Genomic DNA, 230,686 nt, shown 5'->3' with positions numbered 1-230,686 from the left:
AAAATAGGAAAGCGCCAAAAACGTGCCGCCAATCAGCCCTGACCAGAGGTTATAACGGTCTTTAATATCAAATTCAGCCCAGGAAGAAGGGGAGGTGATGATGTTGAGTTTGCCCATTTTCCCGGCAATAAATACCGCATCTGAAAATGAAACATCCGCGGGTAATTTGAAGATCATCACAACACCTGCCATGATCATTCCCACAAGAATCACAAACATTTGTTGCTTTTGCGTATGGCTTACGGCTCTGTTTCCCCCCGCCACCGTATAAATCAACACTACAAACCCGATACCTACACAGGTGGCATCAATTTGCCAGCCAAGGAGGGTAGATAAGATAATCGCTGGTGCGTAAATCGTTAATCCTGCCGCCATTCCCCTCGATACCAGAAACAACATAGCTGCCAGCGAGCGGGTTTTCAGGTCAAACCGCTGTTCCAGATATTCATAGGCAGTATAGACATTGAGCCGGTGAAATATCGGAATCACAACGATGGAGATCACAACCATGGCAATCGGGACACCGAAATAAAACTGCACAAACCGCATCCCGTCATCAAAGGCCTGCCCGGGCGTGGACAAAAAGGTGATGGCACTTGCCTGAGTAGCCATGATGGACAGACCAATGGTCCACCATTTCATGTCATTGTCCGACAGCAGATAACCTCTGATATCTTTGATATTCCTGCTTTTGTAGATTCCATAAACCACAATCAGCAGGACAGTCCCGCACATGACAAACCAGTCAATATAACTCATGCAACAGCTTTACTAAACCAATAAAACAAACCAATCAGCACTACCAGTTCCCCTAATACGAGTGCGTAAAAGGTATTCCAGTTTTTGATAAAAGGAACGATCTTCCTCAGTTCTTCATTAGGATCTTCTTCCATCATACCCATCAAAAATTAATCATTAACCATTAACAATTGACAATTAACAATTACCTCGCGTCTTTTCCGATAGAAATCATATTGGTGAAAAGGCGGTAAGCGCCCGGTACACCTGCCGGAAGTTCTCTGAACCAAGAGAGGCTGGTATAGATAAAATAACCCTTTCCATAGCGGGTTATCAGGAGAGAACCATTTTGAGGAGATTCTCCCGGATCATGACAAGAGAGCACCGCCGTGTATTTATCATCCCATTCTGAAGGAAAATATAACCCCCGTTCCTGAATCCATCCTTCAAAATCTGCTTCGGTAATTTTGTTTGGGAAATTTAATACCGGATGGTCAGGTACCAGAAACTGGATTTCTGCATCTTCATCCGTAACCCGGTCTCTGGAAAGCTTCAAAGGGTAGGGGCCAGGCTCTTCGCCTCTGGGGATTTCAAAGTTTTTGTTGTACTGTACGATATACGTACCGCCCTGTTTTACATATTCGAGAATCTGTGTTTTGTGAAAGGGCATCCGGCTACGCCGGTAATACGAACGGTTGCCAGCAATTACGGCATCATATTTCAACAGATTGTCAGTGAGAATTTTATCGTCTTCCAGCAGATCTACTTTATAACCAATCTGCTCCAGTCCCAGGGGTACTTCATCTTCCGCGCCCATGATATAGCCGATATATTCTCCCCTTTTCTCAAGATCTATACGAACCAGCCGGGTTTCGGCAGGATCAAATACCATCTGTACCGGAATGTGGTCATAGGCAATCGTGCGCGAACTATATGATCCCGAAACGCCTCCGGTTTCTGCCACGACTTTCAGGTCTCCTGATTGCTGATTGTCGGGAGGGGTAATCATGACAGATACCATTTGCTCAGTTCCTTTTCCTTCCAGTTTGAGATTGATTTCGGAAGGTGTTACTTCCCAACCTGGGGGAACAGAAAGTTTCAGGCGGGTATTTCCCGAAGGAAGGAACGACTTGACGGTCATTTTGACTTCTTTTACCTGATTGTCGGAAAACAAATAAACTGCATCCGCGATATTGACCGTTACGGGCGGAGCGAAAATAAACGGGCGGTAAAGTTCGCCTTTCGACCGGTCAACATAACGATGGATGACCGGGAGTGCCACATCCATTTCCACATCTTCAAACTTCAGTTTCCATGTTGCGGTAAGTGCTGCGGGGCTTTCCGGCAAGCCAATCAGTTGCTGGTCGCTAACCTGGAATGAGCCTTTTTCCATAGGTTCTCTCCGCCAGTAATGCTGGCTGGGAGGCGTATTGGAGATGAGAAATTTTTTCTCAAAGGAGAGGAGTTTGTGGTCATTTTTCAGCGGCTGGTTCAGGGAAAGCGAAACGCCGGGATAATTCCACTCGATGCCTTTAAGCTCGACGACTGCATCTGATCTTTTGATAATCTGAGCCGTAAGACGGGCACTATCGCCCGGTGCCGTCATGGGTTCCTGGCTGGACACTTCCATAAAAATACCCGCACAGTACACCAGGAGGTTGCGGATTTCTTTTCTTTTTTGTTCGTACCAATATCCTTGTTTTCCCTCCATCATTTTCCATGCCTTGAGAAGGCCCGGAATGCTGGCCGCGGGATTAGCGGACTGGTAGTCGTGGTAAACTTGTTCGAGCACTTTTCCGGTTTTGCTTTCACCGATTCTATCCCAACTCGTTACAATTCCGTCGAAGAGGTCAGTTTTCGCTTCTTCGCCTTTTTCGTGCTGGAGGTATTCGAAGACTTCTCCCCGCCACGGTGCGACGCCAAAATCCTGACATTTGTGCATACTTCGCGCTTCTGCGGCAATTTCACCTATACTTTTACCAAGGAGGGGTTGGTAAGCATCGACGTTGATGGTCAGGGTATGAGAAAAATCGTAATCGGGCTGGTTTCCTGGTGCCCATGTGTTCCATAGAATGCGTTTGGGCTGCCAGACCTGAACATAAGCCAGTTGTTCGGGAAATACATTGGGATTGCCTGCCAGATCGAAAGCTTCTTGCGCCAGCATGGCTGAGGCTGTATGGTGACCGTGTCCGCCACCACCTTTTTCCGGGCCTGGAAAACGGGTGATGATCACATCGGGCTGGAATTTCCGGATGGCCCAGACCACGTCGGCGAGAATTTTATCTTTGCCCCAGATCCGGAAAGTTTCCTCCGGGTTTTTGGAATAGCCAAAATCATAGGCACGGGAGAACATTTGTTCGGCGCCATCCATTCTACGCGCGGCAAGCAATTCCTGTGTACGAAGGATCCCAAGGTGTGGTCCGACTTCTTCACCGATGGAGTTTTGCCCTCCGTCGCCTCTGGTCATGGCAAGGTACGCGGTGCGGTACCCTTTCTCGCCAGCGAGATAGGCCAGCAGACGGGTATTTTCATCGTCGGGATGTGCAGCTATATACATGACACTTCCCAGAACCTGGAGTTTGTGGATGGCATGTTGTATCTCCCCGCTGCTTTTAGGCGGAAGAGGCGCCTGGGCTTGCAGAATATTCAGAGAGGAAAGCGATGATACAATCAATAAGATATAAACGCCGACAAATTTGCTAAGCATGGTTCGTCCTTTTTAAGTAAGAGTTTTCGAATATAGGAAAAATCCCGCTTAGTCTTTTGAACCAGGCGGGATTTCAACATTTGGAACGAATGTTTATCTAAAGTCTATGATTCTTCCTGGTTTGTTCCGAAACGGAAAGCCAGCTTTTCCTTTAGCCAGTTGAGCAGATTCTGAACATAGTTTCCAAAATTGGCTGCGATGTAATAAAGAACCGGGACAATGACCAGTGTGATTACAGTCGCAAACCCAAGCCCGAATATGATGGACCAGCTAAATGGTTCCCAGAAAGAAGCACTGTCTCCACCAAAGAAGATCTGGGGATCAAAGTCAGAAAGCAGCGTGGCAAAATTGATGTTAAGTGATAAGGCCAGCGGAACCAATCCCAGAATCGTAGAAGATGCGGTCAAAAACACAGGGGTAAACCGGATCGCGCCCCCTTCAATGATCGCTTCTTTCAGCGGCATTCCTTTTTTAAGTTCAATCTGGAAAAAGTCAAGCAGGATGATGCCATTGTTTACCACAATCCCTGCGAGTGTTACAATTCCAACCCCAGACAATACAACCGAAAAGTCCATGCCGATAATTGCATGTCCGAGAAACACCCCCACAATACTGAGTAAAACCTGTCCCATGATGATTAATACACTGCTTAAGGAGTTAAACTGTGTAACGAGAATCAGGAAAATCAGAAGGATCGCAGCCATAAACGCGCCGCCAAGAAATGATGCCTGTTCGGCCATATCTACGGTTTGTCCGCCTACGGTAACATCGACCTCTTTCATCTTACGCCCTTGTTTGATAAATGTCTGTACCGCATAGTCAACGTCGTTAAAGACATCATTGACATTGTATTCGGTCAGTACATTGGAAGTGATTTTTACCGACTTTTTCAGATCTGTACGGTTAATGCCGCCGTAGCTGGAAGAATAACTAAAGTCGGCCACAGAGGAAATGGGTACGGAGCGGAATCTGCCGGTGGCCATATCCATATAGGTTACGCGCATGTTCAGCAGGGTGGAAATTTCTTCTCTGTATTTCTCGTCAAGACGAAGCATGATTTTGAATTCATCTTCATTTGCGCGGAAGTTGGAGATTTCTTTTCCGAAAATGGCTGTTCGGAGTTCCATCCCGATCTGCCCGCTGCTCAGGCCCAGTTCGCGTGCTTTGTCGCGGTTGATGTTGATGATCAGTTCCGGGCGTTTTTCGTCTACATCCCATTTCAGCTTTTCCAGTCCGGCAATAGCCCCGGAACTACTTAATGAGTCGAGATAGGCAAATAAATCCTCGCTGACCGCCATCATATACTTAAAGTCTTCGGAGCTTACCTGAACCTCAATCGGTGCGCTGCCGGGCGGTTCATTTTTGTCCTGGTCCACGGTGATTTTTGTACCGGGAATTCCCGCCATATTCTCCCTGATCTTGTCCATAATCTCTCGTGTGGAGGCGCCGTTTCGCTCTTTCACCCCTACAAACTCCACCGTGATTTTACTCTTGTGGGTTTTGGATGTGCTTTGGTCAAACGAATTGGGATCTCCCGCGCCAATAGCCACATTGGTGATAACCGATCGCACCAGCGGGTTATCTTTGCCAATTACTTCGTATACCCGATCTTCCAGAATGCGGGTAATCGAATCAGTTACTTCAATATCCGTACCATTGGGCAGCTCATTAAATACATAGGCAAAGTTGGGATCCGTAGGGGGAAACTGGATGTATTTCAACCCTGCCATCTGCACAATCACCATTGAAACGAACAGGAAGCCAATGGTTGCCAGTACAACAAACCCGGCATGATCCAGGGACCAGCGCAGCGTTTTTCTGTAAAATTCCTTGATCCATGGGAGCATTCTTTGCTGGAACACTTCTATGATATAACGCAGCACATACGTGTGGAGGAGTACGAAGGCAGCCATGAAGAACATGAAGTTTCCCAGAGAAACACCCCCCATTACGCGTATGATGATTCCACTGACAACGGCCAAAACTGTGTAAAGCCAGGTTTGCTTGTGGTTAATCCCCTCATTATCTTCTCTCCGCTTCATAAAAGCAACCGCAAATACCGGGTTGATCACATAGGCTACAAACAGAGAAGCAAACAATGTGATAATCATTACCACAGGCATAAAACCCATAAACTCTCCAATCGGCCCTTTCCAGAAAAGCAGGGGGAGAAATGGACAAACCGTAGTAAGTGTTCCTGAAAATACCGGCCCGATTACTTCACCGGCAGCTTTTTTGGCAGCAGTAATGATCGGCAGATTCTCTTCTGTAAACATCCGGTAGGTATTTTCAATTACCACAATCGCATTATCCACCACAATTCCCAATGCGAGAATAAAAGAAAAAAGCACGACCAGGTTCATCGTGTATCCCAGTGCCGGAAGAACAGCAAAAGCGATAAAAGAAGAAAGCGGAACGGCGAGACCAACAAAGAGTGAATCGCGAAGACCCATAAAAAACATCAGCACCAGCGTCACAAGGATAAACCCGATGATAATGGTATTGGTCAGCTCGCCCAGCGTGTTTCTGGTGAGTTGGGACTGGTCGGCAGAAAGCGTAATGGTGAGATTCTGCGGGAAGCGGTTTTCCTGCATTTCTGCTGTGGTGACTTTAATTTTATCGGCTGCATCTACGAGGTTTTCCCCTGCTTTTTTGATAATGTTCAGCGTAAGAACCGGCTGCCCGTTGAGACGGGCATAGCTGTCTTTTTCCTTGAACCCATCTACTATCTGAGCAACATCTCTCAGGTAAACGATATTCCCTTTTCCTGAGCGCACCACCAGATTCCGGATTTCTTCTACGGACTTAAATTCTCCGTTGATCCTTACCGATACCTTTTGGTCATCGATATTGAGTTCTCCGCCGGAGACGATGATGTTTTCCCCTTTTACGGTTTGTTCGATATCGCCTAAAGTGACACTGGCGGCTTCAGCTTTGAAGAGATCCACATTGATTTGGATTTCTTTCTCCGGCGCTCCGACAATATCTACGCGAAGGATTTCCTTTTGCTTTTCAATTTCGTCGCGGAGTTCTTCTGCGAATTTTTTCAGGGTTACATTATCATATGGTCCTGAGACGTTGAGAAACATAATCGGAATCTCCGAAAGATTAATGTCGATGACCTGCGGGTCACCGGGCAGGTCGTTGGGCAATTCACTTTTTACCCGGTTTACCGCTTCCTGTACTTCACGTTTTGCCTCCACCAAATCGACGTCGGTTTCAAATTCGACGAACACACTGGAGAAGTCCTGGATCGAGGTACTGTTGATTTCCTTGATCCCTTCCAGCCCTTTGAGCTCTTTTTCAATTTTTCTGCTGACAAGATTTTCAATATCTCCGGCAGAAGTACCCGGGTAGGGAGTGGATACAAATATGACCGGCCACTGGATTTCCGGAAAGTTTTCTTTCGGCAAAAGCTGGAAAGAAACCAGTCCCGCAACCGTAATAATGACAGTCAGGATGAAAATGGCAATCCGATTGTCAATTGACCAGCTGGAAATAGCAAATTCTCTAAAATTATTTTTCATGATAAGAGATTTCCGGCCCTGCTATTTGCTTTCGGCCAATGACGTTACTTTTGTTTGTTCGATGATGATTTCTTGCCCGTCGCTCAGGTTTTTGTAGCCAATGACAATCAGTTGCTGATCTTTGGTAAGCCCTTCGATAACTTCGATTTGCCCATTGTAACTGAGGCCTGTTTTGATATTGGTTCTTGTGGCAATCCATTTTCCTTCACTTTCGTGGGCGACAAACACGTAGTCGCTTTCTTCTGATTGCTGGATAATGCTCACCGGAATGGTAATGGCCTCTTTTTGGGTACGGTCGTTGATGGACAATTCTCCAAACATATTTGCCTTCAGCATGGGATTATTGGGGAGTTTTACCTCTATCGGGAATGTCCGGTCATTTGGGTTAATAAACTGGCCCACTGTACTTACTTTTGCTTCGATGCTTTTGTCCAGCGCGGGGAAAGAGATTTTCACCTGATCACCTTTGCGGATATAGGGAATGTATGATTCCGAAATCTCTGCTTTCAGGCTAAGATCATTGGGGTTGATAATTCTGAATGCAGGAAAGCCCGGGGAAACCGTTTCACCAACTTTTGGCATGATTTCATCCACAGTTCCGGAAATCGGCGATTTGATTTTACTGAGTTCCAGCTGCTCTTTCATGGTTTCCAGCCGGCGTTCGAGTGATTCCTTCTGATTTTTGGCGGTTAAGTATTGAACCTCGGTACCGATTTGCTGGTCCCAGAGATTTTTCTGCTTATTGAACATGATGTTGGCCAGTTCGAGGGAGGTTTCGATTTCCTGAATGCCGCTGCGCATGATGGCGTCATCAATCTGAGCAAGCAGGGTGCCTGCCTGTACTGATTGACCTTCAGTTACATTAATTTTGACAATGCGTCCACCGGTTTGTGGGCTTACCAAAATATTTTTATTCGCTTCCACCTGCCCTTGTACGGATACAAAGTGCTGGAAATCGCCGGTTACTACATTCATGGTTGATACTGTAGCTTTGCGGCTTTCTTCTTTTGCCACCGGGTCAAGTTTGGCGATTTCTTCTTCGAGCAGAGAAACCTCTTTGCTAAGCTCTTTGAGCACTTGCTTTTTCAGATTGAGTACGGCCTTTTTTTCCTCCAGTGTTTTGGGTTCTTTTTCGCCACAGCTGGTCGAGGCAACGATTAATAGGGAGAATAGAATCAGATAAATGGTTTTCATTGATTTTCTTTTGACTTTATATAAACGGGTAGTGTGGATTATTCCTGGTGATAGCGGGAAAATTCGCCTCTGGCTTTCTGCAGGTCGATTTTTGCCATAAAAAATTCAAAAAGGCCATTGAGATACGCCGACTCAGTTTGTTTCAACTGGCTTTCTGCTTCGTTGACTTCAAGACTTGAGCCGACTCCTTCTCTGTATTTAATCTGGCTGACTTCGTACACTCTTTTGGCCAATTCTTTATTTCGCTGGCTGGTCTCCAATGTCTGAAATGCATTCATTAAGTTGCCATGTGCGTTGCTGACTTCCAGTGCGACGGACTGCTTAAGCATTTCAAAGTTATTTTCAATCTTTTTGATTGCCATCGCAGACTGTTGTACCTGCTGCCGTTTCTGGAATCCATCAAAAATCGGCACATTCAGTTGAAGGCCCACAACACTGATCGGATACCATTTTTCATTTCCGCTGAAAAGATTAAACTCGTTTCGCTGAGCATTCCACTTATAAGAGCCAAATGCGTAAAGACTGGGAATATAACCGGCGCGGTATCTGCGAAGGTTGTAGTTTTCCAATGCATGTTGTGTCTGTAGAATGGAATATTCTATTCGATTTTCAGCCTGAAAGTCTGCGGGCATGAGGTCCGGAATGGACTCCGGTTTGAGATCTTCGGGGGTTCCGGCCAGCGAAAGTGTGGTTTGGATCGGGAGTCCCATCTGAAATTTGAGCAGGTTCAGGCTCATCTCAGCAAATCGCGCGATTCTTGCTTTTTCGAGCTTCAGATTGGTATAATTGATCTCAAGACGATCCACATCGATCTTCTCAACAAAGCCTTCCGCATTCAGTGCGCGGGTTTCTTCGAATAGCTTTTCAACCCGACTGAGATTTGCATCCAGAAGATTCATTTGCTCTTCCGTAATGAGCGCCTGAAAATAAGCTTTGCTTACGGCATAGGCGATTTCTTCCTTTGTCCTGTCAGTGTTTTTTTCTGACAACTCGACAAAAGTACGGGAGGCTTTCAGGCCGATAAAATAAGTACCGTCTGCAATCAGCTGATTGGCACTAACCCCCACATTGGCATTCCATGGAAAACCAAACTGAAGCGGAACAGGCGGTCCGGGTACAGGCTGTCCGGTATTGGGGTCAATCACAGGCTCGCCGGTTACAGGATCGGTTTCCGGATTAAAAATTCCCGGAAGAATGGATGTGGGAAGTTCGATAAAGTATTGTAAATCAGCTCCTCCACTGATCTGTGGGTAGCCCAGAGAAAGGATTTCCTTTACACGGGCTTTGGCAATATACTCGTCGAAACGCGCATTTTGGATTGTTTTGCTGTTTTCTATGGCATAAGAAATACATTCTTCCAGGTTGTACGTCAGCTCCTGAGCGATCAGGCCAGGAGAAGCAAGTAAAAAAACGGACAAACAGCCATACGTAATAATACGTTTCATCATTATTGATTGGTAAGTGGTGAATTCGGTTGATCAGGACTATCACTTTTGGAAGATTGGCGGAGAAATGCCCGGCCTTTATCAGTTACAATGCCATTCATAAACACTTCCAGCATCTGTATCTGAAGTTCCATGAAGTCAAATTTTCCCGGAGGGAAATACTGCGGATCCAGACAAGCATCAATCTGTGAAAGGCGCATTCTGGCAACCATTTCGACGTTGATTTCCTGGCGGTAATAACCTTCTGAAATGCCCCAGACCAGGTTTTCTTTCAGTTTGTCAAGCACAAAACTGATTTTGTATTCTTCAAACAGTGCCCATGCCTGAGGGTAATATTTTTGAATATCATATACGACACTCGGGTGAACGTTTTGGAAAAACCGGAGCGACCAATTGACGACCTTTGACAGCTCATCGAGGGCGTTGTGCGCTTTTTCAGATATTTCTTCCATCATCATTTTTTCCTGACGGAAGTACTCTGTGCTGATTTCGTAAACGAGCGCAGCTTTATTGGCAAAGGAGAGATAGATGGTTTTTTTAGAAATACCGAGGTCGGCAGCGATCTCGTCCATGGAGATGCTTTTTACGCCTTTTTGCAGAAATAATTGTGTGGCCCGCGCCAGAATTCTATCCCGGATTTCCATGTAGCCTGAATTTTGGGCTGCAAAACTATGGAAACTCTGAGTGTATTCAAAGTTTCCAACCTAAAAACGAGGCTAGCTTGAAAAGGTTTTTGAAAATCGGGAAAAAATTGGCGGGTCAGGAGATACTTTTGGAAAAACGCTGGACTGCGCTGAGCATATATTTCCGCATACGGTTGTCCATGCCTTTAATTTGGCCACACATGACGAGGGTAATATGTCCGTGGACAATGGCCCACCAATGGAAAAACAGTTCGTCGAGTTCACCGGAGAAGAGATTAATTTCCTTCAGGATTTCGACAACGGGAGCGGCTGCATCTTTCAGCGCATTAGGGTTGGTATGAGAGCAGTATATACCTTCGAGGTTAAACATTACCTGGTAAAGTTCCGCATTATAGAAAGCCCAGTCCCAAAACGCTGTTGAGACATCTTCCAGTTGGACAGAGGGCAAAGCGGAGCGGGTGCGGGCCTGTAGAAGCGTATTTCTCAGGTCGCGGAAGCCCATTTCTTCCAGTTCGATGAGGATCGCTTCTTTGTTTTTGAAATGTTCGTAGATAACCGGAGAGGTATATTGGACGATTTCCCCGATTTTACGGATCGAAACTTCTGGCCAGCCTTTTTTGACTGCGAGGTCCCGGGCAGCCTGAAGGACTTTCCCTTTGAGCGATTCGATATCTTTGAGCCGTCTTTCTTTATGTGGTAATGTCATGTGATTTTTTCTAACGATGTTATGAAGGTAATAGATTCACCCTTGATTTGCAAGGGAATAGGGACGGGGAGAGGGAAAAAAAGAAAAATATTTTCGGCAATCATGGGCATTTTCAATTCTGCAGCAAAATTGCAGTCCGTGAAGAAAATTAAAATATGTAATATTTTGTAACAGTGTTAGAGGGGAAATTTAGCCGAACCTGTTCTGTCAAAACAGCAATTGCGCGAAAGGGTGGGGGAGAAGCACAAATGGCGGCATCTTGTTGGTTCGCTGAATGAATCTTCTTACTTTTGCACCGCAAATATTAATCTTAAGCGGAAAAAGCCATTATGGGATTCAAATGTGGGATTGTGGGACTACCTAATGTGGGAAAATCCACGCTTTTTAACTCTCTCTCCAGCGCGAAAGCAGAAGCTGCCAACTATCCGTTCTGTACCATCGAACCAAATATCGGGATCATTCCCGTTCCGGACGACCGCCTCACAAAACTAACCGAGTTTGTGAAACCCAAACAGGTGGTACCAGCCGTAGTTCAAATCATGGATATCGCGGGGCTTGTCAAAGGCGCCAGCAAAGGGGAGGGGCTTGGCAATCAGTTTCTGGGAAATATCCGCGAGTGCGAGGCAATTCTTCACGTGCTCCGCTGTTTTGATGACGACAATATTATCCATGTCGAAGCTTCCGTTGACCCCGTCCGCGACAAGGATATTATCGATACAGAACTTCAGTTTAAGGATCTTGAACTCCTTGAGCGCAAGCGGGATCGGGCACAAAAAATGACTAAAGGCGGAAACAAAGACGCACTCAAGCAAGTGGCCGCCATTGATAAATATATTGCCCATATCGTACAGGGAAAAAATGCGCGTACGCTGGAAGTTACTCCTGAAGAAAAAGCTACAGTAGCGGACCTGGGCCTGATTACTGACAAAAAAGTCTTATATGTCTGTAATGTGGATGAGAAAAGTTTGCCCGATGGAAACCGCCACGTAGAAGCAGTAAAAGCCGCTATTCAGGATGAAAATGCAGAGATGATTGTTATTTCGGCATTTTTTGAAGAACAATTGATGGACCTGGGCGACCCTGAAATTGCAAGGGAATTTCTCGAATCCGCTGGGTTAAAAGAGCCAGGACTCAACGTCCTGATTCGCGCTGCCTACCATCTTCTGGATCTCCAGACCTATTTCACCGCAGGTGAAAAAGAGGTGCGCGCCTGGACCATAGAAAGAGGAACGAAAGCCCCTCAGGCCGCCGGAGTGATACATACAGATTTTGAACGCGGATTTATCCGTGCTGAGGTGATCCATTATGATGATTTTGTTCATTATAAATCAGAGCAAGCGGTGAAGGAAGCCGGCAAACTCTCCATCGAAGGCAAAGAATATGTATTCCAGGACGGAGATGTTGTTCATTTCCGGTTTAATGTTTAATCTGTATTTTTGCTTATACCAATAATCACAACCTTTACTTTATTAATCAAACAGCTATGGACATCTCGGTCAAAGAATTGAAAAACAGAATCGACGCAGGCACTGCACCTGTGATGATTGATGTAAGAGAGCCTCACGAATGGGCTCAGCAGGCACTTGACAACGTCGAAAAAATTTCGCTGGGTATCCTTCAATTTAAACTTCCCGAACTGGAATACCTGAAAGATAAAGAAGTCGTATTAATTTGCCGCTCTGGCGGTCGAAGTGGCCGGGCAACTACCTATATGCAAAGCGTGGGCTTCCAGAATGTGCGCAACATGACCGGTGGTATGCTGGCGTGGAAAGCAGAGATTGATCCGACGTTTGACGTGGAATAATGATTGTTCACGATACGTATGTAAGGGTAAGATATGCCGAGACAGACCAGATGGGTTATGTCTATTATGGGAAATATGCGGAGTATTTCGAGGTAGGCAGGGTAGAGACCATTCGCAGTTTGGGCATATCTTATCGTACAATTGAAGAAAAGGGCATTCTTATGCCCGTGGCTGATCTTCAGATCAAATACAAAAATCCGGCATTTTACGATAGCCTCCTGCGGGTGCGTACTACCGTTCCCGAAATTCCCCGTGCAAGTTTTCTTACCCGCTACGAGATTCACGATGAAAATGAAAAATTAATCGTAACCGGAGAAGTAAGACTTGCGTTTTTTGACAAAAGCCGGATGATGCCCGTCCGGGTTCCCGATTTTATTCTCGCAGCAGTCAAAAATCATTGGATCGAATCTGAATGACAGGATTTGCAGATTCGTCGCCATACTTGTAAATTGCAACTACAGAAAACCAGACAGTCTTGGTGTTGAAACATATTAAGTGGTTTATTCGGCGCCTGATGGTAAAAGCCGTACTTCTCCTGCAGAAGATCAAACTCCCGGGATTCCAGGGGATGGGGCTTTATGATGTGTTGAAATTTTTTATCAATGGACTGATGGACAGTAAGTTTACCTTGCTCGCTGCGGCAATGGCTTACCAGTTTTTCTTTTCATTTTTCCCCACGCTGATTCTGGTTTTTATCATTTTGCCCAAATTTCCGATCGATAATCTGGAGAGCAAAGTTGCCGAATTTATTCGCCAGTATTTGCCGGAACAGGGGATCAGTGTTGTAGATGTAGAAACCATTGCGGAAAATTATCTTACCGGAGAAGCAGACTTCTTACTCATCGGTGTGAGTATTTTTCTTGCCGTCTGGGGTGCGACGCGTGGTATTATTGCCATGATGAAAGCCTTTACCAAAAATGAGGACGTATTTAAAAAACGAGGCTTTTTTGAAATGTACGGAACAGCCCTTATGATATTTTTTATCCTCGGAGCTGTGATTATTTTTTCTGTGTTGGCTGAAATTTTTATGGAATATATTCAGCTAAGGCTTTATGTAGGAGAGTTTTTATATGGGGCAATCCGGTCAATTATCACCTTACTTACTACATTCATTTGTATATCTATTCTGTATTATCTTGCACCGCCAACCCAACAGCGGTGGAAATTTATCTCTCCCGGAGCTGTCATTGCCGGGGTGCTGACGGTAACAGCATTAATTGGCCTCCGATATTATTTTGCCAATTTTGCCAATTTCAATAAGTTATACGGAAGTTTGGGGGCAATTATCCTTTTGATGGTGTGGTTCTACTACCTATCGATGGTTTTGTTAATTGGCTTCGAATTGAATGCGGCTATTGACCTGGCGACCTACCACAATGAAAAAAGTAAAAAGCCCATAGAAGAAATGCCTGAAAACACTCCGGAGATTGTCGCAATAGGCAAATCTTCAGAAAGTGATTCCAGGCATTAATGAAGGAGTGCGTTAATGGTTACAGATGGAGCCCACACTCTGTTTTGTTGAAACCTGCCCATCGACCAGCGCGGCCGGCACCAGGGCGGGTGCAGTGGGTACATCCAATGGACGCGTAACCTCTTGCTTCAAGGGGGTGTTCGGGAAGATCATAGGCCATACGGTAGTAATGCGCTTCCTCTTCAGTCATATCAATCAATGGATAAAACCGTAGAATTCCCCCTTTAAATTGAAACAGCGGTTGATTTCGTCGCGTCTCGCTTGCGCCAACCATACCCGAAACCCATACATCATGGGCAGCGGTTAAAGCTTCCACCGGCATAACTTTGTTGAGATAACAACAAGTGTCCGGTTCATGGCTCCAGGTATAGTCCATTTGTGTGTATGCGTTTTCATTGGACTTGGGTGCCACCGCACGGATATCAAGGTTCAGCATGCGCTCGAGTTGCTGCTTATAACCAATCGTTTCCTCGAAGTGGTACTTTGTGTCAATGAAATAAACCGGGTGATCCGGACGCACCTTATGGAGTAAATGTAAAAAAGTGGCTGATGTCGCCCCGAAAGACGATGTCACCAGCACCCTGTCGAAGTCACGGAAAATAGCACGCATGCGTTCCCGATGATCATATGGTGAGTATTGCTCACACAGGGTTTTTAGATCCATAATAACTGCTATTTGGATTTGTGAATATTCAAAGAACCGCCCCAAATATTGCAAAATTTTCGCTATTGAACAATATTATTCAGGGACTTATTATACAACTACCTATTTATCAATAGGTAGGGAGTGCCGGATTGATCTCTTTGGCATAGGCCAGTACGCCGCCTTTCAGATTGTATAGATTCGTAAACCCATATTTTTCCTCCAGCATACGAATAACCTTTGCACTTCTTACTCCGCTCCGGCAATGGATCACTACTGGTTTTTCACTATGAATTTGTTCCAGGTGGTCCTCGATCTCACCCTGGGGGATAAGCTCCCCGTCAATATTAACGATCTCATATTCATGTGGCTCCCGTACATCGATCAGTTGGAAATCCGTTCCCTCTATTCGGTACCGGTTCAATTCTGCTACCGTAATTTCTTTCACTTCGCCATTTTCTTCATGCTCCTGCTCAATCTGTGGTGCGCCGCAAAATTGTACATAATCAATTAATTCTGTCTGTGTAGGGTTTTTGCCGGTCAATGGGTTGTTTTCGTCTTTATGAATACGCAAAATCCGGTTAGAAAAATTTAGCGCATCAAACAAAAACAATCTGCCCGCCAGCGGTTCGCCCACACCGGAGACAACCTTGATTACTTCCAATGCCTGCATCGAACCTATGATTCCAGGCAAAACGCCAATAACACCGCCTTCGGCGCAGCTTGGTACCAACCCCGGAGGGGGTGGGGTAGGGAAGAGGTCGCGATAATTGGGACCTGTAACGCCTGATGAATCGGTATAGTTAAACACAGAAACCTGACCTTCAAACTGAAAAATCGAACCATACACATTTACTTTTCCCAGCAATACGCAGGCATCATTGACGAGATAGCGGGTGGCAAAGTTGTCTGTGCCGTCGGCTACCACGTCGTAGTCCCTGATAATATCAAGCGCATTCTCTGATGTGAGCAATGTGTTGTAGGTCTTGACCGTAATATGCGGATTCAGGCTTTCTATCCTTCTTTTTGCTTCATCCACTTTGAGTTTCCCCACCGAGTCAAGACCATATAATACCTGCCGCTGCAGGTTACTATCGTCCACTCGGTCATAATCTACAATGCCAATTGTGCCCACACCAGCAGCAGCCAGATACTGAAGAATCGGACTTCCCAGGCCGCCTCCGCCTACTACCAGCACTTTTCCGGCTTTCAGTTTCCGCTGCCCGGCGATATTAAACTCCGGAATGATGAGGTGCCGGCTATATCGCTCTATTTCTGCGTGTGAGAAAGTTACTTCATTCGTTTTTGTCATGGGATACTTACGTTTTGGGGTTATACCATGCCACCGGCAATGGCAGGAATAATGCTGATGACAGAGGATTCAATAACAGGAGTTGATGAGCCATCCAATACTTTGATGTCTTCGTCTCCCAAATAGATTCTGATAAATTTCCGGATATCTCCACTTTCGTCGAGCAGGTGTTTTTTCAAATCCGGATGTTTTTCTGCCAACTCATTGATCGTGCCGCCAATGGTGGTATTCGAAACCTGTATGGCAGACTGGTTGTTGGCAAATTTGCGCAAAGGGGTTGGAATGAGAATTTTAGCCATGATATTTGAATTTGGTTCTTGTTAATAGATTAAAATTAGTGTTTTCTTCAGCGAAGGGATGTCTGGCAGATTACCTTATGTGGCTTTTTCCGTATCGAAATGGATTTTTTCCTCTCCAAATTTTCCCGAGAGGTCGTCGATTCGCCAGGAGCGTATTTCGGCGGGAACGCCCTCCCTTACAGAGAGAATGATATAGGAAAAATAGGGCATAGCCTGAACGAGATCATGTTCTGAAGGAATCGCCGGATGGTTGGGGTGAGTATGATACACACCCAGTAGATCTAATCCATTCTCCAGGGCAAAACGTTCTGCCTGTATATAATCCAAAGGCGAAATTTCAAACCTTCTGCGCTGATCTCCTTCTTTGCTATTGATAACGGGCTTCAAATGCGTGATTTCCCTGACTTCCAGATCTTTTCCATATAAAAATCCACATATTTCATCTGGAAAACCTGCGCTGCCATGTTCTTTTAATTGATTCAAGGCAGTTGCATTCAGTTGTATTTGGAAGGGAGACGGTACTTCGATCGTATTGCTCATATTATAAAATTTCTTCAATCACTTCCTGATATTTAGAGGCATCATCAGGGAATATGGTAACTACTACGCCATTGTCTATTTCGTTGGCTACTGCTATTGCGCCGGCCAGGTTTGCAGCTGAAGAAGGACTCAGGAGAATGCCTTCAGTTGAAGCAAATTTTTTGATCCATTCATAAGCATCTCCGGTACTTACATGGCGCACTTCATCCTGCACAGAAGGATCATAAATCCCGGGAACACGGGCAGTTTGAAGATCTTTCCATCCTTCGAGCCCATGCAATGCAGTCTCGGGCTGAAGGGCAATGAGGCGGATGCCTGGGTTTATTTCCCGCAGCTTTCGGCCCGTACCGGTAAATGTTCCGGTAGTTCCCAACGCTGCCACAAAATGGGTAACACCGCCATTGGTCTGGTGATAAATCTCTTTTGCGGTCCCGTAATAGTGGGCTTTCCAATTGTTGTCGTTATTGTATTGGTCGGCATAAAAATATTTTTCAGGAAAGCTTTCGGCCAGCTCTCTGGCTTTTTCCTGGGCCCCATCCGTACCTTCCAGAGGAGAAGTCAGGATCAACTCTGCGCCATACGCCCTGAGCAACCTTTTCCGCTCAGGGGAAGCGTTCATCGGAAGACAGATGGTAAGGGGAATGCCCATCCTGGCACAAATGGCCGCATAGGCTATGCCGGTGTTTCCACTGGTCGCATCCAACAGGGTCTTTCCAGATCCAAGCTCTCCGGAGAATACAGCATCTTTAATGATTTCATATGCAGCCCGGGCTTTTACACTTTGTCCCAATTGCTGCCATTCGAGTTTCGCAAAAATGCGAACCCCCGGTTTCAAAAATGCGTGGTTGATCTCCAGTAAAGGCGTGTTTCCAACCAAATCACCGGTCTGATCAAGATTTTCGAGGATATCACCCGGAGGGTTTGTCAGCGTAGTCATATTGAGATTGTTGGTAATGTAAAACAAAAAACTCCAGCCCTAAGGGTGGAGTTGATGAAATTCATTTATAACTGATTCGTATTCTCAGGGAAAAACCTCCACCCCTGTATTATGTAAATCAATACAGCAACAACAATTGCTAATCAGTTGTTTAAGGATGAGTGGATATTTGCTATTATTCATCAATGTTGGAACGATGATTTGAGTATTCTAACGAATTTGTTTCTACAAAGTTTTCATCCTCTCCATTATTTCTTACCAGTTCAAGCAAAACTTCATAAAAGTCGCGCTGGGTCATTCGGGATTTTAGCCAACCATAAAAGCCCATTTCGTGGATATTTTCTCTTGCTACCGGCATAAAATCAAAGGATTCCTGCACCTCCTCGTAAAACTCCGGATAAACCTCAGCGCCCGGATTTGCCGTCATTCGCCTGACAAAAGATAGATATACGCTTACTTTTTGGTATGCCGGGAGTCGCAGCAATTCCTGGAATTTTTTTTCTATCGACCGGATTTTCCCCTTAGCGAGATCATAGTTCCCGAGTTCATATTGTAAAATCATTTCACTCAGATTTTTTTTCAATACCCATTCTTTTCCCATTTTTTTCTCCAGCCATTTGTCTGAATGCTGAATTTCAATTCCTGCTTTCACCGCTCCTGATTTGTCGCCTGCCAGAAATGAGAAATAGCCCATATTCAGCCTGACACTCAGCACGTCTTGTACCTGAAGCCGCAGTTGCGAACGGGTAAGCATATTTTCAAGCAACCGAATGGCATCCTGGACCCGGTAGGTAAATGTGTAGTTTACCGCTTTCAACATGGCGTATCTGGGGTAAAACAAATAGTAATAGCTTTTGTGATTTGCCTCCAGGGCCTCATTCATTTTTTCCAGCCATTCCAGGGATTTATCAAATTTTTTATTGCGGTATAAGACATGGGCAATCATATACAGCAACTCCAGCTTGCAGGCATGATGGGGGCCGGAAAAAAGATCTCTGGATTCCATTTCCATAAAACCTGCAATCACCAATGGCTCAAAATTGTAGTAATCCTGCCTGGCGATGATCATGCTGCGGGTAATCGACATCAGATTCAGAAAAAGCCGGGGGCGATTGTTGACAGCTTCAGACAGCTGATATTTTTCCAGCACTTCCCTGATGGTAAAATCAAAATCAGGCACCATTCCCTTCATTCTGATTTCGGTAAGTTTCCTTTTGATCAGACTGTTGGCGATGGCTGCCTTTTCATCCTCTTCCGCGAATATTTTATTAAGTTCCCGCTTCTGCATAATGTCTTCCAGGGTGTCAGCAAAATCGTCGCCGGCTTTTTCAATCTGAAGATTATAAATGGTGTTGAGCAGGTCAAAATGTTCGTTTTCTCTGGCTAGTTTTTCCGCCTTTCGGATGATATCCCACCCCAGCTTATCCACTCTTTTTTCAAAAAGATATCGAGCCATCGAGATCATTCCCATGACCGAAGAAGCTGTGGAAGGATCTTCGTCCATTTGTTTGAGCATAATAAACTCATTCAAATGTCGCATCAGGCGCTTGCGAACCGCATGGTAGGCAATCTGGTTGGAAGAATCGGGATACAGCTTCTGCAAGATTTCTTCAGATGAAAAATCTTTCTCTTTGCGAAGCAGGTTGAGCAAGTCGAGATCCTTTCTGCTTTTTTTCTTTTTCTGCCTTTGGACAAACAGGCTAAGCTCTTTTTGGTCCTCCGGCGAAAATGTCGAAATAATAGTTTTGAGTTTGTCCATTCCTGTTGTGGGTTTATCTCTTTTACTGAAAACAAGAAAAAGAGTTAGGAATTTTCACCGCTTTCTAAAGTCGGTATTATACTGTCTTAATATATTAATAATCAATGAATAATGAAGTAAAATTTACTTGTGGTAAAATCTGTTTTGGGGAATGTGTCTTCTAACTTTGCTTCTGGCGTTGCGTTTCTCAAGGAGAAGTTTTCAGTACCTCTAATCCACAACAGTCATGCGTAACTTACTCATTTTTATCCTCGTGGCGTTGATAGCCACTTCTTGTGTCACAGTACAGTTTACAGAACCTCAGCCTGCGGGAGAAGCTTCACTTAGTACTTTTCCCGAATCATTTCTGGGGACCTATATCATTACCGAATACCGTGATTCAGAGAAGTCTGAAGCGGATACATTAGTTATTTTTCCGGAAGGTTTTCTGGCTATTTCCCGGGAATCCAGAGAATTGACGCTGGAAGAAGCGGCATCTGATCCAGATATTCGTATTCAGGATTCACTTTTATACAGATTGGATATTAATCCGCAAGCCGGGTATCCATATGTTCGTACTGACAGTTCTATTCGCTATTCATATTGGGAAAGAGAAAAATCATTTTTGTCGGACAGTGTGATTTTGAAAAATTATAAAGGTGAATATTACCTGAACATGCGCGATGAACCCAGCCGCTACAATGTGTTGCTGCTCAAGCAGGAGCGAAATGGAGACCTGGCTGTCTGGATGGTGGATCCGGAAAAAGAAATCGAACATTTGCAGGAATATACCCGTGGCGTAAGGGAGGAATATAACAGCGAGGGAAAAGTAGAAAAGTATATTGTCAGCCCTAAAGCAAAAGAGCTGAACAAATTTGTACAAAACGGAGGGTTTAAATACCTGCTTTATCGCCTTTACCGGGCCGAATAAACCTATTGTTTTGTTTCTTCCATTTCCCGAAGTTCTCTTCTGATAATTTTCCCTACGTTTGATTTGGGGAGTTCATGGATGAAGGCAACATGTTTGGGTATTTTGTAACCGGTGAGGTTTTCCCTGCAAAATGCGACCAGATCTTCTTTTGTGAGGTTCTGGTCTTTTTTCACCACGTAGATTTTCACAGCTTCTGTGGATTTTTCATCAGGTACGCCGATCGCTGCGACTTCCAGTACACCGGGGTGAGAAGCGACGACATCTTCGACCTCGTTGGGGAATACATTAAATCCGGAAACCAAAATCATATCTTTTTTGCGGTCCACGATCCGGAAAAATCCATTTTCATCCATGATACCGATATCACCGGTACGGAACCAGCCGCCCGGGAAAAACACCTGATCAGATTCATCAGGCCGTTGCCAATAACCAGACATAACCTGAGGTCCACGGGCACAGATTTCGCCTCTTTCACCGATCGGGAGCTGTTCGCCAGCTTCATTCATGATGGCCATTTCGGTGTTGGGCATTGGCAGACCGATTGTGCCGATCTGGTCTTTACCATTGGTTGGATTCATGGAGAGAACGGGAGACGTCTCACTGAGCCCATATCCTTCCAGGATAGGTACACCCGTACGGCTTTTCCACCGCTCATTTACAGGTTTTTGTACCGCCATTCCACCGCCTACGGCTAGTTTCAATGAACGAAAATCGACTTTATCGATGTCAGGCTGATTGAGCAATCCGTTGAAAAGGGTATTGACACCGGTAAACAGGGTAAACTTAAACGCACGGAGATCTTTCAGGAAAGACTTCATATCCCTGGGATTGGTGATAAGGACGTTCATTCCTCCCATTCGCAGGATAAAAAGGCAATTGACGGTAAATGCAAAAATGTGATAAAGGGGTAGGGCGGTTATTACGATTTCTTTGCGAAATTCCAGGGAAGATTGAATCCACTCGCAAATCTGAAGTGTATTGGCCACGATATTGCCATGAGAAAGAGCCGCGCCTTTAGAGATACCCGTTGTACCCCCCGTGTATTGAAGAAATCCGACATCATTGAGACTGAGGGAAGGTTTCTGATAAGTTTGGGGATCCCCCTTTTTTATTGCCCGGGAAAAAGAGACAGCCTTCGGCAATTTAAAGGCAGGAACCATTTTCTTTATCCGCTTCACGACAAAGTTGGTCAGTGGTTTTTTGATACCACCAAGCAGGTCGCCAATTTGTGTGACGATAATATGTTTTATCTGCGTATGAGCGACAACTTTTTCCAGGGTATGGGCAAAATTTGCCAGAATAACAATTGCGGTAGCGCCTGAATCTTTTAGCTGATGTTCAAGTTCGCGGGCAGTATAGAGCGGATTGGTATTTACAACGATAAGGCCGGCCCGGATGGCGCCAAAAAGTACCACGGGGTATTGAAGCAGATTGGGCATTTGAATTGCGATACGGTCGCCTTTTTTCAATCCCAACCCCTGTAAGTAAGAGGCAAACCTAAGCGAAAGGGAATCAACTTCTGCAAAAGACAGGGTTTTGCCCATGTTGGTATAGGCTGGCAAATCACTGTATTTTGTCAGGCATTCATTGACCAAATCCATAACAGACGAATACTGGTCTGTGACGTTGATCGATTTGTCTACACCATCAGGATAGTTTTTAAGCCACGGGAAATCTTGCATAGTAGTCCTTTTGGGCTTTAAATTAGCAGGATTTACGCATAAAAAAAATCCTCCAGCCCCAAAAAAATGGGACCGAAGGAAACGCCTTACACCTAACTTATTGAAACTATACTAATGCCTTAATAGAAATATCTCTTAATGAGGGGGTTCGATGGAAGTGTGGGTCATCTAATAGTTCTAATACTTTATTGATTCCTTCAAATCCGCCGGGATCTGTATCATCGTCCAGCGTGGCAACGTAAGAATGATCCAGAATCTGTACCCTGCCCGCGTAGGCTGCTTCAATACCGAGAACCTGAGCGATTGTCAGCCCTGCTCTTCGGATTTCTTCTAATCCCGAAGCAAACCTGCGGGGGTCTGACAACTTCATTTGGTGATCGATGGTTCCTTTGACCGGATGTATCACATCCATCCAGGCGTTACCGCCGATCAGATGGGTGAGTACGCAGTTTCCCGGACTATGGTGTCCAAGGCCGCCGGCGGAAAAAGCCTGCAACAAATTGTTAACAGCATTTTCGGATTGAAAGAATGAGGGTCTCATTAGAGGTTAATTTGGGGTTGTTGAAAGTTTAGCTTGTATTCATTTTTTTTTAAAAGGTACGTAACCGGGTGCGTGTCATTTGTATAGAACCAAATTATAAAAAAATTGCATAGGCCGGAAAAAAACGGCCTGACGAAATATTGATAAACTTTACGAAAGGATGTAAGAAAACGGACAGGCGAGATCCGGCTTTCCATAGGGTAGGGGAGGTTAAAAAATAGAGCGAACAGGGAGGGAAAATAAAAAAAATCAGGAGCCCCCTCTGTGGAAACCCCTGAATCAGTAAAAATGGGAAGAGAATAACGGTAAATGGGTCTGAATGATTTATGGTTGTTTGTTGACTTTTTTACATACTATTCGAAGAAAATCCTACATGCAGGCAAAGCCATATATGTAATAAATCAGCGGTTAACTAACTATTTATCAGAGCATAGCGCAACATAAGCGTAAAATTGCCATACTTCCAGGATGTCTTCATAGGGAAGTTCATAGGGTTCATACCGCGGATTGTCAGAAGTAAGCAGCAAAGATTGCTGGCCTTTTGACTGAGCCGGAAAATATATCCGTTTGAAAAGAATCCCTTCTTTAGAAATAATGATATACCGTTCGCCCTTTTTAAGACTGGATGTATCTTCCACATATTTACCCAGGACGATAGAGCCAGACTGGATTGGCGGCATAGAGTCTCCGGAGATTTCAAAAGCGCGATAGGTATATTCTGGTGGAAGCCAGGGCATATGAAATTTTTCCAGTTGTTTGATAAAACTGGTGTCGGCAAATCCTTTGATATATCCGGCAGAAGCTTTTTCTCTGACAAGTTCAATTTTTTCCTTGTTATCAGAGTCAACGGAGATGGTAAGTACCTTAAAATCTACTTTGGGGTTCATCAAGTCCAGGAAATTCTGTTCGCTGATTTTCCAGAGTTCCTGCCGGGTCATGATCTCATAGGTAACATGAAAATGCGACAGAATAGCCTCAATCATCTCGGGGAGTGGAAAGGCGTTGCCCTGTTCATAAGAGCCAATACTTTTATGCACATTTTTACCACTGTCATCGGAAAGTTTCCCTGCAAGTGCCCATTGAGTAAGTTTAGCTCTTTCGCGCAAAAATTTCAGGTTTTGTCCGAATCTTTGTCTGATGCTATCATCCATTTTACTAAAATTATACACCAAAGCTAATATTTTTGGCAATCATATCCAACTAATCCGGCAATTTATTTTAGCATGGGGGTAGGAGGGAGGAAAAATTGAGGGGATGAGTGTTAGGTTTCTCCGGATTTGTCGTGGTAAAACGTGAAAAATGCCTGTTTTGATCGATTAGGGGACGATTGGGAAAGTAAATCGAATAATCACATTAGGTTATTTATGGATTATTTATTGTTTGGGAAATACGTAATACCAAACTATTCTTGTATTAAAACAAACTCAAACGAAATCTGAGTATGCTGACAACACAAATATCATGGAACTATCTGGATAGCACAGCGCGTGCTACGATAGAAGATCTCATGGATGGTGACGCTGAAATGATCGCCGACCTGGTAGATACATTGATTCTGTCCAGTCCTGAGTTATTGAAAGAAATAGAAAACGGCCTCCAAATAGGAAATGCAAAACAGGTACGGGAAGCCGCACATGCACTCAAGTCCTCAAATGCACAGTTGGGAGCCCTGGGTTTTTCAGAAATGTGTGCAGAAATGGAGTTGAAGGGAAAAATGGAAGATATGGCGAATGCTGATCTGCTATATACAAAAATACTCGAGGAATTTGAGAAGGTAGAGTCAGCTCTTATCTCATGGAAAGAACATCTAATATCAACATCTATATAATTACAATGAAGCAGCTTTTATTTATCGTCGCCACACTAGCATTTCTTACGATCACAGCACCCAATCTTTTGGGGCAAAGCGAAAAAGGTAAAGCCCTGTTGAAAGGTACTTTATCCAGTTCACCTGATCTCGAATTGGTATCCCGGCAACTATATATTTATCCAAATCCGGCAACAGACCATTTTATTGTGAAAGGAGATTTTTCCAAGTATTGCCAGGACGGCGGAGAATGTCTCGATGTATGGGTAATATCCCAGGCCGGTGAAACCATTGTAGAAATGACGACCGGGGTAGAGCAAAATTATCTTTACTTTAATACAGAAGAGTGGCCGGTAGGCTACTACTATATCAGAATACGTAGCAGAGAAAATCCGGAAATCAGTTTCTCGTCAAGATTTTTTGTGGAGAAGTAAATCCTGTAATGGAAATCGGCCGCGTACCAGGAAAATTTCTGGTACGCATTTTTTTTATATCAATTAGTTAACATAATATAAATTATGGGACAAAACAGGCTAAACCAAAACTGGGTACCGCCAAGGGAATTCTTTCCATATTTTCTGCCCATCCTGTAATTCAAAATTCTTTTGCTACAGCAACTTTTTTTACTTGCAATTCGTTTCCTTATTGTTATCTTTATGTTAAGAAATTGTTAACAAAACCAGACGATGCAAAACTACTTCAAAATCTTTTTGGCTTGCGCTGTCCTCCTTGCCGGAGCATTCTCTGCTTTCTCCGCCGGAGGCGCCCCCCTACCCTCCTACAATACCCCCGATTCGCTCAAAAAGGCTTTTGCCAGTACGACCACACCTAAACCTAAAAATCTCGCTCAGGTTAAATCGCTCATCCATTACCCCGAATCTGCCCGCAACAATGGTATACAGGGAGAACTACCCGTTCGTGTCCTCATCGATAAAAAAGGCAGAATTGTCAGTCATGAATACCTCACGGAAAATGCGCGATTCTTTCGCGAAGCAGTTGACCCGCATATTTATAAACTGCGCTTCGAATCCGCTACCTTCCATGGAAAACCTATGAATGCCTGGGTTACCATCTGGTTTGAATTTAAACTTACCGACTAATTGTGACCTTTGGTCTTTGGCCCTGTCATAAGATTAGTTACAACAAACTAATCTTTATATACCATGCTTACACTCGCGATTTTTTTCTTGATTTCTGTTGCCTGGATTGTTTACCTCTCCATCATAACCAAAATTGCCAGCCTGGTAAACCCTGCAACCCGTGCTCATACAAAACCTAAAACGCAACTCACCTATTTTTTTTAATGGTGTTTGCGTGTTTATCTGATAGATAAAAATGGCGGGCCGTATGACCCGCCATTTCTTTTCACTCTACTTCCGGACTTTTCTCATAGGCTTTTGTAAACAATCGCCGCATCCGCTTGTCAATATCACTCACCGTCACAACGCCATCCCGGTTTTCATCCAATCCTTTATTCTGCTGATAGGCCTGTGAAGGGGCGGCATACAAGGCATAACAGTAATCCTCCTCCCCTCTTGCCTTGGGATACAACACGGCCAGATAAAAATCTGTGAGGCTTGCATAGGCGCCATAACGCTCCCTTACCTGGGTAAAATATTGCTCAACATAATCCAGCTGTGTTACCGGATCCATCTCTGCCAGTGATACGCCTCCGGTTTTCAATTCCTTTGCCGTAGCAGGCATAAACTGGATCAATCCCACTGCCCCACTCCCTTTTCGGTTTAGCGCTGAACTGTCAAATCCAGACTCGGAAAAGATGACTGCCATCAGCCATTCGGGTGGAACCTGAAGGTTTCTCGCTGCAAGCCGTACCCTGGTCTCAAATGCTTCCAGGTCTGCAATATACCGCTGCGCTTCTCCCAACAGATACAAACGCTCTGCGGGTGGTTTTTGGCCGGGAAAACGGGGGTTCAGCAAATAATGCGTGCCCATATTACTCATGACTATCAGCAGTGCCAGACCTTTCAACCGAAGGGAACGCAGGTTCAATGCAGGCAGTTGCAGCGTAATCGCTTTTCCAGCTTTTACCGGCTGCTTCCGGATTTGTGTACGGTTTTTCAGCATAGCATTTTGTGTTAAAAGGGTGGAACAATCTTCAGCCAGAGGATACCTCAATTTACGCCGTTCCCTGTTCATTGTTTACCCCCAAAATGCTTGTTTCTGCTTTCCTGCTCAGATTCAGGCACATACGATTTCCACAAGTTTTTCACATGTTTTTACCATGAAGCGCATTTGCACGATTGCTGTACTTTAGGTTTTTTCCTGCGAAAAGATTTATATTCGAAGACTAACTACCTTTTTATGAAAACTATCTACACCCAATTTTTCCTCATCCTGATTTACGGATTTTGCGTTCTGTCTGCCTGCCAACCCCCGGCCTCCGGACCAACTGATGAAGCCGCTGATTCCGGTACAAAAGTGATAGCCTACTACAGTGGCAAACCGATCAATGGCGACGACTATCAGATACAGGCCCTGGATCAGATCATTCACAGCTTTTGTCATCTGTCCGGAAATAAACTTACCATTGACAATGCGGAAGACACAACAGCGATTGAACAGCTGGTTGCGCTTAAATCTTCCCATCCAAAACTGAAAATTTTGCTTTCACTGGGAGGTTGGGGTGGCTGCGAAACCTGCTCAGAGGTGTTTTCGTCGGAGGCCGGGCGAAAAGAATTTTCTCAATCGGTCAAATCGCTGGCACAAGATTTTAATATAGATGGTCTCGACCTGGACTGGGAATATCCGGCCATTTCGGGGTATCCTGACCATCCCTATAAACCGGAAGACAAACACAATTTCACGCTGCTGGTAAAGGAATTGCGGGAAACGCTCGGCGAGGATTTTATTATCAGCTTTGCCGCAGGCGGATTTGAGAAATTTTTAGCGGAATCTGTGGAATGGGACCAGGTGATGCCCCTGGTAAACAACGTAAATCTCATGACCTATGATCTGATCAATGGAAACAGCCCAACGACGGGGCATCATACCGCTTTGTTTTCGACGACGGGGCAGGTTGAATCTACAGACCATGCCGTTCATTATCTGGATTCAATCGGTGTTTCCACGCAAAAGATGGTCATCGGTGCTGCTTTTTATGCCAGGGTATGGGAAAATGTTGCAGACGAAGATCATGGCCTCTATCACCCCGGAAAATTTAAGCAATCTGTCCGGTACAATCGTCTGGATTCTTTTTTTGAGGAAAATCCTGGATTTGTAATCTACTGGGACTCTGTGGCACAAGCTCCCTATGCGTATAATGCGGACAAGCAATTGTTTGCAACTTTCGACGACCTTAGCTCTATTGCTACCAAAACCCGCTACGCACAGGAGCATAAACTGGGGGGAATCATGTTCTGGCAATTGTCAGGGGACAAAAATCAGGGCGGTTTGCTGGAAACCATTCATAATACGCTAACTCAACAATAGCCACTACCCCAGGTCGGCGAGGTTTGTCTCTCCAAAATTGCCTGAAGACATCATCAGGATCACATCATTGCCTGTCACCGCTTGTTTAATGGCCGCCCGGAGTTCATCGGGACTGGTTGCATAGACCAGCGATTTTTCTCCAAAAGCTGCTGTCAGGTCAGAATGTGATATGGCTGGCATGCGTCGTTTTTCAAGCGCATGGGGATTGACATACACGATCTTATGGTCGGCTTTTTTCAGCGTATTTTTATACAGTGGGAGGTAGTTTTTATTGAGGCTGGAAAAAGTATGGAGCTCAACGCAGGCAATAAGATTCTGCCCTTTAAACTTTTCCCTTACAGCTGCTACAGTAGCCTCCACTTTTGCCGGTGCATGCGCATAGTCTTTAATGATAAGCTTTCCCGGCGTATCGGAAACAGTCTCCATCCGGAGTGCTGCCCCTGTGAAGGTGGCAATATGTTTCATGAAATCAGTAATCTCCACACTCAGGAGGTTACATACCTCCCAGGCAGCAGCAATATTGGCCATATTGTGTTTGCCGATCATTTTGACTGCTGCCTTCTCGCCCTCAATTTTGATCTCATATATGCCCTCTCTGACCTTGTAGGAAGGTACCGAAAAAGGATGCGGATACTGGCAGGACTCATCCACGTATTCTTTTACCATGGCAGACAGAAGTTTATCCTCCTGGTTGTAGATAATATCTGCCGCCTTTTCCATAGACTGAAGGAGTCGGGCAAACTGATAGTTATACTCTTTTTCAGTAGGGAAAACATTGATATGATCCCACGAGATACCCGTAATAACTGCAATATGTGGGTGATACAGGAGAAATTTTGGCCGCATATCGAGTTTGGACGCGAGGTATTCATCGCCCTCCATGACGATCAGCGGCGCATCAGGCGTAATCCTTACCGGATTGTCAAAGCCCGGTACTTCGGCCCCGACCATATAGTCAAACTTTCGCCCCACTCCCCGCAACACATGCATAATCATAGAGGTAACCGTAGTTTTACCATAACTTCCGGCAACAACAATGCGGTGTTTGTTGAGCGACTGCTGATAGATAAATTCGGGGAAAGAGACAATATTTAACCCCAGTGCTTTGGCACGATTAAGTTCAGGGTTATCGTCAAACGCATGCATCCCAAGCACTACTGCATCAATATCTTCCGTGATTCTGTCCGGATCCCAGCCTTCCTTTTCAGGAAGAAGGCCGGCGTTTTTCAACTTTGTATAGGCAGGGTCATAGATCTGATCATCGGACCCACTCACCTGATATCCGGTCTGAGCCAGTGAAATAGCCAGACTATGCATAATGCTTCCTCCCAGTGCAATGAAGTGAACTCTCATTAATTGTATCGGTAGAAAATTGCTTTCGCAAAAGTAATCATATTTCAAATAATCGCAATTAGAAACGAATCTGTAACAAATCGCGGATTTAGTTGCAACTTTGCTATGATAGCCGGTAATTTGTTTTACATATGTCGCGAATTATCATTGTTTCCAACCGCTTGCCTGTAACCATTGACCGTAAACAGGGTGAATTGATTTATCATCCCAGTGCCGGCGGACTGGCTACCGGATTGAAATCGCTGGACAGTCCTTCAAAAAGAATATGGGTTGGCTGGCCGGGTAATCCTGTAGAGGACGAACTGGAAAGAGAATCCATCTCCTACCAGTTTTACCGTGATGGCATGGTGCCGGTATTTCTCAGTCAGCAGGAAGTCGAAGATTTCTATGAGGGCTTCAGTAATAAAACGATATGGCCGCACTTCCACTATTTTACCCAGTATACGGTTTACCGGGACGAATACTGGAATGCGTATAAGTCTGTCAACCAGCATTTTGCAAATGTTGTAGCCGCTACGATTGAAAAAGACGATACGGTCTGGATTCACGATTACCAACTGATGCTGGTCCCGGGCATGCTTCGCAAAGAGTTTCCGGATTTGTCGATTGGTTTTTTTCTCCATATTCCGTTCCCTTCATATGAAATTTTTCGTACCCTGCCCTGGCGGGAAGAACTACTCGAAGGCATAGCCGGTGCAGACCAGATTGGCTTTCATACTTTTGGCTATATGCGGCACTTTCTCAGCGCGGCGTATCGCATTACCGGCTATGAGCACAGTTTTGGTAAGCTGATGGTTGACAACCGCATCGCCAATGTCGATGTATTCCCAATGGGGATTGATTATGAAAAATATGCACATCCCGACCAGGAGGAAGCAGTTTCGGAAGAAGTGCGGTATATACGTGAGTACAGCCAAAAGCAGAAGTTGATTCTCTCGATAGACCGCCTGGATTATTCGAAAGGAATCCCGCAAAGGATCAAAGCCTACGAGCTGTTTCTCAAAAGAAATAAAAAATATCACGGCAAGGTCTCACTGGTGCTGATTGTGGTACCCTCCCGCTCCAATGTTGCGCAATACAAGTCTCTGAAAGTGGAAATTGACGAATTGGTCGGGCGGATCAACGGATCTTATGGTACATTTAACTGGATTCCTATCCGGTACTATTACCGATCTTTCCCTTTCAATAGTCTTATCGCCCTCTACCGGTCTTCCCATATAGCACTGATAACACCTCTCCGGGACGGGATGAATCTGGTTGCAAAAGAATTTGTCGCAACCAAAGAGGATAGCAAAAGAGGCGTACTCATCTTAAGTGAAATGGCAGGTGCTTCCTCCGAATTGTCTGATGCCCTGATTATTAATCCCAACGACATCAATGACATTGAAAGGGCGCTCACTACAGCGATGGAAATGAGTGAGGAAGAACAGGCAAGGACACTGACCGAAATGCAGCGACGCTTGTCCCAGTATAACATCAAACACTGGGCAAATAACTTTATTCAACAACTTACCGAAGTGAAAAAACTCCAGAAAGACCGCCAGACCAAGCTTCTAAATGAGGGTAGTCTTGAAAAACTGATTCACGATTTTCAGTCCGCATCCTCCCGATTGTTGTTGCTCGACTATGACGGCACACTGGTTGGTTTTAAAAATGAGCCTTCGGCAGCTTCTCCTGATGAACATTTGCTTGAAACGCTCCGGCTGCTAAAAAATCAGAAAGATACCTACGTGGTCATCATTAGCGGGCGGGACCGGCATACATTGAAGGAATGGTTTGGAGATGCAGGAATTGAAATAGTCTCTGAGCATGGGGTATGGCTTTGGCGGAATAATGACTGGCAGCTCAATGAAAATGTCATCGACACCTGGAAACCTGCCGTCATGCCTTTGCTGGAAAATCTGGTACAGCGGACGCCCGGTTCGTTTATCGAAGAAAAAGACTATACGCTTGCCTGGCATTATCGGCGAATTGATAATGAATTGGGGGCAAACAGGGTGCGGGAGATTCGGGATGAACTGATCTACCTTACCGCAAACCACGATCTTCAGGTTTTGGAAGGAAATAAAGTGGTAGAGATTAGAAATGCAGGGGTAAACAAAGGGAAAGCCGCTTCTATCTGGCTCAACCGCAAGAAGTGGGACTTTATTCTTGCCATCGGAGATGACCATACTGACGAGGATACCTTCAATGCAGTACCCAAACACGCTTATACAGTCAAAGTTGGGCTGGCACAAACGCAGGCAAAATTTAAGCTTCGCTCCGTGGAAGAAGCACGTGAATTGCTGACCAAACTGTCTTCCCTATAATTTTTCAGTTTGCTGCCTGAGCCAACTGGCATTGGGAATGTTTCCCGCAGCTTTGATATTGGCTAATAATTCGCTTCTCCGAAGCTCAAATTCCTCCACCATCAGCCGGGGTTTCATTCTTCGTATTCTGGCTACCTTACTGACCATGAGCAATAAGTTCAGATGTCCTTCATAATGAAAGCTGGAAATCCTTCTGTTTCGCTTCAAAAATGCCTTAAACGCTAATATGTGGTATTTGAGCGAATCGTCGTCCTGCATCTCAAAAAATACTTTCAGCAATACAGACTTTGCCCCTAAATGGTAATACACATCGGAGAAGTCAACCTGCTGCAGGAGTTTCATCGCCTCCCGATACTGTCCTTTTTCATAGTAAAATACACTCAGATTGTAATTGTAAGCGTTTTCCCTGGATTCATGCGGGAGTTTGTCTTTGTATGTTTCCAAAAATTCTGTCACCCAGTCAAACGCCTTCATCCGGAGTCCGACAGTGGTGATGTTTTTATAATGCTCGGGGGCAAGAAATCCACTTTCCAACAAAATCCCTTCTGCCAAAAGCTGCTGGTAAAGCATAAAAAGCTCGTGAAGGTACTGAGGATTGCCGCGGTTGATCTGTTTGATACAGTAATTCTGCGCAAAAGCATACATCGTATAGGCTTCTGACGCAGGTAGTTTGCCGGCATATCGGCGCAATCCTTCTGCCAGATTTTGATAATACACCTGATTTTCTGGCTCTGTAAGGGTAAGGTAAATCTGAAAATATATCGCGATAAAGGGAATATTCAGATAGGGGCTGTTTCCATGGAGCAGATAGCTGTGGATTTCCCGGGACATTTCTGACTTATATTCTGTTTTGATGATATTGCTCCGGTTGAGCATTTCACAGGTGGTCCGGAGCTTTACAGATAGAAAGTATATATCCAAATGGGTGAGTTGATCCTGCAAGAGTTGGTTGGCCCCCCGGTTTTGAAACTGCCCGGAGAAAGCCTCTGCCTGCTGTTCAATACGATGGAGGTGGAGATAGTCATCGGTAAATGGGGTTTCCGTTAGCAATTGGTCTTCTGCTTTTTGGTAAACCCGGTAAAAGTGTTTGGGTAAATTTTTGTTTCGAAGTGTTGTGAGCAGGCAGGTAAATTTTCCGCCGGGATCGTCCTCAAATGCCATCTGGGCAAAAAAGTCTTCAAGCAGCCTGAGCAGCAACGAAAGGTGGTCGTGCACCTGCTGCTCATTTACCGGGGCAGTTTTTCCATACAACACTTTGAACAAAATCTCATGAGTAAGTTTTTTTTCCGGAAAATGGGGATAGAGTTTGTGCAGATATGCCGCCAGCTTCACAAGTTTTTCATTGCGGTTGAAATAGGGTGACTCTACATAGGTGAGAAACTGCCGGATTTCCGTGGCAGTCAGGGGTAAAAGCATTTTGATTAACCTTCGCTGAGACATTGTTAAACAATTATTTTACAGAATAAACCATTGATTGTGGGTATTTGTTTTTGAATATGAGCGATTTATAAAAATATTCTTTTTGCTTTATATCCCAGAATTGAAAAAATCTGTACAAAGTTTGTTTAAACAATTCCCCCGATTTATCGATTATTTAGTCGTGAACATTAGACAAAACCTTAAAACATCAACCTCGTGAAACACTGGATTACTTTACTAATAACTGGTTTAATCTGTTGGGTTTCCAATGGAAAAGTTCTTGCAAACCTTTCGGTCTCGTTCCCTTCTGACACTTTGTATCTGTGCCAGGGAGAACCTTTTATGTTGAATGCAACGATTAATGGTGGGGTCGGTCCCTACACGTTTCTTTGGAATACAGGCGATACAACCCAGTCTTTGGCGATTTTGACTGCTGGGGGGGAATCTGTGTATATTTTAAGTGTTACGGATATACTCGGTACAACAGTTACAGACAGTATCCTTGTCATGGGAATGCCGGAATGTGTATGGCCAGGTGATGCCAATGGAGATGGCGTAGCCGACAACACAGACGTGCTGATTCTGGGGCTTACTTATGGCGCACAGGGGATGGTTCGGCCAGACGCTCACACCAACTTCATTGGGCAGGGAGCGCCGGCGTGGACACAGGCGTTTGCTTCCGGATTAAACTATGTGCACTCAGACACCGATGGAGACGGCGTTGTGGATGCGAATGACTTTTTTGCCATTGGGAAAAACTATTTTAATCCTGTGCAGTCTCCGGGGGGAAGCCCTGTAGTTACGGAAGGTATTCCTATCTATGTGGTTTTCCCGCAAGGAAACTTTGAACCGGGAGATATTGTTACGGGTGCAATTATGCTTGGTACAGAAGCACAACCTGCAGACAGTGTGTACGGGATAGCTTTTAGCTTAGCTTATGATGGCGCAATCGTTGATTCTGGTTCTGTGATTGTAAGCTATGATAGTTCCTGGTTGGGAAATCTGCACGTGGATCTGGAGGCGATAGACAAAGACTTTTATCTTGACGGGCAGGTAGATGTGGGCATTACCCGAACCAATCATCTGGCAGTGGCAGGTTATGGCAGAATCGCGGACATCACCATCATGATTGATGATATTACAGGGAAAAAAGAGGGGCTAGAGGATATCGGAATACAAATAGAACGGATTTCACTTGTAGATAAGGCGGGTGTTTCTATTCCGGTGAGCAATGTTTCATCTCATTCTGTGATTTCGTTGGCAAATGACAGACAGATAGACAAATCATCTATCTTCAAAGTCTTCCCCAACCCCGTACACACGCTGATGTATGTCGAGACTGATCTTCCTTTTTGGGAAAAATCAACACTTCGTATGCGGGACATCCAGGGGAAAGTATGGCATCAATCAGAAATAAACTCAGCAACCAAATTCAAACTCGATATTTCAACCCTGCCGGCAGGCATGTATCTGGTCGAACTGGAACATGCCGCTGGAAGGGAAGTGCAAAAAGTAATTTTAAGGTAAAATGTTTCTCATGGTTTTTTAAGGTTGGTTTAGTGTTCTGTGCCATTACGGCACATTAACCAAAGGCTCCCGGGCCTGCTCTCCACCGTCTGTTTCAGCCGGAATGGTCCGGGAAGTCTTTTTTATTCAGGAATTAAACAAAATATTTTTAATACTCATTTTCTCGTACTCAACTTAACCATTCACTCAAAACTCAACTATTTTATGAAAAAGCTAATGCTACCATTAGTGATAGGGATGCTCTTTGCTTTTCCTTCATTAAAAACATTTGCGCAGTTTGCAGATGTACAGATCATCCACAATGCTGCAGATCCGGCAGCCGACAGCGTGGATATTTATATCAATGCCGGCCCTACGCCTGCAGTGCCAGATTTTAAATTTCGGGAAGCAACGCCTTTTATCCAGCTTCCTGCCGGTGTTACGGTCAATGTGGGCATCGCTCCCGGTAACAGTACCGGCCCTGGCGACATTTTGGCTACCTTCCCTTTCACCCTTACCTCCAATGAAAAATATGTGGTGGTTGCTACGGGTGTTCTCAATCCCGCTATGTTTGATGCAACCGTCAATGGTGCCACTGCAATAGGATTTGACCTGAAAGTGCTAACTCCAGCTCAAACAACAGGGACTGGTGGTAACGTAGATATTGTTGTGGCTCACGGTGCAACAGATGCGCCTGATGTTGACGCACTTGTCAACTTTGGCACTACCCCACTCATTGACAACCTCGCTTACGGAACATTCAGCGGCTATGCTTCTGTCCCTCCGGCGGAATATATTCTGAACGTAACGCCTGCAACAAATAACTCAACCATTGTTGCATCCTATTACGCCGACCTTTCGGGTCTTGGTGGTGGGTCAGCCGTAGTATTTGCCTCAGGGTTTCTCAATCCTGCCAACAATATGAACGGTGCAGCTTTTGGACTTTTTGCTGCATTGGCCAATGGAACCGTCATCGAACTTCCTGTTGTAGGCAACGCACGTGCTCAGGTAATCCACAACTCTGCTGACCCCGGTGCGGCCACGGTGGATGTGTATATCAATTATGTCAGCGACTCACTGAAACTGGATGACTTTGCTTTCCGCGGTGCGACTCCTTTTGTGGATCTGCCTACCGGATACCCTGTATCCATTGGCATTGCACCTTCAACCAGTACTTCTTCCAGTGAGGCCATTGCGACCTTCACTCCTACCCTGATGGACGGTGAAACGTACCTGGTTGTAGCGAATGGTGTATTGGACCCCTCCATGTTTGCGGCTAACCCAGACGGTGCTTCCACGGGCTTTACCCTCTTCCTGGAGGCGGGTGCCAAAGAAGCCAGCGGCAATGCCAACGTAGATATTAAAGTCCTCCACGGTGCCACAGACGCGCCCTCTGTAGGGGTCAATGCCAACGGCGGAGCGGTTGTTCCTGCGGCTGCTTACAGCAATTTTACCGGATACCTCAACGTACCTGCTGCGGCGTATCGCATTGACGTTACCGGTGCCAACGCTCCCGGTACACTCGTTGCTCCTTTTTATGTAGATGCTTCAACTTTGGGAGGTGGTGCAACCCTGGTATTTGCTTCCGGCTTCCTCGACCCGGCTGCCAACATGAATGGCCCTGCATTTGGTCTGTTTGCAGCTTTTGCTGATGGAACGGTAGCCCCGCTGACTCCCGTAGGCAATGCCCGCGCACAGGTGATTCACAACTCTGCTGACCCCGGTGCGGCCACGGTCGATGTGTACATCAATTATCTGAGCGACTCACTGAAACTGGATGACTTTGCTTTCCGTGGTGCGACTCCTTTTGTGGATCTGCCTGCCGGATACCCTGTATCCATTGGCATTGCGCCTCCGACCAGCACTTCTTCCAGTGAGGCCATTGCGACCTTCACTCCTACCCTGATGGACGGTGAGTCTTACCTGGTTGTAGCGAATGGTGTGCTCGATCCGACCATGTTTGCGGCTAACCCAGACGGTGCTTCTACGGGCTTTACCCTCTTCCTGGAAGCAGGTGCCAAAGAAGCCAGCGGCAATGCTAACGTAGATATCAAAGTCCTCCACGGTGCCACAGACGCGCCCTCTGTAGGGGTTAATGCCAACGGCGGAGCGGTTGTTCCTGCGGCTGCTTACAGCAATTTTACCGGATACCTCAATGTACCTGCTGCGGAGTACCGCATTGACGTTACCGGTGCCAACGCTCCCGGTACACTCGTTGCACCTTTTTATGTAGATGCTTCAACTTTAGGAGGCGGTGCAACCCTGGTATTTGCTTCCGGCTTCCTCGACCCGGCTGCCAATATGAATGGCCCTGCATTTGGTCTGTTTGCCGCTTTTGCTGATGGAACGGTAGCCCCGCTGACTCCCGTAGGCAATGCCCGCGCACAGGTGATTCACAATGCTGCCGACCCAGCAGCTGCCACTGTGGATGTGTATGTAAATGCGCTTGCCGATACCATTAAACTTGACGATTTCGACTTCCGTACAGCGACTCCATTTGTGGATCTGCCAACCGGCTACGAACTGGATATTGTGATTGCCCTGCCTACCAGCACCGGAATTACAGATGGTGTGGTTGCAACAATTCCTGCATCCCTTGCATCAGGAGGCAGTTACCACATAGTTGCTAATGGTGTTATTTCGCCTGCAAGCTTTGCCGTTAACCCTGATGGCATTCCTACAGCGTTTGGTCTTTTCGTGGCTGACAGTGCAAGAGAGACTGCTGTTGGCAGTAATGTGGATATTAAAGTTTTCCATGGCGCTACTGATGCACCAACGGTTGACGTACTGGCAAACTACAGCACACCTGCACTGGTATCAGGCGCTGCATACACAGATTTCACCGGTTACCTGTCTGTTCCGGCAGCAGACTATGACATTAGCATAACCCCTGCGGGTCAAAATACGACCCTGGTAGCGACATTTGATGCAGATGTTACAGGACTGGGCGGTGGTGCAGGATTGATTTTGGCTTCCGGCTTCCTCGACCCAGCCACTAACCAAAATGGAGAAGGTTTTGGATTGTTGTTGGTTCTTCCTGATGGTACAAGCACCCTGCTTCCACTTGCCACCAGCATCAAAGATGATCTGATCCGTGCTGATCAAAATCTTTCAGTATTCCCTAACCCTGCAAGTTCATTTACGACTATGAGCTACACACTCAGCCAGTCAGGAAATGCACGTCTGGTAGTGTTGGATATGGCCGGCAAGCCAGTATTTGAAACGAAAAAAGAAAAGCTGGCAGCTGGAACTTACGATATTGATTTTTCTGCGGAAACCCTTGCGGCAGGTATTTATACTGTCGTGTTAACCACAGAGACAACCTTTTCTGTAAAACGGCTGTCCATCATTAAGTAAGCAAACCAATTGCCAGCTTTTGGCGTTGTAAGAGTATTACAGAGAAACAGTCTTGTTTTGATATGTTCTTTTGACTGGTTTCTATAATGTTGTGGTGACAGAAGCATCTCTTAAAAAGAAATGCTTCTGTTTTTTTTTATTAGTTGATGTTGGGGAGAAAAGAATACCGGTCTCCGTAATACAGCATTTGTTCTGTAAAGTCTGAAGGATACTCTATCAGGACGTCGGTGATTTCGTCTCCATTCATTACCGGCACCAGTTTTGGCTGAATAAAACCCGAATAAGGTGCAGATTTCAGACTTTTATATCTTTCCAGCACTTCTGCATGCAATACAGGATCTACTTTCACCCCATAATTTTCGACCAGTGCTTTGGCTGCTTCAAAATCGCCCTGAGACTTGATTCTTTGAACTTCACGAAGCAGCTGACCAAAAATGTCGTGGAGTTTGTCATAATCGTTGATTTTGAAATAGGTTTTACCATCACGGGTTACTTTTTCAATCACATTGTCCGGCTGTCCCTTTTCAAATGCCCAGTGGGAAATCCATGCCCGGTTGCGCATATGCGCTTCTTCAATATTATCGCCGAGTTTGAGGCGGGTAAGCTGAGTCATCATACCGTTGAGGATATAGTCATCATAGGCAGTTTTGCCAACCTCCATAGATTCCATCAGTCCCATGTCTATGAGTTTTTGGTCATAGATATAATAAAGTGCGACCAAATCTGCTCTTCCTTCCTCAAGTGTAGAGGCATAACCGCGGAGTGTCTCTTTGGGAGTACCAACACCCGGCTCAATCTTACCGGAAGCATGACCAATTACCTCATGCATATCTGTGTGGAGAATATCTGCATAGGAGCCATACTTGCGGGCATTTTCGATTTCTTCTTCTGAATAAGCAAACTCCTTAAGGAATCCGCTGCCTTTGGAAGCTTCGTCATACGCGCTGACGATATTGGCAAGGTTTACTGATTTTGAGCCATGTGCTGCGCGGATCCAGTTGGCATTGGGGAGATTAATACCAATCGGCGTGGAAGGTGCGGCATCGCCGGACTCCATTACCACATTGATTACCCGTGCCGAAATCCCTTTTACATTCTTCTTCTTGTGGCTTTCCATCAGCGGGGAATTGTCCTCAAAGTACTGGGCCTCTTTACCGATCGCGTCAATGCGCTTAGTAGCCTCAGGGTCCCGGATCGAAACGACAGACTCGAAAGAACCTTTATACCCTTTGGGGTCATTATACACTTCGATAAATCCATTGATCACATCAATATCTGAGGTTGTGTCGGCAACCCACGCGATACTGTACTCATCAAAAACTTTCAGGTCACCGGTTTTGTAGTATTTGACCAACAGTTCCAGGGATTTTTTCTGCGCAGGATCTTCAGCAACAGCAATTGCTTTTTCCAGCCAGAAAACTACTTTTTCGATCGCGTCGGAGTACATCCCTCCCACTTTCCAGGTTTTTTCTGTAACCTTTCCGTTTTCCTTCACCACTTTTGTATTCAGGCCATAGGAAATGGGCGTTGTATCGCTTTCATTGGTCATCGCGTTGTAGTAGGCTTCAACTTCAGCAGCTGAAACCCCCTCGTAAAAGTTTACAGCAGAATTCTCGACATTGTCTACATCCTGGCTCAGGTTTACCTTCTTGGCAGCAATCGCAGGATCAAACATAATGGGGGTAATTCTCGCAATAAACGTTTCGACGCTTTCTCCATCCATCAATGGAAGGGACGCAGGATCAGCCTGATTGACGAGCCCGGCAAAGTATTCCGCCGAAAATTCAGGCATAATCTTTTCGTTTCCGTAGTGGTGATGGATGCCATTGGAAAACCATACGCGCTTGGTGTATTCCATAAACTTAGCGTAATCGCCTGACTCATCAGCTTTGGCTGATTTTACAATGGCTTCCAGTGTACGGCGGATGGTGAGGTTGTATTTAAAATTCTGATCCCAAATGATATCTCTCCCGGAAAGCGCAGCTTCTGAAAGAAAATACAACAGTTTTTTCTGCTGAAGGGGAAGAATCTCAAAACCAGGAACTTTATACCGAAGGATTTTCAAATCGGCAAACTGCTCGGTTTTATAAACAAAGTCACCGCCTTCTTCCTGAGTAGTGGTGTTTGTGCCTGAATCTCCTGCACATCCCAACAGGATACTCAGCGACAAAGACAATAAAAAGAATGCAATTCGATTCATAGTAATTAGCTTTTATTTTCAGGTTCCAAATGTAAGAATATTTTCCCATTTAGATTTTATCCTGAAAACTCAGCCAGTACTACCCAAATGCCTTACTTCCCAAAACTGGTTTCCGGGGAATGGGGCGTTTTCAGGTGCAGTTTCGCAAGATCTTTGTACTCGGAATTTTCATCCATATCCAGCGTTTTGCGGTAAGCAGCAACGGCCGCATCCCGTTGTCTCAGGTTATCATAACAGACTCCCATGTAATATTCATTTCCTGCGAGATAATTGTCATCCTTTACGCCTGCGAGTTTGGCCATCTGGTTACTTTTCCTGATATATTCCATAGCCGCCGGGTAGTTTTTGTGAAGATATATCTGAGTGATTGCCTGATAATGGTAAGCCTTTATCATCAGAAATGTGGTGTAACGGGAGTTAATAGCGGAAATGACCTGATTATTCCATCCGGATTGCTGCTCAAATGCTTTTTGTTGTGCCAGCAGGATTTTTTCTCCCTCTGCGTAGCGATTGTTTTTGATCAGTGCCCGGGCATAATCAGTCTGAAACCAGGTATTCATGGGGAACTCAGCCACGAGTTTTTGGGTTACTTCCAGCCCTTTACCCATTTTTTTGACCTCATCTAAATAAATATAAGTCAGGAAAAAGCGGGCCTCCGTTTGGGTGAAATTGGGAATTTGTCCGGCCTTTTCTATTTCTGCCAGGCCGAGTTGCTCATTGCCATCGGGGAAAAAAGCAAGGAAAGGTCTCACTACGGGATAATAATTGTGATAAGTCGCTACATAATAGTGATAAATACCTGCGATGAAATACATTTCGGGCGACTCATCTACCAGTTTTAATGCGTCCTTAACAGGTCCCAGGATTTTTCTGGCCGTATTTATCGCTGAAAACCAGTTTCTTCTCAACGAATACAACCTTGCCTCCAGGGCATAGTTCATAAACTCAAAAAAGACATATTCGGCTTGCAAATCCGGTTTACCTTCCAGTTTTTTATTTTTTTCAAGCGACAACTCAAGCTGTTTTTCGGTATAATCGTAATAGTCAGGTGTGGTCTCTGAGATATAAGTCTGCCAATAACGATTCATTCCCAAAAGAAAATACCCTGCGGGGTGCTCCGGCTGTTGGTTTTTGAGTTTGGTAAATACCCATTCGGCCCGGTCAAACTCAAGATTATACATAAACCGTAATCCCTTCTCCGCTTCAGCACGATATGCCGGGTCTTTAAATACACCGCTCTGTGCGACACACATTCTTGCACAAATGAAAAAAGTAAGACACGTAAAAATTAAGTTTTTCATATTTTGTGAACGAATATTCTCTCCTAATAGTTTGACCTACACCATTTTGTTATCTCCAGACAACCTACCTATACGTGTTCGATCTTTATTTTCTGTGCCAGAGAAACAGGGATGCTGATACTTTGCCCGTCAAAATTTATTTCGATTTCTGCTTCATCAACTTTTCCTATTTCAAATTCCAGCATGGGGCGAATTCCTCTCTTCCAAAGGTCTGACCGCACCAGATGGTTGATCTGATAGGAACTGATTTTTGCTTTTTGTCCGCTCGATAGTGTTGCCATGCTTTTGAGCAAGGGGCCTGATTTTTCTGGAATGGGTGAACCATGAGGGTCGGTATGCGGATTTCCCAGCGACCGGGCCACTTCATCGACCAGGGCGTCAGTCAGAATATGTTCGTATTTTTCTGCGTTATCGTGAATCTGATCTTCGCTAAGTCCCATTTCTTTTACCAGATACGTTTCCCATAAACGGTGGGCTCTTACGAGTGCATAACCACCTTCAATTCCTTTATCGGTTAATTTCAACTGGCCTTGTGTAAAGGTGAGATTACCTTGTTGGCGGAGTTTGCGTAAAACGTTTCTCAATCGCCAGGAATTTATATCGATTTTCTGGTACAAGGCTGCGGGTGTGAGCTGCTTTTTTTCATGAAGCCTCACGGCTTGCTTTAAAATATCTTCCTGCAATACCCGATTGCGGTTTTTTATCCGTTTCACATATCGGCTGACAATCCCTCTGTGAGGGGAAAATAATACTGCGGATAAATATAACCCTGTAGCGGTCACCGTCATAGCGGGTCCGGGGGTTGTCTCAAAAAAGATCGCAATCAACAATCCCAATGTCGTAGATAAAAGTCCGGTACAGGCGGCAATGACAATCATTCGCTGCAATCGTGTCGTCAGGAGATAAGCAGTAGATGCTGGCGTAATCAGCATGGCCACGACAAGGATGACCCCTACAGACTGCAGGGAAGCCACTACTGCAAAGGAAAGCAACAACATCAGAAAATAATGCATAGTGCTTACCGAAATGCCCAGTGTCTGTGCAACTACTGATTCGAAGGTCGTTACAAAAAAGTACCGGTAAAATACAATAACACACAATACCGTAAACAGGAGAATGGAAAATGTCATCCATAAATCCTGGTCGGAGATTCCAAGGATATTTCCAAACAGAAAATCTTTGAGATCCAGGTGTACGCCCTCCTGGCGGGTAAGCCAAGAAATACCCATTACCCCTATGGCAAACATGGAGGTAAATACGATCCCGATCGCAGCATCTTCATGGGTTTTGACGTTTCGCTGAATCCAGGTAATCAATATGGCTGCCAGTAACCCAGCGACAACCGAACCTGTGAAAAACCCCAGTAAACTGTAGCCCGCGAGGAGAAATCCGGCTACTACCCCCGGTAGAATAGCATGGGAAAGCGCGTCTCCGATCAGCGACATATTCTTCAGGACGATAAAACACCCCAGTATGCCGCACATAATTCCGACCATCGCCGAAGCATACAATGCACGGATGGCGTAGTCATATTGAAAAACTTCGATGATTTTTTCCATGGTTTACAGAATCGTTTCTGTTTTTTGCAGGATTGTCAGGCGACCTCCATAGGTTTTTTTGATGTTTTCGTCAGTAAATACTTCTTCCGTATCTCCGATAGCGATAATGCGCTGATTGATCATGATCAGGCGGTCAAAGTATTCGCGAACCTTTGCCAGGTCATGGTGAATGATCACAACCAGTTTTCCCTGCGCGGCAAGGCCTTTGACAATTTCTATGATTTTATTCTCTGTAGTAATATCAACGCCCACAAAGGGTTCGTCAAATAGATACAGTTCCGCTTCCTGGCACAAAGCGCGCGCTATAAACGCCCGTTGCTGCTGACCACCTGAAAGCTCGCCGATTTGTTTGTCTTTCAGATCGTATATACCCAACTGAATCAGCGCGTTTTCTGCTTTTTTGCGGTCTTCCGGGCGTAACCTGTCAAATACTTCCCGGTGGGGGTAACGGCCCAGCAAAACGACATCAAATACTGTAGCAGGAAAAGTCCAGTCTATTTCTTCCTTCTGCGGGATGTATGAAATATATTTCCTCACAGAATCAACCGTTTCGCCGTTTATGCTGACGGTGCCCGAATCAGCTTCTACCAATCCGAGAATTGATTTAAACAGGGTTGACTTACCCGAACCATTGCCCCCGATTAGTCCATATACATAGCCGGGCTCGATGTCGATAAAAATATTAGATACAGCAGTTTTTCTGTCATAAGTAACCGATAGTCCCCGTATTTCTACATGGTAGTTTTCCCATGAAAGGTCTGTTTTTGAAGGATTTTTTAACTTCACTACCACTACAGAAAAAGAGAGGATAAACAACGCCAGGATAACAAAAAGAAAACTCAGGCTTTTTTCCTCGCTTTTTATAGCGCCATCACGCATCAGCCCGGCGACAATCAGGTCCGTGTTTTGGCGGATCATTTTTTCATAGGAGTCTGCCCCACTTTCTGTATCGCCAAGCGAATCAGCGTAGAGTTTTCCACCAATCTTTATTCCCAGGTCTTCGGCCAGTTGCAGCAGAAGTTTGGGGTTGATGGTTGATTCGATAAAGATTGCAGGGACTTTATACTTTTTGATCAGGGAAACGAGAAAGTTATAATCTTCGATTCTGGCTTCAGCATCCGTAGAAGTCCCAAGAATAGAAACTACCTGAAGTCCATAATGATTGCCATAATATCGAAACGCATCATGTGAAGTTGCCAGGACCCGATGCTCCGGAGGTATCCGTAAAATCTGCGCAGTTACATAATCATCCAGTATCTGGAGTTTTTCCCGATAGGTTTCATAGTTTTTTCTGTATTCGGCAGCATGTGCGGGTGCTATCCGTATCAACGCATCGCGGATATTGGCGATATAGATTAGCGCATTTTGCGGATCCATCCAGGCATGGGGGTCAAACGCATTTTCATGCAGGGCACTATGGATGGGTTTGACTCCGTCTGAAATCGTCACTACATAGGCATTGGTTCCAGAGTTGTCAATCATTTCATTGAGCCAGCCTTCCAGTGTCAATCCGTTTTTGAGAATAATATCAGCTTCAGCAATTTTTTTGGCGTCACCGGGCACGGGCTCATAAATATGAGGGTCGCCACCCAGTGGCATAAGCGATATCACTTCGGCGTATTCACCGGCAATGTTTTGCGCCATGTCGGCGATAAAGGTGGTTGTACAGACAACCCGGGGGCCGGTGGCCGATACAAAACCAGGAATAAACTGAAGTATAACATATAGTAAACTATAAAAAGCGTGTCTGCTGGAAAAAGGTAAATGTTTCATATTGTGAAGAAATATACGCCACAAATATAGAAACAAAACCAAATATTAAAAATTACTTAAAGATTTTTTTAGACAGGCTTAAAAATTTACTCAGGCAAAGAAAAACTGACCATAAAATCAATGATCAGCGCTAAGAAATCAGAAGCCTGTAGATTTTTTTCGTTTTTCCAGCATATACTGCCCATGTTGGGGATGGTTGCAGTTTTTGCGGGGATCTCCGCGGAGAATGCGGCAGGAAGACAGGGTCATTCCACTAAGGAAAGCCAGGATCAGAAGAAGGGAGACATTGCGGGTGATACGTTTCATACTCATTATTTCTCTGATTTCTCAGCGGGGAGGTAATCGCCATCACCGATTAGGTGGTCTAGCTTTTCCTGTAATGCAGAGACGATTTCCGGCGCTTCAAAACGATTGACGACCTTTTTTGTACGGCCATTCATGGTGCAGGTTGTGATGACGGAAGGGAGGTCCATGACTGCCGGGTTGTTATATTCTTCTTCCATTTCCCAAAAATTTGCCTGCTCCAGTTCAGAGACAAGGGCGAAAAGTGTTTCCTGGGTGAGTACTTTTTTATAGCGACCTAATTTATCCACAAATGCATCGCCCTGGTACAGCACTTCGCCATTGGCCGAGACAGAAAGAAAATAGACCGGGCATCTTCCGTGGCAACCCGTTTTCTGAATCGTCAACTCAAAATCCTCAGGGAAAGCGGCTTGTGTTGAGGCTTTTTTTGATGATTTGCAGGCAAACAACCCTGCAAATAGAAAAAGGTAGATCCAAAGTCGCATAGACCAGGTAGGATTAGTTGACTTCTACAGAAATCCGTTTGCGGATTTCGCTTACATTCTGCTTAAAATATTTATCCGTTGCTATGAGATCATTGACTGTCTGAAGCGCATGAATAACCGTAGAGTGATCCCTTCCCCCAAAATGATAGCCGATCGATTTCAGAGAATGCTGTGTCATCTCTTTCGCAAAATACATAGCGATCTGCCGGGCCTGTACAATATCCCTTTTACGGGTTTTGGCCTTCATGAGCTCTACTTCGATATCGAGATGATCACCGACAATCTGCTGAATAGAATCAATGGTAATTTCCCTGGTAACCGTATCTACGAAATGTTGTAACATGGAACGCGCCAGGTCAACGTCCACGTCTTTGCGATTCAGAGAGCTTTGAGCCAGCAGACTGATCATCGCACCTTCCAGTTCCCGGATATTGGTGGTGATATTATGGGCGATATATTCAACCACTTCCTCGGGAAGTTCGATGCCATTCTGATACATTTTACTCTTCAGAATTTGTTTGCGGGTATTGTAGTCAGGCACCTGCATACTGGCACTGAGTCCCCATTTGAAGCGGGAGAGCAACCTTTCCTCCATGCCTTCCATATCGTTGGGCGAGCGATCTGACGCCAGCACAATTTGTTTTCCAGACTGGCGGAGGTGATTGAAAACATGGAAAAAATTATCCTGCGTTTTTTCTTTACCCGACATAAACTGAATGTCGTCGACAAGGAGGACATCAATCATCTGGTAAAAATTCATAAAATCATTGACGGTGCCTCTTCTTACCGCTTCTACAAACTGGTTGATAAATCTTTCAGAAGAAACATAAAGGACCGCTTTTCTCGGATTGGTTTCTTTCACCTGATTTCCAATGGCCTGGAGAAGGTGCGTTTTGCCTAACCCGACACCACTGTAGATAAAAAGAGGATTATAGGCGGTAATACCCGGCTTATTGGCCACAGCGTAACCCGCAGCGCGGGCAAGACGATTGCAGTCGCCTTCTATGAGGGTATCAAAAGTATAGGAAGAATTGAGGTTAGAGTCGACTTCGAATTTGCGAATACCTGGAATGACAAAGGGGTTAGGTATAGGTCTGTTTACATCCAATTGATTGTTGAGGGTTTGAGTGGAATTACTGTGATGATGCGAAGATGCCGGCATTCTGACGGTGGAGGCGCCGTTGTTTACACTGTTTTCGATCACGATCGAATACTCCAGTCTTCCATCGGGACCCAGGGTAGCACGAACGGCCCGCTTTAGCATGGCTACGTAGTGGTCTTCCAGCCATTCGTAAAAGAATTGGCTGGGAACTTCAATGGTAAGTACATTCTGATCAAGACGTATGGGCTTAATCGGTTTGAACCAAGTGTCGAAACTTTGGTCCGAGATCTCCTCCTGAATGAGTTGGAGACACCTTTTCCATATGTCAACGTGTGTCGTTGTCATTTCCTGGCGTTACTAAATCTGTTTGTTTACTTTACCCTTAACGAAAAAAAGAGTAGATTCTTATCTTCAGCGCAAGGATAAAACTCCAGAAAAAAAACCGAAAAAAAAACTTGTCTGAAAACCTTTTTTTTCGGTTCAAGTAAATATTTACATCTTTTTGATTCTCAGTTTATTACCTGAAAAACCCTCTCTAAACGCTTCCAGCGCAGATTTTTTGTATGCATGCATACGAACCTTTACACTAGGTTAATATTGTTAACTATCCTTTTATCAGAGAGTTATACCGAATATTGGGGATTAGTGTGAGATTCTGATTATTCAGAAATTTTTTTTTTCGATGATTCGAATTACTCCCTTTGGGAATGCTATTTCTCACCCTCACTCTTAATTTTCCCGAATCGGCCTGCAAAAGTTTGCACCTTTTTTTAGCAAGTTTTTGCTAAAAACTATTGGTTCAGCGATTTCTATTCGAAATTGAAAATTTTCAGGATGTCCGACTTTAACAGGAATGTGGCTTTGTGCGTTGGGTGTTCTTCCCATGTTGCGCATATTTCGATGATTTTCTTGCTCAGTATCAGGCCTTTTTCATCGGCTGGAAGCTCTGATGCCGCTTTTCTGATGACTTCTATCATTGCATTTTTGGCATGAACCACAGCAGACCAGCCCTGATAAGAAATGTATAACTGCTGCACAAGATTGTGTTCGTATTCAGAGGAAATTTCGTGTACCAATTCTCTTTCCAGCTGACCGACTGATTTTCCCTGGCTGCCTATTCTGGGTACGAGATTTTCGGGGCTGATCCTTTCCAAAAATAAAACTGCCCTTTCGTATGCCGAAAACTTCAAGGGCAGATGTGTCTGGATTGTGGTTTTGCGCAATTCCCGTCCTTCTTTCATCAGGCTTCTCCGGGTATGGTAGTCATTGGTGAACTTTACGGCTAATAAGACCAGTACTGCCGGTATAGAATATTTCAATACTTCACCGAGGATTTCTGCAATTTGTTCCATTTCTTAAAAAACATAGTTATTTTGGTCAAAATTAGCGGATAATGAGACATCTGTCCATTTTTTTTATTTTATTTTTGCCCTTCCTGTCCTGCCACGATAAAAGTACGCAGGCTATCCGCAATAGAAAGGCGGCTTCTTTGCTCGTCGGGAAAAAAAAGCTGGCTGACAGCGTTGTCTGGAAACTTTCCCAAACCTATGATCCCTACAACGGGGGATTAACTTATGATGCCGACTCGCTCAATCCACAGTTTCTGGTTTTGCACCGTGATGGTACTTTCAGGGAGTACGATACAATCAACTACAGTACCGGGCACTGGCTGGTCAATAAGTCCCGCGACCGGATCGCCAAAGTGTATGCCATTCAGAATGGTACGGAAATTCCCGAAGAGCAGCAGATTCCTTCTTTTCGTTATGAAATTCAAACCCGAAATACAGACAGCCTCGCACTGACCATACAGGGACGGCACGGGATGTTACGCCTTACCTATATTCGTTTTCATGCAGATACGAATATGTCATCGGTAATAATAGATTCTCTGCTTACCCCCGTTGACACACTTTTACCTAAAAAAGAATAATTTTCATGCCCCTGCCTTCCCGCTTATCGGCTGATACCTATACCGAGGGTATCCGAAATGGCGACAGGCTTATGCTCAGTCGTGCGATTACCCTTATCGAAAGTACACTGCCCCGCGATCAGATGCTGGCTGCTGAAGTGATCCGAAATTGCCTTCCCTATACCGGAAAATCTTACCGGATTGGAATTACCGGGATTCCCGGTGTCGGGAAAAGTACCTTTATTGATGGATTTGGCAGCTTCCTCCTTTCACAAGGATACCGGTTAGCAGTCCTGGCTGTAGATCCATCCAGTACCCGGAGCGGGGGGAGTATTTTGGGGGATAAAACCCGAATGGAAAAATTGTCTGCTTCTCCCAATGCCTTTATAAGACCCTCTCCCACCTCCGGAAATCCTGGCGGCGTAGCCCGCAATACCCGCGAGGTTATGCTCCTTTGCGAGGCGGCAGGTTATGAGATCATCATGGTCGAAACCGTGGGCGTCGGGCAATCTGAAATCAGTGTCTCCGGGATGGTCGATTTTTTCCTGCTACTCCTTATGCCCAATGCCGGAGATGAGCTGCAGGGGATTAAAAGAGGCATTATGGAACTGGCAGACGGTCTGGTCATTCATAAAGCCGATGGCCTTATGGTTTCTGCCGCCCGGCAGGCAATGGCGGTGTTTACGCAGGCCGTAAAATTGTTTCACCACGACCTCCCCGAGTGGCAACCTGCCCTGAAAACATGCTCTTCACTCACAGGGGAAGGGTATGCAGAGGTGCAGGATATGCTGTTTTTATACCGGAAAGTTGCCACTGCCCGTGGATTCTGGGAGCAGAAAAGAAACATGCAGGCCAGTCAATGGCTTGATGAGGCTATTCAACAACAACTCCTGGAAGCGTTTTATACCGACCCTGCGATTGTCAACAAACTGGAAAAACTTCGGACAGAGGTAGTGGCAAGTAAAATTTCCCCAATAGAAGCGGCGAATATCCTGCTCAAAGAAAGTAAAAACCACTAGCTCAGTCATATACAACCGCCATCAGCTGGTCTCGTATATCACCTCCTGCGCCTGAATACACCACTTCCCCGGATTTAAAACCTGTCACAAATACCGATTCATCTTCTAATGGCTCCAGATCATGTGTGGTGCAAACAATGGTTTGGCCGGTAAGTGCCCGGGCTCGCAGAAAAGAAAACAGAAAGGCTTTATTTTTGGGATCCAGAGATTGGGCGGGTTCGTCAAGCAAAAGGATTGGCGTTTTCTGCACCAAAGCCCTGGCGATCATGACTTTTTGAAGCTCGCCGCCGGATATTTCGTTGAGACTCCGGCTGATAAAATTTTCCAAGGACAAGGTATGAATTACTTCCCCGGCAATCTTATGATCAGTAGAGGAATAGGATCCCAGCCAATTGAGATAGGGAAATCTGCCGGTAAGTAAAAAGTCGTATACGGGTATACGAAAAGGAATGTCGAGTCGCTGTTGCACGAAAGCCACCTGACGTGCGAGATGTAGCGCAGGAAGTGAGGATACTTCTTGACTATCTACCTGAATAGACCCGCTGTAAGATAAAAGACCTGCCAGAGAACGCAAGAAAGTAGTTTTTCCACTACCATTTAACCCAACGATATAATGAAGCCCTGGCTCAAGAGCCAGGGATATTTCCCGAAGAATCGGTTGATGATTGAGTTCGACATACAGGTCTTTGACTTGTATCATCAAACGCCGTTAATACTCGTCTTCATTGAAGAGGAAGTCTTCTTTAGACGGATAATCCGGCCAAATCTCTTCAATACTTTCGTACTGGGAATCTTCATCAGGAAGCTCATCCAGATTTTCAACAACTTCCAGCGGGGCGCCTGAGCGATTCGCGAAGTCAATCAATTCTTCTTTGGTAGCCGGCCATGGCGCGTCTTCCAGGTATGTTGCCAATTCGAGTGTCCAATACATAGTTGAATGCCTATTTTTAAATCGTCGCAAAAATAGAATAAAATTCCACATTGTCAAGTGGAAAATTGTAAATGTCAAGTGGGTATTCAACGGGCAGTTGCACAGATTATTATTGCGAAATATTGAGAAATATCACACATCCTGCCCGAATCCCTTTAAACTAAATGCAGGGTTTCTCATTTCTGGTTATATTTGTATAAATCTTTTATAGACCAACATTCAGCAATGGCTTTTTTAAATCCGGGGGCACTATGGGGGCTTTTAGCTCTTTCCGTTCCAATTATCATACATTTTTTCAACCTTCAGCGACCTAAACAGATCCTCTTTAGCAATGTTGCCTTTGTTAAAGAGGTTAAAAAATCGGTCGTTCGCAGGGTACGGTTCCGGCAATGGTTGCTGCTCATGGCACGACTGCTGGCAATCGCAGGGTTGGTTTTTGCATTTTCAGGGCCGGTGATTGTTTCAAAAAATAACCAGATGCTTCAGGGGAATCGTTCGATTGCCCTTGTGATTGACAATTCTTACAGCATGACTGCCGGAAATGAAAAGGGAGAATACTTTCAGCAAGCGCTATCTCTTGTCCGGAACATTATCCGAACCTACAACCGGGAGGATGAGTTTTTACTGATGACGACCTCTGATCTCCGGCTGAATTTTAATTTTTCCCGCCAGGAAGAAGCCCTCGAACAATTAAAAGATCTGAAGATCAGCCAGAATATTCGCTCTCAGGGGGATATCCTGAATTTCCAGGATGAAATATTTGCCAGGGCTTCCAATTCTGTAAAAGAACTGTATCTGCTAAGTGATTTTCAATTGTCAACCGTGTTGGCAGACAGCCAGGCTACTGACCTGAATGATTCTTCGCTCCTGATTAAATATATACCGCTCGCTACCCGAAAGCAGAAAAATGTGTACATCCGGGATCATGAAATCATGTCTCAGATCGTGGAAAATGGCAAGCCTGTATCCATGTCGATGCAACTGGTCAATGATGGAGAAAACCCGATAAAAGACCTGAGCGTCAGGGTTATGCTTGAAGGAAAAGCGGCTGCGATCAACACCAAATCACTGGATCCCGGCACAGAATCTACCCTCAATATTTCGTTTACCCCTGCCCAAAGTGGGTGGCTTTCCGGTTATATTGAGCTGGATGATCCTTTTGTCGCTTTCGATAACCGCAGATATTTTAGTCTGTATGTGCCAGAGAAGGAAAAGGTATTAATTGTAGAAGGTCAAAATTCGCGCAACATCAGGCTCCTGTATGAATCGCTGTTTGATCAGTTTGATACCAAATTTGTTTCTGCCCGCAACATTGCCGCAGAAGAACCTTCGGCCTACCGGTCAATCATATTGCTCGGTATAAAGGATATCAGCAGTGGATTGGGCGACAAACTTCGTTCGTTTATTGAAGAAGGCGGAAGTGTTATGTTTTTTCCTGGCGATGATATGGCACTCTCAGGGGTTAATGAATTTTTCAAATCTGTCGGTTTTGGTTCCATGGCACCGGCAGTTAATATCCAGCAGGGCGCAAAAGCGAGCCGTGTGGATCTCGCAAACCCACTGTTTGAAGGCGTCTTTTCCCGGCAACAAAATAACGTAGAGTTTGATGCGCCGGAAGTTTTCAGATATCATCCGGTACAACTCAATAATAGCACAGCCCAGACCAGAATCCTTTCTCTTGAAAACCAGGCGCCCATACTGATTGAATCGCGCATTGGAAATGGGCTCATGTTTACATTTACGCTTTTCCCCGGAGATGCCTGGACGGACCTTCATGTAAAAACCATATTTTCTCCCATGATCTTCCGGGCGACCCAAATCATGAATCAGACACAGAATATTCAGGCAGGGCAGGAAATAGGATTTTACCAGCCCAAAAGTATCCGTACCAATCAAAAGTCACTGATCAACCTGGTGGATGCGGAAGGCAGATCTGTACCTCCGGAACAATACTCCCAGAGCGGAACGACTACCCTGAATTTTGAGAAAATGGATATTCGCGAAGGCAACTATGACATCGTTCAGGATAATAAACTGCTCGAAAAAATTGCCTTTAATATCTCAGACCTTGAGTCTAAACTTTCCTATGCCAGCCAGTCGGCCCTGGCAGAACTTCTCGGCAAAAGAGGGTTGGCATTTATAGAAGTTCTGCCGCCTTCGGCTGACGAAATCAGATCGAAGATTGAGGTCGAAAAAGAAGGGTTCCCCCTTTGGAAATATTTTATTATCATCGCGGTCGTTTTTCTCTCCCTGGAAGGCGTAATCCTTTTGCTAAAAGATAAGCCGATCAGCTAACCATATTTTAAATCTTCATTCTGTATGTCAGCACCGCTTTTATTCAGGAATATAACAGTCATTGATCCCGGTTCGGAATACCACGAACAACAGGCAGATGTCCGGATTGAAGGAACACAAATCCTACAGGTGGCCCCGGCAGGCTCGCAGAATGATGCGGGTATGCAAGTGGTTGATATTCCTGGCGCCTGTATTTCTCCCGGATGGGTGGATATGATGGTCAACCTCTCAGATCCTGGTTTTGAGTGGAAAGAATCGCTAACCCAACTTGCAAAGGCTGCACAGTCTGGGGGATTTACCCAAATCCTTTGTTCGTCAAATACACAACCGGTGATTGACAATAGCCAGATGGTTCAGTCATTGATGTTGCGTACTGCTGGATTGCCGGCAGAGCTTTGGTTGACCGGAGCGATTACCGCCGGAGCCAAAGGAGAAGATCTTGCGGAAGTGTATGATATGCATCTTGCCGGTGCTGTTGCTTTTGGCGACGGCACTCACCCGATACAAAAACCCGGAGTTGTGCTGCGTGCCTTGCAATACCTTCAAACATTTGGCGGGCTGATGATTGACTATCCTGAAGACCGGTCTGTGTCTCATGGTGGTCAGATGAATGAGGGAGAAGTATCAACGCAATTGGGTATGAAAGGAATACCCGTGATCGCAGAGTTGCTGGCTGTATCCCGGGATCTGGAAGTTGTCGCCTACGCTGGCGGAAAAATCCACTTTCAGCCCATAGCATCTGCGGAGGCAATCCGTCTGATTCAGCCGGCGAAAACCGGTGGAAAGGTTACACTGGGTACGGCGATATACTATCTTATCCTCAAAGACGAAGACCTGGAAACTTTTGATCCGGTATACAAAGTATTCCCCCCTCTGCGAAACCGTCAGCAGCAACAAGATCTGCTCAATGCGTTGAAAAATGGCATGATCGATACGCTGGGATCCGGCCACCAGCCGCAAGGGCTGGAAGAAAAAGAAGTAGAATTTGAAGTGGCGGAGCCGGGAATGCTGGGCCTCCAGACTTTCTTCCCATTGGCAAACATGCAGTTGGTCAATCAGCAGGTAATCAGTATGGGACGTCTGATTGAAATGATTGCCATTAACCCCAGAAAAATTTTAGGGAAACCCTCTGTATCTGTCAAACCGGGCAGTGTCGCGGACCTCACTATTTTTGATCCTCAGGCCGTATGGACCTACGATATTTCGCATATCCCTTCCCGAAGTAAGAACAGCCCATTTATTGGTCAATCGCTGAGAGGAAAGGTTTTGGGTACCTGTCTCAAAGGCAAGTGGCAGCCTCAATGATCCTGATTGCGGTTATCTGCACCAAAGTAAAAAAGATTTTTTACCTTTGACCTCTTATCTCCATGGTGAATGAAATTTAGTATAAGACAGATTGCAGGCCTGATTGGGGCAGAGATTACGGGTGATCCTGATAAGGAAATAGACAGTTTCTCTGGTATAGAAGAAGGGAAAACAGGCGGAATTACATTTCTGGCCAATAAAAAGTATGAACATTTTGTCTATAGCACCCAGGCTTCAGCAATTATTGTTTCCCGTGATTTTGTCCCGAAAGAATCCATTATCCCTACCCTGCTTTGGGTAGATGATCCATACAGCGCAGTTGCCATTCTCCTGGAAAAGGCCGAATCCATGCGCCGGCCGGCAAAGCGGGGAATGGAATCTCCGGTATTTATTTCAGAAAATGCCAAAGTGCATCCGGAGACATATATTGGGGCATTTGTGTATATCGGTACCCAAACCACAATTGAAAAAGACGTACAGATTTATCCCAATGCTTATATTGGCGATGATGTATTCATTGGGGAAGGAACGGTGATTTACCCCAATGTCACGATTTATTACGGGACAAAGATTGGCAGGAATTGCATCTTACATGCGGGGAGTTGTATCGGCAGTGATGGTTTTGGGTTTGCACCGCAACCCGACGGGAGCTATAAAAAGATTCCCCAAATGGGCCGCGTAGTCATTGAGGATTTTGTGGAAATAGGTGCGAATACCTGCATTGACAGGGCAACTTTTGGCAATACCGTCGTCAAAGAAGGCGCCAAGCTGGACAATCTGGTGCAACTGGCGCATAATGTTGAAATCGGAGAAAATACAGTAATTGCCGCTCAGGTGGGAATTGCCGGGAGCACCCATATAGGAAAAGCGTGTATGCTGGGCGGACAAGCAGGGGTGGTAGGGCATTTGAAAATTGCTGACCGCACCATGATAGACGCACAGTCAGGGGTCAACCGATCGGTGGATACACCGGGTCTGGCTTTCCGCGGATCGCCGGTACAGATTCACCGGCAACAATTGAAATCAGAGGTTATGTTTCGCAAATTGGAGGAAATGTACCGGAGAATAAGTGAACTTGAGAAAGTATTAGAAAACAGAGATTAGCAGATATGGCTGAAAAGCAACGTACGATTCAATCACCGGTTTCCGTTTCCGGAGTCGGGCTACACACAGGAGAACAGGTTACAATGACCTTTGTTCCCGCAGGAGAAAACCATGGCTATGTATTTCAGCGGGTTGACCTCGACAATCAGCCCCTAATACGTGCCGACGTCGACAATGTGGTTGATACAAGCCGCGGCACCACCATTGCTGAAAATGGCGCACATATGCACACCGTTGAGCATACGCTTGCCGCATTGGTAGGGCTGCAGATTGATAATATTCTGATTCAGGTAGATGGCTCCGAGCCGCCGGCCATGGACGGTAGCGCCATTGCCTTCTCCCAAGCCCTGATTGAGGCAGGAATTGTCGAGCAGGAAGCCGACCGGGAATATTTTTATATTGATGAACCGATTCATTATATGGAAAATGACCGGAAAGTCGAACTCGCGGCCTTACCAAATAGTGATTTCCGTGCAACCGTTATGATTGATTTTGGGTCTGATATACTAAAGGCTCAAAACGCATCTTTGACAGATATTGCAGACTTCCCGGAAAAATTTGCCAACAGCCGCACTTTCTGCTTTCTGCACGAATTGGAGTCGCTTCACAAAGCAGGACTCATTCGGGGTGGTTCGCTCGACAGTGCAGTGGTAATCATGGACAAAGAGATCACACAGGAAGAATTGCTGCGCCTGAAGGAAATTTTCAACAAACCTGAAATGGAAATCAAGGAAGGGATTTTAAACCATTCGGGCCTCCACTACGAAAATGAACCTGCGAGACACAAACTGCTGGATCTTCTCGGAGATCTCGCACTTGTAGGGGCTCCGATTAAAGGCCACATTATGGCTTCCCGTCCTGGCCATAAAGCCAATGTAGAGCTCGCCCGGAGAATTAAGGCGAAGCTGAAACAAAAACGGATCGCCAGCCGGTTTCAAAAAGAGGAAAAGAAAGGTGTAATTTTTGACATTAATGCCATTCATGAAATCCTCCCCCACCGGTATCCATTTCTTCTGGTCGATAAAATCACCGACTTTACTGAAAATACGATCCGGGGGATTAAGAATGTAACCATGAATGAACCCTTTTTTCAGGGTCATTTTCCCGGCAACCCTATCATGCCCGGTGTACTCCAATTGGAAGCGATGGGACAGGTAGGCGGAATTCTGCTCCTCAATACAATCGAAAATCCAAAATCAATCTGGGTTTATTTTGTAGCTATAGACAACGTTAGGTTTAAAAAACCAGTTATACCAGGAGACACACTTGTTTTAGAGTTGGAATTGACAGCACTTCGAAGAGGGATCTGTAAGATGAGCGGCAAAGCTTTTGTCGACGGTCAACTTGTTTGTTCCGCTGACATGGTCGCCAGTGTAGTACCCAAAAACAGAATATGATAAACCAACAGCAGCATTTAAACAGTTTTAACGCTCACCCCCAGGCAAAAATCCATCCCAGTGTAAAAATCGGTTCTTACACCACAATCTATGAGAATGTAGAAATTGGAGAAGGTTCCGTGATAGGTCCCAATGTCGTGATCTATGACGGAGTGCGAATTGGTAAAAATTGCCGGATCATGGCGGGTGTTACGATTTCTCCCGATGCCAGCCAACTGGAATTCTGGAGAGACACAACCAACAACGACCTTAAACCGCTTCTTCAGATTAATGATAATGTCCACATTGAACCTTCCGCAACCCTTCATGGTGGTATAACAGTCGGTGAAGGCACCTGGATTGGATCGCATGTGACGATTCATGACGGTGCGCGGATCGGCAAAAACTGCCGCATTTTCCCCGGCGCGGTCGTTTCCGCTATTCCCCAGGATCTGAAGTTTGGCGGAGAAAAAACCACCCTTGAAATCGGTGATAATACAACTATCAGAGAATGTGTAACACTGAACAGAGGTACCTCCGCACACGGGAAAACAGTCATTGGCGCCAACGTACTGCTCATGGCGTATGTTCATGTTGCACATGATTGTCTGATCGGCGATCATGCGATCCTGGCAAACGCCGTGAACATGGGCGGGCATGTGGAGATCGGAGAAGCTGTCGTTATTGGTGGCATGGCTGCTATTCACCAATTTGTCAAAATTGGCGCCCATGCTATGATTTCAGGTGGATCGCTGGTAAGAAAAGACGTTCCGCCCTATGTAAAAGCAGGCAGAAACCCCGTGCAATACGAGGGCGTCAATTCTATCGGCCTTCGCCGCAGAGGTTACCCGAATGAGACGATCCACTCCATTCAGGAAATTTACCGGTACATTTTCTTCTCCGGCATGAACAACTCCCAGGCGCTGGATTATGTAGAAACCCATCTGAAACCTACCGAAGAGAGGGATGAAGTGATTACCTTTATCCGCAACGCTTCCAGAGGAATCATCAGAGGGGCTGGTGCGTCTCACGATTCCGATACAAAATCCGGACATATCACAGCCAACGAATAATTGCCCATGAATCTGAATATCCATCTGGAAGGCATCGGAAAGAAGTTTTACCATCGCTGGATATTCAGAGACATTTCCCATGATTTTTCCCTGCAACCACATCTTGCCCTCGTAGGCCGTAATGGTTCAGGGAAATCTACCTTATTGCGCATAATTGCCGGGCAGCTGACCCCTTCCGCAGGAAAAGTAATCTATACAAAAGGGAAAATGCGCGTGCCCGTTGAGCACGTTTACCGCTATCTCAGCTGGGCCGGGCCTTTTACAGACTTGTATCCGGATCTGACCCTTGAAGAACACCTGAAGTTGCATTTTAGTTTCCAAAAATGCCTGCTATCCTCTCCACAAGAGATGATCTCTTTACTAAAACTGGATGAACATAAGGATAAAATGCTGCGATATTACTCTTCGGGCATGTTGCAAAGAGTGAAAGTGGGACTGGCATTGTTTAGTGAATCGGATATACTTATCCTCGATGAGCCCACTTCCAATATGGATCCCGCCAATGCCCAATGGATGCTGGATATGATCGCAGGTAATGTTGGCGACCGGATCTATATTCTGGCTTCGAATATGGAACGGGAATACCAATGGATGGCTCGTACCTTATATTTATGAAACGCTGGCTTCTTTGTGTCCTTTTGTTGCCTTCACTTCTTCCCGGGCAGCCGGTTTTCCTTCTGGAACAGATATCCTTTGAGGAAAATGGTCTCAATCTCTCCAACGCTTTCGCTGGCGGCATGGATCAACCCCAGATTTCAATGGCAGACCTCAATGGGGATCATCTTCAGGATTTGTTGATCTTCGATCGGGCAGGTGACCATGTATCTGTTTTTGTCAATACAGGGAATCCGGGTAACCCCACTTACCAGTTCTCCCCACAGCTTGCTACAAAATTCCCATCGCTGAGAGACTGGGTTTTGCTCAGAGATTATGACTGCGATGGAAAGGCCGATATCTTTTCCGCCCTCCCGGATTCTTCTGCAATCACGGTATATCGCAATACCAGCCAGGGAAATGAACTGAGTTTTGTGCTTGCTTATCCCAAACTTACCGTCCCGGGAGGGGTGATCTCCGTATTTGAAACCGATATTCCGGCCATTGCAGATGTAGATGGAGATGGCGATCTGGATATTCTCAATTTTGACAACCAGGGATCCCATGTGCGATTTTATGAAAATACCGGTGGTTGCAGTTCGCTTTCTTTTGAGGTGAATGCCAATTGCTGGGGTGAGTTTCAGGAAGCAGGACTCAGTAACGATATTACCCTGCAAACCGCTTGCAAACGCGGCACCGAAGGTAACGCCGGACATTCAGGATCTACCCTCTGTGCAATAGATGTGGATGGCGACAGCGCACTCGAACTACTTTTAGGCGACCTGAATAATTCCAATCTGGTATATCTGCATAATGGCGGTACACCAGATTTCGCGCAAATGGACCAGGTTCTCACCGCTTTTCCTGCTGCTCATCCGGCCTCCCTCCTTCAGTTTCCCGCCGCATTTAGCCTGGACATAGATGATGATGGCCGAAAGGATCTCCTCGTAGCACCCAATGCGCCCAATATTTCTATTAACAGGGAAAACCTCTGGTGGTACAAAAATACGGGCACAACCACTGCCGCAAACTATTCCTTTCAACAAAATGATTTTTTATCAGAAACCATGGTTGATGTCGGATCGGTCAGCTATCCGGTCTGGTTTGACTACAATGCCGATGGCCTTCAGGATTTGATAATAGGTAACTATCTTTCCCGTATTCCCGGGCAACCAGAGAAATCAGGACTGACTTTATATGAAAATATCGGGACCGCCACAGCACCCGCTTTCAAGCTGATCAGCCGCAATTATCTCGATCTGTCTGCCTTATTTAATCCGCAGATTTTTGGTGTTTACCCCGCTTTTGGTGATTTGGACGGCGATGGTGATCAGGACATGATCATCGGAGAAGAAAGTGGTGCCATTCATTACTTCACAAACCAGGCGGGCCCGGGAAATATAGCGGACTTTACCCTTACAGCCCCCTTTTATTTTGGCATAGACGTCGGCAACAGCGCTACACCCCTGATCGCTGATGTCAATGAAGATGGCCGCTATGACCTGGTCATCGGAGAAAAAAATGGCAACCTCGAATATTATGAAAATACAGGAACAGCCACTGTGCCGGCTTTTGGTCCGGGCAATAAGACTTTTGGCGCAGTGGATGTAATGCCTGCATGTTGTACCGGTTACAGTGTTCCCTGGTTGTTTCGCAATTCACTCGGAGATTGGGAACTGCTCGTGGGTAGCGAGTCGGGCGGAATTTTTCATTATGGAAATTTAGCGGGGAATCTAAATGGAAGTTTTACGCTGATTTCTTCGCAATACGGAAATATAGCAGAAGGAACCAGGATATCTATATCTGGTTCCGATATCACGGGCGATGGAAAACCGGAGATGGTTATTGGTAATCTTCGTGGAGGCATTGCGATTTATAGCACAGATGCGGCCAATCCTATAGAGACATTATCCGTCAAAGATTCACCGTCTGTTACGATTTATCCCAATCCGGGGATGAATCCGGCTTCTCTGCATCTGAGAGTCAAACCATTTCAACCATTTTCCCTGCAAATATTCACGGCAAGCGGGAAAATGATACACCAGTCAGCAATCAGAGATGAAGCAGCCCAGTTGGGAATCCCTGTACCAGCTTTACCGCCGGGGATTTATCTTATAAAACTTACTTTGAATGATTCCAGAATCTTTACAGCAAAATGGATCATCACAACAGGTTTTTAATTGCCGCATTTTCTACTAAATTTGGCTTTCCCCTGAACACTATTTTACAAACCAATGGAAGAAATACAGAATTATATTGAACTACATAAAGACAGGTTTCTTGGTGAGTTGATGGAATTTTTGAAAATACCGAGTATCAGTGCAGACAAGGCTTATAAAAAAGATGTGGAAACCGCGGCAAACTGGCTCGCCGAAAAATTCCGGCAGGTCAGCATGGACGTGGTAGAGGTAATCCCTACTGCGGGAAATCCTGTCGTCTATGCAGAAAAAATTGTTTCTAAGGATTTACCTACCGTACTGATTTATGGCCATTACGATGTGCAGCCGCCCGATCCATTGGAACTTTGGACAAGTCCTCCTTTTGAGCCCGTGATCAAAGACGGGAAAATTTATGCCCGCGGATCATGTGATGACAAAGGTCAGGTGTATATGCATGTGAAAGCCATGGAAATTTTGCATGCGATGGGGCCGCTCCCCTGTAACGTAAAGTTTATCGTAGAGGGAGAAGAAGAAGTCGGGAGCGTACATCTCGAAGGATTTGTGAAAGAAAACAAGGACCGGCTGAAAGCAGATATTATCCTCGTATCAGATACATCGATGATTGCCAATGATACGCCATCCATTACGGTAGGGCTTCGCGGTCTCGCTTATATGGAAGTAACCGTCACAGGCCCCAACCGCGATCTGCATTCAGGTATCTACGGAGGCGCCATTGATAATCCGTTGAACGTACTTTGCGAGATGATCGCTTCCCTGAAAGACCCTGCGACAGGAAAAATTACCATTCCGGGCTTTTACGACAAAGTGGTTTCCTTGTCGGAGGAAGAGCGCAATGCCATGGCTAAGCAACCTTTTAACAGAGAAAAATACCTGGCCGAGCTGGATGTTGCCGATACACGCGGAGAAAAAGGGTATTCGATCATTGAGCAGCGCTCGATTCGCCCGACATTGGATGTAAACGGAATCTGGGGCGGTTATACAGGTGAAGGCGCAAAAACGGTACTTCCGGCCAAAGCCAGTGCCAAAATATCCATGCGGCTCGTACCAAACCAATCCCCACAGGAAATCAGCGACTTATTTGCCAGTCACTTTCAGTCGATTGCTCCCGCCTCGGTAAAAGTCAGCGTAACCGCATTGCACGGCGGACAGGCGGCGATGTTGTCCACCCAAACCCCTGGCTATCAGGCAGCGGCATCAGCTATGAAAGATACATTCGGGAAAGATCCTATTCCGACACGTGAAGGAGGATCTATACCGATCGTTGCGCTTTTTCAGGAAGTGCTGGGGCTTGATACCGTTTTGATGGGATTTGGCTTAAACTCAGATGCGATTCATAGTCCCAATGAGCACTATGGGGTATTCAACTACCTGAAAGGAATTGAAACCATTCCCCGGTTCCATCAGCATTTTGCCAAGATTTCCCCTAACGTATAATGAACATGAGGAAGTTCCTGAAAAAACTTTTTTTTATCCTTGCCGGAATCACAGCACTGATTATTGTTCTTTATCTGATTCGGGTGCCAGTCCTTCGCAGCATAGGTGGATTTCTGATTTATGAAGACACCCTCATGCCATCTGATGCGATCATTGTACTTTCGGGCAACTCTTCTGAGCGGGCAAAAAAAGCGGGAGAGTTATATCGTCAAAAGATGGCCCCCCTGGTGATTGCTACCGGAGGCGTTGTCAATCAGGCGCTTTCTGCATATGGCATAGAAATCAGTGATGCAGCCCTTACGGAAATCGCCCTCAGGCGGGAAGGCGTAGACAGTGCCGCCATTCGTACAATCGGAAGAGGAACCAGTACCTATGAGGAATCAGAAGAGTTATTGGGATATGTCCACCGGGAAGGATTTAAACGGATCATTGTCGTGACCTCAAAATTCCATACCCGGCGGACAAGAAGTGTTTTCAGGAAAAAGTTCAGAGAGGTGGGCGTCGACGTATTACTTGCGGGAGCAGAACCAGAAGATTATGAAGTGGAAACCTGGTGGAATGCTGAACCTGCAATGATTTTTGTGAATAACGAATACGTCAAAATGGTGTACTATTGGCTCAAATACTAGGTAAACGGGAAATAACAAGGTCTCTCAGATTTCCCGCAGTAGACAACAATTGCCATTCCTTGTCTGAAATACTGATGCCAAAGTCTTTTTCGCAGATCATCACCAACTCTACCATATCCAGCGAATCCAGTCCCAGTTCCGTGCGAAGGGTGTGATTCCAGGAAAATTCAGAATCCGGAATAGCCGCCATTTCCAACATGATGTTTTTTAATTGTGTTTCCGCTTCCCGTCCCGACTGAACATCTTTAGATTGGTCTTCCCCGGTGTCATAGTAGGTGCTGGTCAAATAGTTAAGGTTTAAAGCAAGTTCCGACACATCGATGTTTCTCTTCTTCATAAAGGTTGTAGATACCAAACATTTATAAGGAAATAATCAAAAACTAAGCCATGATAAAAATCATAAGGATTATTTTCTGCACGTAATTTTTCCTACCTTTGCAGCTTAATTGAATATTATGACTATTTCACCACAGAAAGTTGTGTCCATCACCTACCAGCTTCGCCTGGATGCTGCTGACGGAGAGTTTGTTGAGGAAGTAAACCTGGAAGAGCCCCTCGTATTTCTTTTTGGTGCAGGCAATATGCTCCCTGCATTTGAAGATAATCTTCATGGACTTGGTACAGGCGACGCCTTTAATTTTAGCCTGAAAAGCGTAGATGCCTATGGTGAAATGAATGAGGAAGCCATCATTCAACTTCCCAAAGCTGCGTTTATGGTTGATGGTGTTTTGGCTGAAGATATGCTTGTGCTCGGAAATATTGTTCCTATGCGCGACCAGGATGGAAACACGCTCCGCGGCCGTATCACCAATTTAGCTGATGACAGCGTGGAAATGGACTTTAATCACCCACTTGCCGGTCGTGATCTTTTCTTCAAAGGAGAAATTGTGCAGATCAGACAAGCTACAAAGGACGAAATTGACCACGGGCATGTTCATGGCCATGGTGGTGTTCATCACTAATTTTCTTCCGTACGCCGGAATATGGAACTGAATGCTAAAACATTCGGGCAGGGGCCAGCCCTGATTATCCTTCATGGACTATTTGGTTCTTTGGATAATTGGGTCACCCATGCGCGTACCCTTTCATCTGATTTTACTGTATTCCTGCCCGATCAGCGCAATCACGGCAAATCCCCGCATGCTGAAATTTGGGACTATCCTTCCATGGCTGAAGATTTAGCGGACTTTATGGATAGCCATGGCATATTTCAGGCACATCTGCTGGGCCACTCTATGGGGGGAAAAACAGTCATGCAATTTGCCTCCGAATATCCGGAGCGTATCGACCGATTGATTGTCGCGGATATGGCTCCCAAGGCGTATCCACGACATCACGACGAAATTATTAGCGCATTGTATTCTCTGGACCTAAAGACAATTTCTACCCGGCAGGAGGCAGACCAAACCTTGCGCAAAGGCATTCCCGAAGATTTTGTCAGACAATTTTTACTCAAAAGTCTGGGCCGGTCGGCAGAGCTGCAGTTTGAATGGAAATTTAACCTTGATGTTATTTCCCGCGATTACGACAAGATTCTGGCTCCGATAAGTCTCCCTACGCCATTCACCCACCCTACCCTCTTTATTTCCGGAAGCAAATCTTCTTACGTACTGCCTGAAGATATCCCACTGATTCGGTCTTATTTCCCCTCTGTATCGTTTCAAAAAATCTCCGAAGCCGGCCACTGGCTCCATGCAGACCAACCGGAAGCATTTATTTCGGCTGTTCGCAACTTCCTCCTTTCCTGATACCTTCCATTGTTCTGATTGCTATATTTGAAGTGTCAGGCAAAAAAGGTATCTTTCACCTGCAAGAAAACTATTGGTTATTGTAAATTATGCAGATTCGCTTATTATTTATTGCCCTCTTTGTCCTTGGCTTGTTTTTTTCATGTGGAAATGAAAAAGAAAAATCTGACGATCAATCCACTGCGGATTCACTGCTCCCTATTTCTGCGGAAGATTCCCTCATCATGGAAAGTCCGGTAACAACCCCGGGATTGCTGGGGAAATGGCAACTGACAGAGATGAAAACCGATAATGGCCCAATCACTGATTTTGGGGAAAGTACCATTGAGTTTTTGGCAAACGGCGACCTTATCGCAGAATCAGATCAGGTTCCCGCAGAAACTTTCGGGTTTTCGGAAGATGGTACTTTTATCCGGTCAGAATTGTGGGATTCTCCCTTAAGAATTAAAACCCTGGATGAGAGTCAGCTAATCCTTACTGAAAATATCAGTGGAGAGCAGATACAGTACAAATACCTCCGCAAATAGGGTTAATCCGGAAAAGAATACTTTCCGGGGAATAAAATTACTCTTTTTGCGTTTTTACAGAGACTTTCGGATCTTTTTGCGTCCCAAGTAACAAACAAACACACTAAAACATTTTTATGAAAGGCTCCCTACGCGCTGGTTTTTTCGGATTTCTCCTTCTGCTGATCTTATCACCTTTGTATGGACAAAACGCTCAGCAAAAATGGGGACTGAGTCTGGGTTATACCCAAAGAGATTTTACGGGTATTCCTACACAGGACATTAGTGCAGTCGATTTCAAACCCGCTTTTCATGTCGGCCTCAACCGCTATCTGAACCCTTCTTTTGACTTGAGTTTTCAGACAGCCATTGTTCCGTTTTCATTTGGAAGGGATAACCCGATGTTAAAAGATCTGGGTGATGCAGATCTGACCTTTCGGTATAAGCTGAATAACGGATACATTTTGAAAGAATCTGCGGGGATTGCGCCTTATTTGCTGGCAGGTGGAAGTATCAATACCCTCGGGTATGAAAATCCGGATATCAATTTTTCTGTACCGCTGGGGCTGGGTTTCCGGATCAATACAGGAATTCCCGTTTCATTGGATGTGAATGCAATGTATAAGCTCAATGTAACTGATTTTCAGGATTATTTTTCAATCAATGCCGGTGTGATCTTCCATTTTGGAGAAAAACTCCCCCCACCAGTCGTCGAAGATCCGGATACTGACGGAGACGGCATCAAAGACCCGCTGGATGAGTGTCCGGATGTTGCCGGGATTGCCAGTCTGAATGGTTGTCCGGATCGCGACGGAGACGGGATTGCCGATCAGCTTGACAAATGTCCCGATACATTTGGTCTGATTGAATTTGAAGGCTGCCCCGACACTGACAGAGACAAGGATGGGGTAACCAATGAAATGGACGAATGCCCGGATGATCCGGGGCCTGCTTCGTTGAACGGCTGTCCGGACAGAGATGGAGACGGGATTGCCGATCAAAACGATGTATGTCCTGACATAGCAGGAATAGCTGCCCTGAATGGTTGCCCCGACAGAGATGGAGACGGCATCACAGACGCTGAAGATGCCTGTCCGGATCAGGCAGGAACGAGAGAGTTGAAAGGCTGCCCTGAAATAGAAGAGGAAGTCGTGGAAAAATTGGAGTTTGCTACAAAAGCAGTCCAGTTTGAGCATAATAGCTCTATTCTTCGTCAGTCATCCTATGCCGTACTCGATACGCTGGTCAATATTATGGGAGACTACCCGGCCTACAGCCTGCGCGCCTCTGGCCACACCGATTCGGAAGGGAATGATGGATATAACCTCGAACTGTCTGAAAAAAGAGCCAAAGCTTGCGTAGATTATCTGGTCAGTAAAGGGGTATCGCCTGCACGGCTGGTATATATTGGCTATGGAGAAGCGAAACCGATTGATGACAACATCACAGAAGAAGGCAAAGCTACCAATCGCAGGGTGGAGTTTGAATTGTTCGTGCGATGACGTAGGATTTTGATCAATTGTGACACACTTTTTGTATGATTTGGAATATCATTTGCACTGGGAATAATGCTACGAAGTAATAATTCCATACCGTCAATGCGAAACACGCATATTATTAAGACCTCAATCTTTACCTTGTTCCTTGTGTACGTTTCCTTAGCGTCCTATTCGCAGACATTTGAATACCCCTGGGCGATCAATGCCGGTACCGGGATGGTAAAATACCAATCTCCTCCAGGAACACTCAAACTCCCGGGGGGGACGTTTTCTCCTGCGCTGAACCTGGGTGTTTCCCGTTATCTTGCAGGCGGATTCGATTTTCGCACACAGGTTCTTCTCAGCCATCAGGTCAACTATCCCACATCCGAGACAGTTATACATTCTCAATTGATTGACATGAGCTATCAATTGGTATTTAAAATCAACAATGGGGCATTTATGAGGGAAAGCAGCAGAGTCGGCCCATATCTGACTTTTGGCGTTGGGGGAAGTTACATGGTTAATCATCCGGATGTCTATATCCCTCTCGGAGGTGGTTTTCGGTTTAAGTTCAACGAGCGCATGAGTGCCCGAATTGAAACCACGAAAAAGATTTCCGTGAATAAAGACGTTCAACATCTTGCCCACGCACTCGCGTTTGTCTACAATCTGGATACAAAGGATATACCGACCGAGAAAATTGAAGAGGAGGAAATGAGTGAGGAAATGATCGTCTCTGCTTTATTGCCCAAAGATTCTGATCTGGACGGTGTGATTGATTTTGATGATCAATGCCCGGATGATGCCGGACTGGTAGAAAACCATGGCTGCCCGCAGGATGTATCGACAGAAACTGAAACGGTAATTGCCTCCTCTGAGGAATCTCCGGAAGAATCTGATGAGATAGAAGAAGTTGCGACGTCATATGCAGCAATAGAAGAAACAGAGGATGCCGATCTGCCGATAGAGGAAGAGGATATTTCCATCGACGAAGAGGATGAAGACATTGGAATGTTTGTCAATGGATTTGAAGAAGATACCGATTTTGACTCCATGAATGAACTGGACGAAGAATGGGAGGAAGAGGAAGAAATCGCATCTGTTACTCCGGAGTATCCGGAAGAGGAATCCGGAACTTTTTCACAAAGGCACCATCTGAACGTGCTATTTGGCGAGCCGGCACATTCGGCGACACCTCCGGTCGTGGCGACTGCTGCAAAACTTCCGGAACCCACGACAGCACCAACTGTAGCGGCAGTGCCTGCCCCCAAACAACCAGCATCCGTTGCAAGTCCTTGTGGCAGTTTTAATCTGGACGATACACATGTATCCCCCATTTTGTTTGATGTCGGAAGTGATGCGCTTACAAGTGATGCAAAAATTGTTTTAGATCAATTAGCGGCTATGCTGGAAAGCTGTCCTGCCACACAGCTGATCCTAAATGGACATGCCGATGCGGTTGGCACAGAAAATTCAAACCTGGTATTGTCCATCATGCGCGCCTACAATGTGAAATATTATTTAGTATATGAGCACGGTATCAGTCAGCAAAGGATCCGTTCAAAAGGGTTGGGCGAACAACAACCCCTTGCAGCAAATGACGATGTAGTAGGCAGAAAACAAAACAGAAGGGTTGATTTTCAGCTAATTTTCTAGTTTAGGGATCATTTCAGCCATAAAAAATTACCACTCATGTGGGAAATTAATCAGGGCGTAGGAAATCAGGCTATTTTGCACAAGTTATTAGAAAAAGATGGCCGGAATTTTGTAACGGTAATAATAACAACACCTAAACCCTGGATTACCAACAGATTGATTGAATTGTGATTTTAAACAGGTTCTACATATTGACCCGTTGTTCACAGAACAAACCTACGCAAATGACCAAAGTTAAATTGGCTTTTCCCCTCCTTGCTGCTTTTTTCCTGACCTTACCTTCTACTTATTCACAAACCAGCGAAAGCCGCTTAATGGCCGGGCTGTCAGCCATATTTCTCGATTATCAGGGGCCGCTTACCGGCAATCCCACGCAAATAAGGAGTTTTGATCCAGGGATTTCCTTTGGTGCGCATACTTATGTAACCAAGTGGATGAATGCTTCCTTAAATTCTGCTTTTATACCAGAAGCCACCTACCCGGTAGGTGAAAATCAATATATCAGCACATCGCTGATTGATGTGAATACGCTGGTTCAGATCAAATCCAACGGAACCTTCCTGGAAGAAGATGCATTTGTCGCCCCTTATTTTACTACCGGATTTGGGTTAAATACGGCAAGCAACAATGTCCGTTTATACATTCCCGCTGGAATTGGACTAAAGTTTCAGGTTACGCCTAACTTTAGCTTTCAGTTTGAAAGCATGTACAAACAACGCCTGGGAAAAGAGAAGTACCAACATATTTCGCACTCCATTGGGTTTGTTTTTGCCCTGCCTGGCCAGTCTAAACCGGTTCGTCCTACACCGGTAAGACCAGAAAAACCTGCCCCTGTAATAGCAGAAGCGCCGCTGGTTGACTCCGATAACGACGGGGTGGCCGATCGCGATGATCTTTGTCCGGATGTAAAGGGCCTGGCATTGTATCTCGGTTGCCCTGAAGAAGAAAAGCACGATACACCATCAAAGACCAATTCCTCCGTACCGATTGTCGATGCCAATAAAAAAACCTCTGCGCCATCACCTATTGATAACAGTCCGGTGATTTTAGATGTTCAAGATGGAAATACAGTTGAACAACCGGTGCCCAATAAAATTCATGAGATGTCCTCCGCTGACAGGAAATACATTGAAGCGGCGATGGGGAATATCTATTTTGAAGCATCGAGTGATCAGCTTACCCCTGAAAGTTATGCTGTACTGGATACAGTGGCTATGATTTTGAACAGAAATCCGGAATATGACTTACAGGTATTGGGTCATACAGACAACACCGGAAACCAAAATAGTAACCTCGTATTGTCGATCAAACGTGCTTTTAAGGTAAAGTATTACCTGGTTTATGAAAGAAATGTTCGTCTCTCCCGGATTACTTCTGATGGATACAGCTCCGTTGCACCAGTTGCCGATAACTCAACGGAAGAAGGACGGGCAAAAAATCGCCGGGTAGAGTTTAAACTAATGAAATCCAATCAAAACAATATTGGATATAACCAGTCCAATTAACGGATAGAAGATAAACCAGAAGCGGTGGCTCCGAAATATCAGAGCCACCGCTTTTTGCATTAACCGTTTTAGAAATCAATAATTCCTTGTACGTCTGTATTGATCGATAATTTCAGCCAGCGCTGCAATCGGTAAAGGCTTAGAGATAAAATTGCTTACAGATGGAAAAGACTTTGCCCGGGAGCGATCTTCAGATCTTATAGAGGAACTCACCATATACATTTGATTATGAGGATAATGGGGATAAAACACTTCCTCATATCGCTGTATAAACTCAAATCCATCCATAACGGGCATCTCCAGATCGACAAGTATGATATCAGGAAAATCTACACCGCCTTTCTTATGCCATCTTTCAAGCTTTTTGGTAGCTTTTTGACCATTGAGCGCTGAGGTACAGATAACAGAGAGTCCCGCCTCCTTTATCAGACGAATCATAATGAAGTTATTTACTTCATCATCATCGATTATCATTAGTCTTAACTTATTTTTTCCCATGATCAAAGGGTTAATGCGTAAAGGATTTGGTAACAGGCGTTTTGAGAGATATAAGTTTTTTACCTGACTAGCGCATCACTACCGCATCGTTTTTCACGATGGTTTTTTTCCACGTTCTGCCTTGCTCAGTTTTAATCAACAAACTGTATGTGCCAGAACTCCATTTGCTGTGATTTACGGGCATTTCTATTCCTAAAGGAAGATAGCGTTCCTTTCTTACAAAAACCAGTTGCCCGGTCTCTGAATAAATTCTGATTTCAACCTGGGTAGTCGCAAGCTTTTGAAACCGGAGGTAGATGACCGGATCTACATTGTCTTCCATCAAGATAAACTGACCGTTTTGGTCGATATTCGCCATGCGAAATCCTTCAATTTCGGTTTCTTTCCCAAGAATAAAGGCAGATTCCGCAGATTCCATTTCAAATACGGTTTCTGTTTCTGCGTAATAGGTTTTTGCCGGTTCTTCGGAGAGAATCGCTTCAGGCCTTTCGTCAGGAGATACATCATAGTTGACGGAGCTGATTTCGTCTGTCGGCGATGATTCCTGCTCAAATATCATTTCAATGGGTTTTTTCGCCTGGCCTATAGCAATCGTAAAACTTAGAATCATAAAAACAGAGGATAAACAGATTTTTTTAGAAGTAAATGAAAAACCAGGGAATGAATAGAGCAATGACTGAGGCATAATTTTGTATCGATTTGCTTGGTGGTTATTGATTTATGATCCAAATATAGTATAATACATAGTCTTATAATTACAAGTTAATGTATATTTCTTTTATTGTATAATATTAGGCTTTGATGTCTGACTTTTCTCCCGGTATGTGCCCATAATGATTGCAATAGGCATTTTGTTTGATTTGCATCGTCAAAGATGCAGGAAAGATTTTCCTGTTTCGGGAGCTTTTTTTTTAAATAAGGAGGATTTTTGTGCTATTCTTGAATAATATTTCAACTTTCCGTCATAAATATCGACCATTCTGCCGCCTGAATAAATGAAAAAAGGGCTGTCAGATAAACTGAACAGCCCTCGATTAACAAAATTACATACCTTACTTCTTCCCGCCTGTTGACTTTTAGTTTTCTGCAGTATGAACCACTATTCTTCCCCTCAGAATCCGGCGATTGGTTTCTATCATTTGTTTTGCCTGAGCAATTGTATCGGTAAACAATGAGATCTGTGCATCCTTTTCTACTAATTCCATCTCTACCTCAGCATTCAGAGAGTCAATTTTTTGCTGATACTCAGAGATTGCTGTACTGAGAGAGGATATCTGATTTTCCAGTTCTGTATAAAAATCATTCACCGGTTCACTTACCTGAGCAGGTACTCCCAGCATAATCATATCTGATTGCTTAGACAAGCCTGAAGGAATTTGACCAAAAAAAGAAAGTCCAAAAATAACCAGGAGGGAGGTAGCAAGAATCCGTATCATGATATTTATTTTTGTAATAAATTATTTCAGTAAGTCAACATTACAAATATCGCAATAATTGCCGTATAGCCAATAACACTATTTCAGGCAAAATTTGTTTTTTTTCGCTGCATAAATGCTGTAAGAAAAACAGCGAAGTCTGCGTATTTTTTTTATGTTACCGCTATTTCCTTACGAATAATAAGCAATGTGAAGGGTTTGGATATAGTAAGAAATTTAGGTGCCAGAAAGAAATCTCCTGTCTTCGCAGTATGTCATGATAGACAAAAGCCCGGATTCTTACATCCGGGCTAAAGAAAAAAGTTCAATTTCTGAATTAAAAATGATCCTTAGGAAAAGGTCCCTTATCAGCCACTGATCACATTGTAATAAATCTTCTCAGTGTATTCGGCCCATTTTTTAGCTGCGGCCTGAAAGGCAGAATAAGATTCATAGATTTCCTTAGCCTGGGCATTTTCAGAAACCATCCGGTCCAATACTTGTTTTGTGATTTCCCTTAGCTTCGAAATTACTTCCTGGGGAAATTGCCTCAACTCTACTTCGCCTTCGGCGATGATTTTTTCCAGATATTCATTGTTTTTGGCCTCTATCTCAGAGAGTGTCCAAAGATTTTGCCGGTAGATCGCCGCAATCAGTATTTCCTGCAAGTCTTCGGGAAGACTTGCCAGCTTACTTTTGTTGACGATTGTTTCCAGCGTAGAGCCTGGCTCATGCCATCCCGGATAATAATAGTACCGGGCAATTTTCTGAAAGCCCATTTTATAATCATGGTAAGGGCCGATCCATTCCGTAGCATCAAGCACACCACGTTCCAGATTGGTATAGATTTCTCCGCCGGCTACATTCATCGCTGTCACTCCGGCTTCTTTCATCACCAGTCCCCCCAGACCAGGTATCCGCATTTTAAGGCCCTGAAGGTCAGCTACAGAATTGATTTCTTTATTAAACCATCCTCCCATCTGCACGCCTGTATTTCCGGAAGGAAATCCTCTGACATCAAAGGGTTCATAAATTTTATCCCACAAAGCCTGACCACCGCCACTGATGATCCATGCATTCATCTGTTGCGCGTTCATACCAAACGGAACCGAGCTGAAAAATTGTGCAGCAGGAACCTTGCCAGCCCAATAATAAGCGGCACCATTGCCTAATTCCGCAGAACCATTACTCACCGCATCGAAAGACTCAAGCGCTGGCACAAGTTCTCCTCCGCCAAATACCTGAATTTTCAATCGGCCTCCCGACATTTTGTCTACCCAATCGGCCATCAATTTACACCCCTCCCCTAAAATCGGGAAGTTAGGCGGCCAGGTTGTAACCATTTTCCAATGATACACCTTACCCGGCTCTGCGGATATTGAAGTAGCGGTTTTTGCGGTATCTTCCGGTGCACATGCCCATGTGCTTAGTACAGATGCCCCTGCAAGCGCAGCGGTACCTTTTGTAAGAAATTTCTTCCTGCTGATGCTTTCCATTGATCCTGTTTTTCTATTGCTAAGTGTCTCAAGTTATAAAAAGAATTGGATTATTTCACCTCCAACTGGAGCGGATAGAGAAGCCTTTCATATAGGTTATTCATAAATGTATCACTCGCGGCTTCGTTGTATTGGAAAATCACATAGGCATTTTTTTCAAAATAACGGCTTCCGGCTGGCACTTCTGTATCGTGGTCGTGAATGAGCCTCCGGTTCCAATATCTTCCATTGGCAGCAGAAGGGGTAATTTTGGTATGTGCCTCATATAGCGGTGCGGGCGTTCCCTCTGCCTGGGTATTGTCGTAATCCAGGCGGATCGACCCCATGGCAAAGTGTTTATCCCGATTATAGAAATACAACCACGGCGCATTGGCTTCTATATGCTGACTGTCAAGATACGCAAATGTGCGGCTTTCATAGAGCGGCAAATGTTTGACCTCACCCGCTTCACGACGAAACGCCAAATCCGTAAACATACTGTCTATCGTCATCTCATCATTTCTCAACAGATTGAGCGTAACCGTTTGAAGTATTTCCATTTCGGAGGTAAATATAAAGTAAGGCAGGCTGTCGTAAAATGTGTATGCTCCTTTCAGGCCGATCTCCTCATAGGACGGGACTTTCCCCGATTTTTCGAGCCTCACCATATATTTACCCTGAAAAATATCTATATGTTCGGCCTCCATATGTGCCATGGTCTGGTAAGGCACCTCTTGCTTCGCAAAGTTTGGGCTCCAGTGAATTTTCATACCTGACCGCTGAATACGAAGGCTATCCAACGCCTTTAATGTCAATGCCGTCAGATGTCCGGGCGGATAATTATTTTCCGGTACATCCGTTTTTGTACCCAAATCAGCAATAAAATATGGATTTTCAATAAGCAGACCGGGTGCGTCTCCGGTAACGATCAATGAACCTGAGAGACTATGGGTTTCATCATTACAAGGCAACAGACTCACATGGCGTAATCCATGAGGGGGAAGACTGACGGGGAATACCACCTGAATAATCCCCGGATTTTCGGGTAATACCCGAAACTGCACAGGAACATGGCCCTCATCCGAACCAAAAATCATACAAATCTGAGCAGGAACCGGCGTGCGTTCTTTCAGCGGAAAAAATACTTCCACATATTCTTTTTTTCGTTCCAGCCCATGGGTCTCACGCACCGTAACATGCGCCAGTTCCCAGTCTTCACTACATGCAGAAAACATTGCAATAAGCGCAATGACAAGCGATTTCATCAGGTTTTTAAGCAACATAAGGCAATTACATTATCCATTGGGGGCAATCGATTTTTAATATCGCTTTTCCACAACAATGATAGAAAGTTTGCATCAAAGCAAACATATTTATAGCTTATTCCATCATTCTAACTACTACTATGAAAGATAAAATTTTTAAGTTGCCCTTATGGGTTCTGATTTTTGTGTTTTCAATGAATTTTTCAAATATGCTGGCCGAACCTGTTTCGTTGGCAAAATTTGTGGTTCATGCCGGGAAATATGACCGGTATAATACACCTGTAAGCGCCTCACTCACCGGGATATCGCTCCCTGCCGATGGTGATTTCTCTTTATTTGAGATTACCGAAAAAGGCAAAATCCAGATAAAATCTCAGGTTGAAAGTGGAAAAAATCCACTTTTGTGGTGGGTGATTCAAGGAAAAACCGCAGCGGGTTCCTCCCGGGTTTTTGAGCTGGTCTCTGGTAGCAAACCGGAATCCGCCTCGACCGGAATCACCGCTAAAGATATCCATGGGTCAGTAGTTTTTGAGACTGACGGAAAAAAAATTCTTCAATATCAGTACGAAGAAATGGCAGAGCCGGAAGGCAAAAATCCGCTGTACCGCAGGGGTGGATTTATCCATCCCCTCTGGACGCCGGCGGGCGAAACACTTACCCGCGTTCAGCCTTCCGACCATTACCATCATTACGGCATATGGAATCCCTGGACCCATACTACATTTCAGGGGCGGAAAATTGACTTCTGGAATCTGATCGAAGGCCAGGGAACAGTCAGACCCCAACCCCACCCTGCCATCCAGTCAGGCCCGGTATTTGGACAGGTTTCGGCTGTACATGAACACGTGGATCTCATGGCGCCCCATCCTTCAGGCTCCCTGACAGCTTTATCCGAAAACTGGGACATTCGGGTGTGGAAAGCTGATGCTGAAAATAAAATCTGGCTGGTAGATTTTGTTTCAAAACTACATTGTGCAACAGATAGCCCCCTTACCATTGATGCATACCGCTACCAGGGATTTGGCTTCAGGGCTACGGCAAAGTGGGACGACAAAACGGCGACCTTACTTACCTCTGAGGGAAAAAACAAAACTGACGGAAATGCCACCCAGGCCCGTTGGTGTGATGTCAATGGTGTGTCTGTCGCTGGCACTTCCGGTGTTCTTTTTATGACCCATCCTACCAACCACAACTTTCCTGAACAATTGCGCATTTGGCCCACGGGCGCCAATGATGGAAAAGAAAATGTGTTTTTTAATTTTAACCCGGCTCAGGAAGAAGACTGGGTACTCCACCCCGGCAATGAATATGTGCTGAGTTACCGCATGATGATCTATGACGGAAAAATCACGCCTGAAACAGCAGATCAATATTGGAACAACTTTGCACGTCCACCGAAAGTGGAGGTAGTGTACAAACGCCCTGCACACAAACCAAGAGTTTTGGTATTTACTAAAAATGGAAAAGGCTATGTTCATGACAACCTCGCAACTGCGACAGAAGCGATCCGGAAGCTGGGAGCTGAAAATGGGTTTGATGTGGATGCTTCCGATGATGCGTCGGTCATGACAGATGAAAATCTGAAAAAATACGACGCACTGATTTTTGCCAGCACCAACAACGAGACCTTTGATACAGATGCCCAAAAGCAGGCATTTCAGCGCTACATCGAAAATGGGGGCGGTTTCGCAGGCATTCATTCTGCCAGTGGTTCAGAACGCCAATGGCCATGGTTTCAGCAAATGCTGGGCGGGAAATTCAGAAGACATCCGCCGCTTCAACCATTTAGTATAGAAGTGGTAGACAGATTCCACCCTTCTACCCTTTCATTTGGCGCGATATGGGAATGGGAAGACGAATGTTATTACCTCGACAATCTCAGCCCGCGTATTCATGTTCTTCTTGCTGCCGATCTTCGCACGATCACAGATGAAAAAAAGGTGGAATACCCGGGAAACAACTTTGGAGATAAGTTTCCGATCAGTTGGTCTCAGGAACAATACGGCGGCAGACAATGGTACACTGCCCTTGGCCACAAAAAAGAATATTACAGCAATCCCGAGTTTCTCAGCCATATTCTCGGCGGAATTCTTTGGACTATTGATAAAAACCCTTAAACTAACGATTAACTATACTGCTATTATGAAAAGTAATCAAAAAGACACCCCCAAAAATAAGGGCCTTTCCCGCCGGGAATATATTAAAACCGCTACCGCAGGAACGGTTGGTATGCTGTTTTTCCCTTCCATTGTTCCTGCCTCAGTGTTTGGAAAAAATGCACCCAGCAATAAAATACAAATTGGTCAGATTGGCTTTGGCCGTATTGCTCAGAGCCATGACCTGCCGGATACCATTCGCTACGATCAGTGTCGGGTAATCGCCGTTGCAGATCTCGACAAAAAACGGGTAGCTGACGGAAAAAAATGGATTGAAGGGTGGTATGAAAAGGAAAAAGGTCAAAAAAACTTTGTAGATGTAAAAACCTACGATGATTATCGCAACCTGCTGGCAAACAAAGAAATAGATGCTGTCATCATCAGTACGCCAGACCACTGGCACGCACAACCCGCCATTGAAGCTGCATTGGCTGGAAAAGATATTTACCTGCAGAAACCTGCCTCTTTGACAATTAAAGAAGGACGGAAAATGAGCGATACCGTTCACCATACAGGGGTAATTTTCCAGATTGGCAGTCAGCAGCGCTCCCAAAGCCCCTGGCCTCAGTTTAAACGCGCCTGTGAACTGGTACGCAATGGCCGGATCGGGGAACTTCATACGGTAAAAATCGGCCTTCCAGGGGATCCTTCCGGTAATGTAGAAGCAGAGATGCCGATTCCCGCAAATCTTAATTATGATATGTGGCTAGGGTCAACGGAATCTGTGTTTTACACCGAAAACAGGGTACACCCTCAGGCAGATTACTCGCGTCCGGGCTGGCTCAGGTGCGAACAATTTGGCGCCGGGATGATTACCGGCTGGGGTGCACACCACGTGGATACTGCGCACTGGGGGATGGGAACTGAATATACCGGACCGGTAGAAATTATGGCGGAAGCAGAATTCCCCCGCTCAGGTCTGTGGAATGTTCATGGTGATTTCACGGTAAAAGCCAAATATGCCAACGGCGTTACGATGAAAGTCAGCGGATCCTATCCCAATGGTGTGCGTTTCGAAGGTTCCGAAGGATGGATTTTTGTCTCCAGAGGCAATGTTGGCGTAACCGCCACTGATCCTTCCAATGCCAAAAATAGTGAAGCATTTAGTGCCAGCAGCCCTAAAATCCTTCAGTCGATGATTGGTGCAGATGAAATTCACCTCTACGAAAGCCCCGATCAGCACCTCAACTGGCTGGAATCGATCATTAGCCGGCAAGAAACCATTGCCCCGGCCGAAATTGCGCACCGGTCATGTTCGGCTTGCCTCTTGATGCATATCGGCATGAAACTCGGGCGAAAACTTAACTGGGATCCGGCGAGAGAACGGTTTATCAATGATGATGCGGCCAATTCGATGTTGTCAAGACCTCAGCGTTATCCTTATGGAACCGATTATATCAACTAATCAATCGTATGAACAGAAATCCTTTTTCCCTTGATGGGAAAATTGCACTGATCACCGGAGGGGGAACAGGCATTGGGCTGGGCGTCGCTAAAAGCATGATTGAAGCAGGCGCAAAAGTCATTATCAGTGGCCGGCGGGAAGATGTGTTAAAAACTGCCGTTACAGGCCTGGGCCCCCATGCCGCTTATGAGATCAATGACATTGCCAATCAGGCCGGGATTCCCGCTTTTGTCAGTGGTCTGGAAAAACGGTTTGGCCACATAGATATTCTTGTCAATAATGCCGGCATTCACCTGAAAAAATACGCACAGGAAACTTCTGATGAAGAATTTTTACGGGTGATTCAGACCAATTTGCTGAGTGTATTTTCCCTTACCCGAGAATGCGCCAAAGGAATGATTGAAAGACAATCGGGAAGCATCATTATGATCAGCTCGATGGCTGCACTTTTTGGTATTGATCGGGTAGTCGCTTACAGTACGGCAAAAACTGCATTAACCGGACTGATGAATACCCTGATGACAGAGTATTCTCCATATAATGTCCGCATCAATGCTATAGCGCCGGGTTGGATTGAATCGGAGATGTTTTACAAGGCAATCAATTCTGATCCGGACCGCAAAGCCAAAATAGAAAATCGTATTGCAATGCCCGGTTTTGGGAGACCCGACGATATCGGCAATGCAGCTGTGTTTCTGGCCTCAGATGCTGCCCGGTATATTACAGGGGTTGTATTGCCGGTAGATGGTGGCGCCGTTGTTAATTTTTAATTCGATTTGGGTTTGGAGAGGAGTACGTTCAGACTCACTCTTGCATTCAGGCCGTTGCCGCGAATCGGTTCTTCGATGTGGGCAGCTACAATATCCTTTCCACCCACTACCCCTGTGTATTTACCCATCCGGTAAGTTACACCTCCCCGGATTTCCAGTCTGGGCAGAATAAAAAATCCTGTTCCCAGTCCGGCGTGAATGGTGCCGATGCTGCCGACAATTCTGGCATCCCTTACATCCTCGCTGTTGGCAATACTTGCAGAAGCATCAAACACCTTCAGACTCATTCCCGGAAGCCATCCAAACTGGATATAGGGCTGAACCGGGCTGTTCCTATTAAAAAAATACAGGTAATCGAGCGAGTAAACCCGGAGCAGGGCCTTTCCTTCTGCGCCGGCAAAAGTTACCAGATGTGCGGTTCGGTCATAGGTGAATTCAAATACATTGCCTTCATATCTGACACCTATTCCAAAACCAAATCCTGCTCCGCCGTCCACCTGTGGTACAAGAAAAACCTCTGAAGGAGTGACCAAAACAGAATTTCCATTGAGGCCACCCTGTGTGTTCTGATAAGGCAGATGTGCAGAAATATACACACCCTGAAACAGGCCATTCTGTGCAGATGTCTGCCCATGAAACAAGCCGGATAGAATCGCGATAATAAGTATAACTCCTTTATTCATAGCTACTTAGTTTTCGGTTCTTTCCTAAGCTTAATATATTTTTACCTATTATACAAGGAAAGTTTTCATTATCTAGTTCTGCCCACCCGGTGCTGGCGGAATCTATTTTGTGGAAGTTATATTGGGAGAAACCCGCAGCATCAATCGTATCATCCGGTAAAGGCATTAAAAAACACATATTTATTTCGGTGAAACCACTTTCCCGCCTATATTAGCAAAAAGAATTCCCCGAATAGATGAAAAACTACCTGCTACGCTTTATCATTCCTGCTGTTTTTCTGTTGTTTTCAGGCAGTTGCAGCAATTCCCCACAACAATCGAATCCTTCCACTATGAAGTTTTCCGGTGCTAAAGGTGAAATTAAACTGATCACCCTGGACCCGGGGCATTTCCATGCCTCGCTGGTTCAGAAATATATGTACGACCAGGTTGATCCTACAGTGCATGTGTATGCTCCAGATGGCCCGGATGTACAAAGCTACCTCAATACCGTAACCGGCTTCAATGAAAGAGCGGAAAATCCTACAACATGGAACGAGGTCGTTTATACAGGCCCGGATTTTATGGAAAAAATGCGGGCTGAGAAAGCCGGTAATGTGGTGGTTTTGGCAGGCAATAACCAGAAAAAAACAGAATATATTCTCGCTTCCATTGAGGCCGGACTTCATGTACTGGCTGATAAGCCGATGGTGATTCAGCCGGAGGCTTTCCCGCAATTGCTCGAAGCGTTTCAAAAAGCCGAAGCCAATGGTGTGATGCTCTATGATATCATGACAGAACGGTATGAAGTCTCAACCATTCTACAGAAAGAGCTATCGCAGATTCCGTCAGTTTTCGGGGAATTAGTCCAGGGAACCGAAGCAGAGCCCGCTGTTACCAAAGAAAGTGTCCATCATTTTTCCAAAGAAGTGGCTGGCAAACCGCTGATCCGCCCTGCATGGTTTTTTGATGTTAATCAACAGGGGGAAGGCCTGGTCGATGTAACCACACACCTGGTAGATCTGATCCAGTGGGAGTGTTTTCCAGAACAGATTATTGACTATCAAAAAGATATTAAAATACAATCTGTAAGTCGCTGGGCTACAGAACTGACGCCCTCCATGTTTCGGAAAGTGACCGGCCTGGGTGAATATCCCGAATATCTTAGCAACAAGGTAAAAAATGATTCTCTGCTTGAAGTCTTCGCCAATGGCGAGATCAATTATACCCTCAAAGGTATCCACGCCAAAACTTCCGTCATCTGGAATTTTGAAGCACCGGCAGGTGCAAAGGATACTCATTATTCTATGATGCGCGGCACAAAAGCCAACCTTGTGATCAGACAAGGGGCAGAGCAAAACTACGAAGCACGGCTGTATGTAGAGCCATTGCCGGGAGATGACAGCGGCAATTTTGAATCTGCCCTGCAGGCAGCGATTCAGACCTTGAGTTCCAATTACCCGGGATTGACCCTCTCTCCTTCGGAAAATGGATTTGAAGTCGTGATTCCCGACAATTTCAAGGTGGGACATGAAGCACACTTTTCACAGGTAACTGAAAAATTTCTCAAGTATCTTGCAGAGGGGAAACTTCCGGACTGGGAAGTACCCAACATGATCGCCAAATATTATACGACGACCGAAGCATTTAAAATGAGCCGATAATGATACTGCTTGCGACTACTACTTACTATCCTTTTGTGGTTCTCCTGCTGGGAATTACTTTCGTTATCCTGACTATTGCCGTTTTCCGGATTCATGCCTTTCTGGCATTGATTCTGGCTGCAATATTTGTCGGATTGCTCAATCCCGACGTCCCGGGTAAAGAAGAAGTGAGCCGGTGGGTTCGCGCCGTAGAACAGCCGATGATAGAAATGGGAACTACCGCAGGGCAAATTGGTTTTGTCATTGCGCTGGCTTCAATTATCGGTATGGCGCTGATGGAGAGTGGTGCAGCAGATAAGATTATCCGAAAGTTTTTGTCAGTGCTGGGTGAAAAAAGAGCCGGTGTAGCACTTTTGATCAGCGGCTTTTTTCTGGCTATTCCGGTATTTTTTGATACGGTTTTTTTTCTGCTGATTCCACTCGCGATCGCCTTGAGTTCACGGATCGGAAAACGATATCTCTACTTTGTGATGGCGATTTGCGGCGGCGGTGTCATTACCCATGTATTGGTAGCACCCACACCGGGGCCATTGATCATGGCAGAAGAATATGGACTTGACCTGGGGGTTTCGATCATCGGCGGTATTGTGGCGGGACTGATTCCCGCAGTAGTTGTGCTCTATGTCTCTGACTGGCTGGACAAACGTGTGCCTGTCACCATTCCCAAAATCGCGGGCAATCAGGAATCAAAATCAGACGACGAACTGCCTTCATTTATGATGTCTGTTTTGCCGGTTATCCTTCCGGTTTTATTGATTTCTATCGCTTCACTTATCGGTATTTTGCCGAAAGAATCGGTCGCCCCTGCGCTAAAAAATCTCGTAAACTTTCTGGGGAATAAAAATATCGCCCTTTTGATTGGCGCTGTGATTGCGTTGTGGGTAATGGCAAAACAGCAGAACCTCAACCTGTTTCAGCTTACAGGCAAAATTGAATCCCCCCTCACCACTGCGGGTATTATTATCCTTATTACCAGTGCAGGTGGAGCTTTTGGGGCAATGATCAAACATACGGGCATCGGAGACGCCATATTAGCCGCCACTTCCGGCCACGAGTTAAATTATATTTTCCTCGCATGGGGAATAGCAGCTGTGATGAAAATCGCACAGGGATCCAGTACGGTAGCAATGATCACCACAGCAAATATTATGGTTCCGCTGGTTGGCGACGGCTCCACCCTGCCCTATCCGCTGCTCCTGATTTTCCTCGCAACCGGCTTTGGTTCACTCACCCTCTCATGGATGAATGACAGCGGTTTTTGGGTGGTGGGTAAAATGAGTGGATTTACAGAAAAACAAACCTTGCAAAGTCTGACATTCGTGTTATTTATGATTTCTATTACTGGTCTTGCTGAAGTTTGGTTATTTTCGCTATTTTTCTGAAAAGGGAGATATGAAAACCCATTCAAATACATCCGGCATCCTTCAATCCATACAAATCAGTGAGCATTCAGATACACCCAAATATCTCCAGCTGGTACATGCTGTAAAGGACCTCATTGTAAGGGGGAAGATTCATATCGGAGACCAGTTGCCTTCTGTAAATGAAGCCAGCTTTGAATATTATCTGGCCCGCGACACCATAGTTAAAGCCTATAACTTACTGAAAGAACAGGGCATCATCAAAGCAGTTCCGGGTAAAGGTTACTTTATTGTCAGTAATGATATTCGCAACCGATTCCGGATATTTTTACTTTTCAACAAGCTCAGTGCGCATAAAAAAATTATTTATGATGCATTTGTCAGCAGATTGAGTGAGCAGGCCTCTATTGATTTTTATGTCTATCACAATGACCAAAAGGTTTTTCGCTATCTGATCGAAGAGCATCTGGCAGAGGATTATCACTATTATGTAATTATTCCTCATTTTGAAAAAGACCGAGAAAAAGCCCACGAGATTATCAATAAAATCCCTGCTCAAAAACGAATTCTTTTGGATAATAAAGTAGAGGGGATCACTGGCAATTATGGATCTGTGTATCAAAATTTCCAAAAAGATATTTATCAATCCCTGGAAGAAGCCAGCGATCTCCTCGGAAAATATCACACTCTGAAAATGATTTTCCCGCATGGAAGTTACCATTCAGAAGATATTGTAAAAGGATTCCGGCAGTTTTGCAACCACCACCGGTTTCAGCATCAGGTATTAGGGGAAGTGCGGCCGGAAGATCTGGCCGAAGGCGTGGCTTTTGTTGTCATCAAAGACGAAGAACTGGTGCAATTAATCAAATACCTTCGGCAAACCGAACTGGTTGCCGGGCAGAATCTGGGGATCATTTCCTACAATGAAACTCCGCTAAAAGAAGTGTTGCTGGACGGTATCACCGTCATGTCCACCGAATTTGAACGCCTCGGCGAAACTGCGGCAGATATGATTTTAAACAATCAGTTTAAACACATTGAAAACCCTTTTCGTTTGATACGGAGAAGATCGTTGTAATATGTCAGCTACGAATGATTTAACCTTGCTTCTTCAGGCTGCCCGTCATGGAAATGCGCAGGCTTACGACCAGGTATTTAGCCTGGTATATAGCCAGCTCCGTCAATTGGCGCACCGTCTGCGATGGGAACAAGGGCAACAGGAAACACTCAACACCACAGCGCTGGTGCATGAAGCGTATCTTCGACTGGCAGCAGGCACCACACTTGAATGGGAAAGCCGTGCACATTTTATGGGCGTAGCTGCAAAGGCCATGCGTTTCTTGCTCATCAACTACGCCCGGCACAAACAGGCACAAAAACGAGGTGGCAAAAATGCACCGATGCCCATAGAGGAAGTCCATGATAATCTTCAGCTCTCAGGCCATCAGGAAGAATCTCTGATCGACCTCAATCAGGCTTTAGACACACTCAGTGAGTATGATTCCCGCCAGGCACAAATCATAGAGTGCCGTTTTTTCGGAGGAATGACCATTGAAGATACGGCCATGCATTTATCTTTATCTCCCGCTACGGTCAAACGCGAATGGACGATGGCAAAAGCCTGGCTACACCGCCAGCTAAACCAATAAATGACCGCTATTTTTTTATGTTTAATCCAGATTACAACAACCATGACTCCCGATCGCTGGCAACAAATTAAATCCTTGTTTCACCAGGCACTTGAACGGCCCCAAAAAGAGCATGTGGCATTTCTGCAGACTGCCTGTGGAGGAGATACCGCCATGTTTGAGGAAGTAATTGATCTGCTTTCCCACTATCAGCCGGAAGAGACATTTTTTGAAGAATGGCAGCAACAACAAGTCAGTGCCATGCTCGAATGGGGTGAGGCACCCCTTCTTCCAGGCGACCAGTTGGATAACTATCACGTACAAGAGGAAATTGGCCGGGGTGGAATGGCAATTGTATACCTGGCTGAGCGAATCGGCGACGGTTTCTCTCAAAAGGTGGCGATTAAAGTGATGAAAAGAGGTGTTGACACGGATCATGTCGTCTCCCGTTTTCACCAGGAAAGGAAATTGCTGGCATCTATCCAGCACCCCCATATTGCCCGAATGATTGACGGGGGCAGTACCCCCATGGGTTTACCCTATTTTGTGATGGAATATATCGGGGGAGAGCCACTAATCGATTACATCAACCGGGTAAACCCCTCCATTCAGGATCGTATACGGCTTTTTATGAGTATTCTGGACGCGGTAGCTTACGCACATGGCCGTCTGATCTTACACCGGGATCTGAAACCCGCCAATATATTGGTGGACGACCGTGGGGAAATCAAGCTGCTGGATTTTGGTATTGCCCGACTGCTTGACGAAGATGCCCAACACCTTACCCAGGACGGACAGCAGTGGCTGACACCCGCCTACGCTAGTCCCGAACAAATGGAAGGGCTCCCCCTTGGCACAGCCTCAGACCTCTACCAATTGGGGCTGGTATTGTACGAGATGATCACTTCCCGGCGGCCTTATCACCTGGAGGGAAAAGACAGACATCAACAACAGGAAATCATTCAAACAACTGCTCCTGCCAGCCACGAACAGTTACAGGGCGATCTGGCAGCGATTGTATTTATGGCATTGAGGAAAGAACCTGAACGCCGGTATGCCAGTGTATCGGCTATGGCAGACGACCTCAACCGATGGATGGAAAACCGTCCGGTATTGGCCCAGCCCGATAGCTGGAGTTATCGCACTTCGCGCTACTTTCGCCGTAACCGGCGAACCATAATTGCTGCTGCAATGATTGTATTGTCCCTGACAAGTGGGCTTGGCATTGCCCTTTGGCAAGCACGACAGGCGCGAATCGCCCGAGACCGCGCAGAAGCCACACTTTCATGGCTGGTAGGCTTTTTTGACAGCCCCAATCCTTTCCACCAACAGGATCTGGGGCCCGATCTCTCTGTCAGGGAATTTCTTTCGACCGCCATTCCAGGAATTGAAAAAGACCTTGCCGGACAACCCATCGTGCAGGCAGATTTATATGCAGCTGCGGCAAAAATGTATGCAGGACTTACCATTTACGATTCTGCCTATTCGCTTAATCAAAAAGCGATAAAGTACTACCCGGAAGGAAGCCCGGAGCAGATCTCCATGATTTTCCAGATGGCACAAAATACAACTACCGCCCATTTGGCAGACTCCCTGTACCTGGAGGCATTGCGCCTCGCATTGGAAACCCGCGATAGAGACTTTACGCCTGCACAGGTATGGCAGAGCTGGGGGTACAGCCTTGTCACAAGGGGAGAAATGGTAATGGCTGATTCTGTACTCTCTCTTGCCATAAAGGATTTCACTGCTCATCAACAGGAAAGAACAGAACCCTATCTCATCGCACTTCACGCACGTGCCATGGCCCGCCGTGATCTGGGTGCCTATGGCGAAGCGGATTCTCTGATGGGGATTGCCACCATTTTAGCTCGGGAAGTATATCCCGCGACCCATCCCTATCATGCGATTTTACTCAATTCCAGAGCTGTTGTAGCCCGCTATCAGCAAAAAACAGATACGGCAGAAGCCTGGCTCCGGCAGGCGCTTGTCATGCAGGAAAAAATTCTCCCACCTACCCATGACGAAATTCTCAGTACCCTGCACAACCTGGCACTCGTATTGGGCGATAATGGAAAATTTGCGGAAGAGGAAGAAATTTACCGGAAAAATCTGCAATTAAAGGCGCAAAAATATGGCACGGACTCCTATATGTATGCCAATACCCTTCAAAATCTGAGTCTGAGTCTCAAACGACAAAACCGCCTTGGTGAAGCCTCAGATTCACTTCTCCGTACCTATGAAATTTATCGTAAAACGCTTCCCGGGTCCAATCCGCGCGCTGCATACCCACTCATAACGCTCTGCCTGGTACAGTACGACCAGGGCAACTATCAGGCCTCTGTGAACACTGCAACGCAGGCGAGAGATTATCTGCAAAATTCCCTGCCTGACGGCCACCCGGTTCTTGCTGATATCGCTTTGTTTTTGGGAAGAAGCCTGGTTAAGGTGGGGAAATTATCCTCTGCGAAAGATTTGTTGATGGAAGCTGTAGGTGCGTACTCCAAAGACGGTTCCGCAAAGTATAACCTCCCAATGGCCAGATCGGCATTAGCGGAACTCTATCAATTGGAGGGAAGACCCGATCTGGCGAAAGAGTGGGAATAAAAAATAAAAAAAATCACTTTTCCATGAGCCAATTGTAAGCGAATTGGGGAGAATACTTATAAACCGCCTGATCAGCGGACATTCACAGTATTCACTAATTCGTTTACAACATGAACAGTTACTTAAAATTGATTTTTTTCACCCTTGCTCTGGCTTTTACAAGTCTTCTCCATGCGCAAACCGGAGGCTCGTGGCAAGGTACATGGAACTCTGATTTTGGCGAGCTTCGTCTGCACCAAAATGGATCCAAAGTATTTGGAGACTATAGCAACGTAGGATTTCTGGAAGGAACACTTAGCGGCAGCACCGTTCGCGGCACATTTGACAATAAAGGGAAAAAAGGCAGCTTCGAATTTTCTATTTCTCCGGACAAAAAAAACATCAAGGGTAAATGGGCGTGGGGTACAGCCACGCCTTCCGGTGCCTGGAATGCTACCCTGAAAAGCAACGAAAAACCTATTCTGGTTTCTGTTCCCTTTCGAACCAAAAGTCTCCGATACAGACTGACGCTGGATAATATCTGGATCGCTTCAGTAGATGACGGACCTGAGGGGATTTTTTCAGGATATGAACTTTATGGCATCGGGTGGTGCAGGGCTTTTGACCGGTCAGGAAAACAAATCACTCCCTTTGATGTGCGGTACACAGATAAATATGGCCGATTTTGGGAGATATTCCCTAAAAACTACATCAAAACCGATATCAGCACTCGTCCCTATCTTATTGGCAAAGCCATCACTTTTGATTTCCCCCTGCAGCCCAACGAATCTCTCGACGACATGATGCGCAATACAAAAATCGAGCTGACCATCGAGTTGAAAGACTACGATACTGCTTCCTCCTCCGACATTTTGGGTAAAGAGCGCGTTACCATTCCCTTGAACGAAGCCAGTATTCCCGCCTACACAGGAAATACAGCCCCTTCCAATAAACAGGGTTTTGGCTACCTGCATATCACGCATGGCAAAGGCCATATCATAGTGACCTATCATGTCGAACGACTGTAATCTTTTAACCATTTTATTTACTTAACAACAATTAAACAATGAAGAATTTTCTTTTGGCAATTATCGCATGCCTGAGCATGGGCACACTGTATGGGCAAATCGGTATTGAAGCCCGTCCGCAAAAGAGTTTTGCAAAAATGCTGGCCGAATCTCCCGAATCACTGTTGGTCAACTGGAGTAAGCAGCCCTGGGAAAAAATGTTTGAATTTTATGCCGACCCTGCCATTAGTGAAAACTACCCGGCACTGAAAGAAGGTTTTGTGATTTTCGTAACCGCACAAATCGTTCGTGAAGGAAAAACGGTTTACGAAGCGGAAGCTATTGCCAAAACGAGTTTTCCCGGCAATATTCTCTTTCCCGGTACGATATTTTTTCCTGGCAATATTCTCTTTCCCGGTACAATCCTGGATAAACTCGGACCCGGAGAATACCAACTCAATCTGGGGTGCCGGATGAAAGAGCCTGGATTAAATGAAGCACTGAATATCAGCGGCAAACGCAGCTTTTCTTTCAAACTATAAATTGAGTCCAACATCTGTAACAGGAATTAAAAAATATTCAAACGATATGAGATATATTGCATTCATCCTGATTTTGATTTGCACCGCAATCCAAAGCTTTGGACAGGATAAGCCAGGATCTAAAGACCATCCGATTATCAGCCGCTACCCCGGTTCCGAAATCCGCCATTACTATTTCCGCGAATATGACGAAATCAAATTTGTCAAAACCAATCCGCAGGGAACACCCGGTGAGTGGCTTGAACTGGCAGGCAAACATACCGCGATTGTCTATGCAGGGCCTACCGGAAGAAGCCCGCTGGAAGTGATGAAAAACTACCGGGAAGCGTTGGAAAGAGCTGGTGCGGAAATTGTCTATGCGTGTAAGGGAAATGGTTGCGACGGGGGAAAAGCGTATTATGACTTTAAGTTTTTTAATATCGTTTATACCCAGTCGGGTCGCCATGCAGATGATGATCATTATCTCTATGGCGGAAGCGCAAGTCAGGACCAACAATATCTTGTAGCCAAATTACCTGGTGAAGAAACCACCACGTATATAGAAATTGGCGTAACAGGAGCTTGGTTTGGGGTCGATTCCTGGACAACGATGGAAGTACTGGAAGAAAAAAATGCAGAGACGGGACTTGTCACGGTAAATGCCGATGTGATCAAAGAAAAGATAGATAAAGAAGGCAAGATTGCGCTTTATGGAATTTACTTCGATACAGGAAAGTCCACCCTGAAACCCGAATCCGAAAACGAACTTCGGGCTATTGCCGAGTATTTGCAGCGCAATCCGTCAGAACTCCTTTATATCGTCGGTCATACCGATGATACCGGCAGTCTGAGCAGCAATCAGACATTGTCTGAGCAACGCGCACAAGCGGTGGTTACGGCACTTACCCAGCGATATCGTGTAGCTGCCAGCCGGCTTAGTGGCTATGGTGTAGGCCCACTCAGCCCCGTTGCAGATAATCGCAACGAAACCGGGCGGGCCAAAAACCGACGGGTTGAACTCGTGAGAAGGATGCGTTAATCCAATTACTCTATCGGGTGTGCTTTCAGCAGTTCTTCGGGAGAATAAAACCCGGTTTTACCTGCCGTAGCCGCCCGGACTTCTTTCACTTTTGACGGCGAAACGGGTGAAGCTTTATTGCCAAAAGAATTGCGGACATACGTCAGCACAGCCGCCATTTCATCGTCGTTGAGCATACCCCGGTAAGGTGTCATCGGCACCTGGCCGGGGTATTTTTTGCCTTTTACTTCTATGGGGCCCATCATACCATTGAGTACGATTTTAATCAGCCGCTCGTCACTTCCCGTCACCCATTCCGAACCCGCAAGTGGGGGAAACCCAGATGCCTCCAGGCCTGCACCATCAGCCTGATGACAGGTGACACAAAATCCTTCCCGGTTAAAGATCTTTTCCCCTTTAAAATATAGTTCGCGGCTTTCGCCTACCAGATGCGTGCGTTTTTCCTCTTCCGGTGGATTATCGACGCTATGCCCGTTGAGGTGAGCCAGTGCTGTTTCGTAGGCAGGCAACATCCATTCGTCGAGGGGCGATTTATAGGCTTCTTCCAGTACAGAGAGCCCCGCTTCTTTTTTCAGCCACGATGCTGCTACAATGGCTTCGAGTCTTACCCTTCCATGCGGGTCTGCCGCCGCCTGGCGGAGCAAAGCCGTCTGGTCAGCGATCTGATGTCCACCGTAACGCAGCACCCGAACGGCAGCCGCCCTTGCACGGAAATCATTGGCCGTCATCAGTTTTCTCAGCAAAGACTGATCTATATTGTTTAAGCCCCAGCTCACCCAAAGTCCTTCCAGTAAATGGTGCTCGTAACGAGGCTCGTTCGGGTCTAGTGCTGCCGTCCATTTTTTGAGTTCCTTTAATACTTCTCCAGCATTTCGCTCTCTCAACTCCCGTCGGGTGCGATAACGGGTGCGGTATTCGGGGAGTTTGAGGTTGTCGAGCAATTCGGGGATACTGGCACCGGCAACTTTTGCGGGCGTTACCAATGGACGGGATGGATATGTGATGCGGTAAATACGTCCATGCACATGGTCGCGAAGGGGATCCCGCGCATTGTGCTGCATATGCCCGATCAGCACATTATGCCAGTCTATCAGATAGAGCGAACCATCGGGGGCAAATTCCATATCCACAGGCCTGAAATTTTTGTCTGTGCCTACAACCAGATCCTGGTGATGTTTGCTCACATACCCTGTACTGCTGTCCACCATGGTATGTTGTTTGGTTCCAAGAAACCCGATGGTATTGTTGATGAGCAGGTCTCCCTGTGCATCATCCGGAAAATGCCGGCTGGACACAAACTCAAGTCCCGAGGTAGGACGCACGCGATGGGCATCTTCAATCAGGTTAAATGATTTGTGGGTAGCCACGCCATAACGGGGTTTTACAGAACCCGGCATCATCCAGCGCATATCGGGGCCGGAGGTTTCAGCAAAAAAGTTTTCACCCCATTCGTCGAAGGCTATTCCCCACGGGTTGGGGATCGCGAGCTGGGCCGTGCGCTCCAGTTGTTTGCGTTGGGGGCTATAGCGATAAAAACCACCATTGGTACCTCTGACAGGTCCGTAGGAGGTTTCTACGTTGGTATGCAAAAACACCCCTTCTCCCATATAAAGTGCTCCCGAAGGATCGGCACAAAATGCACTGATCACATGGTGCGTGTCGTGATCATCAAACCCGCTGAGAATGATTTCTTTTTTATCGGCTTTATCATCGCCATTTGTGTCTGTCAGAAGAATAAGATTGGTTCCCTGCGAGACATACACCCCTTCCGGCGCAAACTCAAAACCGACAGGAATATGCAGGCCTTCAGCAAAAATGGTCTCTTTATCCGCTTTGCCATCGCCATCGGTATCTTCCAGAATAAGTAGCTTGTCGTTGGGTTTGGCATCGCCGGGGCGCCAGTGTGGATAGGTGGGCATAACCGCAACCCAAAGGCGTCCGGCATTGTCGAAGGATAACTGCATGGGGTTGGCCAGATCGGGAAATTCTTTTTCTGAAGCAAAAAGTTCGATACGATAACCGGGTGCGGTCTTCAGGGTAGCCAGTGCATCATCACCATAGAGATACTCCGGATTTCCATTTTTTTCACTGACTTTATAGTTCGTTTGTACAGCAGGCAGAACCGTTGTCTCTTTATCTGCTGCCACAAGATCCATTTTCTCACCTTTGGCAGCCAACCAGATTGCAGCGTCCCGAATGGCGGTCATTTCCCTTATTTTTTTCAATTCTGCGGGGTAGTTATCCGGACCAAATGGTTCATATCTCCGTCCGTACACATGCACACCGTTTGGTATTTTGTAATCGTTATGCCACATCCAGTTTTTCTCCTGAACAGCTGCGTGTACCATATCTCTGTTTGCCTCCGCCGTTACTTTTGTTCGACCAAAAACCTGGTCAGCAAGCATGGGGGCAAACTTTGCGTAACCATTATCGGTAAGCTGAAAGCCGTCAATGGTAAGGGGCTCTTTCGTCTGAGAAAACCACTTTTGCGTGGGAGAAAAAACATCGATAAATAGTACCCCATTTTGACCAGCCACTTCACGCATTGCCTCTGTGTACATTTTCAGATTGACATTCTCTTCTTTTCCGTCAGGAAGATCATACTTGTCGCTAAGATCTTCGAATGCAATCGGCGAGACTACGGCAAGTTGCGGCGAAGAAATACCATTGTATTGTTTTTGAAGGGTATGTTGGATAAAAGCTGTTAGTTCTGCTTTGTAGTTTTCCAGCCCTGCTTCTCCCTGAAAAGATTCATTATACCCAAAAAAGGCAATGATAATGTCGGCTTTATGGCGGGTAAGCCATTCATCAGGTGTTTCAAAATGGCCTTCGCTTCCTGATTTGTGCGCAAGTTCATCCTGAAACGCTTCTGCTCCGGGAAATGCCCAAGGGGAAATCCGGCCCGAATGCGGACGAAATCCGGGTGTATCCCCACCATCGCACATATTGCGGATATATAAACTACTATCGGGGTAGCGGAGGTGCATTTCTGTTTCAAAATGTCCATAATTCATCATTCGCGAGCCGAGGTTGTTGCCTACGAGCATGATATGGGCGCCTTTGTGTAATTGTAGCACGGGTCCGTCAGGCGCGCTGCAATGAATAGAAGTAAACGCAAGCAGCAATACACCAATAATCGTGGGAAAAAGTGGAATTGTTTTAGAGCCAGGTAGTTGCATAGTAGTCCGGATTAAGTAGATCAGATGTTACCCGCCTAAAATACACAAAAACACCTGATCCCAAAGCAAACCATCCATGCCAACGATTGCCTTAATGATTTATACCCCTACCATCTTCATGGCGGCTTTCATATATCCCATAGCAAACGCCATCCCTGCATGCCAGGGAGCATCACAGGTCATCTGCGGGGTGTGGTCGGGGATCAGCACGCCCTGGTAGTCATTTTTCTTTAAAATCTGAAGGATACGGATCATGTCGATATCGCCTTCATCGACAAACACTTCTTTATAGTTGGGGACTTTTCCCCTTACATTTCGAAAGTGAATATAACCGATCCGGTTTTGTTTGCTATACCGATCGGTAACTTCATAAATATCTCCCTCGGTCATTTCGGAGATCGAGCCGAGGCAAAACTCCAGCGCATTACTGGGGCTGCGGTGAGCATCAATCAATTTTTGATACATATCCGGCTGGTAAACCAACCGGGGGGTATTTCTGACATAAGGCATTGGCGGGTCGTCGGGATGCAGCGCCAGAATCACCCCCGCCTCTTCTGCAACTGGTAATACCTCGTCCAGAAAGCGCTCCAGCCGCCGCCAGAGTTCGTCGTGCGTAATGCGGGGAACTTCGCCTTCCGGCGCGTCGGGATTATAAATCATATTCCACACCATTCCGTTGGGTATGGGGGTTTGGTCGGTGATTCCATCCATTCCTACCGAAACAGCCCCGCCGCGTGCATAAGCCCCTTCTACCCTGCTGGCGACGCCTGCGATGGAAAAATTGTAGCCCAGGCAAGGGATTCCCGCCTCGCCCATTCTCCGGATAATCTCTTTGACTTTTTCGATCTGACTTTCCCGCTCTGGTCCATCAAGCAGAATGTCGTACCAGAGGCCCGGGTCGAGGTTTTCGATGGCTTCGAGTTCGAGTCCGGCAGCATTGATGCCCTGTTTGATTTCCAGCAATTCTTCCAACGACCAGAAAGGATTGACCGTACCGGTATAACCCCAGCCCTGTTTTCCGCCTACTGGTTGGTTTGCAGGGCCATCTTTTTTGCCGAAGGCGTTAAAATAATCCACCAGGTGGATGACGAGGTGCGTAGCACCGCATTGAACCGCGAAGCGGTAGTTATCTTCTGTGAGCATGTGCCGGTATAAGCCGAAGCCAAGTTTCATAGTTTTATGATTTAAGCCAAATATCGCAGAAATCGGGAATATTTCGGGAAAATATGTAATTTAAACAATCAGGTTAACCACAAGAAGCACAAAACAGGTACAACCCGTACAATGGTTTTCTTAGTGATCTTTGTGAATTCCTGGTGTCCTTTGTGGGTAATTGCTGAACACCGGATCCCATCATATATATGAATACCGCCCTCTTCTCCTTAATAGTCACCCTTTTCCAGTGGCAGTCCTCACCTCCCGACACACTGCTTATTCCCTTTCTTGCGACTGCACCCACTATTGACGGCAATCTCAACGAATGGAAACACCAAGCCTTTCACGATGGAGAATGGGACATATTCCGCGTTTCGCATACTGCCTGGTATGAACCCTCGCGCAACCGGCTGACACAGCATGGATCCGAAGATCTTCTGGAAAATGATCTTTCCGCCAGGTATTACATGGCATGGGACTCGGCGTATCTTTATCTGGCCGCAGAAGTAACCGACAATCGCAACGATATCATTCCGCACAAACCCGAACCCTTCCGCTGGTATTACAAAGACGCCATTGCCTGGTTTATCGAAAGCCCGGCAGACGATAATTCGGAAACCTTTGGTGAAGGCGATCATGGATTTGCCTTTGTCGCCGACCCAACCCAGCCGGCAAACGGCGCGTGGTGGCGACATGGAACCGCAGATAGCACCTATCTGGAAGAACCCATCCCCGCAGAAGCAGTGGAATACAGGATTAGCGGGATGGCCGGATTTCCCGAAACCACCGGGAGTTATACACTCGAAGCGAGGATCAGCCTTGCCCTGACGATGGGAAGAAACAACCCCGGCTGGAAGCCCCCGCAGCAGGGCGAGCACTGGCGAATGATGATTGTCCACTGCGACCCCGACGGCGGCGATTACGGCGGACATTTGCTCATATACGGCAAAGGAGACGACGACCAGACCTGGATGCCCGCGGTGTTGGCGGGAGAAAAAATTGCGCCGGAGCGGAGGGAAAGGTGAGGGGGAACCACTTAATCAAACGATATTTTTAGCTTTTGCTGTCCTAACAATTGGGGTGGGGTCAATCAAAATTACCTGGCAATAAAACCGGCTTATTTATACAGATAAGTCATCCTAATCCCCGGACAACATCAGTGACTGTAATACGCAGGTAAAATGAGAAATATAAATTTTCATCTTTGTCTAATTATAAGCGGGATATACTTGATTTCCTGTTTAAATAACCCCATCAAGCGAAATACTTCAGTCTATGATAGGCTCACAAATGATAGTATAAAGTTTTGGGATGTCCATCAATATTTTGATAGATACTTTACGGATTCTGCAATCTACTGCTATAGTTTCAAATCTGACGGGACATATCAGCGTCTTTACTATGAGAAAAATACAGGTAGTAGGAGAATTTACAATCCTCTTCCTGATGTAGCTATTCCAGACAAGTGGGATATTAAGTCAGATACCCTAATCATAATTGGAAACAGTGATTTTATCATTAGAAGGATTACCTGGGACACATTAATATTGGAAACTTTAAGTGGAGCCAGAATATCAATGCATTCATCGAGGTAAAGATTCAGAAACTATATCCTCATCGCCGACGGCTACCGCGGCATCACCAGCATCACCTACAACCCTCTGAACCTCCCCGCAAAGATCACCTACGACGCCGCCGGGCGCAAGAGGAAAACCTGTAATTAAAGGAACCCGGCTGTCGGTGGAATTTTTGCTCGAACGGCTGGCAAATGGCTGGACACCTCAAAGTCTTCTGGAAAACTATCCGCGCCTTACACAGGAAGATATACAGGCACTGTTTGCTTTTGCGTTGGAAGGATTGAAGGATGGATTTCCTGAAAGATCAAGGGTATGACATTGTGCATATTGATGTAGTTACCCCGAGTATTACCGATGAAGCTGTTATGAAACGTGCTATTCAGGAACAACGAATCATCATTACCTTTGACCGGGATTAGGATGCGATTTTTACCCGTCGCTCACGATCTGCCGCAAAAGCAAGACAGGCCTGGGAACGAGTTTTATCTGCGGAAAATCATCGATGATTTCCTGGGGTTGCATTCCCTCCGAAAGCCAGGATAAAAAACCGGAGTTGTCCGAAACTACTTTGATAACTTTCCAAACCACCGTGGATCGCAGCACCACTACCGAAAACCCGCTTGGATATAATAATAGCCGTCTGTAAGATTCCGCGATAAGGAAGAGATCGGCACTCCCCCAAAAGTTTCCATTCTCCACCGATTTTTTTTATCTTTCTTTATCTGTACAGGAATTACCCCCTAAGCTGTCTGTAATGAAAGGTTATTTTGCCCTTTTGTCCGGCGCACTGGTTGTGGCCATTTGCTTTTTCTTTGTGTCTTTTCGCAACGCTGGTTCCGGGCAAAGCATTTCCTACAACACCCATATCCGCCCTATCCTTTCAGATCGTTGTTTTATCTGCCACGGCCCCGATACGGCTAAAATTGAGGCTTCTCTTCGCCTCGATACAGAACTGGGCGCCAAACAAACTCCGCTCGAAAACGGGGGTTTTGCCTTTGTGGCCGGCAACCCTGATAAAAGTGTCGCCTATCAGCGAATGGTTTCTGATGACCACGATTTTCATATGCCGCCCGCGGAATCTAATCTTTCCATATCGCCGGAGGAAATTATCATGATCCGGCAGTGGATCGAAGATGGCGCAGAATACCAGCCGCACTGGGCTTTTATTCCACCCCAAAAAAATCCCCTGCCACAAAGTCCTTTCCCCGGCTGGAATCAACACCCGATTGACCAATGGATTGGCCAAAAAATGGCGCGAATGGATTTGCAACCGGCTCCACCCGCGACAAAAGAAATCCTCGCCCGACGTGCAGCTTTTGATCTTACCGGCTTGCCGCTATCGCCGGAAGCTACCAACATTTTTCTCACAGATACTGCTCCTTCTGCCTATGAAAATCTGCTTGACAGCCTGCTCGCCTCTCCTGCCTATGGCGAACGTATGGCCGCTTATTGGCTCGAACTGGCGCGTTACGCCGACAGTGATGGCTACCTCGATGACAAACACCGCGAATTCTCCCCCTGGCGGGATTGGGTGATAGAGGCTTTCAACAACAACATGCCCTATGATCAGTTTATCTCCTGGCAAATTGCGGGAGACCGCTTCCCCAATCCCTCCCGCAACCAGGTGCTCGCTTCAGCTTTTAACCGCCTGCATAAAAAAAATTCGGAGGCGGGAATTGTCTTCGAAGAATTTCGCGCAGAATACGTAGCTGACCGAACCAATACTTTCGGAAAAGCTTTTCTCGGCCTCACGCTTGAATGTGCACGTTGCCACGACCACAAATATGACCCCATCAGTCAGAAAGAGTATTATCAACTATACGGCTTCTTCAATCAGACACACGAACTTGGCACTGCGGTATATGGCCCCGGCCAAACGCCTGGCCCTTCACTTCTCCTCACCGATGAGGAAACCCAGTCGCAAATTGATTTTCTACGCTCAAAGATTGCAGAAACAGAAGCTGTGGAAAAAAACCAGCAAATTTCACCAAAAGGCTTATTCACAGAGTCTGAAATAAAAAAATCCCTGAAGCAAGCTATCGCGGCGCATTATCCTTTTAATCAGTTTACCTACAATGGTCAAATGGCCTATTCCCCCAACCTGAATAATACTAAAAAACGGTCATCCATTTCCGGCCCGGATATACGAAAGGGTTATAGCGGAAAAGCGGTATTTGTCAATGAATACCAGACCATTAAGCTGGACGAGCGGGAAGGATGGTTTGACTATACGCAGCCTTTTTCTATCAGCCTGGCGATTTTTCCCGATACAGTCTATGATGAAGCCGGATTGTTTTATCACTGCGAAGATTTGCGGCTGGGGCTGAAAGGGTATTCTGCCTGGCTGGAAAATAATAAGGTGCGGTTTGTCCTTGCACGATCCTGGCCACATCAGGCAGTTGAAGTGATTTCTCGTAATCCGCTGCCTGTCAGGAGCTGGTCTCATCTGACTTTCACCTGGGATGGATCGGTTGTGCGAATGTATTTTGACGGAGCGGAAATCGAAACGGAAACCAGGGCCAATCATCTGGAAAAAAGCATTTTATTTACCCCCGACATCCACACATATGGCTTTAATGGGTTTTATTTCGGACACAGGCAACATGTCCGGCTATTCCGCAACGGAGGAATTGATGAAGTGAAAATATTTAACCGGAATCTTTCCACTGCCGAGGTTTTGTACAATTATCAGCCGGAAGCGGTTCTTAAAATTTTACAACAGCCAACCTCACCGGCCTTTGAAAGTCTGAAAAACGATTTTTTCCACTTCAATCCGGCAGATGATTCCATACAGCAAAAGCTTCGTTTTTGGCGGGATTCGCTGGCAAAGGTGATAACACCGGTTCCGGAAATTATGGTTATGGGCGATTTGCCGGAAGACAACTATCGAAAAACATTCATTCTGGATAGGGGAAATTATCACTCTCCGGGCGAAGAAGTATTGCCGGCAACTCCTGCGGTTTTGGGATCTTTTAATGGAAAAACCCGTGAAGATCTCGCGAAATGGCTGACTGAGCCCAAACATCCGCTTACAGCGCGGGTATTTGTCAACCGCATCTGGCAGATGCATTTTGGCCGCGGGCTGGTAAACACTTCAGACGATTTTGGTGCACAGGGTTCACTCCCTGCGCATCCCGAACTACTCGACTGGCTGGCAGTCTGGTTTGTAGAATCGGGCTGGGATGTAAAGGCTTTGCACAAACTGATTCTCACCTCTGCAACTTTTCGCCAGTCTTCCTTTGCTGATGATCTGAAAAGAGAAACAGATCCACAGAATATTTATCTTTCCAGAGGACCTTCATTCAGGCTTCCCGCCGAAATGGTACGGGACCAGGTACTGGAAGCCAGTGGTTTACTCGTACACAAAACCGGCGGTCCCTCAGTTTATCCCTATCAGCCCGAAGGGCTATGGGAATCACTCAGCAACAAATCATGGCGATATAAATACAAACAGGAACCGGGAGAAGGATTGTACCGAAGAAGCATTTACACTATCTGGAAACGCACTTCTTCCCCACCCGCTTTGCTGATTTTTGACGCCGGAGACCGCAGTGTATGCACCGTCAAACGGCAGGAAACCTCGACACCTCTCCAGGCATTGGTATTGCTCAACGATCCTCAGTTTGTAGAAGCGGCAAGAATGATGGCACAACAGACACTCAATCTGCCGGGCCTAACCGCAGACAATCAACTGGCTCTTACCTTCATCAAGCTTACAGGCCGGCAACCCTTGGAAGAGGAAGAAAATTTATTGAAGAAAATGTGGGAAATGGAGTTTCGGTGGTTTTCCCAAAATCCGGATGATGCGCTTGTATATATCTGTACCGGAGAGACAGAACCAGATCCACTGCTTGATCCGGTGATTCTCGCTACCCATGCAGCCGTGGCTCACAATATCATGAATACCACCGATAGTTATACCCTGCGATAATGGAAAAATACTACCACACACGCCGCCAGTTTTTTACCAGAGCCGGAATGGGCCTGGGTGCCGCAGCACTTTCTCTTCTGCTTCCGACAGGATTGCGGGCAAAAGAAGATTTTTTTTCAGGAGACATCCTTCCCGGACAGCCACATTTCCCTGCCCGGGCCAAAAGAGTCATTTATCTTTTCCAGAGTGGCGGCCCCTCACAGATCGAAACTTTTGATTACAAACCCGTGCTGAGGCAATGGCATGGAAAGGAAATTCCTTCTTCTCTGCGCGGCACGCAGCGCAACTCGGGTATGGTTTCCGAACAGGCGAGTTTTCCGCTGGTGGGTTCATTTGTGGATTTCAAGCCATACGGGAAATCCGGTATCCACGTCAGTGACCTCCTTCCTTATACTGCCGGGGTCGTGGACGAGTTGTGTGTGGTTAAATCTGTATTTACGGAAGCGATTAACCATGAGCCCGCAGTGATGTTTGTACAAACAGGTTCCCAACAAAGCGGTCGCCCGTCTATGGGTGCCTGGCTGAGTTATGGACTGGGGTCAGAAAATGAAAACCTTCCGGCCTTTGTGGTGATGGTTTCCAAAGGTGGTTCGGCACAACCCTTGAGTGCCGCAGCATGGAGCAATGGGTTTTTGCCTGCTCAGCATCAGGGGGTACAATTTCGCAGTGGCAAAGATCCTGTGCTGTATCTCAATAATCCTGATGGTATTTCCCAGGCACATCGTCGCGAGTCGCTGGACTACATCCAACAGTTAAACGAGGCGCAAAAAAATCATTGGGAAGACCCCATGATCGATGCCAAAATCCATCAGTATGAAATGGCCTACCGGATGCAAATGTCGGTGCCGGAAGTCGCAGATCTTTCTGACGAACCCGCTCATATCCTCGACCTCTATGGTCCTGATGCGCGTATTCCCGGCACTTATGCCTATAACTGCATTATGGCCCGCAGGCTGGCAGAAAAGGATGTTCGCTTTATCCAGCTCTATCATATGGGCTGGGATCAGCATGGCGGACTTCCATCGGGCATTTCCCGGCAGTGCCGCGACACCGATCAGCCAACCGCTGCGCTGATCAAAGACCTGAAACAACGCGGATTGCTGGAAGATACGCTGGTCGTCTGGGGGGGAGAATTTGGCCGTACCGCTTTTTCTCAGGGACGACTTACCAGAGACAACTACGGACGGGATCACCACCCGGGTTGTTTTACCATGTGGATGGCCGGAGGCGGGGTGAAACAGGGGTTTTCCTTTGGAGAAACCGATGATTTCAGTTATAATGTTGCCCAAAATGGTGTCCATGTCCACGATATGCAGGCGACGATTTTGCACCTAATGGGTATGGATCACGAAAGACTGATTTTCAAACATCAGGGCCGCCGGTACAGACTGACAGATGTCCATGGAAGGCCCGTTACTGATATCCTTGCCTAAACTCGTTATAATACCTGAAATGAGAGCCTGTAAACTATTGATAATCTGCACCCTGACTTTGCTGACCGTCGGTTGCAGTCAAAGGCATTCCCTTCCGCCAAATATCGTCCTGATCATGACCGATGATCAGGGTTACGGGGATCTGAGGATGATGGAAAATCCACTCATAGAGACACCCAATATCGATGCTATGGCAACGCGCAGTGCAACTTTGCAGCGGTTTTATGTAAGTCCGGTCTGCGCGCCTACGCGCGCCAGCCTCATGACGGGTCGCTACAATTACCGTACCCGTGCGATCGATACCTGGATCGGCCGAGCCATGATGGACACCCGTGAAGTGACGGTCGCTGAAATTCTCCGCGAAGCGGGCTATGCAACCGGAATTTTTGGCAAATGGCACCTCGGCGACTGCTATCCCATGCGCCCGCAGGATCAGGGATTTGAGGAGGTACTCGTTCACCGTGGCGGCGGGCTCGCACAACCTTCTGAGCCATTTGAAAACAACCGGCGTTATACCAACCCTATTCTTTTCCGTAACGGTGAGCAGGTTCAAACCGAAGGATTTTGTACCGACGTATATTTCCGCGAGGCGATTGCTTTTATGGAGAAAAGCCAGGCGGCAGGAAAACCGTTTTTCGCCTATATTCCTACGAACGCGCCGCACGATCCATTTGAGGATGTACCGCAGGAGTTGTATGAAAAATATTCCCAGCGTGATTTTTCCTCACTTTTCAGAAAGGCCGTTGCCGACACTGCAAAGGAAAATGACAAAATCGCGAGAATATTTTCCATGGTGGAAAATGCAGACCAGAATGTGGGAAAACTATTTGAAAACCTCGACAGACTGGGACTGACACAACACACGCTGGTGATTTTTATGACAGACAATGGAGCAAACACCATGCGGTATGTCGGCAATATCAGGGGAATGAAGTCGAATGTTCACGAGGGGGGAATCCGGTCGTTTTTTATCGCACATTGGCCTGAAAGGTTTAGGCCTGGCACTACCAGCGACCGCATCGCTGCGCATATAGACCTTTTGCCGACTTTTCTGGAAGTGGCAGGGGTAAGTCTTCCGGATAGTGTCAACATCGACGGACGAAGCCTGATTCCACTGCTTACAGGAAATGTTGGCGAGTGGCCTGACCGCAATCTTTTTATCCAGAGCCATCGCGGGGATTCAGCCATCCGCTATCACAATTTTGCAGCGATTTCCCAACAATATAAACTTGTACACCCTTCAGGTTTTGGTTCGGAACAAATGCCTGAAAATGTTCCATTTGAATTATATGACCTTAAATCTGACCCGGGAGAAGCCCATAATCTGGCGGAATCTATGCCCGATAAAGCAGCCCAACTCCGATCTGTGTATGATCAATGGTTTTCAGACGTCTCTTCTACAAGGCCCGACAATTATGCCAAACCTGCTATAATCATTGGCTCTGATAAAGAGCCGGTAACTGTGCTTACCAAACAAGATTGGCAAAAAACGGGTGGAAATGGCTGGGGAAGTGAGGGGTTTTGGCGATTGTTGCCTTCCCGTGAAGGTATGTATCATGTGGAAGTGCGCCTTTCCCAGCCCAGGCCGGGTACAAAAGTTGAAATTCGTATAGGTGAACAACAATGGGCGAAGATCACCGGAGAAAATGAAGTCATGGTCAGTTTTGATCCGGTTTCCCTGGCAAAGGAAGAAACCAGGCTAGCCGCATCGCTTGAAAATGAAAAGGGTTTACCGGAGAATTTTCACATTTTTGTCAACGCAACTGATCGGTAAAAACTGGCCGAAACTTGCGCGGACGGTTCAATTCAAAGTCATAAATAATTCTTCCCAATTCTCCTAAGAAGGGAAACCCTATCGTGTCGTATTCATATACTTCATCGTTGAATATTTCATTCTCATTCACATATATCGATGCGGAAAGGAAAAATTCCACACCACTTTTCTTATCAACGATATAGGCATTGTCGATCAAAAATCCGTAAGCAGCTCCGACTTTATTGTATATACGAATATGTTCCGGGATTTTTTTCTTCGAATCACCAAACATCAGGAATTTTACATAGCTATCGTAATAGTGGGTGCTGTCATACGCCGGATATACTGATTCGGAGGGGAGTTCGGACATTGCCTGATACAGAAACTGGTAGTCGTTGTCTGTCAGGTTGAATTTGGGTTTTCCGTCCACCGAACCAGGAAACATAACTTCCCGCAATAAAAGGTGCTGATCCATCAATGGGAAAGCATTTTTTCCGGTAAAATCTTTCGGCTTCATCACCAGCACGCTATCATCCATCATGTCGCCTTTTCCGATAAAAACAGCGTCCGGAAGTGGCACAGGCCGATCATTGTAAATCAATGGCTGCCAGTAAATCTTTTCTCCGTCATACATGAAATTTACAGGATTCGTATGGCGGTTTTCATCAGGTGTAAGGAAAATGGACAGTCTATGAAGAATGCGTGTTCCGGCAAATCCTTTGACTTGTAGCTCTCTGTTAAATGGCCCCTGCCCGATAAATTCATATAACCGGTTAAATGCATCATTATCACTCACCAGGAATATCTTCCGTATATAATGCCCGATGGAAGGGAAACCCGTAGCAGAGGTAGAATCGGTCATTACCGATGATTGTCCACTATATGCGCTGTCTGTCAGCATGGTTGTATGGCGATCCAGATTGGGCGTTCCCAGATTATTAAGTTTTTCCAGAGCCAGTATTGCCGCGGGCAATTTGACCGTACTCGCAGGGTAAAAATACTCCTGTTCATTCACACGAAAACCTGAAGTCGTAAAATGTGGGCGATTGAGACTGTCTCTGTCCACCTGGGTATAAAGAATCTGCAACCGGTATTTCCCGGGATCCTTCATGACTTGTTCTACTACCCCACCCCGGTTTTCCAAAATATTTTCCAGCAGGCCTTTTTCAGGTTGGGGAGAGTTGGAACAAGAGAAACACAAAATAGTAGCAGCGGTAATCAGAAGCAGAATCCTCATAATATATATTTAAACTCCCAGTCTCAGGGTAATACCTGCATTCACAATCGAAAATGCCCCCAGCCCCAGTTCAAACCAAAGGGCAATAGGATCGGCAAGATAATAGCGCCCACCGATGACGGGTCTCGGGTAAATAAATGGTCTTTCAACCGGATAAGATGATCCGGCAAATTCATACCCGATCAGTAAGGAAAGATAGGCATCCATCCTTGAGTCGTCGATACCCGCTTCGGAAAACTGATTGATAAGCGGGAAAATATGTGCAGACAACCTTGCACCGACCGCAGGATGAAGGGCGGGCCTTTTCACTTCATTCGGATCACTTAAAAACCGAAAGCCCAGATAAGCGCCGCCACTGAAAGCGCGGGTAAGCCCATATTCGGCATTCACAACTACGGGGGTAGCATTGTAATCGGTAATGATCCCAATAGCACCTATGCCGGGAGAAATGGTCAGTTCATTTTTGTAAAATGCCTGGCTATATAGCTGTTGAACCGATATTAATACCAGTAAAATAAATAAGGCAGAATGTTTTTTGATACTTTGCATAAGGGTTATTTTTCATAATGACCCATAGTGGTGGTCAAAAAGTTGCATACATTCTATCTTAAAAAAAAATGCGGCCATAATCAATATTAACCCGGAAAGTTTTGCAGAATAGCCCGCAGATCACCGTACTGGTTCCCAATAGGAATAGATTTTTTTTCTTTATCCGCCAGTGAAGCCAGTCTTTCGGGTACAGGCACTTCAAAGCCTAACGCAGGATTAACGACATCCAGAAACTTGGCAGGATGGGCAGTTTCAAGTACAACACCGTAATATTCCGGAAAATCTTTCAGGAAAGTATCCAGTGCCTGCCAACCGACCGCTCCATGAGGATCCATCACATACTGATATCTGCGATAAATTTCTTTCATCGCTGTTATGGTTTCATCATCTGTAAATGAATAGCCTTCGATTACCCCCTGCATGGCGGCCAGATCGTGTTGAAACATATCTGTCATGCGCGCAAAGTTGCTGGGATTGCCAACATCCATCGCGTTGGAAATTGTGGGTTTACCCGGGCCGGGTTGAAATTCTCCCGTCTCAAGATAGTGAGGGACGATGGCATTAATATTGGTTGCAGCAATGAATTTTGCTATTGGCAAACCCATTTTCTGCGCCATTAACCCCGCTGTGAGGTTACCAAAGTTTCCACTGGGAACGGAGAATACCACCTTCTCTCTGCGCGAAAGCGGGATCTGCTGCCATGCCCGGAAATAGTAAAAACACTGAGGAATCAACCGCGCGATATTAATCGAGTTGGCAGAACTGAGGTTAACAACATCTTTTAGGGTAACATCGAGAAAGGCCTGTTTGACCATCGCCTGACAGTCGTCGAAGTTTCCGGAAACTTCCAGTGCTGTTACATTCTCGCCTAATGTAGTCAGCTGCTTTTCCTGAAGCTCACTGACTTTCCCCGAAGGATATAGAATAATCACCTTAACCCCAGGTGTTTTATAAAAGCCATAGGCTACAGCGCCACCTGTATCTCCTGAAGTGGCAACGAGTATTGTTACTTCACGATTTTCATTTCTTACAAACCAGGAGATAAGGCGCGACATAAAACGCGCACCGAAATCTTTAAAGGCAAGAGATGGGCCGTGGAAAAGTTCAAGTACAGCATCATTTTCACCCAACCTTACCAGTGGTGCGTCAAAACTCAGTGTATGGTCAATAATCTCCCGTAGTGGTTGTTCAGGAATGGTTGTTCCGAAAATATTGCGACAAATTTCAAAAGCAATTTCCTGAAAAGTAAGCTGATCGAGCTTCCCGAGAATATCATCAGCCAGACGTCCGATATTTTCAGGCATATACAGCCCATTATCCGGTGGCAGTCCTTGTAAAACCGCTTCTTCCAGCGAAGCCCGGAGCTGCCGGTTTTTCGTACTGTATAAATACATATTTTTAAATTATCCTGTGGCTTTGAACTAGCGGATTCTTTCAGCTCCCAGCGTGTTGATAGTCGAAATAAAGCGCTCGCTGGGTATACCTGCGCGTGTAAATGCATTTTGCATGGCGATTCCCACCCGGAATGCAGTTACATCGCCCTCGCAGAGGGCAAATACTGATGGCCCTGCCCCTGAAATACTACAGCCCAATGCGCCTGCCTCGAGGGCGGCCTCTTTGACATCATAAAATCCGGGGATCAACGCAGAACGATAGGGTTCGGCGATCACATCATTGAGCGATCGCCCGATCAGTTGATAGTCTGACATAGTAAAGCCGGCAATGATTCCCCCCAGATTGCCCCATTGGGTAATGGCATCGCTCAGGGGAATTTCTTTACGGAGAATATTTCTTGCAACGACGGTCAATACTTCCAATTCGGGAAGCACAACCGCTGCGTAGAGATTGTCCGGAACGCGGATATTAACCGTGTCCATGTCTTTATTGCTTCTGACGAGTACAATTCCCCCAAGCAGACATGGGCCCACGTTGTCGGCATGGATGGCTCCACCACTGGCAAGGGCTTCTCCATCGAGTGCAAATGGGAGGAGTTCCTTTTTTTCAAAAGGCCGGTCGAGCAATTCATTGACTGCTACAGCACCGGCTACGGCACTGCACGCACTGGATCCAAGGCCACTGCCAATGGCAATTCCTTTATGGATTTCCAGCTCAATTCCCGGATAGTCACCCGGAAAATTGCCGAGCCGGTTGAGCAGGGAAAGTGCGGCAACACCCGCTGTGTTTTGAGAAGGTTCAAGCGATAATTTCCCGCTATCTCCTATAATCCGGCTGATATGCAATCCGGGTTTAGAAGAAAATCTTGCGATCACTTCATCGCCCGGTCGCTGGATGGCAAATCCAAGTGTATCAAAACCACAAGCTACATTTGCCACACTCGCCGGGGCAAATACATGTACTTCATTCTGCATGGACAAAATATTTGCGGGGGCGGGCAAATATATAAAAGTTCTTTTTATTAACGCACCATTATCTTCCGGTAAACATCCACCCCGCCGACTGTCAGCTTCAACAGATATAGTCCTTTTGCTGCCTTAGCAAGATTTACATTCTCGTTGTGAGTATAAACATACCCCAAAGACTTCTGGTACAGAATACGGCCTGAAAGATCCAGTATTTCCAATTCTGTGTTCTCGCTGTTTTCGAGGGAAATATCAACGGTAAACTGTCCACCGTTGGGGTTTGGATATACATTCAGTTTGAGGCCCAGTTCTTCTTCGAGACCAGCAAAAATATCAACAAACAACTTCTGGCAGACCGTATTGGTACAGATCCCATCACTGACAGTCAGGCATACATTGAAGGTGTCAACAGACTGATATGCGTGGGTTGGATTTTTTTGTGTGGATGTCAGTCCGTCGCCAAAATCCCATAGCCAGGAAGTTGGATTACCTCCGCTGAGATCCGAAAACTGCATAACCTGGTATAAAACAGAAGTATCGGGTGTAATATCAAAGTCTGCGACAAAATTGGCTTGTCCTGAGATAATGATCACATCCTGTGCGGTACAACCCGCAGTATCCGAAACCGTTACCGAATAGGTGCCACCGGAAGTAATATAGATCGTGGGGGTAGTTGCTCCGGTTGACCAGGTATAATTATTTCCTGTATTTCCGGCATTCAATAAAGTAGAATCGCCGTTGCAAATAGTAAAGTTTGACCCCAGTTCAACTGTGAGCGGAGAGAGCACAACCTTTACCGTATCCGTGGATGTACAGTTATCCGCATTGGTTACCTGTACGGAGTACTCTCCGGGAGAATTGACAGTAATAGATTGAGTAGTAGCAGAAGTTGACCAAAGATATTGACTGCCCGGATTCCCCGCGCTGATAGTGGTTGATTGGTTATTACATATTACCAGATCAGGTCCCAGGTCCACAATGGGAATTGTACCCTTTGTAATGTTAACTGTATCGGAATTCGCACAACCAAAAACATTGGTAACAGATACCCAATACTGGCCGGCATTAGTGGAAGTAATGGTCTGAGTGTTTGACCCGGTTGACCAAAGGAAGGTCGAACCTGCATTGTTGGCGTTCAGGGAAAATTCACCACACTCAATTCTATCTGGTCCAAGATTAACGACGGGCGAAAGTTGTACACTCAAATCCATCGTATCAGATGTCGTGCATTGAGCCGCTGTAGTAACGGTTACGATATACGTACCTGGTGCAGTTACAATAATGGTTTGGGAGGATGCACTGCCAAAGTTCCACAGGTAGTTGGTGCCAGGATTAGCCGCACCGGCATCCAGAACGATCGATTCGCCGATACAAATTGTCGTATCAGGCCCCAGGTCCACGTTGGGCACAAAGTCCACCGTTATCGCCACAGAGTCTATACTTACACACCCAAAAGTATCTGATACCACGGCGATATAGGTACCCGTCTGAAAGACATCGAGTGTTTGTCCCTGCACATTGCCAGGAAGCCAGAGATGGCTTGCCCACGGGTTGGAAGCATTTAAGGTAATCGTATCTCCGGGACAAATCAGTTGAGCTGTGGGAAGCTGTACATTGGTAGCAGATACAGAAACCTGAATCGTATCTCTGACTATAAATCCCAGCGTATCCTTTACTATTACAATGTAGAATCCGGAGTTTACCACAGATTTTGTACAAAATGTATCTGCAACACTGCTGGTCCATTGATAATCCGTTGCGGAAGGAACACAGGCATCAAGAACCAATGTATCAGTAACACAGATTACCGTATCCGGGCCAAGATTTACGGCAGGAAGGTCTGCAATAATGATGTCATCAAAAGCAAAACCATCATATTGATTGGAAAAATCAGAAGCAAAACAAATCCGGAAACGAACATTCGGTTTTCCGGCGAGCCCATTTAATTTGTGTTGAGCCGTTACCCACATTTGCGATCCGGTATTGGTTGCGGCCCGACCGGTCCAGCCCAGAAGCTGTCCGCATGGACCACCCGTCTGCCCTCCGTTCACAGAGTTGTCTGTATACCAGTTGACCGGATCAAGCAGGCCTCCTACTACTTGCCAGGTCGCCCCGCCATCTATAGACGAAAGTAGCGCGGCACCGTCCCAGCTAAATTCACTCTCCCACCAAATTCTCATGGAAATAGCCGGATTAAGTAAAGTCGAAAAATCAAAACACGGACTATTTACCCAGGAGCTGTTGTTAGCCGTATAGGGGAGGTTTAATCCACCGGTAACCCATGAGTTGGGAGCCGAAGAGGCAGAGTTGATAACAGATTTGGCAGGTGTTCCCAGAGACCATCCAGTGATCCCGGAGACAGAAGCTGTCCAACCGGCCGGACCACTGTCGAAATTTTGCAAATACGGGTAAGAAGTTACACACTGTCCCTGAAGTTGGGTTTGTAACAGCAAACTCAGCAGTATTGCCAGAGATGTATGAGGGAAAATTTTTCTGATCATCAGTGTAAATAATTGCTTCACAGTAAGGGGTTTTCCTGTAGTAAATTAGGTTTTGCGGGTAAATGTACAAATTTTTTGTCCGCAGATAACATTCAAAAGCCCCTTTGCCGGATAAAGATTCAGCAGGGGCCTTTTGTTCTATATATTTACATGCGGGAGCATTTCCCTCCTTTTTAGGGAATTTCGAACTCAAATGGAATTTCGACCCAGCACTTCACGGGCTGACCATTAGTCCGGGCGGGAGAGAAAAACAAAAAATGTGCGAAGTGTTCACAGGGAATTTGAAGTAGTGGATGTGAATTTCCGGTTACTTCATGAGTCAGATAACCACCGGTTTCATCTACAAGTATCCGAAGAACAACGGTGCCCTCTATACCTGAGTCCCACGCCAATGCAGGATAACCAATCATATGGGCGATCTCTTCGCGATTCTGAATATAAGGGGGAAGATCAACTTCATCAGTTTCATGGGCATAATCCAACTGCATAGAGGATATCGCGTCAGTCCATGCCAAACTACCAGCCAATGACATCGCGGCTGCGGTAAAGATGATCCAGGAAATACGTGTTGAGGGTAACATAGGCCTGGGAATTACAAAAGGTTAGGGCAAAAAGAATTTCACTGAAAAAGGTTCAAACAACATGCCAGATACCTGCTTTTGTGAAACTATTTTCGGACAAAAAACCGACGATTCTTACAAAGAAAAACCCCTGTACAGAAGCTACTATACAGGGGGAATCAAATGAAAACAAAAAGTTTCTTTATATCATATCGCTGAGAGCGACTTTAATTGTGAAAATGAAAGGGGATATTTACCCAAAACTTAACAGGCTGCCCATCTCTGACCGCAGGCGTGAAGTACAGATTATTTACGTAGGAGTCACAACTTCTTCCCAAAAGTGGGTGTGCCTGGGAAATGACTTTATGCTTGAGGTAGTTTCCGTGCTCATCTACCAGTACCCGCACGATGACAGATCCTTCAATTCCCGCTTCTTTTGCAACAGAAGGATAACCAATTGCATTACTCACTTCCATATAATTGATAGCAACCGGCTCTTTATGTACAAACACAAAATCGTCTATAGCCGGCGTACGGTAATTGTCTCTGATCTGACAATGGCGTTTCTGAGACATTCTATTGCCGGATCTATGCTGCATATGCGCAGAAAATTCCTTGTGGCAACTCTTGCGGGGACGCTCAAAGTTTCTGGTTTCCATCCATTTCGCTGTCGAAAAGACGAAAGCAAAAATAGTGAGCATGATCCAAAATCGTCTTGTACTTTCAGGCATAAATTGTTGTGATTATCTATTCTAAATAAAACTACGAATTTATTCTCAGATGTGTTGTCCGAAATCCGAAATTTTTATAAATAATCTAACCTTGTCATTATTCGGTCGTCTTTTGTTTTTCCTGATCCTGAGTAAATCGTATTCTCCCATTCTGAATGGAGATATTGATCATTGAATCTCTGGATACAGACCCTGAAAGAATTTCTTTAGAAAGGGCATTTACAACTTCTTTCTGAAGCAATCTTTTAACAGGCCTTGCACCAAACTGAGGATCATAACCCAGGCTGGCCAAAAATTCGAGCACGGGCTCTTCAAAATGAAGGGTTATGCCCATCTCTGCCAATTTTACACATAAATTGTCAACCTGGATTTTTACAATTTTTTTCATATCCAGTTCGCTCAGCGGAGAGAAAACAATCGCTTCATCAACCCGATTGAGAAATTCCGGGCGAAGATGTTTTTTCAGCAGATCCAGAACCTGATCTTTAATGATGACCATCAGGGCATCTTTGTTATTGTCGGTAAGCTCCTCAAATTTTTCCTGAATATAATGCGCGCCTATATTGGAGGTCATGATAATAATTGTGTTTTTAAAGTTCACAACCCTGCCTTTGTTATCCGTAAGACGTCCATCGTCCAATACCTGGAGTAAAATGTTAAAAACATCAGGGTGAGCCTTTTCGATTTCGTCGAGCAGCACCACAGAATACGGTTTGCGTCTCACCGCTTCTGTCAGTTGTCCACCTTCTTCATAACCAACATATCCGGGAGGCGCTCCTACCAGGCGACTGACCGAATGTTTTTCCTGATACTCAGACATGTCAATCCGCACCATTGACCGTTCATCATCAAATAGGAATTCTGCGAGTGCTTTGGCAAGCTCGGTTTTGCCCACACCGGTAGAGCCCAGGAAAATAAACGAGCCTATTGGCCGGTTAGGATCTTGCAGACCTGCACGGCTACGCCGTATGGCATCAGAAACTGCTTCAATGGCCTCCTCCTGCCCGACTACCCTTCGGTGAAGTTCATCTTCGAGTCTGAGTAGTTTTTGCCTTTCGCTTTCAACCATCCGGCTAACCGGGATTCCCGTCCAACGGGCAATGATTTCAGCGATATCTTCTGCTTCCACTTCTTCCTTTAGCATTCGCATATCTGACTGATAATCTATCAGCTGCTGATTCAGTCTTTGGATTTTTTTCTCCATCTCCACAATTGCGCCATAACGGATTTCCGCTACTTTTCCAAAGTCAGCTCTTCTTTCTGCTTCTTCGGCTTCGACTTTAAGATCCTCAACCGAGGATTTCGATTTCCTTATTTGCTGAATAATATCTTTTTCTGTTTCCCAATGCGCGCGAAGGCGTGTTCTGTCGACTTCGAGATTGGCTAGCTGCTCTTCGATTTCCTCAAGTTTTTTAGGTTCTTTTTCTCGTTTCAGGGCTTCCCGTTCGATTTCGAGATGGCGAACTTTTCGCTCGATTTCATCGAGCGCTTCGGGCATGGAGTCCATCTCCAGCCGGAGTTTAGCCGCTGATTCGTCAATCAGGTCAATCGCCTTGTCAGGGAGAAAACGATCTGATATATAGCGGTTGGACAATTCTGCGGCAGCGACTATCGCGGCATCGGTAATTCGCACACCATGATGCACTTCATATCGCTCCTTAAGCCCCCGAAGAATAGAGACGGTATCTTCCACGCTGGGCTCGGCAATTACCACAGTCTGAAACCGCCTTTCCAGTGCTTTATCTTTTTCTATATACTTCTGATATTCATCGAGTGTCGTTGCGCCAATGGCACGGAGCTCGCCTCTGGCCAATGCGGGTTTCAGAATATTAGCTGCGTCCATAGCACCATCTGTTTTACCGGCTCCAACGAGGGTATGGATTTCGTCAATAAACAGAATAATGGCTCCTTCTGCCCCAACAACTTCTTTCAGTACGGCTTTCAGCCTTTCTTCAAACTCTCCCCGAAACTTGGCTCCGGCGATCAATGCCCCCATGTCCAGAGAGAAGATGGTTTTGGATTTCAGATTTTCGGGTACATCTCCCTGAATGATGCGAAAAGCAAGCCCCTCTGCAATTGCCGTTTTACCTACACCGGGTTCTCCTACCAGTATAGGATTGTTTTTGGTTCGGCGGGAAAGAATATGAATTACCCGGCGGATCTCATCTTCCCGGCCTATCACCGGATCCAGCTTCCCTTTGCGGGCCATTTCGTTAAGATTGCGGGCGTATTTCTGAAGTGCATTATATTTTGCCTCAGCATTTTGGTCTGTGGCGCGGTTCCCTCCCCGTATTTCTTCAATTACAGCATTCAGATTTTTTTCGGTAACGCCTTGCTCTTTTAATATAGCGGAAATGCCATTCTTCGACTTCACTAGCGCGAGAAGTAAGTGTTCGAGGGTTACAAACTCGTCCTGCAACCGGCCGGCTTCCTTATTGGCAATTTCGAGGGTTGCATGCAGGTCATTGGATAAATAACCGCCTCCCGTAGCTCCTTCGACTTTCGGATATGTTTCGAGGTATTCATCGAGCTTTTTCTCAAGGAAGGTAATATTTACGCCTATTTTCCGCAGTATAAAGGGAATGATGCTATCATCCAATATCAACAGGGATTTTAGGAGGTGTCCTGTTTCGATAGATTGGTGGCGAAGATCTTTGGCCACTTCACTTGCCCTTTGGATCGATTCCTGGGCTTTTATAGTATAATTATTAAAGTTCATTTTTGTATTGTATTAGCTATGTGTTTGTATTCATATTAATACTTGCAAATCGCCTTCCATTACAAAAAAATGCGCCATTGTGGCGCATATATAAAGCTTTTTATGACATCATGACGCTGAGAAAGTACTTAAAAATACTACTGTTCCACTTCTCTTTTCCCAATCATAATCATGTCTACTGAACGGCGTTTTAAGTCTGTACCGGAAATCTCTACAATCACCGGGTCTCCCAGCCGGAAAACCTCTCCCGTATCTTTGCCACGGATACAATAATTTTCTTCATCATATACATAGTAATCATTTTCCAGGGTACGTACCGGCACAAATCCTTCACACATGTTTTCAGTCAGTTCGATAAAAATACCTGCATCAATCACACCGGATATTACGCCGTCAAACTGCTGGCCGATTTTATCTTCAAGAAATTCTACCTGTTTGTACTTGATAGATGCGCGTTCTGCTTCTGCCGCGGTTCTTTCCTGATTAGAGCAATGTTTGAGTTCCTGCTCCAGCACAATTGGATCCTGTTTGTAGTCTTTATTTCCATACTGGGTAAGTAAACGATGGATCATCATATCTGGATACCGGCGGATCGGACTGGTAAAATGAGAGTAGAACTGAAATCCAAGCCCAAAATGTCCAATATTTTTAGTGGAATAAATGGCTTTGGCCATAGACCGGATCGCAATGGTCTCGATGACATTTTTTTCAGGTGTATTTTGTACCGACTCCAGTAACTTGTTAAGTTTTTCTGATGTCCCTTTATTTTCCTCAAAATTCACATCGTAACCAAAGTGGCTGACAAAACGGCCAAGTGTGGACAACTTTTCGGGATCTGGCTTATCGTGAATGCGATAAACAGACGGCAGCGGCGGATTGCTAAAAATGTTAAAAATGTATTCTGACACCCGGCGATTGGCCAACAACATGAAGTCTTCTATCAGCCGGTTGGCATCTTTCATTTCTTTTCGAACGACTCCCAGAGGGTGGCCGTTTTCATCGAGTTTAAATTTGACTTCTACACTTTCAAATTCGATGCTGCCTGCACCCATCCTTTTTGCTCTGAGCTTTTTGGCAAGGGTGTCGAGCGTGATCAGTTCTTCACGAAACGGCCCATCCGCTTTTCCATCCAGTACATCCTGCGCCTCGTCATAATGGAAACGATAGTCGGAGTGAATCACCGTGCGCCCAATCCATTGATGGAGAATCTTCGCTTCGCTATCCATCTCAAATACCGCAGAATAGGTTAGTTTATCCTCATTGGGGCGAAGACTGCACACCTTATTTGAAAGCTTTTCGGGCAACATCGGCACGGTACGGTCCACCAGATAAACGGAAGTTGCTCTTCGGAATCCTTCCCGGTCAATGGCACTACCCCGCTTTACATAATGTGAAACATCTGCAATATGTATCCCTACTTCATAATTGCCGTTTTCCAGCTTTCGCAGGGATAAGGCATCATCGAAGTCTTTAGCATCGATAGGGTCGATGGTAATTGTCGTGATTCCCCGAAAGTCTTTCCGTTTTGCGATTTCACTTTCCGTGATTTCCTCTGAAATATTTTCGGCTTCCTGCTCTACTTCTGGCGGGAAATTAGGGTCAAATCCATATTGAAGGAGAATGGCGTGCATTTCGGTATTGTGCTCACCAGCTTCACCGAGAACAGACAAAACTTCTACTTCCGGTGAACGTTTTTCCCAATTCAGCAGTTTTGTCCAGACTTTTTGCCCGTCTTTAGCTCCATTGAGGTGTTCGTTGGGAATATAGAAGTCTATATTAATCCTGCGGTCATCGGGCAGGAGAAAAAATCTGCCAGGAAGACCTTCTTCGACTGTACCTACAAATTCAGTTTTTGCACGATGGACAACTTCTATCACTTCTCCTTCCATTCGTCCATTTTTCCGTCTTCGCTTGATCAGCCTGACTTTTACAATGTCTCCATTCATGGCTTTACCCATGCCAGAGCTATTAATAAATATATCAGAGCCATTTTCTACCAACAGAAATCCGACACCGCTGCGGGTTACCTCCAGCGTTCCGGTAAGGGATTCAGGTATTGCGAGGAATTTGTATTGCCCTTTATCGAGGTATTCTGCCTGGCCTTCCTCAACCAGGAGATCTGCCAGGGAGTGAATTTTGGTATTAGGAATTTCGTTGTAAAGACCCGTTTCTGCAGCAATCTGTTTGACTGAAAACGACTTATTGCGGTTATTCTTCAGAAGAGCAAGTACGGCTCTTTTCCAAAGTTGATCTTGTCGGTTGCCCTTTTGATTCTGTGATTTTTTTGTCTTGAGTTTTCGTTTGTTTTGTGATTTTTTGTTAGACAAGTTTCTTTTTGTCATGGTTGATTATAAATGGTTAAATATTAAGATTCTTTCAGAATCCGTTCAATTTCAGCTAGTTCATCTTCTGTGAAATGTTGATTTTTTAATGCGCCCAGGTTATCTGCCAGTTGTTTTTCTGCGCTCACCCCGATCAAAACGGAGGTTACTTCCGGCAGTCGTAGCGCCCACATCAGAGACATCTGTGCCAGGGATTGTCCCCGGCTGGCAGCAAGTTCATTCAGATTCTGCACACACCTGATACGTGAAGCCGTTACTTCATGTTGCTGTAAAAATCCTTCGGGCCTTGCGGCTCTCGATCCTTCGGGTATTCCTTTCAGGTATTTATTGGTGAGCAAACCCTGAGCCAAAGGAGAGAAAACAATACAGCCTATTTTTTCCTCCCTGAGCACGTCTGTCAGCCCATCTTCTATCCACCGTTCAAACATAGAGTATTTAGGCTGATGAATTACGCAGGGTGTCCCTAAGTTTTTTAAAATCCGTGCAGCTTCACGGGTTTGCTCTGCGGTATAATTAGAGATTCCGGCATACAGCGCTTTTCCCTGCCTTACCACCTGATCCAATGCCCCCATCGTCTCCTCCAGAGAAGTATGGGGATCGGGTCGGTGAGAATAAAATATATCTACATAATCAAGGCCCATCCGTTTCAGACTCTGATCCAGAGATGCGATCAGGTATTTACGTGAGCCCCATTCTCCATAAGGGCCGGGCCACATCCGGTAACCCGCTTTTGAAGAGATAATCATCTCATCACGGTAAGAGCCAAAATCTGAGGCCAGCACCCGCCCAAAGTTTTCTTCAGCCGAACCGGGAGGCGGTCCATAATTGTTGGCAAGATCGAAATGCAATATTCCTTCATCAAAGGCTCTGTGAAGGATTTTCCTGAAATCTGAATAAATATCTACGCCCCCGAAATTATGCCATAAACCCAGAGAGATGGCGGGAATAATAAGCCCGCTATCTCCACAACGATTGTAAGTCATGGAGTCATACCGGGAATGAGATGCTTGATACATAAATGACTCTATTGAGGTAAGGATTGGTTTACCTGCAAATTAGTAAATTTTCTTTATTTTTACTGCCATCTTTTGGGGGTAAAGTGAATTATGATGAATCAGATTTTCAATGTGGTAGTGGGAGTTGTCTTTGGCTTATTTTTTATGCCCGGCTTATTTGCTCAGGTACCGACTCCGTTGCGGGTTGGGGTCATACTGAATCATTCTTCTGAAGATGTGATCACATCATTCGATTCGCTGATGCAGTATGTCGCCGGGAAACTGGGTACAGAAGCGGTGGTCGAAATCGTTGCAGAAGAAGATCTGGCATCCCGTCTGGAAAAAGGCGATTTTGATCTGGGTGTGTTTTCTCCCTTTGCGTATTTGAAAGCACGTCAGAATTTTCCGGGGCTGGAGGTATTCGCCACACATGCTATCCGCGGCAAAAAATCCTATCAGGGTTGTATTTTGGTCCGAAAAGAAAGTGGAATCAAATCACTGGAAGGACTGGAGGGGAAAAATTTCCAATATGTCAATAAAACTTCCACCGCCGGATACAAATATCCCCGGGGGGCTTTATGGGAACATGACCTGGATGTCGATCGTGGATTTTTTAACTATGATTTTTCCGACGAACATAAACAGTCTCTGACCAAACTCCTGAGAGCAGAAACAGATGGTATTGCAGTTACAGAAAGTGAGATGGAATATCTCGACCCGGAAGATAAACAATTGCTCCGGTGTCTGCTCACCTATGAAATCCCTTACGATGCTTATGTGTTTCGCTCAACGCTTTCTCATTCGGTGCGTGAACAGATAAAAAAAATCATGTTCACTGCACACCATGACCCTGCTGCCCGACGCCTCTTTTCAGATCAGCAGGGAATCGAAAAATGGGTTCCTCAATCAGAATTTGCCTACAAAACCCTTCAGCGATATCAAAGGGTAATCAGGGTTAAACCTGCGCTTCAGCTGACTATGGAAATCAAAGCAGCAGCCCTTGAAAAACTTAGTACAAAAGGAGATTTGCTGGCCATTATTGAGGAAAATATTATCAGCAAGCTCAATGAAAGCGGCAGGTTTTCTTCTGTAGGTAACCATTCTCCTGAAAGTCTTCACAAAGCCTCTCTGAACATCGCTCTTATCGGCGATATATATGAATGTTCTGTATTTCTGAATGATAAACTCATCCGTCAGTCGGATTTTTCTGAAGCTGACCTGCGCACCAGTTTACCCAAAGAAGTGAAATATGCCGTTCTGGAAAATATGATAATTGAATGTGAAGTGCTCGCCAACGAGAAAAAAGAATGGTTTATCACATACGGCATAGATGATGGAATTACGCCGGAAGAGTATCGGTTCGAACTGATTGAAACCGGAACAGAACTCCTGCTAAAAAGAATGAGTTTTTTGAATACTTTCTTCCAGGTCAGTCCGGAAATTAAAGAGGGCATGACGGTGCATATTCATTACCAGCCGGGAAGAGAAGAATTAGCGTTCAGCTCATATACCCCAATCGATCAGGAGAAGCCCCAATTTTGGGATAGCCTGGATAATGTATGGGGTGTCATAGGTTTGGTTGTGGCCTTTCTGTCAGTTGCTATCGGGAGTTATTTTACCAATACGAAGAAAAAACGATTTAAAAATCTCCTTTATAGCTGCAATGATGCACTTTTGCAGTATTTGAAAGGCCATGCCAATGCCGAAGAACTAATCCTCCAGAAAAAAGCAGAAATCAATCAAACCTTAGAAAAAGGGCTTATACGGGAAGATCAGTTTCTGATCCTCATTCACCGCCTGGAAGATATTGAATATGTGATCAACGATTACTTTCACGACATCAGTGCGATAAGTCCCAAAATCAGGGCAGAAATTGATATTATTATTAAAGACAATATCATTACAGAAGGGGAATACACCCGTATTATCGCCCTGATCAAATCATCTTTTCGAAGCGGTTCTCCTCAACCTCCTGCGACTCCTGGCTCACCCCTAAATACTGACGTATGACCCTTTTTTCCCTTTCCTCCTTTTTAAGACAATGGCTCACTACAGCAATTGTCTTTACCCTGATTCCATCCGCAATTTATGCGCAAACCAGCCTGCGTGGCCGAGTATTTGATGCCTCCCACCAGCAGGCACTTACCGGTGTTTCGATTCGCACCACAGATGCTGCAGAGATGACATTCTCTGGCCCCGACGGGAAATTTGAAATCCCCGTCAGGCAGTTCCCTGCAATTATTATTGTTTCTCTTTCCGGCTATCAGACTGACACAGTATCCGTTTCCGGAAAAGATGATTTTATAGGTATTCCGCTCACGGCCAGCATCGGCGATATTGATGAGGTAGTGTTATCAGCGTTTTTTTCGGGTCGTACCTTGCTCGAACAAAGTGGCGGTGTGGCAGTACTTGGCGAGAAAGAACTTCACCGAGACGCACCCATAATTATTGCACCCGCACTCAACCGGATACCGGGTGTATTTATGCAAAGCGGCACCATCAATACCAACCGGATTACGATACGAGGGATTGGCTCCCGAAGCTTGTTTGGTACAAACAAAATCCGCGCATATCTCAATGAAATTCCCCTGACCGGCGGAGATGGGGAAACTACGATTGAAGACATTGACCTGAGTCTGATCAACCGGGTTGAAGTGCTAAAAGGGCCCGCTTCCAGCATTTATGGCGCAGGTCTGGGGGGCACGATCAATCTCAGTACTGGAAAACCTGACTATCGCCGCATGAAACTCAGCACGGAAACTATGGCCGGATCATTTGGGCTGCTGAGAAATGTTACCACATGGGAACAAAGCGGAGATCAGGGCAGTCTTTTGATTAATTTTAACAATACCCATAGTGATGGATATCGGGAAAATAATTCTCTGGACAGGCAGTCAGTAACCATTATGGGACAAAGCTATGGAAGTGAGAAAGATATGGTCTCTGTAATTGCCAGCCTTATTTCCATGAAAGCTTTTATCCCCAGTTCCATTGACAGCACAACTTTTACAGACAATCCGCAGGCTGCCGCATTTACCTGGAATAAAACCAAAGGCTATGAAGATTATACCAAGGCATTTGCAGGTATTTCACATCTCCATAATTTTACTTCATCGGTCAGTCACAACTTTAGCTTCTTTGGCAGTTTCAGGAATTCCTGGGAGCCTCGCCCTTTCAATATTTTGAGTGAACAGAACCAATCCTATGGCCTTCGAAACCGTTTGGTAATATCTGGAAATGCCGGAAATATCCCTTTCAAACTTCAGGCTGGCGGGGAATATTTTTCCGAAACCTATGACTGGCAAACCTATATCAATGTTGGCGGTCTGGGCGGATTAGGGGCGATTCTCAGCAATAACAATGAAAGCCGCACCTACTACAACCTTTTTGCACAAACGGAATGGGCGCTTACCGAAAAAACCCTGCTGACGGCGGGGTTAAACTTTAACCATACCCGCTATCTTTTGAGCGACAGGTTTACGCCTGACAGTGTGGATCAGTCAGGGGAATATTCCTTCTCCCCTACGCTATCGCCCCGCTTGAGCATCAATCACAGATTATCTCCTCATACTGCACTTCACATGAGTGCCAGCCACGGATTTTCACCTCCTTCGTTAGCCGAAACCCTGACCCCCGAAGGCCTGATCAATAATGATATCCAGCCCGAAACCGGATGGAATTTTGAGGTGGGAAGCAGGGGAAGACTTTTGGGTGAAAGGTTATTTTACGACATCAGCCTGTACAGCATGCAGATACGGAATCTGTTGGTTGCGCGTCGGGTCGGCAACGACGAATTTGTTGGCGTAAATGCAGGCAAAACCGACCATAACGGAATGGAACTCGCCCTTCAATATCAGATTGTGAATACCAGGGCGGTGGCTTTGGATGTGTTTACCACCTATACGCTCACCCGATACCGGTTTCAGGAATTTGTTGACGGAGAAGCTGATTACTCGGGAAATATCCTCACGGGTACTCCGCCACAGGTTTTCAACGCTGGTATCGATTTTTCTGCTACCTGGGGATTGTATGCAAATGCAAACTTCCTGTACGTGGATGCTATGCCCATGCGGGATGATAATACCCGGTACACACAAGCTTATCAGGTTGTTAACCTGAAAATGGGGTTTAGAAAAGATATACTAAAAACACTGACTGCTGACCTGTATGGAGGAATCGCCAATGCGTTGGATGAGCGATATGCCGGGATGATTTTGGTAAATGCAGCAGGCGTAGGCGCAAATCAGCCCAGGTATTATTATCCGGCATTGCCGAGAAACTTTTTTGCAGGGATCAAACTTTCCTGGCTATTGCGGTAGTGCACGGGCAATCTCCTCCGTCGTTACGCCCAGAACCTTTTGGGAAATCAGGCTCAGAGACGCTTCATTTCCTGTAAAATGGAACGTAGTGTGAATATGAGACATAGACTCTCCCGGCTTCAAAAAAGCGGCAGGGGAAGAGGTTTCCAGTTCATAAAATGGCCCTAGTTGACCGCCGTCTTCCAACGGACCGTCATTATACGCATTGATTACATCGCCTGCGAAGGGATGATCCTGGAGGGCCCACATAGAATTGACATAAGTGTCTGTACCTTCATGGACAGAATACCGGACGATGGTTAGTACATGGCCGGCCGCATCATAACTGCCTGCAAAAGGTGTGTTTCGGTGCGGAGACAAGCCGATTTTACTCCTGAATTTTCCGTCAGCCTTCAGGAATAAGACACTGTCCGCTACCAAAAGTCGTTCACCGGGAATTTCTCCAAAATATGCATCATTGACAACGGGACCCCGTTCTTCAATGGTACCCGTACGATATGGGATGGCAATCGTCGTCGAAGGTGAGGGCTTTAACATTCCAAGAATCCAGATCGAGAGTGCACCGGTTTCCGGTGTCCATGCGTTGGTACCCCGATTGGTTATCTGTGTTTCTGATTCAAATCCAACAAAATCTACCCCCTGATCCGGAGTTATTCCGATAATTTCTCCCACCGATTCAGAACTTAGTAGTTTTATTTTCCGCGAAACAGCCAGATCAAAAGTATTGCCGGAATGGTTGAGCAGGTGAATATCGCGCTCAAATAAAGCTTCGGTAGAAGAACTGGAAATAAGTGGAAACGGCTCACTGTCTATCGCCGGGGGTACAAACCAGTTTGCAAATTCGAATGATTTTCCCGGAGCAAAATATACAGAAAACTGTCCGCCTTCAGGGCCTAGCCAAAAGCGATCCTCTCCCCCAAACGCATGTATGTGCGCTTCCTGTTTGCCTGAAGAGATTAAGTCATAGTTCAACCAGCCAAAGCTGTTGCCGCTTCTGCCAGCGGCAGAACTTGTCATAACCCTGCCCTGATATTCAGGGCTGATGAGAACAAAACTATTGCCATCAGAAAGTTCAACGACCTGCTGGTGTTTTTTTAGAAAATCAGCATCAAAGCCATAAGTGCCAGGCTCATAAGAATTCTCTGATAAGGTTTTTTTATCAGAAGATGTACAGGATGTTGTGAATATCATGCAGATAATCATCAAAGGCAAATAGCGGGAAATACAGTGCAGCGGTTTCATCAGTTAGTATTATTCGACCAATCGTATAAACTTATGTGAAGTGAAATTATCAAATTTATCTGTAATAACTGCAAAGAATAAACCAGCATGAATCCAGGAGAGGTCTAATGAAGCGGATCCGTTTGTTGTTTTCAGTTGAGTATTTATCAAACTTTTCCCCAACAAATCAACCACTTGAATATTAAGCAATTCGGGCTCGGATGATTTCCGCATGATCACAAGATTTGCGTCCCTGTCGAGAAATGCATAATTGTATTTGGGTACAGGCTCTATTCCAGCCTGGGAAATCTGCACGGCAAGCGTAATCGCATCTACAAGAAAATTATCACACCCTACATCTGTATAAATCACAGCCCCATAGTCGTCAAATATTAACGCAGGCCCTCCTCCGGAACCCGCAGGTGTTTCCAATGGCAGCGAACAGGGTTCGTAAGAAACGGTGTATGAGCTACAACTGCTAAGACCTGTAAAATTTGCGGTTACATACGTAGTGCCCAGACAACTCCCGTCATTGTGGGGGTATTTATTGTTATTATTGACTTTATTGATAGTAAGCACGTAGATGGGGCCTGTCCCGCAGAAATTTGCCCAGTTGACATCATCTTTAAAATTACGGTTAGTAAAGATGATAGTCATCGCATTTGCCGGAATGGTATCAGCAGGGCCAATGCCAATGAAAAGCGTACCGCAATTTGCAAGTAGATTCAGGTTTGAAACATTAGGTGTCTCCCAGGCATTTGCGCAGGTCTTACATATTGTCAGCCCCCCCGGAAGATCAATACTGAGGTTTTTTACAGGAAGCACTTCTTCCTCTGTTTCCAGAATCAGAAATTCCCCCTTACCATCCGGCGCTTCACAGGCATCAGCATAGATAAATGTAATTTTAGGACACTGACTATACAAATGACTGCCCAGGCCTGGCCAAATAAAAAGCAAAGGTGATACCCAAAAAATTAAGGATCGTATTTTCATTGCCAGTTAGTTTTGCAGGGATATTAATTCCTTGCACTATCCTCAACCAGCAACAAAGTAACTGGTTTTTCTGATAGCGGAAAATACGATTATCCGAAATTCTTACATTAAAACAGGCTTTTATTCATCCCATCCGCCACACGCATTTTTCATTACCTCGATTGCGGCCTCCTTCTGAGGACCTTCCAGTCCGAAAACCAACGCTTTGCGGTAATTTTCACATACACTTTCTGCATCCTGCTTCAGTTCCGCCAGTTTTCCGAGGTAATAATAGGAATCCGGATTCAGGACATTAATTGCCAGTGCCTGTTTCAGTGCGTTTGCAGCCTGTTCGTAGTTTTTCTGTTTCATTGAGGCCCAGGCCAGAAGATTTAATGCGGCCATTTCCACATTGATATTGTCTGTGTTTTCAATTACGGCAGCAAAATCTCGTATTGCCCCCTCATTGTCGTCAGACAACTCCTTGTAGTAGCCCCTGCTAAAATAGTTGAGATAATCATCCGGCTTGCATTCAATCATTCCGCTATAAATTTTTATCAAAGCCGGGTAATCTTTTTTCGCCATACCCGCATCAGCCATAAGCTCATAGACAGAGCATTTTTGATCTTTATCGGTCGAATTGTCCAAGACCCATTGAAAATCGATCAGTGCCTGCTCGTAGTTTTCCAGTTGCAGGTAGGTATAACCTCTCTCCAGATAAACATTAGGAATAATTTTTTTCACTGCGGTATCTTCCCAAACAGTAGAACTGGCAAAATCCAGGGCAGATGAAAAATCGGTAATCGCTTCAGCAAACTGATTTTTGAGGAAATAGACCGTAGCGCGGCCATAGTGGGAGTAGAAAAGATAATCATAGGTATTCTTTTCAGCTTTCTTTTTGTTTTTGCGGGGATTCAACGCCAGGCTTTGAGTGAAATCAGCAAGCGCATCATCATATTCCTGAATTCGGGAACGAAGGACACCGCGTTCATGCCAGGTTTTGTACGTAGCCTCTTTTCCTGAAAGGGCATCCGTAAGTTTTGTGATCTGCTCTTTTACCTGGCGGGTTTGGTCGTCAACGAGCTTAAAAGGGAAAGGAATATTCATCCAATACATTACTGGCTCCCCCCCCACTTTTGCGGGTGTGAACTTTAGCTGTGAAATAACCGGCTCAATAGCAGAAGAAAGCAGAGGACTGACTTCTTTTACAAAGGCATGTTTCCGATAATTCCCCTCTTTATCTACCAGTACCCTTACGATTACGGTGCCTTCCAGATTTTGATCTATGGCTTCCTGCGGGTAGCCAATGGCTTTTCTGATTTCATTGAGATTCAGCGGAACAGGTTCTTCATTTACAAAAATGAAAGAACTCATCTCCGGCTCTTCATCCTGAGCACGCAACCAGAGTGGCAGCGAAATCAAGGCAGCCACAATCCCAAAAACAAAAAAACGCTTCATACTTCTATACGATATATCGGGGTTCAACATGGGGCAAATGTACACATTCAGCGCGATTCTAAAACCAAACTTTTCCATTGGGTGCGCACCTATTGGCAAAATTGGTACATTGTGACGTCAAACAAACCCTTACCTACATATTATGAAGGACCGAACATTCAGGATAGGCACTTTCAACGTTTTAAATCTGGTTTTACCAGATACCACTTATTATGGCAACCGCCGCTATTCCAGCGCAGAATACGGAAAAAAAACAGATTGGATTGCAGGGCAGATCGACAAAATGGCTCCTGACCTGATAGGTTTTCAGGAAGTGTTCCATCCTGAAGCACTAGAGGAAGCGCTGAAGAAAAGCCGCTATTTGAATAAGGCAAACATATTGGTCGCAGCACCTGATGGAGAACTGCCCAAAGTAGGCCTGGCTACCCGGTTTGAAATTATTTCCCATGAAGTTTTTCAAACCATTCCCCTGTCACTGGAAATGGATGGCGTACAGATACCGGTAAGTACTTTCTCCCGGCCAGTCTTAAAAGCGCGTGTACGTGTGAATTCTCAATTGGATCTGACTGTATTTGTTGTACACTTAAAATCCAAAAGACCTGTATTCATGGATGGAGAAAGCAGAGAAAATCCGGTAGATCTGGCGAAGGGGCAAACGCGGGCATTGATCCGCCGGAGTATTGAAGCAGCAGGGCTGCGCCAACTGCTTATGGATTCACTGCAAAACCGGACGGAGCCGGTTGTGCTCATCGGAGATGTAAATGACAATGGGCTTGCTGTCAGTACAAGGATTATTTCCGGAGAGCAACCCCACCGAAAATACCCACAAGAGGTCAAACAAGCCATCTGGGATGTGTTGATGTACCATGTGAAAGACATTCAGGCCCGGAGAGGGTATCAGGATTTTTATTATACCCACATTCACAACGCGCACCATGAAGCATTGGATCATATTATGGTAAGCCAGGAGCTGGTAGCCGAAAATCCTATGCATCTGGGCCGGGTAGGATTGGTTTCTCTTTTGAATGATCATCTGGTAGATGAAACATTAAGCGATGACCCCGTAAGAGAATGGCAGTCTGATCATGGACAGGTCGTGGCAACGATAGAACTAAGAAACTAACTTTTAAAGGGAAAATTTGTTATTAACTTTCCCGCTCTTTTATTTTAACTGAATGATTGTCCCCAATACTATGAAATTCAAATTACCCATTCTGCTGCTGGCAATTTGCCTGCTTTCCGGTATTTATGCTCATGCACAGAATCAAACCATCGACCTGAAAGATGCGGTTACTGGCCGGCTTTTTCCCCGAACCCTTCCCCAGCTTAGCTGGAAAGGCGCAACCAATGCCTACACTTATGTAGATCCCGTCACCCAAAGTCTGATGGTATCAGATGAAAAATCGGAACCCAGGGTGCTGGTTACACTGGAAGAACTGGGAGAAGCCATCAACGGCAATATCTTTCGGTTTCCCCGCATTACCTGGATAAATGATCAGGTATTCACTTTCTTTATGGGTCCCGATCTGATGAAATATGATATCGGGACAAAAACTTCATCGGTAGTTTATAGCCACCGGATTGAAAGCGAGAAAGAAGAAACCGCTCCCAACCTCAATCTGGCTTATACTAATGGTTATAATATATTCATTACCACTCCCGGTAGAAAAAAGCCCATTCAAATTACTTTTGATGGCAGCAAGGATATTTCTTATGGCGAAGCTGCCCATCGAAGCGAGTTTGGGATTGTAAAAGGGCTTTTCTGGTCTCCGTCAGGACAGAAACTAGCTTTTTATCGCATCGATCAATCGAACGTAACAGATTACCCACTGGTTGATTATAGCCAGGTTCCCGCTCAATATAAGCCAGAAAAATACCCTATGGCTGGCAGCAAAAGCCAGGAGGTACTTGTGGGAGTCTTTGATTTGTTGACAAATAAAACCGTATATCTGAAAACCGGCGAGCCGGCAGAACAGTATCTTACCAATATCACATGGTCTCCTGATGAAAAGTCTGTCTATGTCGCGGTACTCAACCGGGACCAGAATCATATGTGGTTAAATCGATATAGTGCAGATTCGGGAGAGAAAGAGATTACGCTGTTTGAAGAAACTCACGAGAAGTATATAGAACCTGAAAACGGTCCGATTTTCAGAACAGGGCATTCCGATGAGTTTTTGTGGTTTAGCAAACGGGACGGATTTAAGCATCTGTACCTATACAATACCCAGGGAGAGGTAATCAAACAGGTAACCCAGGGATCATGGGATGTGACACATTTTCTTGGATTTACAGATCACGGCAATAGTTTGGTTTATCAAAGTGCAGAGGTAAGCCCTTTGGAGAGGCATGTTTATATTATGGATCTGGAAAAAGGCAAGAAAAATAAACTGACAAAAGATAAAGGTACCCATGAGGCAACCCTGAGCGGAACAGGAGAATTTCTGCTGGATAATTGGTCAAGCCTGAAAACCCCCATAAAAAGCGAGCTGATCAACGTCCGAAAAGCCAAAGAGCAAAAGGAAGTCTATTTAGCCAGCAACCCGTTGGCTGATCAAAAAATGGGGGAAATTTCCATTTTCACCATCAAAGCTGCCGATGGAACTGATCTGTACTGTCGCATGATCAAACCCGTAGATTTTGATCCATCAAAAAAATACCCGGTCATGGTATACGTGTACGGAGGGCCTCATATCCAGCTTGTGGAAGAATCATGGCTGGGAGGGGCAGATCTGTTTTTGCCCTATATGGCTCAAAAAGGGTTTGTGGTATTTACCCTGGACAACCGGGGCACCCCTTACCGGGGTTTAGATTTCGAGCAGGCCACTTTCCGGAGAATGGGTACTGTAGAAATGAGTGATCAGCTTGAAGGAGTGAGCTTCCTGAGAAGGCAGACATTTGTAGATACAGAAAGAATCGGAGTTTTTGGCTGGAGTTATGGCGGGTTTATGACGACTTCACTCATGCTGCGCCAACCCGGTGTGTTTAAGGTTGGCGTTGCGGGTGGCCCCGTTGTGGACTGGAAAATGTATGAAGTGATGTACACCGAAAGATATATGGACACCCCGGAGCAGAATCCGGAAGGGTATGAAACAGCCTCGCTGCTTAACTATACTGACCGGCTGAAGGGTAAACTAATGATCATCCACGGTATGCAGGACAATACCGTAGTTCCCCAACATTCGATGATGCTGCTGAAGAAGTTTGTCGAAAACGGAGCGGATGTCGATTTTTTCGCATACCCCGGGCACGAACATAATGTGCGGGGCATTGACCGGGCGCATTTGTATGAAAAAATCAGCCAATACTTCCTCGAACATTTGTAAACAGATTCAATGGTTCCGGAAAGAGGTACGAATGTTCTGCTTCCGGAACCATTTTAGCGCAGCTTTCCGCGCATAAGCCTGCTTAAAATCCAGCCAGCGGGTACGAAATCCTGTGTGGTAGCTAAGTTCTTCACGAAACCTGTGTAGCGGCTTTTCATGCTCAAGACTTTCGTGAAGTGCGATGCTTACTTTGTGCTCTGCCACACTTTCTGCAAACTGATGCATAAGGTTTTTCATCGCCGCAAATGGAATTTTGGGGATATGCTGAAACCGGTCTGGTTCATGATTCTCCATAAACATCAGCGTCGGAGATTCCTGCACCCATTCAGGTAGCAGATCCAGGCCTGTCTCGTCCCGCAATTCCCTGTCAGGTGCATATCGCAGGTCATTGGTTGTCTCTATCACCTCAAGGGTTTCAAGATCCAGGGCATACTCTCCATTAGAATCCAACATGGCGGAGGCCAACTCGGCAAGCAATGTGTCGAGTCTAATCTTTTGAGAAATCTTTTGAGTGACCATGGCTACTGGAGTATTAATAATGTATCCAGTAATTTACAAAACTCCTGACGGGAAATCAACAGGTATCTAAATAGTTTCCAGGGCAGCTTGCTTCATCGCCACAATCAATGGTTGATCTTCTTCCCTGGGTGATGCGATTAATTCAAAAATTGTCTCATCTCCATACCAAATCATAACAATTCCAAACCTTGGAGACCAAAATTTGTAATGAGAGGGCTCTGCATCACCAGGATGAGCGTATCCGTCAAGCCGGTAGAGTGGAATTCTTTTTTCTGAATAATCAACCATCAGGGTTTGAGTTAGCATGATTTCGAAAGGAGAAACCGAGGTAATATAGACGGAATCCTTTTCGGCTACCAATTCATACTCCTCATATTTTTGCCGGTTGATCGAATCATTAACATTAAGAATAAACTCAATCACCGAATATTCTTCCCCACCCCGACCATTATTGTATTCACTGAAAATTTCCCGGTGGTGATATAACACGCTGTCCGGAGATACGCGAATATCAATTTTCGATTTTTCCGGATCCCCCTGTACGCCAGATTCAGTATAACTATAGGTTGAGATTTTACCGGTTTGCGCCAACTCCAGAATCATTTTCATCGGCCCGCTGACTTCCGGCATTTGGTTTTGCGAGTCTCTAATGCCGGTACAGGAGGATTGAATGAGTAACAGAACACAAAAGAATCGACCAATAAGAGCTACCATTGGGAATTATTGAAATGGTTGATAGTTATGATCAACCCGGGAGACGGTATAAACATGCGGCAACGCCTCCATGCGGTTCATCAGATGGGAAAGTTCTTCAATATTATGGACATATATTGTAAATAATCCCTCAAACATCTGATTTCGCGACTCAATGGTCACCTTTCGTATATTCAACTTCATCCGGAGAGAAATAATTCTGATCAGATCGTTGAGCATACCCTGTTTATCAAGACCCACGACTTTGATGGCGGTGAGAAATGACACGTCAGACCGGCCTTCTGCCCACTTCGTATGAATGATTTTGGAGCCGAAACTCGACATCAGTGAAATGGCTTCGTCACAGGATGTGCGATGGATGACGATTTTTTTCCCTTCATCAAACCCCAGTATATCGTCTCCTGGCAACGGATTACAGCATTTGCCCAGCATATAGTTTTCGATATTCTGCTCTTTCCCGAAAACCAGCATGTCCCGGTTGACGCCAAATTCCTCCAGTTGGCCAGAGACCGATGACTGTCCGTTTTCAGGCAGGCTTTCTACCTGCTGCCCATCTTGTTTGAGCCGGATAAATTCCGGGATTTTCCGGGTATCTATTTTATGTGCCCCGATTCTGTAAAAAAATTCCTCCGCCGAAGGAACCATAAAATAAGCGAGCAGTTCCTTGAAAAACGGGTGATTTTCATCTACATCATACTGCCGCGCTTTCCAGATAAACATAAGCCGGCCCTGTTCTATAAAATCTCTCCTTTCCTTCTTAAGAAAAGTTTTGATGTGCTCTCTGGCACGAACCGTCTTTGCCTGGCGCAGCCACTCTTCTTTGGGCTTTTGCTTTTTTGATGTCAGTACTTCTATTGTATCTCCCGGTTTCAAAGTATAATCAAGTGCAACGACCCGGTTGTTGACTTTGGCTCCGATCGCCGAATTTCCAACCACACTATGAATTTTGTAGGCAAAATCCAGAACTGTAGAATTGGGTTGCAGCCGCATCATCTCGCCTTTGGGCGTAAATACAAAAACATCGTTGGGCTGGAGATTTTCTTTAAACTCCCGCACTGCTTCCAGGGCATTCAGGCTGGGGTTTTCAAGAATTTCGCGAATTTGACCAATCCATTCTGTGAGAAAATCATCGTACAACTCTCCGTCTTCCTTATACTTCCAGTGGGCCGCAATACCTTTCTCCGCTATATCATCCATACGCTGAGTACGGATCTGCACTTCCACCCAATGGCCCTCCGGTCCAAGCAACGTAGTATGAAGGGATTCATAACTATTGTCTTTAGGGACAGTTATCCAGTCCCTCAAACGCTTGGGATTAGGTCTGAACATACCGGAGAGAATCGAATATACATACCAGCAATCCTCCCTTTCACGGCCCTCTCTGCTTTCCAGAATAATACGGATGGCATATTTATCGTACACTTCTTCAAATGGCAGGTTTTTCCTGACCATTTTTACGTAAATGGAATAGATGGATTTGAACCGGCTTTTAACCTGGAAGGTGAGTCCGGAAGGTTTGAGCGCTTGTTTTACCCGCTTGATAAACAAATCAATATAGTCCTGTGCTTCCTCTTTCGAAGCGAGCAGTTTTTTACCAATCTCCTGATAGGTAGTAGGATTGCTATGTTTAAATGACAGGTCTTCCAGTTCTGTCTTTATCTCATACAAACCCAAACGGTGGGCAACCGGAGCATAAATATACAGGGTCTCCGAAGTGATTTTGAGCATAGACTCCTGCCGCATAGAACCCATCGTCCGCATATTATGCAGGCGGTCGGCGAGTTTTATGAGTATCACCCGTATATCGTCAGAGATCGTCAGCAAGACCTTCCGGAATGTTTCCGCCTGCGTGGAGTTCATCTCATCAATCAGCACAGAGCCAGACATTTTTGTCAGGCCATTAATAATTTCCATGGCTTTGTTGCCAAACTCCCGTCGGATATCTTCCAATTCTATTTCCGTATCTTCTACCACATCGTGAAGAAAGGCACAGATGATAGCAGTAGGATCCTCCAACCCCATTTCTACCACCACGATTTTTGCAACCGCCAACGGATGGAGAATATAAGGTTCTCCCGATTTGCGGCGAACGCCCTCATGGGCCTCCCTCGCATATTCAAAAGCCCTTCTGATCGTCGCTTTTTCAGAGCGGGAAGTATTCCTCAGGGCGCGAATAATACTTCTGTAACCACGGATAATCTCCGTGTCGTAGTTTTTTTGTTCCTCCTGCGTAATGTTGATCATTTTTTCCCCTGCCTGTATAGAATATATTAACGAACTAAATTTCGGAATAATTTTCGGTTAAGGAAAAAATATCCTATCTTTGTCGGCTGAAATTCTGAAAGATGCGGATGTGGCGAAATTGGTAGACGCGCCAGATTTAGGATCTGGTGCCGCAAGGCGTGGGGGTTCGAGTCCCTTCATCCGCACTTCCTTTTAAAGATAAAAAGATATAATACCTTGAACATTACGCTGGAAAAAACCGGTGATCTTACCTCAGAGATCAAAATCCACCTGCTTTCGGAAGACTACAAAGGCAAAGTAGAAGAAGAGTTAAAACGTCAGTCCAAAAAAGCTTCTGTTCCGGGTTTTCGTCCCGGAAAAGTGCCCATTGGTATGGTTCGGAAAATGGTTGGGAAATCGGTCGTTATTGACGAGGTAACCAAGGCAATCTCTGATAGCCTTTCTGATTATATCAGTGAGCAAAAACTCAATGTCCTGGGCGAGCCGCTTGTAAAAGAAGAGCTTCAGGAAGAGGACTTCGACGTTAATTGTGAAAAAGACGTGCAAATTGTATTTGAAGTAGGTCTGGCTCCTGATTTTGAATTGAATACAGCGATCTCCCAAGAGGTAAAAAAATACGAAATTGAGGTAGACGATTTGTTTATCAATACCGAAATCGAAAAATTCCAGGACCGCTTTGCCGATGTTTCAAACCCTGAAATCGTTGCAGAAAAGGACGTTGTCTATGGAAAACTTCAGGAAGTTGATGCCAATGGCGCCGTTGCAGAGGAAGGTTTTGAGAAAATGGTGGCACTAAACCCTGAGCGAGTGGAAAATCACGATATTTTCCTCCCTTTTATCGATAAAGGTATTGGTGAAATCCTTCCCCTTGATATTTTCTCAATTGCTGCTACAGAGGAAAAGGTAGGTGAAATTCTTTTTATTGAACCTGACCAACTGGAAGAACTGAAGGGAAAATCGTTTCAGTTTGAAATCAAACGGATCAACCGTCTGGCTAAAGCTGAACTTAACGAAGACTTCTTTAAAAAAGTCGCAACTTCCAATGGTTGGGCAGATCCTGATTCTTACACTGAAGAAGCTGCTTTCCGTGCAAAATTGGCGGAGCAACTCAAAAATGAAATGGAAGAATCCAGAGACTGGTACCTGCAAAATCAATTACAAAAAGAACTGGTCGCTTCCAACGGGCTTTCATTCCCCGAAGAATTCCTGAAAAAATGGCTGCTCAAATCCAATAAGGACGCCACAGAAGAGGATATCAATAAGGAAATGCCCGAGATGCTGAAGTCATTGAACTGGACCCTCATCGTCAATAAAGTCAATGAACTGTATCCTGAAACTAAAGTACAGGAAGAAGAGTTGAAGGAAGAAATTAAAGTTTACATCAAAAAGCGCTATGCCCATATGGAAGAGCTAAATGATGATAAACGAATGGATGATCTGGTAAACTATACCCTTCAGAATGAAGAGCTCCTCAGGATGCATGTTAAACGTGTTTCTGATGATAAGCTGTTCAGAAAACTGAATGAAATCATCACTCCGGAAAACACGAGTATCAGTGCTACTGACTTCACTACCCTCCTACAGACGGTGTAGTATTTTTTCAGGTGACTTTATTTCCAACTTGTACGTACAAGTTGTGCTTCGTATATTTGGTTTGCTAAGTAAACCAAATGACAGAGCGTACCCTGCAATATCAGGTTCTCTACAACAGACTTAAAAGAGAGATCCTTTCTGGTGTGTATGAAATCGGGAGTGTATTACCTTCTGAAAACGAGCTTTGCGCCACAGCAAATCTCGCCAGATCAACGGTAAGGCAGGCGTTAAGTCAACTGGAAACCGAAGGTTATATATTCAAACAAAAGGGCAAAGGCAGTATCGTCAAATCGAAAAGCCGGGCGCTCAATATTCTTTCCTTTCAGGGATTTTCAGCCTCAGTAAATGCTGACAAAATCTCCACCTTGTCCGTACATGTGCCAACCCTGGGGCCATGGCCGGACAATTTTTTTTCAGAACTTTCGGAAATGGAAAACAACGCAGGATGCGTTTATTTTTCACGTGTGCGGCTGCTTGATGGTTCCCCTATCATGCTGGAAAAAACATTCGTCCCCAATCTGAATCTTCCTGGTTTTTCCAAACGATTTCAGGTAACTGCCTCGTTCTTCGAATTTTTGGGCAAACAATATCAAATAGAAATCACAGGTATGGATCAGGAAATCAGGGCTTTTTCAGCTACAGAGGAAGAATCCCACTGGCTCTCTGTCCCAGAGAAGACTCCTTTGTTAAAAATCGTGAGGAAGTACTATACCAACAGGCCCTATCTTCAACTTTATAGCTTATTGTTTTGTAATACCGAAAAGTACGCGATGAGCAATTCTTCCGGAAATTCGGGCAAATGATGACCTTTGACCCTATTAAAAATAAATCATATGAAAGCTGCGATGTATTATGGAAAAGAAGATATCCGGGTTAGCCAGGTAGATGTCCCTGCAATCAGGGAGGGCGAAATCCTCCTTAGCATTGAAGCATGTAGTGTCTGCGGAACTGACCTGCGTACCTTCAGAAATGGCGATAAAAAAATTGCTCCGCCGCGAATTCTCGGACATGAATTTTGTGGAACAGTCCTCGAATCCAGAAATCCTGCCGCTGAATTTCGCAAAGGCGACCGGGTGGTAATGTATATTGTCCTATCCTGCGGAGAGTGCAAATTTTGTCGAAGTGGAAGAGAGAATCTGTGTAATAACCGGACGACCATGTCTTACCATCACGATGGCGCCTTTGCACCCTATGTAGTAGTACCGGAAAAAGCCATTCGAAGAAAAAGCCTGTTTAAGGTGACATCTGACCAAACCTCCGAACAGATGAGCCTGGCAGAACCCCTGGGTTGTGTTACCCATGCGCATACGCATCTGGGCATTGGTCTGAAAGACCAGGTTGCCGTCATTGGTTCAGGCCCCATCGGCGCGATGCATGCAGTACTTGCCCGCCTTCAGGGAGCACAGTCTGTTTACATGATTGACATCAATCAAAAGAGACTGGACATGATGAAACGGTTTGATATTGACGGGACCATTCTCAGTACAAAAGATGGGGCGCATTTGCAGGCATCCCTTGACGTTACTGATGGCGATGGGTTTGACGTTGTGATTGTGGCGGTAAGCAGTGCCGCCGCGCAGGCAGATGCACTCGAAATAGCAGGGAAAGCGGCAAGGGTGGAGTTTTTTGGAGGATTGCCAAAATCCAATCCCACGGCAGTATTAAATACCAATCAACTCCACTATAAGGAGTTAATTATCAGTGGATCCTACTCTGAAAAAATCAGTGATTTTCAGGCCGCATATCAGATGATTCAAAGCGGTCGTTTTCCCGCCGATAAGTTTATCACTCATGTATTGCCCCTTGAGAGGATTCACGAATCCTTCACCATGATGGAGTCAGGAGAGGCACTTAAAGTATGCATCAACCCACAATTGTAGCTATGAACGAAGAACTAATTGAAGCACTTACCGGGAAAGATTGGGGAATGTTTATCAATGGAAAACCCCACTACCCTACCATATCGCGCTGGGAAACGATAAAATCTCCTGCGACAGGCGAAGTCATTGCCCGGATGGTATCTGCTACTCCTGAGGATGTCGATGAGGCAGTCTCAGGAGCCCGTCATGCTTTTGGGAGTTGGTCATCGCTTACAGGATATGAAAGAGAAAAAATTATCCGGAAAGCGACCGCTCATGTCCGCACACAGGCAGATATGATCGGAGGGCTTATGGCGCTGGAACAGGGAAAACCCTTTGCACAGTCCCGAAGTGAAATTACCGCGTCCTGTGATCTGATTGACTATTATGCCGGTGAAGCCGTACGAGTGGAAGGTTATACAAATTCGACAGAAAAAAACAACCTGCAATCCTGGGTTGTTTACCAGCCCTTAGGGGTATGCGGCTTGATCACACCATGGAATTATCCCGTAAGCCTTCTCAGTTGGAAACTCGGCCCGGCGCTCGCAACAGGCTGCACAACTGTCGTAAAACCAACTGAGATTACCCCATTGTCTCCTATGGCATTTTGCATGGCGCTTACGGAAGGAGGCATCCCTGCCGGAGTCATACAGGTAATAACAGGAAAAGGAGAAGTGGGAGCAGCCTTGGTAAGCCATCCGGGGGTGGTAAAAATTGCGATGACAGGCTCTACGCTAACGGGGAAATTAATCATGCGGGCAGCGTCTGCCCAATTGAAAAAGGTTTCACTGGAATTAGGCGGTCACTGCCCCGCCATTGTATGTGCTGATGCAGATCTGGACAATGCAGCAGAGGTCATCGCGTATAAAGGGTTTCGGAATATGGGCCAATCCTGTAGTTCTGTCAATCGCGTTTATGCCCACCGATCAGTTTTCGATGCACTTGTCGAAAAAATCAAACAAAAGGCACTGGCCCTATCCATTGGAAATGGTACAACAGAAAGCACATGCGATCTCGGTCCGATGACGACCGCAGCAACCCTTGATAAAGTGATGCATCATGTGCAAGACGCTTTAAATAAAGGCGCACTACTCATTACCGGGGGGAAAAAGCCTGACGGAGTACAATATGCGAAAGGCCATTATTATTTGCCTACAGTACTGACTGAAGTAAATAAAAGCATGAAGGTCATGAATGAAGAGACTTTTGGCCCGGTCATTCCCATAGATACTTTTTCCACGCTGGAAGAAGCGATTGATAAAGCGAATGATAGCGATTATGGGTTATGCGCTTATGTATTTACCCGCGACTATGCAACAACCATGAAACTCACTATGGCTCTGGAATCCGGAACCGTATGTGTCAATAACGGCGCAGTAAATACCACTTACGGCCCATATCAGGGCTGGAAAGATAGTGGCATTGGGGTAGAGCTATCGCGACGCGCCATTTTTGAGTACCTCAAAACCAAACATATTAAAGTAGAATCCCTCTCCTAGTCCTCATTACCCATAAAAGTAATTCAATATGCTGTTATCTCCATTTCAGACCCGCCAATTGCTCGGACACGCCTTTAACAACTCCTATGCAGTACTGGCGGTAAATGCAGACAGCCATGCAGCTACCACCGACGCTTTGGAAGCAGCAAGAATAGCTGACGCGCCCATCATCATAGAAACAAGCCTGTGGCAAATAAAGGGCCATAGCTATGGGGCAGGAGATCCTGTTTTGGGTGTGGCACGTTATCTTTCTGATCTGATGGTATTAGCCAATAGTGAAAAATATTTCCATGTCCCGGTGATCTATCACACAGACCATATTAAAGGTCCGGAGACCCTGGATATTTTACGGGCGGCTATACAGGGCATTACGACCCATTTTCACGATCAACGGGTTACACTTTGCGCATCATCCATTTCACTTGATGCATCTGATATGTCGGAAGATGAAAATATTGATACCATGATCCGCCTTTGCAGACTCGCTGAAGACGCAGGCGTTGATGTAACGCTGGAAATGGAGTCCGCCGTAGATGATCGCATTACCCCACCGGAAGAAACTAAAAAACTAATAGGATCAGTTGAAGCTGCTTACCCCGGCAAAATAGCGCTTTGGGCTCCTGGTGTTGGCACACAACATGGCTTTACTTCCGATGACGGATATGCAGGATTTCATACGGGCACGATAGAAAAAAATATTCGCCTGCTAAAGACGCTTACCGGCAGAAATATCGGCATCGCGCTTCATGGTTCCACCGGACTTCCAGAAGAAAAATTACGGGCGGCTTCCCAATGCGGCGTAACAAAAGTCAACTGGTCTTCCGAATCGTTGTACATCCGCTCTATGGCTGCCAAAAGTTATTATACCGAATTTTCTGAAAAGTTTGACAGGAAACATAAAGACTGGAAAAATTCCGTGATGGACAATGGTGTGTCCTCCTTTGTTTCTCAGAAATATATTCCCGTTGTTGCTGAAAAAATTGCTATACTGGGGGGACAGGGAAAAGGAAGTGCATTTATTAAATCTATCACCGCCTAAATTTTTGCCATGGACCGGCGCAAATTCATCAAATCTTCGGTTTCGACCAGTGTGGCTCTCGGCCTGGGTCCGTATTTATTGACTAGTAACGCCATGGATCGTGTGAAGGATAAAACCATCGGGGTTATCGGACTGGATACTTCTCACAGTGTCGCTTTTTCAAAAATCATCAATCAGGCTACAGAAGGGTCTCCTTTGTCAGGGTTTCGGATAACGCATGCTTTTCCGCAGGGCAGTGCAGACATAGAATCAAGTGTAAGCAGAATTCCGGGTTATACAGAGGATATGAAAGCATTGGGGGTAACCATTTCTCCCTCTATCGAATCACTGCTGGAAAATGTAGATTTTGTATTGTTGGAAACCAATGATGGCCGTCCGCATCTGGCACAGGCGATGAAGGTTTTTGAAGCGGGTAAACCTGTTTTTATAGACAAACCCGTTGCCGCTTCACTGGAGGACGTGATTAAAATTTTTGCAGCAGCTGAAAAGTACAATGTACCGATGTTTAGTTGTTCTTCGCTCCGTTTTTCCCCTACTACCCAGGAAGCAGCTTCCGGAAATAAAATCGGTAAAATTATAGGTGCTGATACTTTTTCTCCTTCCAAACTGGAACCTACCCATCCTGATTTTTACTGGTATGGCATTCACGGCATCGAGTCACTTTTCACGCTGATGGGTAAAGGCTGCAAAACGGTCAGGCGTACAGCAGGAAATGGTATGGATGTAGTGGTAGGCGAATGGGCTGATGGAAGAATAGGCACATTCAGGGGCATCCGGGAAGGGCACCAGACATATGGCGGAACGGCTTATGGTACCACCGGCGTTGCGGCTGCCGGGCTTTATGAAGGTTATGAACACCTGGTGGTGGAAATCGTCAAGTTCTTCAAATCGGGTATTCCCCCGGTTTCAAAAGAAGAAACATTGGAAATCTACGCATTTATGACTGCTGCCGATATCAGTAAAGCGAAAGGTGGTAAAGCTGTGAAAATTGCTGATGTGTTGAAAAAAGCGGGGGCATAGGTCAGGAAACCGGAACCCAGGCTTCAAGAAGTGTGTATTCCCCATTAGGAATCAACTCCACATAATCGATCGCAGCTGGAAGCAGACAGGTTTCCCCCAATTGAAGAGGCAGTTGATTGCCTAGCTGATCTTTGATTATCAGGCTTCCACCAACGCAAACAAAAATCACAAAAGAATCAATGCCCGAATAATCCCTGCGCAAAGGCTGATCCGCTTCGATTTTCTGCGTGGAAAAATAGGGAGACGAAACGATTGTAACCGCCTCATTTTTAACTTTGGGATAGTTTGTTTTGTATTCTCTGTAAAAATTGTAGTCAATCGCATCGAGCGCTTCTTCCACGTGGAGTTCGCGCAGATTTCCGGCATCATCACGCCGGTCAAAGTCGTAAATCCTGTAGGTAATATCTGAAGTTTGCTGAATTTCAGCCAGCAATAAACCCTTTCCAATGGTGTGTACTCTGCCCGCCGGAAGGAAAAACACATCTCCCGGTGTTACCTTCTCATGGTTTAATATCTCCATGATACGACCACTCTCAAAGTAGATCTCATAAAGCTCCCTGGTCAGAGGCCGGTTGAATCCCGCTATTAGCCCTGATCCTTCATCTGCCTGGAAAATGTACCACATTTCAGTTTTTCCGAAAGAATTGTGCCGGGCCTTTGCAAGTTCATCATCGGGGTGCACCTGAATCGACAGATCATCATTTGCATCGATGAATTTGACCAAAAGCGGGAACTCATTGCCAAATTTCTCATACACCCGCTGCCCCATTAGCCGGCCTTGGAAAGATTCAATTAGTTCGGTAAGGTTTTTTCCCTCAAGAGGGCCATTTTTTACCACAGAAACATTGCCGGCTACTCCCGATATCTCCCAGGTTTCACCACAGTTTGGCAAGGGCGCAAATTCTTTCCCCAGTATGGTCCTTATCTTTTGTCCACCCCAGAGTTTGTCCTTAAAAATCGTTTTAAAGCTAAGTGGGTATAATTGAATTTCGTTCACAGATGATAATTTATCAGTTTATGTATTTACTCCCCTACTCTTCCCGGTCGCCCGCAAGTTATGTGGTTTAAGCGAAAAGGTTTAGTTAATTTTGCCCTCTAACACTGTTATATTTCATAACGATTATTCAATGCTCTTTTGTTGGCCCTTCCCAGGGTTTTACCTTTTCCCGCCCCTTGAGGCCACGAAGCAAAATTGGCACCCATCCCACTACCGGGAGGAAGTACGCCAGCACGATCGGGTTTTTCCAGACAATATACCAAAACCTGAACCAGCCAGAGGTGATTCGGCTGGGCAACTCCTTATCTTTATAATAACGACGATCATATTCGGAAAATAATGCCGGCCACCCGGGAGGGATCCAATAGGGAAGCCTTCGCCAATGGCGGATTAAGTTTTTACCCAACTCCTTCCATTGGTAGGGTTTTTTGCCAAATAAGGATACAGACTCGTCGAGTTTTACCTGCATATCTGCCTGAATAGTATCTCTGATTTGAAGAATCTCCTCATTAGAAACTTCCCCGATATCCCTGTTGCCAGCCATTTTCCAGGGACTATACCGGTTGCCTTTCACATACGTCAGTTTTGCCGGCCATGCATAATAAAACAACCAGGGCTGCACCACCAATAACGGTGTTATAAAAGCTACAGGCAGAAAAGGAATGCCTAATTTTTCAATAAATTTATTAATCGGCCGGACACTATAAGAATGTGGGTTGATATATTCGCCATTTACACACGAAATACCTATAATGTCTGTACGGTATTTGATCGCCATACGGATCATAGATGTCGAAAATGGCTGAAGTTTGTACTTATTATTAAATCCTTTTCCAATACCGGGAACACCTTCAGGATAAATCAGGATATTGGATTCGTTGATATGCATCAAGGTCTCAAAATTTAACCCTGTCGCATCAATCGCTCCACCCCGTTTCCATATATCCCGCAACAGAAAGGGATTCATCAGCTTGGATGCCGATAACATGGGCGCAGTTAAAGGCCGGAATAGTTTTTCCATCTGAAACTCATGCCGGGCCATCAACCCCATCCCAAAAACAATCGCATCCCACGGAAACGCCATTCCGGAGTGATTGCAGGCATAGATAAGAGGTCGGTCAGGATTATTGCGCTCAGGCAATTCGTCAAATCCTACAAAAACCGGGCGGAAGTAAAGATCCAGCAACTGGATAACTTCCCGGCAAATGCACTCCAGAAACTGAGGATCAAAATGTTCGTGGTATATTTTTTTGTTTTCCTCAATTGCCAGCGCCAGCTCTTCGGGCGTCATTTCCCTGTATTTTTTATTCGGCATATATAATTTGTGAGTCACACAAATTAATAAAAATCCGGAGACTGTCTGCGAATAAAAATTCTGGTATGGGCTGTTTTAATTACCGAGTTTCAATTTTGCCTGAGGGAGCAATTCATCTTTCACCCACCGCAATGATGGTTCTTTTTGGAGGGCGTAAAGGTAAGCAGCATACGCTTTCTCCCATTCTCCATTTTCCTCATATGCTTTCCCCAACCAGACCATTGCGTGGAGGTATTGCCAGGAATAACGCGACCCTTGCTTTTCAAATAATCTGATTGCTTTGGAAAAACATTCAATTGACTCTTTCACACTACCTCCAAATAAACGAGGCGCGTGCAACCGCATATTTCCCATCTCACACCAGGCTACCGGACTTTCCGGATCGAGGACAATGGCTTTCTCCAGTTGCGAAGAACTTTTCGGACCAAGCAATAACGCTTTTGCAGGACTTAATGCAATTTTCATTGCATAGGCAGATCCCAGTATAGCATGAACCTCCGCTGAAGAAGCATGGGTTTCCTGCAAATTTTCTAATAATTCTACTGTTTTTTCGGCGATAATATCTGCGGACTTTTCATCTTTCTTCGACATTTCAAATCCGATATTTCCATATAACGCGACCGCCAATTCATATTTTGAGGAAAATGAACGGGTGCCCCCCTGATTGGCAATAATTTCCAACTGCCTGATTCCCTTATCCCACAATGCCGCTTCGCCGGTCAAATAACCATCGTAAACCAGCTTTTTTGCCGACAGAATCGGATCTGACTGGGAATATATCAACGGGGACAATGCCATAAGGAAAACAAATATGGGGAAAGTTGATTTCAGCAAAATTATCTTTTTCATATTGTAAATAAACAACTCCTGGTTCAACTAACCTGTTGAAAAAATGTTTAGCAAATACGCTGCATGCATACTATATTTGAATTATGACGACTCTCAAAGGAAAAACCGTATTCATCACAGGAGCCAGCAGAGGCATAGGAAAGGCCATTGGTATCCGTTTGGCACAAGAGGGTGCCAATGTTGTGGTAGCAGCAAAAACTGATTCCCCTCATCCCAAGCTCGAAGGCACGATTTATACTGCCGCAGAAGAGATTGAAGCAGCAGGAGGGAAAGCACTTCCGGTATTGCTCGATGTAAGGCTGGAAGAAATGGCCGAAGACGCCGTGAAAAAAGCGGTGGACACGTTTGGCGGAATTGATATTCTCATCAATAATGCCAGTGCCATTATGCTTACTGGCACACTTCAGACGCCGATGAAGCGCTTCGACCTGATGCACCAGGTCAATTTCAGGGGAACCTATCTCATGTCTCAAAAGTGTATCCCCTACCTGAAAAAGTCTGAAAATCCTCATATTCTCAATATTTCTCCGCCACTAAACATCGAGAAAAAATGGTTTGCGCCTCACGTAGCCTATACCATGGCTAAGTATGGCATGAGCTTCTGTGCATATGCTATGTCAGAAGAGTTTAAACGCGACGGCATTGCTGTCAATTGCCTTTGGCCCAGAACTGCCATTGCAACTGCCGCAATCGAAATGCTGGGGGGCGAACAGATGATGAACCAGTCGCGCAAGCCGGAAATCATGGCCGACGCCGCGTATTTTATCCTTAGCCAAAATAGCAGAGAATGCACGGGAAATTTTTTCCTGGATGATGAAGTACTTGCCCAAAATGGCATTACTGATCTCGACCACTACGCACATGTTCCCGGGGCAAAACTGATTCACGATTTTTTTATCTGAAATCAGTAAAACGCTATATTTTTCAGAATATTCATCAACTGCGTACGCTGTACCTCGTTTGACCAGGATGTAGTAATCTGAATTGCATATCCTTTGCGGAAAACGACAAGGTATTGTTGTGAGATTTTTATTCCATCAATGGTGGTTTGCCCATTTGCCGAACGCATCGTAATTCCGCCCACTTTCATATCAGAGATCGTTTTATCCGGTATGGAGTAATTGGGGATATTGGCCAGGTTTTTCAACAATTCGACTAAATAATCATCTTCGGTTGATCCTTGCCCAACCTGACTGAGGTTTGCAGCGACGATATTAATTCCTGCATTGTACTCTACGACAGAGCCGGGTTCATGCATAAATCCCCAGAGCAAATAAATGGTTTGTAACGCCTCAATAGACTTTGGCGTAGCACTTCCCCCCTGCTCTATTTCTGCATTTTCTTCACGACTCTGAATATACCAGTCTTCCGGCAATGTTACTTTCAGCCCAAAATAGTCATTATCATAGCTGGCCCCTGTCTGGACACCATAATTGAGCACAGCAGGTGCTTTAGGTTCTTGCGGCGGATCTGTTACAGTTGTGGTGTTTTTCGTACTTCCACCAGAATTGCCATTATCGCAACCCACAAAAGCGGCAATAAAGGAGATTGACAATAAGATTAATATTCTTCGCATAGCATTCATTTTGTAGATACCTACAAGCTACGAAAATTCCTGATTTATGCTAACTTGCCTGAAACAACACTTCCAATTATGCTGGATCTTTACGCTACTGACAAACTCCGGGGCCTTTATCCCAGGGTAAAAAAATATCTGGAGACAGAAATTTATCCGATCGAACTGAGTCTGCTGAATAAACCTTTTTTTGAAGTGGAAAAAATTCTTCGTGCAAAAAAAAGGGAAGTTGAAGACCTGGGAATATGGAATGCCTATCATGAAGAAAAACATGGGGGCCCCGGTTTAAACCTGATGGAAGTCGCCCAATTGGGCGAGCTGCTTGCTACGACTCCTTTTGGTCATTTTCTCTGCAATTGCCAGGCACCTGATGCCGGCAATATCGAGTTGCTTATTCGTTACGCTTCTCCGGAAATGCGCAAAAAATTTCTGGACCCTCTGCTTTCCGGTGAAATACGGAGTTGTTTTTCCATGACTGAGCCTGAATTTGCAGGATCACACCCCGTGGATATGGGCACGACGGCGTTCAGAGATGGAGACGAATACATCATTAATGGGCATAAATGGTTTACCAGTTCGGCTGACGGCGCAGCCTTTGCCATCGTCATGTGCATCACCAATCCCGAAGAGGCCAATCCGTATCGCCGGGCGAGTATGATCATCGTACCGACAGATACCCCCGGTTTTAAACTGGTGCGAAATATCCCTGTCATGGGACACCCCGGGGAAGGTTGGGCTAGTCACGCGGAGATTATATACCAGCAGGTACGTGTACCGGTTTCAAATCTTATCGGCCCCGAAGGGAGTGGTTTTCAATTGGCTCAGGAGCGATTGGGGCCGGGTAGGATTCACCATTGTATGCGATGGATTGGCATTTGTGAACGATCTTTTAGCCTGATGTGCCGGAGGGCTGCTACCCGGGATATGGGAGACGGAGATAAGCTGGGAGATAAACAAATGGTTCAGCAAATGATTGCAGAAAGCCGGGCGGAAATTGATGCAGCCAGACTAATGGTTTTGCACACCGCTTATACGATGGAAACCAAAGGACACCGGGCAGCTGCGCAGGAAATCTCAACTATCAAATTTTTTGTCGCAGGTATTCTGCAAAAAGTAGTGGATCGTGCCATCCAGATTCACGGGGCGCTGGGTATGACAGATGACACGATCCTTTCGTGGTGGTATCGGGAAGAAAGAGCTGCGCGCATCTACGACGGCCCGGACGAAGCGCATAAGGCATCTCTTGCCCGAAAAATTCTGAAAGAATATAAGAACTAACGGAACATATCAATAAACATGAACCGGCCTCACATAATTGTCTTCGCCAATCCGGGCAAACAGATAATAGAGCCCGGGAACACATGACGATATATCAATGGTCTGGTTCCATACCCCTCGGGTTACGGGCGATTCCCGTTCCATGATTCGTTGCCCCAGCGCATTTACCAGGTAATAGTTGACAGATTCATTCACTGTCATTTCAACTTGCAGGGTCAATTCATTATGGGCTGGATTTGGGAAAATGCTTACAACAGGCCTTATATCATCAATGGTAACTTCAATAATATTGGTTAACTGCGATTTGCCGTCGAGGTCGATCTCTTTTATCTGATAATAATATACACCTTTTTTCAAACCACGATCTGTATGGGAATAAGTTTTCAAGGTGTGGGAACTGCCCGCAGCAAGAACTTCTGCTACATTTTCCCACAATATACCATCTATTGAACGCCGGACTTCAAACCAGCCGCTGTTTTCCTCATGGGCGGTAGACCACTTTAGCAAAACGTTGGACTGTATAGGAGTAGCAGTAAAATCGAGAAATTCGACAGGGAAATTGGAACCTTGAGCGGAAACAACCACAACCCAGTCCCGGGAAACACTGTCAGGCGGATTTCCAACCGATATGCTGGCACTACCGCCACTTACCGAAGTAAGAGAGCCGTTTTGAAGGCCTCCCCCGTTGCGAGGGTCATACCAATGCACATCAAACAGACTGGGCGTGGCGGAAAGGTCAATATTTGTAGTGCCGCCATTAGCCAGAAAAATCAGATAAACTTCTCCCGCCTTGCCCATACAGTATTTATTGTTATTGTCGGCGCCATTTCCGATCAGGCTATTCATATTCACCATTTCATTCATAGGAAGTGTTTCCAGCAATTCTTTAGCATACCGGGAGTAATCCCATGTCTGGTCTCTGGAGCCAAACCACTCACAGTCCAGATCATGATGCAGGGTGTTGTAACCAAAATAATGTTGTATTCCGCCTCCACCAGCCATATAATTTCCCCATATCACCTGTTTTCTTACTTCATCGTGATTATTCCCTGATCCATCAGGCATTACGCCCCAACTTGCCGGACCGATTTCATCAGAAGCTGTTACCCAAATATGCCCGTTATTGGAAGATTCTTCGATCCAGTTCAGGGTTTGCTTGTGCACATTGGAAGGGAGATCAGTCTGAAGCGAAGCACCGGTCATATCTGAAAAACCCAGCATAGGGGTATAAACCTGTGATTGCTGACCGGGATAGCTATGAATGACGATTGGATGCTGATAAGGGTCATAATAATTAAAGAACTGTGCATAAGACTTTAAGTACGTATTCCCAGGGTCATTCAATTCTGTCCAGATATCATTCTCCTCCCCCATATTCCATTCTACCGCAAGATGGTAACCAAAACGTGCGATCATCATCCCATAATACAAAATGCGTTCAGGTCCGAGATGGCCGCCATCCAGCAACTGGTCATTTTCTGTTTCCTGCAGCTTGACATGTAACATAAGTCCAAGAGAATCTGCATGTTCAAAAACGACATCCCACTGATCTAGTTTGGATATATCAAACCTCAGGCGATCATCTTGTGGGGAAGGATCATTATTGTAATTGACATAGGGGTAAACATCCTGCCCATCGCCGCCTATATTCATGGTAAGGAACGAGATTACATTCATTCCTTTACCGGCGAGGTAGTTAAGTACGCCAATCAAGCGCTTGCCTTTGCTCCCATGCCATACCGGGTCGCCTGTATTCCAATCGCTGAGGTGCGGATCGTAATGGTGGAGGGTATCGGCATGATATTGATACGTAATGCCATTTGCATCAAAGGTTTTGGTTCCTTTGGTTTTCCGGGAGTTTGATCCGCCATAACAGCGGGTATTGTCAAACTCATAATATCCCAGCAGGTTTTCCGGTGCGTCGGTACCTGCTTTAATATAGTAATCTCCCGAACCGGCAAATTGCAGATAACGGCCACCGACATAATTAAGACGTCCCTTTCCCCGGAAATCATTCCCAGTCTTATCAGAAGGGCTAACAGTAATACTGCCCGTGTATCCGTCTATTGTTCCCGCTACTGGGGTACCAGCCGCCGGATCGGGATCTACTGCGACATAAGAACCCTCGCGGAAAGAAACTGAGTAATTCCAAATCCCGGAAGTGTCAGGGGCAAAATGTACCCGCCATTTATTACCCGAAGTAGCGCCTGTTTCTCCGGCATTGCCGTCAGCGGCAAAATATCCGGGAACTATATATGTCCGGCTGCCCATGGTAAAAGTCACATTCAACCGATAGTCGGTAAAAGGATTGGGATTACCCAACTCAGAGGCAGCGGGTCCATCAAAGGTAAGCGTAATTTTATGCCAGGTTTTTAATTGCCCAGTTACAGTGGGAGGACTGGAAAAAGCAAATATGCAGACATTAAAAATAACAATAAAGGCAAAGGTGTTTAACAGTATCCGACGAATAAGCATAAGTAATTTCACGTTGTCTAGTAGGAAAAGGGCTCATTGTATGTGAGCAAATACGGTGCAAAAAAACGAATTATTCCTGGGTATGTAAGATAACCTTCAACTTTTGTTGTATTTAGGCTAATATTTCAAAAATCGTTCTGTCGTTTCTCCCGTATCCGCAGACACTTTTAGCAGGTAGATACCCGGTGGAAAAGTACTTACATCAAACTGAAGGTTAACTTTCCCATTCACGTTTTCCAGCGTTTTGGTGATCAATTTTTGGCCTTCTCTTGTCTCAACAAAGATTTTAGCAGATTTTGACTCGAGCATTTCCAGCCGGATAAACAGCATATTTTGAATTGGATTGGGAAAAATCTCTACCTGAGGAGCTGCATTGCTTATGTCAGCAACCACCATATCAGAATACAGAAAACTTCCATTTATATTAGTCTGGCGAATCCGGTAATAAAACCTACCAGGTCGGGTTTCATTATCCCAAAAATCTGAAGTAAGGTTTTCCTCAAATGTTGCCATTTGTTTCCAGGTGATACCATCTTCACTGCGAAGTATGTCCAGTGCCTTTATTTTTGTCGGGTTACCACCCGGAATCCATGAAAGATGTATAGAAGAAACGTTGGTCTTATCAGATAAATCGAGCAATTTCACCATTACGGGGCGCTCAACCTTAGACCCGCTTGCCCAATCAACCGCTCTTTCAATATGTTCGGTAAAAAGATGAAAATCTTTTGAATTCCTCGAAAATTTACCCGGTGAATTCGCAAGAAACGTAACAAACACCTTCCCGCCTGCATACCCACTCCCAGGCAGCGGGTGTGGCAACATTTTATAATTGGAAATAGGGCGAAAACTTATATTCGAATCAACATTCGGGGCTTCGGCATTCAAAATCGGATAGATGGAAGAAACCTCCGAAACAACAATACCTGTTTTGCCGGGATCAGTCAACTCCGTGAGCTCATTATACCATGTCCATCCAGACTCTGCGCCATCCCGAAAAATACGTTTTTCGAGATGAAAACTCACCAGAGCACCACCCGAATGCGCCTTGTCACCAATGATATACTCGGAAAAATTATCTTTCTGACGTTGATTCAACACGTTGATTGAGTGTTGGTTTAGAACAACCAACACATGAAACCTTCGAATGCTCTCTACATTGTCGAATACGCTACAGGAAGTACTTCTGGTCAGAAAATATTTTTTCTCCTTACATAATTGCTCAAAAAAACCATAAGCACTATCGGCGAGCATATTTGATTCACCAACATCCGGAGAGAAAAACAGAATATGAATCGTAGCGGGGGAAGGATTGGCCACTAACTGGGCGGGGGAAAATAATACAGAAGTAAGGAACAGCCAAAGGGTAGCTTTGAACATAATTTGGGTCAGTTAGTTTTAGGTCCTGCAATATTATGGTTCGTCCATAATTTTTACTCACAGAACACAGCGAACTATTACATAACCGGGATCTATGTTAGGAGTGGTAAAAAAACACACAATAAAAAAGGCCTCTTGAAAGAGGCCTTTTTTTATAAAAACAATACTTTGTCAGATTTCTAGTTACCGTCATCGGTAGTATTCTCATCAGTTGCAGGCAACTGATCAAAAGAAGATGCGTCCGGGAGAGAAACCGGATCTGTAACTATTTGATTTTCAATGGCAGCACCCATACGAAGCTGGTTGGTAGATGAAGCAGATCCCTGGTTGCCGGAGACATTCGCAGCGAATGCCAGCACAGCAAGCCCGATGGCCAGGTACCAGGTAAACTTTTCGATAAACTCATTACTCCTTCTGGCGCCCAGAATCTGGGTTGCACCGCCGGCACCAAAGGTAGAAGACAGGCCACCACCTTTACTATTTTGAATCACTACTGCCAGAATCATGACTATAGCGACCAATATTGACAGAATTCCAAAAAAAACAAACATTATTCGTCTTTGATTTTATTTATCCTATCAGCAAAATAAGCACTTTTTTCGGGATATAGCAAGCATAGCTTCTCATAAATACGAATTGCTTCTGCGCGATTGTTTTGCAGCAGATTTAGCCTCGCCATAGTTTCTGTTACAAGATTCTCATCTTCCCGAATACTATCGACGGCTGCCTTAACCGGCGTATGATTTATCGCCCCGGCATTATTTTTTCTTCGAATGGATGATTGATTCTTCAGAAATGCATCGATGAGGTTATTAGAAACTGCTTTTTTAGATTCAGGCGACGTTTGGTCAAGGTTGGAATCGGGTATCTGAGTGGGTTTTAGCTCTTCCCGGATTTGTTCTGCCAGCCGGCGGTTTTTCAGGGTTCTGACTTTAATATCCCAATCGAGAAAAGTATTATGATCGGCTCCTGCAACTCCTTCTGAGATAGAAAAAGCACAATCAAAACAAGGCATACGACGATACACAGATTCGAAATCTACAATCGAAAAAAGGTCATGGACAGGTCCATGCACCGCTATATCCGGAAAAATCGTTACAGGTGTATCAATATCCATACTCGCCGGGGTTTCGGAGAAAAAAACTTTGCCCTCCAGTAGATTTTTGAGCTGCTTTCGGTTTACAGAATACGCCGATGCGGCAAAAATATTTTCATTTTCGGGTTTTACCACTGCTTTCAACAACCTGGGAAAGGTAAAATACGGATATTCCCGGATAATTTCATCCAAATATCCCACTGAATCAGGTGAAATTTTCCTTTTCAGGGCAGATTGGTATATGCTGAAAATATCCATAGACTACCACTTGCCAATAGATTTGCTAAAAACATCCTGAGTGATCTGCTCCAAAACGTCGTTGATTCTGTCTCGTTCCACACTGGTAAAATCTTCTTCTGAATCAAAATCGATAAACTTACTAAATGTCTGATCCCAACTTTCGGCGGGGTCAACATTGTTGACAAATTTTACTTTTACGGTTATCGTCAACCTGTTTTGCGCCGCCCTGTCATCGCCCTGAATCGCCACAGGCAACATGGTATAACGCGTAATGCTTCCGCCCAACTCAACATCAGCGGCTCCGGAAGTGAGGGTAAGTCTTGACTGGCTGAGAAAACGATCCTGCAACTGCTGCGTAGTTTCCTGCGCGAGATAGGGAACGACGATATCAGCTTCATTGATAAACTGGCTGATTGACAGTGTCTGAAGACTATTATCCGCTTTACCTCCGGTAAAATTGAAGGATATCTGGCAGGAAACTACGGACAAGGCTAACCCAAAGGTGACCAGCACCTTAAGAAAAATGGAATGTGAAGATGTGTGAAAAATGTTCTTACGCATCAATATCGTAATTTTTAATTTTGCGGTAAAGCGTCCTTTCCGATATCCCCAATTCCTGGGCTGCCTTTTTCCGGTTATTATTGTGCCGGGTAAGAGCCTTCAGAATCATTTCTTTTTCTTTTTTCTCCAATGAAAGGGACTCCTCCAATAGTGCCAGTTCTTTCGTCACGGGTTGTACGGGTTCAATAATCTGCGGCTGACCGAAATTATTGTCATATCTGGGCGTAGGTGAAAATGTTTCTGGATGATCATGTTCAATATCTCTGTCTCGCCCTTGTATTCCCAGATAAATCATTTTTTTCAGATCAGCAACTTCTTTCCCCAAATCATAAATCAGTTTCAAAAGCATACTATGGTTCTCTCTTTCGTCCTCAGCGTCTTCGTTATGTTTGGGGTATTCTTTTCCAAGGCGCACAATCGGAAGATAGCTGTCCTGAATGAGAAGATTGTTTCTAAGTACTGTAGGAGAAACGATTTCGCCTTTTACCAAAACGGTCAGTTTTTCAACCAAATTCCGAAGCTCCCGGACATTTCCTGGCCAACGGTATTGTTGCAGCAACGGGATAGCCTCGGCATCCAGAAAGACCTGCTCTCTGCTATATTTTTCACCAAATTCGAGCGCAAAATAATTGAACAGCAATTCGATATCATCCCCCCGGTTGCGCAACGGTGGCACAACAATAGAGACAGTATTCAGTCGGAAATACAAATCCTCACGAAACCTTCCCTGCCGGATCATTTCCACCAGGTTTTTGTTGGTGGCAGCGATCACCCTGACATCCGCTTTGCGTACTTTACTGGAACCTACCCGCAGGTATTCACCGTTTTCCAGAAGCCGAAGAAGTCTTGCCTGGGTTGCCAGCGGCATCTCGCCGATTTCATCCAGAAAAATGGTCCCTTCTTCTACTTCTTCAAAATATCCTTTTCGCGTATCATACGCAGAGGTAAATGCGCCCTTTTCATGGCCAAACAGTTCGGAGTCCAATGTGCCTTCAGGAATCGCGCCCGTGTTGATGGCGATAAATTTTTTATGCTTGCGTTTACTGAAATCATGGATAATCCTTGAAAAAATGTCTTTTCCGGTACCATTTTCACCGTAAACCAAAACTGTCACTTCTGTTGGCGCAACCTGCATGGCGATCTCCACTGCCTGATTGATTTCCCTGCAGTTGCCGATGATTCCGTATCGCTGTTTTACTTGTTGAATCGTCATTATCTCGATACAATTTTCCCTTTAAGGGTTGCACTCGTTGATGAAAGGATTTTTACCCATGCATAATCTCCGGGCATATACCCCTCGATTTTTGGGAAAACCACCATTTTGTTGTGATCATTTCTTCCACAAAAATCAGCCTTTGACCGTTTGGAATCCCCTTCAATCAGCACTTTATAGGTTTGGCCAATATCTTTTGCATTTCCCTCAGCAGAAATTCTGTTTTGCAATTCAATCACTTCTGCCAATCGCTGCTTCTTGACTTCTTCTGGCACATCATCTGCCCATTTTTTTGAAGCGGCAGTTCCGGGTCTTTCGCTATAGGCAAACATATAGGCATGAGTGTATTGAGAAGCCTCCACAATCGCTATGGTATCGGCATGATCTTCTTCAGTCTCTGTACAAAATCCGGTGATAATATCCGCTGAAATGGCACAATCGGGTATAATCTCTCTGATACGGTCAACTTTCCCTTTGTACCACTCACGGGTGTATCCTCTGTTCATCATATCGAGCATGCGATTGCTACCCGACTGAACCGGAAGGTGGATATAATTGCAGATATTGTCATAGGCAGCAATCGTATGCAAGACATCATCGGTAATGTCTTTGGGATGTGAGGTGGAAAACCGTACCCGTAATTCAGGGCTTACTTTGGCCACCATTTCAAGCAGCTGCGCAAAATTGGTAATTTCAACCTGCTCCCCCTCGTTGAGTTTTTTTTCAATTTGGGCTTTACCCTTCAGAGATTCGTCCGGCGACCATTTGTATGAGTCCACATTTTGTCCCAGCAAAGTCACCTCCCGGTATCCCTGCGCGTACAATGCCTGTACTTCTGTCAATATAGACTGTGGGTCCCGGCTTCTTTCTCTCCCTCTGGTAAACGGCACAACACAAAAGGCGCACATATTGTCACAGCCCCGCATAATCGTTACGAATGCGCAGATTCCATTGGTATTCAACCGCACGGGAGCGATATTGGCGTAGGTCTCTTCACGGGAGAGCAATACATTCACAGCCTTTTGGCCGGTTTCTACTTCACTCACCAGGTTGGGAAGGTCGCGATAAGCGTCGGGACCGACGACCAGATCCACCAGTTTTTCCTGTTCAAGCAACCGGGTTTTCAATCGCTCGGCCATACATCCCAATACCCCCACCATCAGATGCGGCTTTTCTTCCTTCTTCTTTCGGAGGGAAGCCAATCGGTTCCAAACTTTGCTTTCAGCATTTTCCCGAATACTACAGGTATTGATAAAAACCAGGTCTGCGGCGTTGGCATCCGTCGTAAACCCATAATTCATATCTTTCAATACAGATGCAACAATCTCCGTATCAGAGAAATTCATCTGGCAGCCGTAAGTCTCTATATAGGCCAGTTTTCCGGTGGATTGAAGATTATCGGTTGACTCGTAGGCCAGTCCCTGTTTTTCCTCCTCCATTGTACGCTCCAATGCCGCCGGGGCAAATGTTTTTTGTGTGATTTTATCTCTCATGTTTCCTTTCTGGTAACGCGTAGCTACTGTAAATAAACAGGTAGCAAATATACAAAAAATCCTCCCGGAACTATGCCATTTTGACAGTTGGAGCGGGATTTTAATAAAAAAGGAGGACCTTAGCCCTCCTTTCACATTAACTGGCACATTTAAATAGTACTAATCAATGGCCAGACGCTTAATTATTGTTCCTTTTGAGGTCGAAATATGCAAGATATAGATACTGGCAGGAAGGGACCGCAGATCCATTGTTTCCCGCCATTGAAGTGTTTGTTCTTTATCGGTATGCATAATTAATCGTCCCTGACTGTCAAATAATACTAGTTTTACAAAGTCTGCCTTTACCAATTCCATTTCAAAAAACAGCCATCCATCCGTCGGATTAGGACCAATCGTAAATTTTGTAAAACCCAGCGATTCCGGAGTGAGTTTATTTACCCCTCCAACCACAGCCGTATCCAACAGTATACAACCATTATCATCCAATATATCAGCGGTATAAACTCCGGGAGCCAGGCCAAAAACAAATTGCCCGACACTCAGGAAATTGCCGGCATCATTCCGCCATGTAATTGAATAAGGTGCCTTACCCCCGGATATATTTACGGTAATATTTCCATTATATGGAGGAACTGCCGTCGTATTATCATTAATAGTAAATATATTTTCCAGGGAATCAGGTTCACTAACTACGATCTGCCTGCTCAATGAACAGTTATTTTCATCTGTAACGGTCAATAGATAACTCCCTGCTGAAAGGCTATTCAACGTTGAGCCGGATTGGCCGTTGTCCCAACTATAAGAAAGCTGTCCGGTCCCTCCGAACGCATTTACTGAAATTCCCCCGGATTGATCCCCATTACAGGACAAATCATCAACTACAATATTGTTCAACAAAATCGAATCCGGTTCTGATACTGAAATACTGATAATACTTTTGCAACTCAACAAGTCAGTCATTATCAATATATTTTCGCCCGGCACAAGTGCCATAGCGCAAGAATCCGACTCCCCATTGCTCCATGACCAGGTAAAAGGCCCTGTTCCTCCCGACGAAACCAAACAGACCCCGGCATCATTGGCCCCATAGCAGGAAATGGGCGTAAACGACAAAGAATCAATCGACAAAGAGGCGGCACCCACATTGTTAAGTATCAATGTTTTTGAATCAGAACAGCCGAATTCATCTTTCACTGTTACAGAATAAATGCCCGCAGATAAACCCAGAACCATGCTGTCAGTGCTATTTCCTGCGGCTGCATCCCACTGGTAAGTATAATTTCCCAAACCACCTGTCGGTAAAATACTGATTGCGCCGTCTGACGCAAGACAGGAGGGCTCTGTTATCAAAAACGAGTTGGCAAATGGATTTTCCTTACAGTTGTAAAAGAAACTGGGGTCTTCTGTAAATTCTGTTGAAGCATCAAAAACGATATTTGAAAAATAGTAATAGGAACAAGGAAAACTGGCATTACCGCCATCAATATTGGTAATTACTACAGGTAAAGTATAAAGATCGGGGGCCGTTTGAAGTGCATTTGGCGACATTTTAGGCAAGAGTACTCTCCCACCCCAGTTTAAATCGTCGAATGTCCAATTTCGAACGGAAGTAAGTTTTCGTTTGTTTACATCATAACCACGGGTAAGCAGATTGGGGGCAAAATTAGTCATGTTGTTTGAGCCGGGCGGGCCAGGCAAAGGCGACCAGCCATTAGTTGTATCAGTATCTGTCCATGAAAAAAATACAATTGAACCATCGTCTGTGCGGGAAGCCTGTGGATGAATATCCTGAGAGATATTGACATTGACCGAAGCGGGCTGGGTCAGATCCCCCCAATATGCACGGAATGTGCTTTGTGAAGCAAGGTGCATGATATTAAAATCGCCATACAAGTCGCGGGTTATGACAGCGGTAAATAAATATATTCCTGAAAAAATTCCATAATTGGCTTCACGGGCATTGATATGAGAAGCAGGGCCAATGGTTACTACCATATAGGGATTCCCATCGGCACCTACTACGAGGTCATGCTCAAAACCAATCGTCGCTTTGCCAGTGGCAAAAGGTATAGTATCCAATACTCCGCCGGTTGTGTCCAGCACCATGAGCCATTTCATGGAGTCAGTCACTTCCGGGAAGCTGTTTAGGTTTATTTCAAAGGGATTACTCCAACTGTTTCCCCAGTCATGGCTTTCTATCAGGATCGGGGAAAGCACGGTATCTTCATTTCCATTTAAGTCGCCCAGCCACGAGATATAACCATCTTTTCCATCCGGGCTAAATGCGATAGATGGATATGTCAAATGAGGCTGATTGTCAAATAACAAATAATGATCAGGGTAAAATGTGTGATGCAACTGCCAATCCACTTTAGTTTTGGCCGCATCATAGATGCCCTTGTACAGGAAAATCCGGCCAATACCGGGGTCATTATTTGCTCCGTTTGCTTCCCGGGTTACGAACCAGAATTCACCGGGTTTTCCCTGAACAAAACCCGTATTGATATCATGCCCGACGTTGGTAAAGGTGTAATCCTCCTGGGAGATTACCAGCGGAGATGCACTCATGGCCCCTTCAACCGTGCTGATCTCTGCCCCATCCCATTGCCCGCCAGGCCCCGGAGTAAGAATCGATCCCAAATGCGTCAATACCATGTCCTCAAGCGAAGTGCCTCCGGCAGGCATAAATAATGCGCCTTGTGGATAACGCACAGGGAAAGTAAATCCGGGCGTTATGTCCCCAACACCAAAACAATGTCCGGGAGGAGCACTTGTGCCCTGAGAAACGTTAACACCATTCCCGACATTCCAGGAAGCCCCGCCATCAGATGAAAATGTGTAACGGATACGACCATTGTCAGCGGCGGTACCGCCACAGGTATTGATGTTTTGCCTGTGCATAAACAATACCGCCCCACCATTTCCTACACCATTGACCACTTGTACCTGGTTGACTTCCGCAATCAAGCCCGAATAGGCATTCGAAGTTTCAGCAATTTTTATGGCTGAGACTGCATCGGTTACAGAAGTACCCAAAGGCGGCGAATTTACCGGTGCAGAAGGTTGGGCAGTTAATTCCTGCGACGGTCTTTTAGCCATAAACTCTTGCTGAAGGCGTGCCTGACTGGGAGAAGTCGTCATGATGGGACGATTCTGTGCAAACACATAGCCCCCCATCCCCACAAGGAGGAGAAGTACATAAATCTTTTTCATAAAAATTTCTTATTTAAGATGAATGGCTAGCGTCTGACAAAATAAAAGACGAGAAAAACGACGGGTTAGTTGAGCACAGAACCATCGTTCCTTTACACACCAGACAAAGTAAAGGAGAGGATATCAGCCAATCTTAAATACATAAATATTTAAAAATCAAATACTTACAGAAATTCAATTTTGGAATCGGATTACACCTGCCAGGCAAACAGGTCATACGTATTTAAGGAGAATTAGCAGGAATGACCGGATCAATCAGAATGATTGACGCATTTGAGCAAGGAATGCTTCCGGATCTGGAAAATTGCGAATCTTTTTTTCCACCACTTCCAATACCCGGTGAGGGTATTGTTTGATTAGCGAATATTCATGGGTGGCCATCAGGACGGCAGTCCCGGATCGGTTGACCTTAAGAAGGATTTCCATGATATTATTCGTAGCCTCCGGGTCCAGGTTACCGGTAGGTTCGTCAGCGACAATTACCAAAGGGTCATTGATCAGAGCCCGGGCAATCGCAATCCGCTGTTGTTCACCACCAGAGAGTTGATGTGGCATGGCTACCCCCTTTCCAGACATACCGACACGCATTAATACTTCAGAAATTCTTTGTTTAATTTTGCCACGGTCAGTCCAGCCTGTTGCCCGGAGGGCAAAGTGAATATTATCCTCAACATTTCGATCCGGCAATAGTTGAAAATCCTGAAAAACAATGCCCAGTTTTCTTCGAAGAAATGGCAGGTTTTTATCAGAAATTTCAGATGCCACAAAATTATCGACCGATACGCGGCCTTTCCAGGGCGTAGCGTCTGCATAGATCATCTTGAGGATAGAACTTTTACCAGAACCCGTACGTCCGACCAAATAAGCAAACTCACCTAACTGAAGCTCAAAGTTAATGCCTACCAACGTAAGCCGGGGACCATAAGAAAGGTGGACATCTTCAAATTTGATCAGGGTACGCATCAGAGTTCAAATTTCTTCATCTTGCCATACTCGGTGAGATTATCAATAATATCATATAGCTTTTCGGCGATTTCCACACTTTTTACGACTTTGTCCAGCCGTTCTTTTCTTCCCGGACGGAAATAGCCAATCAGCGTAAGATTTTCATCTCTGAGTTGAATATAATCAGGGATTTTTGCTTTTCCCTTAACTTTCATCAGATAATAAACGGGCATGTCAGTGGTAATCATAGGATTAAGGTTGAATCCAGGCAGAATCTCCTTTGATGTAAATTGCCGCATTATTTTCGCTGGCGGGAATTCTGATACTGGCGGTGAAATTAACCTCTTCATTAACCCCCGAAGGTACATTTTGTTTTACCAACCAGGTTTCATCCCACCCTGATTTTCTAATAATTTCCCCGTCCTCGTTGAAGAAGCTCAATTCTCCGTCAATTTTATCCTGTGCAAATTCTCCGGTAATATACGGCATTCCGGAATTTTTAAAAACACCAAAGCCTCCATCCCGAAGATTCATATACAGGGTAAATACGCACAATTGGCTACCATCCGGTCTATAACGAGTCCACTTACCCATCTTAAAACCCATCATATATTCTCCGGTGACTTCAGGTATACCATTTTCAAAATACCTGACATAAGGGCCGCTGAGCCTTCCGTCCACATATTGAATCGACTCCCTTATCTGTTGACCATCAGGGTGATAGGCAATATATTCTCCTTCGGCAACACCTTCCTGAAAATTGACTGTTCGCTTTAAGGTTCCATCCGGGCGATATTCGGTAAGCATACCCTCAGGTTTTCCATTTTTCATCGGAACTTTTTTCCAGACAAACCCATCGGGAGTATAAAATCTTGTAGTATCCTCTTCTTTATCATCGACAAAAAAGTAGGTTGCCGTCAAGATGCCTTCTTCATTATATACCCGCATTTCGCCCTGATAATCACCGCTCCAACGGTCGCAGGCTACTTCATATTTACGGGTTCCATTAGGAAAATCTTCATAACAAATATTTTCTTCCTGCCGGCAGGAAAAGAGGCAAATCAAAAGCAAGAGATTTCCTGCGTATAGACGATTCATGATATTTACCTCACCGGGGGAATATTAGGATTGCGCAAAGGTGGTTTCTGGGCAATGCTGTCGTAATTAGCTGGCAGAACGATTGACAAAAGCAGGTAGATAAAAATCGGCATACCGATTCCCATAAAAAGGCCCGCGATAAATGCAAAGCGAATTAAAGCTGCAGAGATGCCCATATATTCGGCAATTCCTCCAGCCACACCGGAAAAAACGCGATTTGTACGGGAGCGGCGGAGCACTTTTTTCTGGCCGGGCCGATCATAGGTACGGGAACGCCGCTGATAGCGGGTATTGCTATTTGTATTTTGAGTTCTGGCAGCTTCTTCATTGACCGGAGGAGGTACAGGTTTGGTTTTCCGGTAGACATTCAGTGCAGGAAAATTGAGTTCCTTATCCCTAAACGCGAGTTTCATTGTTTTGAAAAAACCATATCCCAGCGCACCATACCCAATAATAGGGAGGATTGCATTAAGCGCTTCTATAAAATCGCCGGGTATAGCCCATTGGAAAGCACCTACCATTAACAAACCCGCACCAGCAATAAGGGCCATCATTCCGGCTGACCCAAGTTTGCTGTTCTGGTCTTTTTCCTCGTCTTCCTCCCGCTCGCGAATCTTCTCAATATCATCATACATCAATGAAGTATCAAAGTCGTCGGCGACGCTGCTTCTCCGTCTGTATCTTTCAGTTGCCATATATATTGTTAAATCAACTCTAGTTTACGTTAAATTTTCGATAAGTTTTCGGGAAAACCAAAGAAAACCTGTTACTCAGTCCAGTACGAGGTACTGATGGGAAAAATCGAGGGGCGAACAGGCCTCCCAGGCTGCAGCAATAATCTTTTCCGGTGCAATATCGGGAAAGGCTGCCAGACTCAGAATTCGCTCCTGCACCAAACCATCAGGCTGTATGGCCTGCTTGAGGTTTTCAATTTCCAAAAACGGACCATTATTCACAGATCGTTTTACCCGATGAATTTTTTTCTCCAGATTGGTGAAAAAATGATTCATTTTCACTTTCTGGCCTTCCACGGAGCGGGAAAGTGTTTGGGAAATCTCTGTTTCAATATACGATTTTAGTGCAGATATTTTATCATCAATTTCTGCTGAAAGCGACCTGAATGGCGTTTCGTCCCAAACCTGCGGCATATACTCTCGAAAAAGTTCATGCAAAGGTTTCCGTATGGCCTCCGGCCCGAACCCCAGTTTCTCCCATTCAGCCCATTCCGACCGGCGGAAAATCGTTGCTGACATACGCGGCAGAATCAGGGGAAGATTTACTCCGAAATGATCAAATACCCCTTTGAGCTGCAACCAGTAAGCGACTTCCCCCCACCCGCCAAAATAGGCAAGATTAGGCAAGATCATTTCCTGATATAAAGGGCGAAGGCTTACATTCGGGCTGATTTTTTCAGGATGAAGGTCGATGATTTCGTCAAGCTGGCCAGGCGTCAGATGGATATCGCGATCGACTACCTCAAACCCGCCATTGGCTGCAACGATACGATTTCTTCCCTGTGAATCACTGTAAAAAAGATTTATGTCTCTGGGCATAATCTGCTCCGGATACCCTTGGGCTACCAAAGCCGAAGATATGCGGGAGACTTCCCGGAAGGCGACAGACGACCGCACCTCTTCTTTCATTACTGCCCGAAACCTCGCTTTTAACCGGGGATCTGATGCATCAAGCATTACCACACCATAACTTCCAAACAGCTCATGCATAAATGCCCGGTAAGCCGCCTTTAGCGTTTTCCCGGGGACAAAAGAAGTGGCTTTTACCCCGGAAAAATGGGCGGGAACCAATGCCTCAATTCCTTGCTCCAGTAAATGTTCACCGACAGCCCCTTCAAATTTACCCGGATAGGTAATCTTGCGGTTAAATGCTGTAAAGAAATGATTGATTTCCTCGTAGTCGTGATCTTCAGTATGTATCCAGAAAATCGGGACAAAGTTTTTGTCCGGATACTGTTCCTTCAAGTCCTTCGCAAGCCGAATGGTACTGAGAACTTTATAGGTCGTAAAAAGCGGACCGCCATAAAGCGCCAACTGATGTCCGGTCGTGACTGTAAAAGTATTCTCTCTGGACAAAAGGCGGAGATTATCATTTACAGCCGCTATGGGAGGCAGTCCTTCATACTGATTGGATATGACCTCTGCAAGGAGGGGTCTGTCAATGGATTCTTTGCTTTTGGCAGAAATAATAGCAGCAAAATCCGGATTGCTCAACGGATATTGATAAAAGGGTCTCAGGGAAGCAGCGCCCGTGAGGTAATCGGTACGGATGTCAGCAGTCGCAGTTTTCAATCGAAAGTCAGGTTTGAGCGGGTGATTGGATTTTCTGATCGGTTTTCATGGCTTTCTGTTTTATCCGGAAAATCAGCACATCTATAGCCCAAAGCAAGGAGAAGCCAATCACATAAACAGCGCCCATCAGTTGTGGCTGCCAAATCAGGAGACCACCCAGGATACCCAATATGGTTCCCAAATACTGAATATATAGCAGTTGTTCATTGGTAGCTTCCCAGACCATACGCTCGAGTTTTGCCTCGTCAAAATGCGCCATTTGTTTTGCCAGCAGATCTGTGATATCAATCCGGTTGAGCAGATCAACAAATATATTCATGATTTGTTTTTCTGTATATCCTTTCTGGATGCGAACATAAGCTGCTACCCGGTCGAGTTGCTGTTCCATCTTCCCGATAACTTCCATGGCGATTTTAGGAATGTCCCTGACAATTTTGTCTATAATTTCCTGATAATCTTCCTTATTATATTTTTTATATGTCTGTAAAATAAACTTTTTCAAACCTGCATCCAGGTTGGTTTCCAGTCTTTGATCAATAACTTCCCGGATTTCTTTTCGCACATCTTCGCGTTGGGCGTATTCAGTCATCGAGTCAAAAATCATCATTTTGAGCATGGACCGCAACTCATCGTCTTGTATCAGGCCTGATGTGCCGTCCATTACGAGGTTGTTGACTTTTTTCACCAAACCAGTCTGCTCTACCCTCAAACGAATCAATTCTTCGTTGAGCACGTGTTTGTGCATGCCTTGCGCCAATGTGAAGATAATGCGATCGCGCTGTGCGGGAATCAGTCCCTGTCCCCAAACGGGTCTTTTCACTACGGGCCTGAACAACATCCGAATCGCAATGTAATTGGTACCAAATCCAATCAGACCACTCACCGAAATAATATAGAGTGCAGGGAGAATCTGCGAGGATTCATAAAAATTTCCGATCCCGGCGATCCATCCGGTTGTGGCGCCCATGCCCGCAGCCAGTTGCATGAGGAAAATACCGGAAAAGCTAATCAGACACAGCAAGGGACTGAACTGTAAAGCATACATCATCAGTCTTTTCCCGGGAGAGAGCCTGAACTTATTGAAAGAAACCGTATCGTCAGGCACAGGCCCCTTACGGAATAAACTTTCCAGATTGTAATGCTTTTGAAAATATGTTTTAAATGTATCGATCATCTCGGCAATTATTCGACCAGCACATAACGTTGGTTGCGTTTTTCAAATAAAAAAGATAATGACCATTTTCCATACGTCCACCTTTCGTATTCTTTCCCATTGATTGTCAACGATTTTATGCGTGGTTCTCCATATTGGATAAATATTCTTCCACGGTCTGTTTGCCAACCATCCGTCCCTTCGCCAAATCGCTCATTCGCCTGATAAATTTTGCGAAAATATGCTTCCATCATTTTATCTGCGTTTTCGCCATACAGTTCTTTCCAGACATCCTTAAATTCCACCGCTTTTACTTTTTCATCCGGAAACCGCAACAGTCTCTCCAGAATCTCTACCGGAACCGTGTACTCCATCATACGGATAGATTCGTCCAGATCGCTGAATATTTTCTTCTGAATATTGCCGCCAACCTCAAACCTTATTCCTTCATTGTTGAGTGGCTCATCATCATCGTATATTCTTATATCAAGGAGATACTCACCTTCAGAAAGGTTGGCAACGGGAATCACATCTTTAAATACAAGTTTCTGCCCTTCCGTTACATAAATGACCTGACTGGACTGATACATCGACTCATAAGCCTGGGTAGAAGTTGACTCCTGATTTTTTTGTTCTTTGTACAACACCGCGCGCACAGACAGGACTTCATATCCGGGTGCTTTTATTTCAAGATAGTAAAACAGGTTCTCGACGCCCTGGGAAATTGTTTTGCCGGGCAATGGAGCAAGAAATGCCTGCTGGAAACTATCTCTATAGCTCAGGAAAATATCCGAAACCTGGACCTCTGAAGCTGGATGTACGGTAAATGGCTCATCCAGTGTCAGCGAGACATGCGCGTCCAGGTCGCGGTCCAGAATATCTACATCGATTTCATAATCGTCGGGAGGAAGGGTAACCGGAATTGTAAAAACGATAGACTCATCGGTAGAGAGAGGCACTTCTTTCCGAAGGTAGGTGCGATAGCTTCCTCTTGGGCGAAAACGAATATCCGCCAGAAAGTTTTTTTGCTTGGCACTACTGGCAGTATAATGCAGGTACAAACGAGTGTTAAACACCTTGTCCAGGCTATTTTTCACCCCCAGTTCCCATTGCGCTTTAGTGGACAGAGAGAGCAGGCAGCTAATTACAAAAATGATGATCCTACGGGACATTCGGTCAAATTCAGAAACTAAATCCTTGCGATCAGGTCAAATTCCATGGCATCAGTAATTTTCACCGGGGTAATTTTACCTACCGGAAGCGATTCGCTGGTATAAATAATCACTTCATTATCCACCTCAGGAGAATCGGCCTCGGTTCTGCCGATAAAATAGTCATTTTCTTTGCGATCTACCATTACCGGAAGCATTTTTCCCACTTTCGCCCGGTTCAGGTCAAATGAAATTTCCTGCTGGACTTCCATAATTTCATCTGACCGTCGCTGTTTTTCTTCTTCAGGCACCAAATCTTCAAATTTTTCTCCGGCATGGGTATTCTCCTCGTGGGAATAAGTAAATACCCCCAGGCGGTCAAATTTTGCGTTCTCAACAAATTCCAACAATTCCTGATGATCGGCCTCGGTCTCTCCCGGATGTCCCACCAGCATCGTTGTACGCAGCGTAATACCCGGAACCTCATCACGGATACGGGCGATCAGATCTTCCGTTCGGGCTCTGTTAATCCCTCGCCGCATAGTTGTCAGGACATTGTCCGATATATGCTGAAGCGGAATATCGAGATAGTTACAGATATTGGCTCTGTCGCGGATGGTGGGGAGAATATCCATTGGGAAGCCGGAAGGATATGCGTAATGCAGGCGAATCCACTCCAGCCCCTCCACATCTGCCAGGGCGTTAAGCAGGTCATTGAGTCGCCTTTTTCCGTAAATATCGATTCCGTAATAGGTAAGATCCTGAGCAATCAGCATAATTTCACGCACCCCCTTATTGACCAGAAACTCTGCCTCTTTGACGAGAAATTCTATTTCGCGGGAACTATGTTTACCCCGCATAAGCGGAATCGCGCAGAAGCTGCAAGGGCGATTGCAGCCCTCGGCAATTTTGAGATAAGCGTAATGGCTGTCAGTAGTGGTACGCCTTTCACCGATCAGTTCATGCTTAAAATCGCCCCCCAGCGCTTTGACCAGATCGGGCATATCCATCGTCCCGAAATAGCCATCCACCTGCGGCATTTCTACTTCAAGGTCGGATCGGTATCGTTGTGAAAGACAGCCTGTTACAAATACCTTTTCTATTTCCCCGGCCTCTTTTTTATCGATGTATTCGAGAATCGTGTTGACGGATTCCTCTTTGGCCCGATCGATAAAACCACAAGTATTGATCACCACAATATTGGCTTTATTATCGGCCGCTTCATGGGTGGCTTTAAACCCATTGCCTGCAAGCTGAGACAGCAGCACCTCTGAATCGACGAGGTTCTTGGAGCAGCCCAGGGTGATGACATTGATTTTATCCTGCGCCTTTCGGCTATATTTCCGGCTATTGGTTCGCATTCGTAAGCTTACTGTTTGAACATGGATTCGATAAACTCAGTGGGAGCGAAGATTTGAAGATCGTCCATTGCCTCACCTACCCCGATATACTTTACCGGAATTTTAAAAATATCAGACACACCGATGACCACACCACCTTTGGCCGTACCGTCGAGTTTGGTTAGTGCCATAGCAGATACCTGTGTGGCTTCAGTAAAAGCAGTAGCCTGGTTGATAGCGTTTTGTCCGGTAGAAGCATCCAGCACGAGCAGTACTTCATGCGGCGCACCTTCCATGACTTTATTCATACTTCGCTTGATCTTGGAAAGCTCATCCATGAGATGTTTTTTGTTGTGAAGGCGACCAGCGGTATCTATGATGACGACATCATGGCCTTTATTCACGCCTTCCCGAACAGCTTCATAGGCGACTGCAGCCGGATCGGTATTCATGCCTTTGCTATAAAAATCCACGCCCACCCGCTCTGACCAGAGCTTCAACTGATCGACCGCTGCCGCGCGGAAAGTATCTCCGGCTCCCAGAAGTACCGACTTGCCGAGTGATTTGAAACGCCAGGCGAGTTTACCGATGGTTGTGGTTTTTCCCACCCCATTTACCCCAACGACCATAATCACATAAGGCATTTTTTTGCCGTCGGCAGAAAACTGAGGAATATCAAAATAGTCGCGGGAATCTGGATGCGATTCCAGAATCAGTTGCTCAATTTCATCTTTGAGTATAAAGTTCAGCTCTGCTGTACCTGCAAATTTATCACGGGAAACACGAGCCTGGATACGCTCAATAATGCGCAAGGTCGTTTTAATCCCTACGTCACTGGCAATGAGGATCTCCTCCAATTCGTCCAGCACTTCGTCATCGACCTTACTTTTGCCCAGGACAGCCCGGTTGAGGCGGGAAAATAAACCCTGTTTGGTTTTTTCCAATCCTTTGTCGAGCTTGTCTTTATTCTCTTTTTTCTTGAAAAAATTCAGCATTCTCTCCTTGGTGGTTAAATTTGGCAGCCAAATATAAGCAAAAATAAACCATTCTTCTTTCCGTTATGTTGGATATATCGTTGAGCGGGTTTGCAGAATTCCACACCTTTCGGGATATTTACCATTTATCAACAGAAACACCATACTATGAAAAATCCACTTTTCTACGTGAGCCTCGGGCTGATTGTTATTTTTTCGTTTATCCAAACGGCCACTGCGCAAAAATCTTTGTACAAACCACAGACTCATCAGTTAGATTTGCAGCTGGCGGGGGCGAACTATATTACAGATCTGGGAAATTTATACCAACCACTGCCCTTCAGTGTAAATTTGCTCAACGGGGCGCGATACACCTGGAACTATAGTCTTAAACATGCTTTGCGCGTTGGCGTAGCACATCGCCAGGCAAAATTTGAAAGCGGCCCCACATCCTACCTCAACCTCCTGTCCTATGAGTCGCAGAAAAAGGACACAGACTTCTCCATCGGATATTTGTACAAATATCATAAAGGGCCCTATCAGTATTTTCTTGGCATAGAGGCGATCTACTCACTGGGAGAGGTAGTAGAAGATGGCACATCCCCGGATTTTCCCTCTTTTCACAACGAATACATTTACAAAAATTATGGAGCCGGAGGTTTTGGCGGTGTCCGATACTTTCTCTCTCCCAATATTTCCGCAGCACTTGAAGCAGGCGTATATTATACTGACAACAAACATGTGTCGGGAGGTTATGGAGAACCTTATACCCGGGTTGCCTACAACGAGGAAATAGGCGTGAATGTCGCAGCTTCAGTAGGTATTCATCTGGTAAAAATGAAAAAACGCTGTACCTGCCCCAGGCATTAATAAAAAAACATGCCATCTCATTTGGGAAGGAATCCCGCCTGAAATGGCATGATAAATTGTTGCGGGTAAAAAAGGAGCCAACGCCCTTATTTCACGATTCTGTGGGTTTCTACCACACCCGTATTGCTAACAAGTCTGACCAGATACATTCCTTTTTCCAGATTAGAGAGGTCTATGGTTTTGCTCCCATTGATCAAGGTACTGCTCAGTTGCTGACCGGCAACGTTGAAAATCGTCATCTCACCCTGGAATTGATCTACAGTAAGATCACTCACTACGGGGTTGGGATACATTTTGGCTTTACCGGAGACCTCACCGATGTTTACCATCATTACTGAAGTAAAAGAGAAGGCTCCGTCAAAATCCACCTGACGTACGCGGTAATAGAGGCGATCTGCTCTGGGTGAGTGGTCAATAAATTCGTAGCTTGTCGGAGTATCTGTCGTTCCGGCACCTTCTACCTGGCCAAGTTCAGAAAACTCAACCCCATCCAGGCTGTTTTCAACCACAAAGTAGTCGTTGTTGAGCTCACGGGCCGTAATCCATGATACCGTTACGCTTGCAGTACCAGCAACAGCTTTAAAGTCCAACCATTCGACCGGGAAACCGCCAAAGCTGATGTTGGTGAATGCCGTGGTGGAAATGGCAATGTTATTGCTGCTGGTATTCCAATTACTAACATTTGTAAGTTGTGCCAGGGTGGTATTACTTCTCAATCCACCTGTCGTTTTGTAGGAAGCGCCATCGGTACTTGTGCTTGTATGCTGGATGGCTACAAACTCAGGAGAAAGAGGTGCATCAAGATCTGATTCAGGATTATTTCCCAGACCACTTGCATTGCCCCCCATTAAAACATAGCCAAAAATCTCCGCTACAGATCCGGCAGGGTTCGCTGCATTGTAGCGCGGAAAGCAAACAAAGGCTCACCGCCGCTCAATCTGAAATTACTACCTGCTGAAATGCTAAAAGAACCTGTAGGTGTAGCTCCACCGGAACGGGTCGCTGTAAGCGTGTTGGAACTTGTTTCCTCTGCTCTGATTACCTGTCCTTTGGGAATACCGCCGGCAGGCACAGTATAAGTAATGACCGTATTGTTTGTGCTGGAAACATTAAATGAATTGGATGAAGCCACATATGTACCATCCGTAAAATAGATAACATCGCCTTCTACAAGGTCGATCAGTGCGACAAAGGCAAATCCATCGTTGTTGTCAGTATTAAATCCACATAATGCCACTTTCTGAGCCTGAACACCAGTAGATACAAAAAACAGGAGAGCGAGGAGGGTAAAAGTTTGTTTCATATAAATGAGGATTACATGTTAAGAAAAACCACAAATTGTTTTGAATTATGACATTAAAATTATGTCATATTTGCCATATGTATAGATTGTGGGATTCGATCCGCCTAACGGACAGCCCCAACAGTAATTTGTGAAGCCCGATCAGATTTTACTACGAAATCAGAAATTACTTTCCAGGCTCTCCAGGACTTTTTCGGGTGTAAGTTTTCCCATACAATTGAAGTGTCCTTTGGGGCAGATATCAAACCCGATGCGGGTACACGGACGGCAGGAGACCTCCGTGTTTTCGAGGATATAACTTTCTGTTTTCCAGGGGGTCATGCCAAATTCGGGGACAGTGCTTCCCCAAAGCGAAAATACCTTCATGCCAAAAGCCGCCGCCACATGCATCAGGCCGGTATCGTGGGTCAACACAGCCCGGCAGGACTTCATCAATGCAGCAGAAACCATCATATCGTATTTCCCGACTGCATCCAAAACGGGCACGTCTAATCCGCCAATAATCGCTTTGGCTTCTTTAGTTATGTCCGGCCCTCCCAACAGGATGACCGGTTGCTGAAACCGGTTGAGCAGACTGGTGAAATGAACCGGAAGCCACCGCTTCGTCTGATGCGTGGCCCCCAGTACAACAGCCAGACAATCACCCGAAAAGTTAGTACCGGCATTTCTGATAATTTCGGCAGCTTCGTTTATAGCTGCATCGGACAAAAAAAAGTCCAGGCCTGCCGTGTCCGGGGTAATCCCGATCTTTCTCAACACCTCGTGATATCTTTCCACTATATGGGAAATGGGCTTAATCTGCCTGCCGGTTTTCACCAACAAAATTTTGGCAAAATTGGCTTTATCAAAAGAGATGTGAGGTGCGCCCAATGCCCATTTTACCCGCTGACTGCGGAGGTTGTGGTGAAGGTCCAGAATCAAGTCGTATTCCTCTTCTTTCAGACGTTTCAACTGAAGCCTGAGGGGAGATTGCAGTTCATGGATTTTATCCACATAGGGATTGGTCGCAATCAGATGTGCATAGGCGGGTTTAGTGAAAAAGTGAACTTCAGACTGAGGATAAGCACGCTTCAGGTTGCGCAGCACAGGTGTTGTAAGCACAATATCACCGATAGAGCTAAACCTAACCACAAGGATTTTGGGAGAGGAATTACTGATTTTCAACATCCTGCATTAATTAAGATAATCTTTCAGAAAATCGAGAAAAGCCTGGTCTTCACTTAATGAAAAAAATGCATTTTTGCCCGAAAGGCTCATTTCACAGTGTAAGCTGTTGAGTGCTATGCCTTTTATCTCTACAGAATCAGGCCAAAAACTTAACTGCCCGCGAAAGAGATCGAGTTTCTTATCGCCAAACAGGTTGCTATGTACAATCATTCCCGGCTTATCGTGTTCGAGCAAATAACAACCGATTTCTTTATTGAGCCCGGCGTAATACAAATCGAGATTTTCGGATAATGGTTCGTGGTACCGAATCCCAATCACATCTGGAGAGTCCCAGTCAAAATCACCCATGAGCTCATGCGGAAACCCGGCAAAAACAATATCACCGGTAAACCCCTCAAAAGAAGTTTTCAGTTCTCCGACAAAACGCAGAAAATCTTCCCGGTAGAATGCAGGATTCATCCAGATTCCGGAGAAAACAATTGCTATTGGCGGGTAGTCATGAGTGCGAAGCAGAATGCCCGATACATCTGAAAGATAATGCGCAATCCGGGCATTTTTCAGCGGATAGTTTTGCGGGTTATCCAGCGGAAAACAAAGGACATAGGGAATATTTTCAGTCTGAAAAACCGTTACCAATGTATCGATGGTATGTTTTTCATAATACCGGAAATCCGAGCCGGTATGCCGGGCGGAGAGCTCAAAGGGAAATTCTATCAGCCAGGCATCCAACTGAAATCTGCGAAAGGTTTCCATATTGTCGATGACGACAGATGCCCCGCAATTTTTATCTATGGTTACCCCTGAAAAAACCGACACCTTCTGTATCTCCGGAGAGGAGGTACAGGCATATAACAAGAGGCAAAGCGTGAGCATTGCAGCCCTGAAAACATTCGTAATCAGCAAAATACCTCTTTTGTAGCGTGAATAGATCTACTGAAAATCCAGCAATTCCACATCAAAAATCAGCACTTCATTTGGGCCGATAAGATCACTGCGACGCCGGGGCCCGTAAGCCAGCGTAGAAGGAATATAGAGGGTAGCTTTTCCTCCCCGGCCCAGCAAAGGAACACCTTCCTGCCATCCGCGAATCAGATCACGCAGCGGGTAGTTCAGCGGCTCACCAGAATCATAGGAAGAATCAAAGATATCACCTTTCAGGGTCATTCCTTTGTAGTGCATCAGAACCGTAGAATTTACCGTCGGATGTTCACCTTCACCCGGGCTATCAATGACATAATACAATCCGGATTCTGTGGATTGGGCATTTTCAATACCATTGGTTTTGAGATAATCAGCGATTTTCTCCTCATCGATTTCTGCCTGAGGTTTTGCAGCCACTGCCGAATCTGTAGATCCGGTGGTTTCTGTGGTTTCTGAAGAGCTATGATCACCACACCCGGCCAGGAAAACCAGCAGGACAAGTGATACACTCAGAAATGAATTTTTATACATAAGCCAGAAAATTTTATATGGTAAAGCTAGGGTTAAATTTAAAAAAAACGAAAAGGCTATTTACGGACTTTGGACCGGCCTTTCAACACTTTGATTACCTCCTTAATAGAGGCATCTTTGGCTTCAAGCAACACCATGACATGATACAGCAAATCTGCACACTCATTGATAAACAGATTTTTATCATTGTCTTTGGCCTCGATGATCATTTCGACCGCTTCCTCACCCACTTTCTGGGCAATTTTATTGATCCCCCGGTCAAAGAGTTTGCTGGTATGGGAGCCCTTTACCGGGTTTTTCCGGCGTTCTCTGATGGTGTTTTCCAGTTTTCGGAGGAAAGAATAATCCGAGTTATTTTTTTCCCCAAAGCAGGTATCTTTTCCGGTATGGCAAACCGGTCCGTCGGGAATCACCTTTACAAGAATCGCATCCTTGTCGCAATCCGGAATAATATCCACCACTTTAAGAAAATTGCCGGAAGTTTCCCCCTTGGTCCAGAGTCTTTCCTTTGACCGGCTGTAAAAAGTTACCCGCCCTTCTTTTACGGTTTTTTTAAAGGCCTTATCGTCCATATATCCCAACATCAGCACTTTATCTGTACTGGCGTCCTGGATAATAGCGGGAACCAGGCCGTAGGATTTTTCAAAATCAAGATCCATCATTTTTACACTCGTTTTTGACTGCTGCGATTTACGAATTATTTGGGAAAATTCAGATTCTGATTGGAATACCTTTGCCGGAAAGATATTGTTTTAGCGAGGGAATGGGAATGATGCCGAAGTGAAACACGCTGGCGGCCAATGCTGCGTCTGCATTTCCCGTTGAAAATGCTTCTGCAAAATGCTCCATTGTGCCTGCACCACCGGAGGCAATTACGGGTATAGACAATAGCCTGGAAACCATCGCGGTGATTTCAAGCGAAAATCCTGCCTGTGTGCCATCGCTGACCATAGAGGTTAAAAGAATTTCACCAGCCCCCCGGTCGGCGACTTCTTTGGCCCAATCCAGGGTACGAATCGACGTAGGCGTACGTCCGCCGTGCGTATATACCATCCATTCACCTTCCTGAAAATGAGTATCAATCGCCACAACCACACATTGACTGCCAAATTCTAGCGCAAGTTCATCGACAAGCCCCGGGTTTCGCACGGCTGCCGAGTTCACAGATATTTTATCTGCACCGGAAGACAATAGACGGGAGACATCGGCCACGCTGCTGATCCCACCTCCTACGGTAAAAGGGATATTGATTTCCTTTGCAACCCGAAGCACAAGGTCAGCCATTGTTTTGCGATGTTCTACGGTAGCGGTAATATCGAGAAAGGTTAATTCATCTGCCCCCTGAAGCGCATAGGCCGCTGCCAGTTCGACCGGATCGCCCGCGTCGCGGATATTGACAAAGTTGACGCCTTTTACCGTACGTCCGTTTCTTATATCTAAGCAGGGGATAATTCTTTTGGTTAACATAGGTTTTGCGCCATTATTTTTGAACCAAATCTTTCCATTGTATTTTGCCCTCATAAATAGCCTTTCCGATAATGGCTCCATCTATATTCATTTCGGAAAGCTGACGAACATCTTCCAGCGAGGTAATCCCCCCACTGGCAACCAGTTTCAGTTCGGGAAACCGTTGAATCAGTGATTCATATAAAGCAAAAGACGGGCCTGCCATCATGCCGTCTTTGGAGATATCGGTACAAACGACCGTAGTGATACCCAAATCCATATACTCACAGATAAAGTCGGCCAGGCGCCATTCTGTGATTGTCTGCCAACCGTGGATAGCGACAAAACCCTCCCGAACATCTGCGCTCAGCAGCATTTTTTCTCCGCCGAAGGCGGCTATCCAGGAAGCAAACAATTCGCGATTGGTTACGGCCAGACTTCCGATATTCACCTGAACTGCCCCTGCATCAAAAGCCGCCTTCAAATCGGCGTCAGATTTTATGCCTCCCCCCACATCTACTTTAAGACCTGTATGTTGACAAATGGTTTCGATAACGGAGAGATTGACCAATTTACCTGCCTTTGCCCCGTCGAGATCCACGAGATGCAGGAACTCCCCTCCGTGATTTTCCCACTCAAGAGCAACCTTGAGCGGATCACTATGGTACACTTTTTTTCGGCCGTAATCACCTTCTTCCAGGCGTACACATTTACCGTCGATAATATCAATTGCTGGTATGATCCGCATAGTCGATGAAGTTTTTTAAAATTTGGGCACCGGGCAACCCACTTTTCTCCGGGTGAAACTGTGTAGCAAAAAAATTATCCTTCTGAAGGGCGGCACTGAATCGAATACCATAATCAGCACTTGCAATAGTATGAATCCCGGACTCCACATAAAAACTGTGTACAAAATAGACAAACGGTTTTTCACCAAGGTCTTCCATCAGTGGGGACTTCAGTTCCCCCAAAAGGTTCCAGCCCATATGTGGCACTTTGACCTTTTCAGAGGAAAACCTCCTGACCTGATGATCAAATATCCCCAGACAATCGACATTTCCCTCTTCAGAATGCGCGCACATCAGTTGCATTCCCAGACAAATTCCCAACACTGGCTGCGTAAGAGAGGGAATCAAACGATCGAGACCAGACTGGCGCAGATAACGCATGGTGGTACTGGCCTCCCCAACCCCCGGAAAAATCACCTTATCCGCAGCGCGAATCACCTCCGGGTCGTCAGACAACACGGGTTCAATCCCCAATCGGTTCAAGGCATAAGTAACAGACTGGACATTTCCTGCGTTATATTTGATGACAACGATCTTCATTGTTAGATTTTATGATGAAATGTTCGGATTATTGAAAAATTTGACGATATTTTTCGGATTGTTGTACGTACACATGGGCAAAATTAATTTTAACGACGCGGAAACATTCATTCTGCTCAAGCTGAAAGATGAGCTTCCGGACAGTCTTACTTATCATGGCATCCATCATACGCTGGATGTGCTGGATGCAGCGGTAGAAATTGCCGAAGCAGAAGGAGTCAGCAGTGAATCGCTGATTCTGCTGAAAACGGCTGCGCTTTTTCATGATTCCGGGTTTACTCAAACGTATCATGGACATGAAGCTGCAGGCTGCGCGATTGCGCGAGAGTTTCTCCCGCGTTTTGGTTATTCTGAAGAACAACTTGACTTGATCTGCGGAATGATTATGGCTACCCAGATTCCGCAAAATCCGCAAAATCTGCTCGAGCAGATACTTTGTGATGCAGATCTTTACTACCTCGGGAGGAATGATTTTTACCCGGTAGGAATCACACTTTTTCAGGAGTTTCAGGAACGGGGTGTCGTGAAAAATGAGAAGGAATGGAATAACCTTCAGGTAAAATTTCTTGAAAGCCATCATTATTTCACTGAAACCGCGATGCGAAGAAGAAACAGCAAAAAGCAGCAGCACCTCCGCGAAGTCAGGGCGATTGTAGCCCGTTATGTTGCCTGAAAAATTTCGCATTTTCATAAGACGCCTTTGGTAGAAGGCAAACTGTCTTCTCCCGGAATTCGCTTTACCGCATTTCGGATTGCTCTGGCTACCCCCTTAAAGGTAGCCTCGATCATGTGGTGTGCATTATCACCGGAAACAGATATATTCAGGTTGCATCGCGCCCCGTCAGAGAAGGACTTAAAAAAATGGAAAACCATTTCTACGGGCATATCCCCCACCCTTTCTCTTTGAAAATCACATTGCCAGACCAGCCAGGGTCTTCCGCTGAAATCGATCGCAACCCTTGCCAGCGCATCATCCATCACCAGATCAAAACAGCCATACCGCTCGATGCCCCGTTTGTCCCCCAGCGCTTTACAGAACGCCTCCCCCAGGGCAATTCCCACGTCTTCAATGGTATGATGCTCATCAATGTGCAAGTCGCCCCTGGCCGAAACAGACAGATCTATGCGGCTATGTTTACCCAATTGATCCAGCATGTGGTCAAAAAATCCCAACCCGGTTGAATGACTGGTTTTACCATTTCCATCCAGATCAAGATTGATGAAAATGTCAGTTTCATTGGTCTGCCTGTGTATAGCAGCCGTTCGACGTCCACATCCATTCACTACAAAATCACCGATCTGGTCCCAATTTTCAGCTTTCAGGATAATCGTTTCCGAAAGATCATTCCCCTCATAGACCGTATCCTGCGCATCGCTGCTGCGGCCAATAAGAATACCTTTTGCGCCCAGATTGCAGGCCAGTTGCATGTCAGAAAAACGGTCTCCGATAACCAGGCTGCCCGCCAGATCATAAGATCCGTCGAGGTATTTTGTCAAAAGTGCGGTGCCAGGTTTGCGCGTTGGAGCCTTTTCATGGGCAAATGTACGATCTATGACCACTTCCGAAAAAGTAATTCCCTCCCCGGCCAGAGTCTGAATCATTTTGTTGTGCGCCGACCAGAAAGTCTCTTCAGGAAAACTTGCGGTACCCAGTCCATCCTGATTGGTAACCATTACCCATTCAAATTCCGTTGCACAGGCAATCCGGTAAAGATTGCGAATGACGCCGGGAATAAATTCGAGCTTTTCCAGGCTGTCCACCTGAAAATCTACCGGAGGTTCGACAAGGATTACCCCATCCCGATCAAGAAACAGCACTTTTTTCATATATCCATCTGCTTTAATTCTTCCAGTAGTTTTTGGTTTTCGACAGCAGTCCCCACGGTAATCCGGAGACAACCTTCGCACATAATGACCTTAGAGCGATTGCGAACAATCACCTGCTTTTCAATCAGCGCGTGATACACCCGGTCTGCATTTTTTATCTTTACCAGCAGAAAATTTGCATCCGACGGATAAATTTTTTCTACCATCCGAAGGGAACTCAGGGATTCCTTGAGCAGCTTTCGCTGTGCAAGGGTTTCCTTTACCATATCAATCTTAACTGATTGATTATCAATGGCTTTTTCAGCAATCTCCTGTGTCAGACCATTAATATTATAAGGCGGTTTGATTTTGTTGAGAATCGCGATCACTTCCGGATGTGCAAAAGCCATTCCCAGCCGAAGATTGGCCATTCCCCAGGCTTTAGAAAAGGTTTGTAAAATGACCAGCCTGGGAAAATGTTTCAACAAAGGGATCAACGTTGCCTCCGGAGTATAATCAATATAGGCCTCATCCACCACAACGAGCCCGGGTGCAACATCCAGGATATCCTCCACATCTTCACGATCCATGAGATTTCCGGAAGGGTTGTTGGGTGAACAGATGAAAATCAACTTGGTATGATTGCCAATTGCAGCTTTTACTTTTGGCCAGTGAATTTGAAAATCGCGGGTAAGTGGCACTTTGGCCGTTTGTATTTTATTGATATCGGCACTGACCTGGTACATACCGTATGTAGGCGGCAATAAAAGAACTTCGTCTTCCCCCGGCTCGCAAAAAGCACGGATAAGCAGGTCAATCGCTTCATCACTGCCATTTCCCAGGAAAATCTGGTCAGTAGCAACGCCCTTCACAGCTGCCAGTTTTTGTTTCAACACAGATTGATAAGGATCAGGATAGCGGTTGTACCCGCCCCCCGCAACTGTACTGCCAAAGGCATTTTCATTTGCGTCGAGGAAAATTCCTTCCCAACCCGAATACTCATCCCTTGCCGAACTATAAGGTTGGATGTTCCGGAGGTGTGGCCGGATCAGCGATTGAATCTCAGTCATGATTTTGTCCGTTTATCATTTCCAGGCGAATCGAAACTGCATTTCTGTGGGCGAAAAGTTCTTCGGCTTCCGCCATTACTTCTACCGTCCGGCCTAAATTACGAAGGCCCTGGGCAGATATCTTCTGAAAGGTAATTTTTTTCACAAAACTGTCGAGAGAAACCCCACTGTAAGCCCTTGCATATCCATTTGTAGGTAAAGTATGATTGGTTCCTGAAGCATAATCACCCGCACTCTCAGGGGTAAAATGCCCCAGGAATACGGATCCTGCATTTTCGATTTCATTGGCCCATTCGTCCGGATTATCTACGGAAAGGATTAGATGTTCGGGGGCATACTGATTGATCATATCCACCACTTTTGATTTTGCTTCCAGCAGAATCATATAACTGTTGCGCAAGGTTTCGCGGGCAATCTCTTTTCTGGGTAAATAGACCAATTGCGCTTCGATTTCATCACGTACAGCTTCGAGCAAAGGTTCACAATCGGTAACAAGCAAAACCTGACTGTCGATACCGTGTTCTGCCTGCGAAAGCAGGTCAGCCGCAACAAAGGCCGGATTGGCCGTTTTATCGGCCACCACTGCTACTTCAGATGGGCCCGCCGGCATATCAATCGCTGTTCCCTGCTGACTCACCTGCTGTTTGGCAAGGGTGACATATTGATTACCCGGGCCAAATATTTTGCTCACCCGAGGGATGGATTCCGTGCCATAGGCCATTGCACCGATCGCCTGTGCTCCCCCAACTTTGTAGATGGCAGATATTCCCAAAAACGAAGCGGTATAAAGGATCGCAGGGTGTATTGTCCCGTCTTTACCCGGAGGCGTACAGATCACGATCTGCCGGCAGCCAGCGAGTTGGGCAGGAATGGCCAACATCAGTAAAGTCGAAAATAAAGGAGCCGTTCCACCCGGAATATACAGCCCTACCGTAGTTACAGGAACACTTTTCCGCCAGCAGACAACGCCAGGCATGGTTTCTATCATTTTTAAAGGTTCCTGCTGAGACAGGTGAAACGTGCGGATATTTGCTGCGGCCTGAGCGATTGCAGCTTTCAGCGCATCAGACACCAACGGAATCGCCGCTTCAACTTCAGCTTTATTCACCAGGAAATCACTGGCCTCATAGCCATCAAATGCGAGTGAGAATTCCCGGAGGGCCTTATCCCCGTTTTCGCGAACCTGGCGTAAAATTTCGCTGACCCGGGCTTCCCCCTGCGCATAATCCAATACAGGACGTGCCAGCAATGTGTCCCAGGTATGTGCGAGTGGATATTTGATAATTTTCATGATTTTATGCTTTACATCACCATTTTCTCAATCGGCGCAACCAGAATACCCTGAGCGCCTGCTGCACGAAGATTTTCAATTACTTCCCAAAACTCATCTTCTCTTATAACAGAGTGGACAGAACTCCATCCAGACTCAGCCAGAGGCATAACCGTCGGACTCTTCATTCCCGGAAGAAGCTGCGTTACAATCCCTATTGATTCATCCGGTACATTCATCAGGATATACTTATAGTTTTCAGCTCTTAACACCGACTGGATGCGAAACATGAGCCGGTCGAGAATGGCAGCTTTAGCGGCGGAAAGATCTGGTGAAGATACCAGAATAGCCTCCGAGCGGAAAATAACCTCCACCTCCTTCAGGCCATTGGCCAGGAGAGTACTACCAGAGCTTACCAAGTCACAGATAGCATCTGACAGCCCGATGCCCGGAGCGACTTCCACTGAGCCACTGATTTCGTGGATTTCTGCGGAAACCTGATTGTTGCCCAGAAACCGTTTCAATAATTTAGGATATGAAGTGGCGATTTTCATGCCTTCCAGAGATTTGGCGCCCGAATAATCCATTTTATGCGGCACAGCCACCGAAAGCCTGCATTTGGAAAAACCCAGACGATGAACAAGGGAAACCGATTCCCCCTTTTCTTCGAGCACATTTTCCCCGACAATCCCCACATCCGCTACCCCGCTGGCAACGTATTTAGGAATGTCGTCATCCCGGAGGAAAAGCAGCTCCAATGGAAAATTCAAAGCTTCTGTCCGAAGACGGGTATTATTATGAAAAAAGCCAATGCCACATTCTTCCAGCAAAGCCAGGCTCTTTTCGCTCAGGCGTCCGGATTTTTGCACAGCTAATCTTAGCAAAGGTTTCAAGTCGGTAAAATTATAGGTGATAAAAATAACAGAACGAAAAAACCGCGCGATAGGGCGGGAAAAAGGGGCGAGCCCTTCAATGGGTGATATGTATAATTATTCCTCCTTTAGGAGGAATGATGGATAGGATGAATATGAAGCCCGCTGCCAGGTATGACAGTCGCGAGAGGTGGGTATGTAAACAGAGCTTTCATTTCGCCCGCAAATATAAACGCAGCCATTGGAAAAACAAATTAATTATCCAGCCTCTTCAACAATTCCCAAATTCAGGTAATAAACATATCCTTTTACCGGTGCATACCCCATTTCCCTCAGCGCATCCACGTATTCGGATACCTGCTTATGGTGCCGGGCATGGGGTTGTCCTGTTTTATAATCAATGATTGCCGCTTCATTTTTTCTTGTCATGACGCGATCCGGCCGGAGAACTTTCCCTCCGGATACAATAATTTCAGCTTCATTTCGAGCAGCCCATTCTCCTGAAAACCAATCCATTACGCTTTCGTTTTGAACGATCGATTTCAACTGTTGTGAAAGCAGTTCTGTACGGTTAGAAGGAATCAACCCCTTATTAACCAGTCGCTGTATCGCAGCCTCAATATCTTCAACCGTGTGAACCAAAGCCAATGCCTCGTGCACCAATTCGCCCGCTGACATTTTTTCACGCTGGGAGACCACACTTGTATTTAAAAACCTGTTGGAGCGGTAGCGAATACGAATGTCATCCGAAAGGTTGATCAGCGGAAAACTCACAGGAAGCAACTGGAGAGAGCCCGATATTTCCCTGCCAGCCGGAGAGGTGAGTTTTTGCGGGCTGCCAATAGTGAAGCGGTTTTGATCGCTATTCCACAAATCTTCAGATCCGCAACGATAAAGCAAATCCCGAATCAGGATTCCGGCAGTTGAGAGCGGAGCACCTTTCTCATTGATGCGGGAAAATACATACAATCGGTGTACCGGTCGGGTAAAAGCAACATACAACAGGTTCAAATTGTCAAGATGTGTAGCGAGTTTCTCCTCTGCATAATCGCTGGCAAAAAAAGTAAGTTCCAACCGGCTACTCACCCTCACAGGTAAATACGGTACCCGATTGTAGGGAACCATTTCAGGCTTGACCCACAACACGTCTTTCAATCCCGGGTCCAGCTTCCAATCGGCAAAAGGTATAATCACAATAGGAAACTCCAGCCCCTTCGCTTTGTGTATCGTCATAATCTGGACCGCCTCAGGCTCTGGTGCACTGGCGATCGCCCGTTTTCCCCTTATTTCGGTCCACCATTCCAGAAAACCAGAAATAGAAGCATCACTGGTTGCCGTATATTCGAGGACAACATCCATAAATCCCTGCACATAGGCATCAGGAGAAGAGAGTACAGGAAAAAGACGAATAAGTCGCTCCGTACATTCATATACTGACAAGCGCCTAAGTTCCTCTTTATCAGCATTAAAACTATCCGAAAAAGAGATAAATTCGCTATTTGCGAATAACGAATTCGTCTCTTTTTCATCGAGGACAACCCTTGAGTAATAATAGGCCAGACTGGCTTTTACGATTTCATCCTGTTCATGATTCAGATGTTGCAATAATGCCTGCAGGAGCAAAACTTTCTGGTTGCTTACAACCAGCAGAGACTCTGCGGAGATGACTTTTACACCCGACTGCTGGAGAAATGCGGCGAGTTTCATTCCTTCCGAATTGGATCGGACCAAAATGGTTACATCACCACCTTTAAACCCATCTTCACTGAGTTGAAGGATTACTTCAAGTGTGCGTTTCATGGACTGATCCTGCCAGCCTGATTTTTCGACCGCCTCGTCTTCATTTTCGTCTGACTTTTTATCGGGATCGGCAAAAAACTCAACACTCACAAGGCCAGGGGTTTGCGTTTTTTTAGGATTTTGAGCGACAGAATGATACGCCTCCCGGAAGATAAAATCTCCGGCGGCTTTATATTCTTCCTGGAAAAGATTTTCAGCTTCCTGAAAAAAGCGATTGTTGAATTCGACAATGGCAGCGGCAGTCCGGTAATTGTCAGCCAGGTTGCGCACTTCCACTTCCTGCCCCGATTCTTTCATTTCAGCCTCAACTGCCCCCAAAAGCAATTTGAGGTTGCCGTTTCGCCAGCGATATATACTTTGTTTTACATCCCCTACGATCAGACTGTTCTGGCCTTGTGCGAGGGCTTCCCGTATGAGTGGCAGAAGATTGTACCACTGCATATCAGAGGTATCCTGAAACTCATCTACGAGATAATGTCGATAGCGGGCGCCCACTTTTTCATAGATGAAAGGCGCGTCGTACTGGTCCCCCACGACACTGCGGAGCAGAAAAGTCGTATCAGAAATAATCAGTTGGGCGTTTTCTTTTCTGTAATCGGCAAGTTTCGCCTGCAATTCGCCCAACAGACCAAAACTATGCACGGTACGAAGCACCTGAATAGCGGTATTATAGTCGGTAAAGCCCTTTTCATAGAGACTGACCATGCGGGCGAGAATCATGGCGATTCCCTCCTGAACGGCACTTTCAACCAGCGATTTTCTTTGATTTTTGGCGGATATCCATTTATTGGGATCTTCATTTACGGCCAGGGATCTGGTAGTTGGTTCGTAGGATTTGGGTTCAACTTTTTTAAGAAAACGCAACATATAACCAATCGGGCCAGACTTACCAAACGCAAAGTCTGTAATATCGAGCGAATGGCGGTCTATAATGTCCCGGGTTTCTGCGGCCAGAGCCGAAAACGAATTTTCAAATTTAAAGCGGATTTCCAGCAGATCTTTTACCAGATCCAGGGTATGTGTAAGGCGCTCTTTCTCTTCGGGAAAATTTACAGCCAGTGTCTGGAATCTTTCTTTGAAAATCTCGGTTCCAAGCGCCTTGATTTCCATGTCAATATTCCAGTTTTTCTCCTCTTCGAGATTGCGTTCGATAAAACCTTCCAACAATCTTGTAAGCGCGGGTCTGCTACCGGCATCCATCAAAAGATCAGCGACTACACGTTGCAGGACGAGATCCTGTTTCATTTCGACATCATATCCCAAAGGGATATTGAGTTCGCGCGCGAAGGCCCGAACAATCCGCTGAAAAAAACTTTCAATGGTAGAAACAGAGAAATTGGAATAATCATTCAGAATGAGTTCCAATACTTTGCGCGCCTGAAGGGAAACCGAAAGTTCGGCTTTCCCTTTTTCTTTGAGGTAATTGCGAAGGGTTTGCCAGACAGTGTCATTTTGAAGGTCAGCATCGGCATGCGTGGCAAGCCGCGAAAGCGTTTCGATAATCCTCACCTTCATCTCTTCGGTCGCCTTGTTGGTAAAGGTAACAGCAAGTACATGCCGATAAGCGAGCGGCTCGACAATAACGATTTTCAGGTATTCAAGAACCAGTGTATAGGTTTTACCACTACCTGCCGAAGATTTGTAAATAGTTAGCACGCCTGTAAACGGGAAGTCAAAAGTCAGATTTCAAAAATCAGATTTCAAAAGACTATATCAAAATTCTTTTTTCAATTTGATTTGGCACTGATCATTTGCGTTAGCACCTGTTCCTGCATCTCTGTCTGGTGCAAAAACGCACGTATGACACTGCATTGAGCATTCATTGCAGGCTCTTCCATTTCTGGAAGTTTTTCATGAAGACGTTGCGCAATTTCAGATGCTTTAGCCATTAGCTGGCGTAATTCCCGAGCTTCTTTCAGAATTTCCTGGGTTTGCATAAATGTTTGTTATGAGGAATAGTAACGGGAAAGTACGTATTAATATTGGATTTTTCTTTTTTGGTTGGATTTTTATGTAAGAGTTATATCTGATCATTCGCCTTTCCACACCATTTTGCGATGCAAAATTCCGGCTTCTTCAAACGCTTCGCCTTCGGCGACAAATCCAAATTTTTCATAGAATCCGAGGTTGTGAACCTGGGCATGGATAAAAATTTCTTTTGATCGGGGCACATCGCTCAGGATTTTTTTAACCAGCGCTTCGCCGACCCCTTTACCCCGAAATGCTTTCAGTACGGCAAACCGCTCCAGCCTGATATTACCGGTAGCGGGTATTGTACGCCAGCGCGCAGCACCTGCCGGCACCCCGTCGTACCAGGCGAGGTAATGATTGGAAAGGAAGTCGAATCCGTCGTATTCATCCTCCTGATCCACCGATTCTTCATTCACAAAAACTTTCGTGCGGATAGTGAACACGTGATTGTAAAGTTCGTCTGTATCCGCCAGACCAACCACAATATGAGTGGGCTCCAATGTTGACATTTTTTTTACAGAACTTACATTCTCTGACCTAAAACAATATATAAAAACGAAAAGTTCCTAGGATATATCCATAAGTTTTACGAGATATTCTTAATATTGCAACCGGAAAAGACAACCTGAAACCAAGATTTTAATCTGATATGCCCAAAAACCTATTGATTGTAGAGTCCCCTGCCAAAGCGAAAACCATAGAAAAATACCTTGGAAAAGATTTCACGGTTAAAGCTAGCTACGGCCATGTCAGGGACCTTCCGAAAGATGATGATGCGATTGATTTTGAGAATGGATTTCTCCCCAAATATGAAGTCATACCCGACAAAAAGACTGTCATAAAAGACCTCCAGGAACTAATCAAAAAACATGACGTTGTCTGGCTCGCGACGGACGAAGACCGCGAAGGAGAAGCGATTTCCTGGCATCTTGCCAGTGTTCTGGGGTTGGATATTGCTACCACCCAGCGCATTGTTTTTAACGAAATTACCCGCCCGGCCATTACCCGTGCGATCGAAAACCCCCGAAAGATCAATATCTCGCTTGTGGATGCACAACAGGCTCGCCGTATCCTTGACCGGATCGTGGGCTTTCGTTTGTCGCCCATCCTCTGGAAAAAAATCAGAACGGGGCTCTCTGCCGGACGCGTACAGTCCGTTGCAGTAAGACTGATCGTTGAGCGGGAAAGGGAAATCATTGATTTTGAACCGGTTTCTTCCTATAAAGTGACCGCCGATTTTCTTGTCAATGGCACTTCCGTCGTTCAGGCAGAACTTGTCAACCGGCTACCAAAGTACAGCGATGCGCTGGCATTTGTGAACTCATGTAAAGGGGCCAGCTATACGATCACCAACCTGGAGACAAAACCAACTAAAAAATCTCCGGCTGCTCCCTTCACCACTTCTACCCTGCAACAGGAAGCCAGCCGGAAACTGAGTTTCTCTGTCAACCAGACCATGCGTGTTGCCCAAAGTCTTTATGAAGCGGGGAAAATCACGTATATGCGTACGGATAGTGTCAGTCTTTCTGACCAGGCGCTGATGCAGGCAGAAGATGTGGTAAAAAATCTTTACGGAAAAGACTATCACCAGAGAAGACATTATAAAAACAAAAATACAAGTGCGCAGGAAGCGCATGAAGCCATTCGTCCGACGGATCTGTCTGTCAGTGAACTCGATGATATGGATCGCAATGAGCTGCGGTTGTATGACCTGATATGGAAACGCACCCTCGCTTCCCAAATGGCTGATGCGCAACTGGAGAAAACCGTTGTCGATATTCTGGTTTCCACCAACCAGGCCATGTTTAAAGCTACCGGCGAAGTCTTAAAGTTTGAGGGATTCCTGAAAGTTTATCTCGAGTCCACAGATGATGATAATGAGGACGAAGAAACCAAAGGGGTGCTCCCGCCAATGAAAATTGGTCAGGAACTGAAACTCAAAGAAATGATCGCGCTCGAAAGATTTACCCGTGCTGCACCGCGATATACAGAGGCTAGCCTGGTAAAAAAACTTGAGGAGTTGGGAATCGGCAGACCTTCCACTTATGCCCCGACGATTTCAACCATTCAGAAGCGGGAATATGTAGTGAAAGATAATCGTGACGGCGTAGCCCGCGATCTGGGGAAAATCACATTGCGAAACGATCAGGTCAACGAGTCCATCAAACAGGAGATTACTGGGGCAGAAAAAGCCAAACTATTCCCTTCTGATCTGGGAATGATTGTCAATGACTTCCTCGTGCGTTTTTTCCCCTCCATTCTCGATTTTCAGTTTACCGCCCATGTGGAAGAATTGTTTGACGAGATCGCGGAAGGCAGACAGGAGTGGCAAAAAATGATCGCCGATTTCTATGAAAAATTTGCCCCTCAGGTAGAGAAGACCCAGGCAACTGCTGACAGGGCCGGGGGAGAGCGGGAACTGGGTGAGGACCCCAAAAGTGGAAAACCCATCATTGCTCGCCTGGGCAGATATGGCCCCATGATTCAGATCGGTTCTACTGACGATGAAGAAAAGCCCCGGTTTGCCAAACTCCGCGCCAACCAGCTGATTGAAACCATTACCCTGGAGGAAGCACTCGATCTGTTTAAACTCCCTCGCACATTGGGTGAGTTTGAAGACGAAACCGTCAAAGTCAGTATCGGAAGATTTGGCCCTTATGTTCAGCTGGGCAAACTTTTTGCCTCGCTGGAAGAAGGAGATGATCCGTATGAAATAGAATTTGAACGTGCAGTAGCACTCATAGAAAAGAAACGCAACGCAGCCGCCAACAATGTGATCGTCAAGTTTAACGACGATGCCCAGGTTTTAAAAGGCCGGTTTGGGCCTTATATCAAAATTCATGGGAATAATGTAAAAATTCCCAAGGGTGTAGCACCGGAAAACCTGACACTAGAAGATTGTGAGCGACTGCTGGAAGAGCATAAAGCAAAACCACCCAAACCCAAAGGAGGCCGGGGCCGAACGAAAAAGTCATGAAACACCTGATTTCGCTGGGGTTGATGCTACTGGCCGGGCAAATGATCTGCCAGTCGCAGGACTTCAAAGTAGTGGGCTACCTGCCGTATTACCGCTTTGCCCTGGCAAATCAGTTGGATTATGGGAAACTCACTCATCTGAATCTCGCATTTCTAAACCCCGATATGCAGGGCAATCTGGATATTGGGGGGCAGAATATTGATCCGGTTGTCGCAAAGGCTAAAAGTGAAAACCCAGACATCAAAGTATTGATTTCTATCGCCGGAGGAGGTGTTACCGCTGCGTGGCAGGCGGCCTATGATCAGTTGATGTTACCCGCAAACCGCTCCGGGTTTATTCATTCACTCACAACCTATACCCTCAACCACAACCTTGACGGCCTGGATGTTGATCTGGAATGGAATAGTGTGAATAATCTTTATAGCCCATTTGTGCTGGAACTGGCAGACTCCCTCCACGCACATGGCAAACTGATTACTGCTGCATGGCCGGCAACCTATCGTTATCCGGATATCAGTACGGCAGCTTTGGCAGTATTTGATTTTGTCAATCTGATGGCTTATGACCTGACCGGCCCGTGGGCCCCCAATAATCCGGGACAGCATTCGCCCTACAGTTTTGCACAACAGGGTATTACCTACTGGCATTCACAAGGACTTCCCTATGAAAAAATGACCTTAGGGGTGCCTTTTTATGGTTATGATTTTACCAATCAGAGCAATGTAACATCCTTTACCTATGGGTCAATGGTGGCCACAGATACAGTCTTTGCCTGGACAGATCAGGTGGGCCAAAAATACTACAATGGCATTCCCACCATAAGGGCAAAAACAGAATTGGCTTTAAGTCAGGTTTCAGGCATCATGATTTGGGAAATCGGGCAAGACGCCCTGGGGAATCTGGGAGAATATTCTCTGCTCAAAGCAATAGATGGGAAAATACATACAGCAACGCAGGGACTTCAAGATCATTTACTGACAGGCGTCCGATTTGCGCCTAACCCGTTTCAAAGTGAAATCACCCTTCTTTACACAGGTCTGCCCACCGAGGCAACCCTTCGAATTACTGATCTTCAGGGAAGTCTGATCTGGCAGGAACAACAACTTTTGAACGAAAATCTGCCGATTGGAAACTTTAGCTATTTACCCGCAGGAATGTATGTTGTTAGCATCCAGACCAGAGATCGGATTTTTCGTCAGAAAATTGTAAAAAACTAAGAAGGTTCATACGAAAACAAAGGTTTTATACAGAGTTCCCAAAGCTTGTTTTGGAACGCAGAGTTCCACGCATCTGCAAGAGCAGACAGGAATTAACGCAGAAACTTTGCGAAACTCTGCGATTCCTTTGCGCCCTTTGCGTGAACCAAATCGATGTTGATCGAAGATCATCCCCTGCTTTGGAACGCGGATTAACGCAGAGTTCCACGCATCTGCAAGAGCAGACAGGAATTAACGCAGATGCCTTTGCGAAACTCTACGATTCCTTTGCGCCCTCTGCGTGAACCACATCGATGTTGATCGAAGATCATCCCCTGCTTTGGAACGCGGATTAACGCAGAGTTCCACGCAGATTAACGCAGAGTTCCACGCAGATTAACGCAGATGCCTTTGCGAAACTCTGCGATTCCTTTGCGCCCTTTGCGTGAACCACATCGATGTTGATCGAAGATCATCCCCTTGTTTTGGAACGCGGATTAACGCAGAGTACCGCGCATCTGCAAGAGCAGACAGGAATTAACGCAGATGCCTTTGCGAAACTCTGCGATTCCTTTGCGCCCTCTGCGTGAACCCCATCGATGTTGATCGAAGATCATCCCCTTGTTTTGGAACGCAGATTAACGCAGAGTACCGCGCAGATTAACGCAGATGCCTTTGCGATCCCTTTGCGTGAACCACATCGATGTTGATCGAAGATCATCCCCTGCTTTGGAACGCGGAGTCCACCTATTGATTTCTAATCCAGGAACTAATTTGCCTCAGAGATTTTCGCTGCATTAGAAACCCGGTAAATCTTCCCATCTACTTTCGTAATCACATACAATTGCTTCGCAAAACGATCATAACCAATCCGCAGATGAATTCTCTTCGTCTGGCTCATTTCGCGGAGACTGGTTTCTTTGCCATCCTGAAAAATCGATAATTCGTAAACGGAAGAATCCGTCATCATAGGATCAACATTTACAAAAAATAATCGCCCGCTGACAATGTCCCCAAAAATATATTTGTCTTTCAGTTGAGTCAGATCGCCATCGTAAACGTAACCACCGCTGATGGCATTACCCTCTTCATGGTCAAATTGCGCAAAAGGTAATTTGTATAACTTCCGATCGATCTCCGGAAGTTGATAAACCGTTTTCAAATCACGTGTAGTCGTAATTCCGTAGGTTCCCTCCCTGCTGGGCCAACCGTAATCGCCCCCTTTCTCAATCACATTAACCTCTTCAATATTGGCTTCGCCGATGTCAGAAGCAATCATGCGGTTGTTGTGGGTTTGATCCCAGGAAAACCGATGTGGATTGCGGAAACCATAGGCATAGATTTCTTTAACCGTTAAAGGATCAGTTTCATTCACAAATGGGTTACTGACGGGAATACCATATTTGCCATTTTTACTATTGTTACCTGCCGGATCAATGCGCATGATCGAACCCAGAAATGCGGTTAACCGATGGCCTATTTCCGGGTGTTTAATATTATTGGCGCCCCCATCACCAAAACCAAAATATAATAACCCGTATTCGGGGTCGCCTTTTTTTAGCCCCGGAATAAAACCCATATCCTGAGCACCATGACCAAAAGTTGGGGCATGCAGACGAAGTAACTCACGATGCGTTCCACGGAACAGACTATCATTTACATTATCCATTTTCCATTCCGCGACTACCCACTGCACCTCCGACTTAAAGGTATCGACAAGGACACTATAATCGGCGATTTTCCCTTTAAAGGTCTCTGCATGAAGCATATAGAACAAACCATTTTGCAAAAAATCCGGATGAAACTCGAAGCTGGCTATTCCGGTTGCAATGCCCGGGCCACTTTGGAAATCAGGAATATGCTTCCGGGCGTCGAGGAAAACTTCTGCTTTACCGTTGTGAATCCGATAAATATACCCATTCTGGTCGCTCACAAATACAACGCCATTTGCCGCAGGATGAGGCCGGAGTGTTACAATTCCAAGGTCTGGAGAACTTCCCGGCAGCCGGGGAATCTGAACGACTTCTTCTAATTCAATTTTCAATCCAGAACGAATCACCGGGTCAACCAGCCTTCCCGTCAGTCCTTTCACTTCAGTCCCATTGTCCATTGAAAAAGGCAGGATATGGTGTAATTCGGTTTGACTATGGATATAAGAAAGAATATTGCGAATTTCCGCATCTGCCAGCCGTTCAAAAGGAGGCATTATCTGCTTATATCTTTCATGGAGTTTAGTAGCCCGTTCCTCTCCAGACTCAATGGCTTTTGAAGGGTTTTTAATGAATTGGATTAATGATTTTTCGGAAAAAAGTTCTGTAACCCCACCCAAAGGCGGGCCAAATCCCTCAGATTCCAGGGCGTGGCAGGAAGAACAATTTAAGGAAAACAATTGCTCTCCCTGCGCAAGCGAATGCTCGTCTGCCGGGTAGCCACGATCTCGTGTAAACAGAAATACGCCTGCGGCCAGCGCAGCCGCCAATAATGCAAATAGCAGGTAGCGAATCATATATAAAAACTATTCTGTATATTCGGAATAATGCCACAGAATTACACCATTTCTATGAAAATATTCCAGCGACTGCTTGGTTCTGTCTTGTGTTTAGTTGTGTTTGCCTCAATTTCTTCAGGGCAAAATATTGTATTAACCCAATCCAATAAATCGGGTATTTATGCGAAGGGGGAAAACATTCGGGTCAGCTTCTCCATTACAGAACCAGGAACAGATTCGGTGACTGTCAAAATCAGGAAAAACTACAGCCTGGAGACGACAGAAAAAAAAATCAGCTATTCAGGCCCGGAAGTTTTGTTATGGGACGAAATCTGTAATGAACCTACAGCACTTATTTTTGAGGTGAAAATGGGAGAAGAAATCGCCAGTATAGGATTGGTTGTGGATCCGGATCATTTTTTGCCCGGAACCCGGCGCCCCAAAGACATGGACAGCTATTGGAAGATCGAGAAAAAATCGCTGAAAGCACTGCCCATGGAGGTAAAATCAGTTCCGGTATCGGATACTGAAAAAGGCTATTTGTGCTCGGATATAGAAATCAACTGTACCGGCCCCAAACCGGCGAGGGGCTATTTTGCAAAACCAGAAACAGCGAAACCCCAATCTCTGCCCATCGTCCTGTTTGTCCATGCAGCAGGGGTAAAAGGTTCCTGGTGTCTTTCTCAACCCGAAACAGCCCTGCGATACGCAAAAATGGGGCATGGCGCACTTGCCTTTGATTTAAATGCGCACGGTATGCTCAACGGGCAACCTCAGTCTTATTATGACGAACTGGAAAGTGGTGAATTAAAAAATTACTATATCGCCGGAGTGGAGAACAAAGAAGATTTCTACTTCCGGGGCATGTATCTTCGACTGATCCGAACCCTCGATTTTCTCACCAGTCAGCCGGAATGGGACGGAAAACGCATCATCGTAATTGGAGAAAGTCAGGGCGGTGGCCAGGCTTTGGCCGCTGCGGGTTTGGATAAACGAGTAACGGCAGCAGTTGCAACGGTACCGGCCATGTGCGATTGGGGAGGCCCATTTTTGAATAGAGCCGGCGGGTGGCCAAATCCCTTTAAGGCCAACGGGGATTCCGCAAAAATGCGGGAGACCCTGCCTTATTTTGATACTGCGCACCTGCTCAAAAACAGCAAAGCTACGCTTGTAACTGAAATCGGCTTTATCGACCGGACTTGTCCGTCAATTTCTATCTATGCAGCCATCAACCAGTCTAAAGGGGAAAAAATCACCTTTGGGGTTCCTTACAGAGGACATCATATGGATCAGCCCGCTTATAAAGAAACCTGGGAGAATACTGTTTATAAGCCTAAAATGGCCTTCATTGAAGATTTTTTGAAATAAACATTCTCCATCTGCTATTCTTTCAATCCATATATTTTGAGTTCCCTCATAGTCCAGGGTACTTCAAAATCAAACGGCTGTCCCAGTTTTTCACCGTGAACGATTTCCGCAGATTGGGTCAGCGTGATTCGCAGAAACTTAGCCTCTACAGGCGAAAAACGTATTAGGCTACGGGCGCCATTTCCTTTTCCATCAGCGATCACATCCGTCCAGTCTTTCCCATTTTTTGAGACAGCCACCTTATATTGGATAGGAAATGTACCGATAGGCGGGGGAGAACCTTCCCGCCAGCCCCGGCTAATTGAAGGAGAGAAAAAAGTCAATTCCGAAAGCTTCCATACTTCAGGCAATTCAATTTGGAACCACATACCCGATTGTTGGGTAATGCCGGTCGTCCACCCTTCAAAATTTAATGCCCCCAAAGGAGAGGAGGTACTTCCTTTACGGATATCTGCACTATGACTGGCTGTTAGTTTCCAATTATTATTTACCTCCAGCAACTGAGGCACAGAAGCCATGAGTTCCCCGAAAGTGTAGGGTTTTTTTATTTCAGCGGTTTGGCTTCGCACCCTGGCCACGTCTTCAGGTGTGACCAGTGAGGCTTCGTTTTCAAAATTTGTCCGGACAAATGATGCCACCGAAGCAATCCATTCGTCGCTGTTGTTACCCATCGGTGCCATCATAACTCCCGCAAAGGATTGACCATCCAAATCGCCACTGAGACCATGTAAAAGGGTTTTGATAAGGTAATCCGGGTGGCCCTGGATACGGGGAGAGCCAATAAAAGAAGGCGCCAAAAGCTCTCCTTTTCCAACAGGGGTCCCCGCACCGAGTGTTCCGTGACAGGTCGAACAAAGAGAATTAAAAATATTCGCCCCAGCATTTACCAGTGCCTTTTCTTTCTCATTGAAGTTGGGGTTACTTCTACCGAAAAACGCGGTTACCACAGGGGGATCCACCACTTGTTTTGCTACCAGTTGCATACCCACGTGTTTTGTTGTAGCTAGTTCTTTTTTTGCGAGGGCTTCGGTTCCCGGTATTTTCAGTAAACGTCCACTCATCATAGCCCGCATTCTGACTTCCATATCGGGATCGCCCATCAATGTCTGATAATGGGCCGCCAAAGATAGCTCTCCGGCTTTATACAAGCTCTCTCCTGCCCACATGGCTTGTTTCCGCATCCGCGGATCAGGATCTTTCATCATGTCGGCAACCAGAGAGGTTTCCAGAGCACCAATCCCTTCGAGCGCCCAAAGTGCATGAAAGCGGGCCAGCAGATTATCACCAGAACGCACCATTTCCACCAGCCTGGGCGCGACCGACAGATCTCTGCGCTGTACAAGCACCTGCTGGGCCATATCGCGCCACCATCCGTTTGGATGATTAAAATGGGTGAGCAGCTCAGCGGAAGATTGTTCATACATTCTGGGTTGCGTTTGGTCTCGCACCATGTCTTTGTGCGACAACCGCCATATTCGACCCAGCCCAACCACCTTATCCAATTGATATTGCTGCACCTTTACTCTCAGGTAAGAACCTTCTCCCACCCATTCCCCCTCCTGAATGATGCCATGATACATATCGGTGATGTACATAGTTCCATCGGGCGCAGTGGTCATATCTACCGGGCGAAACAGCGGATCCATAGAACGAATGAATTCAGATTCCTGATCCTGATAGACATTGTGCAGTTTTGTGAGTCCTTCTGTCACCACCGGATTAATTTGCCTGACAATCCGGGCGACGGGTTCCCCATAGAAATATTGACCATACAGTGCTTTGGGCAGTCGGTCACCCCTGAAAATATCGTTCCCGGCAGAACCAGTTACACGGTTGAGGGAGCCATCAGGCTGACGAACGGCGCGCATTCCGCCCTGCATATCGGCAATACCGATGGGGGCGCCCCATGGAATGTCAAATCCTTCCTCAAAATTATCTTCAACTATATAATCTCCGTAATGAACGGGAAACTGGAAATACGATGGAAGACCATTGGAGCCACCCTGAAACCACAATTTACCATCATCATCATGGGTAATGCCCCATTGCGCGTAATTCGATGCCGTAGATTCTCTAATTACCCCTTCCGGCGTCCAGCGTATCCGGAAAGGATTGACAGTACTGTACAACCAGTTATCCATTCCCCAATAAAGCGATCCCTGCTGATGTTCAACATTTCCCGCCCGGCCAAAATTATCTGTAAAAAACTCCTTTTTATCGGCCTTGCCATCCCCGTCTGTATCAGTATACGCGTACACATTATCCTGATTCGATTCCATTGTTAATATCGTATTGGGGCCGACAGGCAGAACAAACCGCGGAAAAATCAGGTTTTCGACAAACGCACCACCTGTCTCATAAATACCATCGCCATCCAGATCCTCCCACCGGGAAATCACACTGGTTGGCTCAAGCTCCCCCTCCGAATCTATAGTCAGCATATAACTTCGCAACTCCAGCACATACATTCTCCCATTTCCATCAAATGCAATCGCAGCAGGTTGTTGCACTTTGGGTTCAGCCAAAACGGCTTTCATCTCATAGCCGGGAGGGAGAAGAAATTTTTTTGCCTGGTCTTCCACTGACAAAGGTCGAATGGGTGCTTTGGGTTCCAGGTCAATGCCTTTCCAGTAAGCGTTGGAAGTGTCAGCATTTTCGGGCAATGATACAACGGTCCAGGCTTCCTGTTTCGGTTTGGAGCAGGCAAAAAAGAAAATATTCACTGCAAAAAGGCCCAAAACAGCCAGTACCAATATTCGGGAGGTATTCATGAGGATAGGATTATTTATATAACACCTAAATATCTAAAAAATCCCTGATAGGATTTTAATTCCGTATTCACTTAATTAATGTTTTAAGATTAATGAAGACTTTAACTCAAAAATTGTCATGAAACTACGATTACTTTTGACCGTTGTGGTCGCGCTCCTGCTTTTGGATGTGAATGCCCAAAAAGTAGGAATGCAAATGGGCAGCCTTCGTGAATTATCCCGCAAAGACCCAGCGCTTGCCTATGCAAAAATGAAGGAATTGGGCATCAGAGAAGCCGAAGGAGGCATTCGAAGAGGAATGGATCTGGAAGCATACAAACAACAACTGAAGAAATACAAAATCAAAATCATTGCAACGGGCGTAGGCTTTGACCGACTGCAAAATAAGGACAGTCTTCAGGTTGTCATTGATAATGCCAAATTCATCGGAGCCAAATATCTCGTCTGCTATTGGATCCCCCATGACGGAGACAATTTCACTTTTGAAAATATGAAAACGGGCGTGGAAGTTTTTAATTCTGCCGGAAAGATCATTAGTGAAAACGGACTCACTTTATGTTATCACCCTCATGGGTATGAATTCAGGCCCTATGAGGGCGAAGGCACCATGTTTAATTATCTGATGGACCAAACCAATCCGGCGTATGTAAGTTTTCAGATGGATGTTTTCTGGATCAAAAACCCGGGCCAGGACCCCGTTGCCCTTTTGAAACAATATCCTGACCGCTGGAAAATGCTCCATATGAAAGACCGCAGAATCGGTACACCCAACAACCTGAACGGCCGGCAGGATGTGGAAACCAATGTGGTGCTGGGTACCGGTGATGTAGGAATTGCCGAAGTAGTAAAAACAGCAAAACAACTAGGCATCAAACATTACCTCATTGAGGATGAATCTTCCCGCGCATTGGAACAAGTACCAAAGAGTGTGGAGTATTTGCGTTCGGTTGGATTGAAGTAAGTGCAGGCGAAAATCCTTAAGTGACAGAGATCACAGAACATTAGTTTGGGTGGCAGCATATTTACGTAACTAACAACTACGAAAGATATGTCAACCATCGCAGTACTCGGAGCAGGTGTCTCAGGTCACACGGCCGCACTTACGCTGAGAAAAAATCTGGGGAAAGAGCACAAAATCGTCGTGATCAGTCCCAACAGCAGATATCAATGGATTCCCTCCAATATTTGGGTTGGGATTGGCCGCATGAAAAGCCAGCAGGTTACCTTTCCGCTTGCGCCTGTATATCAACGCATGAATGTCGCGTTTCATCAGGCCAAAGCCCTGGCTATTTATCCGGAAGGCGATAGCAGCTCCGGCCAACCCTATGTATCCGTCCAATACACGACGGAAGAGAAAATGGGCGAGGTTGAAAACATTCCTTATGATTACCTGATCAATGCCACAGGTCCAAAGTTGAAGTTTGAAGCGACCGAAGGACTGAGTCCTGAAGCGGGAAACTGCAACTCCGTTTGTACTTATCAACACGCAGAACATACCTGGTCAAACCTGCAACAGGTTTTTCGAAAAATGGAAGCAGGGGAAAAACAACAGATTGTTGTTGGCACAGGTCATGCAATGGCTACCTGTCAGGGCGCTGCTTTTGAATATATCCTGAACATAGCCTTTGAAGTGCGGAAAAGGAAACTGGAAGAGTTTGCGGAGTTGCTGTGGATCACCAATGAATATGAGGTGGGGGATTTTGGCATGGGTGGCGCCTATGTAAAACGCAACGGGTATATCACTTCCACAACGGTATTTGCAGAATCAATTCTTGCAGAGTATGGCATACGGTGGATCAAACGCGCAGGAGTCCAGAAAATCGACAAACACACCATTTTCTACGAAAACCTTGACGGAGAGCGGTTGGAGCAACCTTTTGATTTCGCCATGCTAATACCTTCATTCTCAGGCGTTGGGTTGCAATCATTTGATAAAGCGGGCAATGATATTACCGAAAAAATCTTTGCACCCAATGGTTTTATGAAAGTAGATGCAGACTATAGCCCCAAAGCCTATGAAGAATGGGATGCAGAAGACTGGCCATCTGTTTACCAAAATCCTTCCTATAAAAATCTATACGCTGCCGGTATTGCCTTTGCACCTCCTCATGCGATTTCCAAACCCATGAAAAGCAAAAATGGCACCCCCATTTCTCCAACACCCCCCAGAACAGGAATGCCCTCCGGGGTAATTGGAAAAGTTGTCGCCCTGAATATCGTTGAACAAATCAAATCCGGAAAAGAAGCCCACCCGCACCAGGCTTCAATGGCAAAAATGGGGGCTGCATGTGTTGTATCAGCGGGATATGGACTTACCTCAGGTATGGCGGCAACAATGACCGTTTTTCCGATCGTTCAAAACTGGAAAAAATACCCGCGATGGGGAAGAGATTTGAACTATACGGTGGGAGAAGCAGGTCTGGCCGGGCACTGGATCAAACTCATGTTGCACTATTTATTTTTGTACAAAGCCAAGGCAAGACCTTTTTGGTGGTTAATTCCAGAATAAAATCATGAAAAAAGAAAAATTCATTCCGTATTCTGAAACCAGTTTTGTGACGATCCCAGATAAATCCACGAAATTTTTCAGAAAATTTGTTCTCTGGCAGGTGTATCGCTTTTTTGTATTGAATCTAAAAATGATGCGAATTGTGATAGGCGGCCACTCCTGATCGAAAGAATTGCCATGAACTACCGGCCTGGCTACCAGGGCAAATTGCCCCAATGTTTAATCCCTTTTCCAAAATGCTGCCACACAACACTACGGGGATAGTATCCTCCGATAGGCATTTGGGATGGCAGTTGAGGGTAGATTTCGCGCCGGCGCCGGTACCAATGCGGTATTTTTGTAAAAAAATGCCAGTGTGCCTTGACGATGGCACCTATCGTACCCCAGTCCCACCGGAGCAGCGAGCGAAAGCCCCATACGCCATCGAGGATCAATCTTATCAGCATTCGGTACAATACCTGGCCCTGGGGCAGGTTGCGGTACATACAGGCCAGGCTGTTGCGCACATTCAAATAGGTTTTGTGGGGATTGCCCTGAGGTAAAGCCCCCCCTCCGACATGATACACCACACTTCGTGGTTCGCACAGCATCCGGTAACCATAGTTTTTTGCCCGCCAGCAGAAATCTATTTCTTCCATATGGGCAAAAAAATCACTTTCAAACAGGCCGATTTCATCCACTACACTTTTTCGAATCAGGCAACAAGCACCTGTAGCCCAGAATATTTCCAATGGCTCATCGTATTGCCCCATATCTTTTTCCAGCACGTCAAAAAGACGCCCCCGGCAAAAAGGGTAGGCAAAAAAATCTATAAACCCTCCGGATGCACCGGCATATTCAAAGCTTCCACGATCGTGGATCGCGCGGATCTTGGGCTGGATCGCAGCAATTTGGGGATCGGAATCGGCCATAGATACCAGCGGTTCCAACCAACCAGGTTCAACCTCAACATCGCTGTTGAGCAGTACCATATAGGGCGTATGCACAAAAGGCATCGATCGGTTGTAACCGCCGGCAAAACCGTAATTGGCATCGAGCACCTCAACACGTACAGAAGGGAAATTTTCCCGGACAAAAGAAACACTGGTGTCCGTAGAAGCATTGTCCACCACCAGAATCTCCATATGGTCATAGGTCGAAGCGATGACAGTGGGCAGGAATTGTTCCAGCCAGCTTTTGCCATTCCAGTTGAGAATCACAACAGTTACCGGAGTCATGCAATCAGGAGATGCCGAATCGACCGAGGTCAAATCCAGGGATATTGGGTAAAATACCTTTGGTTGCGCCTTCGAGTTCCTCCCGTCCGCGAATTTCGGCCAGATCCAACGCTTTGTTGACAGCTGCTGTGATCAAATCAGCCATGATTTCCGGATCATCTTTGTCGATAATGTCGGGATCAATCGTAATTTTCAGGACTTTCCTGTTGCCATTTGCCACAACCCTTACCATTCCGCCACCAGATTCAGATTCAACCGTAATCTCGTCCAGCTGGCCTTTCACTTCCTTCAGGCGACTTTGCATCTCCTGAATTTTGCCCATCATGTCTGATAAATTGAACATTTTCGCCTTTTTTCTTAAAGATACAAAATTAGGCAAATAATTGTTCTGTGGCAAACATCAACCCCTGCTACCCCACCCCATGTTTAATCATTGGGGTTGAGTTTGGTGTCAAACCGGTTTTGCAGTGATTCATTTCTTTCAAAATCAATCGTTCCCGGTACAAGCCCTTTGTTTTGCAGTTGTTCTTTCCAGCGGGGGTTCGAGATTTCTCCATATTTATTGGAATGGAGAAGCACATACTCATTCGAAGCGAGGTCTGAATCGTAAAAAATGAATATGACATTGTTTTGAGCACCCAGCCGGTCATATCGCCAGATTTCGTAGGGAATAATCGATGATTCCCCCGGATATCGCTCTACATCACTGGGGATTCCATATTTGATAAATGCACGTCCCCGGTCTGTTTGCCAGCCTTCCCGGAAAGAAGATTTAAACTGTTGGTTGACGTAGTCGAGGGCAGCGAGATGCCCATTCCACAGCGCCTGTACTTTTTGCCGGGGATTGGTTTTGCGCTTTTCGAAAAATGTGTAGAGGAAATTTTTCTTCTGGCTCAGGCTTTCCAGAGCCCGGGCAAAATTGTATTCCTGCTCTGTGCTGATGTAAGAAAGTGTACGGAGGTAATAGTCCAGCTGTTCTTCCGAATAATCGTTAAAAATATCGGTTTCGCTATTGCTGGCCAGATTGTCATATTCGGTCTCCACACGAGAATTATAGACAAAAAACTTTTTCTTATAAGAAGCGACGGGCTGCCCTTTATAGTTCAGCACCTCTACCTGAATATAATAGGTATTGGATTTGAGTTTACTGATATCAAACTTTTCCTTAAAAGCATTTCTTTGTGGACGTGGCGGCCGCACCTGGGTCTGTTCGTAGGAATAGAGAATATTATCGCCTTGCCAGAATCGGGAACGAATGGTAAACTTCTGGTCCAGCACATCATCGGTATTGTAGATTTCCTGATAGAAAACCATCGAATCCTGGTTGATAAAGGCGTCATTGGTTACAAGCGGAATCAAGTCATCGCGGGTTCTGCCCAACTGACCTTTGCTTTCCTTTTCGGATGCGATCCATTTGATATCGCTAAACGCAATTTCCCCCGAGGGGAGTGCTTTTACTTCAAACTCATTGATCGCCATCACCTTTTGAGCGGAGGCTGCATAACGGTCGAAGGCGATCGCCTGAAACTGATACATTCCCGGTTCGAGATCCACCTTCTGCAAGTTAAACAAAGACTTGCGGCGGGATTCGAGCGTAGTGTCATTTAACCTTTCCTCCGGTTGAAACTGAAGATTATAGTTATCGCCCATGACCGGAATACTGTCGCCGTTTTCAATGCGCTGAAGCAGCCAGTTGATGTTGACAGAAACCTGGAACAGCCCATCCTCATCTTTCTGGTACACAAGGGTTGTTCCGTCAACTGCAAAATAAAATTCAGCAATGGTTTTATTTACCTGAAAATCGTAAAAGCGGCAGATATCCAGATAAAAACCTACACTTTGTCCCTGCACAAAAAGGGGGAGAGCCAGTAAAAAAAGAAGTCCAATTTTTTTCATAATCGGGTATTTGGGTAATACATCTTAATTTAACCCCGGAAAAAAGCACAGTCAACTTCAGTGATTCTTTTCAATTACTCGAAAATGACTGGTTTGTCAGCCAGATTTTCAACGAAATTAAGCATTTTCGCATTTAAAATGAATATTTACCCCATCTGTTATTTTCCGCCAGTCTCCTGGTTTGCAGCTGCCATTCGTGAGAAAAACCTCACAGTGGAAGTATGGCAGCATTTCCGAAAACAACAATACACCAACCGGGCATTTATACGCGTGGCAAACCGCACCCTGCCGCTGACCATTCCTGTCGAAAGGCGCGGAGACAAAGTACCTATCAGAGAAAAAAAAATATCACAGGCAGAACCCTGGGCAGGCAATCACTGGCGAACGCTGGTAAACGCCTATCGGAATGCGCCTTATTTTGAGTTTTATGAATCCCGGCTGGAAAAATTTTTCCAACAGGAATTTATCTACCTGACTGACCTGCTTACGGCTTCACTGGATTTATCACAGGAGATACTGGGTATTGAACTGAATATCAGCTACACGGAAGCTTATTTCCCCGAAGCCCATTATGGGCGGGACTTTCGGCAGTCTTTTGACCCTTCATTACAAACACTTCCTGAGTGGTTTTTGGTTGTCCCCTATACGCAGGTTTTTGATGGATTTGTACCCGGGCTTTCCATACTGGACATGGCATTTAATCTGGGGCCGGAAAGCAGGCTTTTCCTGCGGCAATCTTACCAGTCAGGCGAATAAAAAACTATTGCCGGGGGAAATCGTTATCTTTGTGGCTGACAAAAAAGAAACATGGAAAAAATCAAAATAGATAACATAACTGAGGCGATTGAAGACATCCGTAAAGGCAAAATGGTCATCGTCGTTGACGATGAAGACCGGGAAAACGAAGGTGACTTTGTTATTGCGGCACGGTTTGTCACTCCAGAAGTCATAAATTTTATGGCGACGCATGGCCGGGGGCTTATCTGTGCCCCGCTCACCGAAGAACGGTGTGAAAAACTGGGACTAGACATGATGGTAGGGAAAAATACCGAAATGCACAAAACGGCGTTTACGGTTTCGGTTGACTACCTGAAAGATGGCTGTACCACCGGTATTTCTGCCAGCGACCGTGCCCGCACGGTCAAAGCACTGATCGACGAGCATGCCATTCCTGAAGATTTTGGCCGTCCGGGGCATATATTTCCACTAAAAGCCAAAAACGGCGGCGTACTGCGTCGCACAGGTCATACAGAGGCTTCTATTGATCTGGCACGACTGGCCGGACTGGAGCCCGCGGCTGTCATTGTAGAAATCATGAAAGAAGACGGCTCTATGGCCCGTCTCCCCGACCTCCGCCTGGTCGCGGACAGGTTCGGGATGAAACTTATTACGATTGAAGATTTGATAACTTATCGGCTTGAACACGAATCCCTGATCCAAAAAGAGATCTCGGTCGATATGCCAACCAGATTTGGCGATTTCGAACTGACCGCTTACAAGCAGATCAATACAGGGGAAATTCACCTGGCGCTGGTAAAAGGCTCATGGGAAAAAGATGAGCCTGTACTTACCCGGGTTCACTCTTCCTGCATTACGGGTGATATATTTGGTTCCTGTCGCTGCGATTGTGGGCCACAGTTTGCGCGTGCAATGGAAATGGTTGAAAAAGAGGGAAAAGGCGTAGTGCTCTATATGCAGCAGGAAGGAAGGGGAATTGGTATTCTCAACAAACTTAAGGCCTACAAATTACAGGAGCAGGGTATGGATACCGTAGAAGCCAATCTCGAACTGGGTTTTAAGATGGACGAACGCGACTACGGCGTCGGTGCTCAGATTCTCCGCGATCTGGGGATACGAAAAATGCGCCTGATGACCAATAACCCTACCAAACGCGCCGGCCTTGTAGGTTACGGTCTCGAAATTGTCGAAAATGTGCAGATTGAAATTGCCCCCAACAAACACAACGAAAAATACCTGTTGACTAAAAAATATAAAATGGGGCATTCTATTCTCAAAGACCTTCAGATGGAGAGTAAATAGCAATCGGGGCTTCGGAGATAATCAACAATCAAAAATCGGTGGCTGAGGCTCCCGAAGCCCCGATTATTGATTATGGGTTATTCTCTCAGAAGATTTTTTTGATTCAGGGCTTTGAGTACTTCCGAACGGTAGTTTCTGCCGATAGGAATTTCGGTCTTGCCGATTTCAATGCAAGGGTTGCAATATGCATCAACCTTATCCATCGCAATAATATAGGAGCGGTGGACACGCATAAATTTGTCCTCAGGCAACTTCTCCTCCATATAACTGATTCGCTGATAGGCAGTTACGGTTCGGTCTTTGGTGCGAACACGGATATAGTCTTTCAGGCTTTCGATATACAAAATATCCTTCAACAGGACTTTGATCATCTTTTTATCTGCCTTAAGATAGATAAAGGCATCGCTGTAATTGCCAGTTTCGGGCTCCGTATCAGGATAGATACTCGCCGGCTCTACCGACTCCGTCTGCCCGCCGATCTGGTATATCTTGGTCACCGCCCTGAGAAACCGGTCGAAGGAAATGGGTTTTAGCAGGTAATCCACGACATCTAATTCGTATCCCTGAAGTGCATAATCGCGATAGGCTGTCGTAAAGATCACCCGCGGTGGATGGCTGATATTTTTCAGCAATTCAATCCCGGTAAGCCGGGGCATTTGGATATCCAGAAAAAGTAAATCGACTTTTTCCCGATTGAGAAGATTAAATGCTTCGATGGCATTTTCTACCCGGGCGACCAGTTCCAGGTCTTCGATTTTTTCTATATAAGACTCCAGCACATCGAGTGCGAGTGGTTCGTCATCAACGATTACACATCTGATCTTCATAAGACTGAGCTATTCGAGTATGATTTTTAATATAACCAGAAAAGTGCTGCTTTCATCGAAGATTTTTAGTTCAAATCTGCCGGGGTAAAGCAGTTCTAGTCTTCTTTTCACATTCTGTAGTCCGATGCCTCCCGGATAATTTTCGCGCGGATTTAGCCTGAATCCGGGTTTTCCATTTTCCACCTTAAATGTCAGGTATTCATTATTGACATTCAGATTGGCGGTAATCCATTTGTCATCGGTCTCATCACTTGCGCCATGTTTAAAGCTGTTTTCGATAAATGGCAGCAACAACATAGGCGGAATCTGCGTCCCGGTAATATTGCCGGTAACATCAAAAAATATATCAAGATTTTGCCCGTAGCGGATTTTTTCCAGGGCTATGTAATTGTGAATACTGTCTATTTCCCGGGATAGGGGAACTTTGGGTGCGCTCGCATCATAGAGCATATAATTTACCAGCCCCGAAAGCCGCAGTACAACCTCCGGAGCATGATCTGATTTTTTAAGGCTCAGTGCATAGAGGTTGTTGAGGGTGTTAAATAGAAAATGGGGATGAATCTGGGCTTTGAGAAATTTTAGCTCCGCTTCCAGTTTTTCCTGAACCAGTTCACGTGCCTTTTGCTGATCATCATACCAGTATTTCGTAATTTTTATGGCAGACGTAAATATCAGCACATACGCAATTTGTAATACCGTGCGGATGATCTTGTACCCATGAATAAAGGGTTCGAGCTCTGTAAGGGAAAAATCGGGATACTTGACCGGATAAATGATATAGTAAATAATCGCCCGCTGAATCAGACCCGCCAGAAGCATCAGACAAATGATCAAAAAAACGAATGTCCAGTATTTCCGGCTAAGCAAAAACCTGGGTATGAGTATATACAAAGTCGGATACACTGCCGCCAGTTTTACCGGCAACATGATCAACTGGTCGATAAACGCCTCCGTAAATTCGTCCTGCCCACCAGCATTCACAATCGCAAAAAAACTCACATAACTAAACCAAAGAAGGATGTGAATCAACAGGCGATTTTGAAAGATGGGAATCTTCAGCAACGGATGCGTGGACAGATCATTGCTCATTCAGCCAAAATACCAATTATCCATTTCATAAATTACACAAACACAGTGCAGTTCCACAACCCCGCTTGAATTTTAGACGAAATACCCGATTTACACGACAAACGACATACTATTCATGTCCAATACCGTTCGACGAAGATATGATGCATTCTATCGATGAAATGACGTCGTACAGCGAATTTCCCAAAAACTTAGCAGAATCCTTTATTACTTGAATTGGAAACTCGTCAAAAGACGGTTTTTCATGAATAAAAGCGTTAGAGTTGTGTGTCCCCCTTATCCCTTCGGATGAGGGGGTTTTTGTTAGGATGAATGGTTAGCTCACCAGTTCGACAATCGTCCAGCCGGAGCCGCCTTCTTCGACGGGGGCATCTTTGATGCTTTTCACCAGCCGTTGGCCGGCCAGGTGGTTGCGTATCGCATCACGGAGGATTCCATTTCCCTTGCCATGCAGGATGCGGAGGGTATGAAGTCCGGCAAGATGGGACTCATCGAGATATCGGTCCACTTCGGGCAATGCATCCTCCACACGTTTGCCAATAAGGTCGATCTTAAAACGACCTGCCGGAACGGAAAAGTCGCCGATCAAACGGTAGCCACCCGATTTTTTATTCTCTTTAGGCGGCTTGATTTTCACCAACTGTTTTGTTTTTACAGTCAGGCGCATTTCTCCCAATTCGACCACTCCGCGATTGCCTTGCAATTCGATCAGTTTTCCATATGAATTGGAATCTGCAAATTTTACCCAGTCGCCCTCCGCGGGAATTTCTCCTAAAACCGGTTCGATCCTGAATTCTTTTTTTGACTTTTTACCACTACCGGCACTTTCTTTTCCTTCTTTTCCCGGCAGCTTTTCAGTAATCAGCAATTCTTCCGGATCAGGCGGCGTAATTTCCGGAATAGAGGCTTCCAGTCTTTTCCTTATTTTTTGGGTAGATTTTTTTTCGGCCTGCTTTTCCCTGATCTCGCGTATTGTCTGTTCAATTCTTCGGTTGGCGCCCTCTATGATTTCTTTCGCTTTGGTTTCTGCCTGACGGATAATTTGTTTTCGGTTTTTTTCCAGATCACCGGAAAGCAAGGTGTGTTTTGCCACCAATTCGTCCAGCTTTTTCTCCTTATCTGCATTCTCTTTCACCAAACGGGAAAATTCCTGATTTTTCTTTTCCAGCTCCCGCAAAAGTTTTTCTACTTCAACTTCATCTGTCCCCACTTTTTTCCGCGCATTCCGGATAATGCTAAAGTGAACCCCTACCCTTTTTGCCATTTCAAAAGCATAACTCCGGCCAGGCATATGGCTGACCAGCGTATAGGTAGGTTTTAATTCGCGGGTGTTAAATTCCATCGCGGCGTTCATCACCCCAGGGGTGATTTCTGCAAATTCTTTCAGATTTCCATAATGTGTGGTGATGACGCCAAATGCACCCTGACGCACAAACCGCTCCAAAAATGCCTCAGCGATGGCGCCACCTTGTTTGGGGTCCGTTCCGCTTCCAAACTCATCTATCAGAAAAAGTGAACCACGGTTCATCCGGTCGCCCATTCTCCGCATCTGAAACAGATGAGAAGTATAGGTACTCAGGTCATTTTCTACGGATTGTTCGTCGCCAATGTCGAGAAACAGAGAATCGAACAGACGGAAAACGGAGCTTTCATCTACGGGAATCAAAAACCCCGACTGAAGCATCAGTTGCAGCAGCCCGATAGTTTTCAGGGTAACAGACTTCCCTCCGGCATTGGGACCAGAGATCAGCACAATACGGTCGGTGGTATCCATTTTCAGATTGAGCGGCACAACCTCAAAAGGATTTTGTTTGGCTTTAAGGACGAGCAGCGGATAATATCCCCGAATGATATCCAGCTTTTCACCTTCCGGTTCAATAGCGGGAAGGCCGGCATCAAGATCCACAGCCAGCCGGGCTTTGGCCTGGATAATATCCACATGGGTCATTATTTCCCGGAACCCGCGCAACCCTTCGAGAGACTGGCGAATAACCGCAGAGATTTTCTGGAGAATGCGTATGATTTCGTTCTGCTCACCAAACTGAAGTTCGCGCATGCGGTTATTGAGCGGAAGCGCCTCTGCCGGCTCGACATAAACCGTTCCGCCGGTCTGAGATACATCCTGAATAAAACCCGCCACCTGGTTTTTGGCTTCAGCTTTTACCGGGATGACCAAACGGTCGTTGCGGATAGTAATTTCTTTCTCCGTGCTCCAGTTTTGCTCATTGGCTATACGAAGCACTTTATACAAAGTATTGCGAAGATCGTTGGCAGTAGAAATCAGCTGCTTGCGAATGAGGGCCAGCTCCGGGGAGGCATTATCGCGGATATTGCCTCTTTCGTCCAGTACCTCTTCTATTTTTTTGATCAGTCCCGCATCAAAAGCCAGATGATTGACCAACTCATGCAATTCCGGATATTTATCTTTTCGCTGCCGGAGATAATGAGTAACCTCCCGAATGATTACCAGCCAACCGAGGAAAGCGTGTAAATCCTGGCGATTGAGCCAGTTTCCCACAACTTCCAGCTGGGCGAGAATGGGCGAAACCGCGCTGAAACGAAGCGCAGGAAAAGGGTCGCCAAAGTCGAGGATATCTTTAAATTCGCGGACTTTATGTAATTCGGAGAGAATAGATTCTGCCGATTTTTCCGGACGAATATGGAGAACTTCAGCCTTTGCTTCTTCACTCATGGCGTAGTCTGCCACATGAGCCAGAATTTCATCAAAGCCAAGTTTTTCGAATGTATGTGGGTGAACACACTTCATTATTGAATGCCCGCTGCACCGGGTTTAGTTACATTAGGATCGTCATTACCGTAGGATTTGTCGTAGGATTGCTCCATTTTGACATCGTATTCTTTGATCATCCGGTAGTACATGGAATCCATCAGGATTGGATTTTTGATATAGTACTCGTAGCTCTTAAAGAATGTTGCCCGGTCAAGCCCGTGTTTTTTCAGAATTTCATCGTGCATATCTTCCCTGAAATTTTTCCGCGCTTTTATCTGGCGAATATTGGCGTCGCCGACCCCTTCCATGATATGGATATCGGCGAGAACGGCGGCCATTTCTTCCTCCGGAATGATGCCTTCAGGTTTGTTTTCACCGCAGCCAAGCAACAAAATCATCACAGCAATCAGCCAATAGTTTTTCATCCCGCAAAGATATAGTATTTTCAGCCTCAAAAAAATATGCCAACTATCAGTGCCATATACGCTATTTCAGAAAATGCGGTTATCGGAAAAGACCAATCGATCCCCTGGCGGCTGCCGGCGGATCTGAAGCGGTACAAACAACTGACGATGGGAAAACCGATTCTGATGGGGCGAAAAACCTACGAATCTATCGGAAAACCCCTGCCGGGCAGACGAAATATTATCATTACCCGCAATCCGGCGTTTTCCGCACCAGGCACAGAAACGGCACATTCACTCGAATCGGCCATCGAACTTTGTGAGGATACTACCGAAATTTTTATCGTAGGAGGAACGGCATTATTTCAGGAAGGAGTAGAAAAAGGTTACATTTCGAAGATTTATGAAACTTTAGTTCATGCAGACGTAGAAGGAGATACCTTTTTTCATCTTTCCAACGTAGAAAACTGGGAAATCACGGAAGTGGAATCTCATCAGGCAGACGAAAAAAATGAATTTGCCTACACTTACCGGACACTCGTGAGAAAGACAGAAGGTTAAATCAAACATTTACAGACAAAAAAACTTTTTGATGACTGGCTATCCGCTACCCGATGAATACGCGCCCTACTATTTCAGCTATATCCGGCTGATACCCAAAGAGGCAGAAATAAAATCCTATCTCAACCAGCAACAGGCTGCAATAGAATCTTTTTTCAGGCAAATTCCCTCCGAAAAACACGATTACCGCTATGACGAAGGCAAATGGTCACTGAAAGAAGTACTGGGTCATATAATTGATTGCGAGCGAATTATGGCTTATCGGGCGCTTCGGATCGGGCGTGGAGATGAAACACCCATTGAAGGATTTGAGCAAGATGACTATATTCCATCGGGAAAATTTGCTTTCAGAAACTGGGATGACCTCATTCAGGAATTTTCGACCGTACGAACAGCCACACTCAGTCTGATCAACGGAATGCCGGAAGAAAGTTTTGAACAAATAGGCCTGGCAAACGGTAAACCCGTATCCTGTCGCGCCGTTTTTTATATTATCGGTGGGCATGTGCAGTATCACCGACAGATTATTGAAGAGAAATATTTATAAAACCTATAAAGGTGACTATTAAAGGAAGAAATACCACGATCGTAAGCAACCGCAAAGCAGGGTTTGAATATCAACTGGAAGAGCGGTTTGATGCAGGGGTTTTGCTGACCGGAACAGAAGTCAAATCTCTGCGGAATGGCAAAGTCAACCTGCAGGAAGCTTACTGCGCTTTTCAGGGGGAAGAGTTGTATATCTGGGGCATGAACATTGCCGAATACACTGAAGGTTCCTATAACAATCATGTCCCCACCCGGGAGCGAAAACTACTGCTGAAAAAAAGAGAGTTGCAGAAGTTGAAAAAAGCGATTGAGCAAAAAGGTTATACCATTGTGCCCATCAAAGTATTTTTTAACGACCGGAACCTCGCCAAAATCGAAGTTGCCCTTGCAAAAGGCAAAAAAATCCATGACAAAAGAGATTCGATCAAAGATCGCGACTCAAAAAGAGAACTGGACCGGCACAATAAATATTAAGGCGGTTTATTTCACCGAAAAAATGTTTTAACTTGCGGGCGCTTTTCGGAGAGGTGCCAGAGTGGTCGAATGGGGCAGTCTCGAAAACTGTTGTTCCGCTTGCGGAACCGAGGGTTCGAATCCCTCCCTCTCCGCAAACAAATCAAAGGTTCCCGATCCCCAAGGATCGGGAATTTTTGGTTTGTTTGTGTTTTAAATCCCGCTCCGGGATCAGCGAAGCTAATCCCTCCCTCTCCGCTTACAAAGAAAAAACTCTTAATCCTCCAAGGACAGGGGGGCGATTCAGAAGGATGCTTATCAAAATTATAAATTTTAATAAGCGACGGAGGAATACTACACTTCTAAATAGAAGTGAGTGAGGTTTGATGGACTTGTGGCATTTGCCCCATTAGAGGATCATCAAGTACTAACTTGGAACGCTCTTTGGCGTAAGTCAATGAAGCTAGGTATTTAGGTATAAAAATACAATTTCATTATAAAAAGAGAGGTTGAATACTATTTATATCGTTGTCTTCCGCCATCGCCACTTAGGGCTTCTTATCGCTCTTTTTGTTTAAAAATGCCTGGAGTTTGGATCAATTTGTATAAATTTACATATAAATCTCGACTTGTAAGACAAAGTGGGTTTATTATTTAGAAACCACAAATGTCTGCTTTTCCATTTTATTCTTTGATATCTTAAAATTGCTGGGTAAAGCATATCGATTGAACACTACTATGCCAGAAATAATCCAAATTGGAAAATACGCAATAATACGACAATTGTCAGAAAGAGCTCATAGCTGGACTTTTGAGGTGCAACATCCTGAAAGCCAGAAGTGTTTTTTCTGTAAAGTAATAAAAGGGTTGCAACCTACAGAAGGAGCTCAAAGGACATTTCGGGATATGGCAAGGAAGCTGGGGCGTTTGAATTCTCCAGCCATTAATGCGCCGGTGGACAGTGGATTTGATATTGAGCTCGGACACTTCTTTATTGTATATCCCTTCCTTGAAAATCAAACATCTCTGGAAAGCCAAATTGGAAAAGGTCCGATAGTCTCCAAAAAAGAAGTTCTTGAAATAGTTCAATGCTGGAAAATTCTTGTTCATGCATTAAGTGAAGCTCAATCCCGAAGAGTTTTCCATAAAGATATTCATCCTGAAAATATTCGAATAGAAAGGGACAATCAACCAGTCTTAATTGATTTTGGCTTGGTTGACCTAGCAAGGACATTGAGTAAGTCAGGGTACGAGCTCAGCCATACAGTTGCCTTTACGGCACCCGAGGTTATTCAAAAGAAGGAGGATCCGATCGAGATCAGGTCCGATCTTTATTCTCTCGGACTTTGCATGCTGAATTGGATGCTAGGGGAAGATGCATTTTCTGCCGATCAGAATAATGAACGAAGGCTGAACGACCTCGGAGCCGTACTTGTTGAGGCCCTTCCATTATATCCAGTGAATAGCCTATTAGAGATCGTAACGAAATCGATCGCCATTAATCCACGAAATAGATATCCAAAATACTCAGATATCCTTGTTCACCTCTCTTCTTTTCAGGAGGCTCTTTTAATTGACCGACAATTTCCAGCGGCAGTTTATCTTAATGAAAAACCTGAATTTAATTTAGATGATTTTTTTGAAGAGCTGAACGAAAAAGGATGCATGATCCATATTGATGACGAAAAGTACCAGGATCCAGGAGGCTTCAATCCAAAGGCCCAGGTTAGGTTTAGGCTAACTACTGAAAATTTCTATGCCCCAAAGGGATTTGTGGAGCAAAATTCATTGAAACTACTGTACCTGAAAAGGAGAAGCGAGTTGGACGAAGGGAATCTGCGTAGCTACAATTTTGTCAGAAAAAATGGAATCCCCTTAGATTTCGACTTCCTGCAAGTAAATTCCATCAATCGATACACAGACCAATGGTTGGACGTTGCGACACTTTTCGATCATTATTTTGATGAATTCTCTGACAGGTTCTCCTCAGTCAAACTTACTGAAAGACAAAAAGAAACCCTGGATTTCTACACCAAACTCCTTGAAGGCGAATTGGATTATTTACGGAAAAATGCATTTTCTGTGAAGTATAAGGAGTTTTCTCAAAAAGGAAGTGAAATCACCTTCAAACTTGACCTCCCTTCCAATAAACACTGGAAATATGTTCATGATTTCATTCAGAAATCAACTGATCCCAATCGGGAAGATGTAGAATTGATTGTCCCTGGAACCGAGGAAAAAAATCGGCGGCCAATTTCTATCGGAAATGCAGTTCGATTTTCAGGCAAAGAAATGAATCTTATTGTTAGAGATTCGGGAAGGGGTACGGAAGGTATTGAATTTCGGAATGGTGAACTTCGCGAAGACGTTTCCAAACAGGAAGTTCAATTTGCCCGTCAATTGAAGGCGATCAAAGCTTTTAAACATGGGGATTTCAACAATAAAGATTTATGCGCTTACATCTTTAACCCTGAGATGCTGCCAGAAGATCTTCCTATGCTCGCTGAATTATCCAAAGTGATCAGCCGCGGAGAAGGTAATAAGCCTCTGACTTTATATGATGCACAGGACAGAGCGGTCCGGAAAATCCTCTTTAATGATCCAATTACCATGATCCAGGGACCTCCAGGGACCGGAAAGACCACTGTGATCGTTGAGGCCATCCGCCAAATTGTTCAAATTGATCCCCGGGCGAAGATTCTTGTTACTTCTCAATCCAATTTTGCTGTAGATAATGTTCTTCAAAAGCTCGCAAAGGCAAAACTCCCTGTCATTCGACTTGGAAATCCAGACAGAATTAAGCAACCCTCAATCAAGAAATTCGCCCTCAACCATAGTCTCCGAACCTGGGCCGACCGGACCATGGATAGTCACCGGGCTCAAATCGGAAAGCTTGAAAAAGAGGCAAATATTGATCCAGCCTTGGCCTTTATTTACCAGGAGTTAGAATCCGGGAAGGATTGGAACCGAGAGATCAAGCCCAACATTGAAAATGCGATCGAACGATTTAAAAAGCATAAGGACCTCCTGAACAAGACATCATCTCGGGCCGTATTGGAAGCGGCAGTTGGAGAAAAAATCTCCAACGCTTCAGAAAAAGGCAATTTGGGCCCTCTTATGTCGATCAGCAAGGATTGGACCCGCCTGTTGAGTAATCTCAATGAGGAAAGTGACCTAGTTGAAAAAATGGTGGATAGCGTCAATGTCATCGGGGCAACCAGTAACCATATCGCCTCGGGAGCTTATGCAAAATTTGAGTTTGATTTTGATTATGTGATCATGGACGAGGCCGCAAAGGCGACTCCAGCAGAATCACTTGTTCCCATTTCTATGGGTAAGAAGATTGTCCTGGTCGGTGACCATTTGCAATTGAGGCCGATCGTGACAACCAACAAGCAACTATTGAAAGACGTTAGCAAGGAATTCAAAGAAGAATTACTTGAAAACCCTGACCAGACTTACCTGGATGAAGATCACCCAAGCCTGTTTGAAATGATGTTCCGGGGAGCTCCTGAGGATTATGTCGAAGCGCTTGACATTCAACGGAGGATGCCAGAAGTTGTAAGTGACCTTATATCTAAATATTTCTATGAGCCTGAACCTCATAATCTAAAAATCAAAACCGCAGAGGAGAAAAAGGGCCAACCAGTCCAAATAGGAATGATTCGACGGCCACTATACCTGCTGGATACAGGTACGGATAATTTCCATCAAAAGGAAAAAGATAGCCACTCTTCATTCAACGAATTCAATGCGGATATCATCATTGATTTGTTACTGGAACTAGACACGATTCCTGGGATTGAGAAATTGTCCATCGGGGTAATCTCCGGATATGGGGCCCAAATAAGGAGAATTAAGAACCTTTTCTCAAGTGCTAGAAGAAAAAACAAGTTCAAAAGCCTTATTCTGGATGAAGATATTGAGTCAGCCGAAACGGGAGTTAGCATTGCAACAGTTGACTCATTTCAGGGCCTTGAGAAAGATATCATCATTTTTGATATCGTTCGTAGCCATTACCAGGACCATTTGGCATTCCTTGAAATTCCGAATCGAATCAATGTGGCATTTTCAAGGGTCAAACAGGTACTGATTGTTGTTGGAGATGTGCATAATACAATACATGCTCCCAGAATGAATCCGAATAAGGATAAATCTAAAGCTCCAATCCAGCTTTTAATCCAGGAAATTCACGAAAGTGGAAAAACAATTAATTCTGTAAAGGGGGTGACTCATGGATAAGAACAGAGCTAAAGGAAGCAAATATCGGCAAAAGCAATACCGTCCCCAGGGACAAAAACCAGACAAAAAGTCGAATCCCCAAATCATCAGGCCGAAGCAGCTATCAGATAAGGAAATGGCCCGAAGGTTTGATAGTGAATTTGGTGATCGTTTCACCCTGAACTACTTACAAAAGATAGCCTTCCCATATTACAAAGTTAAACTATCTCTCATTTCAGCTGGGAAACCGGAAAAAGATACCAGCCAGGTCCACAGTATTCTTTTGAGACTGATTCAGGCAGGGATGAATACTGAAAATGAAATTAAAACTTTTCTTGGTCTCCAGCCTCCTTATTTTATCCTTCGCGAATTATACGAATTGGCCCGCCATGGAGCTATCTATCTGGGGAAGGAAGGTGCATATTGGCTGAATACAAAAGGAGAAGAAATCCTCAATGGAAATGCCTGGATAAGCATTACAGAAACAGTTGATTACGAATTGGTAATCGATGGAACCACCGGCGAGATCCAATTTTCCAGGGAATTCCAAAATATCAGGGTTGAGACTAAGTTTACCGGGATCTTTGACGGGAATCGTCCCGAGTTCAAATGGCTCAATGAGCATTGGGTAGATATTTGCCAGGTGTACCAGATGGAAAATAAAGGCAAGGAACTCGTGGACTTTGCAAAAAACAAACAGAGTATTCTTTGGGGAGACTTGTTTTATGAGGAGCATTTCGTACTTGGTTACACCGAAAAGGATAATCCCAGCGGAGAGATCTACTGGAAAGTTCTTACATCCAGCGAGAAAGAACTCAAAGACAAGGTCAAGATCGTAAAGGAAAGGCTGGGAGATCAGCCAAATGCCTTCTACGATGAGGACATTGCAAAGCTGGCCCTCAAACATCAGTCTGAATTTGAAAAAGAGCGTCAGGAAGTCAATAAAGAAAAGACCGGGGCTGGTAAAAAAGGATATAGAGAATTGGTCAATTTTGAGATTAGAGAGGCCGTTCTTAATGCAATCCGAAATGCAAAGAAAGCCATCCTGATTGAGTCTCCTTGGATTCGCAAGGCCACAGAGCGGTTGTTTCCTGATTTGGAGCAAGCCCTCGAAAGGGGGGTAAAGGTTTGCATTCTCTATGGAATCGATGGTCGGAATGACCATCATGAGGAGGTAATTCTAAAATTGCGGGACCTAAAATCGAAGTATGGACAGCAGTTTTACTTTGTAAACCTACCTGATCACTTTAACAACAACATGATCGAGCTGTCCGGAACTCATCGGAAAATTCTTATCAAAGATGATGAGTTGACTATCAAGGGATCATTTAACTATCTTTCTAATAATGCCGAGATGAATGAGAAGTTTGCGGCGGAGGAGGCAACAGTATTTTTTCAGGGATCAAGGGAGCGTTGGGAGGAGATTTTTCGAGAGTATGGGTTAGCTGAAAATTGGTTAAGTTTTTAATTGTAAAATATGTCGAGAGTTTCGCAATGAACAACATGTTAAATAACATTGATAAAGCTCTCTTTGATTAATCTTTGATTTTGATTGTCCCATATCCTGTTTCAAAAGAATAATCCAAGAGCATTAAATTTTTGCTTACTAATCCTCCGAATCCGCTCAAAGCGATTCTTGTGACCTTTTCGTTGATTTTCATTGAAATTTTCTGGCTTCTTCAACTTATTCTCTACAAAATCATCAGGTGCGTTAAGCTGATTATTTCCTGTTTTAACACCTGTAATAATTACATTTTTTGACCTGGTATATCCAGTTTTTCTTTGGCTGTAGTATAAACCAGCATCAGTTATCATTTTGAGAAGTAGAGGCGTGAGATGTTCAAAATCCTTCTGGCTAGAAAAAGTAATATCATCAACATACAGAGTCATTGTGATCCCATTCTCCACGCAGAATTCGTTCAGTTGATCACCAATCAAGTTTTTGAAGGCGATATTCGCTACATCTGAGCTAGTAGGAGCACCTTGAGGAACGTAACCCTTAAAAGTTGTTAATTTGGTTAAAATTGAAGCAATGTCAGGAGAAAAACCATAAGCAATCAAGCCATGATATACCCACTTGTTCTTAACAGAGGGATAATAGTTACTCATATCGGTAAGCAATTTATCTTTCTTACCCATATGAGGCCTAGCATTGAGTACGCTATCACGCTTTTTTATGCCTCCCATCATGTAAGTAGGATAATCTAATTTTTTTAAAATTCTGTGGTGTATTCGTTTCTGAATAGTTTTAAGATCATTAATGCTCGGGTGGAGCACTCTCCACTTAATTTTTCCTGACACACCATGTCGCTTTGGGCTACCATCTTTATATGTCTTCTGTTTAGCGTCTTTATAGTAATAGCGATCAATGTTATCAGTCACTTCTACCAGTTTTTCCCAAGAAATCCCTAGTATTTGAGTGAGGTGTTTTTTTGATCTAATAATCATGGCTTTGCTAATTGCCTGGTAAAAAATTCTTTAACCATTGAATCAATGGCTGGAAATAAAACATCAAAGGCTGCTTTTTTATTTTCCGGCACGTCTTCCTTTTCTAAAGAGAGAAAGAAGATTATTGGGAGAGGAGTCTCCAAACAAGATGCAATCTTTTTAAGTACTGAAAGGTTTGGGTCTTTCCGATTATTCTCAACTTGCGAAAGGTAAGTTTGAGAGATGCCTATACATTTGGCCATTTCAATCTGATTGAGACCACGCTTTTTGCGTAAAGATTCTATAGTTTGACCAAGTTGCATGATAGTTTTATTAAAAAAAGAAAAATGGAAGGGGTGCGAAAGAATAATGTCTCTGTGCTTATCGTATCATTCATCACTGGTCTCACAAATCCATATTCATAAAAACCTTCATAAGCTCAGGAAGGATCTCAATTGCTACTTTGAGTATCCATCCGTATGACTGATTATCATCTTCTGTGTTTTTAAGCACTTCAATGCAATCTTTGATGGTGTTTACGTCTCTCGCGGGTAGATCGCGGCTTTCTGACAAGATCAACTCCAGACGGAGGATCAGGTCTGAGGTAGAAAATTTGTTATTTTTCATATTGAAAAAATAATGTTGCTAAGAACGACGAACCGTTCGCCGTTTGTCCCAGCCGGTTAGCTAGTTGCCGTTCTCGCGATCTACCACGCCCCCTATACACATTTCCTTACTCCCTTTAAAAAAATTGTCCCATCAAATCAATAAAATGACGTAATCAAATTTTAATGAGGAGATGAATAGAGAAGATATGAAATCTTGCTATCTCTGTACCGGTTAATGGACGAGAGATGAGAAGATGCCCTCCCTAAGGATGACACAAAGTGTCATTACGGAACTGAATCCGCTTCACGTATGGTGCGGTCAACTATAACCATTTTCTACCAAGCCGTACCCTTTGGTACAATGTCAAAAAACTTTCATTGCGAATATTGCAATGACTGTACAAATATACGACATTTATTACTCTGGGTTAATAAAAATTACAAAATATTTATTCACGATTATGTGGATAACTCGATTTGTTTAGAATTAGGCAAGTATAAATGGGAACTGCAAACTTTCTCATGAAATATCATGATGAGAAAATTTTACATTTTCCCACCTTGAGAGTTCTCCCCCACCTCAATCTCGTAGAAAGTGGCAAAAGCCTCTCCCGGTTCAAGCTCAATAGCCCCTTCCTTGTCGGTTATCTGCTGCAAACTTTCCCGCTGTCCGGGTAAACCCATCCAGGGTTCCAGGCAAATAAAATGTGCCTCTTCTTTCATACTTGTCCAAAGGGTGAGATAGGGAAAATTTTCGATATGTAGTTTCAGATAGATGCTCCCGTCAGGGCGCTGTAAACCTACCCAGGATGATTGGGGATTTTTCAAAATGACGGCTCCGCTTTCAAACAGCGTCTTGCTGATCGGAATGCTTTTCTGATGGTCGAGAAATAAAGCGCTGTCCGGTATCGCATTCGCCAGATAATAACGGTACAGGAATTCTTCTTTTTCAAAAACCAGCTTATAAGCACTTTGAGGAACAGCTTCTCCCATCGGACAATTAAAACCGGGGTGACCGCCAATTACAAAAGGCATAGGCCTATTGCCTTCATTTCGAACCTGATAATACACGGCCAGACGATTATGCCTGATTTTGTAGGATGCGTCCAATACAAAATCAAAGGGATATAACTTCCGGGTTTCTTCATTGGCGCGGAATTCAAAAGCGAGACTATCTTCGCCCTGAAAAACACATAGCCAGTCATAATTCATGGCAAAACCATGTTGCGGCATATGGTACTGCACCCCGTCATACAGGTAAGCATTTTCATACGATCTGCCGATTACCGGAAATAATATTGGCGACGATTGGGACCAATAATTGGAATCCGCCTGCCAAATGTATTCTCGCTCTTCATGCACAGTCCTGATGCTTCTAAGTTCAGCGCCGGCAGCACTTACCTGCACACGAATCTGCTCATTACCAATGGTGAAAAGCGACGGAGATGTGTTCGTGCATCCGGTGAGGAGGAGGAGCAATACTGTGAACGGGAATATTTTTTTCATAATTAACGAAACGCTACAGACCAAATGCCGCGCAAATCTCCTTCTGCATAACCGGTTGCTTCATCGGAACGATACAGATCTTTTATGAATACATATTTTTCCGGTGAAATATCTTTTTCTATATCTCCATGACATTTCAGACAGGGAGCCGCAAGGATGATCGGTGCAAAAAACCGGGTTTCACTCTCAGAAACCGCAACAACCATAGGTGTCAATGGCTCGCCTTGTGCTTTTTTCTGCAGATAGGTGTTGATGATTGCATTTTCCATACTATCGGCCACATTTTGGGGATTTCTCACCTTCAGGGAAGTTCTTTTAATAAAAACTTTATATACCTCAGCAAGGCTGTCTGTAAGCGGATAGGCTCTTGCATTGCAATACGGCACAGCTTTCTCCACTCCCCCAGCCTGCATCGCCACACTCAGCTCGCCCGATAGTTTGGAAAACACTGCGCCAACTATGGTTTTTCCCTGAGTCATATACACACTGTCGGGAAGTCGTTCGGTTACCTGACTGCTGTGGTGAGAAGGAGAAGTGCAGGACGAAAATTGTATTTGCCCTAGCAATAAAATGAGAAGTATTGTCAGTAAATTTTTCATAACTACTTTATTCATTCTCCAAATCTAAAGAAACCTGTAGCCTGAAGATATGCGATTTCTCAGGCTACAGGATGATTTATCCAAATAAGGCTTAACTCCACAACCGGTCATGGGAGCGTTTGGCATCCCAGTCAGGTGTCGGGGCAAAATAGCTCTTATCTTCTTCGTGAATATGTTTTTTGAGTTCTTCTTCGTTGAGTTCGACCCCGAGTCCGGGCGCGTCTGAAGGCACGTTGGCAAATCCTTTGGTGTACAGGGGCTGTTCGCCAACCATTTTGACGAGTTTGGGCCACCACGGATTGTCCACACACTGCGTCGGCATTTCCAGGGCGAGGAAGTTTTGCGTCGCTGCTGCGCAATGGACATTCGCCATAAAAGAAACTGGCGTTCCGGCAAAGTGCATTTTCATCGCAATGTCGGTCTCCTCTGCATAATCGCCGATTTTTTTGGTCTCCAGAATACCTCCGGAAGTTCCCATGTCCGGATGCACAATATCTACTGCATGCACATCGCAAAGTTTGCGGAAGGCTTCTTTTCCAAATATATCTTCGCCTGTAATGGTTGGCGAATTGATCGAATCGGTGATCATTTTTAACTGATCGATACTGTCCCAGGGAACAAAGTCTTCCAGCGAAGCCAGTCGGAACTTTTCAAGTGCGTTGGCGACGCGGATACAATTGTTGATATCAAAATGGCCGAAGTGATCCGCGGAAAGGGGAATATCATACCCCACAACATTGCGGATCGTCTCCACATAATTGGAGAGCAAATCCAGTCCTTTATCCGTAACCTGAATTCCGGTAAAGGCATGCCGGGTATTTTGATAAGACAGGTAGTCATCGGCATTGTTGTCTTTAAAACCCGGAATAAAAGGGGTATTGACCGTCGTTCCCGGCACATCGCTGTAAACGCCAATACCCGGGTGCATTTTCAGCCAGGTAAACCCCTGATCTTCCATGCGCACTTTGCAATCTGCCTTAAATTTTTCCACGTCCATATTCCGGGAACTGTGAGCGGGAACATAAGCATAAAGGCGTACTTTATTTCTGTATTTTCCTCCGAGCAGTTGCCATACAGGCACGCCATAGGCTTTTCCAACCAGATCCCAAAGCGCCATTTCAACGCCACTTACACCGCCAGCCTTTCTACCATGTCCGCCAAATGGTTTGATAATTTTGAAGAGCATCTCTACGTTGCAGGGGTTCATGCCGAGGATGCGGCTTTTCAGGAAAAGCCCGTAGCGTGGATCTGCCCCGTCGCGCAGTTCTCCCAGTCCATAAATTCCCTGGTTGGTGTCGATGCGGATGAGAACATTTCGCGCATTGGTGAAGGAAGTGCCATTGGAAATGGTAACATACCGCATATCGGTGATCTTAAGATCCGACGGATTGGAAAACCGGTTGACCTTACTGGTACTTTGGGCGATGGTGTCTCCGATTGACATTCCCATCAGGCTGGTGATCGCCATGCCGCCGAGGGCCGTTCTTTTCAGGAAATTGCGGCGGGAGTCGCTGGTAGCAGGGTTTTCAATTTCCTTTTGGATCGCCATTGCGTCTTCGTGTTCGGCGCGTTTGTTGTCGGCGAGGATTTGGTGTAGCATGCTTTTCATAAAGAAATAATTAAGGTGAAGGAAAAATCAGATGTAAATCTTTATTAAGTATACCTAATTTTTCTTTCACCTTCTTGCATGCTTGCCTCATACATTATCTTATCGCACTGTCAATTCCTTTTTTTGATCACAGGGGTTTGCCTTTGCGGGGTAACCGTACGGGGCGGAGCGGTTGGCCGGGGTTGTGAAATCCCGGGCTCACCCACTCTTGAGGGCACGCGTTGTTTCAGAATTTGCTCCTGGTGTTCGGGCGCCCGGTTGATAGCCGGATCCCTGCGAATATCGCGCCTTACGGGAGGAGTAACCGATGGCTGTGCCTGACGGGAGTCGTTGGGCCGGGTAAAGACCTGGCGATTTTCTGCCGGACGAGTGTAGACAGGGTTACTACGTGGTCGGGTATCGGGCAATTGACGCACCTGATGATTGGCGTCACGTGCACCAAAGTCACGGAGCCGCTCAACGCGGTTGGGATCATTTTGCAGCCAGTCTCCAGAACTTGCGAAACGGTTTTGCTCAGACCAGTCCCTGATCCGGGAAGTAGCTGAAAGCGTGGAGGTCCGGTGGTGTTCGTAATGAGTCAGGTATCGATGGGAGAGATGCGGATAATAATAATGGTTGTAGCTGGTGGAAAAATACCAATCCAGAAAATACCATGAGGGAAGATCATAAATAACCATCTGTCCACCAGGACCATAATAAAATCCCCAGTAATACCAGTAAGGCAGGGGATACCACATGGCATGCGAATACCACCAGGGGTACCCAAACCAATAGCTGTAGGACGGATAAGGCATCGGATATTGATGATAAAAATCATTTTCGTTCAAAGGGGCGCGATATGTCCTTGAGTCATAGCCATTTTCATCTGCAAAATTTGCAGCAGCGGCCTGAAGTTCCTGTTGCGCTTCGGGGTCATTTTCCAGATCTGTTTTCCAGTCGGCCAATTCCCGGACTCTTTCGTTGGCAACTTCTGTCTGCACAGAATCCGCCAAATACCATACCCTGTCAGGATCTCGCCGATACATTCCGCCAAGGGCTACGGTAGCCTGAAAATTATTCATCAATATATCCAATACATCCGGCATTTGGACCAACTGTTCAAGTGCCAATTTCTCCTCGTAAGGATACTCATCAGCAATGGCATGGAAGGATTGGTTGGCAGTTTCCAAAAGTTGATGAATTTCCACAAGCTCTTTATACCTCTTTCGCCCCAAATCCAGCGCATCCGCATGAATATCTTCCGGGAATCCTGCCAAAATCGCCATAATATCCAATTTGCTTTGTTTTCCATCTAAAACCAAAGCACTCACCAGATCTGGGTAGCGGGCCAATTCATAAAACTGAGCCTGCACATCCTGGTTGAAAGGAGCAATAATTTTCCTGAACTGGGATTCTGTATTTTTCCTTACCGATCCAATTCTTACCAACGCGTCCGGCTGCATGGTAGCTTCCAGAATCACCTTTATGGTGGCATCGGGATATAGCGCTAACGACTGAATGAGGAGGTTGTCTTCATCGGAGAAGTTTATCCGGGTCGCTTTGTCATCCTGTGAAAAAGCGGATAAACCAATCAATCCGAAGGTGACGGTAAATAAAAATTTCAAAAATAATTTCATGGCAATGGTGCTTTAGATACAGAAATACTCTTAGATCAATCGATAAAGGTACAACCGGGAAATGTGTATCAAAAGAACCCATATCACCTGAGCCTATGACTTTTTTGCCTTTAATTGAAAGGTAAATCCATCATCTGTGGTAAACAGAAAATAATAATACCCTGAAGCCCATTCATCTGCATTGATCTCAACAGCTTCATTGACAGGATAATTTTTGCCCGAAAATATGGTCTGTCCCATTGCATTTATTACCCGTACAGACATCCGGGTTGATTTTGTATGATCGATTTTTACTGAAAACTTTTCCCTGAAAGGGTTGGGGAAAAATTGAACATTTGAAGCGGATAGGATTTTTGGGAGCAATCCGGTAGAAGTATAAAATTCATAAGCACCCCTATCCGGTGCGGTCCCGCTATAATCCCCTGCTGCGAGATTTAATACAACATTACTTTGCCATGTGTATTGGGCAATGCCTGCATCTATTGCCGGACTTCCGGCTTGCAATTGTAAATTGGGGCCAAAGGAAGGGTCGCCCAGAATCGTACTATTATCATCGACATTCGAATTATCATTGTTGACCCCATTATTGTAAAAAAGGCTATAAGCTACGACAGAGTTGCCATCCACTCTCCGCACGGCGGCGTTGGTCGAATTGGCAAAAATATTATTGAGTGCTACGAGATTATCTCCACCTGTCAGCCCGTAAGCGTTGTGATCGAAGGTATTATTAAATAAATGTATTCCCTCTTCAATACTCGCTCCCTCATAATTTTCATCTGTGTTGGCATTTCCCATACACCCTAATCCAGCCTGGACATTGTCATGAATATAATTGTAGCTGATAAAAAACTTCCGGTTCGTGATCTCCGGATTATTATAATCGATCAACTGAATGCCATCACCTGTATTATTATAGATATTATTCCGGGTGATTACGCAATTTAATACATTGGAGCCAGAATAAGCGTGCAGGCGAATTTCTATGCCATCGTTACCATTATTTCTGATTATGTTATCTGCGATAACGATATCGACCTTCCCATCCAGATCCACCCCATCATCCGAATTGTTTTCAAAAATATTAAACTGGCATAAGCCGCCACTTCCTGTTGAGTAGTCGACCCCGTCAGCCGTACCACTCAGATGGCAGTGAAGCAGATTAAAACGGCGGTAAGGCCGAATTCCGTCATCAGCATTTTTAATAGAAAATCCAATAATGGAAGATCCATCTGAAGCACTTTGCGGGATAGAAATACCAAAGTCGGCCCCGCCCGCATCGATGGTTGTTGTGCTGATATAGCTGTCATCCCCCGCATTGATATACCAGGATGCGAGCACAACCTTGTGAGAAAGCGTAACAGACTCAGCGTAAGTCCCCGGAGCAACCAGAACCGTATCCCCTGAAGATGAAGCGTTAATTCCGGCCTGAATAGATGGGTAATTTAAAGGGATATGGATTGTCGTACCCAGAAGTGCGCGAAAAAACAGGAGCAAAAGGAAAGAAAGAGATAGGGATTTTACATGCATGGTGAAGTATTCAGGAAAAAGAAGCGGATTACCAATAAATTTCAATAGATGAACGATTTAGCTTTGGAAAATAATCTTTGATTCGCAAATCGTCTGAAACAAAATACTCCCGGAGAAAAATCTCCGGGAGTATTAATTTCTTTTGAAGAATAGCTGTTTTCTCAGGAATTAGCCTTAATGCCACAGACGACAATCTGTGTCATTCTTTCGTAGACCGGGTTTTCAGCATCGCCGTTGCCGCAGGCACTGATATAAACCAAATCACCACTAAATCCATAGTGGAAAGTGATTTCCACTTTATCTCCCACTTCATATGCACCCTCTAATGTCAGTCCGCCAGGAAAAACATCCTGATACCGGTTGCCTTGTTCATTCACCAAAACCAGATAAAGAAACGGCTGGCTGGAATTGTGTCCGGCCTCGCGATACTCTACCACAGCCTGAGTGTGAAGGTTACAGGTTTCAATTTTTTCCTGAGCAATGGGCTGAACCAGCTCTTTTTGGGTGCAGCCAAAAAATACCCCAATAATCAGAAGCGTGAAGGGAAAAAATTTTTTCATAAGGATTGAGTTAGTTTGAAATCCAACTTATGAAATAACTACCTGATTTGCAAGTGATTTCAAAACAAAGTTGCAACATCATGTTTTGGGGTAGCTTGTCAGGTAGCCGTGGATTAACAAAACCCTACTCAGGTTTATTTTTCTTAAAAATGCGCTTACGCATCAAGAAGCTTTCTCTGGCAGCCTCCAGCGTTTTATCCAGTTCGTCGGAACTATTTTTAAGGTTGGACATACTCTCCTGCAGGTTATTGGCAAACACAGAGTCTTTGAGCATCATGCCCATTGGGGCATTCGGATCATCGAGGCCGGCCATAATGATCTGAAGATCCTGGGTAAGTTTATTGAGTTGTTCTGCGGTTTTGGCTGCTTCGTCAGCAGTTTTACTAACGTCCACGAGGGTGCGGTCAATACGGCCTTCATAACTCGTATCATTGAGGACAGCGCCCACCATTCCCTCACCGGCATTTACCCTTGAAACCAGCTGATTAAGGCCCTGGGTAGCTTTGGCAGTATTGCGGCTGGCTGCAGCGGCTGAGGCAATACTTGCGCGGAGTTCATCATACATAACCGAATCCTGAATAATTCCTCCAATGCTCCCTTTTCCTCCCTGAATATCCGCCAGGATAGTTTTGATATCGGTGGTAATGGTTGCGAGGTTGTCATTGGTTACTTTAAATGTGGCCATCAATTCGTCTGTATTGACGCCGCCTTGTGAAGCATCAATCATATCCCCATCTTCGACGGCGAGGGCTTCTTCCGTTCCACCGGAAATGATGACAATTTTATTTCCTAAAAGCCCATCAGAGCCAATTTTTGCATTAGCATCTTTTTTGATAAAATGCTGAAGGGTTCTGCTTACTTTCAATTCAAGCAAAACCGACTGAGTGCTTTCAATCACCACATCTTTAACAATACCGATTTTCACACCGGAGAACCATACATTGCTTCCCTTTTGAAGTCCCTGAACATTGGTTAGGCGTACCTGAAGGCGAAAATTTCGCTCAAATACGTTCTGCTGCCGTCCCACCAGGGCTAGTACAATGATAAATAAAATCAGTCCGACGAGCACAAAGCTGCCCAGTTTCGCCTGTTTAATAGTTTCCTGATTCATATAACTTATTCGATTTTCGTAATCAATATTCAAAAAATGGTCTGATCCGCGGGTCTTCGTTTTCCGACAGCTCATTATAGGTGCCTTTCAGAACAAACTCCCCTTCGTACATAAAATTGATCCGGTTGCTGGTCATCCGGGCACAGGTAATATCGTGGGTAATAATAATCGAAGACGTATGGTAGGTTTCCTGAACGCTGAGTATCAATTCGTTGATCTCTCCTGCCGTAATAGGATCAAGACCAGCGGTAGGCTCGTCATACAACATTAGGCTGGGATTAAGGATCAGCGTCCGGGCTATTCCCACGCGTTTTTGCATCCCCCCGGAAAGTTCTACCGGCATGAGGTCAATCGCGTATAACAATCCTACGTTGTGAAGGGCTTCTTCTACCCTATCGTTGATCTCGCCCTGATTTAAGTTAGGCTCATTGCGTTTGAGTGGAAATTCCAGATTTTCTCTGACATTCATCGAGTCGTACAGGGCTGACATCTGGAAGGAAAATCCGATCTTTTTCCGCAACGTATTGATTTCAAAGGAGTTCATCTCCGGTACGTCACGACCCATTACACGCAAAATGCCCGAATCACTTTTCATCAGACCGACAATACATTTGATTAAAACCGACTTCCCGGTTCCTGACCTGCCAAGTACGACCAGGTTCTCCCCCTCAAACAATTTCATGCTGATATTTTTCAACACGTGATTGTCTCCAAAACTCTTATTCAGCCCTTCGATTTCGATAACCACTTCACGACCTTCATAGGAAAAAGTACGGGTGGAGCGTTGATTCAGGATATGTGGCATGGATTAAGAATATAGCAGGTTTCTAATAAATGTCATGATCTGAAGCGTAAACAGGTCAATGACAAACACCATAAACATGGACATAACTACCGCAGAGTTGGCTGCTTTTCCGACGCCTACGGTTCCTTTTTCCGAATGAAATCCCTTATAGCAGCCAATAATACCAATGGCAAATCCAAACAAAACAGATTTTAATGAAGAGGCAAAAATGTCCTCCATTTTTATCGTACTGAAAGCCTGTGTGAAGTATAGTGAAAAGCTCACCCCTTCGCCTACGTACACGGAAGTAAATCCGCCCATCAGGGCAATCATATCACAAAACATTACCAGAATGGGGATCATCAGTGAACATGCCAGTACCCGGGTGATCACCAGAAAAGTGAAAGGATTAGTCCCCGAAACCTCCATCGCGTCAATCTGTTCGGTAACCTTCATAGAGCCTAGTTCGGCGCCAATATTCGAAGCAATTTTCCCTGCGCCAATCAGTCCTGCAATCAGCGGGCCGAGAGAGCGGATGATTCCCACACCGACAAGCGACGGGAGCCAGGAAACAGCCCCAAAGGATTCCAGGCTGGGACGAGACTGACGGGTGAACACAATCCCACCGACATAAGCGGTAAATGCGATCAGTGGCAAAGTCTTATAACCAATGATATAACATTGGTTTAGGACCTCTTTCATTTCATATGGCGGATGAAAGAGCTCGCGAAAAAACCTTACAATAAACTGGTATAGTCCGGCAAGTTCCACCAGGAGATCTATCCACCATTTAGGCCATTTGAAGCGCGGTTTTTCCTGCATCGCTTCCTGATTTTGCTCCCGGGTGAGGGAAGAATTGTCCATAATCTTTATTTGACCGTGTATATCTAAAGGATATGGTTATTTTTTATTGTTTCAAAGCGTCTGTGATTTTCCATATTTTCCCATCAGCTTTGGTGAAGATATATAATTCTCCTTCCTGATCCTGACCAAAACGCAAATCTACTCTTTTGTTTCCGGTTACTTCTATCAGATTTTGTTTTTTTCCTTCAACCTCCAGGGACAATTCAGCAATGGTTGCCTGTCTGCCTAGGTGAAAATCGTCTGCAGACACCATCATCAAACGGCCATTTACCACATCACCAAATAGATATTTACCCTGAAGAAGGGTTATATTTTTTCCCCGATATACATAACCTCCGGAAATCGCATTCCCTTCGTCATGGTCAAACTGAGCGACCGGATAAATAAAATTACCCCGTGAATCATCTTCAGGAAGCGCGTACACACTATCGATCTGGCCCTGGCCTATAATCATAAAAGTTCCCTCACGCTGATTCCAGCCATAGTCGCCACCAGGAACGGCAAGATTTATTTCTTCAATACTGGACTGCCCGATTTCCGTGATCAGCATCTTACCCGTCTCCCGGTCCCAGGTATTTCTGTGCGGATTGCGAAAACCAAAAACATAAATTTCTTTCACCACCTCCGTATCCGGGTCGGCAACAAAAGGGTTGTCTGCGGGAATACCATATTTCCCGTTCCGGCTATTATTTCCGGCGGGATTGATTCTTATTACCGAGCCCCAGATGCGCCTGCGGTCGTGGCAAACAAACCCATATCCTTCTCCGGTTGCACCGCCATCGCCAATACCCAGGTATAACAATCCGTATTCAGAGCTACCTTTTTTTGCCAGCGGATTAAAATTTATATCCTGAAATCCATGAATGCCCGTAACCATATTTACCCGCATCATTTCTCTTCCGGTTCCTGAAAAATGATCTGATGAAGGGTCAGCCTGACGCCATTCCATCAGCACCCATTGAAGGGTTACATTGATAGAATCTTCAAAGGCAAAATCAGCAGGAGCCGTTGCAGGGGGTTCAGTATGGGTCGTATAAAAAAGGCCATTGGACGCAAAGTCCGGATGGAAGGCAAAACTCCCAAAACCGGTACCCAGTCCGGGTTTTTCTATAAAGTCTTTTCGAAGTTTCGCGATATCGAGAAAAGTGCGGACAGAGTCTCCGATAATTTCATACAATTTTCCCCGAAGATCGTGAATAAATAATCGGTCTGTGCCAGGCATCGGCAGCATCTTATTGATTCTCGCCAGGGGTGGCTGGGCGGCAGAAGCAGGTACTTTCGCGTAAGGCTCCACAACGAGGGTAATCCCGGAGGCCTCAACAGGCGCCGGGATGGGGTTTTCCAGTGCTTTTTCAGCATTCAGGGAAACGGATTCCGTCGCTTCAAATGTGTGCATATAAGCGATGAGCGAAGCGATATTCTTTTCGCCCAAAGTAGGAAACGGAGGCATGGGAATCTTGTAATCCTCAAACAGACTCACGGCACGCGGGTCGCCCGCACTTATCATTTGCTGAGAGTTGGCGATAAAACTGGCCAACCACTCCGCACTCTCCATGCGGGTTACGCCCGCAAGATTAGGACCAATTCCCCGCTGCCGAAAATTATGGCAGGCGGAACAATTCTGAATAAACAACTCCTTCCCCTGTGCCACCGTCAGACTATCGGTGGCTATTTTTCCGGAGGAAGAATTTCCTGAAGGGTTGGTACATCCCGATAAGAAGATGACAACCATAATCAATGTGGGAAATCTGTAATTTTTCATATTCGGCTAAAACGCTGACAAATTAACAGAATCCCCGAACAAACACCATTTTCTAGACAACTTTACCCTCTTTGGCAAATTCTCTGGCAATTCCCTCCATAATTTCCGACAGTTTAAAGCTCCTGCCGTTTCGCTCTACTGTTCGGAGACAGGCATACTGCACGATATTCATAATATTTGCACCTGAAAGCTCATACTTTCCGGCAATCTGCGAAAGGTCGATTTCCGGATCAACTGTAATGACCGGGGGAATGGCTTTTTCCCACAATTTTTGCCGTTCGTCGGCTTTAGGCAGCGGAAAATGGATGACAGACTGAAAACGACGCATAAAAGCTTCGTCGATATTTCCTTTAAAATTGGAAGCGAGAATCACCAGACCGTCGTAGTCCTCGACTCTTTGCAACAAATACGAAACCTCCTGATTGGCGTATTTGTCATGCGCATCCCGAACATTGGTTCGCTTTCCAAACAAGGAATCTGCCTCATCAAAAAACAATATCCAGCCTTTGTTCTCCGCACGGGCAAATAAACTGGACAGATTTTTTTCCGTTTCACCGATAAATTTGGAGACGACCATAGATAGGTCCACTTTATACACATCTCGTTGCGTATATTTTCCCAACAAGCTCGCCGTCAAGGTTTTTCCTGTACCGGGAGGGCCGTAAAACAAAGCGCGGAAACCCGGTTTGATACGCTTCTTCATCTCCCAATCGTTGAGAATCACATCTCCATATTTGATCCAGCTTTCCAGTTCTCTTATCTGTTTTTGGGTCTGGGGGTTCAAAATCAAATCTTCCCAGTCCATCAGCGTCGAAATATTTTTGGCAGGGAAATTAAGCCCAAATTTGGGCCGGGATGCTGCTCCCAGGGTAAATAACTCGACATATTCCTGAGCCAGTCGCAGCCGCCCGCTGGTTTCCGGCTCATCCTCTTTGGGCGATTCGAGGTGGAGAATATGTTCGCGGGAAAAAAAATGCTCCTCAGCAAAAATCTGCATTACTTCAAAACGACGCTGCATATTATCTCCGGCAAGGAGAAACAGCGCAGTTTCACCCGTGGGGAGGAATCCGCGAAACTGCTGTCCCCGGACGCCGCCGATCTGCGGAAAATCCCCACCTTCGGGAATAGATGAAGAAATAATCGTGTCGAAAAAATGCGGCTGAATATGTGGGGCCATTGCCAGCATCAATACCACATATTCCTCGAAAGACATCTGGTATTTGTCAATAAATGTGGTGAATGGGGTTTCTTCCCCTTCAAAAGCAGGAGCAGGAATTTCGCCCAAATGAGCATAATCCGCTTTTTGTCCAAAATGCAGTTTTAGCCGGGTTTCTAATGCCCGGGCCAGATACTGCAGCGAAACTTCTATCGGTTGTACATTCATCGTTAACAATCAATAAACACTTGCTCTCCTTCGAGCTTTATCTGAACCTCATACTGCGCCTGGCATTCTTTCCCACCTTTTTTTGAGGCTGGTCCCCACGCAATTACCCGCACAGAATAGGTGCGCGGCCCGTCGTGATCTTTCCGGAAGAGATGCGCTGCATGCGGAGCCGAGGTAGTCTCTCGCGCGGAAGTATCGCCCCAATCCCAGGTGTAACGGGAGGGTTGCCCGCCCCGGGTAATGGCGATAAGTTTGATCCACTGGCTGCTGCGGTCAGATTTTCCCAATACCGGCCTTACACTGACAATCGCAGGACAAAAACCCGCAATATGAACGGTAGTCGTTTCCGTATTGCCGCAGAAAATATCTTCGCAGCCTTCTTCCTCGTGGTGATGAACTTTCCCGGTAACGGTTACACTCACCTGATAATCGCGGGGTTTCCCTTCGCCAAAGCGGTAGAAATGTTTAGCTACTGGTTCGGTGGTTTTTTCTATCCGGGATCCGTCGCCCCAGTTCCATTCGTAGTGAAAACGGCCTTCTCTCCGGGTTTGGGCAAATATCCGCACTTCCTGCCCCTCTGCACTGTCTCCGCAATAGCTGGTTTGCAACCGGGTAATCCGCGGGCAGGAACCTTCAATCTGAATCACAACACATTGCTCTGCGGCACAGTATCCTGGGCCGTTTGCCACGATTCGAACCGAATAATCTGTATCCTCAAGCGGTCGCTTGTACCGGTGTTGACCGATCAACCCGTCTGTACCAAAGGTTTGTCCATCCCCCCAATACCATGAATAGGACTCCGGCCCTTCGCCCTCGATATCAAAGGTAACTGTTACGTCCTGATATTCGTGGTCGTATTCGCCAAAGTCCGTCCCGGCATACACCAGTTTCGGACACCTCCCCGGAATATAAACCTGAGTAATCGCATTACACCCGCAGCTCTCAGGTCCTTTGAGCGATACGCTGACCAGAATTTGCTGATCTTTTCCATACAACCGGTTCCAGGCGTGAACAGCCTCCGGAATTGATGTTACGGACTGGGTTTTATCGCCCCATTCCCAAATGTATTCCACCCCTTCCTGTGGTCCCTCTACCTCCACCCATACACGGATAGATTGTTTTTCATCAGAAGAAGGAAGCAGTTGGTGGTCGATACTTTTTATATGCGGACAAATCCCCTCCACTCTTACCAGTTGTTCTGCAGAAATACTGCAAGGCCCAGGCCCCATAGCGGTAACCGAGACCTGATAGTTGCGATCATCCCCCGGAAGCCGTTGGTAGCTGTATAATACCACCGGTATGCGGGTTTCCTGAACCGGCTTCCCGTCTCCAAAATCCCAGAAATATCCGGCAGGTGGCGGACCATCGGTAGTAACCACAAATTCCATCTCCTGCGAAACCGGCCTGAGCGCTTTCCGTACCGTGTTGAGTTGAATATTCTCCGAACACCAACCCTGAATTTCCACATTAGTAGCCGAACTTGTCTGACACGATTTGGGGCCGGTACAGGTTAGTGAAACTGCAAATGTTTTATTCTCACCAAATGGGCGCTTGTAGGTATGTTTTACCCTTACGATGGCAGTTTCATCGCTGGTTCCATCGCCCCAGTTCCATTGGTAACTTTCGGGAAGCGGGCCTTCAGCAAGGTTGGCAGTAAACCATACGGACTGATCGGGCCCATGTGGTGGAAGTGCCTCCGCAGAGACAGAAACCACAGAAGGACAAACCCCTTCCACTTTCACCAAAGTCTGACCGGAAACCTTGCACTTTCCCGGTCCAAAACAGGTAACACTCACAGCAAAATCCGCATCCTCTCCAAAAAGCCGCGTGTATTCATGTTCGGCAAATGGCTTATCTGTTTTTTCATTTTTACTGCCATCACCCCAATTCCATTCGTAAAATGCAGGTTGCGGGCCATCGGTGATTACATGACAGATGACAGACTTTTTCAGAATACCCGCTGATTGTGTTTCAGCGGAAACCGCAGTAATCAGCGGGCAGATGCCGGCAATATTTACGGAAACCTCGTCATCATTTTCACATTTTCCGGGACCATTCAGCCGGGCGGTAATAAAGTACTTTTTATCCTCGCCGGGAAGACGCAGGTATCGGTGTGTCGCAATGAGTTCTTTCTGAATCGTCGGAGTTTCGCGGTCGCCCCAATCAAATCTGATTTTTTCCGGTGCAGGTCCATCGATTTTCAGCGTTACCCGGATATCTTCATATTCACGCGCAGAAGCGACAGATTCCACCTTCATTTCTTCAACCATCGGGCAAACACCCGTCACTTTGACACGGGATTGAGCCGGGATTACGCATTTTTTACCGGGACCGGTTGCGACAACCTGAATATCAAAAAACACGTCGTCACCCATGGGGCGGGTATAGGTATGTTCGGCCTCAGGAACGATGGTTGTCACCGGCTTAGACCCATCCCCCCAGTTCCAGGAATAACTAACAGGCTTAGGTCCGTCAACCACCAGCATAAACTTCATTTTCTGAACCGCCTTTTCCAGTGCCAGTTGCTGCTGGTTTACCTTTTGAATAGCCGGGCAAATCCCCTCAATGCTCACATTTGTTTCGATAGATTGGTCGCAACTTCCAGGCCCCTGCGTGTTGACGACAATTTTCCGACTGACATCATCACCATCAGGCCGGAGGAATTCATGCACATTTTCAGCGGAGGTCGTTTCCTCAATAGCAGTGCCATCGCCCCAGTTCCAGAAGTATTTTTCAGGCTTTGGACCTGCGAAGATTACCCGTGCGCGCACTTGCTGTACAGCCCCTTCAGGGCGGGACAACGTCGCTTTGACCTCCTTTAGTTCTGGACAAATACCCGGAATGGAAACGCCGAGACTATCTTCACAGCGACAGCTTTCGGGACCTTCGGGCATAACTTGTACAGTATAACCCACTGCGTCGCCTGGCAGGCGACGATAGCGGTGTACCGCCTCCGTACCTGCGGTACGGGTAAGGGCGGAGCCATCCCCCCATTCCCAGACGATTTGTCCCGGTGCAGGGCCATCCAGAATGGCCACAAACTTTATCTCCTGATATTCGGGTTCAGGTGCAGCATATATCGCATTGATTTTCAGAATCGCCGGACAAATCCCCGGAATATCTGCGTCTGCAGAAGCACCGCTCTGACAACCCTCCGGGCCTTTGGCAGTAACGATAACCGAATAGATTTTGTCATCGCCGGGTTTACGCTCGTATGTATGGCTGGCAAGCGGTTTTGTGGTTTCCTCCACAACACTACCATCGCCCCAGTTCCAGTAAAAAACCTCAGGAAGCGGTCCATCAACAGCAACCTGCGCCGAAATTGGCTGGCCGGTTTTCGTGGGCGCGCCATAGGTCAGATTTACCTTTCGGAGTTTAGGGCAAATACCGGGAATTTCCACCGTAGTCTCTCCGGAGTTTTCACACCTTCCGGGGCCTTTGGCGGTAGCAGAAACTATATAGGTTTTATCATCGCCGGGTTTACGCTGAAAGGTATGCTCAGCCTCCGCAAGAACTGATATTTCCGGCTTGCTGCCATCGCCCCAGTTCCAGACAAAACTTTCCGGATTGTAGCCTGCATAAATGACTTTCAATCGCCAGGTTTGGGCATCGGGCCCTACTTCCAATATTTCTTTTTGAATATTGGTAACCTTGGGACATGAGCCGGGAATATGTAATGGCACCACTTCGGTATAGCTGCAGTTTTTAGGACCCTGGGTGCTGATTTTCACGGTAAGCGACTGATCTGTCCCTGCCAATCGATCAAACGTATGGGTGTTGACCGGGCTGGTGGTTACCTCCGGTTCGCTTCCGTTCATCCAGTCCCAGATAAACTGCCCGGGCTTCGGGCCTTCATATACCGCTTCAAGGCGAAGGGTAAACGTCAATAAATCCTGCGCAGTCACTGTCTGGCGAACATTGGTGATCACCGGACATTGTGCAGCAACGACAATATCTATTTCTCTGGCAGACTGACAGGTTCCCGGGCCAAAACTCATAACCCGGATTTTGACCGGTTGGTCTTCACCCACGGGGCGGGGGTAGGTGTTGACAAAAGGAGGTTGCACCAACATTTCCGGGCGGAACAAGCCATCGCCCCACTCTACCTTATAGCCCTCGGGAGCCGGACCAGACACCACCGGCTTCAGTGTAACTACGAGCGCATCATTTTTCAGCTCAGTACTAACCTGGACATCACTGATAACCGGGCAAATTCCCGGAACAGCAACCGAAACTTCTCCCCGG

At 45.5% G+C, this 230,686-nt stretch carries 187 protein-coding genes, 2 tRNA genes and 2 pseudogenes (2 of these 191 only partly in view); 75 read left to right on the top strand and 116 right to left on the bottom strand.

Annotation, left to right across the window (positions count from 1 at the left end):
- The 8 genes from R3D00_17640 to R3D00_17605 form a co-directional block, all read right to left on the bottom strand.
- Window positions 1–759: the beginning of a sodium:solute symporter gene (locus R3D00_17640; GenBank protein MEZ4775011.1), read on the bottom strand. 960 nt of this gene lie to the left of the window's left edge; 759 of the gene's 1,719 nt are visible here — the first part of the coding sequence; its start codon is at window positions 757–759; its stop codon lies beyond the left edge, outside the window.
- Window positions 756–896, bottom strand: a complete 141-nt coding sequence (locus R3D00_17635; protein ID MEZ4775010.1) for a hypothetical protein — start codon at window positions 894–896, stop codon at window positions 756–758. Before R3D00_17635 ends, R3D00_17640 begins: the two co-directional genes overlap by 4 nt.
- A 47-nt stretch (window positions 897–943) precedes the next feature.
- Entirely contained in the window at window positions 944–3,445 is a 2,502-nt protein-coding gene (locus R3D00_17630; GenBank protein ID MEZ4775009.1) for a PIG-L family deacetylase, read from the bottom strand.
- A gap of 104 nt (window positions 3,446–3,549) precedes the next feature.
- Entirely contained in the window at window positions 3,550–6,972 is a 3,423-nt protein-coding gene (locus R3D00_17625; GenBank protein MEZ4775008.1) for an efflux RND transporter permease subunit, read from the bottom strand.
- A gap of 21 nt (window positions 6,973–6,993) precedes the next feature.
- Entirely contained in the window at window positions 6,994–8,166 is a 1,173-nt protein-coding gene (locus tag R3D00_17620; protein MEZ4775007.1) for an efflux RND transporter periplasmic adaptor subunit, read from the bottom strand.
- Between the two features lie 38 nt (window positions 8,167–8,204).
- Window positions 8,205–9,611, bottom strand: coding sequence for a TolC family protein (locus tag R3D00_17615; GenBank protein ID MEZ4775006.1), 1,407 nt, complete (start codon window positions 9,609–9,611; stop codon window positions 8,205–8,207).
- Between the two features lie 2 nt (window positions 9,612–9,613).
- On the bottom strand, window positions 9,614–10,255 hold the full coding sequence (locus R3D00_17610; GenBank protein ID MEZ4775005.1) for a TetR/AcrR family transcriptional regulator: 642 nt from the start codon (window positions 10,253–10,255) through the stop codon (window positions 9,614–9,616).
- A gap of 115 nt (window positions 10,256–10,370) precedes the next feature.
- Window positions 10,371–10,961 (bottom strand): TetR/AcrR family transcriptional regulator, encoded by a 591-nt coding sequence (locus R3D00_17605; GenBank protein ID MEZ4775004.1) that lies wholly within the window; start codon window positions 10,959–10,961, stop codon window positions 10,371–10,373.
- Window positions 10,962–11,290: 329 nt separating this feature from the next.
- Between R3D00_17605 and ychF the strand changes: the two genes are divergently transcribed.
- From ychF to R3D00_17585, 4 genes are all read left to right on the top strand, one after another.
- Window positions 11,291–12,388, top strand: a complete 1,098-nt coding sequence (ychF, locus tag R3D00_17600) for a redox-regulated ATPase YchF (GenBank protein ID MEZ4775003.1) — start codon at window positions 11,291–11,293, stop codon at window positions 12,386–12,388.
- Window positions 12,389–12,444: 56 nt separating this feature from the next.
- Entirely contained in the window at window positions 12,445–12,765 is a 321-nt protein-coding gene (locus tag R3D00_17595; GenBank protein MEZ4775002.1) for a rhodanese-like domain-containing protein, read from the top strand.
- Entirely contained in the window at window positions 12,765–13,181 is a 417-nt protein-coding gene (locus R3D00_17590; protein ID MEZ4775001.1) for a thioesterase family protein, read from the top strand. The genes R3D00_17595 and R3D00_17590 overlap by 1 nt, the downstream gene beginning before the upstream one ends.
- A 65-nt stretch (window positions 13,182–13,246) precedes the next feature.
- Window positions 13,247–14,236, top strand: a complete 990-nt coding sequence (locus R3D00_17585; GenBank protein ID MEZ4775000.1) for a YihY/virulence factor BrkB family protein — start codon at window positions 13,247–13,249, stop codon at window positions 14,234–14,236.
- 19 nt (window positions 14,237–14,255) lie between these two features.
- Here the strand turns inward: R3D00_17585 and R3D00_17580 are convergent, their stop codons facing one another.
- The 6 genes from R3D00_17580 to R3D00_17555 all read right to left on the bottom strand — a co-directional run bounded on the left by R3D00_17580 (window position 14,256) and on the right by R3D00_17555 (window position 19,726).
- Entirely contained in the window at window positions 14,256–14,900 is a 645-nt protein-coding gene (locus R3D00_17580; protein ID MEZ4774999.1) for a phosphoadenylyl-sulfate reductase, read from the bottom strand.
- A 109-nt stretch (window positions 14,901–15,009) separates the two neighbouring features.
- The gene (moeB, locus tag R3D00_17575) at window positions 15,010–16,191 is read right to left on the bottom strand and encodes a molybdopterin-synthase adenylyltransferase MoeB (protein MEZ4774998.1); all 1,182 of its coding nucleotides are present in this window, start codon (window positions 16,189–16,191) and stop codon (window positions 15,010–15,012) included.
- 20 nt (window positions 16,192–16,211) lie between these two features.
- Window positions 16,212–16,490: a MoaD/ThiS family protein gene (locus R3D00_17570; protein MEZ4774997.1), complete on the bottom strand. Its 279-nt coding sequence runs from the start codon at window positions 16,488–16,490 to the stop codon at window positions 16,212–16,214.
- Between the two features lie 75 nt (window positions 16,491–16,565).
- A complete protein-coding gene (locus R3D00_17565) occupies window positions 16,566–17,030 on the bottom strand; it encodes a M67 family metallopeptidase (GenBank protein ID MEZ4774996.1) in 465 nt (154 codons plus the stop codon).
- A 1-nt stretch (window position 17,031) separates the two neighbouring features.
- Window positions 17,032–17,967: a cysteine synthase family protein gene (locus R3D00_17560; protein ID MEZ4774995.1), complete on the bottom strand. Its 936-nt coding sequence runs from the start codon at window positions 17,965–17,967 to the stop codon at window positions 17,032–17,034.
- A gap of 175 nt (window positions 17,968–18,142) precedes the next feature.
- On the bottom strand, window positions 18,143–19,726 hold the full coding sequence (locus tag R3D00_17555) for a hypothetical protein (GenBank protein ID MEZ4774994.1): 1,584 nt from the start codon (window positions 19,724–19,726) through the stop codon (window positions 18,143–18,145).
- Window positions 19,727–19,952: 226 nt separating this feature from the next.
- On the opposite strand from R3D00_17555, the gene R3D00_17550 reads away from it, so the two are divergent.
- The gene (locus R3D00_17550) at window positions 19,953–20,636 is read left to right on the top strand and encodes a hypothetical protein (protein MEZ4774993.1); all 684 of its coding nucleotides are present in this window, start codon (window positions 19,953–19,955) and stop codon (window positions 20,634–20,636) included.
- A 2-nt stretch (window positions 20,637–20,638) separates the two neighbouring features.
- Here R3D00_17550 and R3D00_17545 read toward each other — a convergent pair whose 3' ends face one another.
- The 3 genes from R3D00_17545 to R3D00_17535 all read right to left on the bottom strand — a co-directional run bounded on the left by R3D00_17545 (window position 20,639) and on the right by R3D00_17535 (window position 24,010).
- The gene (locus R3D00_17545) at window positions 20,639–22,318 is read right to left on the bottom strand and encodes an AMP-binding protein (protein ID MEZ4774992.1); all 1,680 of its coding nucleotides are present in this window, start codon (window positions 22,316–22,318) and stop codon (window positions 20,639–20,641) included.
- Between the two features lie 106 nt (window positions 22,319–22,424).
- Window positions 22,425–22,859, bottom strand: coding sequence for a hypothetical protein (locus tag R3D00_17540; GenBank protein MEZ4774991.1), 435 nt, complete (start codon window positions 22,857–22,859; stop codon window positions 22,425–22,427).
- A gap of 416 nt (window positions 22,860–23,275) precedes the next feature.
- Window positions 23,276–24,010 (bottom strand): LexA family transcriptional regulator, encoded by a 735-nt coding sequence (locus tag R3D00_17535; protein MEZ4774990.1) that lies wholly within the window; start codon window positions 24,008–24,010, stop codon window positions 23,276–23,278.
- A gap of 290 nt (window positions 24,011–24,300) precedes the next feature.
- Here R3D00_17535 and R3D00_17530 point away from each other — a divergent pair, with 290 nt between their 5' ends.
- The 3 genes from R3D00_17530 (at window position 24,301) to R3D00_17520 (ending at window position 25,766) form a co-directional block, all read left to right on the top strand.
- Window positions 24,301–24,687, top strand: a complete 387-nt coding sequence (locus R3D00_17530) for an Hpt domain-containing protein (GenBank protein MEZ4774989.1) — start codon at window positions 24,301–24,303, stop codon at window positions 24,685–24,687.
- 5 nt (window positions 24,688–24,692) lie between these two features.
- Window positions 24,693–25,100: a T9SS type A sorting domain-containing protein gene (locus R3D00_17525; GenBank protein MEZ4774988.1), complete on the top strand. Its 408-nt coding sequence runs from the start codon at window positions 24,693–24,695 to the stop codon at window positions 25,098–25,100.
- Window positions 25,101–25,352: 252 nt separating this feature from the next.
- Window positions 25,353–25,766 carry an energy transducer TonB gene (locus R3D00_17520; protein MEZ4774987.1) on the top strand — a complete coding sequence of 138 codons (414 nt, stop codon included), beginning with the start codon at window positions 25,353–25,355 and terminating at the stop codon, window positions 25,764–25,766.
- A gap of 265 nt (window positions 25,767–26,031) precedes the next feature.
- Here the strand turns inward: R3D00_17520 and R3D00_17515 are convergent, their stop codons facing one another.
- Window positions 26,032–26,751 carry a lytic transglycosylase domain-containing protein gene (locus tag R3D00_17515; protein ID MEZ4774986.1) on the bottom strand — a complete coding sequence of 240 codons (720 nt, stop codon included), beginning with the start codon at window positions 26,749–26,751 and terminating at the stop codon, window positions 26,032–26,034.
- 237 nt (window positions 26,752–26,988) lie between these two features.
- On the opposite strand from R3D00_17515, the gene R3D00_17510 reads away from it, so the two are divergent.
- Window positions 26,989–28,116: a glycoside hydrolase family 18 protein gene (locus R3D00_17510; GenBank protein MEZ4774985.1), complete on the top strand. Its 1,128-nt coding sequence runs from the start codon at window positions 26,989–26,991 to the stop codon at window positions 28,114–28,116.
- 3 nt (window positions 28,117–28,119) lie between these two features.
- Here R3D00_17510 and R3D00_17505 read toward each other — a convergent pair whose 3' ends face one another.
- Entirely contained in the window at window positions 28,120–29,469 is a 1,350-nt protein-coding gene (locus R3D00_17505) for a Mur ligase family protein (GenBank protein ID MEZ4774984.1), read from the bottom strand.
- Between the two features lie 131 nt (window positions 29,470–29,600).
- Between R3D00_17505 and R3D00_17500 the strand changes: the two genes are divergently transcribed.
- Window positions 29,601–31,778, top strand: a complete 2,178-nt coding sequence (locus tag R3D00_17500; protein MEZ4774983.1) for a bifunctional alpha,alpha-trehalose-phosphate synthase (UDP-forming)/trehalose-phosphatase — start codon at window positions 29,601–29,603, stop codon at window positions 31,776–31,778.
- On the opposite strand, the gene R3D00_17495 is transcribed toward R3D00_17500, so the two are convergent.
- Window positions 31,773–33,218: a hypothetical protein gene (locus R3D00_17495; protein ID MEZ4774982.1), complete on the bottom strand. Its 1,446-nt coding sequence runs from the start codon at window positions 33,216–33,218 to the stop codon at window positions 31,773–31,775. The genes R3D00_17500 and R3D00_17495 overlap by 6 nt on opposite strands.
- Window positions 33,219–33,539: 321 nt before the next feature.
- Between R3D00_17495 and R3D00_17490 the strand changes: the two genes are divergently transcribed.
- The gene (locus tag R3D00_17490; protein ID MEZ4774981.1) at window positions 33,540–34,724 is read left to right on the top strand and encodes a T9SS type A sorting domain-containing protein; all 1,185 of its coding nucleotides are present in this window, start codon (window positions 33,540–33,542) and stop codon (window positions 34,722–34,724) included.
- A gap of 204 nt (window positions 34,725–34,928) precedes the next feature.
- Window positions 34,929–38,060, top strand: coding sequence for a DUF4397 domain-containing protein (locus R3D00_17485; protein ID MEZ4774980.1), 3,132 nt, complete (start codon window positions 34,929–34,931; stop codon window positions 38,058–38,060).
- A gap of 139 nt (window positions 38,061–38,199) precedes the next feature.
- Here R3D00_17485 and R3D00_17480 read toward each other — a convergent pair whose 3' ends face one another.
- The 8 genes from R3D00_17480 to R3D00_17445 form a co-directional block, all read right to left on the bottom strand.
- Window positions 38,200–40,260 carry a dihydrofolate reductase gene (locus tag R3D00_17480; protein ID MEZ4774979.1) on the bottom strand — a complete coding sequence of 687 codons (2,061 nt, stop codon included), beginning with the start codon at window positions 40,258–40,260 and terminating at the stop codon, window positions 38,200–38,202.
- 92 nt (window positions 40,261–40,352) lie between these two features.
- Entirely contained in the window at window positions 40,353–41,561 is a 1,209-nt protein-coding gene (locus R3D00_17475) for a hypothetical protein (GenBank protein MEZ4774978.1), read from the bottom strand.
- A 68-nt stretch (window positions 41,562–41,629) separates the two neighbouring features.
- Entirely contained in the window at window positions 41,630–43,120 is a 1,491-nt protein-coding gene (locus R3D00_17470; protein ID MEZ4774977.1) for an iron chelate uptake ABC transporter family permease subunit, read from the bottom strand.
- Between the two features lie 3 nt (window positions 43,121–43,123).
- Window positions 43,124–44,893 (bottom strand): zinc ABC transporter substrate-binding protein, encoded by a 1,770-nt coding sequence (locus R3D00_17465; GenBank protein ID MEZ4774976.1) that lies wholly within the window; start codon window positions 44,891–44,893, stop codon window positions 43,124–43,126.
- A gap of 138 nt (window positions 44,894–45,031) precedes the next feature.
- Window positions 45,032–45,199 carry a hypothetical protein gene (locus R3D00_17460; protein ID MEZ4774975.1) on the bottom strand — a complete coding sequence of 56 codons (168 nt, stop codon included), beginning with the start codon at window positions 45,197–45,199 and terminating at the stop codon, window positions 45,032–45,034.
- 5 nt (window positions 45,200–45,204) lie between these two features.
- Complete coding sequence (locus R3D00_17455) at window positions 45,205–45,681, bottom strand: DUF6438 domain-containing protein (GenBank protein ID MEZ4774974.1); 477 nt, start codon at window positions 45,679–45,681, stop codon at window positions 45,205–45,207.
- A 13-nt stretch (window positions 45,682–45,694) separates the two neighbouring features.
- On the bottom strand, window positions 45,695–47,128 hold the full coding sequence (dnaA, locus tag R3D00_17450; GenBank protein MEZ4774973.1) for a chromosomal replication initiator protein DnaA: 1,434 nt from the start codon (window positions 47,126–47,128) through the stop codon (window positions 45,695–45,697).
- A gap of 464 nt (window positions 47,129–47,592) precedes the next feature.
- Complete coding sequence (locus R3D00_17445) at window positions 47,593–48,135, bottom strand: hypothetical protein (protein MEZ4774972.1); 543 nt, start codon at window positions 48,133–48,135, stop codon at window positions 47,593–47,595.
- Window positions 48,136–48,176: 41 nt separating this feature from the next.
- On the opposite strand from R3D00_17445, the gene R3D00_17440 reads away from it, so the two are divergent.
- Together R3D00_17440 and meaB are read left to right on the top strand one after the other, a co-directional pair.
- Window positions 48,177–48,713 (top strand): hypothetical protein, encoded by a 537-nt coding sequence (locus R3D00_17440; protein ID MEZ4774971.1) that lies wholly within the window; start codon window positions 48,177–48,179, stop codon window positions 48,711–48,713.
- Between the two features lie 5 nt (window positions 48,714–48,718).
- Window positions 48,719–49,711: a methylmalonyl Co-A mutase-associated GTPase MeaB gene (gene meaB / locus R3D00_17435; GenBank protein ID MEZ4774970.1), complete on the top strand. Its 993-nt coding sequence runs from the start codon at window positions 48,719–48,721 to the stop codon at window positions 49,709–49,711.
- A 1-nt stretch (window position 49,712) separates the two neighbouring features.
- Here meaB and R3D00_17430 read toward each other — a convergent pair whose 3' ends face one another.
- Window positions 49,713–50,411 carry an ABC transporter ATP-binding protein gene (locus tag R3D00_17430; protein MEZ4774969.1) on the bottom strand — a complete coding sequence of 233 codons (699 nt, stop codon included), beginning with the start codon at window positions 50,409–50,411 and terminating at the stop codon, window positions 49,713–49,715.
- A 9-nt stretch (window positions 50,412–50,420) separates the two neighbouring features.
- Window positions 50,421–50,642, bottom strand: a complete 222-nt coding sequence (locus R3D00_17425) for a DUF2795 domain-containing protein (GenBank protein ID MEZ4774968.1) — start codon at window positions 50,640–50,642, stop codon at window positions 50,421–50,423.
- Window positions 50,643–50,867: 225 nt separating this feature from the next.
- Here R3D00_17425 and R3D00_17420 point away from each other — a divergent pair, with 225 nt between their 5' ends.
- The 10 genes and pseudogenes from R3D00_17420 (at window position 50,868) to R3D00_17375 (ending at window position 62,632) form a co-directional block, all read left to right on the top strand.
- A complete protein-coding gene (locus R3D00_17420) occupies window positions 50,868–52,937 on the top strand; it encodes a BatA and WFA domain-containing protein (GenBank protein ID MEZ4774967.1) in 2,070 nt (689 codons plus the stop codon).
- Window positions 52,938–52,961: 24 nt separating this feature from the next.
- Window positions 52,962–54,242 carry a dihydroorotase gene (locus R3D00_17415; protein MEZ4774966.1) on the top strand — a complete coding sequence of 427 codons (1,281 nt, stop codon included), beginning with the start codon at window positions 52,962–52,964 and terminating at the stop codon, window positions 54,240–54,242.
- Between the two features lie 69 nt (window positions 54,243–54,311).
- Window positions 54,312–55,346, top strand: coding sequence for a UDP-3-O-(3-hydroxymyristoyl)glucosamine N-acyltransferase (gene lpxD, locus R3D00_17410; GenBank protein ID MEZ4774965.1), 1,035 nt, complete (start codon window positions 54,312–54,314; stop codon window positions 55,344–55,346).
- Between the two features lie 5 nt (window positions 55,347–55,351).
- Window positions 55,352–56,743 carry a bifunctional UDP-3-O-[3-hydroxymyristoyl] N-acetylglucosamine deacetylase/3-hydroxyacyl-ACP dehydratase gene (locus tag R3D00_17405; protein ID MEZ4774964.1) on the top strand — a complete coding sequence of 464 codons (1,392 nt, stop codon included), beginning with the start codon at window positions 55,352–55,354 and terminating at the stop codon, window positions 56,741–56,743.
- Window positions 56,740–56,931: pseudogene (locus R3D00_17400) on the top strand (acyl-[acyl-carrier-protein]--UDP-N-acetylglucosamine O-acyltransferase). Before R3D00_17405 ends, R3D00_17400 begins: the two are co-directional and overlap by 4 nt.
- Window positions 56,932–57,009: 78 nt before the next feature.
- Complete coding sequence (lpxA, locus tag R3D00_17395) at window positions 57,010–57,795, top strand: acyl-ACP--UDP-N-acetylglucosamine O-acyltransferase (protein MEZ4774963.1); 786 nt, start codon at window positions 57,010–57,012, stop codon at window positions 57,793–57,795.
- Window positions 57,796–57,801: 6 nt separating this feature from the next.
- Entirely contained in the window at window positions 57,802–58,410 is a 609-nt protein-coding gene (locus R3D00_17390) for an ABC transporter ATP-binding protein (protein ID MEZ4774962.1), read from the top strand.
- On the top strand, window positions 58,407–60,569 hold the full coding sequence (locus R3D00_17385) for a T9SS type A sorting domain-containing protein (GenBank protein MEZ4774961.1): 2,163 nt from the start codon (window positions 58,407–58,409) through the stop codon (window positions 60,567–60,569). The genes R3D00_17390 and R3D00_17385 overlap by 4 nt, the downstream gene beginning before the upstream one ends.
- Window positions 60,570–60,623: 54 nt before the next feature.
- Window positions 60,624–62,003 carry a dipeptidase gene (locus tag R3D00_17380; protein ID MEZ4774960.1) on the top strand — a complete coding sequence of 460 codons (1,380 nt, stop codon included), beginning with the start codon at window positions 60,624–60,626 and terminating at the stop codon, window positions 62,001–62,003.
- Between the two features lie 5 nt (window positions 62,004–62,008).
- Window positions 62,009–62,632: a YdcF family protein gene (locus R3D00_17375; protein ID MEZ4774959.1), complete on the top strand. Its 624-nt coding sequence runs from the start codon at window positions 62,009–62,011 to the stop codon at window positions 62,630–62,632.
- Here the strand turns inward: R3D00_17375 and R3D00_17370 are convergent.
- Window positions 62,622–62,969, bottom strand: coding sequence for an acyl carrier protein (locus R3D00_17370; protein ID MEZ4774958.1), 348 nt, complete (start codon window positions 62,967–62,969; stop codon window positions 62,622–62,624). The genes R3D00_17375 and R3D00_17370 overlap by 11 nt on opposite strands.
- A gap of 118 nt (window positions 62,970–63,087) precedes the next feature.
- On the opposite strand from R3D00_17370, the gene R3D00_17365 reads away from it, so the two are divergent.
- The 6 genes from R3D00_17365 (at window position 63,088) to R3D00_17340 (ending at window position 69,528) form a co-directional block, all read left to right on the top strand.
- A complete protein-coding gene (locus tag R3D00_17365; protein MEZ4774957.1) occupies window positions 63,088–63,594 on the top strand; it encodes an FKBP-type peptidyl-prolyl cis-trans isomerase in 507 nt (168 codons plus the stop codon).
- Window positions 63,595–63,615: 21 nt separating this feature from the next.
- Window positions 63,616–64,380 (top strand): alpha/beta fold hydrolase, encoded by a 765-nt coding sequence (locus tag R3D00_17360; protein MEZ4774956.1) that lies wholly within the window; start codon window positions 63,616–63,618, stop codon window positions 64,378–64,380.
- 89 nt (window positions 64,381–64,469) lie between these two features.
- The gene (locus R3D00_17355; protein ID MEZ4774955.1) at window positions 64,470–64,907 is read left to right on the top strand and encodes a hypothetical protein; all 438 of its coding nucleotides are present in this window, start codon (window positions 64,470–64,472) and stop codon (window positions 64,905–64,907) included.
- 116 nt (window positions 64,908–65,023) lie between these two features.
- Window positions 65,024–66,388 (top strand): OmpA family protein, encoded by a 1,365-nt coding sequence (locus R3D00_17350; protein MEZ4774954.1) that lies wholly within the window; start codon window positions 65,024–65,026, stop codon window positions 66,386–66,388.
- 144 nt (window positions 66,389–66,532) lie between these two features.
- Window positions 66,533–68,023: an OmpA family protein gene (locus R3D00_17345; GenBank protein ID MEZ4774953.1), complete on the top strand. Its 1,491-nt coding sequence runs from the start codon at window positions 66,533–66,535 to the stop codon at window positions 68,021–68,023.
- Between the two features lie 224 nt (window positions 68,024–68,247).
- Window positions 68,248–69,528 carry an OmpA family protein gene (locus tag R3D00_17340; GenBank protein ID MEZ4774952.1) on the top strand — a complete coding sequence of 427 codons (1,281 nt, stop codon included), beginning with the start codon at window positions 68,248–68,250 and terminating at the stop codon, window positions 69,526–69,528.
- Between the two features lie 75 nt (window positions 69,529–69,603).
- On the opposite strand, the gene R3D00_17335 is transcribed toward R3D00_17340, so the two are convergent.
- The 5 genes from R3D00_17335 to R3D00_17315 all read right to left on the bottom strand — a co-directional run bounded on the left by R3D00_17335 (window position 69,604) and on the right by R3D00_17315 (window position 74,199).
- Window positions 69,604–70,002 carry a response regulator gene (locus R3D00_17335; protein MEZ4774951.1) on the bottom strand — a complete coding sequence of 133 codons (399 nt, stop codon included), beginning with the start codon at window positions 70,000–70,002 and terminating at the stop codon, window positions 69,604–69,606.
- Between the two features lie 91 nt (window positions 70,003–70,093).
- Window positions 70,094–70,636: a T9SS type A sorting domain-containing protein gene (locus tag R3D00_17330; protein MEZ4774950.1), complete on the bottom strand. Its 543-nt coding sequence runs from the start codon at window positions 70,634–70,636 to the stop codon at window positions 70,094–70,096.
- A 466-nt stretch (window positions 70,637–71,102) separates the two neighbouring features.
- Window positions 71,103–71,462 (bottom strand): hypothetical protein, encoded by a 360-nt coding sequence (locus tag R3D00_17325; GenBank protein MEZ4774949.1) that lies wholly within the window; start codon window positions 71,460–71,462, stop codon window positions 71,103–71,105.
- Window positions 71,463–71,809: 347 nt separating this feature from the next.
- The gene (locus R3D00_17320; GenBank protein MEZ4774948.1) at window positions 71,810–72,937 is read right to left on the bottom strand and encodes a TRAP transporter substrate-binding protein; all 1,128 of its coding nucleotides are present in this window, start codon (window positions 72,935–72,937) and stop codon (window positions 71,810–71,812) included.
- 50 nt (window positions 72,938–72,987) lie between these two features.
- A complete protein-coding gene (locus tag R3D00_17315; GenBank protein ID MEZ4774947.1) occupies window positions 72,988–74,199 on the bottom strand; it encodes a hypothetical protein in 1,212 nt (403 codons plus the stop codon).
- 122 nt (window positions 74,200–74,321) lie between these two features.
- Between R3D00_17315 and R3D00_17310 the strand changes: the two genes are divergently transcribed.
- Genes R3D00_17310 through R3D00_17300 form a run of 3 tightly spaced genes read left to right on the top strand, consistent with a single transcriptional unit; the run spans window position 74,322 to window position 78,512 of the window.
- Window positions 74,322–76,298, top strand: a complete 1,977-nt coding sequence (locus R3D00_17310) for a ThuA domain-containing protein (protein ID MEZ4774946.1) — start codon at window positions 74,322–74,324, stop codon at window positions 76,296–76,298.
- A gap of 25 nt (window positions 76,299–76,323) precedes the next feature.
- On the top strand, window positions 76,324–77,742 hold the full coding sequence (locus R3D00_17305; protein MEZ4774945.1) for a Gfo/Idh/MocA family oxidoreductase: 1,419 nt from the start codon (window positions 76,324–76,326) through the stop codon (window positions 77,740–77,742).
- Between the two features lie 8 nt (window positions 77,743–77,750).
- The gene (locus R3D00_17300) at window positions 77,751–78,512 is read left to right on the top strand and encodes an SDR family oxidoreductase (GenBank protein ID MEZ4774944.1); all 762 of its coding nucleotides are present in this window, start codon (window positions 77,751–77,753) and stop codon (window positions 78,510–78,512) included.
- Here R3D00_17300 and R3D00_17295 read toward each other — a convergent pair.
- Entirely contained in the window at window positions 78,509–79,195 is a 687-nt protein-coding gene (locus R3D00_17295) for a hypothetical protein (GenBank protein ID MEZ4774943.1), read from the bottom strand. The two genes, R3D00_17300 and R3D00_17295, sit on opposite strands and share 4 nt — an antisense overlap.
- 236 nt (window positions 79,196–79,431) lie before the next feature.
- On the opposite strand from R3D00_17295, the gene R3D00_17290 reads away from it, so the two are divergent.
- The 8 genes from R3D00_17290 (at window position 79,432) to R3D00_17255 (ending at window position 88,977) form a co-directional block, all read left to right on the top strand.
- Window positions 79,432–80,838, top strand: a complete 1,407-nt coding sequence (locus R3D00_17290; protein MEZ4774942.1) for a putative oxidoreductase C-terminal domain-containing protein — start codon at window positions 79,432–79,434, stop codon at window positions 80,836–80,838.
- Window positions 80,838–82,220: an SLC13 family permease gene (locus R3D00_17285; protein MEZ4774941.1), complete on the top strand. Its 1,383-nt coding sequence runs from the start codon at window positions 80,838–80,840 to the stop codon at window positions 82,218–82,220. The genes R3D00_17290 and R3D00_17285 overlap by 1 nt, the downstream gene beginning before the upstream one ends.
- Before the next feature lie 10 nt (window positions 82,221–82,230).
- Window positions 82,231–83,277, top strand: coding sequence for a GntR family transcriptional regulator (locus R3D00_17280; protein ID MEZ4774940.1), 1,047 nt, complete (start codon window positions 82,231–82,233; stop codon window positions 83,275–83,277).
- A 1-nt stretch (window position 83,278) separates the two neighbouring features.
- Complete coding sequence (locus R3D00_17275; protein MEZ4774939.1) at window positions 83,279–83,848, top strand: ECF-type sigma factor; 570 nt, start codon at window positions 83,279–83,281, stop codon at window positions 83,846–83,848.
- Window positions 83,849–83,890: 42 nt separating this feature from the next.
- On the top strand, window positions 83,891–86,431 hold the full coding sequence (locus R3D00_17270) for a serine/threonine-protein kinase (protein ID MEZ4774938.1): 2,541 nt from the start codon (window positions 83,891–83,893) through the stop codon (window positions 86,429–86,431).
- Window positions 86,432–86,541: 110 nt separating this feature from the next.
- Entirely contained in the window at window positions 86,542–87,438 is an 897-nt protein-coding gene (locus tag R3D00_17265) for a hypothetical protein (protein ID MEZ4774937.1), read from the top strand.
- 38 nt (window positions 87,439–87,476) lie between these two features.
- Window positions 87,477–87,959: a hypothetical protein gene (locus R3D00_17260; GenBank protein ID MEZ4774936.1), complete on the top strand. Its 483-nt coding sequence runs from the start codon at window positions 87,477–87,479 to the stop codon at window positions 87,957–87,959.
- A 46-nt stretch (window positions 87,960–88,005) separates the two neighbouring features.
- The gene (locus R3D00_17255) at window positions 88,006–88,977 is read left to right on the top strand and encodes a DUF4892 domain-containing protein (protein ID MEZ4774935.1); all 972 of its coding nucleotides are present in this window, start codon (window positions 88,006–88,008) and stop codon (window positions 88,975–88,977) included.
- Window positions 88,978–88,982: 5 nt separating this feature from the next.
- Here the strand turns inward: R3D00_17255 and R3D00_17250 are convergent, their stop codons facing one another.
- Complete coding sequence (locus R3D00_17250; protein ID MEZ4774934.1) at window positions 88,983–92,156, bottom strand: GDSL-type esterase/lipase family protein; 3,174 nt, start codon at window positions 92,154–92,156, stop codon at window positions 88,983–88,985.
- Between the two features lie 99 nt (window positions 92,157–92,255).
- A complete protein-coding gene (locus R3D00_17245; protein ID MEZ4774933.1) occupies window positions 92,256–93,329 on the bottom strand; it encodes a mannonate dehydratase in 1,074 nt (357 codons plus the stop codon).
- Between the two features lie 188 nt (window positions 93,330–93,517).
- Here R3D00_17245 and R3D00_17240 point away from each other — a divergent pair, with 188 nt between their 5' ends.
- From R3D00_17240 to R3D00_17215, 6 genes and pseudogenes are all read left to right on the top strand, one after another.
- On the top strand, window positions 93,518–94,336 hold the full coding sequence (locus tag R3D00_17240) for a sugar-binding protein (GenBank protein MEZ4774932.1): 819 nt from the start codon (window positions 93,518–93,520) through the stop codon (window positions 94,334–94,336).
- 682 nt (window positions 94,337–95,018) lie between these two features.
- Window positions 95,019–95,204 (top strand): annotated as a pseudogene (locus R3D00_17235) (DUF433 domain-containing protein).
- Window positions 95,176–95,307, top strand: a complete 132-nt coding sequence (locus R3D00_17230) for a DUF5615 family PIN-like protein (GenBank protein MEZ4774931.1) — start codon at window positions 95,176–95,178, stop codon at window positions 95,305–95,307. The pseudogene R3D00_17235 and the gene R3D00_17230 overlap by 29 nt, the downstream one beginning before the upstream one ends.
- A 335-nt stretch (window positions 95,308–95,642) precedes the next feature.
- A complete protein-coding gene (locus R3D00_17225; GenBank protein ID MEZ4774930.1) occupies window positions 95,643–98,819 on the top strand; it encodes a DUF1553 domain-containing protein in 3,177 nt (1,058 codons plus the stop codon).
- Window positions 98,819–100,252: a DUF1501 domain-containing protein gene (locus tag R3D00_17220; protein ID MEZ4774929.1), complete on the top strand. Its 1,434-nt coding sequence runs from the start codon at window positions 98,819–98,821 to the stop codon at window positions 100,250–100,252. The genes R3D00_17225 and R3D00_17220 overlap by 1 nt, the downstream gene beginning before the upstream one ends.
- Before the next feature lie 19 nt (window positions 100,253–100,271).
- Entirely contained in the window at window positions 100,272–102,026 is a 1,755-nt protein-coding gene (locus tag R3D00_17215) for an arylsulfatase (protein MEZ4774928.1), read from the top strand.
- Here R3D00_17215 and R3D00_17210 read toward each other — a convergent pair.
- From R3D00_17210 to R3D00_17165, 10 genes are all read right to left on the bottom strand, one after another.
- Window positions 102,007–103,245: a serine hydrolase gene (locus R3D00_17210; protein ID MEZ4774927.1), complete on the bottom strand. Its 1,239-nt coding sequence runs from the start codon at window positions 103,243–103,245 to the stop codon at window positions 102,007–102,009. The two genes, R3D00_17215 and R3D00_17210, sit on opposite strands and share 20 nt — an antisense overlap.
- 9 nt (window positions 103,246–103,254) lie before the next feature.
- Window positions 103,255–103,794 (bottom strand): hypothetical protein, encoded by a 540-nt coding sequence (locus R3D00_17205; protein MEZ4774926.1) that lies wholly within the window; start codon window positions 103,792–103,794, stop codon window positions 103,255–103,257.
- A gap of 86 nt (window positions 103,795–103,880) precedes the next feature.
- Window positions 103,881–105,188, bottom strand: coding sequence for a threonine synthase (gene thrC, locus R3D00_17200; protein MEZ4774925.1), 1,308 nt, complete (start codon window positions 105,186–105,188; stop codon window positions 103,881–103,883).
- Between the two features lie 27 nt (window positions 105,189–105,215).
- A complete protein-coding gene (locus tag R3D00_17195) occupies window positions 105,216–106,163 on the bottom strand; it encodes a homoserine kinase (GenBank protein MEZ4774924.1) in 948 nt (315 codons plus the stop codon).
- Window positions 106,164–106,210: 47 nt separating this feature from the next.
- The gene (locus tag R3D00_17190) at window positions 106,211–108,676 is read right to left on the bottom strand and encodes a PKD domain-containing protein (protein ID MEZ4774923.1); all 2,466 of its coding nucleotides are present in this window, start codon (window positions 108,674–108,676) and stop codon (window positions 106,211–106,213) included.
- A gap of 152 nt (window positions 108,677–108,828) precedes the next feature.
- Window positions 108,829–109,236: an energy transducer TonB gene (locus R3D00_17185; GenBank protein MEZ4774922.1), complete on the bottom strand. Its 408-nt coding sequence runs from the start codon at window positions 109,234–109,236 to the stop codon at window positions 108,829–108,831.
- Between the two features lie 206 nt (window positions 109,237–109,442).
- On the bottom strand, window positions 109,443–109,814 hold the full coding sequence (locus R3D00_17180; GenBank protein ID MEZ4774921.1) for an energy transducer TonB: 372 nt from the start codon (window positions 109,812–109,814) through the stop codon (window positions 109,443–109,445).
- 229 nt (window positions 109,815–110,043) lie between these two features.
- Window positions 110,044–112,665 carry an ATP-dependent chaperone ClpB gene (gene clpB / locus R3D00_17175; protein MEZ4774920.1) on the bottom strand — a complete coding sequence of 874 codons (2,622 nt, stop codon included), beginning with the start codon at window positions 112,663–112,665 and terminating at the stop codon, window positions 110,044–110,046.
- 137 nt (window positions 112,666–112,802) lie between these two features.
- Window positions 112,803–115,007: a ribonuclease R gene (rnr, locus tag R3D00_17170; GenBank protein ID MEZ4774919.1), complete on the bottom strand. Its 2,205-nt coding sequence runs from the start codon at window positions 115,005–115,007 to the stop codon at window positions 112,803–112,805.
- 23 nt (window positions 115,008–115,030) lie between these two features.
- A complete protein-coding gene (locus tag R3D00_17165; protein ID MEZ4774918.1) occupies window positions 115,031–116,023 on the bottom strand; it encodes an aldo/keto reductase in 993 nt (330 codons plus the stop codon).
- 90 nt (window positions 116,024–116,113) lie between these two features.
- Here R3D00_17165 and R3D00_17160 point away from each other — a divergent pair, with 90 nt between their 5' ends.
- Window positions 116,114–118,012, top strand: coding sequence for a PhnD/SsuA/transferrin family substrate-binding protein (locus R3D00_17160; GenBank protein MEZ4774917.1), 1,899 nt, complete (start codon window positions 116,114–116,116; stop codon window positions 118,010–118,012).
- Window positions 118,009–120,321 (top strand): TonB-dependent receptor, encoded by a 2,313-nt coding sequence (locus R3D00_17155; protein ID MEZ4774916.1) that lies wholly within the window; start codon window positions 118,009–118,011, stop codon window positions 120,319–120,321. Before R3D00_17160 ends, R3D00_17155 begins: the two co-directional genes overlap by 4 nt.
- On the opposite strand, the gene R3D00_17150 is transcribed toward R3D00_17155, so the two are convergent.
- The 3 genes from R3D00_17150 to R3D00_17140 all read right to left on the bottom strand — a co-directional run bounded on the left by R3D00_17150 (window position 120,310) and on the right by R3D00_17140 (window position 123,972).
- Window positions 120,310–121,563: a DUF6786 family protein gene (locus R3D00_17150; protein ID MEZ4774915.1), complete on the bottom strand. Its 1,254-nt coding sequence runs from the start codon at window positions 121,561–121,563 to the stop codon at window positions 120,310–120,312. The two genes, R3D00_17155 and R3D00_17150, sit on opposite strands and share 12 nt — an antisense overlap.
- A 9-nt stretch (window positions 121,564–121,572) precedes the next feature.
- Window positions 121,573–122,535, bottom strand: coding sequence for a T9SS type A sorting domain-containing protein (locus R3D00_17145; GenBank protein ID MEZ4774914.1), 963 nt, complete (start codon window positions 122,533–122,535; stop codon window positions 121,573–121,575).
- Between the two features lie 120 nt (window positions 122,536–122,655).
- Window positions 122,656–123,972 carry a tetratricopeptide repeat protein gene (locus R3D00_17140; GenBank protein MEZ4774913.1) on the bottom strand — a complete coding sequence of 439 codons (1,317 nt, stop codon included), beginning with the start codon at window positions 123,970–123,972 and terminating at the stop codon, window positions 122,656–122,658.
- Window positions 123,973–124,114: 142 nt separating this feature from the next.
- Between R3D00_17140 and R3D00_17135 the strand changes: the two genes are divergently transcribed.
- Complete coding sequence (locus R3D00_17135) at window positions 124,115–125,095, top strand: endonuclease/exonuclease/phosphatase family protein (GenBank protein ID MEZ4774912.1); 981 nt, start codon at window positions 124,115–124,117, stop codon at window positions 125,093–125,095.
- A gap of 70 nt (window positions 125,096–125,165) precedes the next feature.
- On the top strand, window positions 125,166–127,298 hold the full coding sequence (locus R3D00_17130; protein MEZ4774911.1) for a DPP IV N-terminal domain-containing protein: 2,133 nt from the start codon (window positions 125,166–125,168) through the stop codon (window positions 127,296–127,298).
- A 6-nt stretch (window positions 127,299–127,304) separates the two neighbouring features.
- Here the strand turns inward: R3D00_17130 and R3D00_17125 are convergent, their stop codons facing one another.
- The 3 genes from R3D00_17125 to R3D00_17115 all read right to left on the bottom strand — a co-directional run bounded on the left by R3D00_17125 (window position 127,305) and on the right by R3D00_17115 (window position 130,775).
- Window positions 127,305–127,817, bottom strand: a complete 513-nt coding sequence (locus tag R3D00_17125) for a UPF0158 family protein (protein ID MEZ4774910.1) — start codon at window positions 127,815–127,817, stop codon at window positions 127,305–127,307.
- A gap of 66 nt (window positions 127,818–127,883) precedes the next feature.
- Window positions 127,884–128,447, bottom strand: a complete 564-nt coding sequence (locus R3D00_17120; GenBank protein MEZ4774909.1) for a hypothetical protein — start codon at window positions 128,445–128,447, stop codon at window positions 127,884–127,886.
- Window positions 128,448–128,537: 90 nt separating this feature from the next.
- On the bottom strand, window positions 128,538–130,775 hold the full coding sequence (locus R3D00_17115; GenBank protein MEZ4774908.1) for a RelA/SpoT family protein: 2,238 nt from the start codon (window positions 130,773–130,775) through the stop codon (window positions 128,538–128,540).
- Between the two features lie 103 nt (window positions 130,776–130,878).
- Here R3D00_17115 and R3D00_17110 point away from each other — a divergent pair.
- From R3D00_17110 to R3D00_17080, 7 genes are all read left to right on the top strand, one after another.
- Window positions 130,879–130,960, top strand: a tRNA-Leu gene (locus R3D00_17110).
- Window positions 130,961–130,991: 31 nt separating this feature from the next.
- Complete coding sequence (locus R3D00_17105; protein ID MEZ4774907.1) at window positions 130,992–132,368, top strand: trigger factor; 1,377 nt, start codon at window positions 130,992–130,994, stop codon at window positions 132,366–132,368.
- Between the two features lie 77 nt (window positions 132,369–132,445).
- Window positions 132,446–133,171, top strand: coding sequence for a GntR family transcriptional regulator (locus R3D00_17100; GenBank protein ID MEZ4774906.1), 726 nt, complete (start codon window positions 132,446–132,448; stop codon window positions 133,169–133,171).
- A 30-nt stretch (window positions 133,172–133,201) separates the two neighbouring features.
- A complete protein-coding gene (locus R3D00_17095; GenBank protein ID MEZ4774905.1) occupies window positions 133,202–134,248 on the top strand; it encodes an alcohol dehydrogenase catalytic domain-containing protein in 1,047 nt (348 codons plus the stop codon).
- A 2-nt stretch (window positions 134,249–134,250) separates the two neighbouring features.
- Window positions 134,251–135,726, top strand: coding sequence for an NAD-dependent succinate-semialdehyde dehydrogenase (locus tag R3D00_17090; GenBank protein ID MEZ4774904.1), 1,476 nt, complete (start codon window positions 134,251–134,253; stop codon window positions 135,724–135,726).
- Between the two features lie 28 nt (window positions 135,727–135,754).
- Window positions 135,755–136,765 (top strand): class II fructose-bisphosphate aldolase, encoded by a 1,011-nt coding sequence (locus tag R3D00_17085; protein ID MEZ4774903.1) that lies wholly within the window; start codon window positions 135,755–135,757, stop codon window positions 136,763–136,765.
- A gap of 9 nt (window positions 136,766–136,774) precedes the next feature.
- Entirely contained in the window at window positions 136,775–137,785 is a 1,011-nt protein-coding gene (locus R3D00_17080; GenBank protein MEZ4774902.1) for a Gfo/Idh/MocA family oxidoreductase, read from the top strand.
- Between the two features lies 1 nt (window position 137,786).
- Here R3D00_17080 and R3D00_17075 read toward each other — a convergent pair whose 3' ends face one another.
- The 3 genes from R3D00_17075 to R3D00_17065 all read right to left on the bottom strand — a co-directional run bounded on the left by R3D00_17075 (window position 137,787) and on the right by R3D00_17065 (window position 140,946).
- Window positions 137,787–138,773, bottom strand: coding sequence for a type I phosphomannose isomerase catalytic subunit (locus R3D00_17075; GenBank protein ID MEZ4774901.1), 987 nt, complete (start codon window positions 138,771–138,773; stop codon window positions 137,787–137,789).
- A 136-nt stretch (window positions 138,774–138,909) separates the two neighbouring features.
- Entirely contained in the window at window positions 138,910–140,097 is a 1,188-nt protein-coding gene (locus tag R3D00_17070; GenBank protein ID MEZ4774900.1) for a 1-acyl-sn-glycerol-3-phosphate acyltransferase, read from the bottom strand.
- 75 nt (window positions 140,098–140,172) lie between these two features.
- Window positions 140,173–140,946 (bottom strand): hypothetical protein, encoded by a 774-nt coding sequence (locus tag R3D00_17065; protein MEZ4774899.1) that lies wholly within the window; start codon window positions 140,944–140,946, stop codon window positions 140,173–140,175.
- An 83-nt stretch (window positions 140,947–141,029) separates the two neighbouring features.
- On the opposite strand from R3D00_17065, the gene R3D00_17060 reads away from it, so the two are divergent.
- Window positions 141,030–141,848 carry an NAD(P)-dependent oxidoreductase gene (locus tag R3D00_17060; protein MEZ4774898.1) on the top strand — a complete coding sequence of 273 codons (819 nt, stop codon included), beginning with the start codon at window positions 141,030–141,032 and terminating at the stop codon, window positions 141,846–141,848.
- Window positions 141,849–141,850: 2 nt separating this feature from the next.
- Here the strand turns inward: R3D00_17060 and R3D00_17055 are convergent, their stop codons facing one another.
- Window positions 141,851–142,522: a hypothetical protein gene (locus tag R3D00_17055; GenBank protein ID MEZ4774897.1), complete on the bottom strand. Its 672-nt coding sequence runs from the start codon at window positions 142,520–142,522 to the stop codon at window positions 141,851–141,853.
- 78 nt (window positions 142,523–142,600) lie between these two features.
- Between R3D00_17055 and R3D00_17050 the strand changes: the two genes are divergently transcribed.
- On the top strand, window positions 142,601–143,800 hold the full coding sequence (locus R3D00_17050; protein ID MEZ4774896.1) for an acyl-CoA dehydrogenase family protein: 1,200 nt from the start codon (window positions 142,601–142,603) through the stop codon (window positions 143,798–143,800).
- A gap of 9 nt (window positions 143,801–143,809) precedes the next feature.
- On the opposite strand, the gene R3D00_17045 is transcribed toward R3D00_17050, so the two are convergent.
- From R3D00_17045 to ftsY, 17 genes are all read right to left on the bottom strand, one after another.
- Window positions 143,810–146,275 (bottom strand): DUF5060 domain-containing protein, encoded by a 2,466-nt coding sequence (locus tag R3D00_17045; GenBank protein ID MEZ4774895.1) that lies wholly within the window; start codon window positions 146,273–146,275, stop codon window positions 143,810–143,812.
- Window positions 146,276–146,392: 117 nt separating this feature from the next.
- Complete coding sequence (locus R3D00_17040; protein ID MEZ4774894.1) at window positions 146,393–147,652, bottom strand: T9SS type A sorting domain-containing protein; 1,260 nt, start codon at window positions 147,650–147,652, stop codon at window positions 146,393–146,395.
- Window positions 147,653–147,831: 179 nt separating this feature from the next.
- Window positions 147,832–148,203: a preprotein translocase subunit SecG gene (gene secG, locus R3D00_17035; protein ID MEZ4774893.1), complete on the bottom strand. Its 372-nt coding sequence runs from the start codon at window positions 148,201–148,203 to the stop codon at window positions 147,832–147,834.
- Window positions 148,203–149,006, bottom strand: a complete 804-nt coding sequence (locus tag R3D00_17030) for a hypothetical protein (protein MEZ4774892.1) — start codon at window positions 149,004–149,006, stop codon at window positions 148,203–148,205. Before R3D00_17030 ends, secG begins: the two co-directional genes overlap by 1 nt.
- Window positions 149,007–149,009: 3 nt before the next feature.
- Entirely contained in the window at window positions 149,010–149,549 is a 540-nt protein-coding gene (locus R3D00_17025; GenBank protein MEZ4774891.1) for an LptE family protein, read from the bottom strand.
- A complete protein-coding gene (locus R3D00_17020) occupies window positions 149,542–150,762 on the bottom strand; it encodes a sigma-54 dependent transcriptional regulator (GenBank protein ID MEZ4774890.1) in 1,221 nt (406 codons plus the stop codon). The genes R3D00_17025 and R3D00_17020 overlap by 8 nt, the downstream gene beginning before the upstream one ends.
- Window positions 150,762–152,201 (bottom strand): tRNA (N6-isopentenyl adenosine(37)-C2)-methylthiotransferase MiaB, encoded by a 1,440-nt coding sequence (miaB, locus tag R3D00_17015; protein ID MEZ4774889.1) that lies wholly within the window; start codon window positions 152,199–152,201, stop codon window positions 150,762–150,764. Before miaB ends, R3D00_17020 begins: the two co-directional genes overlap by 1 nt.
- Window positions 152,202–152,414: 213 nt before the next feature.
- A complete protein-coding gene (locus R3D00_17010) occupies window positions 152,415–155,468 on the bottom strand; it encodes a T9SS type A sorting domain-containing protein (protein MEZ4774888.1) in 3,054 nt (1,017 codons plus the stop codon).
- A gap of 255 nt (window positions 155,469–155,723) precedes the next feature.
- Window positions 155,724–156,431, bottom strand: coding sequence for an ATP-binding cassette domain-containing protein (locus R3D00_17005; GenBank protein ID MEZ4774887.1), 708 nt, complete (start codon window positions 156,429–156,431; stop codon window positions 155,724–155,726).
- Window positions 156,431–156,661, bottom strand: a complete 231-nt coding sequence (locus R3D00_17000) for a fructose-6-phosphate aldolase (protein MEZ4774886.1) — start codon at window positions 156,659–156,661, stop codon at window positions 156,431–156,433. Before R3D00_17000 ends, R3D00_17005 begins: the two co-directional genes overlap by 1 nt.
- Before the next feature lie 4 nt (window positions 156,662–156,665).
- Entirely contained in the window at window positions 156,666–157,511 is an 846-nt protein-coding gene (locus R3D00_16995) for a hypothetical protein (protein MEZ4774885.1), read from the bottom strand.
- A 5-nt stretch (window positions 157,512–157,516) separates the two neighbouring features.
- Window positions 157,517–158,206, bottom strand: coding sequence for a PspC domain-containing protein (locus R3D00_16990; GenBank protein MEZ4774884.1), 690 nt, complete (start codon window positions 158,204–158,206; stop codon window positions 157,517–157,519).
- 75 nt (window positions 158,207–158,281) lie between these two features.
- Entirely contained in the window at window positions 158,282–159,817 is a 1,536-nt protein-coding gene (bshC, locus tag R3D00_16985; protein MEZ4774883.1) for a bacillithiol biosynthesis cysteine-adding enzyme BshC, read from the bottom strand.
- 7 nt (window positions 159,818–159,824) lie between these two features.
- Window positions 159,825–160,991 carry a DUF445 family protein gene (locus R3D00_16980; protein MEZ4774882.1) on the bottom strand — a complete coding sequence of 389 codons (1,167 nt, stop codon included), beginning with the start codon at window positions 160,989–160,991 and terminating at the stop codon, window positions 159,825–159,827.
- An 8-nt stretch (window positions 160,992–160,999) separates the two neighbouring features.
- On the bottom strand, window positions 161,000–162,142 hold the full coding sequence (locus R3D00_16975; protein ID MEZ4774881.1) for a GWxTD domain-containing protein: 1,143 nt from the start codon (window positions 162,140–162,142) through the stop codon (window positions 161,000–161,002).
- A 17-nt stretch (window positions 162,143–162,159) separates the two neighbouring features.
- Complete coding sequence (gene rimO / locus R3D00_16970; protein ID MEZ4774880.1) at window positions 162,160–163,482, bottom strand: 30S ribosomal protein S12 methylthiotransferase RimO; 1,323 nt, start codon at window positions 163,480–163,482, stop codon at window positions 162,160–162,162.
- Between the two features lie 8 nt (window positions 163,483–163,490).
- The gene (ftsY, locus tag R3D00_16965; GenBank protein ID MEZ4774879.1) at window positions 163,491–164,456 is read right to left on the bottom strand and encodes a signal recognition particle-docking protein FtsY; all 966 of its coding nucleotides are present in this window, start codon (window positions 164,454–164,456) and stop codon (window positions 163,491–163,493) included.
- Window positions 164,457–164,603: 147 nt separating this feature from the next.
- On the opposite strand from ftsY, the gene R3D00_16960 reads away from it, so the two are divergent.
- A complete protein-coding gene (locus R3D00_16960; GenBank protein MEZ4774878.1) occupies window positions 164,604–165,305 on the top strand; it encodes a hypothetical protein in 702 nt (233 codons plus the stop codon).
- Window positions 165,306–165,391: 86 nt separating this feature from the next.
- Here the strand turns inward: R3D00_16960 and R3D00_16955 are convergent, their stop codons facing one another.
- The 9 genes from R3D00_16955 to hisH all read right to left on the bottom strand — a co-directional run bounded on the left by R3D00_16955 (window position 165,392) and on the right by hisH (window position 172,001).
- Complete coding sequence (locus R3D00_16955; protein MEZ4774877.1) at window positions 165,392–166,153, bottom strand: T9SS type A sorting domain-containing protein; 762 nt, start codon at window positions 166,151–166,153, stop codon at window positions 165,392–165,394.
- Window positions 166,154–166,176: 23 nt separating this feature from the next.
- Window positions 166,177–166,608, bottom strand: coding sequence for a hypothetical protein (locus R3D00_16950; protein ID MEZ4774876.1), 432 nt, complete (start codon window positions 166,606–166,608; stop codon window positions 166,177–166,179).
- Window positions 166,609–166,767: 159 nt separating this feature from the next.
- Entirely contained in the window at window positions 166,768–167,775 is a 1,008-nt protein-coding gene (locus tag R3D00_16945; GenBank protein MEZ4774875.1) for a glycosyltransferase family 9 protein, read from the bottom strand.
- A 6-nt stretch (window positions 167,776–167,781) separates the two neighbouring features.
- A complete protein-coding gene (locus R3D00_16940; GenBank protein MEZ4774874.1) occupies window positions 167,782–168,678 on the bottom strand; it encodes a hypothetical protein in 897 nt (298 codons plus the stop codon).
- Between the two features lie 27 nt (window positions 168,679–168,705).
- Entirely contained in the window at window positions 168,706–169,227 is a 522-nt protein-coding gene (locus R3D00_16935; GenBank protein MEZ4774873.1) for an FKBP-type peptidyl-prolyl cis-trans isomerase, read from the bottom strand.
- A gap of 56 nt (window positions 169,228–169,283) precedes the next feature.
- Complete coding sequence (gene hisIE, locus R3D00_16930) at window positions 169,284–169,925, bottom strand: bifunctional phosphoribosyl-AMP cyclohydrolase/phosphoribosyl-ATP diphosphatase HisIE (GenBank protein ID MEZ4774872.1); 642 nt, start codon at window positions 169,923–169,925, stop codon at window positions 169,284–169,286.
- A 13-nt stretch (window positions 169,926–169,938) separates the two neighbouring features.
- The gene (gene hisF, locus R3D00_16925) at window positions 169,939–170,694 is read right to left on the bottom strand and encodes an imidazole glycerol phosphate synthase subunit HisF (protein ID MEZ4774871.1); all 756 of its coding nucleotides are present in this window, start codon (window positions 170,692–170,694) and stop codon (window positions 169,939–169,941) included.
- Window positions 170,695–170,707: 13 nt separating this feature from the next.
- The gene (gene hisA / locus R3D00_16920) at window positions 170,708–171,421 is read right to left on the bottom strand and encodes a 1-(5-phosphoribosyl)-5-[(5-phosphoribosylamino)methylideneamino]imidazole-4-carboxamide isomerase (protein ID MEZ4774870.1); all 714 of its coding nucleotides are present in this window, start codon (window positions 171,419–171,421) and stop codon (window positions 170,708–170,710) included.
- The gene (gene hisH, locus R3D00_16915; protein ID MEZ4774869.1) at window positions 171,399–172,001 is read right to left on the bottom strand and encodes an imidazole glycerol phosphate synthase subunit HisH; all 603 of its coding nucleotides are present in this window, start codon (window positions 171,999–172,001) and stop codon (window positions 171,399–171,401) included. The genes hisA and hisH overlap by 23 nt, the downstream gene beginning before the upstream one ends.
- Window positions 172,002–172,074: 73 nt before the next feature.
- Here hisH and R3D00_16910 point away from each other — a divergent pair, with 73 nt between their 5' ends.
- Window positions 172,075–172,674 (top strand): HD domain-containing protein, encoded by a 600-nt coding sequence (locus R3D00_16910; GenBank protein ID MEZ4774868.1) that lies wholly within the window; start codon window positions 172,075–172,077, stop codon window positions 172,672–172,674.
- A 14-nt stretch (window positions 172,675–172,688) separates the two neighbouring features.
- Here R3D00_16910 and hisB read toward each other — a convergent pair whose 3' ends face one another.
- From hisB to R3D00_16875, 7 genes are all read right to left on the bottom strand, one after another.
- Window positions 172,689–173,828, bottom strand: a complete 1,140-nt coding sequence (hisB, locus tag R3D00_16905) for a bifunctional histidinol-phosphatase/imidazoleglycerol-phosphate dehydratase HisB (protein MEZ4774867.1) — start codon at window positions 173,826–173,828, stop codon at window positions 172,689–172,691.
- Window positions 173,825–174,877: a histidinol-phosphate transaminase gene (gene hisC / locus R3D00_16900; protein ID MEZ4774866.1), complete on the bottom strand. Its 1,053-nt coding sequence runs from the start codon at window positions 174,875–174,877 to the stop codon at window positions 173,825–173,827. The genes hisB and hisC overlap by 4 nt, the downstream gene beginning before the upstream one ends.
- Window positions 174,870–176,168: a histidinol dehydrogenase gene (gene hisD, locus R3D00_16895; GenBank protein MEZ4774865.1), complete on the bottom strand. Its 1,299-nt coding sequence runs from the start codon at window positions 176,166–176,168 to the stop codon at window positions 174,870–174,872. The genes hisC and hisD overlap by 8 nt, the downstream gene beginning before the upstream one ends.
- Window positions 176,169–176,179: 11 nt before the next feature.
- The gene (hisG, locus tag R3D00_16890) at window positions 176,180–177,040 is read right to left on the bottom strand and encodes an ATP phosphoribosyltransferase (protein ID MEZ4774864.1); all 861 of its coding nucleotides are present in this window, start codon (window positions 177,038–177,040) and stop codon (window positions 176,180–176,182) included.
- 237 nt (window positions 177,041–177,277) lie between these two features.
- Entirely contained in the window at window positions 177,278–180,475 is a 3,198-nt protein-coding gene (locus tag R3D00_16885) for a UvrD-helicase domain-containing protein (GenBank protein ID MEZ4774863.1), read from the bottom strand.
- Between the two features lie 71 nt (window positions 180,476–180,546).
- Window positions 180,547–180,756 carry a hypothetical protein gene (locus R3D00_16880; GenBank protein MEZ4774862.1) on the bottom strand — a complete coding sequence of 70 codons (210 nt, stop codon included), beginning with the start codon at window positions 180,754–180,756 and terminating at the stop codon, window positions 180,547–180,549.
- Between the two features lie 93 nt (window positions 180,757–180,849).
- Window positions 180,850–181,299 (bottom strand): GNAT family N-acetyltransferase, encoded by a 450-nt coding sequence (locus R3D00_16875; GenBank protein ID MEZ4774861.1) that lies wholly within the window; start codon window positions 181,297–181,299, stop codon window positions 180,850–180,852.
- 140 nt (window positions 181,300–181,439) lie between these two features.
- Here R3D00_16875 and topA point away from each other — a divergent pair, with 140 nt between their 5' ends.
- Both topA and R3D00_16865 read left to right on the top strand, forming a co-directional pair.
- Window positions 181,440–183,767: a type I DNA topoisomerase gene (topA, locus tag R3D00_16870; GenBank protein MEZ4774860.1), complete on the top strand. Its 2,328-nt coding sequence runs from the start codon at window positions 181,440–181,442 to the stop codon at window positions 183,765–183,767.
- A complete protein-coding gene (locus R3D00_16865) occupies window positions 183,764–184,984 on the top strand; it encodes a glycosyl hydrolase family 18 protein (protein ID MEZ4774859.1) in 1,221 nt (406 codons plus the stop codon). Before topA ends, R3D00_16865 begins: the two co-directional genes overlap by 4 nt.
- A gap of 748 nt (window positions 184,985–185,732) precedes the next feature.
- Here the strand turns inward: R3D00_16865 and R3D00_16860 are convergent.
- Window positions 185,733–187,469: a PQQ-dependent sugar dehydrogenase gene (locus tag R3D00_16860; protein ID MEZ4774858.1), complete on the bottom strand. Its 1,737-nt coding sequence runs from the start codon at window positions 187,467–187,469 to the stop codon at window positions 185,733–185,735.
- A gap of 54 nt (window positions 187,470–187,523) precedes the next feature.
- On the opposite strand from R3D00_16860, the gene R3D00_16855 reads away from it, so the two are divergent.
- Window positions 187,524–188,819 carry an alpha/beta fold hydrolase gene (locus tag R3D00_16855; GenBank protein MEZ4774857.1) on the top strand — a complete coding sequence of 432 codons (1,296 nt, stop codon included), beginning with the start codon at window positions 187,524–187,526 and terminating at the stop codon, window positions 188,817–188,819.
- A gap of 14 nt (window positions 188,820–188,833) precedes the next feature.
- Here R3D00_16855 and R3D00_16850 read toward each other — a convergent pair whose 3' ends face one another.
- The gene (locus tag R3D00_16850; GenBank protein ID MEZ4774856.1) at window positions 188,834–191,590 is read right to left on the bottom strand and encodes a discoidin domain-containing protein; all 2,757 of its coding nucleotides are present in this window, start codon (window positions 191,588–191,590) and stop codon (window positions 188,834–188,836) included.
- Between the two features lie 118 nt (window positions 191,591–191,708).
- On the opposite strand from R3D00_16850, the gene R3D00_16845 reads away from it, so the two are divergent.
- Window positions 191,709–192,551: a sugar phosphate isomerase/epimerase gene (locus R3D00_16845; GenBank protein MEZ4774855.1), complete on the top strand. Its 843-nt coding sequence runs from the start codon at window positions 191,709–191,711 to the stop codon at window positions 192,549–192,551.
- Between the two features lie 87 nt (window positions 192,552–192,638).
- Window positions 192,639–194,099 carry an FAD/NAD(P)-binding oxidoreductase gene (locus R3D00_16840; GenBank protein MEZ4774854.1) on the top strand — a complete coding sequence of 487 codons (1,461 nt, stop codon included), beginning with the start codon at window positions 192,639–192,641 and terminating at the stop codon, window positions 194,097–194,099.
- 194 nt (window positions 194,100–194,293) lie between these two features.
- Here R3D00_16840 and R3D00_16835 read toward each other — a convergent pair whose 3' ends face one another.
- The 3 genes from R3D00_16835 to R3D00_16825 form a co-directional block, all read right to left on the bottom strand.
- Window positions 194,294–195,316: a glycosyltransferase family 2 protein gene (locus R3D00_16835; protein ID MEZ4774853.1), complete on the bottom strand. Its 1,023-nt coding sequence runs from the start codon at window positions 195,314–195,316 to the stop codon at window positions 194,294–194,296.
- Between the two features lie 4 nt (window positions 195,317–195,320).
- Window positions 195,321–195,659 (bottom strand): YbaB/EbfC family nucleoid-associated protein, encoded by a 339-nt coding sequence (locus R3D00_16830; protein MEZ4774852.1) that lies wholly within the window; start codon window positions 195,657–195,659, stop codon window positions 195,321–195,323.
- Between the two features lie 83 nt (window positions 195,660–195,742).
- Complete coding sequence (locus R3D00_16825; GenBank protein ID MEZ4774851.1) at window positions 195,743–197,212, bottom strand: GWxTD domain-containing protein; 1,470 nt, start codon at window positions 197,210–197,212, stop codon at window positions 195,743–195,745.
- 138 nt (window positions 197,213–197,350) lie between these two features.
- Between R3D00_16825 and R3D00_16820 the strand changes: the two genes are divergently transcribed.
- On the top strand, window positions 197,351–197,968 hold the full coding sequence (locus R3D00_16820; protein MEZ4774850.1) for a WbqC family protein: 618 nt from the start codon (window positions 197,351–197,353) through the stop codon (window positions 197,966–197,968).
- A 51-nt stretch (window positions 197,969–198,019) separates the two neighbouring features.
- Window positions 198,020–199,252 (top strand): bifunctional 3,4-dihydroxy-2-butanone-4-phosphate synthase/GTP cyclohydrolase II, encoded by a 1,233-nt coding sequence (locus tag R3D00_16815; GenBank protein MEZ4774849.1) that lies wholly within the window; start codon window positions 198,020–198,022, stop codon window positions 199,250–199,252.
- A gap of 77 nt (window positions 199,253–199,329) precedes the next feature.
- Here the strand turns inward: R3D00_16815 and R3D00_16810 are convergent, their stop codons facing one another.
- The 4 genes from R3D00_16810 to R3D00_16795 form a co-directional block, all read right to left on the bottom strand.
- Window positions 199,330–200,079 carry a response regulator transcription factor gene (locus R3D00_16810; GenBank protein MEZ4774848.1) on the bottom strand — a complete coding sequence of 250 codons (750 nt, stop codon included), beginning with the start codon at window positions 200,077–200,079 and terminating at the stop codon, window positions 199,330–199,332.
- A 9-nt stretch (window positions 200,080–200,088) separates the two neighbouring features.
- Window positions 200,089–201,168, bottom strand: coding sequence for a histidine kinase (locus tag R3D00_16805; protein ID MEZ4774847.1), 1,080 nt, complete (start codon window positions 201,166–201,168; stop codon window positions 200,089–200,091).
- 316 nt (window positions 201,169–201,484) lie between these two features.
- On the bottom strand, window positions 201,485–203,935 hold the full coding sequence (locus R3D00_16800) for a Smr/MutS family protein (protein MEZ4774846.1): 2,451 nt from the start codon (window positions 203,933–203,935) through the stop codon (window positions 201,485–201,487).
- The gene (locus R3D00_16795) at window positions 203,935–204,324 is read right to left on the bottom strand and encodes a DUF4296 domain-containing protein (GenBank protein ID MEZ4774845.1); all 390 of its coding nucleotides are present in this window, start codon (window positions 204,322–204,324) and stop codon (window positions 203,935–203,937) included. The genes R3D00_16800 and R3D00_16795 overlap by 1 nt, the downstream gene beginning before the upstream one ends.
- Before the next feature lie 36 nt (window positions 204,325–204,360).
- On the opposite strand from R3D00_16795, the gene R3D00_16790 reads away from it, so the two are divergent.
- The 6 genes from R3D00_16790 (at window position 204,361) to R3D00_16765 (ending at window position 211,552) form a co-directional block, all read left to right on the top strand.
- Complete coding sequence (locus tag R3D00_16790; GenBank protein MEZ4774844.1) at window positions 204,361–204,864, top strand: dihydrofolate reductase; 504 nt, start codon at window positions 204,361–204,363, stop codon at window positions 204,862–204,864.
- Between the two features lie 31 nt (window positions 204,865–204,895).
- Complete coding sequence (locus R3D00_16785; GenBank protein ID MEZ4774843.1) at window positions 204,896–205,411, top strand: DinB family protein; 516 nt, start codon at window positions 204,896–204,898, stop codon at window positions 205,409–205,411.
- A gap of 11 nt (window positions 205,412–205,422) precedes the next feature.
- Window positions 205,423–205,884 (top strand): SsrA-binding protein SmpB, encoded by a 462-nt coding sequence (gene smpB, locus R3D00_16780; protein ID MEZ4774842.1) that lies wholly within the window; start codon window positions 205,423–205,425, stop codon window positions 205,882–205,884.
- A 47-nt stretch (window positions 205,885–205,931) separates the two neighbouring features.
- Window positions 205,932–206,018, top strand: a tRNA-Ser gene (locus tag R3D00_16775).
- 583 nt (window positions 206,019–206,601) lie between these two features.
- A complete protein-coding gene (locus R3D00_16770) occupies window positions 206,602–210,105 on the top strand; it encodes an AAA domain-containing protein (GenBank protein MEZ4774841.1) in 3,504 nt (1,167 codons plus the stop codon).
- Entirely contained in the window at window positions 210,098–211,552 is a 1,455-nt protein-coding gene (locus tag R3D00_16765; GenBank protein ID MEZ4774840.1) for a phospholipase D-like domain-containing protein, read from the top strand. The genes R3D00_16770 and R3D00_16765 overlap by 8 nt, the downstream gene beginning before the upstream one ends.
- A gap of 101 nt (window positions 211,553–211,653) precedes the next feature.
- On the opposite strand, the gene R3D00_16760 is transcribed toward R3D00_16765, so the two are convergent.
- The 15 genes from R3D00_16760 to R3D00_16690 all read right to left on the bottom strand — a co-directional run.
- A complete protein-coding gene (locus R3D00_16760; GenBank protein ID MEZ4774839.1) occupies window positions 211,654–212,532 on the bottom strand; it encodes a reverse transcriptase family protein in 879 nt (292 codons plus the stop codon).
- Window positions 212,529–212,834 (bottom strand): helix-turn-helix transcriptional regulator, encoded by a 306-nt coding sequence (locus tag R3D00_16755; protein MEZ4774838.1) that lies wholly within the window; start codon window positions 212,832–212,834, stop codon window positions 212,529–212,531. The genes R3D00_16760 and R3D00_16755 overlap by 4 nt, the downstream gene beginning before the upstream one ends.
- Window positions 212,835–212,916: 82 nt before the next feature.
- A complete protein-coding gene (locus R3D00_16750; protein ID MEZ4774837.1) occupies window positions 212,917–213,138 on the bottom strand; it encodes a hypothetical protein in 222 nt (73 codons plus the stop codon).
- Between the two features lie 527 nt (window positions 213,139–213,665).
- Window positions 213,666–214,625 carry an aldose 1-epimerase family protein gene (locus R3D00_16745; GenBank protein ID MEZ4774836.1) on the bottom strand — a complete coding sequence of 320 codons (960 nt, stop codon included), beginning with the start codon at window positions 214,623–214,625 and terminating at the stop codon, window positions 213,666–213,668.
- 2 nt (window positions 214,626–214,627) lie between these two features.
- A complete protein-coding gene (locus R3D00_16740) occupies window positions 214,628–215,224 on the bottom strand; it encodes a DUF3365 domain-containing protein (protein ID MEZ4774835.1) in 597 nt (198 codons plus the stop codon).
- Window positions 215,225–215,315: 91 nt separating this feature from the next.
- Window positions 215,316–216,833: a mandelate racemase/muconate lactonizing enzyme family protein gene (locus tag R3D00_16735; GenBank protein MEZ4774834.1), complete on the bottom strand. Its 1,518-nt coding sequence runs from the start codon at window positions 216,831–216,833 to the stop codon at window positions 215,316–215,318.
- A gap of 110 nt (window positions 216,834–216,943) precedes the next feature.
- Window positions 216,944–218,449 carry a hypothetical protein gene (locus R3D00_16730; protein ID MEZ4774833.1) on the bottom strand — a complete coding sequence of 502 codons (1,506 nt, stop codon included), beginning with the start codon at window positions 218,447–218,449 and terminating at the stop codon, window positions 216,944–216,946.
- A gap of 93 nt (window positions 218,450–218,542) precedes the next feature.
- Window positions 218,543–219,976 (bottom strand): right-handed parallel beta-helix repeat-containing protein, encoded by a 1,434-nt coding sequence (locus R3D00_16725; protein MEZ4774832.1) that lies wholly within the window; start codon window positions 219,974–219,976, stop codon window positions 218,543–218,545.
- A 161-nt stretch (window positions 219,977–220,137) separates the two neighbouring features.
- A complete protein-coding gene (locus tag R3D00_16720; GenBank protein ID MEZ4774831.1) occupies window positions 220,138–220,536 on the bottom strand; it encodes a hypothetical protein in 399 nt (132 codons plus the stop codon).
- Between the two features lie 124 nt (window positions 220,537–220,660).
- Window positions 220,661–221,647 carry an MlaD family protein gene (locus R3D00_16715; GenBank protein MEZ4774830.1) on the bottom strand — a complete coding sequence of 329 codons (987 nt, stop codon included), beginning with the start codon at window positions 221,645–221,647 and terminating at the stop codon, window positions 220,661–220,663.
- A gap of 22 nt (window positions 221,648–221,669) precedes the next feature.
- On the bottom strand, window positions 221,670–222,452 hold the full coding sequence (locus tag R3D00_16710) for an ATP-binding cassette domain-containing protein (protein ID MEZ4774829.1): 783 nt from the start codon (window positions 222,450–222,452) through the stop codon (window positions 221,670–221,672).
- Between the two features lie 3 nt (window positions 222,453–222,455).
- A complete protein-coding gene (locus R3D00_16705; GenBank protein ID MEZ4774828.1) occupies window positions 222,456–223,295 on the bottom strand; it encodes an ABC transporter permease in 840 nt (279 codons plus the stop codon).
- Between the two features lie 43 nt (window positions 223,296–223,338).
- On the bottom strand, window positions 223,339–225,057 hold the full coding sequence (locus R3D00_16700) for a PQQ-dependent sugar dehydrogenase (protein MEZ4774827.1): 1,719 nt from the start codon (window positions 225,055–225,057) through the stop codon (window positions 223,339–223,341).
- 52 nt (window positions 225,058–225,109) lie between these two features.
- Window positions 225,110–226,441, bottom strand: coding sequence for an ATP-binding protein (locus R3D00_16695; protein ID MEZ4774826.1), 1,332 nt, complete (start codon window positions 226,439–226,441; stop codon window positions 225,110–225,112).
- 2 nt (window positions 226,442–226,443) lie between these two features.
- On the bottom strand, window positions 226,444–230,686 hold the 3' portion of the coding sequence (locus tag R3D00_16690) for a PKD domain-containing protein (GenBank protein MEZ4774825.1). Its footprint extends 3,002 nt past the window's final position; the window shows 4,243 of its 7,245 coding nt (coding positions 3,003–7,245); the start codon falls outside the window, past its right edge — the gene reads right to left on this strand; the stop codon is at window positions 226,444–226,446.

The sequence above is a fragment of the Bacteroidia bacterium genome, from assembly GCA_041391665.1.
Classification (GTDB): Bacteria; Bacteroidota; Bacteroidia; order J057; family J057; genus JAGQVA01.
Note: the sequence above shows the minus strand (reverse complement) of the source record. Positions and strands in the feature narration are given on the sequence as shown.

Bases quoted from the DNA above. Each gene is read 5' to 3' on its own strand.
- R3D00_16700 (MEZ4774827.1), bottom strand. From the start codon at position 225,057: ATGAAAAATTACAGATTTCCCACATTGATTATGGTTGTCATCTTCTTA.
- R3D00_16785 (MEZ4774843.1), top strand. From the start codon at position 204,896: ATGACTGGCTATCCGCTACCCGATGAATACGCGCCCTACTATTTCAGC.
- R3D00_17165 (MEZ4774918.1), bottom strand. From the start codon at position 116,023: ATGTATCAAGCATCTCATTCCCGGTATGACTCCATGACTTACAATCGT.
- R3D00_17470 (MEZ4774977.1), bottom strand. From the start codon at position 43,120: ATGGAAAAAATCATCGAAGTTTTTCAATATGACTACGCCATCCGTGCA.
- R3D00_17210 (MEZ4774927.1), bottom strand. From the start codon at position 103,245: ATGAGGATTCTGCTTCTGATTACCGCTGCTACTATTTTGTGTTTCTCT.
- R3D00_17300 (MEZ4774944.1), top strand. From the start codon at position 77,751: ATGAACAGAAATCCTTTTTCCCTTGATGGGAAAATTGCACTGATCACC.
- R3D00_17560 (MEZ4774995.1), bottom strand. From the start codon at position 17,967: ATGACTACGCTGACAAACCCTCCGGGTGATATCCTCGAAAATCTTGAT.
- R3D00_16720 (MEZ4774831.1), bottom strand. From the start codon at position 220,536: ATGAAAAAATTTTTTCCCTTCACGCTTCTGATTATTGGGGTATTTTTT.
- R3D00_17025 (MEZ4774891.1), bottom strand. From the start codon at position 149,549: ATGCGTAAGAACATTTTTCACACATCTTCACATTCCATTTTTCTTAAG.
- R3D00_16765 (MEZ4774840.1), top strand. From the start codon at position 210,098: ATGGATAAGAACAGAGCTAAAGGAAGCAAATATCGGCAAAAGCAATAC.
- R3D00_16820 (MEZ4774850.1), top strand. From the start codon at position 197,351: ATGAATATTTACCCCATCTGTTATTTTCCGCCAGTCTCCTGGTTTGCA.
- hisA (MEZ4774870.1), bottom strand. From the start codon at position 171,421: ATGCGGATCATACCAGCAATTGATATTATCGACGGTAAATGTGTACGC.
- R3D00_17540 (MEZ4774991.1), bottom strand. From the start codon at position 22,859: ATGAGACCCTCATTCTTTCAATCCGAAAATGCTGTTAACAATTTGTTG.
- R3D00_17150 (MEZ4774915.1), bottom strand. From the start codon at position 121,563: ATGAAACCGCTGCACTGTATTTCCCGCTATTTGCCTTTGATGATTATC.
- R3D00_17425 (MEZ4774968.1), bottom strand. From the start codon at position 50,642: ATGTATTGGACACTCGAATTGGCAACATACCTGGAAGACGCGCCATGG.
- moeB (MEZ4774998.1), bottom strand. From the start codon at position 16,191: ATGACAAAAACGAATGAAGTAACTTTCTCACACGCAGAAATAGAGCGA.
- R3D00_17230 (MEZ4774931.1), top strand. From the start codon at position 95,176: ATGGATTTCCTGAAAGATCAAGGGTATGACATTGTGCATATTGATGTA.
- clpB (MEZ4774920.1), bottom strand. From the start codon at position 112,665: ATGAACTTTAATAATTATACTATAAAAGCCCAGGAATCGATCCAAAGG.
- R3D00_17370 (MEZ4774958.1), bottom strand. From the start codon at position 62,969: ATGAAGAAGAGAAACATCGATGTGTCGGAACTTGCTTTAAACCTTAAC.
- R3D00_16710 (MEZ4774829.1), bottom strand. From the start codon at position 222,452: ATGCCACATATCCTGAATCAACGCTCCACCCGTACTTTTTCCTATGAA.
- R3D00_17605 (MEZ4775004.1), bottom strand. From the start codon at position 10,961: ATGACATTACCACATAAAGAAAGACGGCTCAAAGATATCGAATCGCTC.
- R3D00_17545 (MEZ4774992.1), bottom strand. From the start codon at position 22,318: ATGCAAGATTTCCCGTGGCTTAAAAACTATCCTGATGGTGTAGACAAA.
- R3D00_17040 (MEZ4774894.1), bottom strand. From the start codon at position 147,652: ATGTTCAAAGCTACCCTTTGGCTGTTCCTTACTTCTGTATTATTTTCC.
- R3D00_17310 (MEZ4774946.1), top strand. From the start codon at position 74,322: ATGAAAGATAAAATTTTTAAGTTGCCCTTATGGGTTCTGATTTTTGTG.
- R3D00_17295 (MEZ4774943.1), bottom strand. From the start codon at position 79,195: ATGAATAAAGGAGTTATACTTATTATCGCGATTCTATCCGGCTTGTTT.
- R3D00_16880 (MEZ4774862.1), bottom strand. From the start codon at position 180,756: ATGCAAACCCAGGAAATTCTGAAAGAAGCTCGGGAATTACGCCAGCTA.
- R3D00_17280 (MEZ4774940.1), top strand. From the start codon at position 82,231: ATGAAAACCCATTCAAATACATCCGGCATCCTTCAATCCATACAAATC.
- R3D00_17220 (MEZ4774929.1), top strand. From the start codon at position 98,819: ATGGAAAAATACTACCACACACGCCGCCAGTTTTTTACCAGAGCCGGA.
- R3D00_17595 (MEZ4775002.1), top strand. From the start codon at position 12,445: ATGGACATCTCGGTCAAAGAATTGAAAAACAGAATCGACGCAGGCACT.
- R3D00_17285 (MEZ4774941.1), top strand. From the start codon at position 80,838: ATGATACTGCTTGCGACTACTACTTACTATCCTTTTGTGGTTCTCCTG.
- R3D00_17465 (MEZ4774976.1), bottom strand. From the start codon at position 44,893: ATGAAACATTTACCTTTTTCCAGCAGACACGCTTTTTATAGTTTACTA.
- R3D00_17070 (MEZ4774900.1), bottom strand. From the start codon at position 140,097: ATGCCGAATAAAAAATACAGGGAAATGACGCCCGAAGAGCTGGCGCTG.
- secG (MEZ4774893.1), bottom strand. From the start codon at position 148,203: ATGTTTGTTTTTTTTGGAATTCTGTCAATATTGGTCGCTATAGTCATG.
- R3D00_16725 (MEZ4774832.1), bottom strand. From the start codon at position 219,976: ATGCATGTAAAATCCCTATCTCTTTCTTTCCTTTTGCTCCTGTTTTTT.
- R3D00_17160 (MEZ4774917.1), top strand. From the start codon at position 116,114: ATGATGAATCAGATTTTCAATGTGGTAGTGGGAGTTGTCTTTGGCTTA.
- R3D00_17065 (MEZ4774899.1), bottom strand. From the start codon at position 140,946: ATGAAAAAGATAATTTTGCTGAAATCAACTTTCCCCATATTTGTTTTC.
- R3D00_16740 (MEZ4774835.1), bottom strand. From the start codon at position 215,224: ATGAAAAATTTACTGACAATACTTCTCATTTTATTGCTAGGGCAAATA.
- R3D00_16860 (MEZ4774858.1), bottom strand. From the start codon at position 187,469: ATGATTCGCTACCTGCTATTTGCATTATTGGCGGCTGCGCTGGCCGCA.
- R3D00_16960 (MEZ4774878.1), top strand. From the start codon at position 164,604: ATGAAAAATCCACTTTTCTACGTGAGCCTCGGGCTGATTGTTATTTTT.
- R3D00_17630 (MEZ4775009.1), bottom strand. From the start codon at position 3,445: ATGCTTAGCAAATTTGTCGGCGTTTATATCTTATTGATTGTATCATCG.
- R3D00_17485 (MEZ4774980.1), top strand. From the start codon at position 34,929: ATGAAAAAGCTAATGCTACCATTAGTGATAGGGATGCTCTTTGCTTTT.
- R3D00_17405 (MEZ4774964.1), top strand. From the start codon at position 55,352: ATGGCTGAAAAGCAACGTACGATTCAATCACCGGTTTCCGTTTCCGGA.
- R3D00_16730 (MEZ4774833.1), bottom strand. From the start codon at position 218,449: ATGAAATTATTTTTGAAATTTTTATTTACCGTCACCTTCGGATTGATT.
- R3D00_17580 (MEZ4774999.1), bottom strand. From the start codon at position 14,900: ATGGATCTAAAAACCCTGTGTGAGCAATACTCACCATATGATCATCGG.
- R3D00_16800 (MEZ4774846.1), bottom strand. From the start codon at position 203,935: ATGAAGTGTGTTCACCCACATACATTCGAAAAACTTGGCTTTGATGAA.
- R3D00_17500 (MEZ4774983.1), top strand. From the start codon at position 29,601: ATGTCGCGAATTATCATTGTTTCCAACCGCTTGCCTGTAACCATTGAC.
- topA (MEZ4774860.1), top strand. From the start codon at position 181,440: ATGCCCAAAAACCTATTGATTGTAGAGTCCCCTGCCAAAGCGAAAACC.
- hisD (MEZ4774865.1), bottom strand. From the start codon at position 176,168: ATGAAAATTATCAAATATCCACTCGCACATACCTGGGACACATTGCTG.
- R3D00_17365 (MEZ4774957.1), top strand. From the start codon at position 63,088: ATGACTATTTCACCACAGAAAGTTGTGTCCATCACCTACCAGCTTCGC.
- R3D00_17635 (MEZ4775010.1), bottom strand. From the start codon at position 896: ATGATGGAAGAAGATCCTAATGAAGAACTGAGGAAGATCGTTCCTTTT.
- R3D00_17515 (MEZ4774986.1), bottom strand. From the start codon at position 26,751: ATGCTGAAAAACCGTACACAAATCCGGAAGCAGCCGGTAAAAGCTGGA.
- R3D00_17415 (MEZ4774966.1), top strand. From the start codon at position 52,962: ATGTCAGCACCGCTTTTATTCAGGAATATAACAGTCATTGATCCCGGT.
- R3D00_17590 (MEZ4775001.1), top strand. From the start codon at position 12,765: ATGATTGTTCACGATACGTATGTAAGGGTAAGATATGCCGAGACAGAC.
- R3D00_17330 (MEZ4774950.1), bottom strand. From the start codon at position 70,636: ATGATTCTAAGTTTTACGATTGCTATAGGCCAGGCGAAAAAACCCATT.
- R3D00_16790 (MEZ4774844.1), top strand. From the start codon at position 204,361: ATGCCAACTATCAGTGCCATATACGCTATTTCAGAAAATGCGGTTATC.
- R3D00_17480 (MEZ4774979.1), bottom strand. From the start codon at position 40,260: ATGAATCGAATTGCATTCTTTTTATTGTCTTTGTCGCTGAGTATCCTG.
- R3D00_17145 (MEZ4774914.1), bottom strand. From the start codon at position 122,535: ATGAAAATACGATCCTTAATTTTTTGGGTATCACCTTTGCTTTTTATT.
- R3D00_16945 (MEZ4774875.1), bottom strand. From the start codon at position 167,775: ATGTTGAAAATCAGTAATTCCTCTCCCAAAATCCTTGTGGTTAGGTTT.
- R3D00_16955 (MEZ4774877.1), bottom strand. From the start codon at position 166,153: ATGGGGGGCAATGCAAGTGGTCTGGGAAATAATCCTGAATCAGATCTT.
- R3D00_16695 (MEZ4774826.1), bottom strand. From the start codon at position 226,441: ATGAATGTACAACCGATAGAAGTTTCGCTGCAGTATCTGGCCCGGGCA.
- R3D00_17020 (MEZ4774890.1), bottom strand. From the start codon at position 150,762: ATGACGATTCAACAAGTAAAACAGCGATACGGAATCATCGGCAACTGC.
- R3D00_17100 (MEZ4774906.1), top strand. From the start codon at position 132,446: ATGACAGAGCGTACCCTGCAATATCAGGTTCTCTACAACAGACTTAAA.
- R3D00_17375 (MEZ4774959.1), top strand. From the start codon at position 62,009: ATGAGGAAGTTCCTGAAAAAACTTTTTTTTATCCTTGCCGGAATCACA.
- R3D00_16845 (MEZ4774855.1), top strand. From the start codon at position 191,709: ATGAAACTACGATTACTTTTGACCGTTGTGGTCGCGCTCCTGCTTTTG.
- R3D00_17205 (MEZ4774926.1), bottom strand. From the start codon at position 103,794: ATGCAAAGTATCAAAAAACATTCTGCCTTATTTATTTTACTGGTATTA.
- R3D00_16935 (MEZ4774873.1), bottom strand. From the start codon at position 169,227: ATGTATAAAAATTCATTTCTGAGTGTATCACTTGTCCTGCTGGTTTTC.
- R3D00_17050 (MEZ4774896.1), top strand. From the start codon at position 142,601: ATGCTGGATCTTTACGCTACTGACAAACTCCGGGGCCTTTATCCCAGG.
- R3D00_16990 (MEZ4774884.1), bottom strand. From the start codon at position 158,206: ATGGCAACTGAAAGATACAGACGGAGAAGCAGCGTCGCCGACGACTTT.
- R3D00_17570 (MEZ4774997.1), bottom strand. From the start codon at position 16,490: ATGGCTAAAATTCTCATTCCAACCCCTTTGCGCAAATTTGCCAACAAC.
- R3D00_17140 (MEZ4774913.1), bottom strand. From the start codon at position 123,972: ATGAAGCGTTTTTTTGTTTTTGGGATTGTGGCTGCCTTGATTTCGCTG.
- hisC (MEZ4774866.1), bottom strand. From the start codon at position 174,877: ATGACTGAGATTCAATCGCTGATCCGGCCACACCTCCGGAACATCCAA.
- R3D00_17305 (MEZ4774945.1), top strand. From the start codon at position 76,324: ATGAAAAGTAATCAAAAAGACACCCCCAAAAATAAGGGCCTTTCCCGC.
- R3D00_17420 (MEZ4774967.1), top strand. From the start codon at position 50,868: ATGGCTTTTTTAAATCCGGGGGCACTATGGGGGCTTTTAGCTCTTTCC.
- R3D00_17615 (MEZ4775006.1), bottom strand. From the start codon at position 9,611: ATGAAACGTATTATTACGTATGGCTGTTTGTCCGTTTTTTTACTTGCT.
- R3D00_17045 (MEZ4774895.1), bottom strand. From the start codon at position 146,275: ATGCTTATTCGTCGGATACTGTTAAACACCTTTGCCTTTATTGTTATT.
- R3D00_16735 (MEZ4774834.1), bottom strand. From the start codon at position 216,833: ATGAAAAGCATGCTACACCAAATCCTCGCCGACAACAAACGCGCCGAA.
- R3D00_17090 (MEZ4774904.1), top strand. From the start codon at position 134,251: ATGAACGAAGAACTAATTGAAGCACTTACCGGGAAAGATTGGGGAATG.
- R3D00_17085 (MEZ4774903.1), top strand. From the start codon at position 135,755: ATGCTGTTATCTCCATTTCAGACCCGCCAATTGCTCGGACACGCCTTT.
- lpxD (MEZ4774965.1), top strand. From the start codon at position 54,312: ATGAAATTTAGTATAAGACAGATTGCAGGCCTGATTGGGGCAGAGATT.
- R3D00_17225 (MEZ4774930.1), top strand. From the start codon at position 95,643: ATGAAAGGTTATTTTGCCCTTTTGTCCGGCGCACTGGTTGTGGCCATT.
- R3D00_17460 (MEZ4774975.1), bottom strand. From the start codon at position 45,199: ATGAAACGTATCACCCGCAATGTCTCCCTTCTTCTGATCCTGGCTTTC.
- R3D00_16975 (MEZ4774881.1), bottom strand. From the start codon at position 162,142: ATGTCCCGTAGGATCATCATTTTTGTAATTAGCTGCCTGCTCTCTCTG.
- R3D00_16830 (MEZ4774852.1), bottom strand. From the start codon at position 195,659: ATGTTCAATTTATCAGACATGATGGGCAAAATTCAGGAGATGCAAAGT.
- R3D00_17245 (MEZ4774933.1), bottom strand. From the start codon at position 93,329: ATGAAACTTGGCTTCGGCTTATACCGGCACATGCTCACAGAAGATAAC.
- R3D00_17255 (MEZ4774935.1), top strand. From the start codon at position 88,006: ATGAGATATATTGCATTCATCCTGATTTTGATTTGCACCGCAATCCAA.
- R3D00_17320 (MEZ4774948.1), bottom strand. From the start codon at position 72,937: ATGGAAAGCATCAGCAGGAAGAAATTTCTTACAAAAGGTACCGCTGCG.
- R3D00_16865 (MEZ4774859.1), top strand. From the start codon at position 183,764: ATGAAACACCTGATTTCGCTGGGGTTGATGCTACTGGCCGGGCAAATG.
- R3D00_17080 (MEZ4774902.1), top strand. From the start codon at position 136,775: ATGGACCGGCGCAAATTCATCAAATCTTCGGTTTCGACCAGTGTGGCT.
- R3D00_17335 (MEZ4774951.1), bottom strand. From the start codon at position 70,002: ATGATAATCGATGATGATGAAGTAAATAACTTCATTATGATTCGTCTG.
- R3D00_17445 (MEZ4774972.1), bottom strand. From the start codon at position 48,135: ATGGAACAAATTGCAGAAATCCTCGGTGAAGTATTGAAATATTCTATA.
- R3D00_17390 (MEZ4774962.1), top strand. From the start codon at position 57,802: ATGAATCTGAATATCCATCTGGAAGGCATCGGAAAGAAGTTTTACCAT.
- R3D00_17530 (MEZ4774989.1), top strand. From the start codon at position 24,301: ATGCTGACAACACAAATATCATGGAACTATCTGGATAGCACAGCGCGT.
- R3D00_17290 (MEZ4774942.1), top strand. From the start codon at position 79,432: ATGAAAAACTACCTGCTACGCTTTATCATTCCTGCTGTTTTTCTGTTG.
- R3D00_17000 (MEZ4774886.1), bottom strand. From the start codon at position 156,661: ATGATTACCACTGACATGCCCGTTTATTATCTGATGAAAGTTAAGGGA.
- R3D00_16715 (MEZ4774830.1), bottom strand. From the start codon at position 221,647: ATGAATCAGGAAACTATTAAACAGGCGAAACTGGGCAGCTTTGTGCTC.
- R3D00_17610 (MEZ4775005.1), bottom strand. From the start codon at position 10,255: ATGGAAATCCGGGATAGAATTCTGGCGCGGGCCACACAATTATTTCTG.
- R3D00_16810 (MEZ4774848.1), bottom strand. From the start codon at position 200,079: ATGAAGATCAGATGTGTAATCGTTGATGACGAACCACTCGCACTCGAT.
- R3D00_17565 (MEZ4774996.1), bottom strand. From the start codon at position 17,030: ATGAGCAATACGATCGAAGTACCGTCTCCCTTCCAAATACAACTGAAT.
- R3D00_16815 (MEZ4774849.1), top strand. From the start codon at position 198,020: ATGGAAAAAATCAAAATAGATAACATAACTGAGGCGATTGAAGACATC.
- R3D00_17120 (MEZ4774909.1), bottom strand. From the start codon at position 128,447: ATGCCGGAAGTCAGCGGGCCGATGAAAATGATTCTGGAGTTGGCGCAA.
- R3D00_16805 (MEZ4774847.1), bottom strand. From the start codon at position 201,168: ATGAGCAATGATCTGTCCACGCATCCGTTGCTGAAGATTCCCATCTTT.
- R3D00_17520 (MEZ4774987.1), top strand. From the start codon at position 25,353: ATGCAAAACTACTTCAAAATCTTTTTGGCTTGCGCTGTCCTCCTTGCC.
- R3D00_17130 (MEZ4774911.1), top strand. From the start codon at position 125,166: ATGAAATTCAAATTACCCATTCTGCTGCTGGCAATTTGCCTGCTTTCC.
- R3D00_16875 (MEZ4774861.1), bottom strand. From the start codon at position 181,299: ATGTCAACATTGGAGCCCACTCATATTGTGGTTGGTCTGGCGGATACA.
- R3D00_16760 (MEZ4774839.1), bottom strand. From the start codon at position 212,532: ATGATTATTAGATCAAAAAAACACCTCACTCAAATACTAGGGATTTCT.
- R3D00_17115 (MEZ4774908.1), bottom strand. From the start codon at position 130,775: ATGATCAACATTACGCAGGAGGAACAAAAAAACTACGACACGGAGATT.
- R3D00_16750 (MEZ4774837.1), bottom strand. From the start codon at position 213,138: ATGAAAAATAACAAATTTTCTACCTCAGACCTGATCCTCCGTCTGGAG.
- R3D00_17350 (MEZ4774954.1), top strand. From the start codon at position 65,024: ATGAAAGGCTCCCTACGCGCTGGTTTTTTCGGATTTCTCCTTCTGCTG.
- R3D00_16705 (MEZ4774828.1), bottom strand. From the start codon at position 223,295: ATGGACAATTCTTCCCTCACCCGGGAGCAAAATCAGGAAGCGATGCAG.
- R3D00_16950 (MEZ4774876.1), bottom strand. From the start codon at position 166,608: ATGAAACAAACTTTTACCCTCCTCGCTCTCCTGTTTTTTGTATCTACT.
- R3D00_17185 (MEZ4774922.1), bottom strand. From the start codon at position 109,236: ATGTTACCCTCAACACGTATTTCCTGGATCATCTTTACCGCAGCCGCG.
- R3D00_16755 (MEZ4774838.1), bottom strand. From the start codon at position 212,834: ATGCAACTTGGTCAAACTATAGAATCTTTACGCAAAAAGCGTGGTCTC.
- hisF (MEZ4774871.1), bottom strand. From the start codon at position 170,694: ATGTTAACCAAAAGAATTATCCCCTGCTTAGATATAAGAAACGGACGT.
- R3D00_17360 (MEZ4774956.1), top strand. From the start codon at position 63,616: ATGGAACTGAATGCTAAAACATTCGGGCAGGGGCCAGCCCTGATTATC.
- R3D00_17005 (MEZ4774887.1), bottom strand. From the start codon at position 156,431: ATGCGTACCCTGATCAAATTTGAAGATGTCCACCTTTCTTATGGTCCC.
- R3D00_17135 (MEZ4774912.1), top strand. From the start codon at position 124,115: ATGAAGGACCGAACATTCAGGATAGGCACTTTCAACGTTTTAAATCTG.
- R3D00_17505 (MEZ4774984.1), bottom strand. From the start codon at position 29,469: ATGAGAGTTCACTTCATTGCACTGGGAGGAAGCATTATGCATAGTCTG.
- R3D00_17250 (MEZ4774934.1), bottom strand. From the start codon at position 92,156: ATGCAACTACCTGGCTCTAAAACAATTCCACTTTTTCCCACGATTATT.
- R3D00_17055 (MEZ4774897.1), bottom strand. From the start codon at position 142,522: ATGCGAAGAATATTAATCTTATTGTCAATCTCCTTTATTGCCGCTTTT.
- R3D00_16910 (MEZ4774868.1), top strand. From the start codon at position 172,075: ATGGGCAAAATTAATTTTAACGACGCGGAAACATTCATTCTGCTCAAG.
- R3D00_17195 (MEZ4774924.1), bottom strand. From the start codon at position 106,163: ATGCAGAATGAAGTACATGTATTTGCCCCGGCGAGTGTGGCAAATGTA.
- R3D00_16840 (MEZ4774854.1), top strand. From the start codon at position 192,639: ATGTCAACCATCGCAGTACTCGGAGCAGGTGTCTCAGGTCACACGGCC.
- R3D00_16835 (MEZ4774853.1), bottom strand. From the start codon at position 195,316: ATGACTCCGGTAACTGTTGTGATTCTCAACTGGAATGGCAAAAGCTGG.
- R3D00_17240 (MEZ4774932.1), top strand. From the start codon at position 93,518: ATGAATACCGCCCTCTTCTCCTTAATAGTCACCCTTTTCCAGTGGCAG.
- R3D00_17030 (MEZ4774892.1), bottom strand. From the start codon at position 149,006: ATGGATATTTTCAGCATATACCAATCTGCCCTGAAAAGGAAAATTTCA.
- meaB (MEZ4774970.1), top strand. From the start codon at position 48,719: ATGCCCCTGCCTTCCCGCTTATCGGCTGATACCTATACCGAGGGTATC.
- R3D00_17315 (MEZ4774947.1), bottom strand. From the start codon at position 74,199: ATGTTGCTTAAAAACCTGATGAAATCGCTTGTCATTGCGCTTATTGCA.
- R3D00_16980 (MEZ4774882.1), bottom strand. From the start codon at position 160,991: ATGATCGATACATTTAAAACATATTTTCAAAAGCATTACAATCTGGAA.
- R3D00_16795 (MEZ4774845.1), bottom strand. From the start codon at position 204,324: ATGAAAAACTATTGGCTGATTGCTGTGATGATTTTGTTGCTTGGCTGC.
- R3D00_17180 (MEZ4774921.1), bottom strand. From the start codon at position 109,814: ATGCAGCATAGATCCGGCAATAGAATGTCTCAGAAACGCCATTGTCAG.
- R3D00_17440 (MEZ4774971.1), top strand. From the start codon at position 48,177: ATGAGACATCTGTCCATTTTTTTTATTTTATTTTTGCCCTTCCTGTCC.
- R3D00_16850 (MEZ4774856.1), bottom strand. From the start codon at position 191,590: ATGAATACCTCCCGAATATTGGTACTGGCTGTTTTGGGCCTTTTTGCA.
- R3D00_17125 (MEZ4774910.1), bottom strand. From the start codon at position 127,817: ATGGTCACTCAAAAGATTTCTCAAAAGATTAGACTCGACACATTGCTT.
- R3D00_17060 (MEZ4774898.1), top strand. From the start codon at position 141,030: ATGACGACTCTCAAAGGAAAAACCGTATTCATCACAGGAGCCAGCAGA.
- R3D00_17155 (MEZ4774916.1), top strand. From the start codon at position 118,009: ATGACCCTTTTTTCCCTTTCCTCCTTTTTAAGACAATGGCTCACTACA.
- hisB (MEZ4774867.1), bottom strand. From the start codon at position 173,828: ATGAAAAAAGTGCTGTTTCTTGATCGGGATGGGGTAATCCTTGTCGAA.
- R3D00_17340 (MEZ4774952.1), top strand. From the start codon at position 68,248: ATGACCAAAGTTAAATTGGCTTTTCCCCTCCTTGCTGCTTTTTTCCTG.
- R3D00_17275 (MEZ4774939.1), top strand. From the start codon at position 83,279: ATGTCAGCTACGAATGATTTAACCTTGCTTCTTCAGGCTGCCCGTCAT.
- R3D00_16770 (MEZ4774841.1), top strand. From the start codon at position 206,602: ATGCCAGAAATAATCCAAATTGGAAAATACGCAATAATACGACAATTG.
- R3D00_17010 (MEZ4774888.1), bottom strand. From the start codon at position 155,468: ATGAAAAAGATTTATGTACTTCTCCTCCTTGTGGGGATGGGGGGCTAT.
- R3D00_17555 (MEZ4774994.1), bottom strand. From the start codon at position 19,726: ATGGACAAACTCAAAACTATTATTTCGACATTTTCGCCGGAGGACCAA.
- R3D00_17625 (MEZ4775008.1), bottom strand. From the start codon at position 6,972: ATGAAAAATAATTTTAGAGAATTTGCTATTTCCAGCTGGTCAATTGAC.
- ftsY (MEZ4774879.1), bottom strand. From the start codon at position 164,456: ATGCTGAATTTTTTCAAGAAAAAAGAGAATAAAGACAAGCTCGACAAA.
- R3D00_16995 (MEZ4774885.1), bottom strand. From the start codon at position 157,511: ATGAATCGTCTATACGCAGGAAATCTCTTGCTTTTGATTTGCCTCTTT.
- R3D00_17260 (MEZ4774936.1), top strand. From the start codon at position 87,477: ATGAAGAATTTTCTTTTGGCAATTATCGCATGCCTGAGCATGGGCACA.
- R3D00_17550 (MEZ4774993.1), top strand. From the start codon at position 19,953: ATGCGTAACTTACTCATTTTTATCCTCGTGGCGTTGATAGCCACTTCT.
- R3D00_17380 (MEZ4774960.1), top strand. From the start codon at position 60,624: ATGGAAGAAATACAGAATTATATTGAACTACATAAAGACAGGTTTCTT.
- dnaA (MEZ4774973.1), bottom strand. From the start codon at position 47,128: ATGACAACGACACACGTTGACATATGGAAAAGGTGTCTCCAACTCATT.
- R3D00_17095 (MEZ4774905.1), top strand. From the start codon at position 133,202: ATGAAAGCTGCGATGTATTATGGAAAAGAAGATATCCGGGTTAGCCAG.
- R3D00_17455 (MEZ4774974.1), bottom strand. From the start codon at position 45,681: ATGCGACTTTGGATCTACCTTTTTCTATTTGCAGGGTTGTTTGCCTGC.
- R3D00_16745 (MEZ4774836.1), bottom strand. From the start codon at position 214,625: ATGAAAAAAATATTCCCGTTCACAGTATTGCTCCTCCTCCTCACCGGA.
- R3D00_17535 (MEZ4774990.1), bottom strand. From the start codon at position 24,010: ATGGATGATAGCATCAGACAAAGATTCGGACAAAACCTGAAATTTTTG.
- ychF (MEZ4775003.1), top strand. From the start codon at position 11,291: ATGGGATTCAAATGTGGGATTGTGGGACTACCTAATGTGGGAAAATCC.
- R3D00_17270 (MEZ4774938.1), top strand. From the start codon at position 83,891: ATGACTCCCGATCGCTGGCAACAAATTAAATCCTTGTTTCACCAGGCA.
- R3D00_17215 (MEZ4774928.1), top strand. From the start codon at position 100,272: ATGAGAGCCTGTAAACTATTGATAATCTGCACCCTGACTTTGCTGACC.
- R3D00_17475 (MEZ4774978.1), bottom strand. From the start codon at position 41,561: ATGAAAAACTTAATTTTTACGTGTCTTACTTTTTTCATTTGTGCAAGA.
- R3D00_17385 (MEZ4774961.1), top strand. From the start codon at position 58,407: ATGAAACGCTGGCTTCTTTGTGTCCTTTTGTTGCCTTCACTTCTTCCC.
- rnr (MEZ4774919.1), bottom strand. From the start codon at position 115,007: ATGACAAAAAGAAACTTGTCTAACAAAAAATCACAAAACAAACGAAAA.
- R3D00_16825 (MEZ4774851.1), bottom strand. From the start codon at position 197,212: ATGAAAAAAATTGGACTTCTTTTTTTACTGGCTCTCCCCCTTTTTGTG.
- R3D00_17525 (MEZ4774988.1), top strand. From the start codon at position 24,693: ATGAAGCAGCTTTTATTTATCGTCGCCACACTAGCATTTCTTACGATC.
- R3D00_17355 (MEZ4774955.1), top strand. From the start codon at position 64,470: ATGCAGATTCGCTTATTATTTATTGCCCTCTTTGTCCTTGGCTTGTTT.
- rimO (MEZ4774880.1), bottom strand. From the start codon at position 163,482: ATGCGAACCAATAGCCGGAAATATAGCCGAAAGGCGCAGGATAAAATC.
- R3D00_17510 (MEZ4774985.1), top strand. From the start codon at position 26,989: ATGAAAACTATCTACACCCAATTTTTCCTCATCCTGATTTACGGATTT.
- R3D00_17620 (MEZ4775007.1), bottom strand. From the start codon at position 8,166: ATGAAAACCATTTATCTGATTCTATTCTCCCTATTAATCGTTGCCTCG.
- R3D00_17265 (MEZ4774937.1), top strand. From the start codon at position 86,542: ATGAACAGTTACTTAAAATTGATTTTTTTCACCCTTGCTCTGGCTTTT.
- thrC (MEZ4774925.1), bottom strand. From the start codon at position 105,188: ATGTATTTATACAGTACGAAAAACCGGCAGCTCCGGGCTTCGCTGGAA.
- R3D00_16855 (MEZ4774857.1), top strand. From the start codon at position 187,524: ATGAAAATATTCCAGCGACTGCTTGGTTCTGTCTTGTGTTTAGTTGTG.
- R3D00_17430 (MEZ4774969.1), bottom strand. From the start codon at position 50,411: ATGATACAAGTCAAAGACCTGTATGTCGAACTCAATCATCAACCGATT.
- R3D00_17325 (MEZ4774949.1), bottom strand. From the start codon at position 71,462: ATGATACGGATTCTTGCTACCTCCCTCCTGGTTATTTTTGGACTTTCT.
- R3D00_17490 (MEZ4774981.1), top strand. From the start codon at position 33,540: ATGTTGAATGCAACGATTAATGGTGGGGTCGGTCCCTACACGTTTCTT.
- R3D00_17495 (MEZ4774982.1), bottom strand. From the start codon at position 33,218: ATGTCTCAGCGAAGGTTAATCAAAATGCTTTTACCCCTGACTGCCACG.
- hisH (MEZ4774869.1), bottom strand. From the start codon at position 172,001: ATGAAGATCGTTGTCATCAAATATAACGCAGGAAATGTCCAGTCTGTT.
- miaB (MEZ4774889.1), bottom strand. From the start codon at position 152,201: ATGGAGGAGGAAAAACAGGGACTGGCCTACGAGTCAACCGATAATCTT.